General features: G+C 41.2%; 198 protein-coding genes, 20 tRNA genes, 9 rRNA genes, 2 pseudogenes and 2 other annotated features (2 of these 231 running past the window's edge). Of the genes and pseudogenes, 20 read left to right on the top strand and 209 right to left on the bottom strand.

Features of this window, described 5'->3' with window-relative positions:
- On the top strand, positions 1 to 1,236 hold the 3' portion of the coding sequence (locus BSM4216_RS01305) for a sensor histidine kinase (RefSeq protein WP_048622456.1). It extends 120 nt beyond the left edge of the window; 1,236 of the gene's 1,356 nt are visible here — the last part of the coding sequence; the start codon falls outside the window, past its left edge; its stop codon occupies positions 1,234 to 1,236.
- 595 nt (positions 1,237 to 1,831) lie between these two features.
- Here BSM4216_RS01305 and BSM4216_RS01300 read toward each other — a convergent pair.
- The 13 genes from BSM4216_RS01300 to BSM4216_RS01240 form a co-directional block, all read right to left on the bottom strand.
- Positions 1,832 to 3,280: a serine/threonine-protein kinase gene (locus tag BSM4216_RS01300; protein ID WP_048622455.1), complete on the bottom strand. Its 1,449-nt coding sequence runs from the start codon at positions 3,278 to 3,280 to the stop codon at positions 1,832 to 1,834.
- Positions 3,281 to 3,285: 5 nt separating this feature from the next.
- Positions 3,286 to 3,891, bottom strand: a complete 606-nt coding sequence (locus BSM4216_RS01295; RefSeq protein WP_048622454.1) for a hypothetical protein — start codon at positions 3,889 to 3,891, stop codon at positions 3,286 to 3,288.
- On the bottom strand, positions 3,884 to 5,572 hold the full coding sequence (locus tag BSM4216_RS01290) for a helicase HerA domain-containing protein (protein ID WP_048622453.1): 1,689 nt from the start codon (positions 5,570 to 5,572) through the stop codon (positions 3,884 to 3,886). The genes BSM4216_RS01295 and BSM4216_RS01290 overlap by 8 nt, the downstream gene beginning before the upstream one ends.
- A complete protein-coding gene (locus tag BSM4216_RS01285; protein WP_048622452.1) occupies positions 5,572 to 6,729 on the bottom strand; it encodes a hypothetical protein in 1,158 nt (385 codons plus the stop codon). Before BSM4216_RS01285 ends, BSM4216_RS01290 begins: the two co-directional genes overlap by 1 nt.
- Complete coding sequence (locus BSM4216_RS01280; RefSeq protein WP_048622451.1) at positions 6,716 to 7,525, bottom strand: hypothetical protein; 810 nt, start codon at positions 7,523 to 7,525, stop codon at positions 6,716 to 6,718. The genes BSM4216_RS01285 and BSM4216_RS01280 overlap by 14 nt, the downstream gene beginning before the upstream one ends.
- A 2-nt stretch (positions 7,526 to 7,527) precedes the next feature.
- Entirely contained in the window at positions 7,528 to 11,580 is a 4,053-nt protein-coding gene (locus BSM4216_RS01275) for a hypothetical protein (RefSeq protein WP_048622450.1), read from the bottom strand.
- 13 nt (positions 11,581 to 11,593) lie between these two features.
- Entirely contained in the window at positions 11,594 to 12,673 is a 1,080-nt protein-coding gene (locus BSM4216_RS01270; RefSeq protein WP_048622449.1) for a hypothetical protein, read from the bottom strand.
- Positions 12,670 to 13,755 carry a hypothetical protein gene (locus BSM4216_RS01265; RefSeq protein ID WP_048622448.1) on the bottom strand — a complete coding sequence of 362 codons (1,086 nt, stop codon included), beginning with the start codon at positions 13,753 to 13,755 and terminating at the stop codon, positions 12,670 to 12,672. Before BSM4216_RS01265 ends, BSM4216_RS01270 begins: the two co-directional genes overlap by 4 nt.
- Before the next feature lie 32 nt (positions 13,756 to 13,787).
- Positions 13,788 to 15,254 (bottom strand): restriction endonuclease subunit S, encoded by a 1,467-nt coding sequence (locus tag BSM4216_RS01260; protein ID WP_048622447.1) that lies wholly within the window; start codon positions 15,252 to 15,254, stop codon positions 13,788 to 13,790.
- Positions 15,255 to 15,400: 146 nt separating this feature from the next.
- The gene (locus tag BSM4216_RS01255) at positions 15,401 to 17,278 is read right to left on the bottom strand and encodes an HsdM family class I SAM-dependent methyltransferase (RefSeq protein WP_218016357.1); all 1,878 of its coding nucleotides are present in this window, start codon (positions 17,276 to 17,278) and stop codon (positions 15,401 to 15,403) included.
- A 13-nt stretch (positions 17,279 to 17,291) separates the two neighbouring features.
- Positions 17,292 to 17,651: a hypothetical protein gene (locus BSM4216_RS01250; RefSeq protein WP_048622446.1), complete on the bottom strand. Its 360-nt coding sequence runs from the start codon at positions 17,649 to 17,651 to the stop codon at positions 17,292 to 17,294.
- Positions 17,652 to 18,239 carry a hypothetical protein gene (locus tag BSM4216_RS01245; protein WP_048622445.1) on the bottom strand — a complete coding sequence of 196 codons (588 nt, stop codon included), beginning with the start codon at positions 18,237 to 18,239 and terminating at the stop codon, positions 17,652 to 17,654.
- A 14-nt stretch (positions 18,240 to 18,253) separates the two neighbouring features.
- Positions 18,254 to 19,519 (bottom strand): restriction endonuclease subunit S domain-containing protein, encoded by a 1,266-nt coding sequence (locus BSM4216_RS01240; protein ID WP_156179193.1) that lies wholly within the window; start codon positions 19,517 to 19,519, stop codon positions 18,254 to 18,256.
- Positions 19,520 to 19,776: 257 nt separating this feature from the next.
- Between BSM4216_RS01240 and BSM4216_RS01235 the strand changes: the two are divergent.
- Positions 19,777 to 20,653, top strand: a pseudogene (locus BSM4216_RS01235) (fructosamine kinase family protein).
- 41 nt (positions 20,654 to 20,694) lie between these two features.
- On the opposite strand, the gene BSM4216_RS01230 reads toward BSM4216_RS01235, so the two are convergent.
- The 6 genes from BSM4216_RS01230 to BSM4216_RS16970 all read right to left on the bottom strand — a co-directional run bounded on the left by BSM4216_RS01230 (position 20,695) and on the right by BSM4216_RS16970 (position 25,653).
- Positions 20,695 to 21,063, bottom strand: coding sequence for a DMT family transporter (locus BSM4216_RS01230; protein ID WP_003353044.1), 369 nt, complete (start codon positions 21,061 to 21,063; stop codon positions 20,695 to 20,697).
- A gap of 269 nt (positions 21,064 to 21,332) precedes the next feature.
- On the bottom strand, positions 21,333 to 22,265 hold the full coding sequence (gene tauD / locus BSM4216_RS01225; protein WP_048622443.1) for a taurine dioxygenase: 933 nt from the start codon (positions 22,263 to 22,265) through the stop codon (positions 21,333 to 21,335).
- 79 nt (positions 22,266 to 22,344) lie between these two features.
- Positions 22,345 to 23,184, bottom strand: coding sequence for an ABC transporter ATP-binding protein (locus BSM4216_RS01220; RefSeq protein ID WP_048622442.1), 840 nt, complete (start codon positions 23,182 to 23,184; stop codon positions 22,345 to 22,347).
- Between the two features lie 21 nt (positions 23,185 to 23,205).
- On the bottom strand, positions 23,206 to 24,285 hold the full coding sequence (locus BSM4216_RS01215) for a taurine ABC transporter substrate-binding protein (protein ID WP_048622441.1): 1,080 nt from the start codon (positions 24,283 to 24,285) through the stop codon (positions 23,206 to 23,208).
- A gap of 3 nt (positions 24,286 to 24,288) precedes the next feature.
- Positions 24,289 to 25,086, bottom strand: coding sequence for an ABC transporter permease (locus BSM4216_RS01210; protein WP_048622440.1), 798 nt, complete (start codon positions 25,084 to 25,086; stop codon positions 24,289 to 24,291).
- A 477-nt stretch (positions 25,087 to 25,563) separates the two neighbouring features.
- Positions 25,564 to 25,653 (bottom strand): putative holin-like toxin, encoded by a 90-nt coding sequence (locus BSM4216_RS16970; protein WP_244878026.1) that lies wholly within the window; start codon positions 25,651 to 25,653, stop codon positions 25,564 to 25,566.
- A 601-nt stretch (positions 25,654 to 26,254) separates the two neighbouring features.
- Between BSM4216_RS16970 and BSM4216_RS01200 the strand changes: the two genes are divergently transcribed.
- Both BSM4216_RS01200 and BSM4216_RS01195 read left to right on the top strand, forming a co-directional pair.
- Positions 26,255 to 27,412 (top strand): DUF2515 domain-containing protein, encoded by a 1,158-nt coding sequence (locus BSM4216_RS01200; protein WP_371836619.1) that lies wholly within the window; start codon positions 26,255 to 26,257, stop codon positions 27,410 to 27,412.
- The gene (locus tag BSM4216_RS01195) at positions 27,345 to 27,806 is read left to right on the top strand and encodes a CBO0543 family protein (RefSeq protein ID WP_082142216.1); all 462 of its coding nucleotides are present in this window, start codon (positions 27,345 to 27,347) and stop codon (positions 27,804 to 27,806) included. The genes BSM4216_RS01200 and BSM4216_RS01195 overlap by 68 nt, the downstream gene beginning before the upstream one ends.
- 169 nt (positions 27,807 to 27,975) lie before the next feature.
- Here the strand turns inward: BSM4216_RS01195 and BSM4216_RS01190 are convergent, their stop codons facing one another.
- The 7 genes from BSM4216_RS01190 to BSM4216_RS01150 all read right to left on the bottom strand — a co-directional run bounded on the left by BSM4216_RS01190 (position 27,976) and on the right by BSM4216_RS01150 (position 37,774).
- On the bottom strand, positions 27,976 to 28,749 hold the full coding sequence (locus tag BSM4216_RS01190) for a polysaccharide deacetylase family protein (RefSeq protein ID WP_048622438.1): 774 nt from the start codon (positions 28,747 to 28,749) through the stop codon (positions 27,976 to 27,978).
- Between the two features lie 667 nt (positions 28,750 to 29,416).
- A complete protein-coding gene (locus tag BSM4216_RS01185; RefSeq protein ID WP_048622437.1) occupies positions 29,417 to 30,472 on the bottom strand; it encodes an alpha/beta fold hydrolase in 1,056 nt (351 codons plus the stop codon).
- A 209-nt stretch (positions 30,473 to 30,681) separates the two neighbouring features.
- Positions 30,682 to 32,034, bottom strand: coding sequence for a dihydrolipoamide acetyltransferase family protein (locus tag BSM4216_RS01180; protein ID WP_048622436.1), 1,353 nt, complete (start codon positions 32,032 to 32,034; stop codon positions 30,682 to 30,684).
- 27 nt (positions 32,035 to 32,061) lie between these two features.
- Complete coding sequence (locus BSM4216_RS01175) at positions 32,062 to 33,081, bottom strand: alpha-ketoacid dehydrogenase subunit beta (RefSeq protein WP_048622435.1); 1,020 nt, start codon at positions 33,079 to 33,081, stop codon at positions 32,062 to 32,064.
- A gap of 26 nt (positions 33,082 to 33,107) precedes the next feature.
- On the bottom strand, positions 33,108 to 34,094 hold the full coding sequence (locus BSM4216_RS01170) for a thiamine pyrophosphate-dependent dehydrogenase E1 component subunit alpha (protein WP_048622434.1): 987 nt from the start codon (positions 34,092 to 34,094) through the stop codon (positions 33,108 to 33,110).
- Positions 34,095 to 34,342: 248 nt separating this feature from the next.
- The gene (locus tag BSM4216_RS01160; protein ID WP_048622432.1) at positions 34,343 to 36,271 is read right to left on the bottom strand and encodes a sigma-54-dependent Fis family transcriptional regulator; all 1,929 of its coding nucleotides are present in this window, start codon (positions 36,269 to 36,271) and stop codon (positions 34,343 to 34,345) included.
- 681 nt (positions 36,272 to 36,952) lie between these two features.
- Positions 36,953 to 37,774: a GGDEF domain-containing protein gene (locus BSM4216_RS01150; protein WP_048622430.1), complete on the bottom strand. Its 822-nt coding sequence runs from the start codon at positions 37,772 to 37,774 to the stop codon at positions 36,953 to 36,955.
- A gap of 721 nt (positions 37,775 to 38,495) precedes the next feature.
- Here BSM4216_RS01150 and BSM4216_RS01145 point away from each other — a divergent pair.
- Positions 38,496 to 38,834 (top strand): helix-turn-helix domain-containing protein, encoded by a 339-nt coding sequence (locus tag BSM4216_RS01145; RefSeq protein ID WP_003353068.1) that lies wholly within the window; start codon positions 38,496 to 38,498, stop codon positions 38,832 to 38,834.
- A 74-nt stretch (positions 38,835 to 38,908) separates the two neighbouring features.
- On the opposite strand, the gene BSM4216_RS01140 is transcribed toward BSM4216_RS01145, so the two are convergent.
- Positions 38,909 to 39,091, bottom strand: a complete 183-nt coding sequence (locus BSM4216_RS01140; RefSeq protein ID WP_048622429.1) for a hypothetical protein — start codon at positions 39,089 to 39,091, stop codon at positions 38,909 to 38,911.
- 446 nt (positions 39,092 to 39,537) lie between these two features.
- Here BSM4216_RS01140 and BSM4216_RS01135 point away from each other — a divergent pair, with 446 nt between their 5' ends.
- The 4 genes from BSM4216_RS01135 to BSM4216_RS01120 all read left to right on the top strand — a co-directional run bounded on the left by BSM4216_RS01135 (position 39,538) and on the right by BSM4216_RS01120 (position 44,633).
- On the top strand, positions 39,538 to 41,871 hold the full coding sequence (locus BSM4216_RS01135) for a xanthine dehydrogenase family protein molybdopterin-binding subunit (RefSeq protein WP_048622428.1): 2,334 nt from the start codon (positions 39,538 to 39,540) through the stop codon (positions 41,869 to 41,871).
- The gene (locus tag BSM4216_RS01130; RefSeq protein WP_048622427.1) at positions 41,858 to 42,703 is read left to right on the top strand and encodes an FAD binding domain-containing protein; all 846 of its coding nucleotides are present in this window, start codon (positions 41,858 to 41,860) and stop codon (positions 42,701 to 42,703) included. Before BSM4216_RS01135 ends, BSM4216_RS01130 begins: the two co-directional genes overlap by 14 nt.
- On the top strand, positions 42,693 to 43,181 hold the full coding sequence (locus BSM4216_RS01125; protein ID WP_244878025.1) for a (2Fe-2S)-binding protein: 489 nt from the start codon (positions 42,693 to 42,695) through the stop codon (positions 43,179 to 43,181). The genes BSM4216_RS01130 and BSM4216_RS01125 overlap by 11 nt, the downstream gene beginning before the upstream one ends.
- A gap of 246 nt (positions 43,182 to 43,427) precedes the next feature.
- Positions 43,428 to 44,633: a carbon-nitrogen hydrolase family protein gene (locus BSM4216_RS01120; protein ID WP_048622426.1), complete on the top strand. Its 1,206-nt coding sequence runs from the start codon at positions 43,428 to 43,430 to the stop codon at positions 44,631 to 44,633.
- Positions 44,634 to 45,016: 383 nt separating this feature from the next.
- Here BSM4216_RS01120 and BSM4216_RS01115 read toward each other — a convergent pair whose 3' ends face one another.
- The 7 genes from BSM4216_RS01115 to BSM4216_RS01085 form a co-directional block, all read right to left on the bottom strand.
- Positions 45,017 to 45,769 carry a MerR family transcriptional regulator gene (locus BSM4216_RS01115; RefSeq protein ID WP_048622425.1) on the bottom strand — a complete coding sequence of 251 codons (753 nt, stop codon included), beginning with the start codon at positions 45,767 to 45,769 and terminating at the stop codon, positions 45,017 to 45,019.
- Positions 45,770 to 46,005: 236 nt separating this feature from the next.
- Complete coding sequence (locus BSM4216_RS01110) at positions 46,006 to 47,025, bottom strand: C40 family peptidase (RefSeq protein WP_048622424.1); 1,020 nt, start codon at positions 47,023 to 47,025, stop codon at positions 46,006 to 46,008.
- Between the two features lie 18 nt (positions 47,026 to 47,043).
- Positions 47,044 to 48,102 carry a dipeptide epimerase gene (locus BSM4216_RS01105; protein WP_048622423.1) on the bottom strand — a complete coding sequence of 353 codons (1,059 nt, stop codon included), beginning with the start codon at positions 48,100 to 48,102 and terminating at the stop codon, positions 47,044 to 47,046.
- Between the two features lie 35 nt (positions 48,103 to 48,137).
- A complete protein-coding gene (locus BSM4216_RS01100) occupies positions 48,138 to 49,304 on the bottom strand; it encodes a DUF819 family protein (RefSeq protein ID WP_048622422.1) in 1,167 nt (388 codons plus the stop codon).
- A 66-nt stretch (positions 49,305 to 49,370) separates the two neighbouring features.
- Positions 49,371 to 49,697, bottom strand: a complete 327-nt coding sequence (locus BSM4216_RS01095; RefSeq protein ID WP_048622421.1) for a DUF3870 domain-containing protein — start codon at positions 49,695 to 49,697, stop codon at positions 49,371 to 49,373.
- Positions 49,698 to 50,119: 422 nt separating this feature from the next.
- Positions 50,120 to 51,802, bottom strand: a complete 1,683-nt coding sequence (locus tag BSM4216_RS01090; protein ID WP_048622420.1) for a hypothetical protein — start codon at positions 51,800 to 51,802, stop codon at positions 50,120 to 50,122.
- A 283-nt stretch (positions 51,803 to 52,085) separates the two neighbouring features.
- Complete coding sequence (locus BSM4216_RS01085; protein WP_048622419.1) at positions 52,086 to 52,835, bottom strand: SDR family NAD(P)-dependent oxidoreductase; 750 nt, start codon at positions 52,833 to 52,835, stop codon at positions 52,086 to 52,088.
- A gap of 488 nt (positions 52,836 to 53,323) precedes the next feature.
- Between BSM4216_RS01085 and BSM4216_RS01080 the strand changes: the two genes are divergently transcribed.
- Positions 53,324 to 53,695, top strand: coding sequence for a hypothetical protein (locus tag BSM4216_RS01080; RefSeq protein WP_156179191.1), 372 nt, complete (start codon positions 53,324 to 53,326; stop codon positions 53,693 to 53,695).
- On the opposite strand, the gene BSM4216_RS01075 is transcribed toward BSM4216_RS01080, so the two are convergent.
- Positions 53,653 to 55,014, bottom strand: coding sequence for an IS4 family transposase (locus tag BSM4216_RS01075; protein ID WP_003353499.1), 1,362 nt, complete (start codon positions 55,012 to 55,014; stop codon positions 53,653 to 53,655). The genes BSM4216_RS01080 and BSM4216_RS01075 overlap by 43 nt on opposite strands.
- A 64-nt stretch (positions 55,015 to 55,078) precedes the next feature.
- Between BSM4216_RS01075 and BSM4216_RS01070 the strand changes: the two genes are divergently transcribed.
- From BSM4216_RS01070 to BSM4216_RS01060, 3 genes are read left to right on the top strand one after another with little or no spacing between them, the layout of a single operon-like run.
- Positions 55,079 to 56,167, top strand: a complete 1,089-nt coding sequence (locus tag BSM4216_RS01070) for a hypothetical protein (RefSeq protein ID WP_156179189.1) — start codon at positions 55,079 to 55,081, stop codon at positions 56,165 to 56,167.
- On the top strand, positions 56,151 to 58,133 hold the full coding sequence (locus tag BSM4216_RS01065; protein ID WP_048622416.1) for a hypothetical protein: 1,983 nt from the start codon (positions 56,151 to 56,153) through the stop codon (positions 58,131 to 58,133). The genes BSM4216_RS01070 and BSM4216_RS01065 overlap by 17 nt, the downstream gene beginning before the upstream one ends.
- Positions 58,117 to 59,997, top strand: coding sequence for a hypothetical protein (locus BSM4216_RS01060; RefSeq protein ID WP_048622415.1), 1,881 nt, complete (start codon positions 58,117 to 58,119; stop codon positions 59,995 to 59,997). The genes BSM4216_RS01065 and BSM4216_RS01060 overlap by 17 nt, the downstream gene beginning before the upstream one ends.
- Positions 59,998 to 60,489: 492 nt before the next feature.
- Here BSM4216_RS01060 and BSM4216_RS01055 read toward each other — a convergent pair whose 3' ends face one another.
- Both BSM4216_RS01055 and BSM4216_RS01050 read right to left on the bottom strand, forming a co-directional pair.
- Entirely contained in the window at positions 60,490 to 61,872 is a 1,383-nt protein-coding gene (locus BSM4216_RS01055) for an MFS transporter (RefSeq protein WP_048622414.1), read from the bottom strand.
- Positions 61,873 to 62,120: 248 nt separating this feature from the next.
- Positions 62,121 to 62,468, bottom strand: coding sequence for a cupin domain-containing protein (locus tag BSM4216_RS01050; RefSeq protein ID WP_048622413.1), 348 nt, complete (start codon positions 62,466 to 62,468; stop codon positions 62,121 to 62,123).
- A 296-nt stretch (positions 62,469 to 62,764) separates the two neighbouring features.
- Here BSM4216_RS01050 and BSM4216_RS01045 point away from each other — a divergent pair.
- Positions 62,765 to 63,804, top strand: a pseudogene (locus tag BSM4216_RS01045) (zinc-dependent alcohol dehydrogenase family protein).
- Positions 63,805 to 64,055: 251 nt separating this feature from the next.
- Here the strand turns inward: BSM4216_RS01045 and BSM4216_RS01040 are convergent.
- The 15 genes from BSM4216_RS01040 to helD all read right to left on the bottom strand — a co-directional run bounded on the left by BSM4216_RS01040 (position 64,056) and on the right by helD (position 86,844).
- Positions 64,056 to 65,519 (bottom strand): Msr family ABC-F type ribosomal protection protein, encoded by a 1,464-nt coding sequence (locus BSM4216_RS01040; RefSeq protein ID WP_048622412.1) that lies wholly within the window; start codon positions 65,517 to 65,519, stop codon positions 64,056 to 64,058.
- Positions 65,519 to 66,439 carry a putative RNA methyltransferase gene (locus BSM4216_RS01035; RefSeq protein ID WP_048622411.1) on the bottom strand — a complete coding sequence of 307 codons (921 nt, stop codon included), beginning with the start codon at positions 66,437 to 66,439 and terminating at the stop codon, positions 65,519 to 65,521. Before BSM4216_RS01035 ends, BSM4216_RS01040 begins: the two co-directional genes overlap by 1 nt.
- A gap of 1,351 nt (positions 66,440 to 67,790) precedes the next feature.
- Positions 67,791 to 69,038 (bottom strand): acyl-CoA dehydrogenase family protein, encoded by a 1,248-nt coding sequence (locus BSM4216_RS01030; RefSeq protein WP_048622410.1) that lies wholly within the window; start codon positions 69,036 to 69,038, stop codon positions 67,791 to 67,793.
- Between the two features lie 95 nt (positions 69,039 to 69,133).
- A complete protein-coding gene (locus tag BSM4216_RS01025) occupies positions 69,134 to 70,510 on the bottom strand; it encodes an LLM class flavin-dependent oxidoreductase (protein WP_048622409.1) in 1,377 nt (458 codons plus the stop codon).
- A gap of 227 nt (positions 70,511 to 70,737) precedes the next feature.
- Positions 70,738 to 71,946 (bottom strand): acyl-CoA dehydrogenase family protein, encoded by a 1,209-nt coding sequence (locus BSM4216_RS01020; RefSeq protein WP_048622408.1) that lies wholly within the window; start codon positions 71,944 to 71,946, stop codon positions 70,738 to 70,740.
- Positions 71,947 to 72,019: 73 nt separating this feature from the next.
- Positions 72,020 to 73,249, bottom strand: a complete 1,230-nt coding sequence (locus BSM4216_RS01015) for an acyl-CoA dehydrogenase family protein (RefSeq protein ID WP_048622407.1) — start codon at positions 73,247 to 73,249, stop codon at positions 72,020 to 72,022.
- 61 nt (positions 73,250 to 73,310) lie between these two features.
- The gene (gene ssuD / locus BSM4216_RS01010) at positions 73,311 to 74,465 is read right to left on the bottom strand and encodes an FMNH2-dependent alkanesulfonate monooxygenase (protein ID WP_048622406.1); all 1,155 of its coding nucleotides are present in this window, start codon (positions 74,463 to 74,465) and stop codon (positions 73,311 to 73,313) included.
- 709 nt (positions 74,466 to 75,174) lie between these two features.
- Positions 75,175 to 75,939: an IS21-like element helper ATPase IstB gene (gene istB, locus BSM4216_RS01005; protein ID WP_048622405.1), complete on the bottom strand. Its 765-nt coding sequence runs from the start codon at positions 75,937 to 75,939 to the stop codon at positions 75,175 to 75,177.
- Complete coding sequence (gene istA, locus BSM4216_RS01000) at positions 75,936 to 77,198, bottom strand: IS21 family transposase (RefSeq protein WP_082142214.1); 1,263 nt, start codon at positions 77,196 to 77,198, stop codon at positions 75,936 to 75,938. Before istA ends, istB begins: the two co-directional genes overlap by 4 nt.
- A gap of 190 nt (positions 77,199 to 77,388) precedes the next feature.
- A complete protein-coding gene (locus tag BSM4216_RS00995; RefSeq protein WP_048622404.1) occupies positions 77,389 to 77,931 on the bottom strand; it encodes a GNAT family N-acetyltransferase in 543 nt (180 codons plus the stop codon).
- A gap of 326 nt (positions 77,932 to 78,257) precedes the next feature.
- Positions 78,258 to 79,460 (bottom strand): macrolide family glycosyltransferase, encoded by a 1,203-nt coding sequence (locus BSM4216_RS00990; RefSeq protein ID WP_048622403.1) that lies wholly within the window; start codon positions 79,458 to 79,460, stop codon positions 78,258 to 78,260.
- A gap of 317 nt (positions 79,461 to 79,777) precedes the next feature.
- On the bottom strand, positions 79,778 to 81,145 hold the full coding sequence (locus BSM4216_RS00985) for an ISLre2 family transposase (RefSeq protein ID WP_003355652.1): 1,368 nt from the start codon (positions 81,143 to 81,145) through the stop codon (positions 79,778 to 79,780).
- 498 nt (positions 81,146 to 81,643) lie between these two features.
- The gene (locus BSM4216_RS00980) at positions 81,644 to 82,033 is read right to left on the bottom strand and encodes a VOC family protein (protein WP_048622402.1); all 390 of its coding nucleotides are present in this window, start codon (positions 82,031 to 82,033) and stop codon (positions 81,644 to 81,646) included.
- A gap of 464 nt (positions 82,034 to 82,497) precedes the next feature.
- Positions 82,498 to 83,541 (bottom strand): IS30 family transposase, encoded by a 1,044-nt coding sequence (locus tag BSM4216_RS00975; RefSeq protein ID WP_048622401.1) that lies wholly within the window; start codon positions 83,539 to 83,541, stop codon positions 82,498 to 82,500.
- Positions 83,542 to 84,501: 960 nt separating this feature from the next.
- Positions 84,502 to 86,844 (bottom strand): RNA polymerase recycling motor HelD, encoded by a 2,343-nt coding sequence (gene helD / locus BSM4216_RS00970; RefSeq protein WP_048622400.1) that lies wholly within the window; start codon positions 86,842 to 86,844, stop codon positions 84,502 to 84,504.
- A gap of 468 nt (positions 86,845 to 87,312) precedes the next feature.
- Between helD and BSM4216_RS00965 the strand changes: the two genes are divergently transcribed.
- A complete protein-coding gene (locus BSM4216_RS00965; protein ID WP_048622399.1) occupies positions 87,313 to 88,044 on the top strand; it encodes an ISL3 family transposase in 732 nt (243 codons plus the stop codon).
- Positions 88,045 to 88,310: 266 nt separating this feature from the next.
- On the opposite strand, the gene BSM4216_RS15965 is transcribed toward BSM4216_RS00965, so the two are convergent.
- From BSM4216_RS15965 to sigW, 7 genes are all read right to left on the bottom strand, one after another.
- Positions 88,311 to 88,733 carry a hypothetical protein gene (locus BSM4216_RS15965; RefSeq protein WP_061778550.1) on the bottom strand — a complete coding sequence of 141 codons (423 nt, stop codon included), beginning with the start codon at positions 88,731 to 88,733 and terminating at the stop codon, positions 88,311 to 88,313.
- 1,789 nt (positions 88,734 to 90,522) lie between these two features.
- Positions 90,523 to 92,325 (bottom strand): glutamine--fructose-6-phosphate transaminase (isomerizing), encoded by a 1,803-nt coding sequence (gene glmS / locus BSM4216_RS00950; protein ID WP_048622397.1) that lies wholly within the window; start codon positions 92,323 to 92,325, stop codon positions 90,523 to 90,525.
- Between the two features lie 477 nt (positions 92,326 to 92,802).
- Entirely contained in the window at positions 92,803 to 94,149 is a 1,347-nt protein-coding gene (gene glmM / locus BSM4216_RS00945) for a phosphoglucosamine mutase (RefSeq protein ID WP_048622396.1), read from the bottom strand.
- 40 nt (positions 94,150 to 94,189) lie between these two features.
- Positions 94,190 to 95,509: a CdaR family protein gene (locus BSM4216_RS00940; RefSeq protein ID WP_048622395.1), complete on the bottom strand. Its 1,320-nt coding sequence runs from the start codon at positions 95,507 to 95,509 to the stop codon at positions 94,190 to 94,192.
- Complete coding sequence (gene cdaA / locus BSM4216_RS00935) at positions 95,502 to 96,344, bottom strand: diadenylate cyclase CdaA (RefSeq protein ID WP_048622394.1); 843 nt, start codon at positions 96,342 to 96,344, stop codon at positions 95,502 to 95,504. The genes BSM4216_RS00940 and cdaA overlap by 8 nt, the downstream gene beginning before the upstream one ends.
- Before the next feature lie 141 nt (positions 96,345 to 96,485).
- A complete protein-coding gene (locus BSM4216_RS00930) occupies positions 96,486 to 97,088 on the bottom strand; it encodes an anti-sigma factor family protein (protein ID WP_048622393.1) in 603 nt (200 codons plus the stop codon).
- A 19-nt stretch (positions 97,089 to 97,107) separates the two neighbouring features.
- Complete coding sequence (gene sigW / locus BSM4216_RS00925) at positions 97,108 to 97,671, bottom strand: RNA polymerase sigma factor SigW (protein WP_048622392.1); 564 nt, start codon at positions 97,669 to 97,671, stop codon at positions 97,108 to 97,110.
- Positions 97,672 to 97,836: 165 nt separating this feature from the next.
- Here sigW and BSM4216_RS15960 point away from each other — a divergent pair, with 165 nt between their 5' ends.
- Positions 97,837 to 97,998 (top strand): aspartyl-phosphate phosphatase Spo0E family protein, encoded by a 162-nt coding sequence (locus tag BSM4216_RS15960; RefSeq protein WP_082142212.1) that lies wholly within the window; start codon positions 97,837 to 97,839, stop codon positions 97,996 to 97,998.
- 356 nt (positions 97,999 to 98,354) lie between these two features.
- On the opposite strand, the gene BSM4216_RS00915 is transcribed toward BSM4216_RS15960, so the two are convergent.
- From BSM4216_RS00915 to BSM4216_RS00850, 14 genes are all read right to left on the bottom strand, one after another.
- Positions 98,355 to 98,427 (bottom strand) — tRNA-Ala (locus BSM4216_RS00915).
- 18 nt (positions 98,428 to 98,445) lie between these two features.
- Positions 98,446 to 98,517, bottom strand: a tRNA-Gly gene (locus tag BSM4216_RS00910).
- 13 nt (positions 98,518 to 98,530) lie between these two features.
- Positions 98,531 to 98,603 (bottom strand) — tRNA-Lys (locus tag BSM4216_RS00905).
- A 43-nt stretch (positions 98,604 to 98,646) separates the two neighbouring features.
- Positions 98,647 to 98,721: transfer RNA gene (locus tag BSM4216_RS00900), tRNA-Gln, on the bottom strand.
- Between the two features lie 56 nt (positions 98,722 to 98,777).
- A tRNA-Tyr gene (locus BSM4216_RS00895) sits at positions 98,778 to 98,862 on the bottom strand.
- A 5-nt stretch (positions 98,863 to 98,867) separates the two neighbouring features.
- Positions 98,868 to 98,943: transfer RNA gene (locus BSM4216_RS00890), tRNA-Thr, on the bottom strand.
- 11 nt (positions 98,944 to 98,954) lie between these two features.
- Positions 98,955 to 99,030, bottom strand: a tRNA-Val gene (locus tag BSM4216_RS00885).
- Between the two features lie 8 nt (positions 99,031 to 99,038).
- Positions 99,039 to 99,110: transfer RNA gene (locus BSM4216_RS00880), tRNA-Glu, on the bottom strand.
- A gap of 16 nt (positions 99,111 to 99,126) precedes the next feature.
- Positions 99,127 to 99,199: transfer RNA gene (locus tag BSM4216_RS00875), tRNA-Thr, on the bottom strand.
- A gap of 1 nt (position 99,200) precedes the next feature.
- Positions 99,201 to 99,275, bottom strand: a tRNA-Asn gene (locus BSM4216_RS00870).
- 8 nt (positions 99,276 to 99,283) lie between these two features.
- Positions 99,284 to 99,399 (bottom strand): 5S ribosomal RNA (rrf, locus tag BSM4216_RS00865).
- Between the two features lie 124 nt (positions 99,400 to 99,523).
- Positions 99,524 to 102,456: ribosomal RNA gene (locus tag BSM4216_RS00860) — 23S ribosomal RNA — on the bottom strand.
- Positions 102,457 to 102,716: 260 nt separating this feature from the next.
- Positions 102,717 to 104,271, bottom strand: a 16S ribosomal RNA gene (locus tag BSM4216_RS00855).
- The 16S, 23S and 5S rRNA genes sit together here with 10 tRNA genes alongside, the layout of an rRNA operon.
- 226 nt (positions 104,272 to 104,497) lie before the next feature.
- Positions 104,498 to 104,728 (bottom strand): hypothetical protein, encoded by a 231-nt coding sequence (locus tag BSM4216_RS00850; protein ID WP_003354735.1) that lies wholly within the window; start codon positions 104,726 to 104,728, stop codon positions 104,498 to 104,500.
- 119 nt (positions 104,729 to 104,847) lie between these two features.
- Between BSM4216_RS00850 and pdaB the strand changes: the two genes are divergently transcribed.
- The gene (gene pdaB / locus BSM4216_RS00845) at positions 104,848 to 105,597 is read left to right on the top strand and encodes a polysaccharide deacetylase family sporulation protein PdaB (protein WP_048622390.1); all 750 of its coding nucleotides are present in this window, start codon (positions 104,848 to 104,850) and stop codon (positions 105,595 to 105,597) included.
- 294 nt (positions 105,598 to 105,891) lie between these two features.
- Here pdaB and BSM4216_RS00840 read toward each other — a convergent pair whose 3' ends face one another.
- On the bottom strand, positions 105,892 to 106,569 hold the full coding sequence (locus BSM4216_RS00840) for a KinB-signaling pathway activation protein (RefSeq protein ID WP_048622389.1): 678 nt from the start codon (positions 106,567 to 106,569) through the stop codon (positions 105,892 to 105,894).
- Between the two features lie 146 nt (positions 106,570 to 106,715).
- Here BSM4216_RS00840 and gerD point away from each other — a divergent pair, with 146 nt between their 5' ends.
- Entirely contained in the window at positions 106,716 to 107,312 is a 597-nt protein-coding gene (gerD, locus tag BSM4216_RS00835) for a spore germination lipoprotein GerD (RefSeq protein WP_048622388.1), read from the top strand.
- A gap of 36 nt (positions 107,313 to 107,348) precedes the next feature.
- Here gerD and BSM4216_RS00830 read toward each other — a convergent pair whose 3' ends face one another.
- From BSM4216_RS00830 to spoIIE, 99 genes are all read right to left on the bottom strand, one after another.
- Entirely contained in the window at positions 107,349 to 108,410 is a 1,062-nt protein-coding gene (locus tag BSM4216_RS00830; RefSeq protein WP_048622387.1) for an Mrp/NBP35 family ATP-binding protein, read from the bottom strand.
- 209 nt (positions 108,411 to 108,619) lie between these two features.
- Entirely contained in the window at positions 108,620 to 109,315 is a 696-nt protein-coding gene (cwlD, locus tag BSM4216_RS00825) for an N-acetylmuramoyl-L-alanine amidase CwlD (RefSeq protein WP_048622386.1), read from the bottom strand.
- 90 nt (positions 109,316 to 109,405) lie between these two features.
- The gene (locus tag BSM4216_RS00820; protein WP_048622385.1) at positions 109,406 to 109,855 is read right to left on the bottom strand and encodes a DUF2521 family protein; all 450 of its coding nucleotides are present in this window, start codon (positions 109,853 to 109,855) and stop codon (positions 109,406 to 109,408) included.
- A gap of 808 nt (positions 109,856 to 110,663) precedes the next feature.
- Positions 110,664 to 111,056 carry a 30S ribosomal protein S9 gene (gene rpsI, locus BSM4216_RS00815; protein ID WP_003354745.1) on the bottom strand — a complete coding sequence of 131 codons (393 nt, stop codon included), beginning with the start codon at positions 111,054 to 111,056 and terminating at the stop codon, positions 110,664 to 110,666.
- A gap of 21 nt (positions 111,057 to 111,077) precedes the next feature.
- Complete coding sequence (gene rplM, locus BSM4216_RS00810; RefSeq protein WP_003354746.1) at positions 111,078 to 111,515, bottom strand: 50S ribosomal protein L13; 438 nt, start codon at positions 111,513 to 111,515, stop codon at positions 111,078 to 111,080.
- Positions 111,516 to 111,665: 150 nt separating this feature from the next.
- A complete protein-coding gene (gene truA / locus BSM4216_RS00805; RefSeq protein ID WP_048622384.1) occupies positions 111,666 to 112,409 on the bottom strand; it encodes a tRNA pseudouridine(38-40) synthase TruA in 744 nt (247 codons plus the stop codon).
- A gap of 14 nt (positions 112,410 to 112,423) precedes the next feature.
- The gene (locus BSM4216_RS00800; protein ID WP_048622383.1) at positions 112,424 to 113,221 is read right to left on the bottom strand and encodes an energy-coupling factor transporter transmembrane component T family protein; all 798 of its coding nucleotides are present in this window, start codon (positions 113,219 to 113,221) and stop codon (positions 112,424 to 112,426) included.
- The gene (locus BSM4216_RS00795; protein WP_048622382.1) at positions 113,218 to 114,087 is read right to left on the bottom strand and encodes an energy-coupling factor ABC transporter ATP-binding protein; all 870 of its coding nucleotides are present in this window, start codon (positions 114,085 to 114,087) and stop codon (positions 113,218 to 113,220) included. Before BSM4216_RS00795 ends, BSM4216_RS00800 begins: the two co-directional genes overlap by 4 nt.
- A complete protein-coding gene (locus tag BSM4216_RS00790; RefSeq protein ID WP_003354752.1) occupies positions 114,063 to 114,905 on the bottom strand; it encodes an energy-coupling factor ABC transporter ATP-binding protein in 843 nt (280 codons plus the stop codon). Before BSM4216_RS00790 ends, BSM4216_RS00795 begins: the two co-directional genes overlap by 25 nt.
- Before the next feature lie 539 nt (positions 114,906 to 115,444).
- Positions 115,445 to 115,840 (bottom strand): 50S ribosomal protein L17, encoded by a 396-nt coding sequence (gene rplQ, locus BSM4216_RS00785; RefSeq protein WP_003354753.1) that lies wholly within the window; start codon positions 115,838 to 115,840, stop codon positions 115,445 to 115,447.
- 45 nt (positions 115,841 to 115,885) lie between these two features.
- Positions 115,886 to 116,830, bottom strand: a complete 945-nt coding sequence (locus BSM4216_RS00780; RefSeq protein WP_003354754.1) for a DNA-directed RNA polymerase subunit alpha — start codon at positions 116,828 to 116,830, stop codon at positions 115,886 to 115,888.
- A 165-nt stretch (positions 116,831 to 116,995) separates the two neighbouring features.
- Positions 116,996 to 117,385, bottom strand: coding sequence for a 30S ribosomal protein S11 (rpsK, locus tag BSM4216_RS00775; protein ID WP_003354755.1), 390 nt, complete (start codon positions 117,383 to 117,385; stop codon positions 116,996 to 116,998).
- 24 nt (positions 117,386 to 117,409) lie between these two features.
- Positions 117,410 to 117,775, bottom strand: a complete 366-nt coding sequence (gene rpsM, locus BSM4216_RS00770) for a 30S ribosomal protein S13 (RefSeq protein ID WP_003354756.1) — start codon at positions 117,773 to 117,775, stop codon at positions 117,410 to 117,412.
- 21 nt (positions 117,776 to 117,796) lie between these two features.
- Positions 117,797 to 117,910: a 50S ribosomal protein L36 gene (rpmJ, locus tag BSM4216_RS00765; RefSeq protein WP_003156543.1), complete on the bottom strand. Its 114-nt coding sequence runs from the start codon at positions 117,908 to 117,910 to the stop codon at positions 117,797 to 117,799.
- A gap of 35 nt (positions 117,911 to 117,945) precedes the next feature.
- Positions 117,946 to 118,164, bottom strand: coding sequence for a translation initiation factor IF-1 (infA, locus tag BSM4216_RS00760; RefSeq protein ID WP_003354757.1), 219 nt, complete (start codon positions 118,162 to 118,164; stop codon positions 117,946 to 117,948).
- 482 nt (positions 118,165 to 118,646) lie between these two features.
- Positions 118,647 to 119,300, bottom strand: a complete 654-nt coding sequence (locus BSM4216_RS00755; RefSeq protein ID WP_003354758.1) for an adenylate kinase — start codon at positions 119,298 to 119,300, stop codon at positions 118,647 to 118,649.
- 49 nt (positions 119,301 to 119,349) lie between these two features.
- Entirely contained in the window at positions 119,350 to 120,642 is a 1,293-nt protein-coding gene (secY, locus tag BSM4216_RS00750) for a preprotein translocase subunit SecY (RefSeq protein WP_048622381.1), read from the bottom strand.
- Positions 120,642 to 121,082, bottom strand: coding sequence for a 50S ribosomal protein L15 (rplO, locus tag BSM4216_RS00745; protein ID WP_048622380.1), 441 nt, complete (start codon positions 121,080 to 121,082; stop codon positions 120,642 to 120,644). The genes secY and rplO overlap by 1 nt, the downstream gene beginning before the upstream one ends.
- Positions 121,083 to 121,115: 33 nt before the next feature.
- Positions 121,116 to 121,298, bottom strand: a complete 183-nt coding sequence (gene rpmD / locus BSM4216_RS00740; protein WP_003354761.1) for a 50S ribosomal protein L30 — start codon at positions 121,296 to 121,298, stop codon at positions 121,116 to 121,118.
- Between the two features lie 12 nt (positions 121,299 to 121,310).
- Entirely contained in the window at positions 121,311 to 121,811 is a 501-nt protein-coding gene (rpsE, locus tag BSM4216_RS00735) for a 30S ribosomal protein S5 (RefSeq protein ID WP_003354763.1), read from the bottom strand.
- 21 nt (positions 121,812 to 121,832) lie between these two features.
- A complete protein-coding gene (gene rplR, locus BSM4216_RS00730; protein ID WP_003354764.1) occupies positions 121,833 to 122,195 on the bottom strand; it encodes a 50S ribosomal protein L18 in 363 nt (120 codons plus the stop codon).
- A 32-nt stretch (positions 122,196 to 122,227) separates the two neighbouring features.
- Entirely contained in the window at positions 122,228 to 122,764 is a 537-nt protein-coding gene (gene rplF / locus BSM4216_RS00725; protein WP_048622379.1) for a 50S ribosomal protein L6, read from the bottom strand.
- A gap of 32 nt (positions 122,765 to 122,796) precedes the next feature.
- Entirely contained in the window at positions 122,797 to 123,195 is a 399-nt protein-coding gene (gene rpsH / locus BSM4216_RS00720) for a 30S ribosomal protein S8 (protein ID WP_003354766.1), read from the bottom strand.
- A gap of 30 nt (positions 123,196 to 123,225) precedes the next feature.
- On the bottom strand, positions 123,226 to 123,411 hold the full coding sequence (locus tag BSM4216_RS00715; RefSeq protein WP_003354767.1) for a type Z 30S ribosomal protein S14: 186 nt from the start codon (positions 123,409 to 123,411) through the stop codon (positions 123,226 to 123,228).
- Between the two features lie 32 nt (positions 123,412 to 123,443).
- Positions 123,444 to 123,983 carry a 50S ribosomal protein L5 gene (rplE, locus tag BSM4216_RS00710; RefSeq protein ID WP_003354768.1) on the bottom strand — a complete coding sequence of 180 codons (540 nt, stop codon included), beginning with the start codon at positions 123,981 to 123,983 and terminating at the stop codon, positions 123,444 to 123,446.
- Between the two features lie 26 nt (positions 123,984 to 124,009).
- Positions 124,010 to 124,321 (bottom strand): 50S ribosomal protein L24, encoded by a 312-nt coding sequence (gene rplX, locus BSM4216_RS00705; protein ID WP_003354769.1) that lies wholly within the window; start codon positions 124,319 to 124,321, stop codon positions 124,010 to 124,012.
- 42 nt (positions 124,322 to 124,363) lie between these two features.
- Positions 124,364 to 124,732 carry a 50S ribosomal protein L14 gene (gene rplN, locus BSM4216_RS00700; protein ID WP_003354770.1) on the bottom strand — a complete coding sequence of 123 codons (369 nt, stop codon included), beginning with the start codon at positions 124,730 to 124,732 and terminating at the stop codon, positions 124,364 to 124,366.
- Positions 124,733 to 124,777: 45 nt separating this feature from the next.
- Positions 124,778 to 125,041, bottom strand: coding sequence for a 30S ribosomal protein S17 (rpsQ, locus tag BSM4216_RS00695; RefSeq protein WP_003354771.1), 264 nt, complete (start codon positions 125,039 to 125,041; stop codon positions 124,778 to 124,780).
- Between the two features lie 19 nt (positions 125,042 to 125,060).
- Positions 125,061 to 125,264 (bottom strand): 50S ribosomal protein L29, encoded by a 204-nt coding sequence (gene rpmC, locus BSM4216_RS00690; RefSeq protein WP_003354772.1) that lies wholly within the window; start codon positions 125,262 to 125,264, stop codon positions 125,061 to 125,063.
- Positions 125,254 to 125,688 carry a 50S ribosomal protein L16 gene (gene rplP / locus BSM4216_RS00685; RefSeq protein ID WP_003354774.1) on the bottom strand — a complete coding sequence of 145 codons (435 nt, stop codon included), beginning with the start codon at positions 125,686 to 125,688 and terminating at the stop codon, positions 125,254 to 125,256. The genes rpmC and rplP overlap by 11 nt, the downstream gene beginning before the upstream one ends.
- Before the next feature lies 1 nt (position 125,689).
- Positions 125,690 to 126,346, bottom strand: coding sequence for a 30S ribosomal protein S3 (gene rpsC, locus BSM4216_RS00680; protein WP_003354776.1), 657 nt, complete (start codon positions 126,344 to 126,346; stop codon positions 125,690 to 125,692).
- Positions 126,347 to 126,349: 3 nt separating this feature from the next.
- Complete coding sequence (gene rplV, locus BSM4216_RS00675; protein WP_048622378.1) at positions 126,350 to 126,691, bottom strand: 50S ribosomal protein L22; 342 nt, start codon at positions 126,689 to 126,691, stop codon at positions 126,350 to 126,352.
- Between the two features lie 18 nt (positions 126,692 to 126,709).
- Positions 126,710 to 126,988 (bottom strand): 30S ribosomal protein S19, encoded by a 279-nt coding sequence (gene rpsS, locus BSM4216_RS00670; RefSeq protein WP_048622377.1) that lies wholly within the window; start codon positions 126,986 to 126,988, stop codon positions 126,710 to 126,712.
- A gap of 60 nt (positions 126,989 to 127,048) precedes the next feature.
- A complete protein-coding gene (gene rplB, locus BSM4216_RS00665) occupies positions 127,049 to 127,879 on the bottom strand; it encodes a 50S ribosomal protein L2 (protein WP_048622376.1) in 831 nt (276 codons plus the stop codon).
- 26 nt (positions 127,880 to 127,905) lie between these two features.
- On the bottom strand, positions 127,906 to 128,190 hold the full coding sequence (gene rplW / locus BSM4216_RS00660; protein ID WP_048622375.1) for a 50S ribosomal protein L23: 285 nt from the start codon (positions 128,188 to 128,190) through the stop codon (positions 127,906 to 127,908).
- Positions 128,190 to 128,813 carry a 50S ribosomal protein L4 gene (rplD, locus tag BSM4216_RS00655; protein ID WP_048622374.1) on the bottom strand — a complete coding sequence of 208 codons (624 nt, stop codon included), beginning with the start codon at positions 128,811 to 128,813 and terminating at the stop codon, positions 128,190 to 128,192. The genes rplW and rplD overlap by 1 nt, the downstream gene beginning before the upstream one ends.
- A 29-nt stretch (positions 128,814 to 128,842) precedes the next feature.
- Positions 128,843 to 129,475, bottom strand: a complete 633-nt coding sequence (gene rplC, locus BSM4216_RS00650; protein ID WP_003354782.1) for a 50S ribosomal protein L3 — start codon at positions 129,473 to 129,475, stop codon at positions 128,843 to 128,845.
- A gap of 34 nt (positions 129,476 to 129,509) precedes the next feature.
- The gene (rpsJ, locus tag BSM4216_RS00645) at positions 129,510 to 129,818 is read right to left on the bottom strand and encodes a 30S ribosomal protein S10 (protein ID WP_003354783.1); all 309 of its coding nucleotides are present in this window, start codon (positions 129,816 to 129,818) and stop codon (positions 129,510 to 129,512) included.
- 1,005 nt (positions 129,819 to 130,823) lie between these two features.
- Positions 130,824 to 132,011, bottom strand: a complete 1,188-nt coding sequence (gene tuf / locus BSM4216_RS00640) for an elongation factor Tu (RefSeq protein WP_048622373.1) — start codon at positions 132,009 to 132,011, stop codon at positions 130,824 to 130,826.
- A 128-nt stretch (positions 132,012 to 132,139) separates the two neighbouring features.
- Positions 132,140 to 134,218: an elongation factor G gene (fusA, locus tag BSM4216_RS00635; RefSeq protein WP_048622372.1), complete on the bottom strand. Its 2,079-nt coding sequence runs from the start codon at positions 134,216 to 134,218 to the stop codon at positions 132,140 to 132,142.
- 181 nt (positions 134,219 to 134,399) lie between these two features.
- The gene (gene rpsG, locus BSM4216_RS00630; RefSeq protein ID WP_003354790.1) at positions 134,400 to 134,870 is read right to left on the bottom strand and encodes a 30S ribosomal protein S7; all 471 of its coding nucleotides are present in this window, start codon (positions 134,868 to 134,870) and stop codon (positions 134,400 to 134,402) included.
- A 35-nt stretch (positions 134,871 to 134,905) separates the two neighbouring features.
- Positions 134,906 to 135,325: a 30S ribosomal protein S12 gene (gene rpsL, locus BSM4216_RS00625; RefSeq protein ID WP_003354791.1), complete on the bottom strand. Its 420-nt coding sequence runs from the start codon at positions 135,323 to 135,325 to the stop codon at positions 134,906 to 134,908.
- 94 nt (positions 135,326 to 135,419) lie between these two features.
- Positions 135,420 to 135,671: a 50S ribosomal protein L7ae-like protein gene (locus tag BSM4216_RS00620; RefSeq protein ID WP_003354792.1), complete on the bottom strand. Its 252-nt coding sequence runs from the start codon at positions 135,669 to 135,671 to the stop codon at positions 135,420 to 135,422.
- A gap of 133 nt (positions 135,672 to 135,804) precedes the next feature.
- Positions 135,805 to 139,413 (bottom strand): DNA-directed RNA polymerase subunit beta', encoded by a 3,609-nt coding sequence (rpoC, locus tag BSM4216_RS00615; protein ID WP_048622371.1) that lies wholly within the window; start codon positions 139,411 to 139,413, stop codon positions 135,805 to 135,807.
- A 123-nt stretch (positions 139,414 to 139,536) separates the two neighbouring features.
- Positions 139,537 to 143,094 carry a DNA-directed RNA polymerase subunit beta gene (rpoB, locus tag BSM4216_RS00610; RefSeq protein WP_048622370.1) on the bottom strand — a complete coding sequence of 1,186 codons (3,558 nt, stop codon included), beginning with the start codon at positions 143,092 to 143,094 and terminating at the stop codon, positions 139,537 to 139,539.
- A gap of 239 nt (positions 143,095 to 143,333) precedes the next feature.
- Positions 143,334 to 143,936, bottom strand: a complete 603-nt coding sequence (locus BSM4216_RS00605) for a class I SAM-dependent methyltransferase (protein WP_048622369.1) — start codon at positions 143,934 to 143,936, stop codon at positions 143,334 to 143,336.
- Between the two features lie 99 nt (positions 143,937 to 144,035).
- Positions 144,036 to 144,401 (bottom strand): 50S ribosomal protein L7/L12, encoded by a 366-nt coding sequence (rplL, locus tag BSM4216_RS00600; protein WP_048622368.1) that lies wholly within the window; start codon positions 144,399 to 144,401, stop codon positions 144,036 to 144,038.
- 61 nt (positions 144,402 to 144,462) lie between these two features.
- A complete protein-coding gene (gene rplJ / locus BSM4216_RS00595) occupies positions 144,463 to 144,963 on the bottom strand; it encodes a 50S ribosomal protein L10 (protein WP_048622367.1) in 501 nt (166 codons plus the stop codon).
- Between the two features lie 42 nt (positions 144,964 to 145,005).
- Positions 145,006 to 145,150: a sequence feature (ribosomal protein L10 leader region), on the bottom strand.
- Positions 145,151 to 145,189: 39 nt separating this feature from the next.
- Positions 145,190 to 145,894: a 50S ribosomal protein L1 gene (gene rplA, locus BSM4216_RS00590; RefSeq protein WP_048622366.1), complete on the bottom strand. Its 705-nt coding sequence runs from the start codon at positions 145,892 to 145,894 to the stop codon at positions 145,190 to 145,192.
- 112 nt (positions 145,895 to 146,006) lie between these two features.
- The gene (rplK, locus tag BSM4216_RS00585; RefSeq protein ID WP_003354800.1) at positions 146,007 to 146,432 is read right to left on the bottom strand and encodes a 50S ribosomal protein L11; all 426 of its coding nucleotides are present in this window, start codon (positions 146,430 to 146,432) and stop codon (positions 146,007 to 146,009) included.
- A gap of 156 nt (positions 146,433 to 146,588) precedes the next feature.
- Positions 146,589 to 147,119 carry a transcription termination/antitermination protein NusG gene (gene nusG, locus BSM4216_RS00580; protein WP_040341608.1) on the bottom strand — a complete coding sequence of 177 codons (531 nt, stop codon included), beginning with the start codon at positions 147,117 to 147,119 and terminating at the stop codon, positions 146,589 to 146,591.
- A 321-nt stretch (positions 147,120 to 147,440) separates the two neighbouring features.
- Positions 147,441 to 147,623 carry a preprotein translocase subunit SecE gene (secE, locus tag BSM4216_RS00575; RefSeq protein WP_048622365.1) on the bottom strand — a complete coding sequence of 61 codons (183 nt, stop codon included), beginning with the start codon at positions 147,621 to 147,623 and terminating at the stop codon, positions 147,441 to 147,443.
- A 33-nt stretch (positions 147,624 to 147,656) separates the two neighbouring features.
- Positions 147,657 to 147,800: a 50S ribosomal protein L33 gene (rpmG, locus tag BSM4216_RS00570; RefSeq protein WP_040341604.1), complete on the bottom strand. Its 144-nt coding sequence runs from the start codon at positions 147,798 to 147,800 to the stop codon at positions 147,657 to 147,659.
- A 77-nt stretch (positions 147,801 to 147,877) separates the two neighbouring features.
- Entirely contained in the window at positions 147,878 to 148,483 is a 606-nt protein-coding gene (gene sigH / locus BSM4216_RS00565) for an RNA polymerase sporulation sigma factor SigH (protein ID WP_147542803.1), read from the bottom strand.
- 114 nt (positions 148,484 to 148,597) lie between these two features.
- Positions 148,598 to 149,107: an NYN domain-containing protein gene (locus BSM4216_RS00560; RefSeq protein WP_048622364.1), complete on the bottom strand. Its 510-nt coding sequence runs from the start codon at positions 149,105 to 149,107 to the stop codon at positions 148,598 to 148,600.
- A gap of 1 nt (position 149,108) precedes the next feature.
- Positions 149,109 to 149,852, bottom strand: a complete 744-nt coding sequence (rlmB, locus tag BSM4216_RS00555) for a 23S rRNA (guanosine(2251)-2'-O)-methyltransferase RlmB (RefSeq protein ID WP_003354805.1) — start codon at positions 149,850 to 149,852, stop codon at positions 149,109 to 149,111.
- A gap of 17 nt (positions 149,853 to 149,869) precedes the next feature.
- Positions 149,870 to 150,274 (bottom strand): Mini-ribonuclease 3, encoded by a 405-nt coding sequence (locus BSM4216_RS00550; RefSeq protein WP_003354806.1) that lies wholly within the window; start codon positions 150,272 to 150,274, stop codon positions 149,870 to 149,872.
- 4 nt (positions 150,275 to 150,278) lie between these two features.
- On the bottom strand, positions 150,279 to 151,676 hold the full coding sequence (cysS, locus tag BSM4216_RS00545; RefSeq protein ID WP_048622363.1) for a cysteine--tRNA ligase: 1,398 nt from the start codon (positions 151,674 to 151,676) through the stop codon (positions 150,279 to 150,281).
- The gene (gene epsC / locus BSM4216_RS00540) at positions 151,657 to 152,322 is read right to left on the bottom strand and encodes a serine O-acetyltransferase EpsC (protein ID WP_048622362.1); all 666 of its coding nucleotides are present in this window, start codon (positions 152,320 to 152,322) and stop codon (positions 151,657 to 151,659) included. The genes cysS and epsC overlap by 20 nt, the downstream gene beginning before the upstream one ends.
- A 256-nt stretch (positions 152,323 to 152,578) precedes the next feature.
- Positions 152,579 to 152,812 (bottom strand) — a binding site (T-box leader).
- 37 nt (positions 152,813 to 152,849) lie between these two features.
- Positions 152,850 to 154,307: a glutamate--tRNA ligase gene (gene gltX, locus BSM4216_RS00535; RefSeq protein ID WP_048622361.1), complete on the bottom strand. Its 1,458-nt coding sequence runs from the start codon at positions 154,305 to 154,307 to the stop codon at positions 152,850 to 152,852.
- A 194-nt stretch (positions 154,308 to 154,501) separates the two neighbouring features.
- Positions 154,502 to 154,984, bottom strand: coding sequence for a 2-C-methyl-D-erythritol 2,4-cyclodiphosphate synthase (gene ispF, locus BSM4216_RS00530; RefSeq protein WP_048622360.1), 483 nt, complete (start codon positions 154,982 to 154,984; stop codon positions 154,502 to 154,504).
- Between the two features lie 18 nt (positions 154,985 to 155,002).
- Positions 155,003 to 155,692: a 2-C-methyl-D-erythritol 4-phosphate cytidylyltransferase gene (ispD, locus tag BSM4216_RS00525; protein WP_048622359.1), complete on the bottom strand. Its 690-nt coding sequence runs from the start codon at positions 155,690 to 155,692 to the stop codon at positions 155,003 to 155,005.
- Between the two features lie 22 nt (positions 155,693 to 155,714).
- Positions 155,715 to 156,800: a PIN/TRAM domain-containing protein gene (locus BSM4216_RS00520; RefSeq protein WP_048624343.1), complete on the bottom strand. Its 1,086-nt coding sequence runs from the start codon at positions 156,798 to 156,800 to the stop codon at positions 155,715 to 155,717.
- 200 nt (positions 156,801 to 157,000) lie between these two features.
- Complete coding sequence (disA, locus tag BSM4216_RS00515) at positions 157,001 to 158,068, bottom strand: DNA integrity scanning diadenylate cyclase DisA (RefSeq protein WP_003354814.1); 1,068 nt, start codon at positions 158,066 to 158,068, stop codon at positions 157,001 to 157,003.
- 3 nt (positions 158,069 to 158,071) lie between these two features.
- On the bottom strand, positions 158,072 to 159,445 hold the full coding sequence (gene radA / locus BSM4216_RS00510; RefSeq protein ID WP_048622358.1) for a DNA repair protein RadA: 1,374 nt from the start codon (positions 159,443 to 159,445) through the stop codon (positions 158,072 to 158,074).
- A gap of 354 nt (positions 159,446 to 159,799) precedes the next feature.
- Positions 159,800 to 162,244 carry an ATP-dependent protease ATP-binding subunit ClpC gene (gene clpC / locus BSM4216_RS00505; RefSeq protein WP_048622357.1) on the bottom strand — a complete coding sequence of 815 codons (2,445 nt, stop codon included), beginning with the start codon at positions 162,242 to 162,244 and terminating at the stop codon, positions 159,800 to 159,802.
- Positions 162,245 to 162,259: 15 nt separating this feature from the next.
- Positions 162,260 to 163,330 (bottom strand): protein-arginine kinase McsB, encoded by a 1,071-nt coding sequence (gene mcsB / locus BSM4216_RS00500; RefSeq protein WP_048622356.1) that lies wholly within the window; start codon positions 163,328 to 163,330, stop codon positions 162,260 to 162,262.
- Positions 163,320 to 163,874: a protein-arginine kinase activator protein McsA gene (mcsA, locus tag BSM4216_RS00495; protein ID WP_003354818.1), complete on the bottom strand. Its 555-nt coding sequence runs from the start codon at positions 163,872 to 163,874 to the stop codon at positions 163,320 to 163,322. The genes mcsB and mcsA overlap by 11 nt, the downstream gene beginning before the upstream one ends.
- Positions 163,875 to 163,890: 16 nt before the next feature.
- Positions 163,891 to 164,355 (bottom strand): CtsR family transcriptional regulator, encoded by a 465-nt coding sequence (locus tag BSM4216_RS00490; protein ID WP_371836624.1) that lies wholly within the window; start codon positions 164,353 to 164,355, stop codon positions 163,891 to 163,893.
- 406 nt (positions 164,356 to 164,761) lie between these two features.
- Positions 164,762 to 164,877, bottom strand: a 5S ribosomal RNA gene (rrf, locus tag BSM4216_RS00485).
- Between the two features lie 76 nt (positions 164,878 to 164,953).
- Positions 164,954 to 167,886 (bottom strand): 23S ribosomal RNA (locus tag BSM4216_RS00480).
- Between the two features lie 260 nt (positions 167,887 to 168,146).
- Positions 168,147 to 169,701 (bottom strand): 16S ribosomal RNA (locus BSM4216_RS00475).
- A 136-nt stretch (positions 169,702 to 169,837) separates the two neighbouring features.
- Positions 169,838 to 169,913: transfer RNA gene (locus tag BSM4216_RS00470), tRNA-Ala, on the bottom strand.
- 16 nt (positions 169,914 to 169,929) lie between these two features.
- Positions 169,930 to 170,003, bottom strand: a tRNA-Pro gene (locus BSM4216_RS00465).
- A 2-nt stretch (positions 170,004 to 170,005) separates the two neighbouring features.
- Positions 170,006 to 170,082: transfer RNA gene (locus BSM4216_RS00460), tRNA-Arg, on the bottom strand.
- A 7-nt stretch (positions 170,083 to 170,089) separates the two neighbouring features.
- Positions 170,090 to 170,175, bottom strand: a tRNA-Leu gene (locus tag BSM4216_RS00455).
- 7 nt (positions 170,176 to 170,182) lie between these two features.
- Positions 170,183 to 170,257 (bottom strand) — tRNA-Gly (locus tag BSM4216_RS00450).
- Between the two features lie 9 nt (positions 170,258 to 170,266).
- Positions 170,267 to 170,348: transfer RNA gene (locus BSM4216_RS00445), tRNA-Leu, on the bottom strand.
- 6 nt (positions 170,349 to 170,354) lie between these two features.
- Positions 170,355 to 170,427, bottom strand: a tRNA-Lys gene (locus BSM4216_RS00440).
- A 121-nt stretch (positions 170,428 to 170,548) separates the two neighbouring features.
- Positions 170,549 to 170,624: transfer RNA gene (locus BSM4216_RS00435), tRNA-Thr, on the bottom strand.
- Positions 170,625 to 170,634: 10 nt separating this feature from the next.
- A tRNA-Val gene (locus BSM4216_RS00430) sits at positions 170,635 to 170,710 on the bottom strand.
- Between the two features lie 6 nt (positions 170,711 to 170,716).
- Positions 170,717 to 170,832, bottom strand: a 5S ribosomal RNA gene (rrf, locus tag BSM4216_RS00425).
- Between the two features lie 76 nt (positions 170,833 to 170,908).
- Positions 170,909 to 173,841, bottom strand: a 23S ribosomal RNA gene (locus BSM4216_RS00420).
- A 260-nt stretch (positions 173,842 to 174,101) separates the two neighbouring features.
- Positions 174,102 to 175,656: ribosomal RNA gene (locus BSM4216_RS00415) — 16S ribosomal RNA — on the bottom strand.
- 280 nt (positions 175,657 to 175,936) lie between these two features.
- Positions 175,937 to 177,424, bottom strand: a complete 1,488-nt coding sequence (gene lysS, locus BSM4216_RS00410) for a lysine--tRNA ligase (RefSeq protein WP_003352280.1) — start codon at positions 177,422 to 177,424, stop codon at positions 175,937 to 175,939.
- Positions 177,425 to 177,604: 180 nt separating this feature from the next.
- Positions 177,605 to 178,600, bottom strand: a complete 996-nt coding sequence (dusB, locus tag BSM4216_RS00405; RefSeq protein WP_048622355.1) for a tRNA dihydrouridine synthase DusB — start codon at positions 178,598 to 178,600, stop codon at positions 177,605 to 177,607.
- 25 nt (positions 178,601 to 178,625) lie between these two features.
- Positions 178,626 to 178,832, bottom strand: coding sequence for a helix-turn-helix domain-containing protein (locus tag BSM4216_RS00400; protein ID WP_048622354.1), 207 nt, complete (start codon positions 178,830 to 178,832; stop codon positions 178,626 to 178,628).
- Entirely contained in the window at positions 178,784 to 179,311 is a 528-nt protein-coding gene (gene folK / locus BSM4216_RS00395; RefSeq protein ID WP_048622353.1) for a 2-amino-4-hydroxy-6-hydroxymethyldihydropteridine diphosphokinase, read from the bottom strand. The genes BSM4216_RS00400 and folK overlap by 49 nt, the downstream gene beginning before the upstream one ends.
- A complete protein-coding gene (folB, locus tag BSM4216_RS00390) occupies positions 179,304 to 179,675 on the bottom strand; it encodes a dihydroneopterin aldolase (RefSeq protein ID WP_040340789.1) in 372 nt (123 codons plus the stop codon). The genes folK and folB overlap by 8 nt, the downstream gene beginning before the upstream one ends.
- Positions 179,668 to 180,489, bottom strand: coding sequence for a dihydropteroate synthase (folP, locus tag BSM4216_RS00385; protein WP_156179280.1), 822 nt, complete (start codon positions 180,487 to 180,489; stop codon positions 179,668 to 179,670). Before folP ends, folB begins: the two co-directional genes overlap by 8 nt.
- Before the next feature lie 319 nt (positions 180,490 to 180,808).
- Entirely contained in the window at positions 180,809 to 181,738 is a 930-nt protein-coding gene (cysK, locus tag BSM4216_RS00380) for a cysteine synthase A (RefSeq protein ID WP_048622351.1), read from the bottom strand.
- Positions 181,739 to 181,986: 248 nt separating this feature from the next.
- The gene (gene hslO / locus BSM4216_RS00375; protein WP_048622350.1) at positions 181,987 to 182,865 is read right to left on the bottom strand and encodes an Hsp33 family molecular chaperone HslO; all 879 of its coding nucleotides are present in this window, start codon (positions 182,863 to 182,865) and stop codon (positions 181,987 to 181,989) included.
- A gap of 14 nt (positions 182,866 to 182,879) precedes the next feature.
- Positions 182,880 to 183,647, bottom strand: coding sequence for a type III pantothenate kinase (locus BSM4216_RS00370; RefSeq protein WP_048622349.1), 768 nt, complete (start codon positions 183,645 to 183,647; stop codon positions 182,880 to 182,882).
- 423 nt (positions 183,648 to 184,070) lie between these two features.
- Positions 184,071 to 186,074, bottom strand: coding sequence for an ATP-dependent zinc metalloprotease FtsH (ftsH, locus tag BSM4216_RS00365; protein ID WP_048622348.1), 2,004 nt, complete (start codon positions 186,072 to 186,074; stop codon positions 184,071 to 184,073).
- Positions 186,075 to 186,191: 117 nt separating this feature from the next.
- Positions 186,192 to 186,746: a hypoxanthine phosphoribosyltransferase gene (gene hpt, locus BSM4216_RS00360; protein WP_048622347.1), complete on the bottom strand. Its 555-nt coding sequence runs from the start codon at positions 186,744 to 186,746 to the stop codon at positions 186,192 to 186,194.
- Positions 186,740 to 188,155 (bottom strand): tRNA lysidine(34) synthetase TilS, encoded by a 1,416-nt coding sequence (gene tilS / locus BSM4216_RS00355; RefSeq protein WP_048622346.1) that lies wholly within the window; start codon positions 188,153 to 188,155, stop codon positions 186,740 to 186,742. Before tilS ends, hpt begins: the two co-directional genes overlap by 7 nt.
- 356 nt (positions 188,156 to 188,511) lie before the next feature.
- The gene (locus tag BSM4216_RS00350) at positions 188,512 to 189,504 is read right to left on the bottom strand and encodes a protein kinase domain-containing protein (protein ID WP_048622345.1); all 993 of its coding nucleotides are present in this window, start codon (positions 189,502 to 189,504) and stop codon (positions 188,512 to 188,514) included.
- Positions 189,473 to 190,207, bottom strand: a complete 735-nt coding sequence (locus BSM4216_RS00345; protein WP_048622344.1) for a vWA domain-containing protein — start codon at positions 190,205 to 190,207, stop codon at positions 189,473 to 189,475. The genes BSM4216_RS00350 and BSM4216_RS00345 overlap by 32 nt, the downstream gene beginning before the upstream one ends.
- 75 nt (positions 190,208 to 190,282) lie before the next feature.
- Positions 190,283 to 192,763: a stage II sporulation protein E gene (gene spoIIE / locus BSM4216_RS00340; RefSeq protein WP_048624342.1), complete on the bottom strand. Its 2,481-nt coding sequence runs from the start codon at positions 192,761 to 192,763 to the stop codon at positions 190,283 to 190,285.
- 413 nt (positions 192,764 to 193,176) lie between these two features.
- Between spoIIE and BSM4216_RS00335 the strand changes: the two genes are divergently transcribed.
- Positions 193,177 to 193,250: transfer RNA gene (locus BSM4216_RS00335), tRNA-Met, on the top strand.
- Between the two features lie 358 nt (positions 193,251 to 193,608).
- Here BSM4216_RS00335 and BSM4216_RS00330 read toward each other — a convergent pair.
- The 27 genes from BSM4216_RS00330 to metG all read right to left on the bottom strand — a co-directional run bounded on the left by BSM4216_RS00330 (position 193,609) and on the right by metG (position 222,186).
- Positions 193,609 to 194,037 carry a S1 domain-containing RNA-binding protein gene (locus tag BSM4216_RS00330; RefSeq protein WP_003352297.1) on the bottom strand — a complete coding sequence of 143 codons (429 nt, stop codon included), beginning with the start codon at positions 194,035 to 194,037 and terminating at the stop codon, positions 193,609 to 193,611.
- A gap of 75 nt (positions 194,038 to 194,112) precedes the next feature.
- Positions 194,113 to 194,508 (bottom strand): FtsB family cell division protein, encoded by a 396-nt coding sequence (locus tag BSM4216_RS00325; RefSeq protein ID WP_048622343.1) that lies wholly within the window; start codon positions 194,506 to 194,508, stop codon positions 194,113 to 194,115.
- A 22-nt stretch (positions 194,509 to 194,530) separates the two neighbouring features.
- Positions 194,531 to 195,160, bottom strand: a complete 630-nt coding sequence (gene yabQ, locus BSM4216_RS00320; RefSeq protein WP_048622342.1) for a spore cortex biosynthesis protein YabQ — start codon at positions 195,158 to 195,160, stop codon at positions 194,531 to 194,533.
- On the bottom strand, positions 195,157 to 195,456 hold the full coding sequence (yabP, locus tag BSM4216_RS00315) for a sporulation protein YabP (protein ID WP_048622341.1): 300 nt from the start codon (positions 195,454 to 195,456) through the stop codon (positions 195,157 to 195,159). The genes yabQ and yabP overlap by 4 nt, the downstream gene beginning before the upstream one ends.
- A gap of 468 nt (positions 195,457 to 195,924) precedes the next feature.
- Positions 195,925 to 196,185, bottom strand: a complete 261-nt coding sequence (locus tag BSM4216_RS00310; protein ID WP_040340798.1) for an RNA-binding S4 domain-containing protein — start codon at positions 196,183 to 196,185, stop codon at positions 195,925 to 195,927.
- A 75-nt stretch (positions 196,186 to 196,260) separates the two neighbouring features.
- Positions 196,261 to 197,727 carry a bifunctional methyltransferase/pyrophosphohydrolase YabN gene (gene yabN / locus BSM4216_RS00305; RefSeq protein WP_048622340.1) on the bottom strand — a complete coding sequence of 489 codons (1,467 nt, stop codon included), beginning with the start codon at positions 197,725 to 197,727 and terminating at the stop codon, positions 196,261 to 196,263.
- On the bottom strand, positions 197,727 to 199,322 hold the full coding sequence (locus BSM4216_RS00300) for a putative polysaccharide biosynthesis protein (RefSeq protein WP_061778482.1): 1,596 nt from the start codon (positions 199,320 to 199,322) through the stop codon (positions 197,727 to 197,729). Before BSM4216_RS00300 ends, yabN begins: the two co-directional genes overlap by 1 nt.
- Before the next feature lie 202 nt (positions 199,323 to 199,524).
- On the bottom strand, positions 199,525 to 200,061 hold the full coding sequence (spoVT, locus tag BSM4216_RS00295; protein WP_048622338.1) for a stage V sporulation protein T: 537 nt from the start codon (positions 200,059 to 200,061) through the stop codon (positions 199,525 to 199,527).
- Positions 200,062 to 200,356: 295 nt separating this feature from the next.
- Positions 200,357 to 203,884, bottom strand: a complete 3,528-nt coding sequence (mfd, locus tag BSM4216_RS00290) for a transcription-repair coupling factor (RefSeq protein ID WP_048622337.1) — start codon at positions 203,882 to 203,884, stop codon at positions 200,357 to 200,359.
- 70 nt (positions 203,885 to 203,954) lie between these two features.
- A complete protein-coding gene (gene fin, locus BSM4216_RS00285; RefSeq protein ID WP_003352307.1) occupies positions 203,955 to 204,185 on the bottom strand; it encodes an anti-sigma-F factor Fin in 231 nt (76 codons plus the stop codon).
- A gap of 66 nt (positions 204,186 to 204,251) precedes the next feature.
- Positions 204,252 to 204,812, bottom strand: a complete 561-nt coding sequence (pth, locus tag BSM4216_RS00280) for an aminoacyl-tRNA hydrolase (RefSeq protein ID WP_048624341.1) — start codon at positions 204,810 to 204,812, stop codon at positions 204,252 to 204,254.
- A gap of 300 nt (positions 204,813 to 205,112) precedes the next feature.
- Complete coding sequence (locus tag BSM4216_RS00275) at positions 205,113 to 205,757, bottom strand: 50S ribosomal protein L25/general stress protein Ctc (RefSeq protein ID WP_048622336.1); 645 nt, start codon at positions 205,755 to 205,757, stop codon at positions 205,113 to 205,115.
- Between the two features lie 200 nt (positions 205,758 to 205,957).
- Complete coding sequence (locus BSM4216_RS00270; protein ID WP_048622335.1) at positions 205,958 to 206,914, bottom strand: ribose-phosphate diphosphokinase; 957 nt, start codon at positions 206,912 to 206,914, stop codon at positions 205,958 to 205,960.
- Between the two features lie 15 nt (positions 206,915 to 206,929).
- On the bottom strand, positions 206,930 to 208,303 hold the full coding sequence (glmU, locus tag BSM4216_RS00265; RefSeq protein ID WP_048622334.1) for a bifunctional UDP-N-acetylglucosamine diphosphorylase/glucosamine-1-phosphate N-acetyltransferase GlmU: 1,374 nt from the start codon (positions 208,301 to 208,303) through the stop codon (positions 206,930 to 206,932).
- A 183-nt stretch (positions 208,304 to 208,486) separates the two neighbouring features.
- Complete coding sequence (gene spoVG, locus BSM4216_RS00260; protein ID WP_003352313.1) at positions 208,487 to 208,780, bottom strand: septation regulator SpoVG; 294 nt, start codon at positions 208,778 to 208,780, stop codon at positions 208,487 to 208,489.
- Positions 208,781 to 209,053: 273 nt separating this feature from the next.
- Entirely contained in the window at positions 209,054 to 209,431 is a 378-nt protein-coding gene (locus BSM4216_RS00255) for a RidA family protein (protein ID WP_003352314.1), read from the bottom strand.
- Between the two features lie 15 nt (positions 209,432 to 209,446).
- The gene (gene purR, locus BSM4216_RS00250) at positions 209,447 to 210,280 is read right to left on the bottom strand and encodes a pur operon repressor (protein ID WP_003352315.1); all 834 of its coding nucleotides are present in this window, start codon (positions 210,278 to 210,280) and stop codon (positions 209,447 to 209,449) included.
- Positions 210,281 to 210,341: 61 nt separating this feature from the next.
- The gene (gene ispE, locus BSM4216_RS00245) at positions 210,342 to 211,211 is read right to left on the bottom strand and encodes a 4-(cytidine 5'-diphospho)-2-C-methyl-D-erythritol kinase (protein WP_003352317.1); all 870 of its coding nucleotides are present in this window, start codon (positions 211,209 to 211,211) and stop codon (positions 210,342 to 210,344) included.
- 732 nt (positions 211,212 to 211,943) lie between these two features.
- A complete protein-coding gene (locus BSM4216_RS00240) occupies positions 211,944 to 213,305 on the bottom strand; it encodes an IS1182 family transposase (RefSeq protein WP_048622333.1) in 1,362 nt (453 codons plus the stop codon).
- Positions 213,306 to 213,430: 125 nt separating this feature from the next.
- Positions 213,431 to 213,616 carry a small, acid-soluble spore protein, alpha/beta type gene (locus BSM4216_RS00235; protein WP_003352318.1) on the bottom strand — a complete coding sequence of 62 codons (186 nt, stop codon included), beginning with the start codon at positions 213,614 to 213,616 and terminating at the stop codon, positions 213,431 to 213,433.
- A gap of 208 nt (positions 213,617 to 213,824) precedes the next feature.
- Positions 213,825 to 214,094, bottom strand: a complete 270-nt coding sequence (veg, locus tag BSM4216_RS00230; protein ID WP_048622332.1) for a biofilm formation stimulator Veg — start codon at positions 214,092 to 214,094, stop codon at positions 213,825 to 213,827.
- An 863-nt stretch (positions 214,095 to 214,957) separates the two neighbouring features.
- Positions 214,958 to 215,839, bottom strand: coding sequence for a sporulation peptidase YabG (gene yabG / locus BSM4216_RS00225; protein WP_003352320.1), 882 nt, complete (start codon positions 215,837 to 215,839; stop codon positions 214,958 to 214,960).
- Positions 215,840 to 215,977: 138 nt separating this feature from the next.
- Positions 215,978 to 216,853: a 16S rRNA (adenine(1518)-N(6)/adenine(1519)-N(6))-dimethyltransferase RsmA gene (rsmA, locus tag BSM4216_RS00220; RefSeq protein WP_003352322.1), complete on the bottom strand. Its 876-nt coding sequence runs from the start codon at positions 216,851 to 216,853 to the stop codon at positions 215,978 to 215,980.
- On the bottom strand, positions 216,850 to 217,407 hold the full coding sequence (gene rnmV / locus BSM4216_RS00215) for a ribonuclease M5 (RefSeq protein ID WP_048622331.1): 558 nt from the start codon (positions 217,405 to 217,407) through the stop codon (positions 216,850 to 216,852). Before rnmV ends, rsmA begins: the two co-directional genes overlap by 4 nt.
- Positions 217,408 to 217,609: 202 nt before the next feature.
- Positions 217,610 to 218,815 carry a G5 and 3D domain-containing protein gene (locus BSM4216_RS00210; protein WP_048622330.1) on the bottom strand — a complete coding sequence of 402 codons (1,206 nt, stop codon included), beginning with the start codon at positions 218,813 to 218,815 and terminating at the stop codon, positions 217,610 to 217,612.
- Between the two features lie 211 nt (positions 218,816 to 219,026).
- Positions 219,027 to 219,794, bottom strand: a complete 768-nt coding sequence (locus BSM4216_RS00205; RefSeq protein ID WP_048622329.1) for a TatD family hydrolase — start codon at positions 219,792 to 219,794, stop codon at positions 219,027 to 219,029.
- A 442-nt stretch (positions 219,795 to 220,236) separates the two neighbouring features.
- On the bottom strand, positions 220,237 to 222,186 hold the full coding sequence (metG, locus tag BSM4216_RS00200; RefSeq protein ID WP_048622328.1) for a methionine--tRNA ligase: 1,950 nt from the start codon (positions 222,184 to 222,186) through the stop codon (positions 220,237 to 220,239).
- 634 nt (positions 222,187 to 222,820) lie between these two features.
- Between metG and BSM4216_RS00195 the strand changes: the two genes are divergently transcribed.
- Entirely contained in the window at positions 222,821 to 223,114 is a 294-nt protein-coding gene (locus BSM4216_RS00195; RefSeq protein WP_003352328.1) for an AbrB/MazE/SpoVT family DNA-binding domain-containing protein, read from the top strand.
- Between the two features lie 87 nt (positions 223,115 to 223,201).
- Here BSM4216_RS00195 and rsmI read toward each other — a convergent pair whose 3' ends face one another.
- The 9 genes from rsmI to BSM4216_RS00150 form a co-directional block, all read right to left on the bottom strand.
- Positions 223,202 to 224,080 (bottom strand): 16S rRNA (cytidine(1402)-2'-O)-methyltransferase, encoded by an 879-nt coding sequence (gene rsmI / locus BSM4216_RS00190; RefSeq protein WP_048622327.1) that lies wholly within the window; start codon positions 224,078 to 224,080, stop codon positions 223,202 to 223,204.
- On the bottom strand, positions 224,070 to 224,345 hold the full coding sequence (locus BSM4216_RS00185; protein ID WP_048622326.1) for a GIY-YIG nuclease family protein: 276 nt from the start codon (positions 224,343 to 224,345) through the stop codon (positions 224,070 to 224,072). The genes rsmI and BSM4216_RS00185 overlap by 11 nt, the downstream gene beginning before the upstream one ends.
- Complete coding sequence (locus BSM4216_RS00180; RefSeq protein ID WP_048622325.1) at positions 224,329 to 225,069, bottom strand: tRNA1(Val) (adenine(37)-N6)-methyltransferase; 741 nt, start codon at positions 225,067 to 225,069, stop codon at positions 224,329 to 224,331. Before BSM4216_RS00180 ends, BSM4216_RS00185 begins: the two co-directional genes overlap by 17 nt.
- 349 nt (positions 225,070 to 225,418) lie before the next feature.
- Positions 225,419 to 225,778, bottom strand: coding sequence for a DNA replication initiation control protein YabA (gene yabA, locus BSM4216_RS00175; protein WP_003352334.1), 360 nt, complete (start codon positions 225,776 to 225,778; stop codon positions 225,419 to 225,421).
- A gap of 14 nt (positions 225,779 to 225,792) precedes the next feature.
- The gene (locus BSM4216_RS00170; RefSeq protein ID WP_003352335.1) at positions 225,793 to 226,620 is read right to left on the bottom strand and encodes a PSP1 domain-containing protein; all 828 of its coding nucleotides are present in this window, start codon (positions 226,618 to 226,620) and stop codon (positions 225,793 to 225,795) included.
- The gene (holB, locus tag BSM4216_RS00165; RefSeq protein WP_048622324.1) at positions 226,613 to 227,647 is read right to left on the bottom strand and encodes a DNA polymerase III subunit delta'; all 1,035 of its coding nucleotides are present in this window, start codon (positions 227,645 to 227,647) and stop codon (positions 226,613 to 226,615) included. The genes BSM4216_RS00170 and holB overlap by 8 nt, the downstream gene beginning before the upstream one ends.
- Positions 227,640 to 228,080 carry a YaaR family protein gene (locus tag BSM4216_RS00160; RefSeq protein ID WP_048622323.1) on the bottom strand — a complete coding sequence of 147 codons (441 nt, stop codon included), beginning with the start codon at positions 228,078 to 228,080 and terminating at the stop codon, positions 227,640 to 227,642. Before BSM4216_RS00160 ends, holB begins: the two co-directional genes overlap by 8 nt.
- A gap of 381 nt (positions 228,081 to 228,461) precedes the next feature.
- Positions 228,462 to 229,100 carry a dTMP kinase gene (tmk, locus tag BSM4216_RS00155; RefSeq protein WP_003352338.1) on the bottom strand — a complete coding sequence of 213 codons (639 nt, stop codon included), beginning with the start codon at positions 229,098 to 229,100 and terminating at the stop codon, positions 228,462 to 228,464.
- A gap of 346 nt (positions 229,101 to 229,446) precedes the next feature.
- Positions 229,447 to 230,686, bottom strand: partial view of an aminotransferase class I/II-fold pyridoxal phosphate-dependent enzyme gene (locus BSM4216_RS00150; protein ID WP_048622322.1) — the 3' portion only. It continues 179 nt past the right edge of the window; 1,240 of the gene's 1,419 nt are visible here — the last part of the coding sequence; its start codon lies off the right edge, out of view; its stop codon occupies positions 229,447 to 229,449.

Genomic DNA, 230,686 nt, shown 5'->3' with positions numbered 1-230,686 from the left:
GACAGAACCAAAGAAATGAAAGGATTATCCACCCTATTTTTGAATTACTATCAAAAACATGGGGATTCTTGGAACGGCATCCGGCAAGTGAATATCAATAAAACAGACTGGAACAGCCATGAAAAGGCAAGTTTTGTATTATTGTCCCTAAAACACAAACAACTGTATAAGGCCGGAAACGCTAGCTATGGATTTATAACGAATTTAGGCATTCGACAAAACGTACAATTAGATGGAAAAACGATTGCTTATTTATATTATTACGACCAAGAAGTCGGCAATATTGCGAAATTGCGCCTTGGTGTAAGCAGTTCAGTGACGTTTCTATTGATTGCGGGTGCCATTATATTCGTGCTGCTCTCCCTCCTGGTCGCCTATTGGTTGTCGAAGCGGCTAACCGCACCGCTTCGTTTACTGATTCCTGCTATCGATCGTTTAGGAAAAGGCGAATTCGGATATCAAATACCTGTCGTAACGAACGATGAGTACGGAAAAATTGCCGAAGCCTTCAACGGAATGTCTAAGCAATTGCTACGAGCCGAAGAAGTTCGAAAAAATCTGGTGGCGGATGTCGCCCATGAATTGCGGACACCGTTAACGATCATTCGAGGTAAACTGGATTTCATCCAGCAAAGTGGTTATTCCATCAAACCCGAAAGCTTGCTTCCTCTACAAGATGAACTAATTCGTTTAACTCGTCTCGTTGATGATCTTCACCAGTTAACGCTTGCTGAAGCGAAAAAGCTGCCGCTCGAACGTAAACCAACCAATATTCCTGCACTTCTACAGCGGGTCATTGATCGCGTCACTCCCGACTGTGAAAAGAAAGGAATTCACATTACACTGAATTGTTTTAGCGATGCAGCCACAGTTCTTGTGGATCCGAATCGAATGACACAAGTTTTTCTCAACTTGGTTGTCAATGCCGTCCGCTATACGCCCTCGGGTGGTTCTATCACCATTACAGTTGATGAGGAAACGACAGAGAACAAAGAGAGTCATGTTCTTTGCGTTGCCATTTCTGATACTGGTATTGGCATTGAACCTGAACAACTCCCTTTTCTTTTCAATCGGTTTTACCGTACAGATGAAGCGCGCACACGCAACAAGGGCGGTATGGGATTGGGGCTCGCTATCGCCAAAGAATTCGTATTAGCCCATGGCGGCACAATAAAAGCAGAAAGCCAACCAGGCAAAGGCACTACTTTCATCGTCAGATTGCCTTTTACAGATTGAAAAATCCGAACTCTAAGTTCGAGTTCGGATTTTGTTGGATGATCCTGATTCGTATCCACGACTTTTGATAAAGATACCAATACTTCTTGAATCTGTTCTTGTTGAACATAATGCTCACTGATATTCTTTATTTTCCACTGGTCAATTAAAGAAATGTGTTCATCACATCATCGATTATCTCTTTCACAAAAAGGAGACTCTCAGTTAAGTTAATCGCTTCTTTGGGAATTTCTTATTTTAAAGTAGTGGTCATTTCTCATACTGTTTTTGGCAATTAAAAAATGCATGAAATGGCAAATAATTATATTCATCTTCCTGTATAAAGTTTCATAAGCAAAGTCGCTTGACATGGAGCCTCTGCGGGTATAATTCATCGCAAAGGGGCGGTCCGTATGGCTTTGCTAGGCAGATTAGCCTATCAGACCCGCCACTCCATGTAAAGCGGTGAATATGCACTAGTTTATGCAAACTCTTAATTGCCAAACACTACATTTCTTAATTGCCATCAACACTCATACTTCTTAAGTGAACAATCTTACCACTGATCGAAATTTACTCACCTCTTATTATAATTCATTTCAACTATATCATTTTTTTACAAATAATATTCATAAAGGGCTAACTTCTGTTTTACGTACTCATCATCTGGCCTTAGTTTTAAGGCATATTTAAAATAGCCTCTTGCCCGTTCGTAGTCTCTTTTTTGATCGTACGCTTGACCAAGTTTTTTCACGACAGTCCAAATGCCCGGGGTTTCTTGATTGATCTGTTCTAATATTTGAATGCTTTTTTCTTCCCGTCCACACACTCCATAACATAACGCTAATTTATAACGATAATCTAAATTTCCTGGTTCATTTTGATACAATTCTTCATATAGACGCAACGCTTCCTCGTACTTTTTCATTGCTAAGAAAATTCTTGCTTTAAGATTTTTTACAGCTGAATCAAAACTTTCTTGGCGTGTTTCCTCAATTGTTACCCCTTCAATATTTTCAATTTTCCGCAATGCTTCAAATAGTCGTCCTTTTTTATAGTATACATATGCCAATTGCAATAAGATTTCTGGCATCGTATTTCCATTCGTAATTTCCGTCTTTAAAATTTTTTCCGCCAATGTAAATTTTTTTAGTTTACAATTCAATATTGCTAATTCCAATGGATCTCGTCTGCTTGCTAATGATGCACGAGGAATAAACTTTTTAACTTGCTGTTGTTTGAAATGTTCTTCTACCGCTTCGTTAAATTTTGTGCGAAATTCAGTAACCGACTGAAATCGTATTTCCGGATTTCTCTCTAACGCCTTCATGATTAACTTTTCCATCGAAGGAGTAATACTTTCGTTCAATTCTCTTGGTTTTGGAAAAGGGACATTGTGAATCACGTTAAAATATGTGTCATGTGGGGTCTTTCCTGTTAATAATTGATATAACAAAACCCCCAAGGAATAAATATCAGAATTTAAATATCGTTTTTGCGAATGGAGAACTTCAGGGGCAATATAAGCAAATGTTCCCGCACCATCGACTGTTTTTACGAAAATATCGTCAATCAATCGACTCGTTCCAAAGTCCGTTAATTTTACAGTCGTTTCATTTATTAAAATATTGTCAGGTTTGATATCTCCATGCGCTATGCGTAGGGAGTGCATAAATTCAACACCATTTAGTACTTGATCAAAAATATCAAACATTTTTTGAAATGTGCGTAGATGACTGATTCTCTCTTCATTTAACTCTTGTGAGAGCGGTTTTCCATTAAACAATTCCATCTCAATGATAAAGTAACCGTCTACTCTTCCCATCCAATAAATATTGATAATATTTTCATGGGAAACGCCAATAAGACGTTCTCCTTCTGTTAATGCTGCATCACCACGCTCTTGGCTTTTCGGGATTTTTAATGCAACGATTTCTTCATCTTCACATCGAAGGGCTTTCCATACATATCCATATGACCCTTCCCCTATCATTTCTTGCAAAATATATTTATCCCCGATATTCATATCCTTTTTTGGTTGAATAGAATAACGCTTACGGACCATGATTGTTACCTCACTTGAATCCATTCATTTATGGTGAGATTTTTCTTCGTTCCGCTTGCTACTGCTTGAAAAACTAGATAGTCGGTTACAAACGAATTAATCCCTGGAATAAAGCGACCGTTTGGCAACGTGAACCCTTTATCAAAAATATTAATGTATTTATCAATACTTTTCGGAATAGCCCCACTGTAAGACCAGTAGATAAAAAGAATCAATGGTAAATCGCTACCAAGTTGATGATATGCTAATAATAAATTTTCTATCTTCTCTCTTAATTTATCATTTTTGCCCTTTGAATTTTCAAATCGTTCAAACTCTGAAACAAGAATGGGCTTTATGTCTTGTTGACGATACCATACAGAATCTGGTCGAACTTCTCGTGTGATGCTATGACCATATTGTTGGTTAATTGGATAAACAGGGCATTCAGATAATGCTGTTACTCCTTCAATATGTTTTCCTATTTCCGTTATATAATTCAGTCCTGCTGAATGAACAGTTTCGGAATAATCTCGAATCCCATGAATGGAAAGCATCGGAAAAAGTGAATTGCGAATTTTTCCAGTCTTAAATTCTTCAATTATCTTTGCCTTTAATCGTTCTTTATCCACCGAATACGCCCCATTCTTTGACAACTTCCGGCGATTGACCACCATGAACTAACGCTTTTGTTCCAACTTTCACTAATAGTGGAGCTGGAATCGAACGTCCCGTTATTAACGCTTCTCCTGTAGATAAAGATGGAAGTTCATCAATATCGGCTTTCGTCAACATATCGGAGGTTTTCGTAATAAAACGTTGATCATCTGGATTTTTTAGACGCATAGTAATAATCGTGTTGCATTGCGATGTGACATCTGCATCCAATTTAGAAGGACGTTGTGAAACGATAGCAAAACCTACCCCGAATTTACGACCTTCCGCAGCAATTTTTTTAATAATTTTTTTTGAAATCGTTGGTGCACCTGCTGGAGCGTAGTTATGACCTTCTTCATATACAAGGAAACAAGGACGGATCGGACGTTGTTTATCTGCCGCTGCGCGCATAATTTCACTGGATACAAGCGCCGTGACAATTTGCTTTGCATCGTCTGACAATCCTTGCAAATCAATAATAATTAATCGCCCATATTTTTCGTTCATTTCACCAATTAATTTATAAATATCCGTCGGTTCACCTATCGCTTTTGTGTAAAAGCTTCGCGCTTCGTTAATGACGCGATTTAATTTCATCGAAGCTACCGCAGCACTTCTACCACTTAAAGCTCTTGCTTCTGCCTCGGTTATTTCATCCCAACTCCGCAATTCTTCTAAATCGCCTGAAAGCAACTCACGTAAATCTTTAATATCGCGAGGCGGATGTGGATATTTATATTTCCAATAACGAATCGCTACATCGAGTACTCGTTGTTGTGGTTCTGTTAAGCCTGGTAAAATCTCTTCGAAATCGTCCATTTCAAAACGATCAAATTGCAACGCAAGATGTTTATTCTTTCCAGCGTATTTGTAATCAAACTCTTCCATTTGCGGCGTATACACATGAATACCGCCTCCTGCCGCTTGTAAAGTACGAAAACGTTCTTGAATAAATAAAATGCTTTCCCGATCTTTTTCGTCTTCAATATAATCTAGATTCGTGTTAAAATGGATATCCCCTTTTTCAAATGCCTTTCCATACTCACCGTGTGTATCAAACACAACAACCGTTCCATTCATTTGCGCCACTAGTCGTTCGATGATACGGCCGACCGTATAAGATTTTCCTGAGCCCGTCATCGCTAAAACGGCTAAATGTTCTGTCACTAATTTATTGACATCCAAGTAAACAGGAACAATATTTTCCCCACGTTCATAACCGATTAAGTTGCCAATCGCAATGCTTTTATTTTCATCAAATTGATAAAACTTAGAAAGAAATTCATAATCAACACCATATACTTTACTTCCCGGATCTAAAGGTCGACGCGGAATGCGAATTTGTCCTGTGGCTGGCTCCTTGTAACCGACAAGGTCAATGGAAGCAAATAAGGTCTCTCCAGTCATTTGTGTCCCGGGTAATAATTCGATCGAATTCAACCCATCTCCAAGATCGCTGTTATATAAAATATTGCTGCGAGAAATAGAGGTAATTCTCCCAAGAACATATGTCGGTTGTTCATCTGGACGTTCTTGATGTAAGATTTTCACAAACTCTCCACGGCGTGCGGAAAAGCTATCTTGAAGCACCATTTTTAAATCATTCGGATTTCCGGTATTCCCTATCAGTTTACCGATATATTTTTCTTGACTCATTATTCATCCTCCCCGAAAAAGTCTACTTCCTCGGTCCAAACATTTTCTACTTCTTCCTTTTTAATCATTTCGCGTGCCTGTGTTTTAAAATAATGAAGAATGGCACCATTTCGAATCGGCTTTAAAGTATACTCAGCATACCAAAGCGGCAGTGGAAGTGCTTTTGGCTGATCCACTGTAAAAAGTGAAACAATATAGGAGGCTAATTCATCAATGGCCTTTGAATCCCAATCTTTGTTGCTCCCTATCATTTCCGCAAGTAAAGGCATTGTTCTCATCCCAGCTCGTAAATGAAAGTTGATCAGCCCAAGCTCTCTTACTTTTACCGGTTCTAGGCGATTGTCCGAAGTTAAAATATCATATTGATAAGCTGCCGTTCTCGTTCGACGCGTTAAAATACCGTGGAGTAATTTTTTTACACCTACTTTTTTAATCTTATAAAAAGACTCCTCAATATCTTGTAATTTAGAAAAATGAACCGTATCAATGATATATTTTTCTCGTTCTACAGCTGCTAGCCCATAAAAGATTGAACCAAACCGTTTCGTACTAATAGAGACTAATTGAATTCCATGAGGATTAAACGGGTACATTTTATCTTGATACATAGACCAAAATTGTTCTATTCGTTTTTTACATTGCTCATAATCTTTCAATAACTGTTCATGTGATTCTAACGGTGCATCGGAACGTTCTAACAATAATGGTGTATCAACGATTACCATTTGCGGCGGAGTGGATTCTTGCACCATTTCTTCTAGCAAATCATACATTTGCGTAATATGAATAAATTTTATTTTTTTAGTAACATCGATATCATCCGCTTCATCAATGTCAACGAGGCTATCTTGAAATGTTTCGTACACAGAGCCTTCCTCTATGTATAAATCTTGACGAACGGCACCAGCACTATATAAAATACCGCCAAATGCCGGTATTGTTTTACTTGCTGTTGCAACCCCCGATACCCGAATCGTTAGTGGCGATTTTTTTTCAACGGGACGAATGACACCACTGTTGCGAAGTTTCGGAGCAATATGATCAATAAAACGCATTTTCGCGCTTAATTTCGTAACCGTACTTGGCAACCCTAACTGGATTTTCGCTACTAAACTATTGGCAATCGCGGTATCCCGTTTCGTTTTACCATTCTCCATCGTCGTTCCTCCGCTTTATGATTTCTCTTACAAATGCACGATAACCATTTTCCATAATATACTGTTGCCCTTTCTCAGTGATGGTTCCGTCTGAATGAATATAATGTAAATTTTCGAGCTCAGCAAAAGCACTTTTCACATCATTTTCGCGTACTTCTAAATAGAAAAACTTTTGAATTAATGGAACGATCTGTTTTCGTTCTATGACGTCGGCTGCTGAGAGAAGAAGTAAATAGTGATGAACGGGCTTAAACATCACTTGTTTTTCTTCGCTCATTTCATCTTTTGTATCTCTTTCATTGATGTGCATTAACGATTGAAATAGACGTTGACATATTTCACGTTGCTCAAGCAACCGGTAATCAAGAAGCGGCAATGTCGTGATTGTAATGCAGCCGCTGCTTGTGTCGTAATAAAAGTCAACGGCAACCGTTTGTTTTGTCGGTAATTGGATTTCTGGAGTTAAGTTAGTCACGATTTCTTCACGAACCGGAACTCCTTCATACATGCATTCATTCATTTCTTTAATGGAAAACGAGTGATTCAGCTGCAATAAAGATGAAATATCCAAATTAAGATATGGTGGGAAAACCATTAGTTGGTTTCCCCACTCTTTTGTCCATTGAATAAGGCACGAACGATCGCTTTCTGACATTTTTAAAAGAATGATAGCTGGAATCACACAAATACCTGACCGTAACTCTCCGACATCTTCCTCTTCCACATCAAACCATTCGCGCAACATTTTATACTCTGTCCGTCTTGCGAATGGTTTTAAAATTTGCAAACTCGACATTATTAGAGAACCTCCACTTTTGTCCGAATCAATCCGATTTGCTCAAGCTCTTCTTTTTCTTTTTGGTAATTAGTCCAGTCTAACTCTCCTTTGCGGTCAACCACTTCTTTATAAAACTCAAATTGCACAAATTTGGCATGTTCCTCAAAAAACTGATGGGCATATGTTTCTAATTGTTTCATTTCCATCTGTACTTTATCTATTGTTTCTTTATAAGTCGCTTCTTGAATCGGTGCACTTAAGTCTGCTTGATATAGCGGTTGATGCTGCAGACGGAACAGGCGGTTCACCGCATCAATTAATAACTCATCGAAATATTGATTTCGCTTTTTCTTTGTTGTATTTTCCACTTTTGTTACTTGGGCAATTAAATCCGTCATATCGTTTTTTCGTTCTTGCAACAACTTTTCCGTTTCATCAATAAGTGTCATCGCATTTTCTTTCTTTGCGATACAAATATCGTCAACCTCTTCTTCGAAACCAGATTCTAAAAATACGGTTAACTTGTCAAATAGTGTGGAAAGCTCAACAATCCCTACCTCACGTTTCACATCGGCATCACTATTTTCATAATAAGCAATCCATTTCTCGACTTTCGGTTTTGATTCTACAAAAAGGTCTACCATTTGTACAAATTTATCTTTTAAATCATAATAACGGCCGATAATACCGCTTCTCTCTTTCCGATCTACCTTTGTATGCTCCACTTTCTTTAAGCCGATTTGTGAGATAATGATATTTAACCGATCAATTGCTTCTTTATAATTTCCTAGAGACAGATGATGTGCCAACGTTTCTTCATTTGATATCATTGTTCGCAGTTGCGAAGATTTTACATGATTCATCGCATTTTCAATTTCGTTTTTATATAATTCAAGTACATACGTAAACGGTGAAATTGGTATATAATAACCTTTATACTCGTTTGTGTTTTTCATTTCCTCTACTTTTTCTTGAATTTTTGCAAGAATGTCCTTTTGAATCGTTGACACATAATCATGAAATTGTTGTACAATTTTTATCTTTTTCCAAATCGGCATATCTTTTCCATCTAATGTGAGATTCTCAAAGTTTCGCTCGTTTGGTTGAAGTGTATTCCATTTTTCTTCATCAAAAATGAAGTTGCACTCATCATGGAATTGCTGTAAATAACTTAATTGCTCTTTCCAAATAATAAGGTGGTTGTTTGTATGAACTTGCAATAGCTTTAAATCGATATTATGCAAAGCTTCGTTAATTTTTCTTAAGCTTCCGTGTCTTTTATATCCCTTCAGCAAATCGAGTCGAGGTCCTTTAAACGTTTCCTTGAACTGATCAACGAGTTGATCGTATTCTTTTTCATACCACTGTTCAATTTTATCTCTTTTCGCTTCCAACGTATATGAAGTAACATTTTCCACATGAGTATTGTTGATGGTTCTCACGACTTTTAGCGCTTGCATAAACGTTATCCATTGCTCAACGATTTTTGGCGGTTTAATGGCATCCACAGAGCTAAAGAAAAACGCATCTTCAATTTCTTTATATGTTACACGACGATGGCCAATAAACGACATTAAAGAGGCAAACGTACTTGGAATTTGCACTTCATATTGATCATTTTCGTGATTTTGAATAAATAAGCCCGTACCTCGATAACCGTCCTTATCTAATTTAGCTGGAACTTTCGTCGCTTTTAAAGCATGTTGAAAGTGAGTAAAATCTTCGCTGTCTATAAATTTTACGCCTTGCTTTGCCCCTAGTTCGGCAATTGTTGCATCGTGAATAATCATTTTCGCATATCCTTCCGCTAATACCGGAAGATAGTCTTCTTCTGATTTTGTAAAAACAATTGGGCGCAATATATATCCTTCTTTATCGATTCGTTCAAACCAAGTTCGTGCGATTCTTGTAATTTCATCTGTAATCGTACGAATTTTTGCGCGGAATGGCTGCGCTAATTGATGGGCTGACTTGCGGATATCCATCATCTCACGCTCAACCGATAACGCTTCTAATACCTTCTTCTGCAAATTCGTCACTTGGAAAAAGAGCAAGCAACGTCCGAGCCGCTCATACTTTCGTTTTATATCATCGATTTCTGTTTCCGCATCAGCGGTCGGTGCCAAAATGATAATCGGGTGATTTCCGCTATCTAGTAATTTGCTGTCAACAAGATCGTGCAAGGAAGCTAGTTTGCTAGCCCAAATAATGTCGACAATTTTTTTCGGATGAACCCCTAAATATAGATGATTCGTTACTTTTATACGGAGCCCACATTTATTTCCTTTTACTTGAATTGTTTGCACGTCTGGATAGTCTTGCTCAATGGCTCTTGCAAAACCAAGAAGAAGACGTTGAATTTCTCCATCTTTATCATATTGTTTCGCCAACTCGGTTAAATGTTGTTGAAGCTGTTGATCTTTTTCTTCGTTTAATAAATAGTTCGCAATCCCGGTTTTGACGGCATAGCGGCGATTTAACCGCTCAAGGAACGCAAAGTTTGGACCAATATATGTTTCGAATTGCTCTGTTTTCATTCGTTGCTCAAGATACGTATATAAAAGCTCCGCCGCTTCAACGACTTCGTCTTTCGGATAAAGCATGCGTACTTGGGCTAAAAACGTTTCCCGTTCTTTTCCGACAATAAAAGAACCTTTAGGTGCATTAATTGAGAATGTTTCAAGACTGCGCAAGAGGACATCTAAACTAAATGATTCACCTGTCGTTTCATTTACGAATAAATGATCGGATTCAGCTTTATATTTGTTTTGCACAAGATAAAAACCTAAATCATTTTTCGCAAGCGGCAAAGCGGCAAACTCTCTAAATAACGGGATGCCTTCAATATGTTTTGCAGATAATAAAATCTGCTGTTCTTCGGCACTGTAGCTATCTTTCGGATATGGTAGCTGCCGCAATAACGCTTTTTTCACAAACGGAATATGCACCGGCTTTGTATCAATGTAATCTAGCTGTGAATGATCGATTAAACTTTCTTTAAAACGCGGCACTGAATAAGCTAAGTCTTGTAAAATTTCACCTGTTTCCTTGTCTGAGTGCTGCTCAAGATATTGATCACAATGAGCCATAATTACATTTAGCCAACCGAAGTTTCCGGCGGCAATCGTGTAAGCTGCTTCAACAAGCCCAGCAGGATATTCACGCAATTTCCCACTTTGTTGTAACGATGCGATATAATCGCTAATATCTGCATAGGAGTTTTGATTGATTTCTAATTTATCTAAACGACGAGCAAGCGCCTCGAGCGCTTTAATTTGATCGCCAATTGCCGGAGAACAAAGTAGCAAGAAAGAAACATTTGGATGGCGAGTGCGGCTATCTTCATGTTTAATCGCTGATGTGATCACTTTAATCGCATCACCGTCTAGTTTCTTTTTCCGCTCTTCACTTTGTTCTTGAATCCCATCCATAAATAATTCGTATTCCGATTCCACTTCATCGACAATAACCATTAAATGCTCAATACCAAACTGTTTTAGGTAAGCTAAACCATTTTGGACAAGCTGGTCAAGCTGATCAAGCTGCTGCAGTAAATCATCGGTTTCATGTTGTCCTAACTCAATTGCCTCTGCCAATTTTGCCCGTGAAAAACCAAGCGGAAGAAAATGATCTTGAATATGTTTCACAATCGAACCTTGAATCGTGCGGGCAGGTTGTTGTTCCGCTAATTTTGCTAACGCTACATACGCTCCATAACCGACCCAGTTTTCCCCATAAAGAAGATCCTCATGCATTTGCTCATAGCGGATATAAATAGGTAAAATGCCGTCAGCGAAATCCGGCTTTAATAACCGGACTTTTTGCAGTTGACCTGATTGGTCACGAATCGTCCATCCTTTATCAATTCCAAGCGCTTCGCTCACTAATTCATAAGCAATACGCGATTTACCAATTCCCCATTTAGCAATCAATGTAAAAACTCGCGCCATTGGTGCTGACTTTAAATCTTGTAAATACTCTTTAAACGCATCATAAAATTCACGCTGACCGACCATTGGCTGTTGAACCGGAAATGTGGAAACCCCATCTTTTAACCAGACAGATTTACTCATCTTTTCAACCCCTTTATCGTTGAAATTCAAGTTTTAATAATTGGTATTCTCGTTTACCTAAATAACCCCTTCCATGTCTCGGCTGGCCTGATTCATAATCAGCAATATAAAACAAACCTTCACGAATACCTTTTGTCATATAATAATCGACAAAGCGCGCAAGCCCTTGTTCCCATGTTGGATAAAAACGCTCCATCAGCATACGAAGTAACGGTTCAATCGCAACAAAACCGCGATCATCCTGCTCTTCGTTCACTTTTTTCTTTAACCATTCGATTTCTGATATACTCTGAACGTTCGTAAATGAAAATAAAAAATGTGAATCGATATGCTCCAACATCTTTTCTTTATTTAAAATGATGATTCCGACATCAGTTTCGATAAACCAATCTAAATAAGCAAATAATTGCATCGGCGCGCGCATAAACGAAGAAATATTTGTTTTTGCCGGCTCTTTACCGCTTGAGCCAACAAACATCCAATCTTCATCTAATTCAATTTCTTCTTGAGCAAGAATGTCACGCCAATCTTTCCCTAATGCTTCATTTTTAAAAGCATGAAGAAGAAAGTTCATATCATTAAGATCTGGATTGCTTGAAAACGGATGATACAGAGCATCGGCAAATCGCAATGTCCACTTGCTTAGCTGTTCGAGCGAGTGAGCGTTTGTTTCAAATAAACCATCATTCAACAATAAATGCATGATGACTCGTGTTCTTGGCGAATATCGCAATAGTTGTTTTGCAAGCAACAATTCCCATCCGTGTTGTTGTTCGTACGCAGCTACAAGTTCATTTGCTTCCTTTGTACGAATCAAACATCCATCATCTGTTCGTGCTAGGAAATGGACACCTTTAATTTCAAAATTCCGCGAATGTTTTGCGTATTCATAACCATGTAGCCCAAATAATTCTTTGGAACGGTCTAGCTTTTTATCTTTTTCTTCCACATCTTTTCCTAAGTATAATTTTGCTATTTCCTTAATTGAGCGCGCTTCGGTTTTTTCGGGAATGCGCGATAACAACTCACACCATCTCTCAAAATTTCCCGGCTCAATCCAAAATCGCTCAATCGATAGTTTGATTTGCTTCATCCTCTGTCCCTCAATTCATCAATCCACTGTTCGATCCGCTGGCGGAGCTGTTTGCTTCCTGCCATCAGCGAAATAAACAAACTTGTATTGTATAACTCATCTTCAATATGGCTCGGAATGCGATATTCTTCATCGACAATCGTTAAAAAACCGCGATCATGCAAAAGATGGAATATTGTTTCTAAACGAGCGATTTCGTTTGGGAATAGTTGATAGTTGCTCACTTTACAAAACTCTAAAACGAAATCATTGATCGTTCCGTAACGATATTCTTGGTTTTTTGACGACATTAAAATAACGTCAACTTCGTCGTTCACCGCATGAAACCGAATTGTCGTCATCCCTTGCGCCTCCGTCTGCTCGCGAACAACGCAGCAAAGGAAAATAAATAAGTTCCAAGGGTGCGTGAAAATATGTTTGAATAACGGATTCTTTAATGAGATATTTGGCTCATGCGGGGCTAATACAGCAAGCGGTTCATCTTTTAACGGTAGTAACTGCAAGTTAGCAGCTATTTTTCGCCCTTTTGCCCATTGTTCATCAATTTTTGTACCGAGCGGTTCGTCTTGTTCAACCTCTTCTTGTTGATACTGCTGAATATGGGCTAGATAGTAAATAATGCGCTGATAATACGGTGCCCCGTTAAAAATCAAATGATTGTGCTCACGAAAAAGAGGTTCGACTTCCTTTACATGCTGCTCTAAAGCTTTCGTTTCGTACCGCTCACCATGTTTCAACTCATCTAATATTTTTATGATTTCCCCTGGAAACTTTGGCATTTTATGAACGAAATCAACAATTCCATCAATATCCTCAGCCTCACGCATTTTTAATACCGTTAACAACGACGTTTTTAATAAATATTGTTGATAATCCTCATCAAAACAAAACAATGTATGAAGAAAATCAGTTTGATTCGGAAAACGCTTCACAAACGCAATCCAATTGTTCGTAATCACTGCCTTCTTCCTACTTACATATAAGAGACCTTTCGCAACAAACGGCTCAAGCTCCGCCACATAAACGGTCTCACCATAGTGATATAACTTCTCTAAGTGACTATGTAACTTTTTCAAATCCACCCTATTCACCTCCTAGAAAAGAAGGAGTGTCCTTACACTCCTTCAGAGATTTTCGATTCATCAAACTTGCCTTCGATTAAGTATTCGACGTCTTGTTTGGCTTCCTGAATAAGTTTTTTACTTTTCAGTATGTTAATTTCATATTTCTGTACCTTCTGTCCGATTTCTAATTCAATATCTTTTTTTAGTAAAGGTATCTCAAGTTGTTTGATATATTCTTGGTTTATATGAGGTTGTGCAATTCCAGAAAGAAAGTAGGAAATCTGAGCCTTGATTAATTCTGAATTAAGTACCAATTTTAAGTAATAAGGATTTATATCTTTTTTTAATCTTATACGTGCTAATGTTGAACCAGCGCATATTGGAATGTTATACATATTATCCGACACTACTGCTGCAAATCCTAACGAACCATCTTTTGAAAAAACAATATCTCCTACTTTTAACTGAATTTGTGGCTGTTCGTCGACTTTTTCCTTAGAAACTTGAACTGTATCTTCAGAAATATTTATATACCCATCTTTTATATCTTGCACCCTTAACAAATAAACACCATTATCTTTAACATAATCTTTTGTTGTTAAATTTTTCCACCCTATCATCGCACTTATTTCCGCAATATCTTGTAATTGGGTAAATAAATATCCTTTTTCGTACTTTAGGGAATTGATTGATAAGTATTGTTCATTGTATGAATTTGAAGTTAATCTTTCATTTATATTTTCCGCAGAGACTAATACTGCAAATGGGCTTTTATTTAGTATTTTAAAACCTTTAAATTTGGAATTATTATTTTTTAAATCTATATAAACGTTGAACAATTTTTCAGCCTCTTCTTTCAACCTCTTCGCTTCTTCCCGTAACTCTTCCGCTTTTCTGACTTTGTTACCTATATAACTTTGAATCTCAGGAGCAGGACAAACAACTTTAAAAGAATGAATAATGTCCAAGTCATTGTAATAAATTCCAGTATTAGAAATAGCCCTTCTTTTTTGTTTCAAAAAATAATCTGTACTCATATATATAGTCATAAAATATGGGTCAACTTCGTTATTGAATTTACATCTAAAAATACTACCATTGAAAATCGCCGGTTTATCTAAGCCACTGACTATTGATACGGACCACTCTTTATCTAAAGTTACACCTTTTATTAGTAATAAGACATCTTCATCTTCTACCTTAGCCTTTTCAGTTAAGTAACTAGCCGGTACCTTTACTAATGAATCAATTTCTATAAAATTATCTCTTAAATCTGTCCCTCTAATAAGATATATTCCGTTTCCACTATTCTTATTTTCTAAATAATCTTCGCTGTCTGGTAATATTCCATAATTTCCTTTTAGTAATAGTTCTTTTAAACTTTTGGTTGTCACTTTAGAAAGTTTGTTTTCATTATATATGAAATTAGCACTGTAATATGTCGCATCTAGTCTAGAGGTAGCCAGCTCTGAAGACCAAACAATACTAGGTACTTCTGAAATTATTTTGTGTTTCAATTCTTAAAACCCCTTTTTTATTATTCTAAAGACTTACTACTATTAAACTAACAAGTTTATTTAAATCCAAGCTATGACATAAGTACCCCATTTTATAGAGATCTCATAAAAATATTTACTTAGGGAACTGCATCCAAGGGGATGATTCACATCCCTTTTTTATACGCCTCAACAATCTTCAACAAATCGTTCCGATCGTTTCCAAGCTGTACTTCTACTTTATTTTTCACATCAAACCCAATTTCTTCAGCAACAGCCATAAACACAGGTCCTTGTTTTTCATTTTCGTGTTCTTTCTTTTTAATATAGAGGAATGACGTTTTCGCACCTGTACCAGATAATTGGAATGTCACTGTCGGTAATGAGACAACCGCTTTCACAATCGCGCGACCGCCTTCAAACTCGCCTGTCAATTCATTTTTCTTGCCCATTAAATATTCACGCACATGTTTATAACTTGAGTTGCTTAAAATTCCATCTGGAAGGACCATAATCAAATAACCACCTGGTTTTAATAACTCCAAATTTCGGTCAATAAATAATACCGCTTGGTCTGTCGAATTGACTTGCTTCCAAACACCTTTGTTATTTGGCTTTGCTCCAAGACATAAACCCTTTTTCATCGGTTTTCCATCTGTATCAATTCCGGATGTGTAACGTTCTAAAATTGCTTTGCCTTCTTCTGTTTTTTTGGATACAGAACCGGATCCAAACGGCGGGTTTGTGATAATTACATCAAATGATTCAGGTTGCAATGAATCGGTCATTAAAGAGTCGCTTACCCAGAAAATCGGTGCTTTTGGCAATCCGTGCATCGCCATATTCAAACGTGCTTTTAAAATCATGCTCCGTGTTTTATCGGCACCAACAAAGCTATGCTCTTTCATTTTTTCTAAATGTTCTTTTATTTTTTCTTTTTGAATCCCAGCAAATTCTCTCGTAAAGTATCTTTTTATTGCTTCATAGGCTTTAATTAAAAATCCTCCAGAGCCGCAAGTTGGGTCAAGTACACGAAAGGTTGGATTCCCGTTTTCATCCGTTTCTAGTAATTTAGCCGCTTCTTTTGGATTTGTTGTTAAATCGTGCATCACCATATCAACCATTGCTTCAGTTACTTGACGCGGTGTTAAATACGTCGCTTGACCGACTTTACTATCGTATTTACCGCGGATTAAAACGTCGAATAGACGCCCTAAAATGTCGGCTGTAACATCTTTTAATGTCGCCTTTTTAACGACTCCGTTATCATCTTCGAACTCACCGAGCTCTTGGAATGTTTCAAACGCGGCAACATAGTTTGCTGGATTTTCCAACTTAATATACTCATCTTCGTTAAAAATATAGCACTTTTCACCTTTGTCGTTGATCGCTACATAATCGTCATGATTTTTTATTTCTTTAAATGCCGCTTTGATTTGTTTTACCGCTTCTTTTCCATGCTGCTTTATGTACTCATGCTTTGAAATGTCATATAATTTTAAACCGGCATTTTCTCCTTCTTTTAATACATAGTCAGGGTGATAAAGACGGAAGATTTCCATAAACAACAATTTACTTATTTCATCGATCGCCTCGTTCGTAGAGCTAATATTATCGGCACCAGCAGGCCCGTAAAGACGTTCGTGTAAATCATCAAAACGTTTTTGTAGGCTAGAATAAATATCCAACGACCATAGTTCTTGCTTTGTTAATTTTTTCTTTTCTTTTTTTGTTATATCGACAACAGATGGAATTTCTGCAATAGGCGTAGATTCAATACAGTCGGCGTAATAGTTTACCTCTCCGTTCGTGGCCCAAATAAAGTCAGGAGCCGATTCATGATATTGCGCTTCAATGAGCGCCGATTGTTGCACAGCGTATGATAAATCAGCATCTTTTTCAAAAATTTTTACATAAACGACTTTCTCATCTCCTGTTGCTGTGAAAATCGTTGTTCCGTCTTCTTCATTTACAGTAGGTTCAGAGAACTGGCCATATCCTTTCATTGTTAATTGGTCTTGTACTTGTTGAATTGTCGTTTCCATATACTGTTTCCTCCTATTTTCGTTTGACACGAAGTAAATTTTCCCGCGGTGATTCGTATTTGCCGCTTCTAATGGCAACATCAATAATTTCACGTTGCGGCACAATCATATCAGCAGGGAGCTGAGCGAAAACATCGGGATCAATTTTTGTTAGCGGGCGGCCTTGCAACGCCCGCTCAATTGCCGCCAAAATGATTTGCTTACGTTCATCTTGTCTTACTGTCCAAAGCCCTGCTTCATTTTGAATGATACTTGGATCTAAGCGCACAAATAACTCCATTTGTTCCCGATTCCAATATAACTCATTTTCATGCGCAATCGTCACAAGCTGGTCAATCGTTTTTGGGGTTTTTAAATATTCATATAAAATCATTTAACCCCTCCTTCTTTCATTCACTATTTTTCTAGCAATTTTAAGAACTTGTTCAATAGGCGCAGTAATTCCATTATTATAACTTTCTTCATAAGTGAGTCCTTTTGATAAATCCCAAAATGCAATCGTTTCAATATTTGTTGGAAGCATAGAAGTTAATTCAAATGAGGTTACCAACGTTTTGAAAACCGGAATCCAATGAGAAACATCATTTAATTTACCATATTCAAGTAGAATGATTTTTTCCGCATTACGGTCGTAAAAGTACCCAAAGTCAATATCTAGTTGAACACGATCAGTAAGCAACTCCTTCGGGATGTGAATTTCATTTCTATGATAATCTAGATCAAAAATAGGATGATCATAATGGTCATTCATTAATTGATCCAATTTTTTTAAAAATGAAATTGTAAGTTGTCTAGGATACAATTCATGTTCATACTCCGTAATATACGATTCATCTCTCAAGTCAAAAGCATCAAAAATTTGCTTTTCTGCATCTCGAATTGCTAGCGCATAATGCTTTTTCCCTTTTAAAGGATAATTGAAATAGTATTTATAAAATCCGTATAAAGACGGTAACCTCATATTTATCCCTCCGATTAAGGAATGAATTGTTTCACCACATTTTCAATCAAATCGATCTTTTCAGGTGATTCAACCGGGAGGTAAATTCTTTTAAGATCATCTATACTTATCATCATTTGCAATTGTCCTCTTCGCTTAGCCCTTAACTGGAATCGTACTAAAGGATGGGACAAACACCACAACAAATATGCAGTCGAATATTTAAAGTTACGTAAAATCACAAAGGTACTAGACGCTAGTGCCCCTTCATATTCTTTAGTTACAAAAGCCAAAGGCTGATTCTCTTCTCCGATATACGGTCCGACGATTCCAAACAGGATGTCGTTTTCTTTCAGCACATACCGGGCGCGACTTCTTACTTTTTCGAATGAAATGGTTTCTGTCGAAATAATACTATGCGAATTTGTATCAATATTTTTAAAACCAATGTAACGAATTTCTTTATTCATAAAATCCGCAGGGCTAACTGTATGTCTTACTATTTCACAGACATCTTTTAACCTTTCCCATCTTTCGTTTTTGATTTTATATTTCAACTGTTCAAACATTTCGGATTGTTGATAACGATAATAGTCAACATCCCATCGTTCAGTCGAAATTTGTTTTTTGACCCAAAACTCTGTAGGCAGTGATATTTTCGCCTCATTTAATTCGACTTCATATAGATTGTAAAGTTGCTGTTTTAAAACTGCTTTTTGATTGACACCACCTTCATCCATATCTGTTACAACATTTAGATCCTCTAACTGTTTAATTGAAATTTTCGGTAATACAGATGGAACCGCTGTTTTCTTTAATGAAAGCAGTCCGATATGTGAAGAAAAAAACTTCAACAATATGGATCTAGCTCGTTGACCAGCAGGACGAATTTTGATTATATCAGGACTAATAGCCGCTCCATCATATGTCTCGTCAACAAGAGTCATTTTAGGAAGCGAAACAATTTTCGAAATCAAAATATCCCCTTTTCTAACAATCGCTTTCCCTTCAATTCCATCTAAATCAAATAAATATTTCATCCCTTTTCGCTCCAACTTATTATCAACAATATTTGACAAGCGGATATACGGGATATTCGTTTTATGATCAGTAAACTCTTTCACTTTTCTTGTTCCATCTGTAATTTCTGCACATAGCATCCGCAAAGGAATGGTTTGCTTATTTTCTAATTTCTTTTTTAATTCCAATTCAATTTGATAATAATATGGATCTAAACGTTCTGTTTGCAAATCTTTTTTACATATAAACTTTTGTATACACCCACACCTCCAATTGTTCATTCCATTCTCTTTTTTATAGTTATAATTTACTATTGAATGCATAAAATGTCAATCATTTTTATTTTCATTGTTCATTTTATTCTCTTTTTTATACCCGAAACTGTAAACAAACCCATTAAATCTTTAATTATCTGCTGATTAACCATTCTGTTCGTATAATAGAAAGCAATCAAATTCCTTTCTGGACAGTTTCCATTCCACCAACTTTCATTTAAACAAGATTACACACTTTTCGCCAAAAGGGAGGAAATAAAAGTATGAACCTTTCGTCGATATTACGAGAAGCGCTTGATCAAATTGGCGACAAAACAGCGATCGTCCAATGCAAAAGCGTATCCGGCGGCGATATCAACGCTGCCTATTATGTAAGAAGTGAACATCGTTCCTATTTTGCCAAAATCAATGAGCGTATTCCTCCTCGCTTTTTTCAAAGTGAAGCAGCCGGTCTTGAATTGCTGAGGCAAACGAATGTCGTTCGTGTTCCAAAAGTATATCATTGCGTGGAAGCCGAAGACGGATCTTATGGTTTGCTGTTGCTTGAATGGCTTGAAGGTGAAGAAACGGATCAAACTCCGGTTTTGCTAGGTCAGGCAGTAGCTCGCCTTCATCAATGTTACGGTCAGTATTTCGGATTAGCCGAAGATAGCTTCATTGGCCGTCTTCCGCAAAAAAAACGGACAATATGAAAACTGGATCGATTATTTTCGGGAACGGCGGCTTCTTCCGCAAGTTCAATTGGCAGAACAAAAAGGAAGAATGCCAACATATAGACGAAAGAAAATGGAAGCATTGTTAGAGTCGCTTGATCAATGGCTACCACAAACATGCCAGCCTTCTTTATTGCACGGCGACCTTTGGGGCGGAAACTGGATGGCAGGCGAACATGGAATTCCTTATCTCATTGACCCTTCAGTATTTTATGGGCATTCAGAAATGGATATTGCCTTCACGGAATTGTTTGGCGGATTTCCAAATGCTTTTTATCGCTCGTACAACGAAATTCAGCCACTTTCTCCTGAATATAAGGATCGAAAAGAGCTGTATCAACTGTTTTACTTGCTCGTTCACCTGAATCTGTTTGGAGAAACATACGGAGCTTCCGTCGATCGAATCTTGCAAAGGTATGTTGGATAATTTTAAAGGCGAACAGTGACCATTCCTGTTCGCCATTTTCATTATTTTATATGTAGATTCGATGAAGGGACTGAAGAGACTTCTTTTCCATGCGCTTCTCCACTGACATTTAAGATAATCACACCGGCAATAATCATTAAGATGGCCACCATTTTTAAGAAAGAAAAGTGTTCTTTGAAGTATAAAATGCCTATGATGGCGATAATCGCAGTACCAAGTCCGGACCATATGGAATAAGCGATGCTTACATCTATCTTTTTCAGTGCCAATGTAACTAACGTAAGGCTGGCTCCATAAAATACAAACATGAGTACAGAAGGAATGAGCTTCGTAAATCCTGCTGACATTTTCATTGAAGTTGTGCCTAAAACCTCCGAAAGAATTCCTAATAAAAGCAAAATCCAACTCATAAACGTTTCACCTCCCTTTTTCAGAAGTACATATCATGAAAGGATATTATGAAATTTTCATCATATTGATGCCTTTACAAAGAAGGGTACCATAATACATGTGCAATCGTGATAAATCTTGTTCTTGGCGCTTCGGTATGAGATTGAAAATCGGACCTGGTCAAACTTTTTTCGCATTTGTTGAAATAATCCGTGCATGATGGAAATTGTGATCAGAACACAACGAATGGAACCTAAAAAGGTTCCATTCGTTGTTCCAATGATATTGCTTAATATGGACGATCCCCAACGATTGCAACGCGTTCAGCCTTTCGCGGATTTGGATAATAATCCGATACCGCATAATGTTGGGTTGCACGATTATCCCAGAAAGCGATGGAGTCCTTTTCCCAACGAAAACGCACCTGATACTCAGGAATGTGAGCTTGACGGAACAAGTACTGAAGCAGCTCTTCACTCTCATCAGGGTCCAGACCTACGATTCGAGTCGTAAACGATGGATTCACAAACAAAGTCTTCCGTCCAGTTTCCGGATGGGTTCGAACGACCGGATGTTCAACAGGCGGAAATTTTTCTTGTTGAACCGCTAACTCTTCCGGTGTCAATAAATCGCTGAAAGCAGGAGTAAAATCGTGAATGGCAGTAAGGTGATCAATACGCTCCTTCACTTCGTCAGGTAAATTATCATATGCAGCAGCCATATCTGCCCATAACGTGTCGCCCCCGACAGGAGGAACTTCTATTAATCTTAATATCGCTGCTTTCGCAGGATTGGGGCGAAAAGTGACATCCGTATGCCAAATATTTTCTTTTCCAGTTTCTTTTTTCCCTTTGGAAAAGCGAACAATTTCCTCAGATTGATCTTCTTCAACAGGATAAAATGGATGAACTTCTAATTCACCCCATAACCGGGCAAATGCCCGCTGCTGTTCACTCGTGATTTTTTGGTTGCGGAAGAAAAGAACCTTCCATTCCAATAATGCCCGGTTCAACTCTGCTTGCAACTCCGGTGAAATCGGCTCTCTCAAATCAATTCCGATGATCTCAGCACCTATGATGGGAGTTAACGGCTTGACTTCAAATAACGAGTACGGCCGCTCCTCTACACCTTCAGGCAGACGGCGTAAAATTCGTGGACCTACATAATTATCGCGATTTTCAAATTTGAGTGGTCTTAAAAAATTCGTGTGAATTTCAGACATTTACATTCTCCTTTCATAATGAAATAAAAATAGATAGAGAGTGTTGAAAAGCGCTGTTGGCTTGCGCCTTTCAAACAAGCTAAAATATTTCATTCAAAGCGTTTTTTGCTTTGAAATGACCTCTTATGGCGGAAATTAAATAATGCCGCAGATCGCTAAATTCCTTTAAATGTTTGATTTCTTCGACTGATTGATTATATTTTGATAATGGATTCGGCAAATCGACTACGATTCTTCCCGGTTGAGAGTTCATCACTAAAATCCTTTTTCCTAACAAAATAGCTTCTTCGACATCATGAGTAATAAAAATGATGCATTTCTTTGTTTTTTTCCAAATGTCAAGAAGATGAATTTGCATGTTTTCTCGAGTTAAGGCATCTAATGCGCTAAACGGTTCATCCATTAAAATGGCTTGTGGATCCGCAGCTAATGTTCTGGCGATGGAGGCTCTTTGTTTCATTCCTCCTGACAGCTGATAAGGCAACATCTTGGCAGAAGCCTCCAACCCTACGAGATGCAAATAATAGGAAACAAGTTTTTTTCTTTCTGATTTTGGCACGGATTTCATTTTTAAACCAAATTCAACATTTTTTTCGATGGTCATCCACGGAAAAAGGTTATGGTGCTGAAAGACGACTCCCACATCGGAACTCGGACGAGTATGGGGTTTATCGTTGATCATGACTTCACCGGCAGTTGGTTTCTGGTAACCTGCTAATATATTTAATAAAGAAGATTTTCCACATCCTGACGGACCTAATAAACAAACAAAATCATTGGCATCCAATCGAAGATTTATATGGTCCAATACAGGAAGATCGTTTTTCCCGTTGGCATATTGCAAGCTAATGTTTCTCAATTCAATTAGCGGACGGTGTTGAGCTCTCTCTGAATCTTCTTTGATCGAAGCAATTGCCATGATATCCCTTCTCCATTCCTGTTATTTGTATAAATTGCTTAGTAGACCTTTTTGATAAGTAGCTAGGCTGGGGGAAGATGGTATATTTTTCTGTTTCACCATAAAATCTCCCGTGTCTTTTAAGATTTTGGCTAATTTGCCCGGCTCCTTGGCATCACCGAAATATTCCTTTTGCTGCGAAGCATCTAACCATATAATTTGTCTCATGGTTTTTAAGCTTTCCTCAGGCGATAACCCCAATTCTTTCGAAAGCACTTTCGACGACTCTACTGGTTTGATCCGATAATAATGGACCGCCTGATTTAAAACAGAGATATATCCTTTTACAATTTCAGGATATTTTTCCGCAAAATCTTTACTTACAATGCCAAATTCTCCCGTGACAATTCCTTTTTTCGCCAAATCTTTTGATGAAATGATGACTTTTCCTCCATCATCAATCAACTTCGTTTGTACTGGCTGCCAAATATATGCTCCATCGATATCCCCGCGTTTCCAAGCTGCATAAATGTCAGGAGGCTGCATATCAAGTAGAGTGATATTATTTTTCTTAAGGTCAATCTTCTCTTCTTTCAAAGCTCCCAGTAAACTATAATGGGATGTTGAACTGAATGTCGTGGCAATTTTCTTATTTTTCAAATCTTTTAAAGAGGAAATTCCGGAATCTTTTTTAACGACCAGCGCCTCGCTTTCGCCGATAATATCGTGCAGATAATAAATTTTATAAGGCAATCCACTGGCAATGCCAATGGATCCGGGCGGAGTTCCAACGAGTCCAAAATCAATGCTCCCACTTGCCATGGCATTATTGATATCTCTGCCCGAATCAAATTTAATCCATCTAATGTGAATGTTCGGGTATTTTTTCTCCAGCAACCCTAATGCCTTGGCTAAAAGTTCTCCATTTGGAGAAACTTGGTACCCCAATCGGATCTCTTTTGGCACACTGCTATTAGAAGCGGAAGCCGATGATCCCTCCTTTTGAGAAGAAGCACTTTGACTAGAACAGCCGCTTAAAAGACTAAATATACTAAATAGTAAGATAATTAAGATGCTGTATACGTTTCTCTTAAACGCCACGGAATTTTCCTCCTTTATCATACTTCATGAGTCTTGTTTTCCAACCCAAGAGAATCGAAAATGCCAATACAATCGAATGAGGCTATCTATAAAAATGGCGATGAATCCCATTATAAAAATTCCTACAAAAACGATATCGCTTCTTAAGTATTTACTTGCGTCCAATACCATCCATCCAATCCCCGAGGTAGCCGCTACCATTTCGGCAGCCACTAATGTACCGTAAGTCACACCGATAGCTGTGCGAAGACCCGTAATGATGTCCGGCAAACTAGACGGAAGAATGATATAGAAAAAGACTTTCAGTTTGGAAGCGCCTAAAGATAATGCACCGTTGATCCGATCTTGCGGAATACGTCTTACGCCCGATACTGTCGCAATAAATAAAGGTGCAAACGCACTTAAAAACAATAAGGCGATTTTCGATCGATCATCGATACCGAGCCATAAAACAAGCAAGGCATAATAGGCTAAAGGAGGAAGCGGTCTATAAAATTCAATAATAGGATCAAATACGGCGAGTATGTATCTTGACATGCCACATAGCATTCCTAATGGAACGGCAGTGAAAAACGCTAAAATTAAAGCGAATAATAATCGGTACATACTATCTAGAATGTGCGTACTTAATGGAGTCCCTTTATATCCATCTCTTATTAATTCCACAAATGACGTCCAAACGGATTGAGGAGTCGGAAGAAGCAACGGATCGATCCATTTTAAGTTTGTACTCACGGTCCAAAGGATGAACAGCAGGATCACGCAGATCAATGAAATCCCTCTAGTAAGTACATGATTTTTAAATACAAATTTTGGCACCATCTCACATCCCTCTCACCATGAATTGTCGTAGAGTTGGTTTTAAATTGTACAACTAGCAAATTATCAAATTCTCATATGATTACTTGGGAATATGGTAACAAGTGGTTTTTTATTTGTCAATCTTTTTTGAATATTGTTTTTTCAATTATCACGATCAACAGCACCACAAAGCGATATATAACGAAAAAAATTCCTTCTACTCGGTTTTCCATTTATCGCGATTTAATTAAAATCCTTCAAAAGTTGAAAATTCCTTTATTTTTACAGCGAAAATTTCTACACAAACGGATTCATCCTTACCTGCGTCATTTCTTGTCATCTTTCCTGTTTTATGATTATAATAAAATGGAATAGCATAAAATAAAAAAGGACATTGGCGGTCACCAATGCCCTAGCATACACAGCTTACTGCAAGAAGTGCAGTGGCCCTCGTATTTGCGGATATGACCCACCCTTACTTAGGCTCGGCAGGGTGGGTTACTTTTTGTCTTTCGACACAGAAATGACGGCAACGATTAAGGCCGCAAACGAAATCATTAACGTCAACGCATCGGAAACCGTCATCATCAGTGATACCCCCCTTTCTTCAAGGGAGTAATCACTGCCCACCCTGCATGCAGCTGTGCAAGTTTATTATATCATACATAATTTCCAATTTTTTATTTTTAATCCAAATGATGTAAACTTTCCCCGTGGCTGGATTCCGGAAAAACAATAAAAACGCTCTAACCTAAATCACTAAGAACTGCATTTCAAATACCCTTTCACGGGAAAGCTAAACATCCTTATCCATTTATTGACAACGATGACTTAAAAAAATGATCTTCGTTCTTGTTTTGGTCCTGCCCTCCCATTTTACGATGAACGTTTTTCGCCTTATCTACGCTTCCTACCCTTTTGCCCACTCAGTTACGTTTCTTAATTCCTGTTTGCCTTATTTCTTTATTTCCGAATTTTGCCGGCTGTGCTTTAATGAAGTCTTCATCATTTATTTTCAAAGCACGTAATAAGATGATCATATACACATCTCGTTTCCATTGGTATGACCTCTTTAGATTGTCTATTTTCCATGTATTCAAGACTCAGTGGACTTCGTTTGGAACACTAAACGTCACACTTGCCATCCCTTTCATTTAACAAAATGTTTTGTTGAGGGAGGGGAGACATTTTGGGGCTGATAAAGAAAAAGAAAAAACGGAATACACCCCCATTTCTTCTTGAAATCAATGAGGAGTTAAAGAAAAAGGGCAAAGGTTTCAAAATGGCCGCGGTAAATGAATCTGATTTAACGATAGAGGAAAGAAAACTCATCCAACAAATACTCATCCAAACCGAAATCAAAAATCAAAACAATATCACCAGAACGAAAAGCTACTTGGATGTTTATTTGCGTCATCCGGAAATTCATTGGGCGTTTTTGGGACATATGGTTTCCAGAAATGGCGGCTGGAATATGACTGACTTAAAAGGAGATCTCTTGTCCCATTTATTAACGGAACAGGAACAACAATTTTTCTTTTCCTTTTTGGAACGTGGAAATTGGCTTATTTTTCAAGATATATACCCGCAGTTTTTACTTTATGAAGAAAGTATAAAAAGAAATAAACCGCTTTTTTCCCTTCTCCCTTTTTTTCATGTCTCTACTTTTATGGAAACGATCTGGAACCACTTTTGGAAATATCGTGACCCTTATATTCTCGCCATTGCTCTTGTCATAAATGAACAAAGCTATTTAGAAAAGCGAGTCATTCAAAATGCCCTTTTTCAAAAAAACGTCTTTCATACAATAGAGTTTAAGCTTCAAGATTTTCTTCGATTAAACCATATTTTGTTTCCTTACTATAAAGAAAATGAGAAGCGAAGTATCGGTCTTATGGGGCAAACATTGCAACGTTTCGATTATCTTCATGAACGGATTTTATTAGGAAAACGGTTATATTCCTTGCTTTTTTATAATAAAGAGGGGGTAGACACGTTCATTCGTTGGGCCGTTTCTTGCCCTCACACTGGATCTCGCAAAGATTACTGGCCCCACCTATTTCATGACGTTCGTGAATCGATTCCGGGCCGGCCCTATCGACGCCGTATGAAAAACGGCCAAATACAAAAAGGGGTCCCTCGAATCTATAGTCCAAGATTAGAGTACGCATGGAAAAACGTTTCACATGAGAAAGCAGACATTGGAGATTGGTTCTATGACTGGACGATTACGGATTATTTCAACAAGCTAGATGAAGAAATAAACGGGGAGATTGCCGATGAATATTGTGAGACGATCGAAAAAATGGAACTTGCGGTTATCGCGAAAAAAGCCATTTTCCGTTAAAAGCAAAACCATTGCTGCCTATATTTTGACCGCTTTGTTCGCCTCATGGATAGGAACTTATTTGGATCTTTATTTTGTCGGAAACGAGTGGTACAGCTTTCCGTTAAGACCCTATTCAGCCATTTTCACCATCAACATTGTATTTACTCTTATCGGCTTGCCCATTTTCACCTTTTGTTTTCTATATTTTATGGAAAAGTTAAACATTTGGAAAAAAAGGGCTTTTATTATCATGGCAAGTCTAGCAATGTCATTTGTTGAAAAACAATCAGAAGCATTCGGGTGGTTTGTTCATCATAATCAATGGAAACATTCCTATTCTTTTTTTGGATATGGTCTTTTTATGATCATCGTATGGAAGTTCTTTCGATGGGTGAATTCAGTCATGAGTTAAATAATAAAATGTCTTTTCAAAAATAATGGTTTTGTGGCTCTCTTCCGCATGTAATCTTTATAACAGTACACTATTAGAAAAGGTTTGCAGTCGAGAGCCGTGGACATGAATTTTGCTTTAATAAAATTTGAGTGCGGATTAGCGACGTTTCCGTCCTCCGACTCATTCTTTACCCTGGCGTCCAGTCGAGATATCTGTATTTCGGATGCATTTGTAGTAATTCTGATACGGTCACAAATTTATATCCTCTTTTTTGAAGTTCCGGTAAAATTTTTTTTAGTGCTTCAATTGTTTGACGACGGTCTCCGCCGTTATCATGAAATAAGACAATATCCCCATTTCGGGCGTTAGATAAAACCTTTTTTACAATATTATGAACGCCCGGTTTTTTCCAATCATACGTATCTTGATGCCATGACCACATCACAACCGTATAACCTTCTTGGTTCGAAACATTAATAATGGTTTCATTGTAATAACCTCCTGGCGGGCGAAACAATTTAGGAGAATATCCAGTCAGTTGCGTAATCGTTTGTTTTGTTTTTCTTAATTCATTTCTAATTTCTTCCTCGTTCAGCCCCCTAAAAACGGAATGATGGTATGTATGGTTCGCTAATTCATGTCCATCCAAAATTTCTCGTTTCACTACATCAGGATGAGCTTTTACACAGGTCCCCACCACAAAAAAAGTTGCTTTGGCGTGATATTGTTTTAAAATATCCAGAATTTGCGGAGTATATTTTGAACTAGGTCCATCATCGAATGTCAATGCAATGACTTTCTGTTTGGTCGGTATTTCCCAAATGGCTTTTCCGTGTTCTTCGTAAAACTTTCGGCCTCTATTCAAATCGTTCGCTTTTACGAAAACTGTACAAATAAACGACAGAGCAACCGAACAACCTATGATCAAGATACACCATAGGACGAACTTTTTGTTGATCATCAAGCAACAACACCTTTTGTGTAAATTGGTTGTTTAGGTTAGGATGTTTCAAAATCATGTCTGCAAGAATGATTCTTCCATTGTTGTTTTTCACATCCATTCAAATGGAAAAAATTCAAGCGCCGTTTACATACGATGCCAACAAAGAATGGAACTCTTTCCCAATTCACATCTGTCAAAAGCGGAGCAATATCTATGGACTTAGACCCTTCAACAAGAAACGTTGAACAGAAGGGAGTTAAAACAAACGAAATAACACCGGACAGCAAGACTCATGTTTATACGAACAGACGGTTCATGGAAAACAAATGGAATGATAACAGGTTTTACACTTTCAGATAATGGAAACGTTCTTTCGTTCGCTATTCACATCACGCATCTTTTACTCATTTTTCGTCTCCCTTATTTTGTCCAGATGATTAATTTTTATCGAAAACAGATTATGCCAAAGCAACTGGACAAACATTGTTGACTACATTGACAGAAGTGCATTTCATTAACGAGTCATTTCTATTCCATTCCTTTATTCAGACAGTTTTTTTCGTGAGAAAGGTGGTTTTCCCTGGTCTTTACATCAAAAAAGAACCAGAGCTGTTTTTTGCTCTGATTCTTCGACTTTCATCCATCTTATATAATCATCTTGTTAAAATCCGCTCTGCATCCGTTCTCAAACGGGTGTAGACAAAAGGTCCTTCAGCTGGGCATCGATGTAATTTTTGTCCTCTTCAAAAAATCCCATCATGGTGAAGTGTCCCCACAAGCTTGGAATGACTCGCAGTTCGCTGTTAGGAATCATCTCTTGTTCGGCTTTGCAGTCTCGGACAGGGAAGAACATGTCTTCTTCAAACGGCATAACATATACTTTCGCTTGAATCCGTTCTAAAGCCGCTTTTAAGTCTCCGCCGGTGTTGCGGCTCACGTCTCCCCGCTGCCATTTCCAAGCCATACACAACAAATTGTTTGGATCCATCGGCAAAAACCAATTGTCCCAGTATCCTACCAAAAAGTCGTCCAAAGAGGAGAAGCCGAGACGACGCCACTGTTCCTGCTTGTAAAACTCGGTACATAGCCCCATCACTGCCCAAATTCGGGAGTGGCGGCGCAAACCACGGTGGACTTGTTGATGATCTTCATACCATCCGTCTTGAAATGCAGGGTCAGAAGTGATTGCCTCGATTAAAGTTTCGGTAAAAAGAAAATCATGAGGTGTATTTTTAGCCGTCCCGCCAATCGGAGCCGCTAGCTTCACCATTTCCGGATACCGCACCGCCCATTCATAGGTCTGCTGAGCCCCCATGGACCAACCGACCACCAACTGCAAAGTCTTGATTCCGAATTTTTCGGTGACCAGTTTATGTTGAGCCCGGACATCATCGCTGATCCTCACCTTTGGAAAAGCCCCTCGGCCAAATGGAAACGGAGTATTGTGAGGTGAACTGGATAAACCATTGCCAAGCTGATTCGGTAGAATAATGAAGTATTTGCTTGGATCTAACGCCATCCCCTCTCCAATATAAATTTCCATCGCCTTGTGGGTTCCGGAATACATGTGGGGAAACAGGATCGCATTATCCTTCGCTTCATTCAGCTTGCCGAACGTTTTGTAGGCCAATTTACAGTCTCGAATAGTGCCTCCTTCTTCCAACTGAAAGTCTCCCAGTTCAAAGATTTCATAATCACCGTGAACTTCATGAGTATAATAAGCGTTTTCAATCGTTTTCAAAAGTGACGCCCCCTTTGTTTATTCAATATAAAAAAGAAATGTTGCTGAAAAACCGTGAAAAATTTTAGTTGTTTCATAGATGAAAAGATATATGTCTCCCTTTCAATGAACATGAAGAACAACAGTCCCTAAACCTTTGTGAAGATGTCATTCTGCTGTTTTATTTTCATTGATGAAACTTCAGTTTTCCGGAACTACAAATGAAGTATTTACTGAACAAATAACAAATCCGGTTCGCTTAAATATTTTTTCAGTTCATTTAAAGCTTTTTGAGCTAAAACGCCGTCGATCAGGCGATGGTCGTAGCTGAGGGACAAAGCCATCATCGAAGCAATGTCAATCGAATCATGAACTACGATCGGTTTTTTCTCCATTCTGCCAATGCCTAAAATACATGATTCCGGATGATTGATAATTGGAGTAAACCAAGAACCGTCTACCGATCCGATATTGGATATTGTGCAAGTGGCTCCTGTCATTTCATCGGCTTTGATCGATCCATCTCTTGCTTTTTTCGCAAGTTCTTGGATCTCTTTGGCGATTTGAAACAACGACTTTTTGTCTGCATGTCGAATGACCGGAACGACAAGACCATGATCGGTGTCCGCTGCAAAACCGATATGGTATTCATGCTTCAAAATGATTTCATCGCGTTCATCGTCCAACGAAGCATTAAGCATCGGGTATTTTTTAAGAACGGCCGTTAATGCTTTAACTGTGTAAGCTAAATACGTCAATTTGATGCCTTCTTCTTCTGCAAACGGTTTTACCCTTTGGCGGTGGGAAACAAGCTTTGTGACATTGGCCTCGTCGAAATGAGTAACATGCGGAATGACGGACTTCGAATGAACCATGGCTTTTGCTATCACTTTTCGTATGCCGGAAAGCGGTATTCTTCGCTGGCCTTGCGGGATGACTTCTTCATTCGTTGTTTCCTTGCCGGCCGCCGCTTCCTGTTCCGCCTCTGCCTGTTGTAATTTTCGATTGGCCAAGACCGCTTCAATATCACTTTTTACGATTCTTCCGTTTGGCCCGCTCGGAGTCACTTCCTCAAGGTTCACATTGTGTTCTCTGGCAAATTTGCGTACAGACGGAGCCGCGATAAAGAATCGGTTGGACGGCTTTTCATCGGTGCTTTTTTGTACTGCGTTCCTAATATCTTCTTCCGTGACTTTACCGTTAGGACCGGTGGGCGTGACAAGACGCCAATCCACCCCAAGTTCTTTCGCCAACTTTTTGACGCGCGGGGTCGCTTTTTTCTCTACATGAACGTCTTGTAGAGACTTTTGCTGTTCCTCTGTTGAATCAGACTGAACCGTTTCCTCGACGGTTTCAATGATGGCCAATACATCCCCGATGGCAGCTGTATCGCCTCTTTTTTTCCTGATTTCTTTTATGATCCCCGACTCCGGAGCTTGAATTTCCGAAACGGCTTTTTCGGTTTGAACTTCCACGATCGTATCGTCTTTTTTGACTTCATCCCCTTCTGAAACATGCCAAAAGGTGATCAAACTTTCATCATGAGTATCGGATAGTCGAGGCAATTGAACTGAGATTGACATGGCTACCTCCTGTATGAAAAATCCATTTTATTCATTTACTAGCTTGATGGCTTCGTGAAAAATTTTATCGGCATTCGGCAAAACAAATTGTTCAAGTGGACGGCTGTATGGAATCGGCACATCCGGAACGGCCAATCTTTTGACAGGTGCATCCAAATCATATAAACCGTCTTCTGCCGCAATGGCTGCAATTTCTGAAGTCATGCCATATGATAAATAATCTTCATCAACGACCAATAAGCGATGTGTCTTTTTAAGCGACTGAAGAATCGTTTCGCGATCTAAAGGTACGAGCGAACGCAAATCGATGACTTCTGCCTGAATTCCTTGCTGCTCCAACTTTTTCGCTGCTTCTAAAGCGTGATGAACCGTCATTTGAATGCCCACAATTGTGATGTCGGTTCCTTCTCTTACCACTTTGGCTTTGCCGATCGGAACTGTATACGCTTCTTCCGGGACATGTCCGACGGATGCGTCCAATTGATCCATCCAGCCCAGTCCTTGCAATGTTTTATGAAACATAAAGACGACCGGATTATCGTCCCGGATGGCGGAAATCATCAAGCCTTTCAAGTCATACGGAGTCGAAGGCGCCACCACTTTCATTCCCGGCAGATGGGCAAAAGTGGCGTATAAGGTTTGGGAATGCTGAGCAGCATCGTTGTATCCTCCGCCGACACCGGTCATCAGCACCATCGGAAGCTTGATTCGACCGCCTGACATATACGGAATTTTGGCCATATGGTTATAAATTTGGTCCATACAAACACCAAAGAAATCGACGAACATTAATTCAACGATCGGCCGCATTCCATCTGCAGCAGCTCCAACGGCCGCTCCGATAAAAGCGGTTTCAGAAATCGGTGTATCCATGATTCTTTCAGGACCAAACTTTTGAAATAATCCTTCCGTTGCTCCAAATATCCCTCCGTATGCGCCCACGTCCTCTCCCATCACAAACACGTTCGGATCTCTTTCCAACTCTAACCGAATCGCTTCTGCCACTGCTTTATTTCCTGATAACAAACGCTGTTTTGTTTTTTGCATTTTGGACCGCTCCTTTCTTTCCATCATTAGACAAATAAGTCTTTTAAAGCATCTTCCGGTTCAGGATATTTACTTTCACGCGCGAACTGATAAGCAGCATCGACTTCTTGCTTCGCTCTTTGTTCCAATTCCGCCAGCTGCATGTCTTCTATTCCGTGTTCTGTCAATAAGATGGAGCGCATTCGGACAATCGGATCTTTTTCCCTCAGTAAAGTCACTTCGTTTTTATCTCTGTAAACTTCAGGATCTCCTTGGAAATGTCCTAAATAACGGTACGTTTCAATTTCAATGATGGCTGGTTCTCCATTTTTTCTTGCTTTTTCTACCACCTCTTTTGACACTTTATACATTTCGATCGGATCATTCTCTTCCACATAATATCCCTGAATTCCATAAGCGGCGGCTCTTATAGCGTTGGAGGAGACGGATGTGGATGATGACTTTGGAACAGAAATTCCGTATTGATTGTTTTCAATGACAACAATAAGAGGCAAATTCCACAATGCCGCCATATTTAATGACTCATGAAAAGCCCCTTGGTTGGCAGCTCCTTCCCCAATAAAAGCCACCGCTACGGAATCCGTTCCTTTTTTCTTCGCTGCAAGGGCCGCCCCCAATGCATGTGGAATGCCGGCGCCTACAATTCCTCCGCAAGAAAATTTCACATTCGGATCAAATAAATGCATGTGTCCGCCTTTGCCTTTTCCGAGCCCAGTCGCTTTTCCAAAAATTTCAGCTGTCATTCTGTTCAAATCAACCCCTTTTGCGATGGCATGATGATGCGGACGATGTGGAGACGAAACAGTGTCTTCTTTTGTTAAATGAATACATATACCAACTGCGGCCGGTTCCTGCCCTGTTGCCAGATGCATTTCACCCGGTACAGGCCCTGCACCGATATTAAAGACAGGATTTTTTCCTTCGGCATAAGCTTCTGCCATTTTGTCCTCGTAATAACGAATCTTGTACATCGTTTCATACATCCAAATAAGATGTTCCCTGGAAATCGTCAACTTGCTCTCCTCCTTTGCGGAAATAAAACGCTTTCATTGGTTGATAGTGCAATAAATGTGCCAAAAAATAAGAAAAAAACCGCATATTGTCGAAAAATACGAATTATTTTATTATTTTCCCCGGAATAAATGGAAACGCTTTTTCCTTGATATTCGTTTTCACTCTTATTTTTCAAACAAAGTGTTCCAAAATGGAACACTTTGTTGCAACATATTGAAACAATGTGATACAAAATGAAACAATTGCTTTAATAAGTAATGTGAAATTTTCTCATTTGTCTGTAAAACGTGCTTCTGGAAATGCCTAAATGCTTGGCTGCTTTTGTGACATTTCCATGAAATAGGCATAACGCCTGAAGAATAGCCTGTTTTTTTATATCCTCTTTATGCATGAACGACTTTTCTTCTTTTTGCCCGGAAAACAGATGGAATACTTCCTCCGGCAAATCTTTTGCCGATAAAACCGGCTTTGTCTGTCGATTTAACGTTCTTTCTATAATATTTTGCAATTCTCGTATGTTCCCCGGCCAATCGTATTGAAGTAGTGCTTGCAAAAAATCCGGTCTGATGTCCGGAAACGGCTTGTTTAATTTTTTGCTCAGTTTATCAATAAAATGGCGGATCAGAAGCGGGATGTCCTCTTTTCTTTCTCGTAAAGGGGGCAAGGTAATGGGCATGACATGGAGCCGAAAAAATAAATCTTCTCTAAAGCTCCCCTTTTGGACTTCCTCGCGAAGATTTTTGTTCGTAGCGGCGATAATTCGGACATCTACCGGTATGACTTTATGGCCGCCGATCCGCATCACTTCTTTTTCTTGGATAACCCGTAAAAGAAGAACCTGCATTTCCAAAGACATTTCTCCTATTTCATCTAAAAACAGAGTGCCGCCGTCGGCCAGTTCAAACTTCCCCGCACTTCCTCCTTTTTTGGCCCCGGTAAAAGCACCGTCGACATAGCTAAATAATTCACTGCCCAGAAGATCACGGGGAATTCCACCACAGTTGATGGCAATGAACGGTTTGTTTCTTCGATCACTTTCATGATGAATGGCTTGTGCGAACATTTCTTTCCCCGTTCCGCTTTCTCCCAATATTAAAACGTTTGAATCCGTCCTTGCCGCTAATTTCGCTTCTTGAATTTTTTGAATAAAAAGGGGATGCTGCCCAATAATATCATCGAATGTAATTTTGGCTTGATTTCCGGATAAATGATTCACAAATTGACGCACTTTATGAATTTCTTTCATCATGATCATCGAACCGATCCATTGTTTGTCTTTATAAATGGGGATTTTATCAACCATAACATGATAGTTTTTTCTTGATGGCCGGACTGCAACATGCAGTTCTTCATTTTGAAGATAGATGGGACCATTGGAAACGATCGTTTGATTTGTAAAAATTTCTTGGATCTTTTTTCCTTCCAAACCGGATGGGTCAAGATTCAGCAGTTTCTTCAGTTGTTCGTTCGCTTTAATAATGTTTCCTTCCGTGTCGGTGATGAGAATGCTTTCTTTCATATTGTTGGTGGTCGCTTCAAGAAATCTTTGCATCATAATATTTTTTTCCGCATTTTCATTCAATGCCATTTGATACTCTATCGCTTTAACCGCTGAAACGACCATTCCCAATGTGTGAGGATGCACTTTTTCATAAGGACCGGATACATTTAAAACGCCGATAATATTGCCTTTTGAATCATGGATCGGCGCAGCGGAACAAGTCCAAGATTGACAAATTTCGGAATAATGTTCCTCTGCAAAAATTTGAATGGGCTGATCCATGACAATGGATGTGCCAATCGCATTGGTGCCGACGGATTGTTCGCTCCAATCGGCTCCTTCCACAAAACCGATTTGTTCAGCCATTAACAACGTGTCCGGGTCACCGATCGATTTTAACAGCTGACCTTTTTCGTTGCAAAGGATGACTAAAAAGCCGGAACCCTTTACGATGGAATAAAGCCCTTCCATTAACGGCATGGCCCAATCAATAAGAGATTGATATCGTTCGATTTCGATTTTTTTGATAGGACCGAACGCTTGAAAAGGGTTGACTTTCCATTTTTTTGATCGAATCCATGACTCTTTCACTATGGGAGAAAGTTCATCATCTAATTCATTTTCAAAAATAAAGCGTTTCCATAATTCTTTGACCCCTTCCCGCCGTATCTTCACCCGAAAACACCTCCGAAACTTTTAAAGAATGGGGACTGTCCATGAACCATCTGACGATTTCTTTTGCTTCTTTAATCAAAATTCCTGTCAGCGTTTCGAACGTGCCGTGTAAATCATTTGTTTTTTATATTGTACCATTGAAAACAGATTTCGTTAGAATTTTTCGAAAAAACGACAAAAAGAAGCATCATCTTCAGAAAAGATCAGTAAAAAACTCCCAATACCTATGTTTAGAAAAAAGCTGACTCGGTTGGAGCCAGCCTTTTCGACCATATTCGAGATCTTTTTTGCAGTTGACCGCACAAATGAACGAGTACTTTCTCTTTTTATTTTCTTCCATATACTGTTATAATTTATTTGCCATATTTTTAAAAAGGCAACATGTCTTTGTAGATTACATAATAATCGAATATTTCAAAAATACAGGATGCTTATTCTCCGGAAATGTTTTTCGACCAAATGAAAAGAAAAAGCCATTTCCTAATACTTTCTCATTCAGAAAACACGATTCTCACGTTTTGACCATATTTCTAACGTATTCTCAAAGAAATTTCGAGAAGTAAGACTATCCACTTTGGTCTACCTTCTGACCCGTCTTTTTACAGAAAAAAAAAGATGGGAGATCATTTGACTACCCTTCCAAAGATCCCAATCTCAACATTTTTTCAAAATCATTCTTTTTTAAATGACAACCACTTTGTTGCGTCCCGTTTCTTTTGCTTGATACAAAGCCTGATCCGCTTTCTCCGTAAACTCTTTCAAGTCTTTCTCTTTGCTGTATTTTGAGACCCCCACACTGATCGTTACATATATCCGTTTGTCTTTATATACAAAGTCCGTCTCTTCCACTGTCTTTCGAATGCGCTCGGCGAGTTTAATGCCTTGTTCTAATGAACAATCCTGCAAAAAAATCAGAAACTCTTCTCCACCCGTTCGAACAAATATGTCAGATTCACGAATGATTTCCTTAACGACTCTACATACTTTTTTTAAGACCATATCTCCTGCATTGTGGCCAAATGTGTCGTTAATGGCTTTGAAATAGTCGATATCAAACAAGATCAACGTCATCGACTGTTCTTTGTTTGGAAACAAACTGCTCTTTTCCAAATTCAAATCTAAATATCTGCGATTATAAATTTTAGTGAGCGGGTCTGTTAATGCAAGATTTCCCAATTCCGCGATCATCTTTGCAGTTCTGATTTGAAAAAAAGAAGCCGTCATGAATATAATCCATTCCACTGCTCCTGTGATCATAAGATGAACCGCATCCCGAAATGAAGGTTGTACCCGATGAAATACAAATTCGGTTATCACCATCAAAATGAAGCTTGAAAATCCAACCGTTATGGCTGCTTTCCACGTTGGGCATAAGATGACGGTCGTAACAGCAGGGATCAAGATAAGCATCCATAACGATTCCAAAGACGAATAGTAATTCACCACCAAAACGATTGACAAAGACAACAAAATAAATGCATACATGAACTTTCGTTTTATCATTGTTATTCCTTTAATCCAATTATTTTAAGCCCTTACCCTTTCTTTTATTAAGATTTTTGACTGTTTGGCATCGTCTTACAATAGTGACTGTCCGTAATGAACTTTCAATGATTTTGCAAAATGGTTCATTGCATTAGCAATACCCTTATTATTCCAGAAATTATTTTTTATACTTTGATCATTTTAAACCTATTGCTTCGATAAGAAAAGAAAAATTCTCTTGAGTTTTAGCGAAAATTAAAAAGAAAGGAGCAAAAGAAGAAAAAATTCATCCATCATTTTATCCGTGACTTAATGAAGTCACGATCACAGAACAACTATAACCGTCTTTTCATTGGCGCCGTCATTTTCCCGCCCATCAAATTCAACTTCATATCCTTACACTTGCCCATTCATTAGACATCATTCCAACATTCTTCTCTTACAGCATCTCTATGCTGTCCTTAAAAGAATTCTGATTGTTTTGGGACCAAAATAAATTGCACCTATACCATCATTTGAAATTCCATTTTGGATCAAGATATTTAAGAACAAAATCATGGGCGGATATGCCTAAATTCTAGTCATTTCGACGTCATTCGACATGGTTGCTACATAAAATAGGCATCTCGTCCCTTCCCAGAAAATACTATTTATAGTATATCATAATTTATTTTGAATATCTATGGTATCTTGGGAAGCTTAATGATTAAAGCTACAGTTACCTAAGAGGTGGTAAAATATGAGTGAATTGCCAAGGATTATTGGAGAGCGGATTCGAACTTTTCGAAAAGAAAAGGGATTGAGCCAGGAAGAATTAGCTGATATAGCCAATCTACACGCTACATATATAGGACAATTGGAAAGAGGTGAAAAGAATGCCACTCTGGAAAGCATCGAAAAGGTTGCTAAGGCTCTGGAGATTTCTTTAGAAGACCTCTTTCGTTCAATCCACCCAAATCCTAACTCTCAAGAATACACACTGTCCCAAATCATCACTCGCTTACAAACACAGAGCATTGAAAATCAAAAAATCTTTCTCCATTTGCTGGAAGTATTGCTTGAATGGAAAAATCGATGAAAAGTCATTCAATTCATAAGTATTCTTGATGATGGCGGAAGTTTCCATTCCGCCCTTTTTTATTTCAAAAATGACTATTTACATTCATATAACGTTCCTATTCGTTTATTCCCGATATGAAAATGTGGACAATCTCCCAACACACCGCCTGCAATTATTTTTAACAGAAGAACGATTCCAACAGGAACGATGATCAGATCATATGTATACCAAAAATTGGAATAAAAACCAGTTGTCAAATTGCTAATACAGCACACGAAGTTCTCTCCTTATCCGCCTCGCACTCTTTTTCCATCTTTCTATCATTTTGCTTCCCTCCACCCTCTCCCCCCGCCGAAAACTTGTTTAAAAAAATTCTGCATTCATTCTGTTGCTCTTATTTAAACATCCTGTTCCTTTCTCCCAGGCCAATTTATTCAATATTCCCTTTATACAACAAAACAGTGTAAATAATCCATTTCAGTCATTTAATGAAGCATTTGGAATAAAGAATAATCGTCTAAAATATATGTTTAAGTATATAGAAGATCCCTTACAGGGATATTTTTTTAAATTGAAATGGGATGAGTTAAACCTTTTATTCCATTCCCCTTCCCCATTTTCCTGCAATAAAAAAAAGATTGATCGGACGATTATCAAAACAGGTTCATATATTCAGAAATTCAATGACCGTTAACATTTAGAAGAAAGGTGGAAAAGTAAATTGAATATCATCGGTAAAAGCATTTACCGAAAAGAAGCCCTGGATAAAGTTTCAGGAAAAGCAAAATATACAGCGGATGAACAATCAACGGACATGTTGCATGTCAAAATGGTGATCAGTCCTTATGGCCACGCAAAAATAGAAAAAATTGATACGTCAGAAGCTCAAAAAGTGCCAGGTGTTCGAGCCATTCTAACCGGATCTCCCGAACTTCCGCTTATTGGTGAAGAGATACAAGACCGTCCTCCCATTGCTGTTGGAAAAGTCCGTTACTACGGAGAACCGGTAGCCCTCGTCGTTGCCGATCATCCGGTTTTGGCCAAGCGAGCAGCGGATTTAATAAAAGTAGCCTATAAACCTCTTCCAGTAGTTAATTCCCCATCCGAGGCACTGAAAAGCGATGCGCCCCTTGTACACGAAAAACTCGATACCTATCAGCGTACCCAAGGTGTTTATCCGGAACCAAATACGAATATCGCCAACCGAACCAAAATACGCAAAGGTAACATGGAAAAAGGGTGGTTGGAAAGCGATTTGATCGTTGAAGAAAATTTTTCATTTTCTCCATCCGATCATGCGGCGATGGAAACGAGATGTGCCATCGCCGAAATTCACCGTGACGGCTATGTGCATATCACTTCTTCCTCGCAAGCTCCCTTTATGATTAAAAAATGGATCAGCCGATATTTCAATATAGACCTCGGCAAAATTGTTGTAAATACTCCATTAGTAGGAGGGGCCTATGGCGGAAAAGCCTCCGTCCAATGGGAGATCCTGGCATTTCTAGCTTCTAAAGCCACAGGAGGCAGGCGGGTAAAACTCATTTATTCACGAGAAGAAGATATATTAACGGCCCCATGCCATATAGGGCTCGATGCCCGCGTAAAACTCGGCTGCACCCGAGACGGATTACTGAAAGCCGCGGAGATTGTTTATTTATTTGATGGCGGTGCTTATTCTGATAAATCGACGGATATCAGCAGGGCCGGTGCCGTTGACTGTACAGGTCCTTATCATATCGAAAATGTATGGTGCGACTCTTTGTGCATGTATACCAATCATCCTTACGCCACAGCCTTCAGAGGATTTAGCCATTCCGAGGTATTATTTGCTTTTGAACGAACCATGGACATTCTGGCGGAGAAGCTCGGGATGGACCCGCTTGAGCTGCGTCTAAAAAACGCTATACTTCCCGGACATACAACACCCACTCAAGTCCTTCTTAATAACAGTAATCTAGGAAATTTGCCAAAATGCATTCATCGCCTAAAAGAATTAATAAATTGGGACGAAAAACCAATAATGGAAATCGATGAACGAAAAGTTCGCGTGAAAGGTGTCAGCTGTATTTGGAAAACGTCTACCATCGACCTCGATGCCAGTTCGGGCGTTATTTTAACGTTCAATCGAGATGGTAGCATAAACCTCATTTCTGGTGTGGTAGAGATTGGAACAGGCACGAAGACGATCTTGGCTCAAATTCTTGCTGAACGCATGAAAATGAGCATAGATCAAATTCATGTTCAAATGAAAGTTAATACACAAACGACTCCCGAACATTGGAAAACGGTTGCCAGCCGGGGGACATTTATGGCAGGACGGGCAGTTTTGGCAGCAGCTGACGATGCCATCCGACAGCTAAAAGAGATCGCTTCCTGTATTTTGAGATGTTCTGCTGAAGATCTTGAGGTTGGGTTTGGAAGAATATTTTTAAGAGATGATCCAAAAGTGGGCATTGATATAAAAGACGTGGCGTACGGCTATCAATATCCGAACGGAAATGCAATCGGAGGACAAGTGATCGGAAGAGGAAATTACATTTTAAGACATATGACTCATCTGGATCCTGATACGGGTGCAGGTCAGCCAGGTCCTGAATGGACGGTAGGGGCACAAGGAGTAGAAATTGAATTTGATAAAAAAGATTTTACCTATCGAGTGATCAAAGCGATTTCCGTGATTGATATCGGAAAAGTATTAAATGAAAAAGCAGCCAAAGGCCAAGTGATGGGCGCCATGAGCATGGGACTATCTTTTGCCGGCAGAGAAACATTTATTTTTGACCGCTATGGAAGAATTCAAAATTCTCAGCTTCGAACATATAGACCGATTCATTACGGCGAAAATCCAGAATATATAGTAGATTTTGTTGAAACTCCTCAGCTTGATGCTCCATATGGTGCACGCGGCATTGGGGAACATGGAATATTAGGTATGCCGGCAGCGCTAGCCAACAGTTTATCCGTTGCCGCTGGAGTCCAGCTCAATCAATTGCCGCTTGTCCCTGAATTCATTTGGAGAAGAAAGAAAGGGGTACAAAATGATTTCGTTTGACTTTGAATACTATAAGCCCTCCACGCTTAACGAAGCAGTTCAATTATTTTATACATTACAAATTCAAAAAAAGAGGCCGATCTACTTTTCAGGGGGAACGGAGATTATTACGCTCGGTAGATTGAATCTCGTCACTCCCGGAGCAGTGATCGACATTCATGACATTCCTGAATGCAAGGTGCTGCAGTTGGACGAATACCATCTTGTGATGGGAGCTGCACTCACTTTAACCGAAATAGAAAAAGCGAATGTGTTTCCATTGTTGAGCAAAACAGCCAGTGAAGTGGCTGATCATACAGCACGAAACAAGATTACTTTAGGAGGAAATATTTGCGGGAAAATTTTTTATCGTGAAGCGGTTTTGCCTTTTCTGCTAACGAATAGCCAAGTAGTGATTGCAGGTCCATCCGGAATAAAGCGTGTTCCTATACAAGATGTTTTTTACAAACAACTTCGCTTGCAAACAGGAGAGTTCCTTGTGCAAATCGTCACCAACCGGAATGATCTTTCAGTACCATCTGTCAGTATAAAAAAACGAAGGCAATGGGATACCGGCTATCCACTTGTGACCATTGCAGCGATGAAAACGAAAGAAGGTATACGGACAGCTTTTAGCGGATTATGTCCCTTTCCTTTTCGATCTAAACAAATAGAGGATGATTTAAATCAAACACAACTACCTCTCGAAACAAGAATCGAGCATGCCATTCATCATCTGCCAACCCCCATTCTTAATGATACAGAGGGGTCATCGGAATATCGGATATTCGTTTTCAAAAATACACTTCAAGAAATATTCACCGCGCTGGAGGGGGAGGAGCATGCACAATGATCATATGTTTCAAATAAGCGCTACTTTAGATGTGAATGGAGAAAAAAGAATGGCCACTTTTAGACCCGCGGATACACTGCTATATGTTCTCCGAAGTCAATTAGGATTAACGGGTGCAAAACCTGGATGTCTAAACGGAGATTGCGGGGCTTGTACGATTAATGTAGATGATATGCCAATGAAATCTTGTCTTATGCTGGCCATTGAGGCTGTTGGCAAAAAAATGACAACGATTGAAGGATTAGACGGCACGCCTATACAAAAAGCATTTGTTGAAAAGTTTGCTTTTCAATGCGGATACTGTACTCCAGGATTTATTATGAATTGTCATGCGCTATTGAAGCAGCACCCGGATGCAACCGATGAAATGATAAAAGAATGGCTTGAATCCAATATATGCAGATGTACAGGCTATCAAGAAATCGCAGAAGCCGTAAAGTCTGTATTGACTCGTTATCGAAGTAAAAATAATCCGTAAGATATTTGGCAGTGTAATGTTAAAAGTACGCACGGATAGAAAGATCGGTTAACACTGCTCCTTCGACACTTGCCATACACAGAAAGCCTAAGAGGCCAAAATAGAACGATGAAAAGCTAAATAAAAAGGGAGATACCCATCCTTTCTTTTTTTAATTCTAGTATCCTTTGTTAATAAATTGTAAATGTTCGAGTAACGAATTGTAAATTCAGAATTTTCGGAATAGAATTGGGTTGATCCTAATATTTGAAGAAGGAGACAATTACGGGAAAAATTAGAAACGAAAAGTTGAACAAATCCGTTTTCGGAGGCCATGAAACAGTGCGTGTAGCGGCAGTACAAGCCCCTCAAATTGTATTCAACAAAGAAAAATCGATTGAAGTAGCCTGTAAAAGGATCAAAGAAGCAGGGGCGAACGGAGCGAAATTAGTAGCGTTCTCAGAAACCTATATTCCCGTCTTTCCCGCCTATTACAAAGCTGGTTACGCCAGCCAAATAGATGAATGGGCTGAGTGGAATATTGCCCTTCAAAACAACTCTGTTGCCATACCAAGTGAAGACACGGAAATCATCGGAAAAGCTTGTCGGGAAGCAGGGGTCTATTGTGTAATGGGAGTTAACGAAATCGATGATACGGATGGAGCACGCACATTATATAATTGTCAAATCCTTTTTGGTCCTGATGGCTCCATATTAGGACGTCACCGTAAATTAATGCCTACTTACACTGAAAGGACTTACTGGGGACGGGGCGACGGCAGTGATCTCAATGTGTATCAAACCGATATTGCACGAATCGGATCGCTTATTTGCTGGGAACACCATACGATTTTAGTAAGAGCGGCCCAAATGTTGATGGGCGAAGAATTCCATATCGCCAATTGGCCTGGAACTTGGACGTTCGGACAAAAGACCAATAACGGTGAAAGAAAAGGTCGAATATTCCATTCTACAACAGAACCTGGAGATCCTTGTGATTTGCAGTTTGCCATTCGAGAATACGCTTTTGAATCGGGAAGCTTTGTGATCAGTGTAGCCGGTTTGTTGAGAGAACAAGATTTTGAACCTGAACATAAACATTTCATTGATAGTCCAGAGATGGATTTTAGTTGGGCTGTAGGCGGAGCTGCCATTGTCAATCCATTTGGCGAATATATCGCCGGACCCGTTTATCACGATGATACGATTGTTTACGCCGATTGCCATGCCAATGAGATTAAGGCTGCAAAAGTAGTCTTTGACGGATTAGGTCATTATTCAAGACCTGATTCAGTTCAAATTTTATTGCATGACCATGAGCAAAAGAATCTTCTCCGCAGTTCAAAAGGACTTTCCTATCAAGATTTGAAAAATATTTCAGAAAGCACGGAAGTACCGCTTGAAAAACTAGAAAAAGTTCTTGAAAAGATTGAATCCAGACTAAGCAAACCAAAAACAGAAATAACGATTTAACCAATCGTTCCGGGAAAAAGAAGACAGCCATACCGGTCAGTTAATGATTCAGGTGCTGATGATTTGAAAAAATTCAGATTCGATAAATAGAAGCTTATTGCAAAGCCATTCTTTTTAAGAATATTTTCTGCGGTAATGGAATGGGCCTTCCAAAATGATTATCATACACCCACTTTTCTCATTCTTTACCCAGAAATATTCTTGCCTTTTGCTTATCATCTGGTTTTGTGAAATTAAAGGATAAACCCATTGAATTCCCAAATGAACGATATCCTTTTTCTCAATTTTTTTGGTTTATAACAAATCGGCTTTGAAGACATGATAAGTAATGCACACCATTATGAAATCTAATATTAGTAGACGGGTTCAAACAGAATCACCCATTATTTTTTGTTCTTATCTGCAAAAATGCGCATGGCATCACGCATAAATTCCGCAAGGCCTTCACCATACTGATCAATATTTTTCGTGAATCGTTCATCCTCGACATACAGCTGACCTAATCCTTTAAATACATCAAGTGTATAATATTGATTGAAGTGGTTGTTCAAAAAATCATGCCATTCTTTAATGGCCGCTTGTGCTTCTTCGGATTCTGGCGACTGATGACGGAGAGCCGCAAGTTTTTGATAAATCGATTCCATTTCTTGCGACAACGCTTTTTGTTCTTCTTTAGTCATGTTCCGCACTTTCGCATTCGCTCTATCCACCGCTTCATCGCCCCAACGTTTCCGCGCTTCCTCTTCGTATGGATGATGACGAAAGTCAAATCCTTCAAATTTTTCTTTGTTGGACATTTGTATTTCTCCTTTCATATGTTTAATCGTTTTCTCAATCGTGGCGATCATTTGATCAAGCCGCTCTCGTTTCTCCATCAACATTTGTCGTTGCAGCTCCAACGCTTCTTGCCGATCAAAAGAAGGATTATAAATGATGTCCTTAATTTTTTTTAATGGAAATCCTAGTTCTTTAAAAAATAAAATTTGCTGCAGTGTTTCAAGATTTTCATCCGAGTACAAGCGATATCCTGATTCGGTTGTCTCCTCTGGAACTAATAATCCGATTTCATCATAATAATGCAGCGTACGAACACTAATCCCCACTAAATCCGCTACTTCTTTCACTTTCATTCCCATCGACTTGCCTCCTTGCTACTCAATATAAAGTATCACGCAACGGGAGAGTCAACCAAAACTTCAATACTCCACCATGATTTGTTTTTCCGTTTATGAATCTTTTTCCAATGTAAACCAATTAATAAAATAAATTGAATGGCTATTATGCCATCATTTACAAAAAGATAAAATCATAAAAAAAGAATGGAAGCTTTTTTACTCCATTCAACACTTCCATTCTAAATTTTGAACGGTTTTTATGGCTCCGGAATATATCTTTTTGCTCCAGACAATTCGTCATAATAACCTGGTGTATGGACAGGAATTATTTCTACGTTCTTTTTAGAATTGGGAGAATGAATCATCATACCATTTCCGGCATACATCGCCACATGATGAACTTTCCCTTTCCCCTCATCGTATGCGAAGAATAGCAAATCACCCGGTTGTAATTCGTTTAATGGCACTGATTGACCATATTGTGCTTGTACGCTTGAATCTCTAGGTATTGTAATGCCATGAGATTGATAAATGGTAAAAGTAAATCCTGAACAATCAAATCCAAACCCACTCATGCCTGCCCATAAATAATGGAGGCCAAGAAATTTCTTCCCTGTATTCACTAACTCTTCACCCGTAGGCTTTGGTATGGCTTTTTCAGATTGATAAAACTGACTATCCGACTTAGAAATCCATGCATATTTTCCATTAGGCTGCAGAACTTTAAAGGCTTTCTTTGTTTCCGAGACATAAGGCAATCTTGTATTAAAACTAATTTCCATTCCTTTCTTTTTCAAGGAAGCATTTTGATAGAGAAAGGTCGTTGGCGATTCTACCATCACAAACGGTTTTTGTTCACTTCTTGCAAATTTCTTGTTATAAGTCAATTGATGAACAGGCATCCATCCCGGATATCCAAGTTCATTTCGAGGGGTTGGTTGTCCCTCGACAGCCACTTTCACCCAGTCTCCGTTTCTTTCAAGAATCGTCACTTTATTTCCGTACAAAGCTTGGGTCTCCAGCATACCATCATCTGATAATTGCAGCTGCTCCTCTAAAGTCATAGAAGATGTCCATTTTCGCATGTCAACAGGATTAGTGGCAGAAGGTAAATCAACTGGCCGTAAAATATTGGGCGCCGTCCATAAGGTGGCGACTGACACATCAATATAGGCAGAATTTCCAACAACCGGGTCTTTTTCTTTCGCCTGTACAGTTTGACTAAATCCAACCGCTAATACAAATAAAATGACCAAATAAATCACGGCTCTTTTCATTTCTCCTCCCCCTTTTCACTAGGAAACGGTTCCAATGCCAGGTTTATTTGGTAATGTAATATTTTCCCCCTCGTATATTAAATATTGAGGTTCCGTGGATAACCAAAGCGGAGCATCCAAATCAAAATATTGAATATTTGGATGAGCAGCCGCTAAATGAGCTGCTGCTCCTACTGATTGAGGCGACTCTATCATACTTCCAATCATACAGGCTACTCCTGCTGCTTCGGCCATACTGGCTATTTTGATCGCCTCACTGATCCCACCGCATTTCATTAATTTTATGTTCAATAAATCTGCATAATGGCCGGATACAATTTTTAGAGCATCTCTTGCAGAAAAAACACTTTCATCCGCCATAATCGGAATATCTACCCGCTCCGTTACAAACTTTAGTCCTTCTAAATCCTGCGCCTTTACGGGTTGTTCGATAAATTCGATAGGAAAGTCTTCTTGTTGTAATTCGCGAATAAGCTTTACTGCCTGTTTTGGCGTCCATCCTTGATTGGCGTCTAATCTTAACTTAATATCATCTGAAACAGTCTTTATAATGGCTTTGATTCTTGCCATATCCAGCTTTGGATCTTCTCCGACTTTCAATTTTAAAATACGGAATCCTTCTTTCACCTTCTCCAACGCGGTTGCTGCCATGGCCTCTGGTTCATCAACACCGATGGTCATACACGTCTGAATAGGCTTTTGATCACCAAGGAACGAAAACAATGGTATATTCCATAATTTGCAATAAGCATCAAATAAAGCTATATCGGCTGCCGCTTTTGCGCTTGTATTTCCCACGCAACATGCTTGTATTCGTTTTAGCGCCTCCTGAAAATGGAAAATATCCAATCCAATGAGCGCCTCACGAATAGGGCCATTTAAAGCAGCTTCAATGCTTTCAGTAGAATCACCCGTAATCACATATGTCGGAGATGCTTCCCCTCTCCCCTTTATTCCGTTATGGAGCGTAATTTCCACCTGAATACAATCTATCTCAACAGCTGTTCTTAAAGCGGTTTTAAAAGGGGTGTGCAATCTGGTCTTTTCGCGACTAATCTTCAAACTATCAATCCGCACAAAATCTCTTCCTTTCTATATGCCTGATGGTTCCATTAGATCATGGCCAAAACTTTCGCTACCAACATTCCAAAATACGTTCCTATAAAAGCACCCAATAAAGCCATAATCACCCCTATAGGAATTAACGCTCGATTGTATGCCGCGGCTAGCATCGGGGCAGAAGCCATCCCCCCAATATTGGCTAAGCTAGCGACTCCTAAAGTAAATAAGTCATATTTAAATAATTTACCTAATAAAAGCATGATTATAAGATGGATCAACATAATGAAAAATCCTGAAATGATATAAATTGGAGCTTGTGTTAAGTTTGAAAAATCGGAACGTGATGCGATCAATGCCACAACTATATAAAGCATCACATTCGATACATCCAAAATTCCAGGTATTTTGGCAACAGGAGTGACAGCTAAAATGAGGCCAACAACAGAAGCAATCATAATGGTCCAGCTCGTAGCGTTGATCACCGCTCCCACTTCCGGCAAGAGATTGCCTAAATAAGTGGATAAAGCCGAAACAAGCAAGCCAATTCCTAATAAGTACAATAAATGATGAAATTGCGTTCCTTGCGCGTCTTTTTCGTCAGTAGCAGCGACTTCATTAAAACCTTTTTGAATAAAACTCACATCAGCCTTTGTCCATCTGTTAAAAGAATCAGCAAATGGAACAAGCCAAAACATAAACATCACCCACACCGCATAATTAATCGTATCCATCATTAATGCATATCCAAAAATATTTTCAGGAACATTGAGAATTCCTTGAAGGGCCACCATATTGGCTGAACCACCCGTCCAACTACCCGACAAAGCACCAAATGCTTTCCAAGTATCCGCCACATAAAATGGCTTAAAGAGTGCGTAAACGATGACGAAACCTAAAAAAATACTGATAACGGCAACGACGAAACCTCCTAACATTCTAGGGCCTAATTTTGCTATACTTCGAATATCACATTTTAACAGCATGAGCATAAGCATCGCGGGCAATAATGCCCCTTTGACTTGATTGTAGACTCCATCAATCGACTCATTATTAGCAAAGACGCCAAACGTTTGCATGAGTGCTGCTCCAATATAAATCAGTACAATTCCCGGAATAAATTTCAAAATACGATTCCCTTTGAATCTTCTTTCAATACCAACCATAAGAGCCGCAAATGCAACCAACACACTTAAATACATAAAGCCGTCTTTGATCACCCATTTCGCCTCCTTAACAAAATAAAAACCAGCCCAACTTTTCGTCAGGCTGGATTTTGTCTAGGTTTATGTAGACAAAGCAGCTACAATTTGCTTATATTTTTTCTGCGCATCTTGAAAAGCAACGATAAGCGCCTTTTGTGAGGAACCAAAATAACGTTGACTAATTTCTTGTATTAATACAGGATCTTCTATATTTTTTCCGACAAAAATAGATTTAAGGAACTGCACAGTTAATCGAATGGTAGCGGAACATTCTACATCCACAATTTTTCCACTCGTACGATCTACCACTAATCCTATAAAATATTGATTAAAATGTTTCGTAATGGGGTTATTTAGAGGTGCCTTAGCATCCCCGATAATGTAAATGGTATCAGAATCATAATGCATTGGAACCTTCTCCTTAAAGCGCAATACAGGCAATACAAATGACTCACAAGCGGTCACTTGGAGATTTTTGTATCGAGTATCCGCTTTTCTAGGATTAGTAGATTTATATTGAAATATATCATGAAACAATTTATTTATCAATAGAAAGATTTTATATTTTCCGAAATTTCCAATAATAAATCGAGCAAAAAACTTCTTTCTACTTATTCCACTTTCTAAGTGATTTCCCTGTTAAAAACCCACTTCCATATGCCGACGAATCTCTAAAGCGAAAGTAGTTTAAGCATCACCACTAACATAAATAAAAACTTGCCGCTCCCTCGATTTCAGACTTGATCTGTTTGAACCCCACAAACATCTAATCTATCAAAAGGAAGCGGCAAGTTGTATCTCTATCTCTCAAAGAACAAAAACACTTTTCCTTATTTTTCGAGACCTTTAATCGTCATCTCTTTTACTGGCAAAAATAGTTCTCCCGTATTTAAATATTTCACATTTACTCGATCTCCCGGCTGCAAGTAAATAGCGAGCGGAACAAGTTCTGAGCTGACAACAAAATTCTCTTTATTGTTCAATAAGAATGATACGTTCGTATAATCACCCACTCTTTCTTTAAATACACGTACAACCGTGCCAGCAACGGTTTTAGCATCTGCTTTTGAACTGCCGTTTACGGTGCTGTCGCTGCGTTGAAGAGCCGTTTTGTACATTTTTAGTGCTTCATTTGGTGTGTCTGCGTATACAGATACTTCAGGGTTGGCAGCAGAGACGATGAAATATTTTTGCAAAAAGCCGTTCGAATCTAGCACAGGTGTTAACCAACTTGCTTCACCGTAAAAATTATAAAGAATCGGCATCGAACCTTTCCATTTTTTCTCAATAAATTTTTTCTCGATAATTTGCAAATCTCCTTGTGAATCCATATACGATTCCTGTAAGTTCCCTGTATAATACGTCGCTTTTCCCGTTCTGCCATTGGTCAATGAATAGCCGAGCATGGAGTCAACATCTTTTTTAGGACTTGTGAAATCGGTAAAGTAGTACATATTTCCATGATCATCAAAAACAGGACTTACATTGGCTTCGGTTCCTTCATCAGTTGGTAATTTGACATCTCTTTTTCCGAAAATACTGTTCCAAAAACCATGAACGTATTTACCAAAATAACGATTTTGCAAACTGACAGCCTCAGGAGATACTGCGCCATCTATAAAAGCCGGCACTTTCTTCAAAGAATAGGATTTTGTAGCACCCGTTGCCGGATCGACGACAACGACTCCTGTTGTTTGAAAACCATTCCGTGCCGAGATAAAATGCCCGTACGTACGAATGTAATAAGGTTTTCCCTCATCGTCAATTTCTAACTGCGGGTCGCCATAAAAAATTTTCGTCGGGTATTTTAAGCGCATATGCCGTTCTACATTTTTTTGAAAGAAAGAAGATGGTGTATACGCCATTTCTCTTTTCACAAATTTCGGATTATCGTCTGCATTGGTCGCGCTCATCATAAAGTAGCCGGGGGTCACTTTCCCTTTCCACCATTTAAAAAAACCAGAAAACTCTACCGGTGCGATATATACATATTCGCCCTTTACTTTTTGAATTTGCAAATTTCCCAGCTCATAATAGCTCGCATTCGGAACTTGCCCAAACGCTTTTTTCATTTTATTCCGCGCAAATTTAGGCGGAACACTGGCTGGCTTCTCTTTTTCATCAAACGGTTCTATATCTACTTTTTGATCCATTTTGGCAACTTTATATTTTTCATTCGCATTCCATAATGGCGCTGAAAGCATATAGACAGCCACGATTAAACTTCCTAAAAAGAGAACCCCTTTGATGAGCCGTTCTTTCCCATCCGCCAAGAAAAACCCGAATAAAGTCGTTATCATGAACAACGGCCATAAAGCCGTCCAGTTGCGGTCGATGTTCGTCACATAATACACGATAACGGCCACGATAAAAACAACCGCGACGATGCTTATAAAGAACTTCCCTTTCCCCGTTATGTATGGCTTTCCTTTTTCATTTCCCCCCGTTAACGGTACAACAAGCACCGCTGTACCAAAAGCAATGATAATGGATAATAGTATGATCGATCCCATTTCCACTCTCCTTTCCCTTATCATATTTCTACGCATATACTGGAAAATGGTTTCATTTTACCCGATTGAAGTTATAAAAGTGAATATTTTACAGTTTGGTTGAACAAAAGAAACTGTGAGGGCGGATAAAATGCGGGTTTGTGCTTATCTCGTAAAGGCTAATCATTCTGCAAAATAATTGATCTAAAAATGAAGAGGGTGCCCCATCTTTCCACTTTCGGGGCGCCCTCCTCTCCATATTCTATTGCCGTGTCCATCACAACTATATTCCAAAACTCAAACTTTATTCTTCATAGATCATTTTGATCGTCATGCCACCGTCTATAACAATGTTTTGTCCAGTAATAAAGTCATTCTCAGGATCGGTTAAATAAAAACAGCCTTTCGCAATGTCAATAGGTCGGCCCACTCGCCCCGCAGGATGTTGAGAGTGATCGATTTCGTTCAAATTCTCGTAATTTTTCGTTTCAATCCAACCCGGACTTATGGAATTGACACGAATATGATAAGGGCTAAATGAAACAGCCAACGCATGAGATAATGCAACGATTCCACCTTTCGTCGCCGCATAAGCTTCTGAGTGAGGCTCCGACATAAAGGCGCGAGTCGAAGCCATATTCACAATCGCACCGCCATTTTCATTCTTTTTCATATATTTTGCCGCTTCACGTGAACAGAGAAAGACACTCCTCAAATTCGTATGGATGATATCTTCCCACTCTTCCACTGTCAGCTCTAGCGGATCTTTCCATCGAGAAACTCCGGCATTATTAATTAAAATATTCACCTTGCCGTACATTTCATTGGTTTTCTGAAATAAGTGGATAATATCATTCGGTTCACGCACATCGATTTGAATAGAAACCGCTTCTCCGCCTTGCGTTTTGATTTGTCTGGCAACTTCATTTCCTGTCTCTACATTCAGCTCAGCGATGACCACTTTTGCCCCTTTTTTCGCATATTGTTCTGCGACGGATTTGCCAATTCCGCTCCCCGCTCCCGTTACAACCACCACTTGATCTTGAAAGTTCATGGAATCTCACTCCTTTTCTCTATTTCAAATAATGCTCTGATTCGACGTTGCAAAATACGTTACGAATGCCAGTTTTTTTCGTCCCTAACTCTTGGACATTCAGTTTCGTTTTTTCAAAAAAATGGATACACCTAAAAGCGTGAACATTTCAAATAAAAAAAGCTTATGGCCACAATCATTATACAAAGAATTTAAACTAATGAATTTTTCTTATTATAGCGCAAAGAGCCCTTTTACTACATTCCATAAAACGGTTTTCTTGCTTTTAAATTTCTCGTTGGAAGGAAATGTCATTTTTAGCTAAAATGGGTTATACCATGACAAGGTTTTCGACAAACTTTGGATGGTGAACGCTTAAAAATGCTATAATCATATGTAAAAAATGGAGGTATTAGATGAATTTATGAGAAACTTGATAATTATTGTCAAAAAAGCAGATATTGAAGGTATTGAAATCTTTATACAAAGGATATGAAGGGGCGAATACAATGAAACAACTTCCAAAGGAAATGTATGAGAGCTCTTTTGTTGAACAAGTGATCGAGTTAATGTCAAAAAAAATTTTATTAGAAACGACAAAAATGGTAAAATTAAAGGTTCCCGGTTTTTCTAGCAGCAAAGTCAAAACAATCCCTGAAGTAGTACTAAGAAACCATTTAAAAAAAAAGTTGCAAAAAGTAAATAATGCCAAAATATTATTCACAAGTGTGATCGAAGCCACAGAAAATGAATATAGCGGGCTTCCGCAAGAAGAATTTCTATATAAATTGGAAAATGACAAGGAAATCGAGCCCCCTATCAAACTAATATTACTTACTCAACTTTCGCACACAGAAATATGGAGACAGTCCTTGATATAACGAGGTAAAGAAGTAATCCAATTGGACAGTTGACACTGAAAAATGTCCATACTCAAATAAACCTTAGCTTCAGCCAAAGTTTGGAAAAGAGAAATCAATTGTAGTAAAGCCGTTTTAAAGTCCATCTCCTTTACTTCGTCACATAGAAACAAGAATAAGTTGCCCATGGTCTTCGGATCCTCTTCTTTCCGAAGTTGCCAAGCAATCAAGATATACCGAGTGAAGACAATGGTAGTATGGCTAATCATCATGTCATAGGAACGACCTTGAAACTCTTTGGCTAAATGTAAAAACGATTTACTGAATTTAAAAAAGGTTTCAATGTCCCAACGCATCCCATAGATTCGAACGATTTCTTCATTAGACAGCGTGGTATCTGTACTCAAAATGGCTAGCCATTCACTTTGGTTGTTTCGATTCCGCACAAACACGATTTTCACTGGTAAACCCGTATGAAGGGTTGCGTGAATCGAGCCGAGTGTTTCTTTTTTGCCAATGTCTCGTTTCGCTTTTCGATACAGTTGTTCCAAGGTTAAACGTTCTCCGTTGAAAAGATACCGTTGTTTCAGCTGTTTGACCATACCAATGACAAAAAGGCCTTTGGAGTGAATCTTCTCCACCAACGGGGCATGAGTAAACCATGTATCCATGAGCACATAATCAGCGAAAATTCCTTTATCCAATGCATGTTCTACTAATTTCAACACCATGTTTGGTTTTGCTTCCAATGCCTCGAGCCGTCGTTTGTAGCCTGTGGTTCGTTTATCAATGGACGAATGGATTTCGTTCAAGCGATTCTTTTGGTTCGCTGAACTCAAAAGAGCGAAATCGATAGGTACAAATGTAAAGCCATCGGACCATCCGAGCGTTAATAGTTGAAAACCATTGACAAACTGACGAGTGGAATGATCGAATACTTTAGCTAGAAGCTCAACCGATTTACTACGGTTACGAGAATAAATCGAATCGTCTACAATAAACACGGTAACACGGCGCTTCGAAATCGTTTGTTTCACACGACGAATCACTTCGGAGCTCAGAGATAGTAAAAAGGTTCTCCAGTTATACGTAGACGAGTTCAAAAAACGATAAATGGTATCTTTTCCTGGTAAATCGGCAGCCTTTTTGCTTTGTAAGGCGTGGTACCAGTTTCTGTATTGAAAAACAAGAAGAAATAATAGTTGAAAAATCGATAAACAAGAATAACCACAAGCCTTGATAATTCCTGCTTTTCTTAAATGATTACCAATTTGTAATTCAGAAAATCCGTCTTTTATTTCTTTTGGTAATTGCGCAAAATACTCTTTTTTCGTTATCATAATGGTGACACCTTTCTTTCTTTGGTTTTTGGTTTGGTCACCAATAGTTTACCAAAAGAAAGAGGTGTCTTTTTGTTTTTTAGACGAATTTTTTCAGTGTCAAGTGAATATGAGATACCCAAAGAAACCTATCAAATCAAGGATTATTCATAAATTTTTCACTGCGAAAGTTGAGTTACTTACTTATTATTTCCCTGCTCTGTATAAAAATGAAAAGGATACAATCATAAAAAGTCTATCAGAAAAGAGTAATTTAGCTGAAGCTTTGTTAGGGGAAAAAGATATCAATAAAGAATTAAAAGCTCTTGCTGCTCTTTCAACGAATGAGTTGGAGAAAAAAATTCCCAATATTTTTCCGAATATAGATCACGTTTTTTTAGATGGCAGCGATACAAAATCAACGGTTTATCTATTTTTTAACATTTTAAAAGAAATCGAAAAAGAAACATTTCACGATATAAATTTTGATCAGTTAAATCAAGAAAGCTATTTACATATATGCATTTTAATCATTCAAAAAATGGTTGAAAAATGGGGGGAGGAATTAAAACGTAATGAGCTTTTAATGAAAATGACAGAAAACAAAATTCAGCAAGTAAAAGATGAGAATGAAAGGTTAAACAAACAATTAACAATGATGACAAAAGAAATGAAGGATGTAAAAACAAAACGTGAACAACTTGCAAAAGAAGTGAAAAGCAAAGAACTGGTGCTGCAAAAAATGATCAAAGAAAAAGAAATTTCTGAGTACCAATATAAAAAAGAAATTGAACAGTTACATAAACAAATGGAGAAAAAACATTCCAATCAAGAAGAATCAAACAATAGAGTGATGTCTTTTCAATTAATCAGAGAAGATATCAAAGTGTTTTTGTCGAAAAAAGATGAAATAATAGAAGCGCTAATTGGAAAAAAACGCATTTGCTACTTTTCTTCAATCGACCATTTTTCAGAACAGTTAAAAATGATCGAAAAAGAACTTGTATTTATCGTAACAGACGGTATTTCAACGAAGGATATATTTAAAATTGAAAAGCTATTAAAAGGACATCACAAAATTCAATATCGATTAGTAAGCCAAGGAACACAAAACATTATTCGTTCAATCATTTCATATTTAGAAGGAGAATTGCGTTATGAGATTGTTAACTAGAATGAATCCAGAAGTTGAACGAAAATTAAAGGATGCATATTTTGTTGGACGATTGGTTTCAGAGAGCGAAATAGCAGGAACATTGCTGGATGAAGCATTGAAATATAAAGATGAATATAATGAAGATATCCAATTTTATATTAAATGTTTATCACCTATCCCTGAAGAAGTTTCAAAACATTTTTCGTTTCAAAACAAAATTTTAACAGGGAATACTCGCAGCAGGCAAAATAGAAAATTATTTAACGAGTTGATCGACTACGATCATCTTATGTTTTATGAAAGGCTTGAGAAAGTCAGAGAGTTATTGGAAGGAAAGCTCCTTGTATTTAAGCTGGATCCTAAGCCGGAGTTTGTTTATGTAGATATTGTGAAAGTGGAAAATATCGAGCCACAAAGCAAGTATGCGTTAATCCCTGGTCCGCAATTAAAGGTGGAAGAAACGAAAAAAGATTTAGAAATGAAATTGGTGAAAAAAGGATATCCGATTACGCTCAATTCTTATCCTAATATCTTCGATTCTCCTAAGTTTATTTATTATGAAGGTACTTTATATCAAGTATCATTCAATAAATCGAACAATCCGACAACGTATTCACAAAAAGATGGAGTGGATGTCCGTTTTATTGAAATAGAAGATGAATTTGCAGAAATCGTTCACGCTAGAATTGACAATGATTTATATTTTATCGAAAACAAGGAATTGTCGAATTTACAAGATAAAGTCTATAAAGAAGGGATAAGCTTAATTGAGCAATTTTCATATTCCGAACCGGAAGAAGGAATTGAACAGGAAATTGAAGATCATTTTACAGACCAAAATGTAAAGCGTACGTTTAATAAAGAAGAATATGAATTTTTGCAGCGGTTTATTGAAAAAGCTCAAAACCAATATCGATTGTTTTACGATGAAAAAGATATGATCTCCTTCCATGTCAGTGTAAAAACAAACATGCTAACGATTATTGGCGGAATGTCCGGGACAGGAAAAACGCAGCTAGCCAAAATTTATGGAGAAACGTTAGGTCTTGAGCTTGGAAAAAGAATGTTGATCATTCCTGTTTCTCCGTCATATAAAGAACCAAATGACGTACTAGGTTTTTTAAATCCTTCAACAGGTGTTTATCATGAAAGTGAAACTGGGCTAGTCAGTTTATTATTAGAAGCAGAAAAACATCCGGATCGCATTCATATGGTGATATTTGATGAAATGAACTTATCACAAGTCGAACACTGGTTTAGTCCTTTTATATCCCTATTAGAATTAAATGAGGAAGAAAGGTATTTAACACTCTTTAGTGATCAAGATCGTTGTATTAATGGCCATTACAAATCCAAAATCAAAATTCATAACAACATTATTTTTGTTGGAACGGTTAATTTTGATGAAACGACCACAGATTTTTCAGACCGTCTATTAGATCGAGCAAACGTCATTTATCCGAGAAAAAGAAGCTTTATCGGAATAAAAAATGACTATAAAAAATATCAAAAAGTAAAAGAAGTTGAACCTTTAAACGTGATTCATAAAGCGTTTTTGAAAAATTCCAGCATAGATGACGATTTGTTAAATCTATTATCAACGGATGAATTAACTTTGCTTGATCAAATTCATGAATTGCTTCAAACCTATGACAAACAGAAAGGAGTTTCGTTTAGAACGGTCAACGGAATAGCAAGGTTTATTGCCAATGTCCCCGTTAACGAAGAGGGAGAAGCCATGATATCAAGAGAGGAAGCTTTCGATTTTCAAATTGTCCAACGAATTTTATCGAAAATCAAGGGAATTGAAACGTTTGTAGGTCCGCTTGTAGGAACATATGTAGATGAAAATCAGTATGAAGAAGGAGCATTAGTTAAAATCTTAATATCAGAAACCGGACAAAAAGTATCGAAATTCACCAATTCAATTAAGTTTATTAAACAGAAAGCTAAAGAGTTGATGCTATATGGATACGTTCAATAATTGTATGGTAATAGATAAAAAACTTCGCTTACCGTTTCATCTGCACTTAGAAATAGGAAATCGCAAGCAGCCGATCGGCCATTTAATTTCAGACATCAAAAATGTTATGAACTATGTATATGAAATTGAGGAATATAAAAAGTTAGCAGTGGTGTTAAATAGTGAAGAAAATGATATCGAAATAGAAGTCATTTGGAACAAAATATTCGGAGAAGACGAAAAAGATTTTTATGATGTTTTCATTTTAAATAATCTAAACAACCAAAAAGTGTTATATCAAGAAAACGCAAATATCGTTTATCCATGGCGGTGTGGAACTTACATTTTTGAAATTCGCTATCATTCACAAAGCTATTATGGTGCTTTTTCGATCACACCAAAAAATGTCACGAAAATCCAGTTAAAAAAAATTCACAATTTATTAAATGAAAAAATCCAAGGGATTACTGAAGATATAATGAATTTTAATCATGGATTAGGAGAGCAATCGATCTTTGACAAGAGTCATTTTGTTTCTTTTTATAAATGGTATGAGAAAGCGGAGAAAAAATTATTTGCCTCCCTTGACAGCATTCAAAAGGAAAGCGAATCAACCATCATCTATGATTACGTGGTCGAGAATATCCCTAAACATCTCGATTCAACCAGCATTAAATGGCAAAATAGTTCCAAAGGCTTTCTTTTCAAACAGTCTAAATATTTAAACCGTAAATATATCACATCTGTGGATACGGACAATAATCGAATGGTAAAAACGAAAATACATGAATTACTAAAACGGTTAACAGAAGGGAAAAACGAATTGAATCCTTATTTATCCAAACAAAAACAAAAAATAGAGAACACATTACAAGATTTAAACCAAATAAAAACAGAAATAAATAGCATTTCGAATCGAAACACGATCACCTATTCACATAAGAAAAAAATCGAAAACACCTATCATCGGCTGGAAAGAAAGTTGCAACAATATCGGATCGAGGAAAAACAGTTATTAAACTTGATGGAAAGGGTGAAAAAATCGAGTAATCGATTACAAGCCGTTTTAGAGCATTCGTTTTGGAAATCGATTTGCCACCACCAAGTAAAAAGAAAAACAAAAATTCATAAAAAAAGTTACTTGTTATTTGATCATATCATGCAACAATTAAAACAACAGTCAAATCCAGCTCACACAGAGGAATGGATCATCCCAGCCTATAAACCTACGTATTTGTTGTATGAGTATTTTGTTTACTTTGTTGTCATTGAAAGTCTGCAATATTTAAATTTTCATTTTCCCGCTGATTATGATTTAAAGGAGCAATTAAAGCTGTCATTATATAAAGACGGATTAGATGACGGAACAAAGATTACTCTCGAAAACGAGGAACGCCGTTGTTTGATTGAAGTCATTTATAACGAGGAACTGGAATATAATTCACGATTAGCCATTGAGAAAAACAAGCATTTTTTCAGTACAAAATTCCGAAAAAAGCCTGATATTAAAGTTGATTTATATAAAATGCAAGATCATCAAAAGATCTTCCAATCTTCATTTGTTCTTGAAGTCAAATACCGTCCATTATACAATATCTTCCAAGAATATGGTTCCACCTCCACGATGGAGCAAATGGATGATTATAGAGGAATTAAATATACCGATGACAAAGGAGAAATAAAATTCAATATCGTCAAAGAAGTAGTTTGTGTGTATCCCGGCGACGATTATAAAGAAGTATTATTCAATACGGATTACGGCTATTTTTTGCAACTCTTCCCTAACGATCAAGAAGAATCAGACCTCCTCATCGGTGTGAATGAATTGCAAAAATTATTAACCGAATGGATTGATTGCTTTTGTCCGATTCCGGTCTCTAAATAAGAACTAGTTTGATTGCAGTTTGTTTATGGAAAATGAAGCGATTTTCTTCTCTTTGCATGATGATCGAAGCAAAAGACGACAAAGCTTTCGGCTGATTCCAATACCATCGATTGACGTTTGATACTATTTTTTTTCAATATGAAACAAAAGGGAAAGCCCTCTCCCATTTATAAGAATGTGGAGAGGGCGCGCTTCTTTTATGACCATTCAAAGGTAGATCTATGTCATTATCTCAAAACATAGATGATAAATAATCGCTTTTCGGTAAAAATTATTTTTTTCGCAGCAATCTTGCAGTAACCATTTATTTTTGTACATGGAAAATACGAAGCAGTTTTGATCCTTCGTATACATGTTTTCGGCAAACAAACACCATAATGATTCCCCCGCACTATTAAAACTACTTTTGAATTAGTCAGTTGCTTCCACATTTTCAATGACAAAAAAGGTAATTGGTGTACTGGCAACAAAAATTGACTTTTCAGAACACTGTTAGAGCTTCAGAGCCGTGATTTCATTCTTTTTTTCTTTTAACAGCTTTTTATCCCATAGAAGAGTCAAAAGCGCAATCAAATAGAAAACGAGACAAATAACAGTCATTTTTGTAAATCCACTTACAGAGATTTCCCCCGTATTATGAACTGCTTCGACTAAAGTGGAAAATAGCCCTGCTGCAAAAGCTCCTGTTCCAAACTGAATCATTTGGAAAACTCCCATATAGCTGCCTGTTTCCTTTTCGGGTACGGAAAGCAGCGCAATCGCATTTAAAGCAGGCATCGAAACCGTCCCACCCATTCCCAATAATAAATAGATGATCCCGAACATGAAAATAGCAGGAAGACGAATTATTCCGCTTACACTTAATAGAAAGACCCCCATGATCGAAATCATCATTCCGATTAATAAAGTTCGGTGCGGGGCTTTATCCGCTAATTTTCCAGCCAATCCAGCAAAAAATACGCCAATGATGGAATCCATTAATAGAATAAACCCTACTATTTGCGGCTCCATATGATGGACATCTCTCATGAAACTTGGAACATACAGTAATACAGCATTACTCACCATATACAATAAAAAAACTCGAAACAATGAATGGATAAACATCCAATTTTTCCATGCGCTCGTTGGGAATATGGCTTTCCCTTGCTGTTTACGTTTTTCAGAAAAAATGAGCAATCCTAAACTACAAAATACGATAACAAACGCTATCATTTTGGTCATAAGACGGGTATGTAGAAATAAAACTTGCACCGATAGAATAAACCCTAACAAACTCATCGTGCTTAAATAAGGCAATGTTGCCTTTTCATCAGAACCTTGAACTTCTGAAACAACCCATCTTACGAAAAGAAAAGATAGAAAGGAAATGAGCGATAATAAATAAAATATGGTTTCCCAATGAAAATAACGTACAATGAATCCGCCCAAAGCGGGTCCTACAAGAGTAGCAGCCGAAAGTGTCCCCGAAAACCAGCCAAAAGCCCAGCCCGTTTTATCTTGAGGAAACAATTTACGGATCAGAACCACTTGAGCTGGAACGATCATAGAATCTGCGACAGCCTGAAAGGACTGAAATGCCAAGAATAAGTACCAATGATGAAGGAATCCGCTTAAAAAACTGGATAGACAAAATAACAGCAGCCCCATGCTCATCAACAATTTGGGAGAAACTCGATCAGCCAAATGGCCAAATAAAGGAAGACCCGTCGCGAAAACAGCGAAAAACAAAATATTCCGAATTTGCAAGGAAGAATAGGAGATATGAAAGCTAGCCACGATATCTGGAAAAGCTATGGACAGCATCGTACTGCTCATGACAGAAGCGAACACGCCAAAAGATATGCATAAAATCATTACATATTGTTTTTTCATCTATTTCGTTCCCTTTCAAACATGGAAGAATGATCATTCATATGTTCACAGTTTATTCAATCGGGTGTAAATGCACGAAAATAATTCTCCCCTCGATTTTATTTTTCCTCTTTATTCTTAGCACCTTTTCTCCTTATTCATTTAAGCCCGCAATCCTTCGCAATAGAACCAAAAAATAAACACGGATAAAAAAGCATTTTCCCTCTTTTCACCCGTGCTTTCATTAGCTGCTTACTTTTCTGGAAACATTAGATTTCATCTACTAATATTCTGTCGCCATGACTATGAGGTTGAGATACAACCAAAAACTCAACTTCTTCATTTGATTCATTCATCATTTGATGCGGAGTCAAAGGAGGCACCTCAATCCCTTCTTGTGAATGTAAAATAATCTTTTGACCATCTATCTCAATAGTTGCTGTACCTTTTAATACAAAGAAAAATTGGCGTGCATATTGATGATAATGTCTGACCTCCGAAGTATTGGGCAACATACGTTCTTGAATCACGCTTAAATTTGGACTTTTCACTAAATGCCATCCATCACAATGGTCACCCCATATGTAATGTTCAGCGTTTTGTTTGGTTATTTTCATATTGATCTCTCCAATAACTTTTCTTCTATTATACTAGAATAAATATTTTTGATTGAATCTAGCATTTTTCGCTATGTACCCATACTCTCAATAATTTCCATTCCAACTCTCCCTCACGCCTCCTATAGAGCAGAATAATTTAATGATCTCAAGGGGAAAATACTAACAGGACGATAATCCACTTTAGTAACGCCTAACCACTTTAGTAACGCCTAACCTGGTTAAACCCTGACGGTACGACCTTTCATTTGGTAACCGAGGGGAACTTCGCGAACGAAACCATAGGAGGTATAATGATGAAAGCACTTGTATTCCATGGACCGAAAAAAATCGAATGGGAAGAGAAAGACAAGCCGACGATTCAGAATCCGACTGATGCCATTGTAAAAATCACCAAAACGACGATTTGCGGCACGGATTTGCATATCTTAGGCGGAGATGTACCGGCGGTAACGGACGGCCGAACACTGGGACACGAAGGAATTGGAATAGTAGAAGAAGTCGGCACGGGTGTCAACAATTTCAAACCCGGAGACAAAGTGCTGATTTCTTGTGTCACTTCCTGTGGAAGATGCGATTATTGCAAAAAAGCGATGTATGCCCACTGTGAAAACGGTGGGTGGATTTTGGGCACTTAATCGACGGAACCCAGGCAGAATACGTTCGGATCCCTTATGCCGATACAAGCATGTATCATATTCCTCCGGGAACCGATGAAGAAGCACTTGTCATGTTGAGCGACATTTTACCGACGAGTCTGGAAATCGGGGTGATCAACGGTGAAGTTCAGCCGGGTGATGTCATTGCGATTGTCGGCGCAGGACCGATTGGAATGTCGGCACTCTTAACGGCACAACTTTATTCACCGGCGGAGATCATCATGATCGACCTTGACGATAATCGCCTAGAGATGTCTAAAAAGTTCGGTGCCACTAAGACAGTGAACAGCTCTACGAAAAATGCGGTTGAACAGGTGATGGAATTAACGGATGGAAAAGGTGTTGACGTGGCGATTGAAGCCGTTGGGTTTCCGGTAACCTTCGACATCTGTCAGCAAATCCTAAAGCCGGGCGGACGTCTAGCCAATGTCGGTGTACACGGCAAGCCTGTCGAATTGCACCTAGAACAATTGTGGATTCGAAATGTGAAGATCTCAACCGGACTGGTCAGTACAAGTACAACACCGATGTTGTTAAAGACAGTGGAATCAGGGAAGATCTCGCCGCAGCAGTTAGTCACCCATCGCTTTCCTCTGGATCAAATCATCCAAGCATATGATGTATTTGGCAATGCAGCCAAAGAAAAAGCGATGAAAGTGATTTTATACAACGATTAACCTTTTGATTAAGAAATGGCTCGAACCCTCTTAATATGGGCCAATTCATTTTGAGATTGCTTACCTGCTGCTTTTCTGAACGGAGAAAAGAATACAGCTTCTACACAAAGTCGTTTGCCAAAAGACAAACGACTTTTTTCAATAACGCAAGAAAAGATAAATGATATATAAAATTTGTCCTTTATGCACGAAAAAAACTCTGGCCGGCATCCACAATGAAACTATTATTTTACCCGCAAATGAGGTCTAACTTAGTTTCTTAATTTTAGTTGTTGGTTTTCAATGACATATATATGATCTGCTACACGTTGAATAAACATGTGATCGTGTGATACAAGTAGGACAGTACCTTCATATCCTTTTAAAAAGCGTTCTAACGCTTCAATACAGAAAACATCCAAAAAATTGGTCGGCTCGTCTAAAACCAGCACATTGTATCTTCCCAAAAACAATTGACACAATACTAAACGGATCGCTTCTCCACCACTTAAATGGCGGACATTTTTTCTCAAATCATTTCCAGTAAAATTCATTGCGTGTAGGACAGCACGGATCTTGCTTTCATCATAGTCGCTCCGTTCTTTCATAAATGCAAGTACAGTTTCATCTTTCTCAAATTCATAACCCATTTGTTCATACGATCCGATGACAGCTTTAGGAGATACGATAATCCCTTCTCCTTGTTGGATGATATGGCGAAGGAGTGTTGTTTTCCCTGAACCATTTTTTCCTGTAATCACGATGGTGCTGCCTAATGGGAATTGGAAACTAGCTTCTTTGAGCAGGATTTTATTTCCTGCCTTTAGCGTTAATCGGTCTGCCATAATCGGAAACTTATTGTGTAGCTTGAGAGCCGTTGGCTGAGGAAAATAAAGTGCTTGTTCCTTTTTTGGCGCCTCCACTGCTTCGAGTTGCTCCACTCGCTGCTCAATCGCTTTTGCTGCACGTTGGATCGCCTTTTGGCTTGTATCTTTTGATTTCGTCATAAACATTTTATTTGCCTTTGCTTTCGTTTCCTTTTTTGACATACGATTATTGGCCTTGGTCACTTTTTCGGCCTTGGTCATCTTTTCTTCCGCCGCTTTTAAAAGACGTGTTTTTTCTTTCACGTATTTTTCGTAATCCTTAAGCTGTCTATTACGAGCGAGTTCTTTTTGTGCTGAGTAGTCGGAATAATTCCCTGTATATTCCGTTACACGCCCGTCTTCGACTTCCCAAATTTTTGTAACGAGTTCATCTAACACATGACGATCATGGCTAACAAGAACAAGCGCACCGTAATAATAGCGCAGCTCATCGATGAAAAACTGTACACCGGCCTCATCTAAGTGTGTTGTCGGCTCATCAATCAATAACCCTTCATGGTAGGTGGAGAAAATTCCCGCTAACTTCAAACGTGTTTGTTCACCGCCGCTTAAATTTTCAACTTCTGTCTGAGGTATAGAGAGCTTTCCTAGAAGATCAAAATCTATTTCTTTTTCAATCGGTCTTGACAGTTGATCGAAATAAGCAAAATCCGCAAAGCGATTTACTTGGCCTTTATCTGGTGTAATTTGACCGTCCAAAAGTTTCAATAACGTACTCTTTCCAGCCCCATTTTTTCCAACAATCCCGATACGATCAAATTGGTGTACTGCTAATCGCGGGATATCTAATACTAATTTGCCTAAAAAGGAGACTTCGATATTTTTTAATTCAATATATACTTTTTCCATTATTCACTGCCCCCCATTCGATTGTGCGATGATAACTTTCTTTTCAAGCCTTTATTCATACCAACTAAAATATCTAGATCAACTGTGATCCGAGCGGAGTCCCGATGAATAAACGCATCAATACGTGCTTTATCCGCAGACCAAGCAAGAGGGGTCATTTGAACCAAATTTTTTAGTTCCGTTTCATTAAGGTTCTTTGAATAACATAAATGGAAAACATCCAGTAGTCGGAGATGTTTTTTAAAAAGGGATACTGTTTGATCATTTTTATAGACCCTTTTTTCCTTGTGATCATAGAATGCTTCTCGTAGCTCCTTTAGATAATTAGGTCGAGGAACAACCTTAATGACTAGCCCATCTTCCACTAAAATCCTCTTGAATTCCTTGTAGTTGGAAGGAGATAAGATATTCAAAATCACATGAAACGATTGATCTTCCAATGGTGATTTAGCCAAGTCTCCTACTAGCCAAATTTGGTTTTCGTACCTCTTAGCAGCCATGGCAATGCCTTCCTTTGAAATATCAAGACCCACACCAGTCATTGCCGGAACCTTACATTCGTCCAAAATCCTTTGTAAATGAGAACCTTCTCCGCAGCCTAAATCTACAATCATAAAAGGTTTAACAGAAACATCCATATATTCCGTTATCACTTTCGAAATCATTTCATGCATGGGAGTATATAAATGACTTTCGATAATGATCTTGTGTCTGGCTTTAAACAATTCTCTCTTGTAATGACTCTTCGAGGGATGAGTCATCAAATTTACATATCCTTGTTTTGAGAAATCAAAAGTATGGTTTTTAGAGCATATTAAGCTTTTAAAATCAACAACCTTCATCGAACTTTTACAGAGTGGGCATCTGAATGCCTCTACAAATTCACTGACAAGTTCCGCACTTTTTATTTTTTTGGTCATGTGATCTCTTCCTTTCGAAATCGAGTAGGAGGGAGCGATTAACTCCCGTCCTCTCACACCACCGTACGTACGGTTCCGTATACGGCGGTTCAATTAAGATAATTGACGCAAGTCTTTATAACTTCCGTGAATAGCTGTTCTCTTTATGCCAGTGGTCACTCCACCCTCCAAGAGGTCTCCCACGGGATTCACCGCTTCCTCCCTCAAGTGAGGTACTACGTTTTCTGTGTTCATCATGACTCACTGAATACCAAGGGCTATTCTCTCTTAATTGTTCGGTCCTTCTTAGTTGTTCTAGACCAACTAATACTATGACCTCTGCTGACTTCTGACGGTTCAGCTACTTATCACTAAGTAGGTTATGAAGAGTACTTCACATATCCGCCAGACCTCCCCGGGTAAGTACATGCACTTTCACACCATCTATCCGCCTCATTTACTCGATATGACCTTCGACAGAAAGAGCTTTGTTTTGTTATGCAAACTCACTCAATCATACCTAGCCTTATATGAGGTTCGTGTTCCTCGGACCGGTGTTTTGCCTCCAGCTTCCTTCAGATTCCGCGTCACCACGGACACCCTTGCTCTTGGCTAACCTCTACTTCTGTCTTCGGGGTTCGGGACTTACACCCTATAGTTCATGTACATGCCGGGCGCACATAAAAAAATCACAGGCGATCTGCCTGTGATTCAGAGTAAAGGGAAGAAGACCCATCCTTATTAGATTAGGGGCTATTAGAAGCCGTCACCAAATAAAGTGAAACTTCCATCAGTGGGGGGCAACGCACAGGATGTGCAAGTGCAGATGAAGACATGGGGACACGGTGCTTTTAATAAGCCTTCATCTGCCACTGATGGTTAGTTGAACTAATCGGGCTTTTACGAGCAGTTATTCCCCACTTGACTTCATTGTTTCCGCTTAAGTCTTGAAGCGGGGACTTACTGCCCGTTGAAGCGGGATAAACCTTCCTTTTGCTAAACAAAAGAAGGAGAATGATACATAAATAAAAAAGACAGAACGATCCGTCTGCCTTCTTCACATTACATATTTTCTATATGAAACGAAGATTATTAAAAAAGGACAGACTGCTCCCGTTTACTCTGCATACACAAACAGAGCCTTTGAACGTATTTAATTACTGGTTCAAAGCCGGGAATCGCAATCTGATAAAATACATTTTTTAATAATCCTCCTCTAAATTTAAAAGTACAGAAATTATTATAGAAATCCTTTTAGAAAAAGTCAAAGAAAACCAACTTATTCCTAATGAATTTTTATAAATCAGCATTAAGCTTGCCCACTTTATCTCATTCTTCAAATCCATTCATATTTGTTTTGATTAAAATCGTCTTAAAAATAAATTTCTCTAATCGGAAGATCTGTACCGTTTACTATGTAGCTGCCAATGGCCCGAGCTTTGTAAACTGTTGGATTATGCGAAGCAATCGTGCGTATGTTTCTCCAATGTCGATCCAATTTCGCCGATTGTCTTGTTGCTGAAGCCCCGCCAACTTCGAAAAGCAGGGTAGCGGCTTTTAAAGCAAGATCGTCTACTACCACCTTAGCTTGTGCGGCTCGAAGCGAAGCCTCATGGCTCAACGAATAATCGATCACACCGTCAACGGCTGATCTCACAGCAACATCAAGTGCTTCTGCAGCAGTTAGCACAATCGCTTCTGCAGCAAATGCGATGCTGGAAAGTTGGCCAATCACCTGTTGAAGCTGCGGATCATCTGTCGGTTTATCTGCTGCCGCAAAAGAAAATGTACGTTTACGACGATGTACTAAAGAAGAAGCATCCGTCGCTACATTTCGCAATATTCCGGCAATGACTGCATGCAAAAAGAGCTGTAGATAGGAATTAAACGGAGTCTTTGTACCGTCAATAAACGTTACTTCATCTTTAAATACATACACATTGTTCAAACGGGTCGTGCCGCTTCCCGTTAATTTTTGCCCGATGCCGTCCCAATCGTCTTCAATAATGACTCCTTCCCGGTTTGCAGGAATGATGACCGATACTGTTTTCCCATCGTGGGTGGACGCCGTCACAAAAACCCAGTCAGAATACATCGTACCTGTACTAAAATATTTCGTCCCATTTAATCGATATCCGTCACCGTCAGGGGATAAAGTGGTCTCAAAAGCATATTTTCCAACATTTTTGGACGAAAGTTCGGTAAATGCATTACCGATAATATCGCCGTTGGCCACCCTCTTCAGCCATTTATCACGTTCTTTTTTATCCGGATTTCGAAGATATTCTTCCACTTGGGAATAATGTGAACGAAGGCTGTGTGCTACATCCGGATCTGCTTCGGCTAAGCGGATGATCACTTGGAAAAGATCCCGAATGCTGGCGCCGCCTCCTCCCTCTTCAATCGGCAAACGCAACGCGCCAAGCTTGGACTGCTTGATTAACTTGATCGCATAATCAGGTCGGGCTTCACTATTCGTATTCCTTCGTTCCTCCGCATCCCGGGCAATTTCCTCAATCAATTGGTCCAGTTCACGGGAATTTGGTTTAACCGGCTCAGAAAATGCCGCAGAGGAAAAGGGATCTTGATCTTTTTTTGAAATTAATTGTTTGGAGCTCATCTTACAAAATTCCCCCTTTTGTTTAAAATAAATTATTCGCATCTTCTTAGTCATATTAATGATAAAAACGGCGCCTTTATATTCGATCATTCTTATTATTGTGTTGTACTTTTCGCAGCAAATGCACCTCTATATTTGGCTGCAGGGTGACGTTCATTCAGAAGATCTGATCCAAACAATTTTTTTCGGAAGGTGCTTGGCTCGGAATGGCCTCCACGGGCTAAACCACGTCTTCGTAATACAGGCATCACCAAATCAATAAATTCTTCATAGGAACCGGGAATGACAGCATTGATCATATTGACCCCATCGATTCCTGCTTCCCTCCAAATCTCCAGTTGATCTGCAATGGTTTCAGGGGTTCCAACAATGCGAGACGATCTCGTTCTCAGTTTGGCAAGGTCTCGTACTGTAGGGGTGCGCCCGGGAGTACTTTGCTTTAGCCACTCGTATGTGCTTCTTACTCCCTCTGTTTCAATGTGTTTAAGAGGTGTATCTAAACTGATATTTCCAAGATCAATGCCCATTCCGCCTGCCATATGGGCGATCATCATATCTAAATCAATTTTTTGATCCAGCTCAGCTTCTTTACGTCTCGCTTCTTCTTCCGTCTCACCAATCACAAAAGACAACCCTTGAAAAACGAGAATATCATTCTCATCCCTGCCATTTTGTTTAGCCAATCGCCGGATTTCATTGATCAATTGTCGGGCATTTTCGGGATCAGGTGCTACAATAAAGACAGCCTCTGCATTTCGGGCCGCAAACTCCCTTCCTGTAGAAGATGCTCCGGCTTGAAATAGCACCGGGGTGCGCTGAGGGGATGGTGAAACAAGGTGCGGGCCCTCCACTTTATAACGCTCTCCGATATGATTAATTTTGTGAACCTTTGCCGGATCTGCATGAATGCCGCTCTTGACATCTTGCAACAATGCCCCGTCGTCCCATGAACCTTCCCAAAGTTTATACAATACATCTACATATTCATCCGCCCAGCGATATCGCTCATCGTGAGGAACTAGACCATCATAGCCAAAATTTCGAAAAGCATTTGCCGAATAGCTTGTAACGATGTTCCATGCAATACGACCTTTGGAGATATGATCCAATGTTGAAACGCGCCTTGCAAAATTAAACGGATGTTCCTGAAGCGGAGCCGCCGTAAAAGCTAATCCTAAATACTTCGTGTTTACGGCCAGTGCAGACATAAGAACCATGGGATCATTGCTTGGTATTTGCAGGCCCGTTTTAACATGATACTCCCAGCCGCCGCGATGATTGCCATATAATCCAATCACATCCGCAAAAAAGATGGCATCAAAGCCACCTTCATCCAATTTTTTGGCTAGGGATACCCAAAGCTCAACATCATTAAAGTTCTTCTGATGCCCATTTTCATCACGCCAAAGACCGTGAATGATGTGAGAAGCTGTATTCATAACAAAAGCTGAAAATGACAGTGGTTTGGACATATTTCTTCATCCCCGTTTAAATGTTTTCTTTTTAATATATTTTTAAAAATGAACGAATTAAAAAACAAAAATTCTAAATTTTAAACATTTATTGTTCTTGAAATAACGACCCGTCAACTGATCTTCATTTCGTTAATCGGTTGATTAAGTCTCCCAACGTTTAAAATGCTGAGTTTTATGGATGCAGACCAGCTTTTGGACTGCCCTTTTCTCAAATTCAAATTAGATTACTTACCTTCATTCCAAAGATTCAACGGCAACCCTACTAAAATTTTGCCAATTTGGTCTCGTCCAATATTATTCGATGGAGCCATTGGGATCCCTGCACGCGCATCCCGATAAAGCCGTTCAAATATTCCTTCAGAATATCCATAACCGCCGGCTACATCCATTGCGACCCGCGCGGCAAAATCCGCCGTTTCAGAAGTGTGAATTTTAAACTCTACCACTTCTGATCCAAGTAAACTCAACGGTTTACCCTCCGCCAAAAATTCATCAAAATGTCTTGCTAAATCTATCTGCCATGCTTTTAATGCCGTAATTTGTATTTTCACTTCTGCCAGTTTTTGACGGATCACTTGGTGGTCAGCTAAACTATTATCAAAACCTTTATTTACTGTTTTCGTAACATGATCAACAGCTGCTTTTAGCGCACCTTGTGCTACTCCAAGCCAAACAGAAGCAATGCCGAGCAAATAAATAGGGTTTCCTCCTTCTTCCATTATCTCTTTTCCTAATCCTTCACGTCCCACCAGATCGCGATGATTTACTTTTACATTACTGAAAGTAATGGGTCCGCTATGATTTCCTCTAACGCCTAGTGCCTTCCACGGCTTTGCCGTAATCCCCTCATTATGTCCGTCAACAATAAAATAACTAAAATCACTTGGGTCTTCCGAATCCGGAGTTCTCGTTTGTAAAATATAAAAATCAGCGTATCCTCCACTAGTCGTAAAGGATTTTTCAGCATTAATGATATAATCCTTTCCATCCCGTTTAGCCTGGCTCAAGTTAAACCATACATGCCCTCTTGTCGCTTTTTCACTTGTAGAAAAAGTCCCAATGGCGCCTTCCCGTACAGGCAATAGCCATCGTTCCTTTTGATCGTCATTTCCATATAGAACAATAACCTGCGTTGCCCCCACATGCATGGCATACACTAACCCTGTAGAAGCATCGACCTTTCCGATTTCTTCTGAAACAATGGAAAAGCCTAAATAACCCAAATCTAATCCGCCCCATTTTTCAGGAACGGTTACAGAATTCCACCCTTCTTTAGCCAGCGCCAATAAATTTTCTCTTGGGAATTTTCCTTCTCTATCAATCGCTTCCGCATTTGGTTCAATGACATTTTGAATGATGGGTTGGACTCGCTCTCTGATTTCTTCCACATAAGTTCTTGAATAAATATTTTGATCCGTTTTTAAAATCCCCATTCTAAATACCTCCTAATATCAGTCAAGATCAATCACTTATTAACAATAGATTTAGCTAGTAAGGCAGAAGGACTTAAAAGTAAACTTCTCTGATTGGAAGTTTAGTATTGTTTACAACGTAGTTCCCTATGGCACGAGCCTTGTAAACGGTTGGGTTATGGGAAGCAATTGTACGAATATTGCGCCAATGGCGGTCGAGATTTTCCGATTGCCTTGTTGCAGATGCCCCTCCAACTTCAAAAAGCAATGTAGAAGCCCTCAATGCCAATTCATCTACAATCACTTTGGCTTGAGCCGCCCTCAATGAAGCTTCATGACTAAGATCAAAATCAAGGTTTCCATCAACAACTGAATCCACCGTGGCGTCCAATGCATCTGCGGCCGTCAACACAATCGCCTCAGCAGCAAACGCACTACTCGAAAGCTGGCCAATCACCTGCTGCAAAAGCGGATCATCCGTCGGCTTATCAGCAGCTGCAAAACTGAATGTTCGCTTACGACGATGAACCAACGCGGCTGCATCTGTCACTATGTTGCGTAATATGCCCGCAATCACCGCATGTAAAATAAGTTGCAAAAATGAATTAAATGGGGTTTTATTTTCATCAATGAATGTTACTTCATCTTTATATACGAAAACATTCTCAAGACGGGTTGTTCCACTCCCGGTCAATCTTTGTCCAATTCCGTCCCAATCATCCTCAATAATGACGCCTTCCCGATCTGTCGGAATAAGTGCGGACACCGTTGAGCCATCAGGAGTAGAAGCCATAACTAATACCCAATCAGCATATAGAGTTCCCGTACTAAAATATTTCGTGCCATTTAAACGGTATCCGTCGCCATCAGGGGTTAAAGTCGTTTCATAGACCGAATTTCCTACATTATTAGATGAAAGTTCAGTATAAGCATTACCAATAAGATCTCCTTCCGCTACCCTTTTCAGCCATTTATCACGCTCTTTGCCAGCAGGGCTTTGAAGAAATTCCTCCACTTGGTAATAATGAAAACGAAGACTGTGAGCAACATCCGGATCTGCTTCTGCTAAGCGAATGACAACATAGAAAAGATCACGAATACTGGCCCCGCTGCCGCCTAATTCAACAGGTAAACGTAGGGCACCAAGTCTTGATTTCTTGATTAACTCCATTGCATAAAATGGCCGCGCTTCACTACCAGACTTTCTGCGCACTTCAGCATCTTTTGCAATGGCAGAGATCAGTTGTTCAAGTTCATTTGAATGAAGTCTTACCGGTTCTGTGAATGTCAATGTATCAGAAGTTAAATGTTTTTGATTAGACATTTATCCATCTCTCCTTTTTCATTAATAGATCCATCTATATTTAGCCGCATTTAAATCTCGTTTAACCTATACTTTTGAGTGTACGTTCGTGTTGTTCGGCAGCGGTCGATTTTATATCTCCGCCGAATGGGCTAAGGAACGTCCGCTGATTGGAAGCATCCTTTTGATTAACCGGAAGTTTCGGAAATAATAATTCCGCTGTTCTATAGGCTTCTTCTAAATGTGGGTAGCCTGATAAAATAAAGGTTTCGATGCCTAAATCAGCGTACTCTTTTATACGGGCGGCAACCGTATCGGGATCTCCTACAAGCGCCGTGCCCGCACCGGTACGCACTAATCCAATACCTGCCCAAAGATTTGGACTCACTTCTAATCTGGTACGGTCACCTTCATGCAAACTCGTCATCAAACGCTGGCCTTCTGAATCCATCCGCTTAAATACTTTCAGCGCCTGTGCAATGGTTTCTTCATCCACATGTTCGATGAGATGATTGGCAGCTTCCCATGCTTCCTCTACCGTTGGACGGACAATGACATGCAGCCGGATGCCAAATTTTAACGTTCTTCCTTGGGTAGCAGCGAGCTCCCTCATTTTATTAATTTTTTTCTCAACTTGGGCCGGTGGCTCTCCCCACGTTAAATAAACATCAATGTGTTCTGCCGCCACCTTCATCGCAGCAGGAGAAGATCCTCCAAAATATAGTGGCGAATATGGTTTTTGAACCGTTGGGTACGGCAATTGCCCCCCTTCAATTCGTAAATAGTTTCCTTCTAACTTCACTTCTTCTTCCGTAAACAACTGCCGCCATATCGTTAAAAACTCGTCGGTTAACTCATAGCGTTCATCATGGTCTAAAAGCACACCTTCTCCTGCAAGTTCGACCGGGTCGCCCCCCGCCACCACATTAATTAACAGCCGACCATCGGAAAATCGATCCAATGTCGCCGACATTCGCGCAGCAAAGCTTGGCGACATTAATCCCGGGCGTACGGCTACGAGAAATTTTAGATTTTTGGTTACGGGTGCTAGCGTTGAAGCGACAATAAATCCTTCTTCACATGTTTTTCCTGTAGGAATTAAGACGCCGCTATAGCCCAAGTCATCGACGGCTTGTGCAATTTGTCTGCAATAGTTATAAGTTGCAGGGCGTGAACCCTCTTGTTGATTTAGTTGACGAAAGTCTCCATTTGTCGGAATAAACCAAAAGATTTCCATTTATAATTCCTCCTTGAATATGTCTGTCTATGGGAAGCTTAAATTAAAAAAGGAGACTCCCTTAAAAATGAAAGGAAGTCTCCAGTGGTCCGGTCGACTAAAACACAGATTGCTATTGTCTTTTATCATTGATCCATATGAGAATTGCAGATGATGGCCTAAGTGATTATTTTGCTTCTTCCGCTGATAAAGGTAAAGAAGCACCACCTTTGATTCAGACATCTTTTCAAAATCGATGTTCGCCATAAATGAGAGATTCGAATATCTTAATTGATTTCATTTTAAACCTTTCCTAAAGAGGAAACGGGATTCAAAACATCTTTTTTATTTAAATACGTTTCCTTTAAAGGTGGTTTTCTTGCCGGTTAACAGTGATTTTCACAATCATCGCTGTTCTCTTTTCACATCCAGTGATCTGGTCTGTGTTTATTCATTTAATTTCCCAAATTATTTTCCTATTAATCCTATTAATTTAATATGAATTGTTTCCATAAAATTAACATATTTTTGTTTACACTGTCAACGTATTTTTTCATAAAATGTTATGCTGCCTTAGTGAAACTCTAAATGAAAGTATGATCAAAAACATTTCGCAAGCCTCCATTTTATGATGAAATAATTAGAAGCCTTTTGAAAGATTTTTTCTTATTGTCAACACCGATTAAAAATTCCCCAATTTCAACGAAATGAAATTCCCCATTTTGAACGATTAATTCGATAACTGGGCAGGATAAAGACCTGCTTTTTTCTTTTCTCGTAGGCGGTAAGAATCTCCTTTAATGTTAAAGGTAATGGCATGATGTAAAAGACGATCTAAAATGGCTGTAGCTAATACATCATCGCCGAATACTTTTCCCCATTCGAGATAGGATTTATTCGATGTAAGAATCATCGCTCCTTGTTCATATCGTTTCGATATGACTTGAAAAAACACATTCGCCGTTAGTTCATCAAAAGGAAAATATCCTACCTCATCTATAATGAGTACGTCTGGGCGACCCCAACGATTGACTAAACGTTGGAGAGTCCCTTTTTTGTTTGCCTTTCGGCATTCTGCCACTAAATCGTCTGCGGTTAAAAATAAAGCGGTGTATCCTTGAGTAATGGCTTCGATCGCAAAGGAAATGGCTAAATGTGTTTTCCCAACACCCGGTGGGCCTAGTAAAATTCGATTTTCCCCGTTGGCAATAAACCGACAGGTAAGCGTTTCTTTTACTCTCTTTTCACTGATACTTGGTTGAAAGGAAAAATCAAAATCATGAATCGTTTTGATATAAGGTAGTTTTGCTCGTTTCATTCGCTTTTCTAGTTGCTGAGACTCTTGATATTCAATCTCTTGTAAAACAATAGTGTTTAGGAATTCAGAATATGATACATTATCTCTAGAAGCGTCTTCTAATAAATGATCCAGTTGGTGGGCTGTGTGGTGCCAACCAAGCTTTTGTAATCGTTCAATTAACATATCCTTCATCATACAGTTTCACCTTCTTCCAATGCTGCGTAAGCAGCGAGAGGACGTTGTTCTACTTTTGGAGATGGGGCAGAAGATGAAAGGTCGTTGGTCGCCAAACCTTGAACGCCTTTTATTTTCTGTCCTTTTTCGTTTGAATGAATCCCTTCATAATGTTCCATTCGGATCTGTGTGGATGCCTGCCCAATCCATATCGGATGTCTCGCGATACATTCCTGTTCATCATAAATCTCAATATGATGGTTAAGCGTTTCTTTTATTTTGACCGTTTGTCCTGCATAGCGATAGGGAACAGAATATTTTTTTCCTCTGTATGAAACAAAACAATCTCGACTGACCTCTCGTGTTTCCCAACGATTCGTAGGAAATAACGGTTTGACTCCCCATGATTGAAGGAACTTCTGTTCCTTCTCAAAACGTTGAATCGGTGGTTCCTTCGTTGTTTGATTCGGTTTTCGATTGGCCACTTGATCTAACCAAGTTCGAATGTCTTCGTTTAAGGCTTGAAGAGTAGATTCATGCTTTCGTTGAAAAAAATTCTCTTTTAAATACTTGACTACTCTTTCTACTTTTCCCTTTGTTTGGGGACGTTTCGGTCGACATGCTTTTGGAATAATACCGTAGTAGGCTAGAAAATCCTCAAATTTTCGGTTAAATCGTATTTCCACTGGAGTATGTTTGAGAACAACGGTTTTCATATTGTCATAGAGAATTTGTTCAGGAATACCGTTAAAGTAAGCAAATGCGTTCATATGGCACTTCATTAAGGTTTCCATATTCATATTGGTGGTAAACTCCACATATTTCATCCGAGAATAACCAAGTACCATAACGAATGCATAAATATCTTGGTATTGACTGTCCACCATATACTTTCCAACATAGGCCCAGTCCATTTGGGCTTGTTTACCTGGCGGTGTTTCATACCGTAAGGTAGCTTGTTTTTTTGGTTGTTCTCGATAAGGTCGAACAAAATCTCTTAATATCGTGATCTTGCCGGTGTAACCCATCGCTTGAATTTCCTCTAAGAGAACGACACAATTTGTGGTCCCTTCTTGTATTCGTTGAAGAAGATAGTTTTTATAAGGATCGAGTTTACTTTCTTTCTTTTTCTTACTGGCTTTGCGCTCTGGAAGCTTGTCCTCCTTGAGATACTTATGAATGGTTTTCCGATCAAACCCTGTTTCTTTGGCAATCGCTGTTTGTGTCCAGCCTTTCTGATACAACTCTCGAATCATAAAAAACTCCCCAATCTTCAGCATCGTTTCTCCACTCCATCTAAGACGTTGTTTCGAAACGATTATCTGTTATTTTTGGGGAATTTTAAACCGCTGTTATTGGGGATTTTATCACCGTTGATTACACTTATGACGCGCTTTTTAATGGAATAAAATAGGAATTCTGTTTGCTGATCGAGTTAAAGGCATTTTAAATATTATCATCCTCTAGCTGCTATTCATTAAACCTTCCCATTAAAATGGTATTATAGTAGTTGCCATCTGATAAAACTCTGTCTTTTTTTAAAATCCCCTCTACTTCAAATCCATATTTTTTATAGAGTTTTATAGCTTTTTCATTGGTTTCGAGTACACTTAAGTTTATTTTTTTAATGCCATTTGAGTCAGCCCAATGAATCGATTCTTTTAGAAGATTTTTTCCTATTCCATATCCCCAATATTCTTTTAATACACAAACGCCAAATTCGGCTTTATGAGAAAATCTTTTTAATTTGTTTCTTTCACATCTGGAAAAACCTACTATCCTCTTATCAACTTCCGCAACTAAAAATAAGTTGCTACTTTCTGCATCATCTTTTATTAATTGATTAAAACCTAATTCGTCTATGTACGCCTCGCCCTTTTCTCTATCTAGATTTTCCGTTTCACCATCTATCTGCAATCTTATTTCAGACAATATTTTGGCATCCTTTTCTATTGCAGGCCTTATAATATAACGTAAATCATTCATCAAAAATTCTTTTGGATTAACTTTCATTGCAGTTCCCACCTTTACTGCATCACCCTGCAAAATATGGATCGAGTGACTATAAAACGCGCTTTTCTTTCGAACAAATCCGAAAATTAAAAACAACCTCTCGCGGATATATTACCTGAGAGGTTCAACCTTATTATAAAAAATAAGGCATGCTTTGAAAATGGAGCGAGTAACTTCTTTATGAAAAAGTTTATTCATTTTAATAAGTTCTTATGAACTAAAGCATCTGTTAATTTTATTATAAATTTCACAATCCAGCTTTTAAAAGAAGTTGCTGTACCACTAAGAAAAAGTCAACAATAATGGCAGCCGTGAAATTTCTTTATTTAGATACCATACTGACTTTTAAATTCGAAAATCTCATCAACAGCTTGGTGATACCCACCCGATTTTTGAAAGGATTCCCTAATATTTGCAACAGCTTGATGAAAAGATGGGTGGTTTAACACATGATCTGCAGCTTCACGTAGTTGATTTGCAGTCAAGCTTTGCATTTGTAATTTAATACCGGCTCCGATATTGGCAACTTGCCCGGCAATGATCGGCTGATCCGCGCTTTGTGGAATTACAATGAGCGGAACCCCATAATAGAGACCTTCATTGGTACTGTTCATTCCACCATGTGTAATAAATAATTTACTGTATTTCAGCACCTCAGTTTGCGGAACATAATTTTTTACAATGAAGTTTTTAGGAATCTCCCCCAAATCAGATATTTGATTTTGTTTCCCAATAGACATGACAACAGTATGATCAGTGTTCCCAAATGCCTTAAAACAAAGCTTATAGAAATCCATTGCTTGGTTAAAGACCGTACCCAGTGATATGTAAATCGGGCTTTTCCCCTTTATTGCAGTAAGATCGAAGTTTTCTTCCATTGATCGTGAAGAGATGGATGGACCTACAAATTTGTAAGTTTGGTCGAATGTTTCTCCAAAAGGTTGAAACTCCCTAGTTGTATAAACGATGGTAAGTGGGGCAGGATTACAAAAAACTTCGTAAGGAGAATGGATCTCCACATCATATTTTTCCTTCACCATATCCGTCAGGCGTTGAAATTCACCGTATAAAGGATTAACTATTTCTGCAGGAATTTCTTTAGAAAGCTGTTCCAACATTTTATCGAATGATGCTTTGGTCTGCGCAAAAGAAGTACAAGAATTGATTGCGGGAAGCTTAAGGATTTGGGCAAGTAAACGTCCACAACCAAACATGGAATCGTGGATGATGTAATCAAAATGCTCCCCTTTGATCTGTTCAAGAACGCTAGGTATGACGATATCTGCCGTATGTAAAAGACCGTTGATTCTTTCAAGTAAATAATTTCTTCCACCTGAAAGAAAGGCTTTTATAAATTTTTGACCGTCAAATGTTCGTACAGTAGCTCCCGTCTTCTCAATACGCTCTCTAAACGCTTCAATCGTAAAGTACACGACCTCTTCCCCGCGCGAAATAAGCTCTTGCACAACTCCAATAGTCGGATTGATATGTCCTTCTGATCCACCATTAATAAATAAAACACGTGCCATCTCTACCACTCCTTAGGTAAATTGTGTAAGAACAAGGGACACTGCTCTCTATACCATTGCTCAACTCAAATAATGGAATTAAATTTATCATAGTACAATACTTGAAAATCTCAAACTTTTAATCACCCTTGTAAATCTATTGATATCGCATCAAATGTCATTTAAAATAGGAGTCAGTCAAGACTTTGTGGGAATTTTTTTGGTTCGCTGAAAATAGATGTAAGTCATAGGTTAGCGAACCATTTTTTTGAATTTCATCCGTAAGCGCTTTCGGACTCTCATCCCTTGCCATGACAGACGAATATGTATACCTTTTTTTACCATCCCTTGAATTCAGACAGGGCATGATAGATCGGAGTCCCGGACGATTGCTGTAAATATGGCACGTTATTCCGCGTTACCTCTGGAAGAAGACGGCGGATGCGTTGTTTCGCCTTGTTCACGATCGTCTGTTTGGTAGATGCCGTTTCCTCCGCCGGATGCGACGATTCTTCTCCTAAACGATGTCCGAAAAGACGAATCCCATCCATCCGGGCAATCATTGCCTTGAAAAACGCCCTGAGTCCCTTGTCTGTCCAACTGCGGCGGTATTTCACCCGATACGCCAGCTGGCTCATCACGCTTTCAGCCCTCCCCATCGGATACATGCCCGTTGTGTCCACTCCTTGCTCCTTCAGCCATTCCCGGTAATCACGGATGCATCCCGGCATCGATTCGATCCGGTGGATCAAGGCAGCCAGCTGTTGTTCTTTCGCTTCGTCCCCCAGCGTGCCGAGGGCGCTGTTCAGTTCCACAAGCAGCTTCTCTTCATCCTGCTTCGCCAGCTTTTGCCGAATCGCCTGCCACCGTGGATGGCCCGAGAGGCATTGGCGCAACTCACGCGCCACGTGGAATCGATCCAATTGGAAGCAGACCCGTCCTTTGAAATACTCCCGGCACGCGGTAATCCATGGAGCGCCGTCCCCGTTGATGACAAGAAGATCCCGACACGGATCATAGGCATATTCGTTCATCAAAAATTCCTCGAAGCCTTCCCACACCTCCCCCTTGCCTTCATGGACGTAATGGCGCTGATTCACGAATTCGATCCGTGAGCCGTTGCGCTTCCATCCTTCGTGAACGGTCAGGATTTTGTCTTCCTTGGCCCGTTTTCCCTTCCCTTGGAGAGAGACAAACAGTCCATCGGCCTCCACAAACAGCACCCGTCCATATCGCTGGTCAACCGGGCAGTGCAGCGGAACTTCAGCCTCGAGCACCAACTGGCGGATCGTCTCATGGCTCATCACCGGATACCCGACCATCTGGGCAAGCGTATGAGCCGCTTTGCGATAGGAAGAGCACTCCACAGCCAATCCCATCGCCGTTTCTTCTAGACAAGGGCTGATTGACTGCGATCCATCAAACGCTAAAAAGGAATCAAGCAAAAACGTGTAACGGTTTTGTTCTCGGTCTAAATAGTAGTTTCGCTCAAAGGTAACTTCGCCAAACAAGGTTTGAATCGTGGTGCGTCGTTTGTCTTTCAAGTGGTACCGGCGCTTGTCCCGGGTTTCCGCCAATTGTCGGTCGATGTCCTCCAACAGAGCCGTAAACAGCTCGGTGAAGGCGTTTTGCAAGGCTCGAAACAAATCAAGTTCGATCTCTTTCCATGTCAACGAATTTGTGGTAAGATGTTGTTGAATATTCATGGGACTCTCTCCTCCTGTTTGATGGTGTGAACAATGATCATCTTACCAGGGAGAGAGTCCTTTTTTCATGTTTCCTGCTTGGGATCCTACCGCACTTTGCTTGGTGGCCCCGATGAGGGGGATTGCGAACCTACGTTCCCAACCCCCTCATCGGGGAATTCTAAGAATTTCTCCCACAAACATTTTACTCACACTTAAAATAGTGCCATTTTCAATAAACCGCGAGGATGTAAGAGGTTTTGTGTAACTGAAACTTACCATTAATAAGATGACCATTGATGCAAAGCGAAAAGGCCACATTGATTCAGGAATTAGCGAAAAATTGTAAAACAGTTGAAGATGGTATTCCATTTACACCATATTATTGATACTCCCAATGTGAATGACACTGGCCCCTTTTCAAGCAAAAAATACCAAAGGCCGGCTGAAATTGGATTCAGCAAAACCTTTGGATCAGGAACGTTAATGTTTATCCTAGTCATGTGGATTTTGTTTCTTTTATTTGATTTTCTTTTTTTCCATGATGGCAAAGTAATTTCCTTCATTATCCACAAAATTAAAAACTCTGCCGCCGGGCATGCTTACAATTTCTCCAACTGTGATGCCTTTACCCGAAAAATCTTTATATAATTGATCGAGATTTTCTGAGTAAAACAGGAGCGAAGGTGAATGAAGATTTACTTCCGGATGCATCTTAGCAATTAATTCCTTATTGTGGAGAACAATACTCGTTTCAGCTTCCTTTGTTGGAGCAATTTCGATCGATCTCAGTCCTTGGCCATTATTTTCTTCAGAAACTACGCAAAACCCAATTTTTTCTGTCCAAAATTTCAATGCCTCATCTTGATTATTGACATACAGCATAATCTGACCGACTTGATGAATCATTTGCTTCTCTCCGTTCCTGCCAGTTCAATTCATATTCATATGTTTTTCTATTGTGTATTCCAATATACTTTCCATTTCAATCATATAACTGCTTAATATTGTACCAAATGCAAGTGCCGCACAAAAAAATTTTCCTTCTAACCTTCTCCCTAATTTTAACAATACATGTGGAAAACTGAGTCTAGTCTTTCACCCTTTTTGATTAAAAATGGATTTTTCTCTTACAGATTTGAATTTATTTTTTCTTAAATTGCAATATTAAATGCAACAAGTATTGAAAGACCAGATAACCCATGATTAAGTAGAATCGGGACACTCTGCGCAACTTGACGTGGAGTGGCGGGCATGGTAGCCTGGTTGGCCCAGCCAGTACCGTATACCTGGCTTCATGGCTGGTAGCCATGCCCGCAGAGGCTCTTTGTCAAGTTGCTAAAAACCAACCCTTTGGGTTAGCTGGCTTAAGGTTAAGAAGCTAAGCCAGCTAACTCTATTTGGAAACACTCCTCAGGTGTACGATAATTGAGGATCTTCCTTGGAAGATGGTTACACCAATTTTCAACATAGGTAATGGTTTCGTCTGCCACAGAGGAAATGGGTCTCCCCTTTGGTATGAAGCGCCTAATAAGGCCATTATGACGCTCGTTGGTTCCTCGTTCACAGGATGTGTAAGGGTGTGTAAAATAAACCTCTGTTAGATCTTTTTCAACACTAAGGCCGAGGTCAGCAAATTCAGAACCGTTATCAGCCGTAATGGTTTTAAACACTTTAGAGAACCGATTACCATAAGACACTTTCAACTGAGATATGACTTCTGAAACGGATAGACTATCCTTGGCTGTCACTCTCAAAATTATTTCTTTACGGGTTTTGCGCTCAGTAAGAGTCAATAAGGCCTGATCTTTAGTCTTCTTGCCTATAACCGTATCAATTTCCCAGTGACCAAACTCTTGGCGTTCATTGACTTCAATTGGTCGCTCATCGATACTGCGTCCTAAGATCTTCTTATTCTTCCGGTTACGTTTTTTCTTGGTGTTCAGGGTAATTTTCATAGGTAGGTCAATGTTTTTAACGCCTATAAGTCCTAGATCAATATAGTTATAAAGGGTCTTGGTGCAAACCATTTTGTCTTTGAATTTCCCATCACGTTTGGCTCTCCCACATACCGCATCAGGAGACCATTTCTTATCAAGGATCTGAGTTTCGGCATACTTAATAAACTCGATGGCATCGTCTAGTTTTAGCTTGCGGCCACAGGCTTTCCTGTTTCTCTCATAGAGAAGTTGACCTGTGTCTGGAAAATAGACATGAACAATTTTCCCGTTGCTTTTTCTTTGTGGCACTGTACCTCTTCTTAACTCACGGGAGATGGTGCTTTTGTGACAACCAACATAATCTGCAATCTCCTGTTGAGTCTTACCAGCAGCGTGTAAGGCCGCAATTTTCCCACGGTCATAAGCCGTTAAGTGTTTGAAATGCCGAGCTCCTATGGTAGAATTAGTAATTGCCATAGATAAATCCTCCGTATCGATATTGTTTTAGTCGACTTAATCATACGTGGTTTATCTATGGTTTTTCATTTTTTATGCTTGTTGCATTTGATTATACAACTAGCCGAATTTATTTTTTATAAAAATGGTGGATTAAGATAATCCAAAATAAATAATAAAAAACACCCCCTCTTGGCATAAGAAGATCTCAAGTGGTGCTTTGAAATAAAGTTTAATCAAAAATATCTCACAAACCTGTATTTATAATAAATCGAGTAGGAGGGAGCGATTAACTCCCGTCCTCTCACACCACCGTACGTACGGTTCCGTATACGGCGGTTCAATTAAGATAATTGACGCAAGTCTTTATAACTTCCGTGAATAGCTGTTCTCTTTATGCCAGTGGTCACTCCACCCTCCAAGAGGTCTCCCACGGGATTCACCGCTTCCTCCCTCAAGTGAGGTACTACGTTTTCTGTGTTCATCATGACTCACTGAATACCAAGGGCTATTCTCTCTTAATTGTTCGGTCCTTCTTAGTTGTTCTAGACCAACTAATACTATGACCTCTGCTGACTTCTGACGGTTCAGCTACTTATCACTAAGTAGGTTATGAAGAGTACTTCACATATCCGCCAGACCTCCCCGGGTAAGTACATGCACTTTCACACCATCTATCCGCCTCATTTACTCGATATGACCTTCGACAGAAAGAGCTTTGTTTTGTTATGCAAACTCACTCAATCATACCTAGCCTTATATGAGGTTCGTGTTCCTCGGACCGGTGTTTTGCCTCCAGCTTCCTTCAGATTCCGCGTCACCACGGACACCCTTGCTCTTGGCTAACCTCTACTTCTGTCTTCGGGGTTCGGGACTTACACCCTATAGTTCATGTACATGCCGGGCGCACATAAAAGTGGACTGGCCCCACATGGGAGGTCCAGTCCAGGTTTGAAATGACCAGCCCTGACCAGTCTCGCGTTAACCCTGGATCAGAAGTAAACTTTCCGGCGCAACATTGCTCAAAAAGGGGCTCGGTTCGCCTACACTATAAAGCTCCAAATGATGCATAGCCCGTGTACAGGCGGTGTAGAACAATCTGCGCAGGCTCTCATCACCGTATACTTGCGCCGATGCGTCATAAATGATGACGGCGTCGAATTCAATGCCCTTGGCCAAATACGCCGGTATGACGACAACGCCTTGTTCATATTCGGCATAGCCGCTCTTCACGAGCTTCACTTCTTCAACGCTCTTCAGTGCTTCGTATGCGGCGGTGCTTTCCGCAGCAGATTTGCATATGATCGCGATCGTATTATACCCCCGATTCCGCAATTCTGCGACTTTGGAAGCAATACAGCGGTGCAGTTCTGCATGATCAGAAACTCTCGTCAGCACAGGCTTATCACCGTCGCGCTCAAAAGCGACAATCCGTTCGCCGCCGGGCACGAGTCCGCGCGTAAATTCGACGATCTGTCTTGTGGATCTGTAGCTGCGATTCAAGGTGATCACATCCGTTTCATCCGTTCCGTATAAGTCGGTCAGTGTTTGAAAATCGCCCGTTTCGCTGGCATGGGCGAAGATCGCCTGGTTAAAGTCGCCGAGCACGGTCATCCTTGCCGAGGGAAACAAACATTTCAAATACTCGAATTGAAACGAAGAATAATCTTGTGCTTCGTCTACAAGCACGTGTTTGATCGAGATGTTCGTCTGAAAGCCTTGAATCAGATCTTTCAAGAATAAAAACGGAGTTGCATCTTCATAAAACAGTTTGCCTTCGTCTAGCATTTTCACCGTCAATCGGCAAATATCCTCCCACTCCCCAGGGGTTTCCCCCTCCAACCACAGTTTGATCTGCGTCGGATCGGTGAAAAGCTGCTTGTATATCCCTTTAAAGTCGATGAAACGAAGCGCCCGGATCCGTTTGCGCAACGGCTTCAATTTTTTGCGGACGATCAATTCGCCAATCGCTTCGGTCTCAATCTCATAATTGTCTAACGATTCTCCTTTAAAGCGACGTTTTTTCCGTAAATGAGTGTAAGCTTTATGGTAATCCTCGTTGCTAAGCAGCTCGATTTCTTCTTGTACCCATGGCTTGGTCCGTTCAATTTTCTCCGCTTCATCGATTTGCTTGTTTAGCCATTCCGTCAGCTTTTCAAGTCTGTTGTGAAAGCGGAACGAGGTGTCGCTGCTGTAAAACCTTTCCGCAATTTGTTTGGCGGTGACGATCGGTTTTCCTCTAAATAGAATATCTTTGAATAGCATGCCGGAGGACGCCAGCGACTTCCAGTATCCTTTAATCGCCTCGAAAAAACGAGTTGATGCCTTGAATCGGATGTTCGCCATCCTGGTCCGGTATGAAGGGTCATTTGCTGCAGTCAACACATATTCCAGTTGCTCGTATGGACCCTCGACTTGAAATGCTTTGCTCAGCCGATGGTCCAAGTATTCCTGAAATGTGACCTGTTGCATATTCTCTTCGCCGAGTTCGGGCAACACATTGGACACGTAGCTATTAAACATCGAATTCGGTGAAAATAAAATGATTTGATCGGCCTTCAGCCTGTCCCGGTACTTGTAGAGCAAGTAAGCGATCCGCTGAAGGGCGGCAGATGTCTTGCCGCTGCCAGCGGGGCCTTGCACAATGAGCATCCTCCCGCGATCATGCCGGATAATCCGGTTTTGTTCCATTTGAATAGTAGCCACGATATTGTGCATATGTTTGTCCGTGACTCTGCCAAGCACCTGCTGTAAAATCTCGTCTCCAATGGTGAGACTGGTATCGAACATCGATTGGATAACGCCGTTGCGGATGATATATTGCCATTTTTTCTCCAGCGTGCCGCGAATTACGCCTCCAGGTGTAGCATATTCGGCCGGACCGGGTGCGTAATCGTAGTAGACACTCGAGACCGGCGCCCGCCAGTCGTAGATAAGGATGTTCTCTCCGCTTGTATCCGTGAGCGTGGAAATACCGATATAGATTCGTTCGGCGACGGAATCCCCTTCTTCAGTGAAATCGATCCGTCCGAAATAAGGCACCTCCTGCATGCGGCGCAGCGTGGCCAACCTCTTGAAGGATTGTCTGTGGGTGCTTTGGCTGACGGACAGATTCTGAGCCTGTTGTCTCAAGGCGATGATCGTCTCAAGATAATCGTCGAAAGTATCTGTATTCACCTTGACGTCATCCCAAAAATGTTTGCACGTATCAATCACTTCTTTCCTGCGCCTAAGGGTTTCATCTTCCAGCATGCCGATTTGCTCCGCAATGATCTCCATTATGCTGTCCAATCGTTCTTGCTCCCGCCGAAGTTCTGTATTCAATATCAATCACTCCTTTAAAAAATGAAAAATGGGGATTGACTAAAGAAAAAATATGATATATAATTATAATGGGATATTATAATTATAAAAATAAATAAAATGTGTTTCTAACTTAATTTATCATAATTTCTCAATTTTATCAATGTATTTAACACTACCGCCTCTATGATGTAACAGAACTGACTAAAAAAAGATATCCATATGTACAATTCAGTGAAAGTAAAGTTGGACGAATCATATTTATTGAGAAATCCGTCAGAGAACATATCAAGCATAATCCCGTTATCACCCCATAACAGAGCCTAATAAAAGGGAAGCTAACGCAATAAGTTGGATAGCTTCCCTTTTTATTTTTGGTTCTATACTAAATTTTGGGGTTAAGGATTTTACAGGCAAAATAAAAGCACTTACGAAGATCTCCCTTTAAAATGATAGTTGTCCGACTACATCGAAAGGGAGATTTCGTAAATGCATTCTCATTTTATCACAAAACTGCTTGGGTTAGAAGATGTTGAAATCACTCATGTAGAGGATCAAATCACTCACTTTGAAATCCATATTCAAACGCCTGTAAAAGTTCAAAAATGCCCCTGCTGTCAGAAGGAAACTTCCTCTGTCCATGATGATCGGATTCAAAAGATTCGGGATGTAAAGGTCTTTGAAAAATATTGCTTTCTCATCTTGAGAAAGCGCCGATACAAATGTAAGTCCTGTGGAAAACGGTTCTACGAACCCTATTCTTTTCTAGAGCGTTACCAGCGCCACACGAAACGACTCCTCCAAGCACTTTTGGTTAAAGTGAGGGAGTATAACTTTAAGCAGGTTGCCAAGGAAACAAGACTTGGGCATTCCACCGTCATTCGGCTCTTTGACAAGTACTATTCCTATGACAATAAGGTCCTCCCGAAAGTTCTGGCCATTGATGAATTGAAAGGGACTTCTGAAACGGGCAAGTACCAATGTATCATTGGCGATCCTGTAAACCGAAGGGTTTACGATATCATTCCTAACAGGAATCTATCCACCCTAAAGGAATACTTCCGTACACTTCCAAGGGAGAAAATACAGATGGTGGTCATGGATATGTGGCAGCCCTACAAGACGCTCGCTTTGAAAAGTTTTGATAAACCGATTCTGGTGGTCGATCGATTCCATTATGTTCGGCATAATGTATGGGCATTGGAACGGGTGATGAAATGAAACAGCTGAACTGGGAATATAATTAAAATCGTTCGTTTTTTCTATTTAATTAGCTGAAATAATAAGGGCTGCTTTTAGCTTTGTATATAACATTATAATTAGCAGAAAAGACCGACTCATTAAAAAGACGGTCTTTTTATTCAAAATATTAATCTTCCACTAACGCACCCGTTATTTTAAGTGTAATTCTTCACAATCCGTGTAGTAAATCAAACAAGCAAAAGGCGATACCCTTATTCAAACATCGCCCTCAAAAATTATAGTTTTTAAAAACATGTAAACGAAATAATTCTCCTTGTATCAATACCAAATATCATCCAGGACCAACCATTCCATCTGAAACCAGCAACAGATCTTGGACCTACGAAAACGGGATAAAACCAAAACCCTTCACCATTGTTGAGCCATATAAAAGTATTACGAAACAGGCACAACCTAATTGCTCCTGGATCAACAGCAAATGGTGAAGCACTTGCCTGTTGAGGAATAAATGGTGGAGGAGGAGCAGTTGGAGCTTGTGGAATTTGTGATCCGGGTAGACCTGGCAAACCTGATGGTCCCGGAAACCCAGGTCCTGGTAAACCCGGTAAACCTGATGATCCCGGAAACGAGGGCACTGGTAAACTTGGAAATTGACGCTCCAATTGCTGATCATAATTTATATAGGAGTATACTGTCTGATTATACATTTTAAAGTTCACCACCTTATCTTAAATAACTCTCAAAAGTAATAGTATGTTGTACTGTTCTTTTATGAAGCTTATTCGCAGTCTAAAATACTGCCCATTGGCTTCCGAAAAATATACAATAAGAGGCACCGCCACATGCCCATCTAGCTAACAACAAAGTATAACTTGAAGTTGTCCTCCTAACTAATAACTCAATATTGGTGGTATTCTTAAACTACAGACAAAATTTTTATTCAGAGTGCTGTGATGAATGAGAGGAAAAAAGCCCGGCTTTCCTATAAAAAACTTATTGAAGATAAGCCCCCGGTAGTGGATCATAAAAAAAGGTTGACACATCAACCATTTTTTCTATGAAAGCACCCAATGACGGAAAAAAGAAAATTAGTATAAAGATAATCCTACATAAATCTAAACAATATGGAATTTCAGACAAGTCGATAATATTGTCCAGTGCTTTGATTAAGCAAATCGGATGTTAAAAAGACTCCAACAGGTGGTAGAGCTCCGTTTTTAATTGGAGGTCCAGTCAGTTCTCTATTCGTGGTGGCAATCCAAGAGCCGCTCTCTCCTGCCTGAGGAGAAGGAGCTTTCATAACAAAACGTCCACTTAAGATTAAATGACGAATTCTAATTGCCGCACTATCAAATATTTGTAATTGACCAGAAAACGTTGCATAAGGTGTTTCAAAACTTAGTTGTTTGGTATTTTCATCCCAGGTTCCATGGATAGGGACAGGCGTACCTCGAAAATTGACGATACCGATTACGGTTCTCCCTGAGACCGAGTGAATGTTCAGTCCCCCCTAACAACCGGTCTTCCCGCAATTTCAGTGCTTAATCCCCAGCTTGATTGTGACGGTAAACTCAGTGAAATGTTTTGAGCACTTTGCACATTAATCCCTCCTTTTGTAGTGTATAGGAAATTATATGCAGTTGACGATTATTTGGGTTTGACATCAATTTGGTGATTCATTAGTACTTACCGACAACAAATTAAATAAACCTAAATCGATAGTCCGGAATGTTTATGTTTTTAGAATTTATGCAGGCACAAATTTTTACAAGCAGAGAACACACCATTCGGAACTATGTCCTGAATGTGTATAAATGCAATTTAAATGTAAATTTCCTTTGAATACTTTATACAAAATGTTGAATAAGATTGGATTGAAATTTATGATGGTAAACCGAAAAATGGATTTGTAAAAGAAAGAAAAACTGGAAAATGAATTGGTGATGAAGGTGGAAGTGGTGGTCAAATTTCAGAAAGTAAAATTAATAGATGATGGAAAAAAAGGGGAGGCATGAAAATGAAATTTACCGACCCCAAACATATATATCCCCCTAATAACTTCTCGTATTAACGCTATCCTTTCTAACAAATTATCTACTTACTCATCTTGACAGCGAATTAAAAAACTTTTCTATATTCGATTTAGATCTTTCTCCTAAAAAATATAGCCTCTTTCGTTAAAACGTTAGAGGCATGACATTACTAAAATCGTTACCCGCTTTTTCCTCATTGGTATAAAGAATTTGCACTGAATTTAACTATGTTCCTCATTAGGAAAAAGGTCAAGGAATTCAGGTCTTTCTTTTCCTCCTTCTCCTCTTTCCAATTAATCCTCTTTATGCCTTGCTATACTTGTTTTCAGGTGCTTATTCGGGCTTTTCCTTGCTCTTTTTTGGACATAAAAAACCGAAGGTAGAATACCTTCGGTTTCGAAACGTTATTTTATTTCAGGTTCCAATTTTTCTAGACACTAGGTCACAACGAACAAAACTTATTTTATTCCACCGTTACGCTTTTTGCCAGGTTGCGCGGTTTATCGACATCGCAGTCGCGATGCAGAGCTGCGTAGTAAGCAATAAGCTGTAACGGAACAACAGAGATAAGAGGTGTTAACAAGTCGTGAATTTGCGGAATGACGAAACGGTCTGATTCCATTTCCAGTCCTTTCATGGAAATCACGCAAGGGTTAGCGCCGCGAGCAACGACTTCCTTGACATTTCCGCGTATACTTAAGTTCACGTTTTCTTGTGTAGCCAGTGCGATAACAGGCGTTCCTTCCTCAATTAAGGCAATCGTACCGTGCTTCAGTTCACCGCCGGCAAAACCTTCTGCTTGGATATAAGAAATTTCTTTTAACTTTAAGGCACCTTCCAAGCAGACAAAATAGTCGATAGAACGGCCGATAAAGAAACAATTGCGTGTAGTTGCCAAATATTCCCGAGCGATTCGTTCCATTTCATCTTTGGCATCGCAAAGAATTTCCATTGCGTTGGCTGCGATTCCCAGCTCTTTCACTAGATCAAAATCAACTGCAATATTGCGTGCTTTCGCTGTTACGTTCGCCAAGATAGCAAGTACAGCAATTTGTGCTGTGTACGCTTTTGTCGATGCTACGGCGATTTCCGGACCGGCATGGAGAAGCAATGTATAATCAGCTTCCCGTGACAATGTCGAACCCGGTACGTTGGTAATCGTCAACGCCGGATAGCCCAATTTTTTCGTTTCAACTAAAACGGCACGGCTGTCTGCTGTTTCACCGCTTTGGGAAATGAAAATAAACATCGGTTTTTCAGATAAAAGCGGCATATTGTAGCTAAATTCGCTGGCAACATGAACTTCCACAGGAATTTTTGCCATTTTTTCAATCAATTGTTTTCCAACAAGACCAGCATGGTAGCTCGTACCGGCCGCTATAATATAGAGACGGTCCGATTGATTCAAGGCTTCTACGATTTTAGGATCAATTTCTAATTCCCCGTTTTCGTTTTGGTAAGCTTGAATCAATTTGCGGATAACTAGCGGCTGTTCGTCAATTTCTTTCAACATATAATGAGGGTAAGTACCTTTTTCAATGTCGCTTGCATCAAGTTCAGCTGTAAATGGAGCGCGTTCGATTACTTCTCCATCAAGATTTTTGATCACTGCACGATCTTTTGTTACAATGACCATTTCTTGGTCCATCAATTCTTTAAATTGATTCGTTACTTGAAGCATTGCCATCGCATCAGAAGCGACTACATTAAAGGATTCGCCGATGCCGACAAGAAGCGGGCTTTTATTTTTCGCTACAAAAATCGTATCCGCATTTTGTTCATCCAACACTGCAATTGCATAGGAACCTTTAATTTGTTTCAATGTTTTTCTAATGGCTTCTTCGACTTCCATTCCTTCGTTGACGAACAGTTCAATTAATTGAACAACGACTTCCGTATCCGTATCGCTTTGCAAAGGAACATCTTGCAAATATTGTTGTTTCAATTCTTCATAATTTTCGATTACACCGTTATGAACGATCGTAAAACGGCCTGAAGCACTTTGATGTGGATGGGCGTTCCTTTTGCTTGGCACTCCGTGTGTAGCCCAGCGAGTATGCCCAATTCCGATATTCGCTTTCACACTATTATCCACACTGTTGCGCAGATCGGCAATACGGCCTTTTTCTTTGAACACATGAACGCCTTCGCCATTATTCACAGCAATTCCAGCAGAATCATAGCCTCTATATTCAAGTTTTTCTAGACCTTTTAACAAAATTTCTTTCGCATCTTGATTACCAATATAACCAACAATTCCGCACATGGTGTTCTTCCTCCCTTTAGACAAGGGGGCAAGAAATCGCGGGGGCGTTTCTGCCCCCTTATCTCCGTTTTCAATTTTATCAACATTCGTCAGTACATCCGACTGCTATCTTGAAATCGCATTTCCCTTCCTTTGTCCACCAGGTCGCCCTGATGTTTTAAGAAGAGAATTCACGGCTGTGCGTTCAACCGGGAGGCATCCGCCGAAAACTCGATAAACCTCCTCCTCGTCAACTAAGCCTGTTTTCTCCGCTCTGGGCTTAGTTCGGGCGCTATTATTATCAAATCAACGTGCTAAACCTTGATCCCCCTTTCCTTTTTGGAAACTTATTCAAAACACGTTAATCATACACTATTTTTTTGGATTTCGTCAACTAAAAACATCAAAGATTACGAAGAAATACACATTCTTTATAAAAAATATGCATAAGGAATCAAAATGTTTCCTTATGCATATCATATATCTATATATTATAAATTAATCTAACCCCATTTCTTCTTTTACCACATTGACGATCTTTTCAACATAGCGATTACATTCTTCTTCTGTAGGAGCTTCCGCCATCACTCTGACAAGAGGTTCCGTTCCCGACGGCCGGACAAGGATACGGCCATTTCCTTTCATTTCTTCTTCCGCTTCTTGAATCGCTTTTTTCACCTTTTCATTTTCCAACGCTTTATGTTTATCGGTAACACGGACGTTTACAAGTTTTTGAGGAAATTTTTTCATTTCTGCAGCTAACTCGGATAACGGTTTTTTGGTTAATTTCATAATGTTCACCAGCTGCAGCCCGGTCAAAAGGCCATCCCCCGTTGTATTATAATCAAGGAAAATGATATGTCCCGACTGTTCGCCCCCTAGGTTGTAGTTGTTTTTCTTCATTTCTTCCACAACGTAGCGGTCGCCGACAGCCGTCTGTACACTCTTGATTCCTAACTCTTCCAGTCCTTTATGGAACCCAAGGTTGCTCATAACGGTTGACACAACGGTCGACTGCTTTAAACGGCCTTCTTGTTGTAAATACTTTGCACAGATGTACATGATTTGATCGCCATCGACGATTTGGCCGTTCTCATCCACTGCAATAAGACGATCGCCGTCACCGTCAAAGGCCAAACCTACATCCGCGCCTTTTTCTTTTACGAATTGAGCCAGCGCTTCCGGATGAGTAGACCCTACTCCGTCATTGATATTTAATCCGTTTGGAGACGCACCCATTGTCGACAGATCAGCTTCAAGATCCGCAAACAAATGAGTGGCCAGCGAAGAGGTTGCGCCGTGAGCACAATCCAACGCAATATGTATTCCTTCAAAATCTTCATCCACAGTCTGTTTTAAATACTGAATATATTTTTGCACGCCTTCAAAATAATCCGTTACTTGTCCAAGTTCTTTTCCAATCGGGCGAGGAAGATTGTCTTCATTCGTATCTAAAAGCTTTTCAATTTCCAATTCCTCGTCATCGGAAAGTTTAAAACCGTCCGGACCAAAAAATTTGATGCCATTATCAGCCACTGGATTATGAGAAGCAGAAATCATAACGCCCGCTTGAGCTCCCATTACTTTTGTCAAGAAAGCAACACCCGGAGTGGAGATAACACCTAAACGCATCACTTCCGCTCCAATCGATAACAGACCTGCTACGAGCGCTCCTTCCAGCATGTGGCCGGAAATACGGGTGTCTCGCCCAATTAATACTTTAGGTCGTTTCGCGTTTTTCGTGAGCACATAGCCGCCAAAACGCCCTAATTTGAAAGCTAACTCAGGCGTCAACTCCGAATTAGCCACCCCTCTAACTCCATCCGTACCGAAGTATTTTCCCATTATCTTCATCGCTCCTTTATAAACTATCCATCCAGGTATACTAACGTTTTTTTACCGATAATTGAACGTTTACTTGATCATCCGATAGTTTCCAATCTGTATTGTTGTGTCCGTCTCCTTCAATCTTTAGCTGATGTTCCCCCACTGTCAAACCGGAAAGGTCTATGAACAGGGAAAAATCGTCTTTGCTCAATTTGTCGACGACGCTCTCTTCCCCGGTTACCTCCGCATTTACAGTTGAGGGAGACATCGAATCAAGAACGTAATCATCGCTTAACCCTCGAGTTTCGATCGGGATATCAGCAATCGTTTTCGTTATGACGGAATTCGGTGAATTCGTGTCGTTTGTTTGAGTTTGATTGTCATCAGGCGTAATCTCAGCAGTTCCGTTCTCGTCCTCTTTTGGCTTGGTTCTTTTATCCACTGAAACGACAATTTTTACTTTTTGAGGCGAAACATAATTCAAGCCTTCTTTCAAATGAATTGGAACCTCTTTTACCGTATCCCTTTTTATTTTACTTAAATCTATATTGATTTCCACATTATTTAATTTATCCAACGCCGATTCTTTGCCGTAGACGGTTACTTCTTTTGGATCTATGTCAATATCCTTAATGCTCACGCCTTCCGGAGGATTCCCTATTTCTTTTACAGACACAGGCACTTTTTTATTTGGATTTTTGACTTTTACTGTTACTTCCACCGTCTCGGGATCGACAGCTACATCCAATTTATTCAACTCGCTGTCCAGTACACGCACCCTTGCTTTTCCTGTAAATTCACCATCGATCAGCTCATCGCTGTCAAGGGTTGCTTTCACATACGCAATTTGATTAATTACGTCTTTAGCCCCGGTGATTTCCACTGTTTTAGGACTGACAGACAAACTATCCACTTGGTAGCCGTTCCCCAGCATGCCATCGCTGATTTCCGCTCCCACTTTAAATTCTTTTGTCACTTTTTCTTGAATGGAAACCTCTGCATAAGCAGGTTCAATTTTCACTTTTAATTGATTCGATATATTGTCATATTTTATAGGAACATCATGAGTCCCTACCCCTAGATTGGATAGATCCACATACACTTTAAAATCTTTCAGCGCTTTTGTGGACTGTACAATGCTTTTTGGACCCTCGATCGTTACACTTACTGTTTGTGGGACTCCGGATACCACAAGATTATCCGAATCGTAATATACATCCACCGGCACATCTTCTATCGTCGCAACATTATCGTTAGGAACATTTTCCGTTTTTTTCTTCAAATCCACTTCTTCCACGTTAACTGACATATATAATAATATTGCCAAAAACAGCGCTAAAATTCTCAATACCCAAGGGCTTTCAATCCATCTATCCATTTTTTCGTTTTCCCCTCCAGCTCCACAGAGTCGAGGATCCATGTTTCGATTTTCCCAGGAGCAGTTCTTTTTCCAAAAGTTGTTGGAAGTCTTCTGCAGATAGATCTCGATGCAGCTCTCCATTTTTCGTGACTGAAACGGAGCCTGTCTCCTCTGATACCACGATGGTTAAACTATCGGTCACTTCGCTGATACCGAGGGCAGCCCTGTGTCTAGTTCCTAACTCTTTAGAGATAAAGGGACTTTCAGACAACGGCAGGTAACAAGCAGCAGCTGCAATTTGATTTTTTTGGATAATGACCGCCCCGTCATGTAGTGGTGTATTAGGGATAAAAATGTTAATCAATAATTCGGAGGATACTTTAGAATTTAAAGGGATCCCCGTTTCAATATAATCGGTCATCCCCGTTTCCCTTTCTATGGAAATGAGCGCGCCAATTCTACGCTTAGCCATATAGTTCACCGCTTTGGCCATGGATTCAATGAGATGCATTTGCTCTTCATCTTCTTGTGCTAAACTGCGGCGCGAAAAGAATCTTCCCCGCCCCAGCTGTTCCAGCGCTCGCCTGAGTTCCGGTTGAAAAATGATGATGACGGCTAAAAAACCCCATGTCAAAGCCTGTTCCATCATCCAACTTAAAGTATGAAAGCCAAGGACGCCGCTGAAACCTCGAACAATGATAATGACGAAAATTCCTTTCAGCAGCTGAACAGCTTTTGTTCCACGTATAAGGGTCAGTATTTTGTAAATGACAAACCAAACAAGCAAAATATCTATAATATTGGATAAATAATCCAGTATTGAAAAATTATCAAAATTCCTTAAAAACGGCATATTACATCCTCCAATAATGTAATGAAAAATAGCCGTATAGGGGCCTCTTTCCAATGAATTTATTATATCATACTTCAGACATCGAACTTAAATCAAACAATGGGACAAGATTGGAATTATTTTAAGAGCTTAAGATGCCTTTCACTGCGCTACCAATTCTTTCATATGAAACCAAAGCCATTCAAACATCTGATGAATCTCTTCTATATTCCCGGTCACTTTTCCGGCAGACGCCATGTATTTTTCACCATTAATGACCGTAACATCCCCATCCACTTCTCCCTCAATTCGGATGTCTCCGTTCCGAACAACAAGATCTCCCTTCACTGTTTTCCCTTTTGGAACAATGACCGTATTTCCTTTCACAACAAGATTGGGCTGCTTCGTAAATGAAAACTGTTGATCTTGCTCCCACAAAGCGACAAACGACCCCATCATAAAGACAAAAAATATAGCGCAAGCAGTCAAAAATGGATGGAGATGGAACCATCTCTGCAGTTTTATCGTTCTTTTTTCTTTTGGCAACAGTGATAAAACATTTTCGGTAAAATGCTCAGGAGCTTTCACGCTATTGGAAAGACCCCTCACAAACATAATAGACTGTTTCAATTCTTGAAAATGCTGATGGCAATCTTGGCATTGCTCCAAATGTTCCCTTAGTTTGACAACTTGTTCTTTTGGCAGTTCACCATCTAAATACTCATGCATATAGCGCGTTATTTCTTTTTGGCAGTCTGCGTTCATCTTGTAGCTCATCCCCTCGCTATAATTTGCGCAAATGTTTTCGAAGAGCTTCTCGGCCCCTATGTAATCTTGTTTTTACCGTCCCAACCGGCATATCCAATATTCCTGCGATTTCTTCGACAGATAATTCTTCCATGTATTTTAATATTATGACCGCTCTGTATTTTTCAGGAAGCTTTAAAATCGCTTGCTGAATCGACTCTTGTAATTCCATATGTTCTACTTCTTGCTCCGGCAGGTGGCTGGATGAAGCAATTTGCGAATACAGCGTTAAATTTTCAGATCCTTCTATATCTGCATCTAAATGGTAGTCCGGTTTTTTCTTTCTTATTCGATCAATGCAAAGATTGGTCGTAATTCGATACAGCCAGGTTGAAAATTTTCGATTTTCATCATACCGTCGAATGTTGAGATAAGCACGTAAAAACGCTTCTTGTGCTACATCTTCTGACTCATGCCGATTTCCCAGCATCCGATAACAAAGCTGATACACTTTATCTTTATAAATTTCCACAATCTCTCCAAATGCGTTCTGATCGCCCTTAAGCACTTGCCTTATTTTTTTTCTAATAAAAACATCCATTCACTTGTACCCCCGCTCCAGCGGCAATATATAAATACGAATCAACGAAAAAGAAAGTTTCAAAAATCTTCTCTTCCATCATAACAAATATTGACCTAATCAAGTTTGCACATTTTTGAAAACGGATATGATAATAATAAAAATCAGCAAAAGCGGTGATAGACAATGTCAACAACAGAACATGACTTGCTTCTTCAAATTGAAAACTGCCGAGTTGAAATGATTTCCCAGGCAATGAAAACTTCTTTTGCAAATGATGAAGTGCTTGCATTAAGTGTAAAGCTGGATCAGCTTTTGAATCTGTATGAATCTAAAAGTCCAAAATAAACGCAGCAACCTCGTATGCAGGAGGCTGCTGTCTATGAAATGGACATAAATGCAACCGCTGCTATGGCCGCTTTATATTTGGAAGAGATTTTTTGAATTTCAAGTACAGCAGAATCTTTCCCACTCTTCGAACAATTTTGTTTGTAAACAACATCCGCAATGCGAAAGTTCGTCCAAACGAAAGTCTATTAGATTAAAATCAAGAATATCATTATTTTGTCTTAAAATTAGAAACATTTTCTTCCTACTTAAATTAAGAATCAAATGATAATGTATCTAGAGCTGATCCAAATAGAAAAAGCCTCAAACCTAACGGTTTAAGGCAAAAAACGTAAGCTTCCTATCTGAACTGAAAATGGAGCCTAGCGGGATCGAACCGCTGACCTCCTGCGTGCGATGCAGGCACTCTCCCAGCTGAGCTAAGGCCCCATATCTTCCGGCAAATAGAGCGGAAGACGGGACTCGAACCCGCGACCCCCACCTTGGGAAGGTGGTGTTCTACCACTAAACTACTTCCGCAAATACAAAACAATGAGCCATGGAGGATTCGAACCTCCGACCCTCTGATTAAAAGTCAGATGCTCTACCTACTGAGCTAATGGCTCATCAAAAAACAATAAAAAAATCCTTCAAAAGGATCAACAATAATGGCTGGGCTAGCTGGATTCGAACCAGCGCATGACGGAGTCAAAGTCCGTTGCCTTACCGCTTGGCTATAGCCCAATGATGAATGAACATTATTAGGATATCCAACGATACAAAAACTATTCAAAATTAAATGGTGGAGGGGGACGGATTCGAACCGCCGAACCCTGAGGGAGCGGATTTACAGTCCGCCGCGTTTAGCCACTTCGCTACCCCTCCGCTGCTGGTGCCGGCTGTAGGACTTGAACCCACAACCTACTGATTACAAGTCAGTTGCTCTACCAATTGAGCTAAGCCGGCTTGTTTAAGTATGGTGGAGGTTGACGGGATCGAACCGCCGACCCCTTGCTTGTAAGGCAAGTGCTCTCCCAGCTGAGCTAAACCTCCATTGAGGATGACCCGTACGGGATTCGAACCCGTGTTACCGCCGTGAAAGGGCGGTGTCTTAACCACTTGACCAACGGGCCAAAAAAATCACAGGAAAGCTTCCAACCGGGCTCGAACCGGTGACCTCTTCCTTACCATGGAAGTGCTCTACCTGCTGAGCTATGGAAGCATGGCTCCGCAGGTAGGATTCGAACCTACGACCGATCGGTTAACAGCCGATTGCTCTACCACTGAGCTACTGCGGAACGATATCGCCTGGCGACGTCCTACTCTCGCAAGGGGAATCCCCTCACTACCATCGGCGCTGAAGAGCTTAACTTCCGTGTTCGGGATGGGAACGGGTGTGACCTCTTCGCCATTGTCACCAGACGTTCAAGACAGGTAATATTATAACATAAATTATGCAGATTGCAATAACAAATGGATATTTAGGAAAAAATTATTCCTTCAAAACTAGATAGAAGAAGCAGTTTCACCGATTTCGCGCTTTCTTTTGGTTAAGTCCTCGATCGATTAGTATCCGTCAGCTCCACGTGTCACCACGCTTCCACCTCGGACCTATCTACCTGATCATCTTTCAGGGATCTTACTTTCCGAAGAAATGGGAAATCTCATCTTGAGGGGGGCTTCATGCTTAGATGCTTTCAGCACTTATCCCTTCCGCACATAGCTACCCAGCGATGCCTCTGGCGAGACAACTGGTACACCAGCGGTGCGTCCATCCCGGTCCTCTCGTACTAAGGACAGCTCCTCTCAAATTTCCTGCGCCCGCGACGGATAGGGACCGAACTGTCTCACGACGTTCTGAACCCAGCTCGCGTACCGCTTTAATGGGCGAACAGCCCAACCCTTGGGACCGACTACAGCCCCAGGATGCGATGAGCCGACATCGAGGTGCCAAACCTCCCCGTCGATGTGGACTCTTGGGGGAGATAAGCCTGTTATCCCCGGGGTAGCTTTTATCCGTTGAGCGATGGCCCTTCCATACGGAACCACCGGATCACTAAGCCCGACTTTCGTCCCTGCTCGACTTGTAGGTCTCGCAGTCAAGCTCCCTTCTGCCTTTGCACTCTGCGAATGATTTCCAACCATTCTGAGGGAACCTTTGGGCGCCTCCGTTACCTTTTAGGAGGCGACCGCCCCAGTCAAACTGCCCACCTGACACTGTCTCCCACCCCGATCAGGGGTGCGGGTTAGAATTTCAGTACAGCCAGGGTAGTATCCCACCGGCGCCTCCACCGAAGCTGGCGCTCCGGTTTCCAAGGCTCCTACCTATCCTGTACAAGCTGTACCAAAATTCAATATCAGGCTGCAGTAAAGCTCCACGGGGTCTTTCCGTCCTGTCGCGGGTAACCTGCATCTTCACAGGTACTATAATTTCACCGAGTCTCTCGTTGAGACAGTGCCCAGATCGTTACGCCTTTCGTGCGGGTCAGAACTTACCTGACAAGGAATTTCGCTACCTTAGGACCGTTATAGTTACGGCCGCCGTTTACTGGGGCTTCGGTTCGCACCTTCAAGCAAAGCTTTAAGCGCTCCCCTTAACCTTCCAGCACCGGGCAGGCGTCAGCCCCTATACTTCGCCTTACGGCTTCGCAGAGACCTGTGTTTTTGCTAAACAGTCGCCTGGGCCTATTCACTGCGGCTTCTCGGGGCTATGCACCCCAAAAAGCACCCCTTCTCCCGAAGTTACGGGGTCATTTTGCCGAGTTCCTTAACGAGAGTTCTCTCGCACACCTTAGGATTCTCTCCTCGCCTACCTGTGTCGGTTTGCGGTACGGGCACCTTTTTCCTCGCTAGAGGCTTTTCTTGGCAGTGTGGAATCAGGAACTTCGGTACTATATTTCCCTCGCCGTCACAGCTTGAGGTTAGTGGCAACGGGATTTGCCTCGCTGCCCCTCTTACTGCTTGGACGCACATCCAGCAGTGCGCTTACCCTATCCTCCTGCGTCCCCCCATCGCTCAAACGGAAAAGAGGTGGTACAGGAATATCAACCTGTTGTCCATCGCCTACGCCTGTCGGCCTCGGCTTAGGTCCCGACTAACCCTGAGAGGACGAGCCTTCCTCAGGAAACCTTAGGCATTCGGTGGAAGGGATTCTCACCCTTCTTTCGCTACTCATACCGGCATTCTCACTTCTAAGCGCTCCACCAGTCCTTCCGGTCTGGCTTCTCTGCCCTTAGAACGCTCTCCTACCGCGGACACCCGAAGGTGTCCACCCGCAGCTTCGGTGATACGTTTAGCCCCGGTACATTTTCGGCGCAGAATCACTCGACCAGTGAGCTATTACGCACTCTTTAAATGGTGGCTGCTTCTAAGCCAACATCCTGGTTGTCTAAGCAATTCCACATCCTTTTCCACTTAACGTATACTTTGGGACCTTAGCTGGCGGTCTGGGCTGTTTCCCTTTTGACCACGGATCTTATCACTCGCAGTCTGACTCCCAAGGATAAGTCGCTGGCATTCGGAGTTTGTCTGAATTCGGTAACCCGATGAGGGCCCCTAGTCCAAACAGTGCTCTACCTCCAAGACTCTTTCCTTGAGGCTAGCCCTAAAGCTATTTCGGAGAGAACCAGCTATCTCCAAGTTCGATTGGAATTTCACCCCTACCCACACCTCATCCCCGCACTTTTCAACGTGCGTGGGTTCGGGCCTCCAGTAAGTGTTACCTCACCTTCACCCTGGACATGGGTAGATCACCTGGTTTCGGGTCTGCGACCCCATACTCATGCGCCCTGTTCAGACTCGCTTTCGCTGCGGCTCCGTCTTTCCGACTTAACCTCGCATGAGATCGCAACTCGCCGGTTCATTCTACAAAAGGCACGCCATCACCCGTAAACGGGCTCTGACTACTTGTAGGCACACGGTTTCAGGTTCTCTTTCACTCCCCTCCCGGGGTGCTTTTCACCTTTCCCTCACGGTACTGGTTCACTATCGGTCACTAGGGAGTATTTAGCCTTGGGAGATGGTCCTCCCAGCTTCCGACGGGATTCCTCGTGTCCCGCCGTACTCAGGATCCACCAGGGAGGGAACGAAGTTTCGACTACAGGGTTGTTACCTTCTCTGACGGGCCTTTCCAGACCTCTTCGTCTACCTCGTTCCTTTGTGACTCCACCATTGGTGTCCTACAACCCCAGAAGGCAAGCCTTCTGGTTTGGGCTGTTCCCGTTTCGCTCGCCGCTACTCAGGGAATCGCTGTTGCTTTCTCTTCCTCCGGGTACTTAGATGTTTCAGTTCCCCGGGTTGCCTTCCTTACCCTATGGATTCAGGCAAGGATGCTGCCCCATTACGGGCAGCGGGTTTCCCCATTCGGAAATCTCCGGATCAACGCTTACGTACAGCTCCCCGGAGCTTTTCGGAGTTAGTCCCGTCCTTCATCGGCTCCTAGTGCCAAGGCATCCACCGTGCGCCCTTTCTAACTTAACCATGTTGGTTTTATCCTAGATGGCGATACTCGGTTTATGCTGCTTCTTTTTTCTATCTAGTTTTCAAGGAACAACTTGGAAGGATGAAATCCTTCAAAACTGAACAAAACGAAAGCGTACAATTGATATCTGTCCAGCTCCGGCTCCTAGGTGCTCGAGGTCACAATCCATCTTGCTGCGGTGGTTGAAATACTACCTCCTCGCAAGCTGTCTTGTGCTTGTCGCACCTGAACAGTCGCCTCTGCTTTTCTTCTTCCTTAGAAAGGAGGTGATCCAGCCGCACCTTCCGATACGGCTACCTTGTTACGACTTCACCCCAATCATCTGCCCCACCTTCGGCGGCTGGCTCCCGTAAGGGTTACCTCACCGACTTCGGGTGTTGCAAACTCTCGTGGTGTGACGGGCGGTGTGTACAAGGCCCGGGAACGTATTCACCGCGGCATGCTGATCCGCGATTACTAGCGATTCCGGCTTCATGCAGGCGAGTTGCAGCCTGCAATCCGAACTGAGAATGGTTTTTTGGGATTAGCTCCACCTCGCGGTTTCGCGACCCTTTGTACCATCCATTGTAGCACGTGTGTAGCCCAGGTCATAAGGGGCATGATGATTTGACGTCATCCCCACCTTCCTCCGGTTTGTCACCGGCAGTCACCTTAGAGTGCCCAACTGAATGCTGGCAACTAAGGTCAAGGGTTGCGCTCGTTGCGGGACTTAACCCAACATCTCACGACACGAGCTGACGACAACCATGCACCACCTGTCACTCCGTCCCCCGAAGGGGAACCCTCTATCTCTAGAGGTAGCGAAGGATGTCAAGACCTGGTAAGGTTCTTCGCGTTGCTTCGAATTAAACCACATGCTCCACCGCTTGTGCGGGCCCCCGTCAATTCCTTTGAGTTTCAGCCTTGCGGCCGTACTCCCCAGGCGGAGTGCTTAATGCGTTAGCTGCAGCACTAAAGGGTGGAAGCCCTCTAACACTTAGCACTCATCGTTTACGGCGTGGACTACCAGGGTATCTAATCCTGTTCGCTCCCCACGCTTTCGCGCCTCAGCGTCAGTTACAGACCAGAGAGCCGCCTTCGCCACTGGTGTTCCTCCACATCTCTACGCATTTCACCGCTACACGTGGAATTCCGCTCTCCTCTTCTGCACTCAAGTCTCCCAGTTTCCAATGACCCTCCACGGTTGAGCCGTGGGCTTTCACATCAGACTTAAGAGACCGCCTGCGCGCGCTTTACGCCCAATAATTCCGGACAACGCTTGCCACCTACGTATTACCGCGGCTGCTGGCACGTAGTTAGCCGTGGCTTTCTGGTCAGGTACCGTCAAGGTACCGCCCTGTTCGAACGGTACTTGTTCTTCCCTGACAACAGAGCTTTACGATCCGAAGACCTTCTTCGCTCACGCGGCGTTGCTCCGTCAGACTTTCGTCCATTGCGGAAGATTCCCTACTGCTGCCTCCCGTAGGAGTCTGGGCCGTGTCTCAGTCCCAGTGTGGCCGATCACCCTCTCAGGTCGGCTACGCATCGTCGCCTTGGTGAGCCGTTACCTCACCAACTAGCTAATGCGCCGCGGGCCCATCTGCAAGCGGCAGCTTGCGCCGCCTTTCAACCTTCCTTCATGCGAAGGAAGATATTATCCGGTATTAGCCCCGGTTTCCCGGAGTTATCCCCGTCTTGCAGGCAGGTTGCCCACGTGTTACTCACCCGTCCGCCGCTAACTTTCAAAAAGCAAGCTTCTTGAAAGTCCGCTCGACTTGCATGTATTAGGCACGCCGCCAGCGTTCGTCCTGAGCCAGGATCAAACTCTCCAAAAAGAAATTTGACTTGGCTTGTTTCGATTGAAACATTGGCTTACGCTTCGTTTTGTTCAGTTTTCAAGGATCCATGTCTGCCGCCTGTTTTTAACGAGCGACTTTTCTATTATAACATCCCACTAAGGGAATGTCAATAACTTTTTCTTGTTTAATGCTGTCCATCAAGGACAAGTAATAATATATCAGCATAATGATGGAGTGTCAACATCTTTTTTTAAAAAAAAATTTATTCTCTGCTTTTGGTTCTTTTTCCTACTCTTAAATATTTCATACATTCATGATGACTCGCAACTCTCTTAAATAAATTGAATAAAATGTTATACCTCTCCTTCATCGCCCTTTTCACAACATGATCAATTCTGTGATCATTAAGATCAAACAGAATTTCGTCCATTTCCCTTTTCAACAAATAATAGATCTCTTCTTTTTCCTTTTCATTTATTAGTATTCCGATCATGTAGGTCACTCCTTTTGATAAGTGTCTCATGCGCTGCGAAAAAACCCGGGAACTGGTTCTAACGTTTGCAAGGCCGTCATACAAATAGAAGCAAAGACTTGTCTAGTGGAGGGCCGAAAATGAATTTTTGGTATGTGATAAAGGATAAAAGAGTGAAACAAACATTATTGATTGTTATTATTTCATTTTTTACTGCATTATTATTGTTTACTCAAAATATACTCCATATTCCTGTTTTGGCGGGAAAAGAAGGTCCTCAAGCGATCTACAGAGGCGAAAAAGGAATTGCTTTAACGTTTGATATCGGCTGGGGAGATGAAAGAGCAGAGCCGATTATCAATACCTTAATTAAAAACAAAGTGAAGGCGGCCACTTTTTTTCTTTCAGGTTCTTGGGCAGAAAGACATCCCGATTTAGTCAAAAAAATAGCCGATCATGGATACGAAATTGGAATGTTAGGTTACAGTTACAAAGATTATACCGCCTTGGAAGATGAAGAATTGAAAAAGGAATTTTTAAAAACGAAAGAAACATTTAAAAAACTTCAGTTGAAAAATGTTCATTTATTCCGTACACCGACCGGCCACTTCGACAAGAGAGTGATTAAAACAGCCGATCAATTCGGATTCACGATTGTTCATTGGAGCGTTAACTCTGAAGATTGGAAAAATCCCGGAGTAGATCATATTGTCAAAAATGTTTCAAAGGCGAAAAACGGTGATATCATTTTGCTTCATGCTTCCGATTCCGCTAAACAAACCAAAAAAGCTTTGCCTTTAATCCTCAAGACACTTCAGCATAAAGGAAAATTTGTGACCATTTCGGAAATGATTGCAAACGGCAATGTCGATACTACATTAATCCCTTAATTCTTCATTAGCACCTTCAACAAACTGTCTGAAATCGGAAGATAATAGAAATAAAACAGGAGAATAAACAGAACCGCTGAAAAGAAAAGAGAAAGAGGAAAAAATATGAACAGCATTCATTAGACTTTAAAAATTAGCGGGAGCATTGGAAAAAGCTCCGAATATACATATGGCATTTGCGGGTAAACGACAGGTTTGGCTTCCTTCATCCAAAAGGAAGCCATTCCTTTTTATCGGTGCTACGAACAAACGTCAGTAAACATCCGCTCGTTCTTTTTATTTTAAGAAAATTCACTATTTTCCTTTTGCGGCAGGGTGATTTTTTTCATTTGGCGGATAGACGATAGCCTTCTTTTTTCGGGAGATCTCTTCTTGGGATCTCTCAATGTATTTAGGCAGCATAAGAAGCTGGTAAGCATTGCAGAACAGGAGAGCAAACAGCATTAAATACAGCCAGCTTTTTTCATTCACCGTTAAAACCGGCAGCCATTCCAGAACGGTGGCCACTACCATAAAAAAGAGAGCAGAAGCAAACATTTTTTTATTGGATTGTTTTGTTTTGATCCAAGCGACCACAATCGCAAAGGACAATAAAAAAGCCGCCAATCCAAAATAAGGGATAAGTGATTCTCCTTTATCCGCAAAAGCTTGAAAGCGAAAATACACCAAATCAAACAATACAAACGCCACTAAAATCATTTGAACAGCATTCCAAAGAGAATTGGAACGAAACATGCGCAGTCCGAATTGATGAATGGTCAAATAGGCAAAATACCCCATTTGGCTGATAACACTAAACGTGAATCCTACACCGACAAGCCATATAAATACCGAGAAAATGTTAAGAACATCCCCTTTTTGAAACAAAGGAGCAAACTCATCCCAACGAATTATAAACCCCATAATTCCGGCCGTTATTCCCCCAATAAACAGCGTATGTATAAAAAAACGAACCCAATTTCGAATCGTCACGCCGAGTTCCCCCATTTTTCCAGTATTGTATTGATTTTACCAACAGAGGAGCAAAAAATCCAGTTGATAAATCCTTCCCAAAGAATAAATTTTGGCCCTTAGATTATCCTAACGATAAGAAAGTTCTTAGAAAGGAGCTTTTTTTCATGAGAATTGTACGGCCTCTTCTTCTCGTATTTTTTTTATTAACGGCCTGTTCTGGCGATGAACAAATTAGCAGCCGCATGAATTATGATGAGACGAAAAGAATGGTCATTGACATATTGAAAACCGATGACGGCAAAAAAGCCATAAAAGAGGTATTGAAAGATAAAGATTTGAATAAAAATTTAATAATGGAGCAACCGGAAATCACAAAAACGATCGAACAAACACTAACATCGGAAAAAGGCAAAAAATTTTGGGAAAAGTCTTTTCAAGACCCTAACTTTTCAAATTCTTTTGCGAATGGCGTAAAAACAGAAAACGAAAAGTTATTAAAAAGTTTAATGAAAGACCCTGAGTACCAAACGATGATGCTGGATATTTTAAAAGATCCGTCCTATGAACAAGAAGTCATGAAGCTTTTAAAAAGCAAAGATTTCAGACAGCACCTTCAAAAAATCATGCTCGAGACGTTTGAGAGCCCTTTATATAAAAAGAAAGTAGCGGATTTGCTGGTGAAAGAAGCTAATGATCAGCTCAGCGGCAAAAACGATCAGCAAAACCAAACAACGAGCGGCGGCCAAAAGTTTAGTCCATAGAAAAAAGCCGGCCCCGAAGTTGCCGGCTTTTCTCGCTTAATTTTGGCTGACCAGTTTTTGATCCACTTTCTTTGCAATATCCATGTAAATTTTTCCGATCGGATGATCTTCTGAATAGACTGACGGAGCAAAATCTGCTTCATTCCAGTCAGGCTGTTGAAGCGGAATTTGGCCAAAAAGATCGGTCTGCAATTCCTCGGCCAGCTTTTCGCCGCCGCCTTTGCCGAAAATATATTCTCTTTCGCCCGTTTTTTTACTTTCAAAGTAAGACATGTTCTCAATGACACCAAGTATTTCATGCTCGGTCCTTAAAGCCATTGCTCCTGCTCTGGCCGCTACAAAGGCTGCTGTCGGATGAGGAGTCGATACGATAATTTCTTTACTGTGTGGAATCATCGTATGAACATCCAATGCCACATCTCCTGTTCCCGGAGGTAAATCCAAAATCAAATAATCCAGTTCTCCCCACTCCACTTCTTTAAAGAAGTTGTTGAGCATTTTCCCTAGCATCGGCCCCCGCCAAATGACAGGCGCATTATCCTCTACAAAGAATCCCATTGAAATGACTTTGACCCCAAATCGCTCCACAGGTATAATCTTATTGCCTTTGACGAGCGGGCGATGAGTGATCCCCATCATATCCGGAACACTAAATCCATAAATATCGGCATCAACAAGTCCGACCTTTTTGCCGAGGCGGGCCAGCGCAACGGCTAAATTAACCGATACCGTGGACTTACCTACTCCCCCTTTACCGCTCGCGATGGCAATGAACTCCGTTTTACTAGAAGGAGAAAGCAAATCATGTCCGGAATCCCCTGCTTGCCCTTTGAATTTTTCCAGCACCTCTTTCGGGAGTTCCGCAAAGCGAATCCCAACCGTTTCTGCCCCGGCATTTTTCAGTAGATTGACAATTTCCATTTGAAGCTGTAATTGCTCAGAGGTTCCCGTTTTGGAAATAGCCACCTTCACACTTACATGTTTCTTTTCTTCTTTTATTTTGACTTCCATAATTCCATTGGTCTCTTCCAACGTTTTATGTAAAAATGGATCTTGCACCTTTTTTAGCAACTCCCGCACTTCTTGTTCGCTAATCACGCTCTACACCTTCCTTTTCATTCCTTTTCAATAGTATAGCATATATTCAGACAATCCATAAAACTTCGCTACTATGTCTATCTTCCCGTATGGCCGTTTACCTTAATGTACTTTCCACCATCCGCAATTATCGCCGCCTTCGCTTTATGATTCTCTAAGTGGAAAGCAGAAAGGTCAAAATAAAAAGCCATTGGATTCTCCTCCTCCGGCTATTCGGTAAAGTATCTTAAAACTCCTTTATAAATGGACGCTGCCACTTTTTCCTGATAGTCATCCGTTTTTAATTGTTCTCTTTCATCATGATTGGATAAAAAGCCGATTTCCACTAAAGCTCCTGGCTTTTTCGCATATCTTAAAATATATACATGGTCAATGGCTTTCGCTAAACGATTGGTGTTTTCCAAGTTTAAAACTAGTTCGTCTTGGATTAATTTTGCGACTTTTTGATTTTCTTTATAATGCGGGGAAAAAAACGTCTGGGCTCCTCTCCATTGCGGGGAAGGGATAGAATTTAAATGAATGCTTATAAAAAGGTCGGCATCCGATTTATTAATGAGATCCAGTCTTTTTTTCAAATCTTCTGTTTTGCGTCGGCTTAGTCCGCTCGTGTCTTGGTTTGCTAAGTCCTTATCCTTTTCTCGTGTCAGCACGACGAGCGCTCCCTGCTGTTGTAAATAATCTCTCACCTTTTTGGCTACATTTAAAGCAATGTCTTTTTCCTGCGTACCGTCTTTTGTAGCGCCGCCGTCGGGACCGCCATGCCCAGGATCCAAATAAATGATTTTTCCCGATAACGGCAAATTCCAAGGCTTCCATGAGTGGTTTTCTAAAAATTTAAACTGGATTAGTAAAAAAATGAGCACACAGCCTAATATATAAACTCCCCACTTTAATCTCCGGTGCATAGAGCGCCCCCTCCTTGTTCTCTCTACTTTTTAACATATGGGACAAGGGGGGATTTTAGACCAACTCGAAGGCCATTTTCTATGACCGAGTTAATGAAGCCGAAGTTTTAACCGTTTCTTTCCCTGGGAGTATCCTTCATTCCACCAGTAATCAACAAACTGGCTGCAATTGTAGAAAGTGGATTCATCGACGTTATCAGCCACGCCGATTTTCCACCAATACAGCCAAAAATGATATAACGTATCCGTCAAATACTCGATTTCATGCTGACATCTATTTTTCACCACATTGGTGTCTTCACCATAAAATCCAAATTTGCTGTACCTTCCTCCTAATAAGTAGGATTCGATCCCCACATCGAAACAAGCATCCTCAAATCCCGGATCATCCATCAAAACATTTCCAAAAAGATGGATCGTGCCAAAGTACATTCGAATGCTGTTTTGCAAATTTTGGATAGAAAGTTCCTTTAACAGACTTCGTTCAAGTTGAATTTCCTTTTTTCGCAATCGTTCTGTAAAGGAAGTAATAACAGTCATCGATAGAATCCTCCTTTGTCCTATTTTTCGACAAAAAAAAGAAACTATACGATGCTTGTTATCTTGGCGTAGAAGGGAGGATCATTACTGCCATCTAGAGTGAATACAATTTCTTCTAAATCGAGTAGGAGGGAGCGATTAACTCCCGTCCTCTCACACCACCGTACGTACGGTTCCGTATACGGCGGTTCAATTAAGATAATTGACGCAAGTCTTTATAACTTCCGTGAATAGCTGTTCTCTTTATGCCAGTGGTCACTCCACCCTCCAAGAGGTCTCCCACGGGATTCACCGCTTCCTCCCTCAAGTGAGGTACTACGTTTTCTGTGTTCATCATGACTCACTGAATACCAAGGGCTATTCTCTCTTAATTGTTCGGTCCTTCTTAGTTGTTCTAGACCAACTAATACTATGACCTCTGCTGACTTCTGACGGTTCAGCTACTTATCACTAAGTAGGTTATGAAGAGTACTTCACATATCCGCCAGACCTCCCCGGGTAAGTACATGCACTTTCACACCATCTATCCGCCTCATTTACTCGATATGACCTTCGACAGAAAGAGCTTTGTTTTGTTATGCAAACTCACTCAATCATACCTAGCCTTATATGAGGTTCGTGTTCCTCGGACCGGTGTTTTGCCTCCAGCTTCCTTCAGATTCCGCGTCACCACGGACACCCTTGCTCTTGGCTAACCTCTACTTCTGTCTTCGGGGTTCGGGACTTACACCCTATAGTTCATGTACATGCCGGGCGCACATAAAAAAGACCCCCAACCATAAAGATTGAGAGCCTTTGATACGTACAATTAACGTTTTGAGAATTGTGGTGCACGACGAGCGCCTTTGAGACCATACTTCTTACGTTCTTTCATGCGTGCATCGCGAGTCAAGAGTCCTGCACGTTTTAGTGGTTGACGATATTCCGGATCAGCTTGAAGCAGCGCACGAGCGATTCCGTGGCGAATAGCGCCTGCTTGACCAGTATAACCGCCGCCTTTTACGTTTACTAATACATCATAATTTCCAAGCGTTTCTGTAATCACTAAAGGTTGTTTAATCACTTCACGTAAAGCTGCAAATGGAATATAATTTTCAACATCGCGGCCGTTAATGACGATACGTCCATCGCCAGGAACTAAACGAACGCGAGCAACTGAGCTTTTACGACGACCTGTTCCGTAATATTGAACTTGTGCCAAATTAATACCCTCCTCTTTCAATTATCCGCGAAGTTCATAATTTTCCGGTTTTTGCGCTTGATGTGGATGTTCCGGACCAGCATAGACATGCAATTTTTTAAACATTTGACGTCCAAGGGAGCCTTTTGGAAGCATTCCTTTAACGGCTAATTCAAGCATTTTCTCAGGATAGTTCGTCCGCATTTCTAAAGCTGTACGAGCTTTTAATCCGCCTGGATGTTGAGAGTGGCGATAATAAATTTTGTCCGTTAATTTTTTGCCAGTTAATTCAATTTTTTCCGCATTAATAATAATTACGTGGTCACCAGTATCAACATTCGGTGTGTAAGTTGGTTTATGCTTACCGCGCAAAATAGATGCTACTTCACTTGCAAGACGTCCCAAAGTTTGGCCTTCGGCGTCTACAACGTACCATTTACGTTCGATTTCATTTGCTTTCGCCATATACGTCGTACGCATGTTTTTTACCCTCCCATATAATCAAAGTCGTTTCATATGATTTATTTAAAAACACGAATAAGTTTCCGGGGCTTATCGTGGGGCTAAATAACATACCGTATCTATGATAAAGGTTTCTAAAAGCAATGTCAAGAAAATGTTACGCCTGGATTAGTTGTCATAGAATACGTTCCATAAATACAATCCCTCTGGCGGAACGGTTTTCCCGGCTTTCGATCTGTCCTTCGCTTCTAAGATTTCAGGGATTTCTCCTGGAGATCGTTTTCCTGTCCCACATTCCAAAAGAGTGCCGACGATAATCCTGACCATATTGTACAAAAAACCGTTTCCGACCAGCTGAAAAACAATCTCCTCCCCTTCTTGGACAATCGCTATTTTGCGGATGGTTCGTACTTTATCCTTGACCTCCGTCTTAGCTGAACAGAAGCTCGTAAAATCGTGCGTTCCCGTTAAATAACGAGCTGCCTCTTCCATCGCCTCTATATTTAATGAATGAGGGAAATGATAGGCATAAAACCTCTTTAAAGGATCGCGGTGGGGAGTGGTATACAGTCGATAGCGGTATTCTTTGCCCGTTGCAGAAAAGCGCGCATGAAAGGCATCGTCGACCGCTTCTACTTGAATGGCTGCAATATCTTCAGGAAAAATGCTATTTAACACTTGCACCCACTTTGTTTCCGGAATCGGAAGGGACGTATCAAAATGGATCACTTGACCGCGAGCGTGAACGCCAGCATCGGTCCGACCCGATGCTGTCACTTTTACTGCTTCTCCTTTATGTAGGACCTTTAATGCTGATTCTATTTCCGATTGGACCGTTCTTTTAGCCGGTTGAATTTGATAACCAGCAAAGCCTGAACCATCATACGAAATCACACATTTCATTCTAACCATATAGGACACTCCATCTAGCTTCTTAATAGCCATAGCACCACAGCAAAAATAACGATGATCACAAGAACAAAAGTATCGCGAAGTTTCCAAGTCAACAGACGATATTTGGTACGTCCTTCTCCGCCTTTATAGCCTCGCGCCTCCATGGCCACGGCAAGATCTTCCGCACGTTTAAAAGAACTGACAAACAGCGGAATTAATAGCGGTACAACCGCTCTGATCCTTTCTTTAAGCGGCCCTCCGGAAAAATCAGTTCCTCTAGCCGTCTGCGCCTTCATAATTTTTTCTGTCTCATCCATAAGAGTAGGGATGAACCGCAGTGCTATCGAGATCATCAACGCCAGTTCGTGGACAGGAAGCTTGATTTTTTTAAACGGTCCAAGAAGGCTTTCCAGCCCGTCCGTAATCGAAATCGGTGTCGTCGTCAGCGTCAATAAAGATGTGACCAACACCAGAATGAAAAAGCGCAACGAGATAAAAACTCCCTGCTGGATTCCCACTTGATAAAATTTGATAAATCCCAGCTGAAAAACGAGAGGCCCTTCTCTTGTAAAAAAGAGTTGAAGTAAAAACGTAAACAAGATCAACCATAAAATCGGCTTCAACCCCGCCAGCAAAAAACGAAACGGAATGCGGGACAAAAAGATAAGGAAAACCGTAAATGCGGTTAAAATGCCATAGGTCGCCATATTATTGGCCAAAAACACAATACACACAAAAGCAATCACAAAGACAAGTTTTGAGCGCGGATCCAGCCTATGTACAATGGAATCTCCCGGTACATAGCGTCCAAAAATCATCTTTTCCATCATGGCTGACCACCCCGCTTGTACAACCGCTCCAACTCATCAGCTAATTCTTGAACGGATAAACACGTTTTTCCTAAACGGATTCCTGATTTTTTTTCAAACATGTATTGAAACTTCACAACATCAGGCACGTTTAATCCTAAGCCAAACAATTCCTCGGGGGAAGAAAAGATCTCTTCTGGCTTTCCTTTTCTGGCCAGTTTTCCTTGATGCATAATGACGATTTCATCAGCATATAAGGCAGCATCTTCCATACTGTGGGTGACTAAAATGGTTGTCATTTTTTTCTCTTGGTGAAGCTTGTAAAAGAGATCCATGATTTCCCGCCTTCCCCGCGGATCCAAACCAGCGGTCGGTTCATCAAGAACGAGCACTTCCGGTTCCATCGCCAGTACGCCAGCAATCGCCACTCTTCTCATTTGGCCGCCTGACAGGTCAAATGGAGATTTCTGCAGTACATCCTCCGGCAGCCCTACTTTCTTAGCTGCCAGACGTGCTCGCCGTTTCGCCTCTTCTTCCGGCACCCCAAAATTGATCGGTCCGTAACAAATATCTTTTTCAACGGTTTCCTCAAACAATTGGTGTTCCGGAAATTGAAAGACAATCCCTACTTTTTGCCTTATCGGTTTTAAATTCTTATTTTTTCTGCCTGCCTCAATCACGTTCTCCCCTATTTTTACTTGCCCGCTTGTCGGTTGCAAAAGAGCATTTAAATGCTGCAAAAGAGTTGATTTCCCGGAACCGGTATGGCCGATGACAGCAAGAAATGTCCCTTCCGGTATATCAAATGAAACATCCTTGAGCGCAAAACGTTCAAATGGAGTTCCGGCCGAATATCGATATTCTACATGTTGAAGTTTAATGTCCATAAATCATTCACCAACTCATCTTCTGTCAAATGATTTTGGGGAATATGAAGTCCCCGTGAACGTAGCTCTTTGCTCATTCTGACCGAAAAGGGGATATCAAGACCGAGCGCTATCAGCTCTTCGTCCATTTGAAAAATTTCCTCAGGAGTTCCCTCTTTATAAACCTTTCCTTTATTTAAAATGATCACACGATCCGCTTTTGCCGCTTCTTCCAAGTCATGTGTAATCGACACAACGGTGAGATTGCGATCCTCCTTCAATTCTCTTACCGTAGCCAAAACTTCTTCTCTGCCACGGGGATCCAGCATAGATGTAGCCTCGTCTAGGAGAATAATATCCGGTCTTAACGCCAGAACGCCGGCAATCGCCACACGCTGTTTTTGCCCTCCAGAAAGATGATGCGGTTCTTGTCTGGCAAAAGCGCTCATTCCTACTTTCTCCAAGGATTCTTGCACTCTTATGACCATTTCATCATGATCTACACCATTATTTTCTAAACCGAACGCGACATCATCTTCCACCGTTGTACCTACAAATTGATTGTCAGGATTTTGAAACACCATCCCCACTTTTTTGCGAATGTCCCAAACGGTATCTTCCCCTAACAAAATGTCGCCCACCACAATTTTCCCTTTTTCAGGAAAATGAAGACCGTTTAGTAATTTGGCCAAAGTAGATTTCCCGGATCCGTTATGGCCGACGATCGCCAGCCATTCCCCTTTCGCGATCGATAGACTTACGTCTTCAAGAGCATATCTCGGTTGTTCAGGATAACGAAAAAATACGTGCTCAATCTGAACAACTATTTCTCTTTTCAATTCGAATCCCCCCCTAAACGAACCCGTCCCTGCTTTCTTTTCCTTTATACCACAGTTTGACAAAACGATGAAGCAAAAGTCGGACACATATCGACATCATTAAAACGTGCCATAAAAAGCTGGCGCGCCCCAAGTAGATATTTGGTTCATTTAACACGATTCTAAAGAGACGAAAAGCGTCCTCAGAATGCCGAACAACCGGCGAAAAACAGAACCTTGCAAAATAAACCAAACATCCACTGCCAAGTACTTCTTTAACAGGCTAAGCACTATCTCTTCTCTGAAGATCAGCCCGCCATCAAACCGTTGTTTTGCAGCCCGCAGAGCAGCATGATCTTATTATAATTTTCGCAAAATACAAAAAAAGCCCGCGCCTCTTTTCACGAATGTCGAATAAAAGAGGCGCACGAGCTAGACGAGTCTTATCATTGCTCATCATAACGCTCAAGCTTTGTTGCAATCGCGTACATTAAAAATATAGAAAAAGGGCAGTGGTCAGTTGCTGTCAACTGTCCCGCCCCAATGGTCTACCTTCGTCATTAAACTAATTCAATAACGACCATAGGTGCACCGTCGCCACGACGAGGTCCGATTTTCATAATGCGAGTGTAACCGCCTTGGCGTTCTTGATAACGAGGTGCGACGTCGTTAAACAATTTTTGCAAAGCGTAAACCGGTTTTTCCTTTTTCTTTCCATCTGCACCTTCTACTTCAATAGTATCTGCTACTTCATGACGCAAGAAGGCAGCTGCTTGACGGCGAGCATGCAAATCTCCGCGTTTGCCAAGTGTAATCATTTTTTCTACGACAGAGCGCAATTCCTTTGCACGCGCTTCTGTTGTTTCAATGCGTTCGTTAATGATTAAATCTGTTGTCAAATCGCGAAGCAATGCTTTCCGCTGATCGCTTGTACGTCCTAGCTTTCTATAAGACATGAAGATTCCCTCCTTTGTTGAGCTATCTATAACAAAATCGTATGATTAATCGTCTTTACGCAAACTTAGCCCAAGTTCATTTAACTTGGCTTTTACTTCTTCTAATGATTTTCGTCCAAGGTTTCGGACTTTCATCATATCTTCTTCCGTTTTATTTGCCAATTCTTGTACTGTATTGATGCCCGCACGTTTTAGACAGTTGTAGGAACGAACGGATAGATCCAATTCCTCGATCGTCATTTCCAGAACTTTTTCTTTTTGATCTTCTTCTTTTTCGACCATAATTTCAGCATTTTGAGCCTCATCGGTCAAATTAACGAAGATATTTAAATGCTCTGTTAAAATTTTGGCGCCAAGGGAAACGGCTTCCTTCGGTCCAATACTGCCGTCAGTCCAGACATCAAGCGAAAGTTTATCGTAGTTGGCGACTTGACCAACTCTCGTCTTTTCTACTTGATAGTTCACTCTTGAAACTGGAGTATAAATAGAATCTATCGGGATCACGCCGATTGGATGATCTTCGCGTTTGTTTTGATCAGCTGGAGTGTAGCCGCGCCCACGCCGCGCTGTTAACCGCATGCGCAAACTGCCGTTTTCCGCCAATGTAGCAATGTGTAAATCAGGGTTTAAAATTTCCACATCGCTGTCATGGGTAATATCTGCAGCGGTCACAACACCTTCACCCTGCACATCAATTTCAAGCGTCTTTTCTTCATCAGAATATATTTTTAAAGCTAATTTTTTTATGTTCAAAATGATGGATGTTACATCTTCAACGACGCCTTCAACTGTTGAAAACTCGTGCAAAACTCCGTCTATTTGAATAGATGTGACAGCGGCACCTGGGAGTGAGGATAATAGGATACGACGTAAGGAGTTACCCAAAGTTGTACCATATCCACGCTCAAGTGGTTCTACGACGAACTTCCCATAAGTGGCATCATCGCTGATCTCAACCGTTTCAATTTTTGGTTTTTCAATCTCGATCATTCAATTATACCCTCCTTTAAAACGTCGAAACCCCGGCTAGAACAATCACCGAAATTCCCCATGTTTTCGTTCCCGATTGTGCACAATGAAAAGATTTTTTCTGTTTAAACAAAAATATCATTAGTATCCCATTATTGACAGAGATACAAATAATATACAGAAAAATTAAACACGGCGACGTTTTGGCGGACGGCATCCATTATGAGGTACAGGAGTCACATCTTTAATTGCTGTAACTTCCAGTCCGGCAGCTTGAAGTGCACGAATCGCAGCTTCACGTCCAGCACCGGGTCCTTTTACTGTTACCTCAAGAGATTTCATTCCATGTTCCATGGAAGCTTTTGCAGCTGTTTCTGCTGCCATTTGTGCTGCGAATGGAGTGGATTTACGGGAACCTTTGAAACCAAGAGCCCCTGCACTTGACCAAGCGACAGCATTCCCATGGACGTCAGTAATAGTGACAATCGTATTGTTAAATGTAGAGCGAATGTGCGCAATTCCAGTTTCAATATTCTTTTTGACACGACGTTTACGAGTAGTTGTTTTACGAGCCATTGTTGGTGTTACCTCCTTTACCTATTATTTTTTCTTGTTCGCTACAGTTTTGCGCGGACCTTTACGTGTGCGGGCATTGTTTTTCGTATTTTGTCCACGAACAGGTAAACCGCGGCGATGACGAAGTCCACGATAGCTGCCGATTTCCATTAAACGTTTAATGTTCAGCGATACTTCGCGGCGAAGATCTCCTTCAACTTTTAATTTATCGACAAGATCACGGATTTTGTTCACTTCTTCATCTGTTAAATCACGAACGCGAGTATCTTCAGAAACACCAGCTTCTGCCAAGATTTTTTGAGCAGTAGATTTACCGATACCATAAATATAAGTTAAAGAAATCACAACACGTTTATCACGCGGGATATCTACACCAGCAATACGTGCCATATAAGAGCACCTCCTTCAAAATTAACCTTGTTTTTGTTTATGTTTTGGATTTTCACAGATTACCATAACTTTTCCCTTTCTGCGAATGACTTTGCATTTTTCGCAGATCGGTTTAACAGACGGTCTTACTTTCATTTTCCAAACCTCCTTAATTATTTCGGAGTGCAAAACTATTTATAACGGTACGTAATTCTACCGCGTGTCAGGTCGTACGGAGATAACTCAACCGTTACTTTATCCCCGGGCAAAATCCGGATGAAGTGCATACGGATTTTCCCAGAAACGTGCGCAAGCACCGTGTGACCATTTTCTAATTCCACTTTAAACATCGCATTTGGCAAAGTCTCAGTAACGGTACCTTCTACTTCAATAACATCGTCTTTCGCCATCGTATCGTCTCCCTTCTTCCTTCTTGTAGGACCCGCTTCACGATTCATCGTCTAGGCATTGCTCGAAGCTGCAAAAAACATGCTGACAGCCACAACCATCTATATGAAGTAAAACCACTTAAAAAAGGGTATGTTTAAGCCGTTTGATCAGGTGGTCAAACAAAACAGCAACCGCCTAAAACAGATTCACTCATTAAAATGAAACTACAAGGCGATCAAACACTTATTTTATCACCCAATTCATCACAAATCAACTCTTATCGCAACGGTCAATAAAAGCGATCTTTCCTGTAAAACACAACAGGAAGCGGCACCATCCTAGTGGAACCGATCTTGAAAATGTTCATTTTCATTGTTGACCACTCCACTATCAGCTACACATGATGAATTCATCTTGATGACCAATTTGAAAGACGTTTCATAGCCGATAAACGGGTCGCTTTTCAACAAGAAACTTGTGATCAAGCCTAAACAAAAATATATTAATCAGCAAGCTTGCCTAGCAGTTGATCAATATCTTCAAATACCTTATTTATTTCCTGCGTGCCGTCAATATTTTTCAAATAGCCTTTTTCACCATAAAAATCAAGCAAAGGTTTTGCTTGTTTTAAATTGACATCCAAGCGGTTTTGAACCGTTTCCGCATTGTCGTCAGCCCGTTGATACAGTTCTCCTCCGCATCGGTCACATTTGCCAGCCACTTTAGGAGGATTAAAGACTAAATGATAGGTGGATCCGCAGCTTTTGCAAATTCTGCGTCCTGTCAACCGTTCCAACAGTAAATCTTTATCGACATCAATGTTGATCACATAATCGATCTTTTTTCCAAGATCGCTCATAATGGACTCTAACGCTTCAGCCTGAGCAACGGTTCTTGGAAATCCATCTAATAGAAATCCTTTTTTGCAGTCGTCTTTGCTTAGACGTTCGCGAACGATGCCAATAGTCACTTCATCGGGAACTAGCTCGCCTTTATCCATATAAGACTTGGCTTTTAAACCCAGCTCCGTACCCTCCTTCATAGCTGCACGGAACATATCTCCAGTAGAAATATGAGGGATTTCGTATTTCTCGACAATTTTTTCGGCTTGCGTACCTTTTCCGGCACCCGGCAGCCCCATTAATACAAGATTCACTCTTCTACCCCCTCAGGTTAAATAAGTTCATATATATCATCGAAACAAGCTATTTGATAAACCCTTTGTAGTGACGTTTTACAAGCTGCGTTTCTAATTGTTTCATCGTTTCCAAGGCAACCCCGACAATGATCAACAAACTGGTGCCTCCAATGCGTGATGAAGGGGGAAGTCCTACAATATCAACAAAGAAAACAGGAAGTACAGCTACCACTGCAAGGAATATGGACCCTGCAAAGGTAAGACGATACAAAACGCGTGTTAAATAATCTTGCGTATTTTTGCCGGGCCGAATACCCGGAATATACCCGCCTTGCTTTTTTAGATTATCTGCTAATTGTTCTGGATTCACTTGCACAAAAGCGTAAAAATAAGAAAACGCAATGATCAATGCGACATAAATCAACATGCCGACAGGTTTTGTATAATCAAAAATATTATGGATCGTACTTGTGACTTTCTCGTTTCCAAAGAAAGTTGCAATCGTTTGAGGAGCAATGAGAAACGAGATCGCAAAGATAACCGGGATTACTCCGGCTGCATTAACCTTTAACGGCAAATGCGTAGATTGTCCTCCAACAGGGCTTCTTCCAACAAGACGTTTAGCGTATTGAATAGGAATTTTTCGCAAAGCCTGCTGAACAAAAATAACACCGACCACAATCGCTAAGACGGCGACAGCAATCAGAAGTAGGACAATAATTTTTAAGAACAATTGATCTCCAGCATTTTGAAGTTGCTGCGCATAAATTTGGTTAATACCGTTTGGAATACCTGCTACGATTCCCGCAAAAATAATGATTGAGATTCCGTTGCCGACCCCTTTAGCGGTAATTTGCTCTCCCAGCCACATTAAGAAGGCGGTGCCGGCCGTCAATACAAGAGCAATCAGGAGATAGGTGCCAATGCCATTACCTACAATTAACAGCCCTCCATATAAACGATTGAATCCATACGACATTCCCAGAGCTTCAATGAAGCCTAGTACAATCGTAAAATAACGAGTAAACTGATTCAGTTTTCTTCTTCCTACTTCACCTTGCTTCGACCATTCCGTGAATTTCGGAACTACATCCATCTGAAGCAATTGAACAATAATGGAGGCAGTAATGTAGGGCATGATCCCCATTGCAAAAATGGAGAAGTTTTTCAATGCACCGCCCCCGAAAGTATTTAAAAAGCCAACAAGTCCGACCTGCTCTTGCATTTTAAATACATCGGCATTAACGTTCGGCACTGGGATAAAGGTTCCGATACGGAACACAATCAACATAAGAAGGGTGAATATAATTTTTTTTCTTATATCACCCACGCGCATAAAATTGGAGACTGTACGAAACATTAAATCACCTCGGCTTTACCGCCGGCAGCTTCAATAGCTTCTTTAGCAGCAGAAGAGAACTTATGAGCTTTTACCGTTAATTTTTTCTCAATAGCACCCTTCGCTAAAATTTTGATACCTGCTTTTTCTTTGCTGACAACCCCTGTTTTGATCAGAAGTTCTGGAGTTACTTCTGTACCGTCTTCAAAGCGATTTAATGCTTCCAGGTTCACAATAGCATATTCTTTTCGATTGATATTCGTAAAGCCGCGTTTTGGAAGTCTTCTGTATAAAGGTGTTTGCCCACCTTCAAAACCTAAACGCACACCACCGCCGGAACGAGCGTTTTGTCCTTTTTGACCTCTTCCGGACGTTTTTCCGTTCCCTGAACCAATACCACGGCCTACACGATTGCGTTTTTTGCGAGCCCCTTCAGCAGGTTTTAACTCATGAAGTTTCATTTTTCGAGCACCTCCTTATTCAATGATCGATCCTTATTGTTCTTTCACAGTTACAAGATGAGACACTTTGTTGATCATACCACGAATGGCTGGATTATCATCATGTTCAACGGTTTGATGCAGTTTACGAAGCCCTAATGCTTTAACTGTTTCACGTTGATCTTTTGGACGACCGATCAAGCTGCGAGTGAGGGTAATTGCTAACTTGTTTGCCATTTTACTCCCTCCTTATCCTAACAGTTCTTCTACTGATTTACCGCGCAATTTCGCTACATCCTCAGCACGTTTTAATTGTTTCAATCCGTCTACTGTTGCACGAACCATATTGATCGGCGTGTTGGAACCTAGGGATTTGGAAAGGATATCTCCTACACCTGCTAGTTCCAATACGGCACGAACAGGACCGCCGGCAATAACACCCGTACCTTCAGATGCAGGTTTTAAAAGAATTTCCCCTGCACCAAAGTGTCCGATTACTTCGTGAGGAATCGTCGTTCCTACTCTTGGTACTTCAAAAAGATTTTTCTTTGCATCCTCAACCGCTTTACGAATAGCATCCGGAACTTCTTGCGCTTTTCCAGTTCCGAATCCAACATGGCCGTTTTTGTCACCTACAACCACAAGAGCAGAAAAACGGAAACGGCGACCACCTTTTACAACCTTCGCAACACGGTTTACGGTAACAACGCGTTCTTCTAATTCAAGCTTGTTTGGATCAATGCGACGCATTCAAGTTTCCCTCCTTTTATCTTAAAATTGCAAGCCATTTTCGCGTGCAGCATCAGCCAATGCTTTTACACGACCATGATATAAATATCCACCACGGTCAAATACAACAGAAGTAATTCCTTTCTCAACAGCTTTTTTAGCGATAAGTTCTCCCACTTTCGCTGCAGCTTCGACATTACCAGTGGATTCTAAATCGAAATCCTTTTCTAATGTTGAAGCGCTGGCAAGAGTTACTCCTTTCGTATCATCGATCAGCTGAGCATAAATGTGTTTATTGGAACGATAAACATTTAAACGCGGACGAGCAGAAGTACCGGAAATTTTCGTACGTACACGTGCATGTCTTTTTTTGCGCACTTTGTTTTTATCTGGTTTTGTAATCACCAAAGCTCACTCCTTTCTTTACCTAAGCGGCATTACTTCCCTGTTTTACCTTCTTTGCGGCGTACATATTCTCCTTCATAGCGAATACCTTTTCCTTTGTAAGGTTCAGGTGGACGAACATCGCGGATATTGGCAGCAAGGGCGCCTACACGCTCTTTGCTTACCCCTTTAACGACGATTTTCGTATTAGAAGGAACTTCGATTTCGATGCCTTCTTCAGGTTCTATTTCTACTGGATGTGAGTAACCTACGTTTAAAACAAGTTTTTTACCTTGTTTTTGCGCACGGTATCCAACCCCGATCAATTCAAGGGATTTTTCAAATCCTTTTGAAACACCTTCGACCATATTGGCCAAAAGTGCGCGAGTCGTTCCGTGGAGAGCACGGTGTTCTTTTGAATCAGAAGGCCGTGTTACAATAATTTCTTTTTCTCTTACTTCAATGTTAAAATCTGGGTTAAAGGTCCGGGTAAGACTTCCCTTCGGCCCTTTTACTGTTACGGTATTTTTTTCAACGGTAACAGTAACGCCTGATGGAATTTCAATAGGTTTTTTTCCGATACGAGACATTTAAGCTGCACCTCCATTCATAAAGAGAATTATTACCAAATGTAAGCTAAAACTTCTCCGCCCACTTTTTTAGCACGTGCTTCTTTGTCTGTTAACACACCTTGAGAAGTGGAAACAATTGCGATTCCTAAGCCGTTTAAAACTTTAGGCACTTCGTCCGCTTTTGCGTAAACACGCAAACCTGGTTTACTGATTCTTTTCAAACCAGTAATTACGCGTTCGTTGTTCGGTCCGAATTTCAGAAAAATACGGATAATGCCTTGTTTATTGTCTTCAATGTATTCAACGTCACGAATAAAACCTTCACGTTTTAAGATTTCAGCGATTTCTTTTTTGATTTTTGAAGCCGGAAGTTCTAATTTTTCGTGACGAACCATATTCGCATTACGGATACGAGTCAACATATCTGCAATTGGATCTGTCATTACCATAGGTTTTTACCTCCTTCCCTAATTCGGGTATTACCAGCTAGCTTTTTTCACGCCAGGAATTTGACCTTTATATGCGAGTTCACGGAAACAAATACGGCAAAGTTTAAATTTGCGATAAACGGAATGTGGACGTCCGCAGCGTTCGCAGCGTGTATATTCACGCACTTTAAACTTTTGAGGCCGTTTTTGTTTCACGATCATTGATTTTTTAGCCACGATGTCGCCTCCTTTTTGTATGTTAAGAGCGATTATTTTTGAAATGGCATTCCAAATTCAGTCAACAGTTCACGTGCTTCTTCGTCTGTATTGGCAGTCGTAACAATAACAATATCCATTCCGCGCACTTTGCTTACTTTATCGTAATCAATTTCAGGGAAAATCAATTGTTCTTTAATTCCTAATGTGTAATTGCCACGGCCGTCAAACGCTTTTTTAGAAACACCACGGAAGTCTCTTACACGAGGTAGAGAAACGGAAATTAGTTTATCAAGAAATTCATACATGCGTTCGCCGCGAAGGGTAACTTTCGCACCAATCGGCATTCCTTCGCGAAGACGGAATCCAGCAATTGATTTTTTTGCACGGGTAACAAGAGGTTTTTGTCCAGTAATAAGTGACAATTCTTCTACAGCATTGTCTAATGCTTTAGCATTTTGTACAGCGTCACCTACACCCATGTTGACAACTACTTTTTCGATTTTAGGTACTTGCATAACAGATTTGTAGTTGAATTTTTTCATTAATGCAGGAGTAATTTCTTTAAGATATTTTTCTTTTAGGCGGTTCATTTAGAATACCTCCCTTCATCTAAAAACTATTTATCTAATGGTTGACCAGATTTTTTAGCAATTCTAATTTTCTTACCGTCCACAATTTGATAGCCTACTCGGGTAGGCTCATTCGTTTTCGGATCTAAAGGCATAACATTTGATACATGTATAGGTGCCTCTTGGCTGATGATACCGCCTTGAGGATTCAATTGAGAAGGCTTCGCATGTTTTTTAACAATGTTTACTCCTTCCACAATCACGCGGTTTTTCTTAGGAAATGCCGCTAGGATAACCCCAGTTTTTCCTTTATCTTTACCGGAGATCACCATTACTTTATCGCCTTTTTTTACATGCATTTTGTAGCACCTCCTTGAAAGGCCTGAAAAATATTTGGATTATTAAATTACTTCTGGAGCAAGAGATACGATTTTCATAAAGTTATTGTCGCGCAATTCGCGTGCCACAGGTCCAAAAATACGAGTTCCGCGAGGGCTCTTGTCATCACGAATAATGACACAAGCATTTTCATCAAAACGGATGTAGGAACCGTCAGAACGGCGAACACCGCGTTTTGTACGCACAATTACCGCTTTTACAACGTCGCCTTTTTTGACAACGCCTCCTGGTGTTGCTTGTTTAACCGTACACACAATCACATCACCAATATTAGCGGTTTTGCGTCCGGAACCACCTAAAACTTTGATCGTAAGAACTTCGCGAGCTCCAGAGTTGTCAGCAACTTTTAATCTGGATTCTTGTTGGATCATTTGTGTAACCTCCCTTCGGAATGAGCATCAATCCGAACAAATTAATTAAATGATAACAGCTTTTTCAACAATTTCCACTAAGCGGAAACGTTTCGTAGCAGAGAGCGGGCGAGTCTCCATAATACGAACAATATCGCCTACTTTTGCTTCATTTAATTCATCATGAGCTTTATATTTTTTCGAGTATTTAACCCGTTTCCCGTAAAGTGAATGTTTTTTGTATGTTTCCACCAAAACGGTAATAGTTTTATCCATTTTGTCAGAAACAACGCGTCCAGTATAAACTTTTCGGTTATTACGTTCGCTCATTAGGCAAACCTCCTTTCAATTATCGATTGTTAACACCGATCTCTCTTTCGCGAATAACAGTTTTCATACGAGCGATCGCTTTACGTACTTCACGAATACGAGCAGTATTTTCAAGCTGACCAGTCGCTAATTGAAAGCGAAGGTTAAAGAGCTCTTCTTTTAAAGACTTGATTTTTTGTTCAATTTCGGCAGTGGTAAGTTCACGGATTTCATTAGCCTTCATTTGATTCACCACCAATTTCTTCACGTTTTACAATCTTGCACTTAATCGGCAGTTTGTGAGATGCAAGACGAAGCGCTTCGCGTGCAACTTCTTCTGATACACCGGCAATTTCAAACATGATTTTGCCTGGTTTTACAACAGCTACCCATCCTTCAGGAGCCCCTTTACCGGAACCCATCCGTACTTCCAACGGTTTAGCCGTATACGGTTTATGAGGGAAGATCTTAATCCAAACTTTACCGCCACGTTTAGTATAACGAGTCATCGCAATACGGGCAGCTTCGATTTGACGGTTTGTGATCCAAGCCGATTCAAGAGCTTGAAGGCCGAATTCTCCGAATGAAACTTCTGTACCGCCTTTTGCTCGTCCGCGCATTTTTCCGCGATGTTCACGGCGATATTTAACACGTTTTGGCATTAACATATTAATTTCCTCCTTCCTCAGATTTCTTCTTAGCAGGAAGGACTTCTCCACGATAAATCCATACTTTCACGCCGAGTTTTCCATAAGTTGTATCAGCTTCTGCATGAGCATAATCAATGTCAGCGCGAAGAGTATGAAGAGGAACAGTTCCTTCACTGTAATGTTCAGAACGAGCAATATCAGCCCCGCCTAAACGTCCTGAAACCATTGTTCTGATTCCTTTAGCGCCTGCACGCATAGCACGACTGATTGCTTGTTTTTGTGCACGACGGAAAGATACACGGTTTTCAAGTTGACGAGCGATGTTTTCTGCAACTAATTTAGCGTCTAAATCAGCTTTCTTAATTTCGACAATATTGATGTGAACTCGTTTTCCGGTTAAATCGTTTAAAGCTTTGCGGAGAGCTTCAACTTCAGTACCGCCTTTACCAATAACCATTCCAGGTTTTGCAGTATGAATCGTGATGTTGATACGGTTTGCCGCACGTTCGATTTCCACACGGGAAACGGATGCATCTTCTAGGCGTTTTGCAATATATTCACGAATTTTTAAGTCTTCGTGTAAAAGGTCTGCGTAATCTTTTTCTGCGTACCATTTCGAATCCCAATCACGGATTACACCAATACGCAAACCGTTAGGATGTACTTTTTGACCCACGAATTATCCCTCCTTTTTTTCTGATACCACGATCGTAATGTGGCTTGTGCGTTTATTAATTTGGCTAGCTCTTCCCATAGCGCGAGGACGAAATCTTTTTAAAGTCGGACCTTCATCCACATAGGCTTCAGAAACCACAAGATTGTTTACGTCCATGTCATAGTTATGTTCTGCATTCGCAACAGCAGATTTTAATACTTTTTCAACGATAGGAGATGCTGCTTTTGGAGTAAGACGTAAAATCGCAACAGCTTCACCTACTTGCTTTCCTCGGATCAAATCAACCACTAAGCGAGCTTTACGAGGAGCAATTCGAACTGTTTTTGCAACAGCTTTAGCTTGCATTAGGATAACCTCCTCTCATTAACGTCTTGTTTTCTTGTCGTCACCGGCATGGCCTCTGAAAGTACGAGTTGGTGCAAATTCTCCCAACTTATGGCCTACCATATCTTCAGTAATGTATACAGGCACATGTTTACGGCCATCGTAAACAGCAATTGTATGTCCGATAAAAGATGGAAAAATCGTTGAACGACGAGACCAAGTTTTAATTACTTGCTTCTTATCACTTTCATTCAATTTTTCAATCTTTTTCATTAAATGGTCATCAACAAATGGTCCTTTTTTCAAGCTGCGACCCATATTGGTACCTCCCTTCTTGATTGTTCTACGGCTCTTAAATCGAACCGTAGTGCAATCTTATTATTTTTTGCGGCTGCGTACGATAAATTTATCGCCTTTATGGTTTTTCTTGCGAGTTTTATATCCAAGAGTCGGTTTACCCCATGGCGTAACAGGAGTTTTACGTCCAATTGGAGCACGTCCTTCCCCACCACCGTGTGGATGGTCGTTCGGGTTCATAACAGATCCGCGAACAGTTGGGCGTTTACCAAGCCAACGAGAACGTCCGGCTTTTCCGATATTAATTAATTCATGTTGTTCGTTACCAACTTGGCCGATCGTAGCACGGCAAGCAGCTAAAATCATTCTTACTTCACCGGAAGTCAAACGAACAAGTACATATTTTCCTTCTTTCCCAAGTACTTGTGCAGATGTTCCGGCAGAACGAACTAATTGTCCACCTTTTCCAGGTTTTAATTCGATGTTGTGAATAATTGTACCGACTGGAATGTTGGCAAGCGGCAATGCATTTCCGACTTTAATATCCGCTTCAGGTCCAGACATTACTTCCATGCCGACCTTTAAATTTTTAGGAGCTAAGATATAACGTTTTTCTCCATCTACATAGTTGATTAAAGCAATATTGGCGGAGCGGTTTGGATCATATTCGATCGTAGCAACGCGTCCTGGTATGCCATCTTTATCGCGTTTAAAATCGATAATGCGGTATTGGCGTTTATGACCGCCGCCTTGATGACGAACAGTGATTTTCCCTTGGTTGTTGCGGCCGCCTTTCTTATTTAAAGGCGCTAGCAACGATTTCTCTGGAGTATCCGTTGTGATTTCGGCAAAATCAGATACCGTCATGCCGCGACGACCGTTGCTAGTTGGTTTGTACTTTTTGATCGCCATTCTTTATTCCCTCCTCTTCTTTTGAATTAGGCTTCAAATAATTCAATTTCTTTGCTTTCAGGAGTTAACGTAACAATCGCTTTGCGACGTTTGTTTGTATATCCAGCGAAACGTCCCATGCGTTTGAATTTTCCTTTATAGTTCATAATGTTGACTTTTGCTACCTTCACGTCGAAAATTTCTTCGACAGCTTGTTTCACTTGAGTTTTGTTCGCTTTTACATCAACTTCAAAAGTGTATTTTTTTTGAGATGTTTGATCCATTGAACGTTCAGTAATGACGGGGCGCTTAATAATATCGCGGGCATCCATTATGCAAGCACCTCCTCTACTTTTTCAACGGCAGATTTTGTCATGATTAATTTATCATGATCTAGTACGTTTATTACATTGATGCCGTTCGTATCAACAACTGTCACTCCAGGAATGTTGCGAGCTGAAAGCAAAACGTTTTCGTCGGAACCATCCGTTACAACAAGCGCTTTTGTATCTACTGAAAGGTTTTTAAGGACCTTTACAAATTCTTTTGTTTTTGGAGCATCAAATTTCAACGCATCCACTACTACAATGTTATTTTCATTCACTTTAGAAGAAAGCGCTGATTTGATGGCCAAACGGCGCATTTTCTTTGGAAGCTTATAGCTGTAGCTGCGTGGTGTTGGTCCAAATACGGTACCACCTCCGCGCCATTGTGGTGCACGAATCGAACCTTGACGAGCGCGACCGGTTCCTTTTTGACGCCATGGTTTGCGTCCTCCACCGCTAACTTCGGAGCGATTTTTCACTTTATGTGTGCCTTGGCGCAATGAAGCTCTTTGCATTACGACCGCTTCATGCAATACATGTTCATTTGGTGTAATACCAAAGATGGAATCATTTAATTCGATATCTCCTACTTTAGTTCCGCTTTGATTGTATAAAGCTACTTTTGGCATTCCTGTTTCCTCCTTTCTTTCGTCAGATTTTATAATGATTTAACCGCAGTTTGGATTTTTACTAACGATTTTTTCGGTCCAGGAACATTGCCTTTAATAAGGATCACATTACGTTCAGGATCCACTTTTACGATTTCAAGATTTTGAATCGTTACTTGTTCTCCGCCCATGCGTCCAGGAAGTTCTTTTGATTTAAATACTCTGTTCGGAGCAATTGGACCCATCGAACCAGGGCGACGATGATAACGAGAACCGTGAGCCATTGGACCGCGAGATTGTCCGTGGCGTTTAATAGCCCCTTGGAATCCTTTTCCTTTAGTTACTCCTGTAACATCTACTACATCGCCTTCAGCGAAAATATCAACTTTGACTTCTTGACCAACTTCATATTGGCTGAGATCAACCCCGCGAATTTCGCGAATGAAGCGCTTAGGAGCAGTGTTTGCTTTTGCAGCATGGCCTTTTTGCGGTTTGTTAGCTAATTTTTCGCGTAGATCTTCAAATCCTAATTGAATAGCTTCGTAACCGTCCGTTTCAACTGTTTTCTTTTGCAACACAACATTCGGAGTTGCTTCGATAACAGTTACCGGAATTAAATCACCATTTTCTGCAAACACTTGCGTCATGCCAATTTTTCTTCCTAAGATTCCTTTTTTGGTCATCAGTCACACCTCCTAATAATGATCTGCTTTATCTTTACAATTTAATTTCAATGTCAACACCAGATGGAAGATCTAATCTCATAAGTGAATCAACAGTTTGTGGTGTTGGATTCACAATATCAATCAGACGCTTATGAGTACGCATTTCAAATTGTTCACGAGAATCTTTATATTTGTGCACCGCACGAAGAATTGTATAAACCGATTTTTCCGTTGGCAACGGAATCGGACCAGATACTGCAGCGCCAGAGCGTTTCGCAGTTTCCACAATCTTTTCAGCAGATTGATCTAAAATTCTGTGATCATAAGCTTTTAAACGAATGCGAATCTTTTGTTTTGCCATTATTTTCCCTCCTTCTCCGCCTATTTTCAAATAGACATTCTCCATGGAAATTTCCTCACACACTCGCCATGGCAAAGCGGCCGGGTGTGTCAGCAACCTTCCACTTCATCGCAGTCAAAAACCAACATTGTCTATTATACATAAAATACAGTACAATAGCAACACATTTTTGCACATACAAAGAGGCAAGCCGTAACCATTATACTTGGATAACATGATGAATTCAAGACGGCGGTAAAAAACGCCAATCCTTTGAGGATTCACGCTGGAAACCATTCAGCCCGCAAGATTCAAACTAATCGAGTAGGAGGGAGCGATTAACTCCCGTCCTCTCACACCACCGTACGTACGGTTCCGTATACGGCGGTTCAATTAAGATAATTGACGCAAGTCTTTATAACTTCCGTGAATAGCTGTTCTCTTTATGCCAGTGGTCACTCCACCCTCCAAGAGGTCTCCCACGGGATTCACCGCTTCCTCCCTCAAGTGAGGTACTACGTTTTCTGTGTTCATCATGACTCACTGAATACCAAGGGCTATTCTCTCTTAATTGTTCGGTCCTTCTTAGTTGTTCTAGACCAACTAATACTATGACCTCTGCTGACTTCTGACGGTTCAGCTACTTATCACTAAGTAGGTTATGAAGAGTACTTCACATATCCGCCAGACCTCCCCGGGTAAGTACATGCACTTTCACACCATCTATCCGCCTCATTTACTCGATATGACCTTCGACAGAAAGAGCTTTGTTTTGTTATGCAAACTCACTCAATCATACCTAGCCTTATATGAGGTTCGTGTTCCTCGGACCGGTGTTTTGCCTCCAGCTTCCTTCAGATTCCGCGTCACCACGGACACCCTTGCTCTTGGCTAACCTCTACTTCTGTCTTCGGGGTTCGGGACTTACACCCTATAGTTCATGTACATGCCGGGCGCACATAAAAAAGCAACAGGACGACTAATATCGCCTGTTGCTCTCATATTATAATAGTACCCGATGATTAATTATTCAATGACACTAGATACAGAACCAGCGCCTACTGTACGTCCGCCTTCACGGATAGAGAATTTTGTTCCTTCTTCAATAGCGATTGGCGCAATCAATTCTACTGTCATTTCAACGTTATCACCAGGCATAACCATTTCTACGCCTTCTGGAAGAGTGATAATTCCCGTTACGTCAGTAGTACGGAAATAGAATTGAGGGCGATAGTTTGAGAAGAATGGAGTATGACGTCCACCTTCTTCTTTAGACAAAACATATACTTGCGCTTTAAATTTTGTATGAGGAGTAATGGTTCCTGGTTTTGCTAATACTTGACCGCGTTGAACTTCTTCACGGGAAATACCACGAAGAAGGGCACCGATGTTGTCACCAGCTTCTGCATAGTCAAGAATTTTACGGAACATTTCAACCCCAGTAACAGTCGTTTTCTTAAGTTCATCAGATAAACCGATAATTTCTACTTCGTCTCCGATTTTCAATTGACCGCGTTCTACACGACCAGTTGCAACAGTACCGCGTCCAGTGATAGAGAACACGTCTTCTACTGGCATCATGAACGGTTTGTCAACTTCACGTTCTGGAGTTGGGATGTATTCGTCTACTGCATCCATTAATTCAATAATTTTGCTTTCCCATTCAGGATCTCCTTCTAAAGCTTTAAGAGCAGATCCTTTGATGACAGGAATGTCGTCACCAGGGAATTCATATTCAGAAAGAAGATCGCGAACTTCCATTTCAACTAATTCAAGTAATTCTTCGTCGTCAACCATGTCGCATTTATTTAAGAATACAACGATGTAAGGAACACCTACTTGACGAGAAAGAAGAATGTGTTCGCGAGTTTGAGGCATAGGACCATCAGCTGCAGATACAACAAGGATAGCTCCATCCATTTGTGCTGCACCAGTGATCATGTTTTTAACATAGTCAGCATGTCCTGGACAGTCAACGTGCGCATAGTGGCGTTTGTCTGTTTCATATTCAACGTGTGCAGTAGAAATAGTAATACCGCGTTCACGTTCTTCAGGAGCACCGTCGATTTGATCATATGCGCGAGCTTCTGCTTTACCTTGTTTAGCAAGAACAGTGGTAATAGCAGCAGTCAAAGTTGTTTTACCATGGTCAACGTGACCGATTGTACCAATATTAACGTGTGGTTTTGAGCGATCGTATTTTGCTTTACCCATTAGGGAATCCTCCTTTTACAAAATAAGGTTAAGTATATATATGGGGCTTTGAAGATAGAAGTATCCCTATCTTCAAAGATACCATAACTTACAATGTTATTTATACTTTATTGCTCACTATAAATCAATTATTCGCCTTTATTTTTTTTAATAATTTCTTCAGCGATGCTCTTCGGAACTTCTTCGTAATGATCGAAGTGCATAGTGTATGTTCCGCGGCCTTGAGTGTTGGAACGCAAGGATGTTGCGTAACCAAACATTTCAGCGAGCGGTACAAACGCTTTTACAACTTGAGCATTTCCGCGAGCTTCCATGCCTTCCACTCTTCCGCGTCTGGAAGTGACATCGCCCATGATATCTCCTAAATATTCTTCAGGAATAACAATTTCTACTTTCATGATTGGTTCAAGAAGAACCGGATCACATTTCGAAGCAGCGTTCTTCAACGCCATAGACGCCGCAATTTTGAACGCCATTTCACTGGAGTCGACATCATGGTAAGAACCATCAAAGAGTTTTGCTTTGATGTCAATCAAAGGATAACCAGCTAAAACACCGTTTTGCATAGCGTCTTCCAAACCGGCTTGTACAGCTGGGATATATTCACGAGGAACAACTCCTCCGACAATCGCATTTTCGAACTCGAAACCTTTTCCTTCTTCATTTGGCGAAAATTCGATCCAAACATGTCCGTATTGACCACGACCACCGGATTGACGAACGAATTTTCCTTCCACTTGAGCAGATTTACGGAACGTTTCGCGATAAGCAACTTGAGGAGCACCTACATTCGCTTCTACTTTGAATTCCCGTTTCATACGGTCGACGATAATATCAAGATGAAGTTCTCCCATACCTGCGATAATGGTTTGACCTGTTTCCGTATCAGTATGGGCATGGAATGTTGGGTCCTCTTCTTGAAGCTTGCTTAATGCGATGGACATTTTATCTTGGTCGGCTTTTGATTTCGGCTCAATAGCAACCTTAATAACCGGATCCGGGAATTCCATGGATTCCAAAATAATTGGGTTCTTTTCATCACATAGAGTATCTCCAGTTCCAGTATCTTTTAAACCAACAGCCGCTGCAATATCTCCCGCATAAACGGTTGAGATTTCTTGGCGGTGGTTAGCGTGCATTTGAAGAACACGTCCAACGCGTTCACGTTTATTTTTCGTCGAGTTCAATACATAAGAACCAGAGTTCAACGTTCCAGAATAAACACGGAAGAACGTTAATTTACCAACATAAGGGTCAGTCATTACTTTAAACGCCAAAGCAGAGAATGGTTCGTCATCGCTTGCATGGCGTTCTTCTTCTTCGTCTGTATTCGGGATCGTTCCTTTAATAGATGGAATATCCACTGGAGACGGAAGATAATCGATCACACCGTCCAGCATTAGCTGAACACCTTTGTTTTTAAAAGCAGAACCACAGAACACAGGGAAGAATTCAACATTGACTGTTGCTTTTCGAATAGCTGCTTTTAATTCTTCGTTTGTAATTTCTTCACCTTCAAGGTATTTCATCATTAAGTCTTCATCCAGTTCCGCAACAGCTTCGATTAGTTTGTTACGATATTCTTCTGCTTGTTCTTTGCAGTCATCTGGAATTTCACGTTCTTCGATACTAGAACCTAAATCGTCAGCATAATAGTATGCTTTCATTTCAATCAGGTCAATAATCGCTTCAAATTGATCTTCCGCACCAATTGGAAGTTGGACAGGATGCGCATTTGCTTGAAGACGCTCATGAAGCGTTTTAACAGAATATAAAAAGTCTGCTCCGATTTTGTCCATTTTATTGACAAACACAATACGGGGAACTCCGTATGTAGTAGCTTGGCGCCAAACAGTCTCTGTTTGCGGTTCAACCCCGGATTGGGCATCAAGAACAGCTACGGCACCGTCAAGTACGCGCAAGGAACGTTCAACTTCTACAGTAAAATCCACGTGCCCAGGAGTATCGATGATATTAATACGATGACCTTTCCATTGAGCAGTCGTAGCGGCAGAAGTGATCGTAATACCGCGTTCTTGTTCTTGCTCCATCCAGTCCATTTGGGATGCACCTTCATGGGTTTCCCCAATTTTATGAATGCGTCCCGTATAGAAAAGAATACGCTCAGTTGTTGTTGTTTTACCGGCGTCAATGTGAGCCATGATACCGATATTGCGAGTCTTTTCTAAGGAGAACTCTCTTGGCATGTTGTCTTTCTCCTTCCTTCACAAAATAATAAAATAAATCCCGCTAGCAATCTCCCGATCATCTCGTAAGTTTCAAGGAGATTCAGAACAAAAATTCAGGTCCAACACCCTTATCCATCATAAGGGGATAAATAAATCCCCTCTGACGAAATTTCAAGAAACAGCAAGTGTCGGTCCATTCTTACCAACGATAATGTGCAAAAGCTTTGTTAGCTTCAGCCATTTTGTGAGTATCTTCGCGTTTTTTCACTGCTGCACCTGTGTTGTTGGCAGCATCCATAATTTCGTTGGCTAAACGTTCTTCCATTGTTTTTTCACCACGAAGACGAGCATAGTTCACTAACCAACGAAGTCCTAAAGTGGTGCGACGTTCTGGACGAACTTCAACCGGAACTTGATAGTTGGCTCCACCAACACGACGTGCTCTTACTTCTAATACAGGCATGATATTTTTAAGTGCTTGATCAAACACTTCCATAGGATCTTTGCCTGTACGTTCACGAATGATATCAAATGCAGAATAAAGAATTTTTTGCGCTTTTCCTCTTTTTCCGTCGATCATAATTTTATTGATCAAACGAGTGACTAGCTTTGAATTGTAAATGGGATCTGGCAAAACGTCTCTTTTTGCCACTGGTCCTTTACGAGGCATATGATTTCCTCCTTTCGATACTGATTATTTGTGCATTATTTTTTCTCTTTTGGTTTTTTCGTACCGTATTTTGAGCGGCCTTGTTTGCGGTTTTCAACACCCGCAGTATCTAATGCTCCACGAATAATATGATAACGAACCCCTGGTAAGTCTTTTACACGTCCTCCACGAATGAGCACAACGCTGTGTTCTTGGAGGTTATGTCCGATACCAGGAATATAAGCAGTAACCTCAATACCGTTTGACAGACGAACACGAGCGTATTTACGCAATGCAGAGTTCGGTTTTTTCGGAGTCATTGTACCAACACGTGTACATACTCCGCGCTTTTGAGGCGAAAATACATCTGTTTGTACTTTCTTAAAGCTGTTTAATCCTTTATTAAGCGCCGGAGATTTAGATTTAGTTATTTTAGATTTACGAGGTTTGCGTACTAATTGGTTAATTGTAGGCATGAAATTTTCCTCCCTTCGTTTTTGTTTAAGCCCACACATCCAGGTGGTTCATTTTTTGGCAAAAACAAAGTTTTTGTAGTCATCTACAAAAACGCTATTCATTGACAATAGCAACAGCCGCTGCACCAACATCGATCCCACAAGCTTTTCCGAGCTTTTTCATCGAACTGACATAAGTAATAGGTACATTCGATTGTTTCGCTTCTTGAATCACTGCTTCGACGACTCTGCTATCAGCGTCGGAAGCAACGACTACTTCTAGGGCACGATTATTCTTGATGGCTTTTGCTGTTTGTTTTGTTCCTATAATCACTTTTTTTGCCTGTGCTACTTTTTCATAAGACATATTGAAACATCCTCCAAAGTAACAAGGTATAGATAGGAGCACCTTGAATATAGTAACACTTTCAATTTTTAATGTCAACGTCAGAATGAAAATTTTCATCCGGCACCGGTGAAGACCGGCGCCGGATAGGTGATTAATTTTGTGCTACAGGCTGTTCCTCTTTTTCTTTAGCTTTTTTTGTAACAACCGGTTCTGATTTGCGATAACGCTGCATTCCCGTACCTGCTGGAACAAGCTTACCAATGATGACATTTTCTTTCAATCCAAGCAATTCGTCCCGTTTGCCCTTGATGGCAGCATCTGTCAACACGCGAGTTGTTTCTTGGAACGAAGCTGCGGATAAGAAAGATTCTGTTTCCAAAGATGCTTTTGTGATTCCTAACAGCACCGGACGACCGGTTGCAGGGGTCTTACCTTCCAATAATACTTTTCGGTTTGCTTCTTTAAATTGATGTATATCCAGTAATGAACCTGGAAGTACATCGGTATCACCGGCATCAATGACACGTACTTTCCGAAGCATTTGTCTTACCATAACTTCAATGTGTTTATCGCCGATTTCAACCCCTTGCATACGATAAACTTTTTGAACTTCTTTCAACAGATATTCTTGAACCGCGGACACATCGCGAACTTTGAGCAATTCTTTCGGATCGATGGATCCTTCCGTGATTTCCTGTCCACGTTCTACTTTATCATTCACACTTACTTTTAATCTTGCGGTGTAAGGAGCTGTATAAGTTCGAGTTTCAACTTCGCCTTGAACCACTATTTCGTATTGACGATCTCGACCTTCGTTAATCGCTGTAACGACACCGTCAATTTCAGAAATAACCGCTTGCCCTTTCGGATTACGGGCTTCAAACAACTCTTGGACACGTGGCAAACCTTGCGTGATGTCGTCTCCTGCTACACCACCTGTATGGAATGTACGCATTGTTAATTGCGTACCAGGTTCCCCGATGGATTGAGCAGCGATAATACCGACAGCTTCGCCGACTTCCACTTCCTGTCCAGTCGCCAAGTTGCTTCCGTAACATTTTTTACATACGCCATGGCGTGTGTTGCAAGTGAAGGCAGAACGGATCCAAACTTGTTCAATTCCAGCATCCATAATCTCTTTTGCTGTATCTTCTGTAATCAATTCGTTTTCGCGAACAAGAATTTCTCCTGTTTCCGGATGTTTCACCGTTTTTCTGGAGTAGCGGCCAACAAGACGTTCTTCTAAAGGTTCGATTACTTCTGTACCATCTTTGATCGAAGAAATTAACAAACCGCGATCCGTTCCGCAATCTTCTTCCCGGACAATGACATCTTGCGCAACGTCGACCAAACGTCGTGTTAAATAACCAGAGTCGGCAGTTTTCAACGCCGTATCAGCAAGACCTTTACGAGCACCGTGAGTGGAAATGAAGTATTCGAGTACGGTTAAACCTTCACGGAAGCTGGATTTAATCGGCAATTCAATAATCCGGCCAGCCGGGTTTGCCATTAAACCGCGCATACCAGCTAACTGCGTAAAGTTCGAAGCATTACCACGGGCACCGGAATCACTCATCATGAAGATTGGGTTTGTTCTATCTAAGTGTTCCATCAATCTGCCTTGGATTTGATCTTTGGCAGCACTCCATATGGAAATAACCCGATCATATCGTTCATCTTCTGTAATAAGACCTCGTTTGAATTGTTTCATGACCGTATCGACCTTAGCTTGAGCTTCTTGCAAAATTTGCGGTTTTTCAGCCAATACGACGATGTCGGCAATACCGATCGTAATTCCTGCTTTTGTAGAATATTTGAAACCGAGGTCTTTCATCCGGTCAAGCATCTTCGAAGTTTCCGTGATTTTGAAACGTTTAAACACTTCCGCAATGATGCTTCCCAAGATTTTTTTCTTAAACGGTTGGATAAGCGGTTGTTTTTTAATATGTTCTTTCACATCCACCGTTGGATCCACAAAATATTTTTCCGGCGTTTTACCTTCCAAATTTTCTTTTGTTGGCTCATTAATGTATGGGAATGTGTTTGGCAAAATTTCGTTGAAAATAAGTTTTCCTACAGTCGTAATCAATAATTGTTTATTTTGTTTTTCTGTAAAGGTTTGGTTATGAAGCGAACCGGCATGAACCGCAATACGAGAGTGCAAATGAACATAGCCATTTTGATAAGCGATCAAAGCTTCGTTCGCATCTTTGAAGACCATTCCTTCTCCGACTGCATTTTCTCGTTCAAGCGTTAAATAATAGTTACCAAGCACCATATCTTGAGATGGCGTTACGACTGGTTTACCATCTTTAGGGTTCAAGATGTTTTGAGCAGCCAACATCAACATCCGGGCTTCTGCTTGTGCTTCTGCAGACAAAGGAACGTGAACAGCCATTTGGTCTCCATCGAAGTCCGCATTATAAGCTGTACAAACAAGCGGATGAAGACGAATGGCGCGACCTTCTACCAATGTTGGTTCAAACGCTTGAATTCCTAAACGGTGAAGCGTTGGGGCACGGTTCAGCAATACAGGATGTTCTTTAATGACTTCTTCTAGTACATCCCATACTTCTGGTTGAACTCGTTCAATTTTTCTTTTAGCGCTTTTAATGTTGTGCGCTAATCCTTTTTCAACAAGCTCTTTCATTACAAAAGGCTTAAAGAGTTCAAGCGCCATTTCTTTCGGCAGTCCGCATTGATACATTTTTAAGTTCGGACCTACAACAATAACAGAACGACCAGAATAGTCAACACGTTTTCCTAGCAAGTTTTGACGGAAACGACCTTGTTTCCCTTTCAGCATATGAGAAAGAGATTTGAGCGGGCGATTTCCAGGTCCAGTTACAGGTCGACCGCGACGTCCGTTATCGATAAGAGCATCGACTGCTTCTTGCAGCATTCTTTTTTCATTTTGAACAATAATATTAGGAGCACCTAAATCTAAAAGACGTTTTAACCGATTGTTTCTGTTGATAACCCGCCGGTACAGATCATTTAAGTCGGAAGTAGCAAAACGTCCTCCGTCAAGTTGAACCATTGGGCGCAGTTCAGGAGGAATAACCGGAAGAACATCTAAAACCATCCATTCCGGTTTATTGCCGGAATTACGGAAAGCTTCCAATACTTCCAATCGTTTAATAGCACGTGTTCTTCTTTGCCCTTGAGCTGTTTTTAATTCTTCTTTTAATGTTTCTACTTCTTTATCCAAGTCGATGTCTTGTAAAAGCTTTTTAATAGCTTCTGCACCCATTGATGCTTGGAATTTATTTCCGTATTTTTCTCTATACGTACGGTATTCTTTTTCAGAGAGGAGTTGTTTTTTCTCTAATGTTGTTTCCCCAGGATCCGTCACAACGTAAGAAGCAAAATAAATAACTTCTTCTAGGGCTCTAGGCGACATGTCCAAGACAAGTCCCATGCGGCTTGGAATTCCTTTGAAATACCAAATGTGGGACACTGGCGCAGCCAATTCAATATGGCCCATTCTTTCCCGACGAACTTTCGATTTAGTGACTTCCACACCGCAACGATCACATACAACACCTTTATATCTCACTCTTTTATATTTTCCGCAATGGCATTCCCAGTCTTTTGTTGGACCGAAAATACGTTCACAGAATAAGCCGTCTTTTTCTGGTTTGAGAGTTCGATAGTTAATCGTTTCGGGTTTTTTTACTTCACCGTAAGACCAAGACCGGATTTTATCCGGAGACGCTAGACCGATTTTCATATACTCGAAATTATTTACATCTAGCAAGGGGCCTACCTCCCTTTTTATATAGAGCTTTGCAAGTTTTAAATCGTTCCTCCCTATTTTGTCATCCGGGAGGAACGACCTATCTGCCAAAAATCTTTTCTGAGTCTATAGAACGACCGAGCATCATTCTTTAGTGCCGACTTTTTCCGATTCTTCATTGCCTTCCGTCACAATGTTTAAAGAGTCAACTTGCTGAATATCGTCTTCATCTTCCAGCTCTTTCATTTCAATTTCTTTTTCATCACCTGAAAGAATTTTGACATCTAAACCTAAACTTTGAAGTTCTTTGATCAATACTTTGAAAGATTCAGGAACTCCCGGTTCAGGAACATTTTCTCCTTTAACAATAGCTTCGTATGTTTTTACACGGCCGACTACATCGTCGGATTTCACCGTGAGGATTTCTTGTAGCGTATAAGCTGCACCATATGCTTCCAGCGCCCACACTTCCATTTCTCCAAAGCGTTGCCCACCAAACTGTGCTTTCCCACCAAGTGGTTGTTGGGTGACGAGTGAGTATGGTCCTGTTGAACGAGCGTGCAGTTTATCATCGACCATGTGAGCCAGTTTGATCATATACATGATACCAACTGATACACGGTTATCGAACGGTTCCCCAGTCCGGCCATCGTAAAGAATGGTTTTGCCATCTCTAGGCATTCCTGCTTCTTCGATCGTTTCCCATACGTCATCTTCACGGGCACCATCAAATACAGGAGTTGCAACATAAATTCCCAATTTTTTGGCAGCCATTCCAAGATGAAGTTCTAACACTTGCCCGATGTTCATCCGTGATGGCACCCCTAATGGGTTAAGCATGATATCGAGAGGGGTTCCGTCCGGTAAAAACGGCATATCTTCCTCAGGCAAAATGCGTGAGATAACCCCTTTGTTACCATGGCGTCCAGCCATTTTGTCTCCTTCATGGATTTTCCGTTTTTGAACGATATAAACACGAACCAACTGATTGACGCCAGGTGGTAGTTCGTCTCCATCTTCACGGTTAAAGACTTTTACATCCAAGACAATTCCGCCGCCGCCATGAGGCACTCTTAAAGAAGTATCTCGGACTTCGCGGGCTTTTTCACCAAAAATGGCGTGCAGCAAACGTTCTTCAGCCGTTAATTCTGTAACGCCTTTAGGAGTTACTTTTCCTACTAGAAGGTCACCGTCTTTTACTTCAGCGCCAATGCGGATAATTCCACGTTCATCTAGATTTTTCAGCGCATCTTCCCCAACGTTCGGAATATCGCGGGTGATTTCTTCCGGTCCAAGTTTTGTATCGCGTGACTCGGATTCATATTCCTCGATGTGGATCGATGTATAAACATCATCTTTTACGAGGCGTTCACTCATGATAATAGCGTCTTCATAGTTATAACCTTCCCAAGTCATAAATCCGACCAAAACATTACGACCTAACGCTAATTCACCTTTATCCATGGACGGACCGTCAGCTAAAATTTCACCTTTTTTCACTCGATCTCCGACTTGGACAATAGGACGTTGGTTGTAGCACATACCTTGGTTAGAACGAACAAATTTCAGAAGACGGTATTTATCCAAGTCGCCTTTTACTTCTTGGCCATCCACTTCTGATACACGACGAACCCAAATTTCTCTTGCCTCTACGTGTTCAACAATACCGTCATGCTTACAGATAACAGCAGCCCCTGAGTCTCTTGCTGAAACATGTTCCATTCCTGTTCCAACAATTGGTGCTTCAGGCTGAATGAGCGGTACTGCTTGACGCTGCATGTTGGCTCCCATTAAAGCACGGTTGGAGTCGTCGTTTTCAAGGAACGGGATACATGCCGTTGCCGCAGACACAACTTGTTTTGGCGAAACATCCATGTAATCAACACGTTCTTTCTTGACGACCGTGTTTTCGCCTCTGATACGCGCAACGACTTCATCATCAACAAACGCTCCATTTTCATCTAAACGGGCATTTGCCTGTGCAACGACATAATTATCTTCTTCATCAGCCGTTAAATAATCAATTTGGTCAGTCACTCTTCCGGTTTCCGGATCTACGCGGCGATACGGAGTTTCAATAAAACCGAAACGATTGACTTTTGCGTAAGTAGAAAGAGAGTTAATCAACCCGATATTCGGACCTTCAGGGGTTTCAATTGGACACATACGACCATAGTGGGAATAGTGAACATCCCGTACTTCAAAGCCCGCACGTTCCCTCGTCAATCCACCTGGTCCCAATGCTGATAAACGACGTTTATGTGTTAATTCTGCAAGAGGGTTGGTTTGATCCATAAATTGAGACAGCTGAGAACTTCCGAAAAATTCTTTGATCGACGCGATGACTGGTCGAATGTTAATTAATTGCTGAGGCGTAATCGTATTGGTATCTTGAATGGACATTCTTTCACGAACAACACGTTCCATTCTCGATAAACCAATGCGGAATTGATTTTGCAGCAATTCACCTACCGAACGCAAGCGACGGTTTCCTAAATGGTCAATATCATCAGTATGTCCCACACCATACAGCAAATTAAAGAAATAACTAATAGATGCAATGATATCAGCTGGAGTGATGTGTTTTACATTCTCATCCGGCACCGCATTGCTGATAATGTTGATTACTTTGTCTTCATCACTGTTGGGGGCATAAACTTTTATGGATTGGACCACGATATCGTCTTCCAAGACACCGCCCGTTTGGCGATAGGTTTTAAAACCAATACCATTTTCGATGTTAGGCAAAATTTTGTCTAAAGTCCGGCGATCTAAAACGGTTCCTTCTTCGGCAATAATTTCTCCCGTCTCAGGATCAACAAGTGTTTCTGCCAGACGTTGACCGAAAATGCGGTTTTTAATATGAAGTTTTTTGTTAATTTTATAGCGTCCTACATTGGCCAAATCATACCGTTTCGGATCGAAAAAGCGGGAAATTAATAAGTTTCTAGCGTTTTCAACCGTCGGCGGTTCGCCCGGACGCAGGCGTTCATATATTTCAATAAGAGCTTTTTCCGTATTGTCTGTATTATCTTTTTCTAATGTATTTCGAAGATATTCGTTGTCACCAAGCAACTCGATGATTTCTTGATCAGAGCCAAAACCAAGAGCCCGTAGAAGAACCGTAACAGGCAGTTTTCTTGTCCGATCAATACGTACATATACGATATCTTTGGCATCTGTTTCGTATTCAAGCCAAGCTCCGCGGTTCGGTATAACAGTTGCTGTAAATCCCTGTTTTCCGTTTTTGTCCATTTTACCGTTGAAGTAAACGCTTGGCGAGCGGACCAATTGGGAAACAATGACCCGTTCAGCACCGTTAATGATAAACGTTCCCGTTTCCGTCATAAGCGGGAAGTCACCCATGAATACTTCTTGATCTTTCACTTCGCCTGTTTCTTTATTGACTAAACGCACCTTTACTCGAAGAGGAGCAGAGTAAGTTGCATCTCGCTGTTTCGCTTCTTCCACCGAATACTTTGGTTCACCGAGACTATAGTCGATAAATTCCAAAGATAAGTTTCCAGTGAAATCCTCGATCGGCGAAATATCCCGGAACATTTCTCTTAGTCCCTCATCAAGAAACCATTGATAAGAGGATGTTTGAATTTCAATAAGATTCGGCAATTCCAAAATTTCTCTAATACGCGCGTAACTTCTACGTTGGCGGTGTCGTCCGTATTGAACTAGTTGACCTGTCAACTGATTCACCCCTCAAATCAAGCGTTTTAGTTGCATCTATCCTTTTATGTCGGGGATAGCCCCTAACAACTAAGGCAAAAAGAAAAAGGTTTTTTCTTAGAAAACCTCAAATTCACAAGAACTAGTTATTATATTATCTTTTCCATAATACCCAAAATTTAACCATCAGCTTATTTTTTCAATTAAGACTTGGATAATATATTGGCATTTTATAATATTAACACAACCATTATTTGTCGTCAATGTTTTTCTGCTTTTAAAACGTAGTAACCTTTCTTTTTCTCTTCAACGGAAACGGATTGAAACAGTTCCTCCAGTTTTCTCATTGCTGATGGGGCGCCCTGTTTTTTTTGGATCACCGCCCAAAACTCTCCTCCGGGTTGAAGTTTATCATAGCTTTGCGAAAAAATTCTATGGACAATCGCCTTGCCCGCTCTTATCGGGGGATTGGTCAGTATAGCAGCAAAGCCATACTCTTTTACGTTATCCAAACCATCGCTTTCATAAATCTGTACATTTTCAATGCCATTCATATCTGCGTTTTCCTTTGCAAGCGACAAAGCGCGCAAATTGATATCGACCATATGCACCGTTCTTTCGGGACAATAAGCAGCAACCGCCAACCCAATAGGACCGTAGCCGCATCCGACGTCGAGTACCGGACCTTCTAAACGAGGCGCTCGAAAACTTTCAATCAGTAAACGCGAGCCAAAATCGACTTCCTTTTTAGAAAAAACTCCGGCATCGCTTTTAAAATGAAAGGAATGATTTTTTAATTGATAATCCCAGTAAATCGGGTTGCTTTTGATTTCGGGGGAACGCGAAAAATAATGATCTGCCAAATTGTATCCCCTCCAAAGGAGTGATTGCGAAGAATTGGTTTAAGAAGAAAAAGTGCAAAAAAGCCCGCTGATTCAGCGAGCTTTTTCATAAAATTGTAATTACTTAACTTCAACGCCAGCTCCAACTTCTTCAAGTTTCGCTTTGATTTCTTCAGCTTCTTCTTTAGAAGCGCCTTCTTTAATTGGTTTTGGAGTATTGTCAACAAGTTCTTTTGCTTCTTTAAGTCCAAGACCTGTGATTTCACGAACCACTTTAATAACTTTGATTTTTTGTGAACCTGCATCAGTCAGAATTACATCGAATTCTGTTTTTTCAGCAGCGTCAGCGCCACCAGCAGCAGCACCAGCGATAGCCACAGGAGCAGCAGCCGTTACGCCAAATTCTTCTTCAATAGCTTTTACTAAGTCGTTTAATTCAAGAACGCTCATTTCTTTGATAGCGTCGATGATTTGTTCTTTCGTCATCTTTATTTTCCTCCTTAAATTATTTTATCACAATGCAGTCATATAATCATAGCAATAAAGATTATGCGCCTTGTTCTTCTTTTTGTTCAGCCACAGCTTTAGCAGCAAGAGCAAAGTTGCGGATTGGTGCTTGAAGCACGCTAAGCAGCATTGAAAGCAGACCTTCGCGAGACGGAAGTTCAGCCAACGCTTTGATTTCTTCTAAGGAAACAACTTTTCCTTCGATGACCCCAGCTTTAATTTCAAGCGCTTCGTTTTCTTTAGCGAAGTTGTTTAAAATTTTGGCCGGAGCTACAACATCGTCGTTGCTGAAAGCGATGGCGTTCGGACCTGTCAACACGTCGTTGATTTCCGTTAATTCAGCCGCTTCAGCAGCACGGCGCGTTAAAGTATTTTTATATACTTTAAATTCCACACCCGCTTCGCGAAGCTGTTTACGAAGTTCTGTAATTTCCGCAACGTTTAATCCACGGTAATCTACCACAATGGTCGAAACGCTGTTTTTAAATTTTTCCGTAATTTCTTCCACAATTTGTTTCTTTTTTTCAATTGCAGTGCTCATCTTTACACCTCCTATATATGGCAGATGAACATTTATACCGCGCGAGCCAATAAAAAACCTCCATGCGTAGACACGGAGGCAAAGAAGACAATGTCAAAAAGGACATGTATCTATACGATCTTACCTCGGCAGGAAATTAAGCTTTGAAGAAAGCACCTGCTGTCTACGGTACAAATGTTATTCGTTTTTCAAACGTGTTTCATTATATTATAATTTATACAAATTGTCAATTTGATTTTACAGCAACGGAAGCTGGATCTACTTTAATTCCAGGTCCCATTGTAGAAGTAACGGAAACATTTTTCATGTACGTTCCTTTAGCAGCAGCTGGTTTTGCTTTTAATAAAGTTTCAAAGATCGTTTCAAAATTTTCAACCAGTTTTTCATTATCAAATGAAACCTTGCCTATAGGAACATGAATGTTTCCAGCTTTATCTACACGGTATTCTACTTTACCGGCTTTAATTTCTTGAACTGCTTTCGTTACATCAAAAGTAACAGTGCCGGTTTTAGGGTTTGGCATTAAACCTTTAGGACCTAAAATACGACCTAGTTTACCAACTTCACCCATCATGTCCGGGGTTGCCACAATCACGTCAAAGTCAAACCAGCCTTCGCTGATTTTGTTGATATATTCTGTATCGCCAACGTAGTCTGCGCCTGCCGCTTCCGCTTCTTTTGCTTTTTCACCTTTCGCAAACACAAGAACTTTCGCTGTTTTACCAGTTCCATTCGGAAGAACAACAGCTCCGCGAATTTGTTGGTCCGCTTTCTTCGGATCAACGCCAAGACGGAAAGCAGCTTCAACCGTAGCGTCGAATTTGGTATAGTTCGTTTTCTTTACTAAATCAATTGCTTCTTCAATAGAATAAGCTTTCGAACGATCAACAAGCTTAAGAGCCTCTAAATATTTCTTTCCTTTTTTAGCCATTTCAATATCCTCCTTATGTGGTATTAACGGAAATCCTCCCACTAATAAAGGCTGCGAGTGAAAGTAATCCAATACATTCAACTTCGCAACCTTGTCAACAATCACTTAAGCGTTAGTCTTCAATCACAATGCCCATGCTGCGTGCAGTACCTTCAACCATTCGCATAGCAGCTTCCACGCTGGCTGCATTAAGGTCCGGCATTTTCAATTCAGCGATTTCGCGTACTTTGTCGCGTTTAATTGTTGCTACTTTGTTGCGGTTTGGCTCACCAGAACCAGATTCGATACCGGCTGCTTTTTTAAGCAATACGGCAGCAGGCGGTGTTTTGGTGATGAATGTAAATGAACGGTCCTCAAAAACCGTAATTTCAACCGGAATGATTAAACCTGCTTGGTCTGCTGTACGAGCATTAAATTCCTTACAGAATCCCATGATATTGACACCAGCTTGACCAAGCGCAGGACCTACTGGCGGAGCAGGATTTGCTTTACCTGCAGGGATTTGCAATTTAACTACTTTGATTACTTTTTTAGCCACGAGACACACCTCCTTAAGTCCGTGATGTGGTACTTGGAGAATCCAATCTCCTCCCACTCATGCAGTCATCTATCAAAATCAGCCTCCCAATCGAGAGACACACTGACTTATGAAATAGTACCATTTTTTTAGCGAAAATTCAAGTTGGTTACAAAATTATTTCTCGACTTGATCAAAATCAAGTTCAATTGGCGTCTCCCGACCAAACATATTTACCAGAACTTTCAACTTTCCTTTGTCATAGTCAATTTCTTCAATGGTTCCGGCAAAATTCGCAAACGGACCTTCTTTCACCGTTACCACTTCACCAATTTCAAAGTGAACGTCAAGCCGTTTTTCCTCAATGCCCATTTGTTTTAAAATGGCCTCTACTTCTTCCGGCAAAAGAGGAGTCGGCTTGGATCCAGAACCAGAAGATCCGACAAAACCGGTGACACCAGGAGTATTTCGTACTACATACCAAGAATCGTCAGTCATGACCAGCTCCACCAGTACATAACCGGGGAAAACTTTTCTTTTTACTACTTTCTTTTTCCCGTTTTTTACATCCGTTTCCTCTTCCTCCGGCACAATCACACGGAAAATTTTGTCTTGCATTCCCATTGATTCAACTCTTTTTTCTAAATTTGCTTTTACTTTATTTTCGTAGCCTGAATACGTGTGTACTACATACCAATTTTTCTCCATTTCCAAGGGACTTAGCGTCCTTCCCTCCTCCAAGTTATACAGCTCTCTGTGGACAGCCACGGATCATTTTTCATTGCAGGAAAATCATTTTCTACCGATCTGCCACATTAGCTTATTAGTGCGTTCGATTGAAAACCGCAAAGAAATATCTGTATCTTCATTGTTTTAGACTTTCGATGAAAACACATGTGGTCAGTTCGCTCTTTTTATCCAAATGAAAAAACCCGAATATCCCGGGCTTTTTCTGCATCTTGACTATTTTGTTTTCATTATACCATGTATGAAGAAGGTATATTCAAGGGAAATAAAAAGATTTTACCATCATTTTAATATCCAGCGAACGATCGAAGAAATTCCCAAGTCCACGACCGCGAAAAAAACGGCCAAAAACGCGACGGTCGCGATAACTGTTATGGTGTAGTTCGTTAATTCTTTCCGATTAGGCCAGCTGACCTTTCTCATCTCAGACGTGACGTTACGGAAAAATTGGGCAATACGTGACATGTCGAAACCTCCATATAATGCTTGCTCTTACGATTATTTCGTCTCCTTATGAATCGTATGTTGATTGCAATATTTGCAAAACTTTTTCACTTCTAAACGCTGAGCCGAGTTGCTCCCGTTAACAGAATAATTTCTTGAACCGCATTTTGAGCAAGCTAAAACGACTTTTTTTCTCATTTTTGGTCACCTAATAAGATTATAACGTTGAAATGTTAAAAAAATATCACTATAATTGTAAAATGTCAAACAAACGTTTAAATAGATAATTGTTTTATTTCAAGATAGCGCTCAAGTTTTCTTTTTACCCTTTGTAAAGCATTATCAATCGATTTGACGTGGCGGTTCAGCTCTTCGGAAATCTCTTGATAAGACTGACCGTCCAAATACAGTGCCAATACCTTTCTTTCAAGATCGCTCAATAGCTCATTCATTTTTTCCTCGATGCTGTCAAATTCTTCTCTGTTGATTAACAGCTCTTCCGGATCAAGCATTTTTGTCCCCGAAATGACGTCCATAAGCGTCCGGTCTGATTCTTCGTCATAAATCGGTTTATCAAGTGATACATAAGAATTTAAAGGTATATGTTTTTGCCTCGTAGCTGTTTTAATAGCGGTTATAATTTGTCTTGTAATGCAAAGCTCCGCAAAAGCTTTAAAGGTTGTAAGCTTGTCCTCTTTATAATCACGGATGGCTTTGTAAAGGCCAATCATTCCCTCCTGAACAATATCTTCCTTATCGGCGCCAATCAGGAAATAAGAACGAGCTTTGGCCCTTACAAAGTTTTTGTACTTGTGAATCAGAAAATCCAATGCTTCACTATTCCCTTGATGAACCAATTCGATAATTTCTTCGTCATCCATCTTTTCCAATACCCCGCCGTTTAAGCTCCGATTATTCAAGCTCACACCATCCCCTCGACCGCAAAAACATAGATAGAAATATTATACAGTAGAAATTTTTTGAACGTCAACGAATCATTTTTGACCACGGCGCCATTTTTCAAAAATTTCCGCCACTTCGTCACTAAGAAAGATTTTTGAAACAGATTTCGCTTCTTGCGTTTTCTTCACTTTCTTTTTTATTTTTTTCTCGATTTCTTTCATCTCGATCAGCAATTCCCGTGCTGAAATACGAAGCGCCCCTTGCCCGAAAACGGCCCATTGTTCCGTATAATCGGATGTTGCTACATATACTTGATTGCGAATATTCGTCAATTCAATCGCCTTTTTTTCAATCCATTCATCGGCAGATTCATTTTCTCTCGTAAAGACGACTTCGACTTGATAATTTTGATATCTTTTTTCAATCCCCTTTACATAGTGGGCATCAAACACGACGATCACTTTAAATCCGCTGTATCCTTGATATTCTGCCATTTTTTCAATTAAACGGTCCCTTGCTGCCGCTAAATCTTTTTTCTTCAATTCCTGAAGTTCCGGCCAGGCTCCGATAATATTGTAGCCGTCGACTAATAGGATGTTCATCTTAATCCCCTAAAGGATAACGATTTCTAAAAATCTCATACATGAGCAATCCGGCTGCAACCGATGCGTTTAATGAGGTTACATGGCCTCTCATCGGAAGTCGATAGAGAAAATCGCATTTTTCTTTTAACAGCCTGCTCATTCCTCGCCCTTCACTGCCAATAATTAAACCAAGCGGAAGCTTTCCGTCAAGACTTCGATAATCCTCATTGCCTTGAGCATCTGTCCCCGCAATCCAAAGGCCTCTCTCTTTAAGCTCGTCCACTGTCCGGGCCAAGTTCGTAACGCGGGCAACAGGGATATATTCTATGGCACCGGTGGAAGCTTTCGCTACCGCCGTCGTCAGTCCTACCGCTCTTCGTTTCGGAATGATAATTCCATGGACACCGACAGCATCGGCCGTTCTCATGATAGAGCCTAAATTATGCGGATCTTCGATTTCATCTAAAATTAAAAGAAAAGGCGTTTCCTTTCTTTCAGCGGCCACTTGAAACAATTTATCTATATCTGCATACTTGTATGCTGCCACTTGTGCGACAACACCTTGATGGTTTTCGTTCACTAGTTGATCAATCTTTTGTTTCGGGACAAATTGAACGAGAATGTTCGCCTTTTTTGCTTCTTTAATGATCGGCGTCATAGATCCTTTTTGAGCACCATCCGCAATCCATATTTTATTGATCTCCCGCTTGGATCGAAGGGCTTCCAACACAGTGTTCCTGCCGGCAATTAATTCCTTATCCAATGGGGCTCCTCCTCCTTTTAATCTGTTGGTATTTGCAAAGATTGATCGATGATGTCATTCAATCGGGATGACTGCCCCGTTAAAAACAAATAGCCGATCAGTGCTTCAAAAGCAGTGCTGTAGCGATAGGTTTGCACATCGGTATTTTTCGGAACCGTGCCGGATTTTGCATTTCTTCCCCTTTTTACTATAGACAACTCCGTTTCGGAAAGAACGTGATCATCGATCAATTTTTTCAAAATCATAGCCTGCGCTTTGGCTGAAACATAATGAGTGGCAGCTTTGTGCAGACGATTCGGTTTTACATATCCGTTTACTAAAAGATGTCGGCGAACATATACTTCATAGATCGCGTCGCCCATATAAGCCAGCGCCAGTCCATTTAATTGTTCAGCGTCCTCCATTTGTTCAAATTCCATCATTCTTTTATCCTCTTTTCCATCTCGTCCCTTGCGGCGTATCTTCCAAAATAATATTCATATTCTTTAATTGATCCCTAATTTCATCCGCCAGCTGAAAATTGCGCTCCTTGCGTGCTTGGTTCCGCTTTTCAATCAGCTGCTCGATCTCTTCATCCAGCCACTCATTCACTTCCAGCTTCAATCCCAAGACGGAAAAAAGATCTTCAAATTCTTTCATAAAAGCGGAAATGACTTTTTCAGACGTAATCTTCTCCATCAAATAATAATTAGCTTGACGAGACAATTCAAACAAAACGGAAATGCCGTTTGCCGTATTGAAATCATCATCCATTTCCTTTATAAACTCTTCATGAAGCTGTTGAATCTTTTCCAGCCATTCTCTGTCATTTTCTGTCAAATTTGTACTTGCTTCTTTCCGGTGTTTTAAATTTTGGTAAGAAGTTTTCAACCGTTCCAGCGATGTTTTAGCGTTTTCCAGCAATTCTTCGCTGTAATTGATCGGATGGCGGTAATGGACAGACAGCATAAAAAACCTCAATGCGTCGGGATCATGCTTTTGAATAATATCATGGACCAAAACGAAATTTCCTAGCGACTTGGACATCTTCTCATTATTAATATTAATATAACCGTTATGCATCCAATAACGAGCAAATGTCTTGCCGGAAAGAGCTTCTGATTGAGCAATTTCGTTTTCGTGGTGAGGGAACGTTAAATCTTGCCCGCCCGCATGAATATCAATAGTATCTCCTAAATAATGGCGAGCCATCGCCGAGCATTCAATATGCCAGCCGGGGCGTCCTTTTCCCCACGGGCTGTTCCAAGCAATTTCGCCTTCCTTTGCTGCTTTCCATAACGCAAAATCTAGAGCGTCCTCTTTTTTCTCGCCAACCTCGATTCGAGCTCCCACTTTTAATTCATCTATAGATTGATGGGAAAGCTTCCCATAGTCTTTAAATTTTCTCGTCCGAAAATACACATCTCCGTCAACTTCATAGGCGTAACCTTTGCTTTCCAACGTGCGAATAAACTCGATAATAATCCCCATATTTTCCGTAACCCTTGGATGAATGTCCGCTCGTTTGCAGCCGAGAGCTTCTATATCCTCAAAATAAGCGTTGATAAACCGATTGGCAAGTGTCGGGACATCCTCTCCCAGTTCTCTTGCGGCTCGTATCAGTTTATCGTCCACGTCCGTGAAATTGGAAACGTATTGAACATCATATCCGCGAAATTCCAAATATCTTCGCACTGTATCAAAGACGATGGCGGGGCGGGCGTTTCCAATATGAATATAATTGTATACAGTCGGGCCGCATACATACATTTTCACTTTCCCTTTTTCCAGGGGAACGAAAGGCTCCTTGCGCCTAGTAAGCGTATTATAAAGTTGAATTGACATTTTCTTTTTCCCCTTTCCGCAAGTTTTCGATTTCCTCTCGAAGTCTTTTTATTTCCTGTTCCATTTCACGTAAACGATCTGCAATCGGATCCGGCAAGTCGCGGTGATTTAAATCCTTTTTGATTTTTTTCCCATTTTGTACGACAATTCTTCCGGGAATGCCAACAACCGTAGAATTCGGGGGAACATCCTTTAAAACAACCGAACCAGCCCCTATTTTTGAATTCTCTCCAATTGTAATAGAACCAAGCACTTTTGCACCCGTTGCAATCAGCGCATTATCTTTGACGGTTGGATGGCGTTTTCCTTTTTCCTTGCCTGTGCCACCAAGTGTAACCCCTTGATAAAGGGTTACATTATCCCCGATTTCGCAAGTTTCTCCAATCACAACTCCCATTCCATGATCGATAAATAATTTGCGGCCAATTTTTGCTCCCGGATGAATTTCAATACCAGTAAAAAACCGACTCACTTGTGAAATAACCCGGGCTAGAAAGTAAAACTTTCTTTTGAACAAAGCATGGGCAATTCTATGAGCCCAAATGGCGTGCAGTCCTGAATAAGTCAAAATGACTTCAAGATAGCTTCTTGCAGCTGGATCTTGTTCGAAAACCACTTCAATATCTTCTTTTAATGTTTTAAACATTCAGCTCTCCTCCTTTACATTCATGATTTTGTACAGCTAATTACTGCTCTTGCTTCCTTATCAAGATTGGCAATAAAAGCAGATCCTGTATTCGGCTATGACTTTTATTTTCGTTTATTAGGTGCTTTTTCTTCATCCCGATTTTTTATTTTCATGCAAAAAAGGAGACTAATTTGGCTAAGCATTCAGCTTTTTAAATAGCCAGCTGCAAACAAGAAACCCCCTCCCCTTTATGCAAAAAAGCGTCCCTGTAAAAGACAGAGACGCTTTCAGCGCGGTTCCACTCTGTTTGAGAACAGCGGCCAAACGGCCAGTTCCCCAAACTCATTCCTTTAACGGGGGCTACCGCCGCATCTTACTTTTCCCCTAAAATTTCAGATGCGGGCTCAGAGGTGCATTTCGAAAACCGAGAGGTTTAAACCACTTTCAGCCGGTGATGGTTCTCTCTGTTAAACATCGGTTTCCTACTTCTCCTCTTCAACGCTTTCTCTTTATGCTTTTCAATATATTGACTTTCGAACAAAATGTTAACGAAGAAGGTTTTCAATTCTTTCTGCCACTTTGTCTTTTCCGAGAAGTTCAAGAGTGTTCGGAAGTTCAGGGCCGTGCATTTGCCCCGTAACAGCTACCCGAATCGGCATATACAGCTTTTTCCCTTTATGGCCTGTCTCTTTTTGAACGGCTTTAATGGCCTTTTTAATCTCAGCTGCTTCAAACACATCCAGTTCTCGAACTTTATTCAAGAAGGTCCCAAGGACTTCCGGCACCTGTTCTTCGGAGAGAACAGCTTTTGCTTCTTCATTATACTCAATTTTTTCTTTAAAGAACAACTCGGATAGCTCTACAATTTCCGCTCCATAACTCATTTGTTCCTGATAAAGAGCGATTAATTTTCTCACCCATTGTTTTTCCTCAGGGGACAATGTTTTCGAAACACGCCCCGCTTTTATCAGATGCGGAAGCGCCAGCTCCACTACCTTGTCCAAATCCAACTGTTTCATATATTGGTTATTCATCCACATAAGCTTTTGCTTGTCAAAAACAGCTGGTGATTTGGAAAGACGATTGGGATCAAAAATTTGAATGAATTCTTCCCTTGAGAAAATTTCTTCTTCCCCTTTTGGGGACCATCCCAATAATGCAATAAAATTAAACAGTGCTTCCGGCAGATAGCCAAGTTCTTCATATTGTTCGATAAACTGGATAATAGATTCATCCCGTTTGCTCAATTTTTTGTGATTTTTATTTACAATTAACGTCATATGTCCAAATTTAGGCGGTTCCCAGCCAAAAGCTTCGTATATCATTAATTGTTTAGGTGTATTTGAAATATGGTCATCACCGCGAAGGACATGAGTCATACCCATTAAATGGTCATCGATCGTCACAGCAAAATTATATGTCGGCATGCCGTCTTTTTTTACGATGACAAAATCGCCGATATCGTCTGATTCAAAAGACACATGATTTTTGACAATATCATCGAATTCGTATACTTTCCCTTCCGGCACGCGAAAACGAATGCTGGGTTGACGCCCTTCCGCTTCCAGAGCTTTCTGCTGTTCTTTTGTTAAATGGCGGCATTTGCCCGAATAGCGGGGCGTTTCTCCCCGTGCAAGCTGCGCTTTCCGCTCCGCTTCCAACTCTTCTTCCGTACAATAACATTTATAAGCAAGGCCTCTGTCTAAAAGGTCTTCATAATATTTTTTGTAAATTTCCGTACGTTCCGACTGACGGTATGGTTCATATGGGCCGCCAACATCTACACCTTCATCCCAATCCATTCCGAGCCATTTTAGGTATTTAAGTTGGCTTTGTTCACCGCCTTCTATATTCCGCTTTTGGTCGGTATCTTCAATCCGGATAATAAATTTTCCGCCTTGGCTTCTGGCGAATAAATAATTAAACAATGCCGTGCGTGCATTTCCAATATGCAAATGTCCTGTCGGGCTTGGCGCATATCGCACACGTATTTCACTAGCCATTATTTGAATGCCTCCTCTTGATTTCAATGCGCGAATCGATTCGATGCATGCTTTCCGTTTCCATTTTTCCAACTCTTTGCTGAAAATGAAAACAGAAACTGCTATCTCTCCCGATCACCATTTTTCAGGAAAAACCCGCATCCATACGTTTTCTTCCTGTAGTATTTTAACATCTTTGTCTTTTTGAATAAAGGTTATTCTCTTTCTTTCTCAATAAGGACTACGGCCAAAGAAGCGATCCCTTCTTCTCTTCCGGGGAAGCCCAGCTTTTCGGTCGTCGTGGCTTTGACATTGACCTGGCGAATGTCTGCTTCTAAAAGTTCCGCGATTTTTTGCCGCATTTGTTCAATATAAGGCGCCATTTTAGGCTTTTGGGCGATGATGGTGCCATCGACATTGCCCAATCGAAAGCCTTTTTCCTTCACTAATTTCCACACATGAGAAAGCAAAAAGGAAGAATTGGCATCTTTAAAAGCAGGGTCGGTATCAGGAAAATGGGATCCGATATCTCCTTCCCCAATAGCGCCCAAACAAGCATCAGCGATGGCATGCAGCAATACATCCGCATCTGAATGGCCCAGCAATCCTTTCTCATAGGGAATCGCAACTCCGCCTATAATCAAAGGCCTGTTTTCCACCAATTGATGAACATCAAATCCTTGTCCCACTCGAAACATTTCTGTAAAACTCCTTTTTCATTGTTCATTCATACGTTTGTTTAAAATAGCCTCAGCAAACAGTAAATCTTCTGGCGTCGTCAATTTAATATTATCATAATCCCCCTCTACAATTTGAACAGGAATCCCAAGCCTTTCAACTAAAGAGGAATCGTCCGTCCCTAAAAAAGAGTCACGCTCCGCAGCATTGTGCGCTTTTAACAATACGGGCACACGAAAAGCTTGTGGCGTTTGTACTGACCACAAGCTTGAGCGATCAATCGTTTCCGTTACCAAACCACCCGTCCCTTTTTTGATCGTATCTTTCACGGGAACAGCTGCAATTGCGGCAGGAAATTCCGTTAACTGATCAACGAGTTTATGAATCACCTTTATCGTGATAAAAGGACGGGCTCCATCATGGACAAGTACCACGTTGCAATTTTTTAACATTTTCAATCCTTTTTGAACACTGTGCTGACGCTCTCGCCCGCCCGTAGTGATAGACTGAACTTTCGTAATTCTGTATTGTTTCACCAAAGTTAAAAAGATATCTTTTTCTTGTTGTTTGGCTACTAAGATAATCCCTTCACACCAAGGATCACTTTCAAAAACCTTTAAAGTATGAATAATCACTGGCAAGCCGCGCAATTCCATCAATAATTTGTTCTTTTTAGCTTTCATCCGCTTCCCTTGCCCAGCTGCCGGGATTACTACCTGATAATTCATACTCATCCAACTCCATTATCGCTTATAATGCTTTTTCTAACAATTTTGGCTTAGCAAATATCATTCGTCCTGCAGAAGTTTGTAATACGCTTGTGACGAGAACGTCAATTTGTTTTCCGATAAAATCTTTTCCTTCTTCCACAACAATCATTGTTCCATCATCTAAATAGGCGACACCTTGATTATGTTCTTTTCCATCTTTAATGACTTGAACATTTATTTCCTCTCCCGGAAGGACAATCGGTTTCACAGCATTCGCTAAATCATTGATATTTAAAACCGGAACTTTTTGGAATTCGCAAACTTTGTTCAAATTATAATCATTTGTCACAACGACTCCGTTCATTACTTTTGCTAGTTTTACAAGCTTGCTGTCCACCTCTTGGATGTCTTCAAAATCTCCTTCGTAAATTTGAACTTCAATGGGAAGTTCTTTTTGAATTCGATTTAAAATATCAAGGCCTCTCCGCCCCCGATTTCTTTTTAACGCATCGGACGAGTCCGCGATATGCTGAAGCTCTTCGAGAACAAATTGAGGGATCACGATCACACCTTCCAAAAATCCAGTCTGGCAAATATCCGCAATTCTGCCATCAATGATGACACTCGTATCCAAAATTTTAAATGTTTTCCGTTCAGGCGATTCAGGCTCGCTTTCCTTTCTTCTGCTTACTCTATTCGACGTAAATAATGCTTTGATTTCATCTCTTTTCTTAAAACCCACTTGAAAACCTAAATACCCTAAAAGCAAAGTCAAAAAAATCGGGGCAACTGTATTAATGATGGGAATTTCAATTTTGTTGAGCGGGATCCCTAATAAATAAGCGACAATCAACCCCACAATCAGCCCAACACATCCTGATATCATATCCACAACCGGCATTTTAACCAACCGGTCTTCGATCCATTTTACAAAATTCACAACATAATCCACAGCCCAGAAAGTCAATAAATAAAATATAATGGCTCCTAAAACAGTAGTTGTGTATGGATTGTACAATAATCTTGCCTCAGGCAATTTCAATAAATGAAATAATTCCGGCAAAACAAACAGACCTAATGTTCCACCCAAAATGATAAAAATGGCTTGCACAATACGTCTTAGCATGTACAACATTCACCTCCTCTTTACCATTATAAACACTTTTCTTTTATTATAACCTTTGCAAAGAGAATAATTTTTTATTATAACATAGATGAAAAATTTTCTTTACATTTGAAAAATTCGCCGGCTAAATTAAGGAAAATCTTAGTAACTTGAGAGTAACATCCTACAATGCAACTGTCAATTTAAATGAATGCCTCTCTCTATAATTGACGATCAGCTAACATTTGATCCTTTATTAACTTTAATCCTTCTTTTATTTTTCGCGCCCGCACTTCTCCAATCCCTTCTACGTCATCCAGTTTATCGACATCCGCTTTCACAATTTCCGGCAGCCATTTAAACTTTGAAATTAAATTTTCGATGATGACGATAGGAAGGCGCGGAATTTTTCTTAAAGCGCGATAGCCTCTGGGACATATTCCTTCTTCGATCGGAACGTGGCCCGAAAAACCAAGAAGCTTTAATAAAACCGAATCATCCAGCAGTTCATTCGTCACCAACTCTTGAAATTTGGAGAGCACTTCAAACGGTTTAACTTGACGGTCTTTTGAATAGTCGCGAATAATCAGCATGGCTTCGTCTTCCATGTCAGACAGCAATTCATTCATCTGCAGTTGTATCAGACGCCCCTCCACACCAAGCTCGTTTAAATAAGCCAACAATTCTTTTTTAATCCGCAGAACCATTTCAATTTTATGGAGAACTTGCAAAACATCGCTATATGTAACCAATTCCTCAAATTCCAGCATGGTCAAATTGGCAATGGCTTGATCGAGGACCATTTTATATTTTTCCAAAGTTTGTATGGCTTGATTCGCTTTAGTCAAAATGACTCCAATGTCTTTTAGCGCGTAACGGAACTTTCCCTGATATAAAGTAATGACATTTCTTCTTTGTGAAATCGCAATGACTAATGAATTCGTTTGCCTGGCGACTCTCTCAGCCGTCCGATGGCGCATCCCCGTTTCCGATGAAGGAATGGACGAATCAGGAGCAAGATGGGCATTCGCTAAAATGACTTTCGTACCCGTTTCATTCAAAATAATCGCTCCATCCATTTTGGCCAATTCATATAAATTGCTCGGTGTGAAATCACAATCTATATAAAAGCCGCCATCCACCAATTCTTTCACTTTCTCATTGTAGCCCATGACAATTAGGCCGCCCGTTTTGGCTCTTAAAACATTGTCTATCCCTTCACGAATAGGTGTTCCAGGAGCCACTAATTTTAGAATATCTGAGATGGTTTTCTCCTTTTTATCCTCCATTCTCTATCCTCCCAACGCATACTCCAATGCTTCTTCTACTGTTGAAACTCCAATCACCTCTATTTTCCCTGGAGTATTCCAACCACCAAGATTATGGGCCGGAATAATGACACGGGAAAATCCCAGCTTTTCTGCTTCTCGCACTCGCTGTTCAATTCTCGTTACCCTTCTGACTTCACCGGTTAATCCTACTTCTCCAATTATACAATCTGTTGATCGTGTCGGCTTGTCGCGGAAACTGGACACAATGCTGACAGCAACCGCTAAATCAATGGCAGGTTCATCAAGCTTGACTCCCCCAGCCACTTTTAAATAAGCATCTTGATTTTGAAGAAGAAGGCCGACCCTTTTTTCCAATACCGCCATTAAAAGAGACACTCTATTATGATCGATCCCTGTGGCCATTCGACGCGGATAATTAAAACTGGTCGGTGCTATCAATGCCTGTATCTCAACCAACACGGGGCGTGTCCCTTCCATAGAAGCAACTACCGTTGACCCCGATGCACTTTGCGCACGCTCCTCCAAAAAGATTTCCGACGGATTTTCCACCTCTATGAGTCCGGTTTCTTTCATTTCAAAAATTCCCATCTCATTTGTAGAACCAAAGCGATTTTTAACCGCTCTTAAAATGCGGTAAGAATGATGCCGCTCCCCTTCGAAATAAAGAACTGTATCAACCATATGCTCCAAAATTCTAGGACCGGCAATCGAGCCTTCTTTCGTTACGTGCCCTACAATAAAGATAGCCATTCCTTGGACCTTCGCCATTCTCATGAATTCGGCCGTACTTTCCCGCACTTGGGAAACGCTGCCCGGGGCGGAAGTAACTTCAGGGTGGTAGACAGTTTGAATCGAATCAATGATGACAAATTCCGGATTTAATTGATCGATCGCAAGGTTTATTAATTCCAAATTGGTTTCTGAATAGATATAGAGATTGCTAGAATCCACATTCAAGCGATCCGCACGCAGTTTGATTTGTTTCGCCGATTCTTCTCCGGATATATATAAAACTTTATGGCCCCCGCTCGCTAGCTGGCTGGAAATTTGCAGCAACAATGTCGACTTTCCGATACCCGGATCTCCTCCGATTAAAACAAGAGAGCCGGCGACGATTCCTCCGCCTAAAACACGGTTGAATTCTTTCATATTGGTTGTCGTTCTAGGCTCTTCCGTTGATTGTACTGTAATGAGCGGTGATGGCTTCGAAATCCGCGAAGATTCGGAATGAATAAATGTTTTCTTTTGTCGCCCCGTCATATCCACTTCTTCCACCATTTGGTTCCATTCCCCGCATCCGGGACATCTCCCCATCCATTTCGGCGATTCATATCCGCATGATTGACAAATAAATTTTGTTTTTTTCTTTACCATATGGATCCTCTTCCTTTATATTATGAACACATTTGAACATTCATGTGAAACAATTCATATTCTCTGGAATTTGCCTTACAGATGTGTGAGATTATTATAACAATCCAAGATAAAAAAGAGGTACACGGATGCTTATCATACGCGTACCTCTTGTTGATTTCCCCCTGGACAGACATCATCCTCAAATTTCCTTGGGAAAAGGTCCTTTATTCAAAAGCCTGATAACTCCCTGACCTGCTAACTGATAACTTTAACGAAGCCAAATAACTTTCGATATCTCCGGGCATCAAAGGGAGGTTATAACGGCTTTAGATCCGAATTCTTCCAGAATCGGGATAGGGTACTTTTTAGATGTCATTCCATTACTCCAATTGACGGTTGTTTTGTTTTTACTACGAATTCGTTATTTTCCACGTCAATCACGACATTTTGTCCTGGATGGATATTGCCTTTTAAAAGTTCTTCCGACAGCCGATCTTCAATATGTTTCTGGATCGCCCGACGCAACGGACGAGCTCCATATTCAGGATCGTATCCTTCTTCGGCAATTTTCTCTTTTGCTTTATCGGTCAGTTCAAGCTCAATATGCTGCTCTTTCAAACGTTTGGTTAATTGATCAGACATTAACGAAACAATCTGTTTCAATTGATCTTTTTCCAACGAATGGAACACAATAATTTCGTCAATTCGATTTAAAAATTCAGGACGAAATGCTCTTTTGAGTTCTTCCAGCACTTTCCCTTTCATATCTTTAAATTCCTGCTCGCCGTCCTGAATATTAAATCCAACATACTTGTTTTTCTTCAACGCTTCAGCGCCCACATTGGACGTCATTATCAGAACTGTATTCCGGAAGTCAACCGTTCTACCTTTTGAATCAGTTAAACGGCCATCTTCTAATACTTGAAGAAGAATGTTGAAAACATCCGGATGCGCTTTTTCAATTTCGTCTAGCAATATAACAGAATACGGCTTGCGTCTAACCTTTTCTGTCAATTGTCCGCCTTCCTCAAATCCGACATAACCAGGAGGAGAGCCAACTAAACGGGAAGTCGAATGTTTCTCCATGTATTCTGACATATCGATTCGGATCATAGCATCTTCATCGCCAAACATAGCTTCCGCCAATGCTCTAGCCAGCTCTGTTTTCCCAACTCCGGTCGGTCCGAGGAAAATAAAGGAGCCGATTGGACGTTTTGGATCTTTTAATCCTGCCCGTGCACGACGAACAGCTTTAGCCACCGCTTTTACAGCTTCTTCCTGGCCAATGACCCGCGAATGTAGAATTTCTTCAAGATTTAACAATCTTTCTGTTTCAGTTTGTGCCAATTTGGAAACAGGAATTCCTGTCCAGCTGGAAACAACTGTCGCAATATCTTCAACCGTCACTTCGCTGTTTTCTTTTCCTTGTTTTTCTTTCCAAGATTTTTTCGTTTCTTCCAACTGCTCGCGCAATTTTTGCTCAGCGTCTCTTAAAGAAGCTGCTTTTTCAAATTCTTGGCTTTGTACAGCTGCATCTTTTTCTTTTCTAATTTCTTCAAGTTTTTGCTCCAGTTCTTTTAAATTCGGAGGAGTGGTAAAGGAGCGTAATCTTACTTTCGAGCCTGCTTCATCAATAAGGTCAATCGCTTTATCCGGCAAGAAACGATCCGAAATATAACGATCCGATAATTTAACCGCCGCTTCAATCGCCTCATCTGTAATGGATACACGGTGATGTGCTTCGTAGCGATCTCTTAGCCCTTTTAAAATTTGAATCGATTCTTCAATGGTCGGTTCATCTACTTGAATAGGCTGAAAGCGTCTTTCCAAAGCAGCATCTTTTTCGATATATTTGCGATATTCATCTAATGTTGTTGCTCCAATGCATTGCAACTCGCCTCTTGCCAATGCCGGCTTCAATATATTGGATGCGTCAATGGCGCCTTCTGCTCCTCCCGCACCGATCAAAGTATGAAGCTCGTCGATAAACAAAATAATATTTCCAGCTTGCCGGATTTCATCCATGACTTTTTTCAAACGGTCTTCAAATTCTCCTCGATATTTCGTTCCAGCTACAACGGTCCCCATATCCAATGTCATAACTCGTTTATCACGAAGAGTTTCCGGCACTTCATTATTGACAATTTGTTGGGCTAATCCTTCCGCAATGGCTGTTTTCCCAACACCCGGTTCACCAATCAATACTGGATTGTTTTTCGTTCTGCGGCTTAACACTTCAATCACACGTTGAATTTCTTTACTACGTCCGATCACAGGATCAAGTTTTCCGTCGCGAGCAATAGCTGTCAAATCTCTAGCCAAGCTATCCAATGTCGGCGTATTGGCATGGGCGGACGATCCTGATGCATGCCCATTCGTTTCATTGCTTCCTAAAAGCTGCAGCACTTGTTGACGAGCTTTATTTAAACTAATTCCTAAATTGTTCAATACGCGGGCTGCAACACCTTCGCCTTCTCGGATCAACCCGAGTAAAATATGCTCGGTACCAACATAAGAATGTCCCAGTTTTCTGGCTTCATCCATTGAAAGCTCAATTACTTTTTTAGCCCTTGGCGTATAATGAATGGTTTGGGCGACTCCTTGGCCTTTCCCAATTAAATTCTCCACTTCATTCTGAATTTTTTCAGGGCTCAAACCTAAACCGTAAAGAGCCTTCGCCGCAATTCCTTCGCCTTCCCTTACCAACCCTAATAAAATATGCTCGGTTCCGATATTATTGTGTCCAAGACGGATTGCCTCTTCTTGAGCTAATGCCAGAACTTTCTGAGCCCTTTCGGTAAATCTCCCAAACATCATCTCTTTTCTCCTCCTTTAATATCCATGTTCCTGTCTTAATTTTTCCCGAATCAATGTCGCTCTGCGTACATCTCGTTCCTCGGGGCGAAGCGAAGCTCCTGCATACTGTTGCAAAAATCCCGGCTGAGTTAAAATCAATAATTCATTTAAAACATTCTTAGAAATAGTATTAATATAACCTAAATCTATACCTAATCTAACATCGGAAAGACATTGAGCTGCTTCTTTTGATTCAATAATACGCGAATTGGCCAACACTCCATAGGAACGGAAAATCCTGTCTTCCAATTGTATATGATTTGTTTTGACCAATGCTTCTCTAGCGGATCTTTCTTGATCAATAATTTGGGAAACAACGCTTATTAAATCGTTAACGATTTCCTCTTCTGATTTCCCTAATGTCAGCTGATTAGAGATTTGGAATAAATTCCCCACTGATTGGCTTCCTTCACCATAAATTCCTCGGACGACCAGCCCTAATTGATTAATTGCCGGAATGATCTGATTCATTTGTTGAGTCATGACAAGTGCCGGAAGATGAACCATGACGGATGCGCGAAGGCCGGTGCCAACATTTGTGGGACAACTCGTGAGATAGCCGATTTTTTCGTCAAAAGCATATGGAACTTTTTCTTCGATCAAATCATCAATTTGGTTGGCTTTAACTAAAGTTTCCTTTAATTGTAATCCAGAAGCCAGGCATTGTATACGAATATGATCTTCTTCGTTCACCATAATGCTGATATCTTCATTTTCTGACAAAAAAACAGCTCCGTAATTGGTACCTTCTGCGAGAAGAGGACTAATGAGATGCTTTTCTACAAGCACTCTTTTTTGAAGCGGCTGCAGTTCATTCATTAACAGCAATTCCAGAGGATTTTCATTCATCCCGGGAAACCTTTTTAAAGCTTCTCCCACTTCATGCACGACTTTCATCGCCTCATCGCCAGAAAAAACGGTAGGAAATTGATGATTTTCTAAATTCCGAGCCAGCCTGATTCGGGAACTCAATACGATGTCAGAGTGAGGGCCTTCGTTTTTCATCCAAGAACTTACAGCATGATTAATAAATTTCTCAAGAGACATGATTTTCTCCTCCCTCTTGATTGATTTGACTTTCAAGAGAGCGAATTTCATCACGGACTTGCGCCGCTTTTTCAAACTCCTCTTTAGCTACTAACGACTGAAGTTGCTGCTTCAAATGGGCAATTTTCTTTTTTAAGTGCAGGGCTCCTCCTTTTCGTTTAGGGATTTTGCCATGATGAGCATTATTTCCTCCATGTAGTCGTTTTAATATAGAATCTATATGGTCCGCAAACGTTTTGTAACAATGCGAACAGCCAAATTTCCCTGTATTCACAAATTGTTGAAACGTCATATGACAATAGTCGCATTGCAATTCATCCGGCTGAACAAAAGGATTCTGATCTACCTTTTGAAAAACAGGCTCAACGTTAAACAATCCCGCTAGAAGGTTGTTAATGGAAAACCCTTGGCTTCCTCCAAAAAAAGAAAATTCCCCTTTTTCTTTTGCACAATGCTCACACAAATGAAATTCTGTTTTTTCTCCGTTAATGATCTTTGTGAAATGAAGAGTGGCTGGGCGCAGATGACATTCCTGGCATATCACAATATTCACCTCTCCATTACTTGAATTTTAAAGTTAAAAGCATCGCCTTAAGCATTCTCGCTCTTAACTCGTCCCGCTCCGGCAAATCAATATATAAAACAGAGCGATCCATAACACTGATCATAATTTTGGCTTCCCTTTTGGAAATAACCTCTTCTTCCACTAATCTATATACAATCTGTTCGGCGTTCGCTTGAGAAATTCGATTCCCGACTAAGGAAATCAACTGGTCTATTAAGTGGGATTGATCATGAGTCTGAACTTTCATGATGCGTATATATCCACCGCCGCCTCTTTTGCTTTCCACTAAATAGCCTCTTTCAATCGTAAATCTTGTGTTTATCACATAATTAATTTGAGAAGGGACACATTGAAATTTATCGGCAATTTCACTTCTTTTTATTTCTACAATTTCACTTTCGCTCATTTCTAAAACTTTTTTTAAGTAATTTTCAATAATGTCCGATATGTTTCTCACCAAGCCTCCTCCTCTTCTGACTTTGACTATATTTGACATTAATTATAACGGAAATAACTCTTGTTTGGCAATTTTTAAGTATGTATGATCCGCTTTTTCATAACAAAAAAATGAATGCTGCAAATCGACTTGCCGCAAAAGCCAAGAATCCCTTCACGACATTTCTCTTTTCAATTATTTTATTCTTACGATCAATAATGTTAACAATTCTCGGCCATTTTATTCTTTTTTGGCGCAAAAAGAAAAGAACAAATTAAAAAATACTAGATTTTGCTCGATAATCGAGTAGGAAAAAAGGGGATTAGCCCCTCCTGTCCGATAGACGGCGTTTCAATGAAATTTAACGCAAATAAATTGCTCCCATTCTTGGTGCACAAAAAAACCCATTACGATTGTAATGGGATTTTCTGCCTGGCAGCGTCCTACTCTCGCAAGGGGAATCCCCTCACTACCATCGGCGCTGAAGAGCTTAACTTCCGTGTTCGGGATGGGAACGGGTGTGACCTCTTCGCCATCGCCACCAGACGGTATGAAGTTGTCGGAACGATTGTTCCTTCAAAACTAGATAGAAGAAGCAGTTTCACCGATTTCGCGCTTTCTTTTGGTTAAGTCCTCGATCGATTAGTATCCGTCAGCTCCACGTGTCACCACGCTTCCACCTCGGACCTATCTACCTGATCATCTTTCAGGGATCTTACTTTCCGAAGAAATGGGAAATCTCATCTTGAGGGGGGCTTCATGCTTAGATGCTTTCAGCACTTATCCCTTCCGCACATAGCTACCCAGCGATGCCTCTGGCGAGACAACTGGTACACCAGCGGTGCGTCCATCCCGGTCCTCTCGTACTAAGGACAGCTCCTCTCAAATTTCCTGCGCCCGCGACGGATAGGGACCGAACTGTCTCACGACGTTCTGAACCCAGCTCGCGTACCGCTTTAATGGGCGAACAGCCCAACCCTTGGGACCGACTACAGCCCCAGGATGCGATGAGCCGACATCGAGGTGCCAAACCTCCCCGTCGATGTGGACTCTTGGGGGAGATAAGCCTGTTATCCCCGGGGTAGCTTTTATCCGTTGAGCGATGGCCCTTCCATACGGAACCACCGGATCACTAAGCCCGACTTTCGTCCCTGCTCGACTTGTAGGTCTCGCAGTCAAGCTCCCTTCTGCCTTTGCACTCTGCGAATGATTTCCAACCATTCTGAGGGAACCTTTGGGCGCCTCCGTTACCTTTTAGGAGGCGACCGCCCCAGTCAAACTGCCCACCTGACACTGTCTCCCACCCCGATCAGGGGTGCGGGTTAGAATTTCAGTACAGCCAGGGTAGTATCCCACCGGCGCCTCCACCGAAGCTGGCGCTCCGGTTTCCAAGGCTCCTACCTATCCTGTACAAGCTGTACCAAAATTCAATATCAGGCTGCAGTAAAGCTCCACGGGGTCTTTCCGTCCTGTCGCGGGTAACCTGCATCTTCACAGGTACTATAATTTCACCGAGTCTCTCGTTGAGACAGTGCCCAGATCGTTACGCCTTTCGTGCGGGTCAGAACTTACCTGACAAGGAATTTCGCTACCTTAGGACCGTTATAGTTACGGCCGCCGTTTACTGGGGCTTCGGTTCGCACCTTCAAGCAAAGCTTTAAGCGCTCCCCTTAACCTTCCAGCACCGGGCAGGCGTCAGCCCCTATACTTCGCCTTACGGCTTCGCAGAGACCTGTGTTTTTGCTAAACAGTCGCCTGGGCCTATTCACTGCGGCTTCTCGGGGCTATGCACCCCAAAAAGCACCCCTTCTCCCGAAGTTACGGGGTCATTTTGCCGAGTTCCTTAACGAGAGTTCTCTCGCACACCTTAGGATTCTCTCCTCGCCTACCTGTGTCGGTTTGCGGTACGGGCACCTTTTTCCTCGCTAGAGGCTTTTCTTGGCAGTGTGGAATCAGGAACTTCGGTACTATATTTCCCTCGCCGTCACAGCTTGAGGTTAGTGGCAACGGGATTTGCCTCGCTGCCCCTCTTACTGCTTGGACGCACATCCAGCAGTGCGCTTACCCTATCCTCCTGCGTCCCCCCATCGCTCAAACGGAAAAGAGGTGGTACAGGAATATCAACCTGTTGTCCATCGCCTACGCCTGTCGGCCTCGGCTTAGGTCCCGACTAACCCTGAGAGGACGAGCCTTCCTCAGGAAACCTTAGGCATTCGGTGGAAGGGATTCTCACCCTTCTTTCGCTACTCATACCGGCATTCTCACTTCTAAGCGCTCCACCAGTCCTTCCGGTCTGGCTTCTCTGCCCTTAGAACGCTCTCCTACCGCGGACACCCGAAGGTGTCCACCCGCAGCTTCGGTGATACGTTTAGCCCCGGTACATTTTCGGCGCAGAATCACTCGACCAGTGAGCTATTACGCACTCTTTAAATGGTGGCTGCTTCTAAGCCAACATCCTGGTTGTCTAAGCAATTCCACATCCTTTTCCACTTAACGTATACTTTGGGACCTTAGCTGGCGGTCTGGGCTGTTTCCCTTTTGACCACGGATCTTATCACTCGCAGTCTGACTCCCAAGGATAAGTCGCTGGCATTCGGAGTTTGTCTGAATTCGGTAACCCGATGAGGGCCCCTAGTCCAAACAGTGCTCTACCTCCAAGACTCTTTCCTTGAGGCTAGCCCTAAAGCTATTTCGGAGAGAACCAGCTATCTCCAAGTTCGATTGGAATTTCACCCCTACCCACACCTCATCCCCGCACTTTTCAACGTGCGTGGGTTCGGGCCTCCAGTAAGTGTTACCTCACCTTCACCCTGGACATGGGTAGATCACCTGGTTTCGGGTCTGCGACCCCATACTCATGCGCCCTGTTCAGACTCGCTTTCGCTGCGGCTCCGTCTTTCCGACTTAACCTCGCATGAGATCGCAACTCGCCGGTTCATTCTACAAAAGGCACGCCATCACCCGTAAACGGGCTCTGACTACTTGTAGGCACACGGTTTCAGGTTCTCTTTCACTCCCCTCCCGGGGTGCTTTTCACCTTTCCCTCACGGTACTGGTTCACTATCGGTCACTAGGGAGTATTTAGCCTTGGGAGATGGTCCTCCCAGCTTCCGACGGGATTCCTCGTGTCCCGCCGTACTCAGGATCCACCAGGGAGGGAACGAAGTTTCGACTACAGGGTTGTTACCTTCTCTGACGGGCCTTTCCAGACCTCTTCGTCTACCTCGTTCCTTTGTGACTCCACCATTGGTGTCCTACAACCCCAGAAGGCAAGCCTTCTGGTTTGGGCTGTTCCCGTTTCGCTCGCCGCTACTCAGGGAATCGCTGTTGCTTTCTCTTCCTCCGGGTACTTAGATGTTTCAGTTCCCCGGGTTGCCTTCCTTACCCTATGGATTCAGGCAAGGATGCTGCCCCATTACGGGCAGCGGGTTTCCCCATTCGGAAATCTCCGGATCAACGCTTACGTACAGCTCCCCGGAGCTTTTCGGAGTTAGTCCCGTCCTTCATCGGCTCCTAGTGCCAAGGCATCCACCGTGCGCCCTTTCTAACTTAACCATGTTGGTTTTATCCTAGATGGCGATACTCGGTTTATGCTGCTTCTTTTTTCTATCTAGTTTTCAAGGAACAACTTGGAAGGATGAAATCCTTCAAAACTGAACAAAACGAAAGCGTACAATTGATATCTGTCCAGCTCCGGCTCCTAGGTGCTCGAGGTCACAATCCATCTTGCTGCGGTGGTTGAAATACTACCTCCTCGCAAGCTGTCTTGTGCTTGTCGCACCTGAACAGTCGCCTCTGCTTTTCTTCTTCCTTAGAAAGGAGGTGATCCAGCCGCACCTTCCGATACGGCTACCTTGTTACGACTTCACCCCAATCATCTGCCCCACCTTCGGCGGCTGGCTCCCGTAAGGGTTACCTCACCGACTTCGGGTGTTGCAAACTCTCGTGGTGTGACGGGCGGTGTGTACAAGGCCCGGGAACGTATTCACCGCGGCATGCTGATCCGCGATTACTAGCGATTCCGGCTTCATGCAGGCGAGTTGCAGCCTGCAATCCGAACTGAGAATGGTTTTTTGGGATTAGCTCCACCTCGCGGTTTCGCGACCCTTTGTACCATCCATTGTAGCACGTGTGTAGCCCAGGTCATAAGGGGCATGATGATTTGACGTCATCCCCACCTTCCTCCGGTTTGTCACCGGCAGTCACCTTAGAGTGCCCAACTGAATGCTGGCAACTAAGGTCAAGGGTTGCGCTCGTTGCGGGACTTAACCCAACATCTCACGACACGAGCTGACGACAACCATGCACCACCTGTCACTCCGTCCCCCGAAGGGGAACCCTCTATCTCTAGAGGTAGCGAAGGATGTCAAGACCTGGTAAGGTTCTTCGCGTTGCTTCGAATTAAACCACATGCTCCACCGCTTGTGCGGGCCCCCGTCAATTCCTTTGAGTTTCAGCCTTGCGGCCGTACTCCCCAGGCGGAGTGCTTAATGCGTTAGCTGCAGCACTAAAGGGTGGAAGCCCTCTAACACTTAGCACTCATCGTTTACGGCGTGGACTACCAGGGTATCTAATCCTGTTCGCTCCCCACGCTTTCGCGCCTCAGCGTCAGTTACAGACCAGAGAGCCGCCTTCGCCACTGGTGTTCCTCCACATCTCTACGCATTTCACCGCTACACGTGGAATTCCGCTCTCCTCTTCTGCACTCAAGTCTCCCAGTTTCCAATGACCCTCCACGGTTGAGCCGTGGGCTTTCACATCAGACTTAAGAGACCGCCTGCGCGCGCTTTACGCCCAATAATTCCGGACAACGCTTGCCACCTACGTATTACCGCGGCTGCTGGCACGTAGTTAGCCGTGGCTTTCTGGTCAGGTACCGTCAAGGTACCGCCCTGTTCGAACGGTACTTGTTCTTCCCTGACAACAGAGCTTTACGATCCGAAGACCTTCTTCGCTCACGCGGCGTTGCTCCGTCAGACTTTCGTCCATTGCGGAAGATTCCCTACTGCTGCCTCCCGTAGGAGTCTGGGCCGTGTCTCAGTCCCAGTGTGGCCGATCACCCTCTCAGGTCGGCTACGCATCGTCGCCTTGGTGAGCCGTTACCTCACCAACTAGCTAATGCGCCGCGGGCCCATCTGCAAGCGGCAGCTTGCGCCGCCTTTCAACCTTCCTTCATGCGAAGGAAGATATTATCCGGTATTAGCCCCGGTTTCCCGGAGTTATCCCCGTCTTGCAGGCAGGTTGCCCACGTGTTACTCACCCGTCCGCCGCTAACTTTCAAAAAGCAAGCTTCTTGAAAGTCCGCTCGACTTGCATGTATTAGGCACGCCGCCAGCGTTCGTCCTGAGCCAGGATCAAACTCTCCAAAAAGAAATTTGACTTGGCTTGTTTCTATCGAAACATTGGTTTACGCTTCGTTTTGTTCAGTTTTCAAGGATCCATTTTCGATCAACTTTTTAAGTATAGCTTAAAAACATAAAAATGTAAATAACTTTTTAAAATTATTTGGTGGAGCCTAGCGGGATCGAACCGCTGACCTCCTGCGTGCAAAGCAGGCGCTCTCCCAGCTGAGCTAAGGCCCCATTACTTTTATTTCAATCGGGAAGACAGGATTCGAACCTGCGACCCCATGGTCCCAAACCATGTGCTCTACCAAGCTGAGCTACTTCCCGTATGGCGCGCCCAAGAGGAGTCGAACCCCTAACCTTCTGATCCGTAGTCAGACGCTCTATCCAATTGAGCTATGGGCGCAAATGAATGCCGAGGGCCGGACTCGAACCGGCACGGTGGTCACCCACCGCAGGATTTTAAGTCCTGTGCGTCTGCCAATTCCGCCACCCCGGCATGATAATGGAGCGGAAGACGGGACTCGAACCCGCGACCCCCACCTTGGCAAGGTGGTGTTCTACCACTGAACTACTTCCGCATTTACATGTGCGGGTGAAGGGACTCGAACCCCCACGCCTTGCGGCGCCAGACCCTGATTCTGGTGCGTCTGCCAATTCCGCCACACCCGCATAAAGTGAGCCATGGAGGATTCGAACCTCCGACCCTCTGATTAAAAGTCAGATGCTCTACCGACTGAGCTAATGGCTCATAACAAATTTGAATGGTCAATTGCTGTATTTAGGAATCTGGATCATCTGATTGGGTGGTAAACCCGACACGTTTCTCAAATATTATTATTTTCCGATTGATCTAGCGATCCAAATCAAAATGGTGCCGGCTGTAGGACTTGAACCCACAACCTACTGATTACAAGTCAGTTGCTCTACCAATTGAGCTAAGCCGGCTCGTTATGTATGGTGGAGGTTGACGGGATCGAACCGCCGACCCCTTGCTTGTAAGGCAAGTGCTCTCCCAGCTGAGCTAAACCTCCATCATCGCCTGGCAGCGTCCTACTCTCGCAAGGGGAATCCCCTCACTACCATCGGCGCTGAAGAGCTTAACTTCCGTGTTCGGGATGGGAACGGGTGTGACCTCTTCGCCATCGCCACCAGACGGTATGTAGTTGTCGGAACGATTGTTCCTTCAAAACTAGATAGAAGAAGCAGTTTCACCGATTTCGCGCTTTCTTTTGGTTAAGTCCTCGATCGATTAGTATCCGTCAGCTCCACGTGTCACCACGCTTCCACCTCGGACCTATCTACCTGATCATCTTTCAGGGATCTTACTTTCCGAAGAAATGGGAAATCTCATCTTGAGGGGGGCTTCATGCTTAGATGCTTTCAGCACTTATCCCTTCCGCACATAGCTACCCAGCGATGCCTCTGGCGAGACAACTGGTACACCAGCGGTGCGTCCATCCCGGTCCTCTCGTACTAAGGACAGCTCCTCTCAAATTTCCTGCGCCCGCGACGGATAGGGACCGAACTGTCTCACGACGTTCTGAACCCAGCTCGCGTACCGCTTTAATGGGCGAACAGCCCAACCCTTGGGACCGACTACAGCCCCAGGATGCGATGAGCCGACATCGAGGTGCCAAACCTCCCCGTCGATGTGGACTCTTGGGGGAGATAAGCCTGTTATCCCCGGGGTAGCTTTTATCCGTTGAGCGATGGCCCTTCCATACGGAACCACCGGATCACTAAGCCCGACTTTCGTCCCTGCTCGACTTGTAGGTCTCGCAGTCAAGCTCCCTTCTGCCTTTGCACTCTGCGAATGATTTCCAACCATTCTGAGGGAACCTTTGGGCGCCTCCGTTACCTTTTAGGAGGCGACCGCCCCAGTCAAACTGCCCACCTGACACTGTCTCCCACCCCGATCAGGGGTGCGGGTTAGAATTTCAGTACAGCCAGGGTAGTATCCCACCGGCGCCTCCACCGAAGCTGGCGCTCCGGTTTCCAAGGCTCCTACCTATCCTGTACAAGCTGTACCAAAATTCAATATCAGGCTGCAGTAAAGCTCCACGGGGTCTTTCCGTCCTGTCGCGGGTAACCTGCATCTTCACAGGTACTATAATTTCACCGAGTCTCTCGTTGAGACAGTGCCCAGATCGTTACGCCTTTCGTGCGGGTCAGAACTTACCTGACAAGGAATTTCGCTACCTTAGGACCGTTATAGTTACGGCCGCCGTTTACTGGGGCTTCGGTTCGCACCTTCAAGCAAAGCTTTAAGCGCTCCCCTTAACCTTCCAGCACCGGGCAGGCGTCAGCCCCTATACTTCGCCTTACGGCTTCGCAGAGACCTGTGTTTTTGCTAAACAGTCGCCTGGGCCTATTCACTGCGGCTTCTCGGGGCTATGCACCCCAAAAAGCACCCCTTCTCCCGAAGTTACGGGGTCATTTTGCCGAGTTCCTTAACGAGAGTTCTCTCGCACACCTTAGGATTCTCTCCTCGCCTACCTGTGTCGGTTTGCGGTACGGGCACCTTTTTCCTCGCTAGAGGCTTTTCTTGGCAGTGTGGAATCAGGAACTTCGGTACTATATTTCCCTCGCCGTCACAGCTTGAGGTTAGTGGCAACGGGATTTGCCTCGCTGCCCCTCTTACTGCTTGGACGCACATCCAGCAGTGCGCTTACCCTATCCTCCTGCGTCCCCCCATCGCTCAAACGGAAAAGAGGTGGTACAGGAATATCAACCTGTTGTCCATCGCCTACGCCTGTCGGCCTCGGCTTAGGTCCCGACTAACCCTGAGAGGACGAGCCTTCCTCAGGAAACCTTAGGCATTCGGTGGAAGGGATTCTCACCCTTCTTTCGCTACTCATACCGGCATTCTCACTTCTAAGCGCTCCACCAGTCCTTCCGGTCTGGCTTCTCTGCCCTTAGAACGCTCTCCTACCGCGGACACCCGAAGGTGTCCACCCGCAGCTTCGGTGATACGTTTAGCCCCGGTACATTTTCGGCGCAGAATCACTCGACCAGTGAGCTATTACGCACTCTTTAAATGGTGGCTGCTTCTAAGCCAACATCCTGGTTGTCTAAGCAATTCCACATCCTTTTCCACTTAACGTATACTTTGGGACCTTAGCTGGCGGTCTGGGCTGTTTCCCTTTTGACCACGGATCTTATCACTCGCAGTCTGACTCCCAAGGATAAGTCGCTGGCATTCGGAGTTTGTCTGAATTCGGTAACCCGATGAGGGCCCCTAGTCCAAACAGTGCTCTACCTCCAAGACTCTTTCCTTGAGGCTAGCCCTAAAGCTATTTCGGAGAGAACCAGCTATCTCCAAGTTCGATTGGAATTTCACCCCTACCCACACCTCATCCCCGCACTTTTCAACGTGCGTGGGTTCGGGCCTCCAGTAAGTGTTACCTCACCTTCACCCTGGACATGGGTAGATCACCTGGTTTCGGGTCTGCGACCCCATACTCATGCGCCCTGTTCAGACTCGCTTTCGCTGCGGCTCCGTCTTTCCGACTTAACCTCGCATGAGATCGCAACTCGCCGGTTCATTCTACAAAAGGCACGCCATCACCCGTAAACGGGCTCTGACTACTTGTAGGCACACGGTTTCAGGTTCTCTTTCACTCCCCTCCCGGGGTGCTTTTCACCTTTCCCTCACGGTACTGGTTCACTATCGGTCACTAGGGAGTATTTAGCCTTGGGAGATGGTCCTCCCAGCTTCCGACGGGATTCCTCGTGTCCCGCCGTACTCAGGATCCACCAGGGAGGGAACGAAGTTTCGACTACAGGGTTGTTACCTTCTCTGACGGGCCTTTCCAGACCTCTTCGTCTACCTCGTTCCTTTGTGACTCCACCATTGGTGTCCTACAACCCCAGAAGGCAAGCCTTCTGGTTTGGGCTGTTCCCGTTTCGCTCGCCGCTACTCAGGGAATCGCTGTTGCTTTCTCTTCCTCCGGGTACTTAGATGTTTCAGTTCCCCGGGTTGCCTTCCTTACCCTATGGATTCAGGCAAGGATGCTGCCCCATTACGGGCAGCGGGTTTCCCCATTCGGAAATCTCCGGATCAACGCTTACGTACAGCTCCCCGGAGCTTTTCGGAGTTAGTCCCGTCCTTCATCGGCTCCTAGTGCCAAGGCATCCACCGTGCGCCCTTTCTAACTTAACCATGTTGGTTTTATCCTAGATGGCGATACTCGGTTTATGCTGCTTCTTTTTTCTATCTAGTTTTCAAGGAACAACTTGGAAGGATGAAATCCTTCAAAACTGAACAAAACGAAAGCGTACAATTGATATCTGTCCAGCTCCGGCTCCTAGGTGCTCGAGGTCACAATCCATCTTGCTGCGGTGGTTGAAATACTACCTCCTCGCAAGCTGTCTTGTGCTTGTCGCACCTGAACAGTCGCCTCTGCTTTTCTTCTTCCTTAGAAAGGAGGTGATCCAGCCGCACCTTCCGATACGGCTACCTTGTTACGACTTCACCCCAATCATCTGCCCCACCTTCGGCGGCTGGCTCCCGTAAGGGTTACCTCACCGACTTCGGGTGTTGCAAACTCTCGTGGTGTGACGGGCGGTGTGTACAAGGCCCGGGAACGTATTCACCGCGGCATGCTGATCCGCGATTACTAGCGATTCCGGCTTCATGCAGGCGAGTTGCAGCCTGCAATCCGAACTGAGAATGGTTTTTTGGGATTAGCTCCACCTCGCGGTTTCGCGACCCTTTGTACCATCCATTGTAGCACGTGTGTAGCCCAGGTCATAAGGGGCATGATGATTTGACGTCATCCCCACCTTCCTCCGGTTTGTCACCGGCAGTCACCTTAGAGTGCCCAACTGAATGCTGGCAACTAAGGTCAAGGGTTGCGCTCGTTGCGGGACTTAACCCAACATCTCACGACACGAGCTGACGACAACCATGCACCACCTGTCACTCCGTCCCCCGAAGGGGAACCCTCTATCTCTAGAGGTAGCGAAGGATGTCAAGACCTGGTAAGGTTCTTCGCGTTGCTTCGAATTAAACCACATGCTCCACCGCTTGTGCGGGCCCCCGTCAATTCCTTTGAGTTTCAGCCTTGCGGCCGTACTCCCCAGGCGGAGTGCTTAATGCGTTAGCTGCAGCACTAAAGGGTGGAAGCCCTCTAACACTTAGCACTCATCGTTTACGGCGTGGACTACCAGGGTATCTAATCCTGTTCGCTCCCCACGCTTTCGCGCCTCAGCGTCAGTTACAGACCAGAGAGCCGCCTTCGCCACTGGTGTTCCTCCACATCTCTACGCATTTCACCGCTACACGTGGAATTCCGCTCTCCTCTTCTGCACTCAAGTCTCCCAGTTTCCAATGACCCTCCACGGTTGAGCCGTGGGCTTTCACATCAGACTTAAGAGACCGCCTGCGCGCGCTTTACGCCCAATAATTCCGGACAACGCTTGCCACCTACGTATTACCGCGGCTGCTGGCACGTAGTTAGCCGTGGCTTTCTGGTCAGGTACCGTCAAGGTACCGCCCTGTTCGAACGGTACTTGTTCTTCCCTGACAACAGAGCTTTACGATCCGAAGACCTTCTTCGCTCACGCGGCGTTGCTCCGTCAGACTTTCGTCCATTGCGGAAGATTCCCTACTGCTGCCTCCCGTAGGAGTCTGGGCCGTGTCTCAGTCCCAGTGTGGCCGATCACCCTCTCAGGTCGGCTACGCATCGTCGCCTTGGTGAGCCGTTACCTCACCAACTAGCTAATGCGCCGCGGGCCCATCTGCAAGCGGCAGCTTGCGCCGCCTTTCAACCTTCCTTCATGCGAAGGAAGATATTATCCGGTATTAGCCCCGGTTTCCCGGAGTTATCCCCGTCTTGCAGGCAGGTTGCCCACGTGTTACTCACCCGTCCGCCGCTAACTTTCAAAAAGCAAGCTTCTTGAAAGTCCGCTCGACTTGCATGTATTAGGCACGCCGCCAGCGTTCGTCCTGAGCCAGGATCAAACTCTCCAAAAAGAAATTTGACTTGGCTTGTTTCTATCGAAACATTGGTTTACGCTTCGTTTTGTTCAGTTTTCAAGGATCCATTCTGCTCGCAAATCAGCGACTTTTATATATTATCACTCTTCTCACACAACGTCAATACTTTTTTTTGAAAAATCTTTGATCGTGCGTGATTTAACAGCGACAACGAAAATAAATATATCACCTGTTCAGAAAATGCGCAAGTATTTTTTTAATAAAAAACGGCTGCTGAAACTAATGCACGCAGCAGTTTCAGCAGCCACAGTCTCTCTTAATCTCTTTGACGCATTAATGGGAAAAGCAGCACATCCCGAATGGACGGTGAGTTGGTTAACAACATAACCAAGCGGTCTACACCGATTCCCAAACCGCCTGTAGGCGGCATTCCGTATTCCAGAGCTTCCACAAAATCTTCATCCATCATATGAGCTTCATCATTGCCTTGTTCGCGTTCTTTTAACTGAGCTTCAAAACGCTGACGCTGATCAATCGGGTCATTTAATTCCGTAAATGCATTGGCATGTTCGCGACCAACAATAAACAATTCAAAGCGATCCGTAAATCTTGGATCTTTTTCGTTTTTCTTAGCCAAAGGAGAAATTTCCACAGGATGGCCATAAACAAAAGTAGGTTGAATGAGTTTGTCTTCCACTCGTTGTTCAAAAAATTCATTAACAATATGACCGAATTTCATATTATCTGTTATCTCAATATTATGTTCTTTCGCCAACGCACGAGCCTCTTCATCGCTCATTTGTTTCCAGAAGTCAACGCCTGTATATTCTTTAATAGCATCGACCATGTGCAGACGTCTCCACTCAGGGGTCAAATCAACCGTATGTTCCCCATACTGAATAACTTGAGTTCCCAGCACTTCTTGCGCTATATGAGAGATTAAATTTTCTGTAAGCTTCATGATATCCGTATAATCAGCATAAGCTTCATATAACTCTATCATGGTGAACTCGGGGTTGTGACGAGTTGAAATTCCTTCGTTTCTAAAAACTCGTCCGATTTCATATACCTTTTCTAACCCTCCGACAATTAGGCGCTTTAGGTGAAGCTCAATGGCAATGCGCATATATAAAGGCATGTCCAAAGCGTTATGATGAGTAATAAACGGACGAGCAGCTGCTCCTCCGGCAATCGCATGCATCATAGGCGTTTCTACTTCAAGGTAGCCGTGGGCATCCAAATACCGACGCATTGATTGAATGATTAAGCTTCTCGTAATAAACGTTTGTTTGCTTTCAGGATTGACGATTAAATCTAAGTAGCGCTGGCGGTAGCGTTGTTCGACATCTTTTAATCCGTGGAATTTATCAGGGAGCGGGCGAAGAGATTTGGTTAACAGTTCAAAGTGGTCCACTTTGATCGATAATTCACCGACTTTTGTTTTAAAAACAGTACCTGTAACGCCAACGATGTCTCCTAAATCTGCTGTTTTAAACAAATCGTATTCGCTGTCTCCAACATTATCTTTGCGTACATAAATTTGAATTTGGCCGGTCAAATCCTGTATATGAGCAAAACCTGCTTTCCCTTTGCCGCGTTTTGTCATAATTCTTCCAGCCACCGCTACTTTTACGTTTTTATTCTCTAATTCTTCATTTTCCAGAGCTTCATATTCAGATCTTATTTCTTGAGATAGATGCGTGCGCTCGAAGCGTTTGCCGAACGGATCGATTCCTTTACTGCGAAGAGATTCTAATTTTTCTCTTCTTACCGCAAATTGATCATGTGTATCTTCATGACTCATTTTTTTCACTCCTACATTGATATTTATTTATTGATGGGCCGCACGTTTATACATTTACGATTGTGCATGTTCTTCATATATAGACATCCCTATTATTTTATAATTTATTTGTCCCAAATAGCAATGTTTATGGAAAACTTCCCTACAAAAAAACTGCCAGAAAGTTGGCAGTTTTCCTATTCATCCTGCTTGAACAGATTGTTTTTCTTCTAGTTCTTCCACAAAAGAAGTCAGCAGATTGACGAGTTCGTCTCGAGTCGTGCAGGCATTAATCGCATTTCTGACTTTGGCGTTTCCGCGAATTCCTTTTAAATACCATGACGCGTGTTTTCTCATTTCTCTAACAGCAATTTCTTCATTTTTCAAAGCAATCAAACGATCCAAGTGAAGGATGCAGACATCGATCTTCTCTCTCGGGGTAGGTTCACCAATTAACTCTCCAGATTCGAGATATTTAACGGTCCGATAAATCATCCAAGGATTTCCTAGTGCGGCTCTCCCTATCATGACGCCATCGCAGCCGACTTCTTCAAGCATTCTTTTTGCATCCTGCGGCGTACTGACATCGCCGTTACCGATGACAGGAATGCTTACAGCTTGTTTTACTTCACGGATAATGTCCCAGTTTGATGTGCCTTCGTACATTTGAGCTCTTGTTCTTCCATGAACGGCAACCGCTTGTCCGCCTGCGCGTTCTACTGCTTGCGCATTTTCCACTGCATAGATATGTTCCTCATCCCAGCCTATTCTCATTTTAACGGTCACCGGTTTTTCCACTGCGTCAACAACAGCAGCTACCATTTCATAAATTTTATTGGGGTCAAGCAACCATTTTGCCCCAGCATCGCATTTTGTAATTTTAGGCACTGGGCATCCCATATTGATATCAATAATATCGGCGTTCGTATTTTTATCAACGAACTTGGCCGCTTCTACGAGAGATTCTTTTTCTCCGCCGAAAATCTGCAAACTGAGCGGTTTTTCGCGTTCATCGATATAAAGCATGTTCATTGTTTTTTCGTTTTTAAAAATAATTCCCTTGTCACTCACCATTTCCGCATAAACAAGCCCTGCGCCAAACTCTTTTACTGTCAATCGAAAAGCCGAGTTGCAAACGCCAGCCATCGGCGCAAGAACCACCGGGTTTTTCATTTCAATATTTCCTATTTTAAGCATATGCTCTATCCCCTTTTACGTTTATTTAGTCGGAAGGGTTAAGCTCTTCCATTGAAATTTGCAGGCATTCAGCCACTTGCCTTAAAAATTCTTCTGTCGGCAAGCGGTTTCCTCTTTCGATCTCTCCTAAAACCGAAACCGAAATTCCTAATTCATTCGCCAATCCCTCTTGAGTATATCCCTTTAACTTCCGAAAAGCGCGTATACGTCTTCCCCATTTATCTGTTTCCATAACCGTACCCCTTCTTTGTTTGGAATTTGTTCTAATATGTCAATTAAAGGTTTATCTATTGTCGGGATCTTTAAAAAAGGATCGATTTCTAAAATCGGAATAAGTACAAACAACCTTTCGTGCATTCGTGGGTGCGGTATGATCAAACGATCTGTTTTCCTATTTTCATTATTATACAGCAAAATATCAAGATCGATCGTTCTTGGCCCCCATTTTGTTTCTCTTACCCTCCCTAGCGACTTTTCAATTTCCAAGCAAGTTTCCAGCAATTCTTCGGCATAAAGCGATGTTTTTATTTTGACTGCCATATTTAAAAACTTCCCTTGATCAGTATATCCGACCGGATCCGTTTCATAAACGGAAGAAATAGCCAGAACGTTTATCTTCGGATGACAAGCCAATGCCTGAATGGCAAGTTTCAAATAATTCATCCGATCGCCGAGATTTGAACCAAGCGATAAATATGCAATATTATTCATGATTTTCCCTGCCTCTAGTAATCTCTACCGCTACATAATTGTAATGGCCCGGGATGGGAGGATTGGGTTTCACCACCTTAATGGTGCATTCATTTACAATCGGAAACTTTTCTAATATTTGTCTAGCGATTGTCTCCGCAGCCGTTTCCACCAATCGAAAAGTCTGTTTCTCCATGATTTCTTTACAAACCATGTAAACTTCCGCATAATTGACTGATTGAGTTAAATCGTCTGTTTCTCCTGCTTTTTTTAAAGATAACCGTAATTCTGCGTCCACTTCGAACCGTTGTCCTAGCCGGTTTTCTTCGGGATAGACCCCGTGATAGGCGTAAAATCCCATCCCTTTTAAGATCACTTTATCCAATCCTCTCACCTTTTCCCATTAGTGCATCCATCATTTTCACCATTCGGCTGATCGGTTTCACATCGTGTACACGTACGATATGACATCCTTTTTGCATGCCAAATAAACAAGTTGCGCCTGTCCCTTCCATCCTTTCTTCTACCGGAAGGTCCAGCACATGCCCAATTACTCTTTTTCTAGAAGTAGCTAAAAGTACAGGATAGCCAAGAGCTACAATTTTATCGAGATTTTGCATCAACAGCATATCTTGATCTCTATCTTTTGCAAAACCAATACCCGGATCCAAAATGATTTTATCGTCGGAGACGCCCGCTTTTTTCGCTATCTCAATACTTTCATATAAATCAAACAAAACATCTCTTACAAAATTTTCATAATCCATATTAGGGCGGTTATGCATCAAAATGATCGGCACTTTTTTTTCCGCTGCCACATCCGCAATTTCCGGGTCTTGTTTGGCTCCCCAAACATCATTAATTATATGGGCACCTGCTTCAATCGCTTCCGCTGCCGTCCTCGCCTTAAAGGTGTCAATGGAAATAGGCGCATCTACTCGCTTGGATACTTCTTGAATGACCGGAATCACCCTTCGCAATTCTTCCTCTACTGAAACAGGATTATGACCGGGACGTGTAGATTCTCCTCCTACATCGATAATCCCTGCTCCATCTTGTACCATCTCGATAGCATGAGATACTGCATCCTCCACCGAATAAAACTTGCCGCCATCCGAAAAAGAATCAGGGGTTACATTTAAAATCCCCATAATATACGTTTTTTTATCAAAATCGAACCGAAAGCGCCCCGCGAGCATTTTCATATGAATCATCCCCTTAGCACGTTAGAACTTCTCTTTTGGACTTATTGTAGCATAATTTTTGAAAAAACGATGGCAATTCAGATGCAAGCCGCGCGGGTGTTTTTATAAACCAAAAACAGCCCGTAATCAACGAAAAACTATTCATTGCTACTATTCATGTAAAGTTGTGGAAATCGATTCCGGAAGGTTTTTTGAGGGAAAATGATAGACTAATGCCCCGCGTTGTTATTCCAACGAGCTTAAGGGAGGTTGATGGATGCAAGGAAATACAGGGATAAAAAAAGCAAGCCATTTCGGCTTGCTTTTTCAAAGCTTAGTCTTCAAATTGATAAAGCGGTGTGCTTAAGTAGCGTTCCCCATTGTCTGGAACAATCGCCAAAACTTTTTTGCCTTTTCCTAACTTTTTGGCGACTTGAAGAGCCGCATAAATGGCAGCGCCAGCGGAAATGCCTCCGAGCACTCCTTCATTCAGTGAAGCTTTTCTTGCAGAATCGAATGCTTGTTCAGTAGTTACCGTAATCACTTCGTCATAAACATCGGTATCTAAAACTTTAGGAACGAAGCCTGCCCCAATTCCTTGAATTTTATGTGGGCCAGGTTGTCCTCCGGATAAAACCGGGGAATCTGCTGGTTCTACTGCATAAATTTTAATATTCGGATATTTTTCTTTCAGCACTTGGCCCGTTCCCGTAATGGTTCCGCCTGTACCGATACCGGCCACAAATGCGTCCAGTTGTTCATCACCGAACTGTTCTACAATTTCTTTACCGGTCGTTCGACGATGAATTTCCGGGTTAGCAAGGTTTTCGAATTGTTGAAGCAACAGATAGCCGTTTTCTTTAGCGAGCTCTTCTGCTTTTTTGATGGCGCCTTTCATTCCTTCGGGACCTGGAGTAAGAACAAGTTGAGCTCCATATGCTTTCAGAAGGTTGCGACGTTCTAAACTCATCGTTTCCGGCATAACAAAAATCGCAGGATAGCCTTTCGCCGCAGCTACCATAGCAAGTCCGATCCCGGTGTTTCCGCTTGTAGGCTCAATGATCGTTCCGCCAGGTTGAAGTTTTCCTGATTTTTCAGCCGCTTCGATCATGGCCAATGCAATACGATCTTTTACGCTGCTGCCCGGATTGAAATACTCTAATTTTAAATAAACATCAGCTGAATCGGCATCGACAATTCTGTTCAGCTTTACAATCGGCGTATTCCCGATCAATTCTGTAATGGAATTCGCAATTTTTGCCACTTCGATCACCTCAAAACCGAGTAATTTTATTGGTATTATCGTAGATAATTTACCAATAAATTATGAAAAAGTCAATTGATAATGTCTGAAATTTATAATAAAACAAAAAAATCTTTGAATTTAAACGGAAAATATATTATTTTAAAAAAATATGATCTAATAGAGAATTCTATCTTAAGTATCCAAAAAAGGAACAACAGCCCTATTATCAAAACGGGCGGGAAAATTTCCCGCCCAATAGATGGTCTTTATTTTGCTTCTTGCAGCATGGCTTCCAATTCGTCTTTAGTAAATACATATTTCTCATTGCAAAAATGACATTGCGCTTCCGCTTGGCCATCTTCATCGATCATGTCTTGAATTTCCTCTTTTCCCAGCCCAATAATGGCAGTCGCAAAACGTTCCTTAGAACAATTGCACTTAAATTGAACAGGTATTTTATCCAGTATTTTTACTTGGTCTTTCCCAAGAATTTCAAATAAAATTTCTTCCGGAGTTAATCCATTCTGAATGAGCTTTGAAATGGGCGGAATCGTTTTGAGTCGTTCTTCTATCCTGTCAATCGTATCATCATCGGTGCCAGGCATCAATTGAATAATAAATCCTCCGGCAGCCAGAATCGAATTGTCAGGATTCACCAAGACTCCCACACCGACAGAAGAAGGGATTTGTTCAGAGGAAGCAAAATAATAAGTAAAATCTTCACCAAGTTCACCGGATACAATCGGAACTTGTCCGGAAAAATTTTCTCTTAATCCAAGATCTTTCACGACTGTAAGTGTTCCTGAGGTCCCAACAGAACGGCGGACATCAAGTTTTCCATGTTCATTTAAATCGAAATGGGTTTGAGGATTGGTGACATAGCCGCGGACATTTCCGTTCGCGTCGCTGTCTACTAAAATAATCCCGATAGGGCCTCCGCCATCCACTTTAATGGTCACTTTGGCGTTTCCTTTCATCATGGAACCCATCATGACCCCGGCTGTCATAGTACGCCCTAATGCTGCAGATGCTGTAGGCCATGTGTAATGTCTTCTTTGTGCTTCTCCGACTGTGTTGGTTGTATTGGCAGCATAAGCACGGACCTTGCCATCAAAAGCAAGGGCTTTTATTAAATAATCACTCATATGTTTCTCCTTTCCTATTCAATGTTTCGCTTATAAATGAGTCTCAAGCCTTTCAACGTCAAAAACGGATCAACGTGATCGATGGTTTCCGACTCGTTGGCAATAAGCGAGGCCAATCCCCCGGTGGCAATCACTTTCGGCTCAATTTTGCTATATGCTTTCATTCGACTGACGATGCCGTCAACCTGTCCTACAAACCCATAAAAAATCCCGGACTGCATGGCTGCAACCGTACTTTTTCCAATGATATGGTCGGGTGCCGCAATTTCTATCCGGGGCAGTTTTGATGCCCTAGTATATAAAGCTTCCGTGGAAATACCAATGCCCGGGGCAATAGCTCCTCCCATATACTGTTCCTTCTCATTGATATAACAATAAGTAGTTGCCGTACCAAAATCGACGATAATTAACGGACTTCCGTATTCGTGTATCCCGGCAACCGCATTCACAATTCGATCCGCTCCTACTTCACGCGGATTGTCGTATTTAATATCCAGCCCCGTTTTAATTCCTGGACCTACAATCAGCGGGTTCACATGAAAATACTTTTGACACATTCTCTCTAAGGAAAACATAATAGGAGGGACTACCGATGAAATGATAATACCATGAATATCTTCAAAGCGAATCCCCACATGCTCAAAAAGAGATTTCACCAACATGCCGTATTCATCTTCCGTTTTACTCCGGTTCGTTTCGATTCGCCAATGGAATTTTAATTCGTCCTTTTCATATACCCCTAATACTGTATTAGTATTTCCAACATCCAATACAAAAATCAACCCACTCACCACACATATTAATCTTAAAAATTCCTGTCAACATCATATCACAGAATATCCGATTTTCGTAAAGATTGGCTCTTGCAGAAAAGTTTCCGAACATACCCGTTGATACTAGCCGTAATCTAAACGAAAAATCCAACTTGTTGAAATCCATGTTCATCTACTGCAGAGACGTATCCATAATCGTTCATCGCAAACATCCAACTCAAAAAAGTCGTTAAAAATCCATTCTGCTCTTTTCCCATCTGTATTCATGAAACAAGTTTGCCGCGAAAGTTTATCTGCTTCATTTCAAAAATAGCCTCCCGGCATCAAAGCTGTTCCATCTTTGATATCCGGGAGGCTTTATATCATTGTCGTCTTACTTTATGCCCAAAAATGCTTCCAAGCAAGCTTGCTTTTCTCTTGAAGGAGTCGATCTTAAACTGTTTTGTCCCCATCGTTCCCTGAATTCGGGGGATTTTTATCAGAATTGGAAGCCGATTCACTCTGATCTGTTGAATCATATTGATTCGATTCTTCCGTCGGCGACTCTTCTTTTTTCTGAATATTTACCTTTACATTATCATTGTTTGTTGCCTTTTTGTCAGTTGAAGCGGAACGGTCCGGTAAAGTGCCGTGTTCCACTAAATGTTTAATTTGAGCCGCATCCAGCGTTTCTACTTCCAACAGTGTTGTAGCAATCAATTTCACTTTATCTTGGTTTTCAGTCAGAATCTTTTTAGCGCGCTCATAACACTCTTTAATAATACGCTGAATTTCAAGATCAATTTCGTAAGCGATTGCATCCGAATAATTTTGCTCACTGTTTAAATCCCGTCCAAGGAACACTTGGCCTTGGGATTGTCCGAACTGAAGCGGACCCAATTTATCGCTCATTCCAAATTCGGTTACCATTCTGCGAGCGATACTTGTAGCGCGTTGGAAATCATTATGAGCACCAGTCGACACTTCTCCGAAGGTAAGCTCTTCCGATACACGACCTCCGAGCAATCCTGTGATCTTATCCAGCAATTCTGGTTTTGTCATAAAATAACGATCTTCTTTCGGAAGCATAACCGCATATCCACCAGCTTGACCGCGCGGGACAATCGTTACTTTATGAACCATTTCCGCATCATCCAGTACAAGTCCAATCACTGTATGCCCAGCCTCGTGGAAAGCCACAATTCTTCGTTCTTTTTCTGAAATCACTTTGCTGCGTTTGGCCGGTCCGGCAATGACGCGGTCTGTTGCCTCATCAATATCGGACATATCTATTTTTTTCTTGTTTGCACGGGCCGCAACAAGTGCCGCTTCGTTCAACAAGTTTTCCAAATCTGCTCCAGAAAAACCGGGAGTTCTTTGCGCAATCGCCTTTAAATCTACAGAATCATCTAAAGGTTTATTGCGGGCGTGAACTCGAAGAACCGCTTCTCTTCCATTCACATCAGGACGATCTACTGTGATTTGACGGTCGAAACGTCCCGGACGCAACAATGCTGGGTCGAGAATATCCGGACGGTTTGTTGCTGCAATGATGATAATCCCCTCATTTGCGCTAAATCCATCCATTTCAACAAGCAATTGGTTTAACGTTTGTTCTCTTTCGTCATGTCCGCCACCAAGACCTGCACCGCGTTGACGGCCAACGGCATCAATTTCATCTATAAAAATAATACAGGGGGCATTCTTTTTGGCTGTCTCAAATAAATCCCGGACACGAGAAGCACCAACCCCAACAAACATTTCTACAAAATCGGAACCGCTAATGGAGAAAAACGGGACTCCCGCTTCGCCTGCTACAGCTCGAGCAAGCAGAGTTTTCCCTGTTCCAGGAGGTCCGACTAAAAGCACACCTTTCGGAATACGAGCTCCTAATTCGGAAAATTTACGCGGATCTTTCAGGAATTCAACAATTTCAACCAGCTCCTGCTTTTCCTCATCAGCTCCAGCTACATCCCGAAAGCGTACTTTTTTCTTCTCGTCATTATACAACCGGGCTTTGCTTTTTCCGAAGTTCATGACACGACTTCCGCCGCCCTGCGCTTGGTTTAATAAGAAGAAAAATAGTATAAAGATAATCAAAAATGGAATAATTGTAGTAAAAAAGGAGACCCAACCGCTAGTTTCCTTAGCAGGCAGCACTTCCACTCTGGCGTTCTTCGCAGCATTGTCGATGCGGTTAAGAAGAGTGTCGCTGTTCATGACATACGTTTGAAAATAATTGCCATCATCGCCTTTTAATTGACCGCGAACTTCGTAAACGCCTCGCTCAGGCTGCATGGAAAAAGACTTTACATCATTATTTTCCAAGTGAGATATAAACTCGTTATACGTTATATTTTTAGTTGGCTGGTTGTTGTTATTAAAATAACCAACAACGCCAATAATCACTAAAAAGACTAGCAAGTAAAATATGGTATAGCGAAAAATGCGATTCATCCCTTACCTCCTCCCACCATCAAGAAAACTATATACAATAGTATCACATTGAATCTTAGTGTTACAAACAATAATCATCCCTTGAATTCGTTTTTTCATTCGCACAACCCACTTTACCTATTTGCTTTCATTATTCCTATAAACTTCAGGTTTTAAAACCCCGATGAAAGGTAAATTCCGGTATTTTTCAGCATAATCCAAACCGTAACCAACCACAAATTCATCCGGAACGATGAAGCCAACATAATCCGCTTCAATATTCGCCTTGCGTCCTGTCGGTTTATCCAGAAGGGTTACGATCTTGATCGAATTTGCTTTACGGTAACGGAAAAGCTCGACTAAATAGCTTAAAGTCAATCCGCTGTCGATGATATCTTCAACGATTAGTATGTCCCGCCCCTCGACAGAAGTATCAAGGTCCTTCACAATTTTCACTTCTCCGGATGAAACGGTGGAATTGCCATAGCTGGAAACATCCATAAAATCCATTTCCAAATAGGCGTCCACCCGTTTCAACAAATCCGCCATAAATGGCATGGCTCCTTTCAAAACGCCGATCACAAGCGGAAACTTGTCCTTGTATTCTTCTGTCAAATAGCCAGCCAATTCTTTAATTTTTTCTTGGATCTCTTCTTCTGTGATTAAAATTTTTTCAATATCCTGATTCAGCACTTTGTTTGCCCCCCAGATGATGTTTGCTTAATATAAATTAAAATATCATCATTCTCATTTTCGTTTTGTTTTTCAAAGATCGATTTTCTAAGACCCGGGATCCATAAAACTTTCCCTTTGGAATCGGCCACAATTGGCCAATGATCACGATAAGAACGTGGTACTTTCAAATCAATAAAAACCTTTTTCACCTTTTTGAATCCGTTCATCCCTTTTAATGCGATGCGGTCGCCCGGTTTTCGCGTACGGATAATCAACGGCATTGCGACTGCTTCTCGATTCAGGCAAAATTGGTCATCTTTTGATGGGAATTTGTCCGCGTTCTTCCTTTTTGTCAGGATCAATTGGTCACCGTTCGGAAGGACAACTTTTCCTTCCGTTTTTAATTCATATGAATATTCTTTTGTTTCATCCTTTATGAAACCGAAAAAACATTCCTGATACTGCCGAATCACTTTCAATCCTTCCGGAAGATCAAGGCTTCCAGAGGGGTGGTGATGTTGCATCAATTGCAAAATTTGACGAATATGTACATTTGTAAATGGGGTTTTTTTCTTATAAAGATAGTTTAATATTAGATGAATCCCTCTTCTTTGTAAAGACAAAGGCATTTTTTGAAACTCTTCAATATCCAAGGAAATTCCGTCGTTTTTGTGCGTCCATATGTTTTCCATTCTTTCATAGGTCAATTTTAGCAAAAAACGTTCATCGTCCAGCATTTCCTCACTAAATGTTTGAAAATGTTCATGAACTTTCGGATTTTCTGTTTTCAAAAAAGGAAGCACTTCGAGACGAAAACGATTGCGTGTATATGCGCCTTTCGAGTTGCTGGGGTCGATTCGAGGATTCAGTCTGTAAAAATCACAGTAGGCTAAAATCTCCTCTTTCGTTATGCCTAACAACGGACGGATGATCCATCCATTGTGGAAAGGCCTCAAATAAGGAATCCCTGCCCTTCCTTTTCCGGATGTTCCTCTTGTCAACCGCATTAAGATCGTTTCTACCTGGTCATCCCCATGATGCGCAAGCGCCAATTTATTAGCCGCAAACCGGGTCATTGCCTGTTGAAAAACTTGATAACGCACCATTCTAGCGGTTTCTTGAAGCCCTGTTCCATTGTCTCGAATGATCTCACTAACGTTGATCCGCTTGGATAAGCACGGAATATGAAATTCTTTACAAAATTCTTCAACAAACAGAAGTTCTTCATACGACTCCTGCCCGCGAAACATGTGGTCAAGGTGAACGGCAAACAGATCGATCCCATAAAAATCTCGTTTTCTCGCCAAATAGTGCAACAAAGATAAAGAATCCGGCCCACCTGATACCCCGACGACTATTTTATCGCCCTTATTAATCAATTGATGTTTCTTAATAAACTGTCTGACCTTTTCTTCATACTCAAGCATCGCAATTCGTCCTTTATCTTGAAAGCAGGTGAAAGGTTTCACCATGTGGGATATTCGGAATAGACCATTTTTCTGTTATACAATAAAGCGCTCGCTAAATAAGCATGAACGTGGTGAATGTAAAAACAGCAATGCAGTTCCTATTAGACACTTTTGTCGACTTAAAAACAAATAAGGCTTAGGCCTTTTTTCCGTAAAATAGCATTCCTCCGAAATCTCCTCACTAGATAAAGCCATAAAGCACCTGTTCAAGTTTATCTTTTATTTACTTATAATAGTATCATTTAACTTTATTGATCACAAAAATGTTTATATTTTGAATAAACATTTTCAAAGTCCAATGTATGATACATGATTTAGATCAACTGGAAAAACAAGTAGACTAAATAAAGGAAGGACAAACTCACGATGATCAAAAAAGTTTCAAGCAGCTTCCTGTTCTTTTTCTTTTTATGGATGGATTTTCTGGACGGAAGCGGTTTTGCCGCGGCCTTCGCTGCCGAATTGGACAGGTGTCCATTTTTTTCAGACTTTTTCTGATTAGCTGGTGAAGATAGTGCTGACAGCAGTTCTTTTCTCATTTCTTTAGCTGAAGAATAATGCCCGTTGACAGCTCTCAGCAATACGGGTTTCATCAACTGTAATTCCGGCCTTTTCGTCATCATCTGCACAATTTCCGCTTGACCGTTTACCCGCTTCTCAAATTTTTTTAAATAAGCAAGATTTAAAGCAATCATAGCCACTGAAAAAAGGTCATACGACGGTTCAGCTCTTCTATTCCCCATTCCCCAATAGCCTCTGTCGAAAAATTCCGTAAACTCTTTGATAGCCCTTCCTTGGATGGTTGCCCCACCCACATCTATACAACGAATGCGATAAGGAGGACCGGCAACAATTAAATTTTCAGGCTTTAAATCACCAAATACCCATCCTTGTTCATGCAGCGATTCTAAATCTCTTAACAATTGACTGAGCAAAACCCCTATCCAAGAATGCCCTTTTTGCTTAATAAAATCAAGAAGATTAGGCCCTTGAATATACTCCATTACATAAAAAGGGATGGCAGACCCTTTTATGATCCAATCATCAACATCTAATAAAGAAGGCCCCAGGGAAGACCCTTGGACCCTTCGAAAAGCCTTTAGAACATTTACCTCCGATGTGATGGACATGCTGTTTTTGCTCATTTTTAAAGCCGCATACCCATTTTCATTTTGAACTAGATAAACCGTTCCGTTTGCACCATATCCAAGTTCTTTTAACAAAACATACATTTTTTGATTCCATTTTCCCTTAATGACTGTGCCTTTTGGAAAATTAAACGGATTCTTCAAAGAATTCATCATCACTTGACAGCAAACTCCTTGCCGAACGTTTTTTCATAAATTGTCCTAATGCTTCCCGAATAGCAGGTCCAGTTGGAGTCATTCCACTCGGGGTCAGTTTTGAAAAGATGCTGGTGAGCGATTCCATCTTAGGAGTCCAATCCAGAATTCTTTCAACTTCTCTTTGTTTCCCGGGAAATATATAGACAGAAAACAAGTTATTTCCCATTCTTGCATTCATGCTTAAAGAAAGATCCAAAAGAGCTTCCTTCACGATCGGCAATTTCTCTTTCATGCTTGCGCTAGTATCTACCAATATCAATACTTCTAAATTAGCCTTTTCACCAAGGTCTTCTACCACTTCCATTACCTCTCCGCGTTTTTCGGGGGGAAGTTCTTCCATGGAAATATCCCTGTTCAAAATTTGTTTTAATTCTTGATTTACCAATCCTTGCAAAGTTTGCGTCATCGCTTGACGCGTCACCATTTGAACGGTTTGCGATAACTGAGCTGCATATACAATTTGGCTGACCCCGCCGCCCGATTTGGCAATTCCCTCAATTTCTTTCATTCCCCTATCATCCATCGCATCGTTCGTTAGCACTCCAATGACATTGACGGTTATCCCTTGCTCGTTTGAAAGAGCCGCCATGGCAATAGGATCTTCTCCATAATTGGAACAGCCGTCTGTAATCAGCAAAATTTGCCGCAGCGTACCTGTTTTCATAAGGTCCCCTCCAATCTTGCACTATCGTTACCATTTTTTCCAACCGGAGGGGCGATTATACATTTCAAGAAAAAGTCATGAAGCATTCTTCTTCTTTTTCAATTTTGTTACCGGAATGGCGGCCCATTTTGGCATATTATGCTCAATCCTTGTAACGACGACTGTCATATCGTCTTCTATGCCGCCTCCCCCTGCACGAATGACTTTTTCCATAATTAAATCCGCTACTTCTTGAGGATCATTTGTTTCAATTTCTCCAATTTTTCTTTTCATCCACAAATCATGATTTTCAACATGCTTCGCTCCTTCAAAAACGCCGTCGCTCATCATAATGAGCAAATCTCCTGCTTTCAGCTGTTCCGAAACGATATCTACATCCACCTCCCGTAAGATGCCCATAGGCAAATTGCCTGCTTCGATTTTTATAATTTTGTTTCCCCTTTTAATAAAACTCGGAGATGACCCAATTTTCAGAAATTTTGCTGTTGCGTTTTGCAAATCAATAATCGACAAATCCAACGTCGAAAAAATTTCATCCGTCGTTCTTAAAGACAAAACGGAATTAATAGACTTGATCGCCACCTTTTCATCAATGCCGGATTGGAGAATTTTTTGCAATAGATTTAACGTTTCATTGCTTTCGTGATGGGCCCTTACGCCATTTCCCATACCGTCGCTGATGGCAACGGCATATTTTCCAACCCCTAAGTCGATCGTTGAATAGCAGTCTCCTGAAACCAAGCCTCCCCCCTTGGCCGCAAAGGCGACTCCTGTTTCTACAACAAATGCTTTTGCCGAACGAAAAGTCGCATAACAATAGCCTCCCGGGAATCCAGTATATTCTTCATTTTGCACCAAAATCGTTTCTCCTAAAATATCCGAAAGCATGGGCGCTACCAATTTTTCACATTCACCGTGACCGCCCGCATAAGGAAAGACCATATCTATATCTACATTTCCTTTTTGGAGGCTGTAAATATCAATCTTTTCCACCTCCAGTCCAAAGGATTGCAGAGCTTCATGTATTTGCTCTTCTTGGTTATGGTGATTTTCACGCTCTTTCTGGATCTCTTTCGCAAAATCGTCCATCACCTTAGAAACGCCCAAGAGTTGATCGGCAACAAGCTTTCGGCTTTCCTGAACTTGCTGTTTTAACTTTTGATTCGCCTGAAGATGAGTGAGCTCCTGCTGAATCACTTCTTGAACCCGTTTAGCCCGGACGCAATGCTTTTCCATTTCTCTTGCTACGGAGCCGGACAGCGTTCCTTCCTCCAAATCCATCGTAGCCTCCCTCATTAATTCGTACGTTTTATGAAAATTTTTGGTCCAGCACTGTTCTTTTTTAAAGCATGTCTGACAAGTCTTTTCCGTTACATTGCCCAGAAAATAATCCAACTCGCGCTCTTCAGATGTTTCTTCATGAAGCCGTCCGGACTGGGCAAAGCTTTTGGATAGAGCCTGAAAGACAGAAGAAAATTGCTCCACTCGATTCGCCGTTACATCACGGATCTTTTTCAAATACTGCTGCTGGTGATGGGAATGTTCCGGAGTGCCGGGAATATGCTTCGCAACTCGTTCTGTTAAATTTCTGGGCGTTAAAAAGAGCAGCATAATAGCAGCCAGAGTTTCATAAAGAGTGGGTATTAAAGAAACATTTTCTTCCCCGTACATCCCTATCAACAACGTAGCCACCAGCATTCCGGCTGCAGCACCGAATTTTTTCCCTTCTTTCAAAAGACCGCCTAGCAATCCGCCAAAAGCCAATAAACTCATTTGATAGAAGCTCGAAACGTTAGCTAAGCTAAAAATTAACCCGGTCACGACTCCTACGGTCGATCCTACAGTGGCACCGGCAACATATGCAAACAGCAGCACCAAATAACGTGAAAAGATATGTTCAACGGATAATCCATATAATCTCCAACCGATGGTTCCTGTCAAAATGGATGCTAATAAAATGATAAGACTGACAATTTCTTCTGTTTTTAATGAAGTTTTTCGTTTATGAATGGATAATAAGGGGATGCTTTGCATAAAAATTAAAGTAAGGATAAAGGTCAAGCCCGCCTCAATCAGTGCCATAAGACCATCATAGAGGCTTAACGTTTGCTGCTGATTGACGTAGGTAAAAGCCAGTTTAACTGTTATAGTAGTAAAAAACACAAAGAACGGCAAAGCATTTAACTCTTCTTTACGAAATTGTCTAGACAGCCGAAAAGCGATTAAAAACAAAGAGATGACGGCAAAGGTGTAGACTAAGTTTCCTATCGATAATGTTAAAGCACCCGATAATAGTCCAATAAAAACGATCGGTGCCCGGTCTCTTCGAATCATGAAAACAGACGCAAAAAATGGCAAAGCAAACGGCGTTAAATGGGATAAAATGAGAGCCCTTCCTAACAGAAAACCTATTAAAAACAACATCATCCCTTTTTGTTGAAGAGCCAATTCCAGTTTAAACAGAAATCTTTTAAACCTCCTTGTCACTTCCAATTTCGTTTCTTCCAGATTGACGTTTCCTACCGGCTCCATTACGTTTTGCTCTACTCTTTCCATCAAATCCATCAAATAATCCTCCCCAACTCGTATTATTGAAGACATTATAAAGGGGACAAGCATAAAACTTTGTCAAAATGACCAGTTCCCGTTCAAGAAAAGTTCGACTATTTTCAGCCTAATCTTCAAAAAGGAAACAAATTGATCACGCAGAGAGGTGCTGCAGAGCAAAACCTGTGAATAAACTTCAAAGGAATTGTAAAAACATCACCCTTTTTCCCTTACGATAGGATTAATTTATCTGATCCGTAAAATGATTGTCGGAAAAAAAGATGATCTTCGCGCCAGCTGAAAGGGATCCATCTCGATGTCTCATTTTTTTGACAAGGAAAAACAAAAAGCCGCCATTCTACCTCTTGACATTTTTTGATGTTGCCATTAATATATTCATTGTGTTTCAAATCACATACTTTGGCGGCGTAGCTCAGCTGGCTAGAGCGTACGGTTCATACCCGTGAGGTCGGGGGTTCGATTCCCTCCGCCGCTATCGATCGATTAAGTAAAAAAAAGCCAAAGAGGGATTAATCTCTTTGGCTTTTTGTATATAAAAAGCGATGCTTTCATATTAAAGCGTTAAATAAATCCTATTTTCCTCTTCAAAATAGGGGTCCAGTCCTTTTTCAAACTCTTTTCCATTCTCATTTAGAACGGGTGTTTGAAAAAAGGATCTGACTTTGAAAACCGTATGTCACCGAAACGACACAAAGTTCATTCTTCCAAAGATCCAACAACAGCACGCAAAACGCCTCATCATAAAATGAGGCTGATTACCCCGTTATGGAAAAATAGGTTTATTTATAAGAACAATAAAAATCTTACGGCCCCTGCTTGAAATAGACAGCAAGTTAGCCTCTTCTTGCCCCCCTGCCTCCACGACGGGATTCGGTATGACGTTTTAAAGAAGACAGACGATCTTCACTTTCTTTTAAAAAGCGGGCCATCTTCTGTTCGAAACTTTCTTTGGAACGATGATCATTTCCTTTGTTGTGCCGTTGCGGACGCTGGTTTCCATGATGATTATGGCTTGAATGTTGGGGCTGATCTTTTGCTTTGCGGATCGATAACCCTATTTTTCCGTCATTCTCAACGTTGAGCACTTTTACTTCTACTTGATCACCGACATTTAAATGATCGTGGATATCCTTTACATAATTATCGGCAACCTCGCTAATGTGCACCAACCCCGTGGAGCCATCAGGCAATTCAACAAACGCTCCAAAATTCGTGATGCCTGTTACTTTTCCTTGTAACTTGCTGCCTACTTCAATTGACATAAAAAAATTGTTCCTCCTTAAAAAATATCAAGCTTATCTTATATTATATATCGGAAAAAAGGAGTGTCAATAAGACTACTCCACATCCTTTTCTTTCTTTTTCTCCTTGGGGAGATAAAAAATGATCTCACCTTTATCCGACAAAAAATATTTTTCACGGGCTAGCTTGGCAACATAGTCGTCATCCTTTAATTTTGCCAATTCTTCTTTCAGTAAAACCTGTTTTTTTTCAAGCTTGGCCAACGAATGTTCCAATTGTGCTTTTTGCCGCTGTTTTTCTTCCAAACGGGAAGTTTGAGATATAAGTGTCGAAACTAAAAGGATGGTGATGATTAAGAATAAGGAGGAAAAAGCAATCAATCTTCTGTATAGTTTCTTTTTTCGTTGCTGCATCAAATATTGTTTCTTTTCTTCGTTTTCCACATATGTGTTTCTAATGGAAGTGATTCCCTTTACGTTTCGAACCGCCATTCCAAACCTCCCTTTCCAGTATTTACTTCTTTTTGCGTACTCCGTCCAACAGTTTAGTAATAGTATTCTTTATTTTTCCAAAAGTTCCTTTTAAACGTGCCAAGAACTTATCGACGAATATTTTAAACGATTCCGGCAATAACTTCCAAAATCCTTTAAGAATCCAATGAAACGGTAATGCAACGGCTTTTAAAAGCCAAAACAATACTTTCCATATGGCAAGCGTTAACATCAATATTGATTTTCCCATTATTATTATAGCAGTTTGAGTAAACAAAAAAATATACTTTACTGGAATATAAATGAAATTGTAAAGAGTTTTTAACATAAATTTGTAAACAGTAGCTACAAATGTTATGACACTTTCCAATATGACTAAAAATCCTCTTTTCAAAAGCGCCTGATAAGCAGCAAAACCGCATAATAAAGCAAGAAAAATATAAAATCGAATTTCCCCATAATTCACAAGAAATAAAATGTAAAAAATAAGAAGTCCTTCCACGGCCCAAAAAAGCACATCGTGAAAAAAGACGATCCACCTATTCCGCTTGCTTCTTTTTAAAAATCGGTTGTACGTATCAAACGATGCACCAAAAAAGCTTCCCATTGCAATCATGGCAAGCATAGTATAAAACTGAGTTGTCAAGCTCATCGAAACAACTTGCTAAAGAACCCTTTAGCTTTCTCCCCATGCTGATCATCCAAATAAATAAGGTCATATACCCTCCCTTTGATCGATACAATTCCTTGATCGACATCCAAATTTTTCATCTGAAGATTTTCACCTCGAATAGACAAAAAACCCATGACTGTTTCAAGCAAAAACTCCTCATTATCAAAACTTTCTACTTGCTTTACGCCTGTGATATCAAGCAGTTTTCTGCCCCTCATAGTGACATCGTGTTCTTGATATGATCCATTATTTTTAGACTCTTGAAATTGCGCCATAGTTTCTCCCCCGCTTCCTTTCATCGCTTTTTAAAAGGCTTTGTCCGTCATCGTCTTGGTCATTTGTATTTGTTTTTTAGTCTGAACCAACTGAGAAACCAAAGGGATCTACTTATAAACGGAAGCCTTGAAAAAGTACATGCTTTGTAACAATACATATGCACGCAAGAGAAGAAATAGAACAAGCCTGTTTTTTATGGAAGGAATGGTTTTCGGGGAGCGTTGACAATCGAGAATTTCACTTGATTTCCGCGGACGGTCCGCAAGACTCCCGTACCTTGCTGGGAGAGCTGGATTGGTACAATCGAATCGGGCTGATTGCCATCACCTACAATCTTCTGAAACAAGTGGAGGAAAAGAACCGCCTGCTTCAGAAAGAAAGCCACCCAAAAGAAAAACCCGTCGAGATAAATAGATATATCTCGGCGGGTCTTCTTGTTAAAAAGGGGCTTTGGAGAAAGCCTCAGTTCATTCTTCTATTTTTTCTTCGGACAATACGGAATAGAGACTCGCTGCGTCTTCTTTCCGGGTAGATTCCTGAAGACTTTCAACACGAACCTTTATGATTTTTTGTCCAAGACGGATGGTCAATTCGTCTCCTGCCTTTACATTCGTGCTCGCTTTTGCTTGCTGTCCGTTCACGAATACCCTGCCTTGATCCGCAACTTCTTTTGCTAACGTTCTTCTTTTAATAATGCGCGAAACCTTTAAAAATTTATCCAACCGCATCGTTTCCATTGCTTCTCCCCCTTTTTAAAGAGTGTTTTCACATTTAGATGGTTTGTTATAAAAGATTTGCTATTTTCAAAGTCCTTTTTCTTTTGCCTCATTCCAAAAACGGTCAAGTTCCGTTAAGGAGAAATCTTGGAAAGATTGACCGCTTTCCTTCACTTTCTGTTCCACATAAGAAAACCGCCTAATAAATTTATCATTTGCTTGAGCAAGGGCTTCTTCCGGATGAATGGAGAAAAAGCGCGCTGTATTGATTAATGCAAATAACACATCCCCCAATTCATCCACTTGTTTCTTTTTGTCGCCGCTTTTGACTTCATCTAAAAATTCCCGCCATTCTTCTTCCACTTTTTGAGCTGCTTCGTCCGCTTTCTCCCAATCAAAGCCTGTTTTTGCTGCTTTCTTTTGAATTTCGTACGCTCTAATAACGGCCGGAAGTCCTTTTTCGATTTCCTCTAAAATACCGCCGCCTTTAGCGCTTCTGCCCTTTTCCCTCTGTTTAATGGCTTCCCAGTTTTTCACAACCTCTTCCGCCGTTTTAGCGGTTTCATCTCCGAATACGTGTGGATGCCGATGCACCATCTTTCGGGATATGGATTCCAGCACATCTTCTATCGAAAACAAACCTTCGTCCTCGCCGATTTGAGAATGAAGCATCACTTGAAGAAGAACATCTCCCAACTCTTCAATCATATTATCAATGTCATCGTGATCAATGGCGGATAAAAGTTCATAACATTCTTCTATTAAGTATTTTTTTAACGACTGATGAGTCTGTTTTTTATCCCAAGGACAACCATTTGGTCCCCGCAATATGCGAATGATTTCCCTCAATGAGGAAAATTCGCGGTAAACAAAGTCATCCTTCACCGGCGGTACATAAATGGAGGTTAGATTGTTGACGGAAGAAATTTCATGATCCAATTGGTAAAGGGGCACTTTCACTATTTTTTCCTCGCTCGATCCTGCCGCGTGAACGATATAAATCGGATAGTCGTCCGGGTATTTTTCCATTAGTGTCAGCTTCACATCGGATGCTACGAAAGAATCGTACACCTGCCCAATGATGATATGCCCGCGGACATGTATATCATCTCTATGCAGATCAGTCCCGTCCAAAAATTGAAATCCTTCTACAGGATCGATTTTCAGAGCGGCAAACAACGAATCCAAAAAGCTTTGCCCGCCGCCGATCACCACATCCACATCCGCATCTTTTCCCCTTTCAAGCAAAAGCTGGACTGTTTTTTCAGCCACAAGGGGATGCCCTGGAACAGCATATAGAATATCTTCCTCTTTTGCTTTGTTCAACAAACGCTCGACTATTTCTTCGTACACTTGTTCAAATTGGTCGTGTTGTTCGTAAACAGAATCAAAACTGATAAACGAAACACCTTCTTCCTCCAGCTGTCGGACGACAGGATGCTCCTTTGTCCGCAAAAAGACGAAAGACTCTTTTTTCAACCGTTTATAGACTCCTAATGGGAGCTGGTCTATATCACCTGCTCCCAATCCAACAATCGTTATTTTATAAGCCATTATACATTTCTCCCATTCAGTTTTTCACTTATTTGAACCAATTTCCTGCCAAACGGAAACAAAACCAATTCTTCTTTGGAGAATATCTTCATTTTTAAGATAAGCACTAGAAAAACAGTGCCGCCTAGAAAAACACCACCGACTGCTTCCAGCGCCGCTTGCAGACGGGTGCCGGAAAAATCCAAGCATCGGAAAAGAAACGACCATACTTGTAAAAGAACAGTCATAGCTGCCGCCGCTAGAAGACTTTGACCAACGGATGACCATGGCAGCACTTGAATGCGCATTAATGTTTTGATTTTCAAAAACAAAATCAAGGATGTCAACAGCAATGAAAGAACCGTGGAAAAAGCTGCTCCCACTGCTCCACACATATGGACAAGATATAAGTTCCCGACAAATTTAACGACAAGACCGATGAAGAGGACGATAGCAGGAAAATACGGCGATCCTACCCCTTGCAAAATTCCCGAAAAGGTAAGCGCCATTGAGCTAAGCAAAATGCCAGCGCTAAAGAACGCCAAAATATTGGACCCAGATCCATTCTCAAATAGCATAATATTGGTTGGAACGAGAATATTTAACAACCCTACCATGGCAGCAAGGCCTATGACAAAGCTGATTTTTACGGCAATGCGAACGCTCTTGTGAACAGACTCATAATCGCTTTCTTGATAGCTGGCGCTAATAAGCGGCACAAGCGTCAATGAAAAGGATGTGGCGACCACCGTTCCCAATTGCAAAAGCGGCTGCCCTCGGTCATAGACGCCTTTCGCAACTTTTGCAGCCGATTTCGATATCCCTGAATCAACTAGCGACGAATATAAACTTAAAGCATCCATAAATTGAAAGAGAACAAGCATCATGCTAGATAAGCAAATCGCAACGCCTTCCAGCACTAAAGTTTGGATCAACCGTCTTTCCATTTCGCCAAAAGAAAAGCGGTGAACATAAAAAATGGACTCTCTCCTATGCTTTAAGAAAAAAATCAACACGATAGAGGAAGCCAATCCGCCCATAATCGATCCAAAAAGAACAGCCCCGCCGACAGTATACAAATTACTGCCTAAATGGATAAACCAATAGGAAAAGCCTAATATCGCCCCAACTCTCATCAATTGCTCAGTCACTTGGGAAACGGCAGTCGGCACCATATCGCCTTTTCCTTGGAAAAGTCCTCTTGCAACGGATAAAAACGGCATCAGTAAAAAGGATAGTGAAATGATTTGAATGAGCCTTGCCAATTTCGGATCACCCATTACCGCTGCGATCGTTTTTGCTTGAAAATAAAGTGCTAAAAACAATAGCACTCCCAGCAGCGACAAAAATACAAAAGAAGCAGTTAATATTCTGCTTTTGTCCTTTTCTTCTCCTTGCGCTATCAATTTTGAAACAGCCACAGGAAAACCATAAGTAGAAAAGGCAACCGCAATTCCATAAATCGGATATACTTGTTGATATATGTAAAAGCCTACATCCCCGACAATGTTTTGAAAAGGAATTCTATAAACTGCACTGAGCACTTTGACAGCAAGTGCTGCAACGGTCAGCGTTAGCGCTCCTTTCATAAATATCTGTGATGATTGATTCGACAAAAGAACGCCGCCTTTCTTCCATATAATAAGCATCTATAGTCGAATGTATTATATCAAAATGAGAGGTTTGCAGAATACCAATAATTCTCTTTTCTTTTTATCTAAAGCAAAAGCGGCGTTCCTGATTCACGATGTGTAAAATTCGTATGTTTTCTCCTGCTTATGAAAAAAGAACAGCTTTTTCAAGCTGCTCTTCCCGTTCTTATTGTTCCATTTGCCGTGCAAGAAATCCTGAAGCAGTTTCCGCGGCTTTTTTCTCCACTTCGCCTATCGTTCGATCAGTGGAAAAGACAATAACGGCTCCAATTGGATCGCCATTAGCGATAATTGGGGCAATGGTGTATGATTGAACCGTTTCTTCGTGGCCATCAACAAAAGAGACCTCACCTTGGTTTGTTTGGATCACCGACTGTCGTTCTTCCATAGCGTTTTCAATCAAATCACTAATGTTTTTATTTAAATATTCTTTTTTCGACACCCCGGACACAGAAATTACTGCGTCCCTGTCACAAATGAGGATCGAACATCCTAGGCTGTCATATAATGCTTCTCCGTATTCTTTAGCAAAATCACCCAATTCACTTATCGGGGAATATTTTTTTAATATGACTTCACCATCCCGGTCCACAAAAATTTCAAGCGGGTCTCCTTCGCGGATTCTAAGAGTTCTGCGAATTTCTTTCGGAATGACTACACGTCCTAAATCATCAATACGACGAACAATACCTGTTGCTTTCATCTTTGCTGCCTCGCTTTCATCAGATGATTTTTTGGCAATCCATTATTTGCTTGCCAGTTTTACATTCATTCATTTTGTTGATGTTAGTATCTAACAACTTAGAAGTTCTATTCACTTTCAGTGAGAATTTTCTATTGATAAAAAATATTTCAAGCGAGGCATTATTTTCAGTTTATACTCTTTTCAACAGTTATCCATAAAAATTTTTCATCATTTTGCATAAGAGGAACGGATCAAAAAACAGCATTCACTTCACGGCAAACAGGTCAATGGCTCCTTTCGGGTGCCGACTTATTCAAGAGGCTTTCTTTTTTGCTTCTTTTAAATTTTGAATAATGTTGTAAGCAATAGAAAACCATTTTTCTACAGGAACATTTTTAATATTCATCGTAATTTTTAATTTATACCCGTCCATTCCATATCCCATCATCCGACCGTATGTTTGGCATAATTCTACTACTTTTGATCCGTCTAAAAGCGGTGTCCCTTTTTCACTGACTAGAATCGTCACTTCATTTTTTGTCTGCTTAATGGACTCTAAATGAACGTCTTTCGCAAAGATTTTCATTTCCGCCACTCGGAATAAATATTCTACTTCTTTCGGATATTCACCAAAACGATCGACCATTTCCTCTTGCAATTCAGCCACTTCTTCCAACGTTTCAAGAGCACGGAACCGTTTGTACATTTCAATTTTTTGCTGTCCGTCTGGAATATAAGCATCCGGAATATAAGCATCGATATCCAGTTCCACTTCAAAAACAGGCGGTTTTTCTTCCACAGTGATTCCTTTTCTTTCTTCAATCGCTTCTTTCAACATTTGCGAATATAGATCGAATCCCACTGAATCAATGAATCCATGTTGCTGAGGGCCTAATAAATTTCCTGCTCCCCGAATCGACAAATCGCGCATTGCGATTTTAAATCCCGATCCCAATTCCGTAAACTCTTTGATCGATTGCAGACGCTTTTCTGCCGTTTCTGAAAGAACTTTATCTTTTCGATACATAAAATAAGCATAAGCGATTCGGTTGGATCGGCCCACTCGGCCTCTTAATTGGTATAGCTGCGATAACCCCATCCGGTCGGCATCATATACAATTAGTGTATTGACATTTGGGATATCGACTCCCGTCTCAATAATGGTTGTTGTCACCAACACATCGTATTCGCCTTCCAGAAAGCTTAAAATGACATCTTCCAGCTCAGACTCGGTCATTTGTCCGTGGGCATACGTAACGCGCGCATCCGGCACAAGTAAAGATATTTCCTCCGCTTTCCGCTCAATATCTTCTACTCGGTTATAAAGGAAGAAAACTTGTCCGTCCCGCGCCAATTCTCTTTCAATCGCTTCTCTGACAACCGTTCCGTTATACTCCATCACGTACGTTTGAACCGGGAACCGGTTTTCAGGAGGAGTCTCGATGATCGATAAATCTCTTACGCCTAACATCGACATATGCAGTGTTCTAGGAATAGGGGTAGCCGTTAGCGTTAATACATCTACATTCGTTTTTAATTGCTTGATCCGCTCTTTATGCGTCACTCCGAAACGTTGTTCTTCATCGACAATCAGCAAGCCTAGATCATGGTATTGAACATCCTTGGACAATAGCCGATGCGTGCCGACTACAATATCAATCGTTCCATTTTTAATTCCTTTGATGGTTTCTTGAATTTGTTTTCGTGTTCGAAAACGGCTTAACATTCCAATATTGATCGGATATCCTCGAAAGCGCTCTTTCATCGTTTCATAATGCTGCTGCGCTAATATCGTGGTGGGAACAAGCATAGCCACCTGTTTTCCGTCCATAATTGCTTTGAAAGCCGCTCTTAGAGCTACCTCCGTTTTTCCATATCCAACGTCTCCGCACAACAATCGATCCATCGGCCGTTCTCTTTCCATATCCCGTTTAATTTCTTGAATAGAGCGCAATTGATCCTCCGTCTCCTGATAAGGGAAAGCCGCTTCAAACTCCCGCTGCAAGTCGCCATCAGGAGAAAAAGCATATCCTTTTGATGCTTCTCTTTCTGCATAAAGCTTGATCAAATCGTCGGCTATATCTTGAACAGACGATTGTACTTTCTTTTTAACCCGCTTCCACTCGCTGCCTCCTAGCTTGTAAATCTTCGGTTCTTTTCCTTCGGAAGCAATATACTTTTGAACTAAGTCAATTTGATCAACCGGTACATATAATTGATCCGTTCCCTGATACTTAATATGGAGATAATCTTTATGGACTCCGTTGATCTCCAATGTTTTAATCCCCAAATATTTTCCGATCCCATGATTCACATGGACCACATAATCCCCGACGTTTAATTCCGAATAGCTTTTTATCCTCTCGGCATTCGAAAGTTTTTGCCTTCTCTTGGACTGTTTTACCTTTTTATTAAATAATTCTTCTTCTGTAATCACGGCAAGCCGCAAAGAAGGAAGTTCAAACCCCGTTTGCAAATTCCCATATAGAATTTGATGATTGCCGATAAACAGATTCTCTTCTTCCTCCAGCAATGAAGCTTCAATCTCATACTCTTCTAAATCACTTTGGAATTTTTTCATTCGTTCTTTGCTGGAACACAAAAAGACAACTGTATATTTTCCATGTTTCCATCGTTCCGTTTCCGCCTTTAAGACATTCATTTGGCCATGAAAGTTTTGCATTGGTTTGCAAGACAAATTCACAATATTTTGCGGATTGGTATGAGGAATATGCCTTAAAAACAAAGAAAAATAAAGCCGTGGCGTCTTTATCGATGACAAGATGTCCGCTAGCGAATGGGACACTTGCAAGTCATGTACCATTTGACCTTCTTCAATGAGTGACGTATACCATTCTGCTTCCTCTTTTTCCAGCGAGTCATTCATTTCATTAATTCGGCTTAACTCATCAAAAAACACGATTCCTCTGTCCGAAAGATAATCTACTAAACTTGCAGGATGTTCATAAGCAATCGCTATATATTTGGCCATTTGATCTGGAAGGCTGCCTGTTTTTAATCTCTCAACATCATTTCCAATATTTTGAGTGAGAAGTTCTTTTGTTTTTTCATTCTTCACCTTTTTCAAGCTGTTTGCCAGCGCTGTTTGAAGCCTATCGCCCACTATCACCAATTGATCACGATCGAGCGGCATTTCGGAAAACGGGCCAATGCTGACTTCCTTTAAATTTTCTATGGAACGTTGGTCTTCAATGGAAAACGTGCGAATCGAATCAATTTCCGTGTCAAAAAATTCGATCCTAATGGGATCAGGGGTTGTCAACGGGTAGATATCTAATATGCCTCCCCTTAAACTAAACTCGCCTGGGGTGTTCACCATATCGGCTCGTTCATAACCCATTACGACCAATTCTTGCAAAAAGCTGTCTAAATCTACTTCATCCCCGACAGAAAGCATCTTTTGAAATCTCTTCCAAACATCTTTTGGAGGAAAGATCTTTCGCAAACCGGCTACCGGTACGATATACACACCTTTAGTGCTTGTCGTTAAATGATTCAACATTTCAATCCTTTGGGCTTTTAACTCTGGACTCGCAATAGAGATTTCCGCCGCAATCAGTTCATTGGCCGCATATAAATACACTTCGTTTTCAGGGATGCTTTGAATAAGATCGTCATACAGTTTTTGCGCTTGCAGCAAATTATGGGTCACGACCAATGTCGGACGGTTCGTCTTGTGATATACGGAAGAGATGAGCAAAGAGCGCGCAGAGCCTGATAATCCGGCAATAAGCTGCTCTGAAAGCCCTATTTCTACACCTTGAGTGATGGATTGAATTTCATCATTAGTAAGAAGTAAATTTTCTAAATTTTTTAACATTATTCTCCCCTCCTGGCGTCCAAACAAAAAAACAGAAAAATGCTTTGGACCGCATCCAAAGCTTGTTCAATCAATGTATAAGATAATCATTTTGGTGAAAATCCGGATATCGTTCAAGCGATTCCTGGCAATCTTCACAAATAGACTTTATAGAAATATCGCCATTACTTTCATATTGAACCATCTCTTTTCGTTCATGGTCCGCAAGTTTATGAAGACCTAGCTTTTCACTGCTAATAATATGTTTTTCCAAACTGCCCAGTTTAATGCCGCAATGCCGGCAATAATAATGAATAGCCATTACGTCCTCCTCCGTGTGCACATCTTATTCTTAGTATGTACACATCGAAACGAGGATATTCATTCTTCAGGAGTTAAACTGGTTCATGACTTCGGGAAATGGCTTCTCTAACCATTCAAGGCAAGCATCCGCACTCTTTTTAACGGCTTCATTCATGATCAACTGCTGCTCTTTGTCAAACTTTCCTAATACATAATCAATAACCGTATTATTTCCGTCAGGGCGTCCAATGCCAATCCGAATCCTTTTAAATTGTTCTGTACCTGTATGTTGTATGACTGATTTTATGCCATTATGCCCACCTGCGCTCCCTTTTTGGCGCAAGCGAATTTTTCCGGGCGGAAGATCTAAATCATCATACACAACCAATAAATTCTCGATATCTATCTTATAGTAACGCATGACTTCAGCAATGCTTTCCCCTGACAAATTCATATAAGTAAGAGGTTTGAGCAGCAACAATTGATGCCCGCCTGACCGTACAATCGTATAAATTCCTTTGTGCTTCGCAGTTGTCAATGGAGATTGCAATCGATGCGCAAGCTCGTCTATCACATCAAATCCAATATTATGTCTTGTTCCTCTATACTTTTCACCGGGATTTCCAAGCCCCGCTATTAATTTTATCATCCAAAAACACCTCAAGTTTCTTCTTTACATTCTATCATATTATGCGGTATGTACAAAAAAAGCGAGGCAACCGCCCTGCTTGAAAAAAATAACATTTTTCGTAAAAATCTCTTTTTCTTATCTTAAACTGAAGATTCTCTATTCAGTCAAAATAGATGTTTGAAATGGGAAGTGGATAAAAGCATAGAACCCCTTATGATTTCATCGTAAAAAATTTTTGCCAACACAGTTATATTTCAGTAATAAACACAACTATGAAAGAAAGACACAGCCTTTCATGCTGTGCCCTTACACCTATTAACCTTCGCTTTCTTTGCTTGCCGGTGTTTCCCTTCCTTCTTCATTTTCCGGTATGCCAGGCTCTTGTTGTTCGCCGGTGCTGATTTCTTCTTCTTGACGCGGAGCCAAGATAGAGACAATCGTCTCTTCATCGCCGTGCTGAATCTCAAATGGATAATGTTCTTTTATATCTCCTACGGTAATCGTATCACCGACTTGCAATTGGGAAACGTCCACTTGAATGGCATCCGGTATATCGGTCACTTTGCCTTTTACAGTCAATTCAAATAACGGCTGCTGCAAAACACCGCCATCTTTTACACCTGGAGCTTCCCCTTTTAATTCCACCACAACTTCAGCGGAGATTTCCGTGGAAGGATCGACAGCAAAAAAGTCAGCATGAATCATTTCGCCTGTGAGCGTATCTTCTTGATAGTCGTGTAAAACAGCGCTCTGCTCACGATCATCAATATTTAAGGTGATTATTCCATTCCTTCCCACTTCTTTAATCGTTTTTAGCAAATCTGTTCTGCTTACGTAAACCGCTTGATTTTCTAATCCCTTTCCATATATAACGGCCGGTATGTTTCCTTCACGCCGAAGTTTATTTAATGTCGATTTTCTCAAGTCATTCCGTCTTTTCACTTCTAGTACTGCACTCATATTAGACATCCTCCCGTTCTAGTTTTTTAATGTAAAAACCCTTTTATATGAATTGCCTAAACAGGCAATCTTTAAACATGGTCATTACATGAAAAACATGTATGGAAAGCCGCCCATTATTGCTTCGAACACACCCTTCATTCTTTTGCTCCTTATTTTTGGAATCCATACCATCCGCAAGATCTATTTTCGATGATGGATTAATCAAACAGCATGCTGACAGATTGATCTTCATGAACACGAATAATGGCCTCACCCATTAATGGTGCAACGGAAAGTTCCACGATTTTATCGATTTTCTTTTCCTCGGGAAGAGCAATAGAGTTGGTTACAACAAGTTCCCGGATATTGGAATTTTGAATCCGATCAATCGCCGGCCCGGATAATACCGGATGTGTACAGCATGCATACACTTCTTTAGCCCCGTTTTCTACAAGGGCGTTTGCTCCTAATGTAATTGTACCAGCTGTATCAATGATGTCATCTATTAAAATAGCAATTTTCCCTTCAATATTTCCCACGATATTCATGACTTCAGCAACATTTGGTTTTGGACGACGTTTGTCAATAATGGCAATCGGTGCTTTCATGCGTTCCGCCATTTTTCGAGCGCGTGTAACACCGCCATGGTCAGGGGAAACAATCACAATATCGTCGTCGAACTGTTTCTTTTTGAAATAATCGGCTAAAATTTTAACTCCCATTAAATGATCGATAGGAATGTCAAAGAATCCTTGAATTTGCGGGGCATGCAAATCCAATGTGATGACACGGGTCGCACCGGCTTTTTCCAATAAATTTGCCACTAATTTTGCTGTAATCGGTTCACGAGCGCGCGCTTTTCGATCTTGTCGTGCATAACCGTAATAAGGAATCACAAGATTCACCGTTCTGGCAGAAGCCCGTTTTAAGGCATCGATCATAATTAACAGTTCCATCAGATTATCATTCACCGGAGAACTGGTTGACTGAATGACATAGACATCGCATCCACGAATACTTTCCTCAATATTAATTTGGATTTCTCCGTCGCTGAAACGTTTAACAGAACACTTTCCAAGCTCCACTCCGACAAAATTGGCAATTTCTTCTGCCAATGCCCTGTTGGAATTGAGGGCAAAGATTTTCAAATTTGGATCTAAATACTGGTTATACATGATGGACCTCCGAAATTATTTGTTATGGTTTAATTTTTGAACATAGCCATCCTTATTGATTTGGCGGGCGCGCGCTATCGCTAAAGCATCCCCAGGGACATCTTCCGTAATCGTGGAGCCTGCAGCTATATAGGCGCCTTTGCCGATTGTCACAGGAGCAACTAGATTTGAGTTACAGCCGACAAAAACCCCGTCTTCTATTTTCGTCTTATGTTTATTCTTACCATCATAATTTACGGTAATGGAGCCGCAGCCGATGTTCACTCCTTTGCCCACTTCTGCATCTCCTATATAACTTAAATGTGAAGCTTTGCTTCCGCGGCCAAATACCGTCTTTTTAATTTCAACAAAATTCCCGATCCTTACTTCATCTTCAATTTGGGAATCTGGGCGGATATGCGCGAACGGGCCAATCTTCACATCACTGCCAATGGCACTATCGTATGCAACCGATTGGCGAATCGATGTTCGATCCCCTACGGTGCAATCTTTTATCTCACTATTAGGCCCAATTTCACAATCTTCTCCAATTACAGTGTGACCTGTGATCATCGTGCCTGGGTAAATGATCGTATCTTGTCCGATCACTACGTCCGTTCCGATATAGGTGTGGTCGGGATCAACAATAGTGACACCATTTTTCATATGATGAAGGTTGATTCTTCTTCTCATAATTTTCTCTGCTTGGCTTAAAGCAGCTCGATCATTGACTCCGAGCGTTTCTTCAAAATCATCGATTTGATAAGCGGCAACGGTTTTTCCTTCCGATTTCATAATTTCAATGACATCCGGCAAATAATATTCTCCTTGAGCGTTATCGTTGCTTACTTTCTTTAATGCTTCAAAAAGAGCTTTATTGTCAAAACAGTAAGTGCCAGTATTAATTTCTTGTACTTTTCTCTCTTCTTCCGTTGCGTCTTTATGTTCAACAATCCGCTCAACAAAGCCTTCCTGATTGCGGATTATCCTGCCGTATCCATCCGGCTGATCCATATGAACCGTTAAGATCGTAGCGCTTGATTGATGCTGTTGATGGTGTTCGATAAGCGCTTTCATTGTATCAGCCTGAATAAGCGGCGTATCACCGCAAATCACTAATGTGATTCCTTCTTTATCACCTAAAAGCCCTTCCGCTTGCATAACGGCATGAGCTGTACCTAATTGTTCTTCCTGTACTGCAAACTCCGTTTTTCCATCCAACTGCGCTTTTACTGCTTCCGCGCCGTGGCCTACAATAGTAACAATCTTATCTGTATTCAAAGTCGAAACTTGATCGATTACATGCTCTACCATTGGTTTGCCGCATACAGGATGCAATACTTTATAAAGCTTAGACTTCATTCTTGTGCCTTGGCCGGCAGCCAAAACAATGGCATATATATTTGTCATACAGGGTCCCCCAATAACCTTTTTATCCATATTGAATGATATCCTAAATACACAATCTTTTCAAGGTTGCTTGGGAAACTCATGCTTTCAGCGTGGGAAAGAAAAGGATGGTAAATGATGGGGGGTAGAAGCGCAAAAAAAGAGCCTTACTTATGAAGTAGGCTCATGCTGTTTCATATGTGATTAGGAAGCTCCGGCTTCTTCTAATTCTATTTCTTCTAATTCTCCCAACCGATGATATTCGCTCAATACTGCGTCTTGAATTTTACCGCGAGTATTGGAGTTAATTGGATGAGCAATATCACGGAACTCACCATCCGGTGTCCGTTTGCTCGGCATGGCGACAAATAAGCCATTATTGCCATCAATTACTCGAATATCATGAATAACAAATTCGTTGTCCAGAGTGATGGAAGCGATTGCTCTCATACGACCGTCTGTGTTGACACGGCGGAGTCTAACATCTGTTACTTCCACTCTGTTCACCACCCTTCCTTTGTGAAAATCTAATAAATATATTCAACAGTATTTCTAATTTTCCTTCTTTTAATAGGAAAATTTTTTAAAAATTTTTAGTAGTCACTCCTTTTTTCTTAACGTCTCCAAAATAATTTTGTAAAACAGCCGGTAAAAAAAATGAGGATGATGGATGAACCCATCTCTATTTCCAACCATCAAAGAAGCTGAATCATTATGTGTAAGGAGTCCAATGAAAAAAAACTGCCGACGATGTTGACAGTTTTTTATCCATCATGATTTCACGAGTGCAACCACTTCTATTTCAATTTTTGCGTCTTTTGGCAGCCGAGCCACTTCCACACAAGATCGAGCCGGTTTATGGTCCCCGAAAAACTCCGCATAAATGTCGTTTACAACGGAAAAATCATTCATATCCTTTAAAAATACCGTTGCTTTTACAACGGTTTCCAGCGACGCTCCCGCCTCTTGCAATACAGCTTGCAGATTGCGGAACACTTGCCTTGTCTGTTCTTCAATGCTTCCTTCCACCAATACTCCCTCAGGCGTCAACGGAATCTGACCTGAGCTGAAAAAGAGGTTATTGACAATGATTCCTTGGGAATAAGGGCCGATAGCAGCAGGGGCATTCTTCGTAGCAACTTGTTTCATCCTTCTTTTCTCTCCTTAAATAAAATGAATATTTTTAGTAAAATAATTCCCTTCATCTACCTTTATTTCCTTCTTTTTTACATCAACATCCCGCAATTTTACAAGTGAAATATAATCTTCCACCAATCGTTCCTCTGCATGCTCGGACTCAACCAAAACGGCGATGCCTGCCACTTCGGCATTAAATTCAGCCAGCATGCTTTTCATTCCGTTGATCGTTCCGCCGGCCTTCATAAAGTCATCCACGATCAACACTCTTGATCCCTCTTTTAAACTTCGTTTTGACAACACCATGGTTTGTATCCGTTTTGTCGAACCGGAAACATAGTTGATGCTTACAGTGGGTCCCTCTGTTACTTTACTGTCGCTTCTGACAATGACCACTGGCACATTTAAATGGGCAGCTGTAGCGTAAGCGATTGGGATACCCTTGGTGGCCACCGTCATAATCACATCTATTTCGATTTCAGAAAACGCGGATCCTAATAGTTTCCCAATTTTGTGTATGATTTGCGGGTTTCCAATGAGATCTGTCATAAATAAATATCCACCGGGAAGAAGCCTCTCAGGTTTTTCTAATTGCTGACATAATTCTTTAATAAATGCCCTTGCATCCTCTTCTTTTACTTTTGAAAAAAACTTGACCCCACCTGCAGCGCCGGGAATGGTCTGTAAAGTGCCCATCCCTCTTTGCTCCAGCGTTTCTTTCAAAATTCCCAAATCCTCACTAATGGAGGATTTGGCGGAACCGTACCTTTCCGAAAAAAAAGTTAAAGATACTAGCTCGCGGGGATGTTCTAATAAATAATAAGTCATATCAATGAGCCGTTCACTTCTCCGAAATTTCATATAATCACCGCGCCTCCTTAAAACCGAATATTTTCTTTTAAATATACATTAATATACGGTTTTACACAATGGTCGGCGGTCCGCCCAGCATTCTAACCGCAAAAACTTGGCCGCAGAATCCTCTCAACCCATTGTAAATCCGATTCATTCGTGAATCATGCTGTACAAGAGCGAAAACAGTAGGCCCGCTTCCGCTCATTAATACTGCATCCGCTCCCGATCGAATCATTTGTTCTTTGATTTGCGCCACTTCCTTATGCATTTTTAAAGTGACACTTTCCAATACATTTCCTACATTTTGGCACATTTTTTCATAATTTTGCTCGACAATCGCTTCAATCATTGCTTTCGTATTCGGATGTCGAACCTCTTCCAATTTCAAATTTCGATAAACTTCCGCGGTAGAGACCCCTATTTGGGGTTTGGCCAAAACCACCCAGCAATTCGGCGGTGTTGGAAGCGGGGTAATTTTTTCCCCTCTACCGGTTGCAAGCGCCGTTCCTCCAAAAACACAAAATGAAACATCAGATCCAATTTGAGAACCTAGGTCGGCCAGTTCCTCTAGAGAGAGACCTAATTGCCACATTTGATTAAGACCTTTAAGCACAGCCGCGGCATCGCTGCTTCCTCCTGCAAGTCCGGCCGCTACCGGAATCGCTTTATCAATGGAAATGGAGACGCCTTTTTTGATGTGATACGTTTCTTTTAACAACTTAGCCGCTTGAAACGCCAAGTTGCGATGATCGTCGGGAACAAAACGGTTATGAGAGTCAATTCTAATTTCATCTTGTCGTAATTCTTTTAACTCTATTCGATCTGCCAGATCAATGGTCGTCATTACCATTTCCACTTCATGATAGCCGTCAGGTCTCTTATGAAGGACATCTAAAGATAAATTGATTTTCGCCGGTGCTTTTACATGCAATTTCATTTATTCACCTACTCTATTGAACCGAAGAATGATGGTTTGATATTGGAAACCGCCCTGAGCAGTTTGAAATCGGAAGGTATTTAGAGACAGAAAAGAACACCCATGTGCCTTTCCTTCATCCCAATCGAACGTTCGATGTATTTGTCAATCAATCATTTACTAAAGAAAAAATAAAACGTTGTTATGCAAATGTATGTATTCTTTCACATTATAGCCATTCAAGTATGTTATTTTACCATTTTCAAAAAACAATGAAAAGACCGGGTTCATGAACTCTATCTCTTAGCTGATATCATTGTGAAGCTTTTCAATAAACAGTAGACAAAGCGAACGGATAAAATCCTCGTAAACATGCATCATGAATGACTTAAAAACACGGACAGTTCCTATTCAATGCAAAAGAGTCGTTTTACTTTACACAAAACAAAGGTTTAGATGAAAAAATCGATATCATTTCATGAACTTTTACTTTCCCTGTATCTGAAAATCCGTCTATCATGGTTGTCGCTTCATCGAAATTTTTCTGTGATCTTTGCGTGTTCTTTATTTTGAAGTGATAAAGAGGACACAGTCGAGGAATAAAGAGGATCTCTTCTCTGCATAAAAAAGGCCGGGAATTTGATTTCCCGGCCTCAGAGTGTAGACAAAAGGCATCCGAATGTGCGCTTTCGGATGCCTTTTGTCACTTTTATGCTTTCAAATGTTTGGAATAGACCCCTCCAGGGGTCTATTTTATGTTATTGCTGGACTTTTCCATGTCCAGCAAGCCATCTTTTTCAAATTCATTGCAGCAAAAGTTAGCATCGCCTGCATGGACAATTTTTTTAGACCTCTTAAGGTTGTCCAACGCATACCATGCTTTTCCTTTGCATCAGCAAAAACACGTTCAATGGTTTCTTTCCGTCTTGCATAAATGCTCTTATTCTCTTGTGTATGCCGAAGATGATCAGCTTCCTCTAAATAAAATTCCCATACATGTCGCTGAATCAGTTTTTTATGCTCCTTACTTTGGGTGCACTTCGAAAGGAATGGACAATCTTTACACTGGACTGGATCAGAAAAATATTGACGATAGCCTTCCTTCGTCGTAGTTGCATATTTTAACACTTGTCCTTGCGGACAAAGATAACAATCGTAGTATTCATCGTAAACATACTCATGTTTTTTGAAATAACCATCCTTTGTACGAGGGCGAGTATAAGGTAAAGCAGGGGTCATATCATTTTCAAATATGTATTGGGCAACGGCGGGAGTTTTATATCCAGCGTCAGCAGCAACTACAACCGGTTTTCCATGTTTTTCTATGACTTTTTCAAGAAGTGGCTCCAATACGGAACTGTCATGAATATTCCCTGGCGTTACAATAGCCCCCAAAACAAAGCCATTTCGATCCGCAGCAGCATGGAATGAGTAAGCAAACTGTTTTGTTCGCTCGTCTTTTACGTAGTAACCACTTTCCGGATCAGTGGTACTTTCTTTTATTTCTTTATATTCTTCTTTCCCAAATTTATCTGGAGGAAATGGCTTTTTTCCATGTGCTTCTCGATCAGCATTTATCTCATCTTGTAGACGTGCTTGATAGGCTTTCGTTTCTTTTCGAACCACTTTCTTCTCAAATTTATGCTTATTCGCACTCGCTTTGACATGAGTAGAATCAATAAAGACATGCTCACTGCTTATCAGCTTCTTATCTGCAGCTTCTTTCAAAATGCGATAGAATATCTGTTCAAATAAGTCTGTATCCTTAAAGCGTCGCTCGTAGTTTTTCCCAAACGTTGAAAAGTGAGGTACCTTATCATAAAAACCAAATCCAAGAAACCAACGGTAAGCCAGATTCGTTTCGATTTCCTCTATAGTTTTTCGCATGGAACGAATACCGAAGGTATATTGGATGAAAGCCATTTTAATCAATACAACTGGATCAATACTTGGTCGACCTCTTTCCGATGAATACATGTCTTGAACAAGCGAATAGATAAATGAAAAATCAATAGCAGCGTCGATTTTACGAACCAAATGATCTGCAGGTACAAGTTGGTCTAAAGCTATCATTTCTATTTGATCACGATTCATCTGTGTATTTTTTGTTAGCACTTCATCCACCTCAATTCATTACGGTATCTTAATTATACAAAAAAAGACTGTCGGCAAATCCGGTTTTTTCGGATTTGTCGACAGTCTGAGGCCGGGAATTTGATTTCCCGGCCTTTGTGCGGCTTTTATTCAGATTGTTGCTTATTAATGAGCTGATGTTCGGCCATTTCGATAGCTCGTTTAACCATGTTTCCTGCGTCTCTTGCCGTTATGCCGCCCCAACCATCTCGTTGGACGACATCATAAAACCCAAGTTCTTTGGCAAGTTCTTCTTTGAAACGATCGGACATAACTCCTCGTCTTTTGCCCATATAAGCATCCCCCTTTTATCTTGCTTTAACGAACCCCTACTCTATACAGAGAAAAGAGCTCGAAAAAAGCAAGATCGGTTCACTCATCGGTCATAAAGAATCGATGAAAGTTGTAGCTATGCCGCATATTTATTTTGTTTCGAAGTACTTTATTTATAACAGGGGGCTGCCGCCAATATTGGAAAACAAAAAGCAGCAAACATGATGTCTACTGCTGCCCTAATGCCATATTCCCTGTTGAATCTTCGTAAAATTTTAACTCCACTGTTTCTGTCAACACATCCGCATAGCTGTACGACACTCTTTCAAAAGAGTTTTCGTCTTGATCCAATTCAACGACGAACACAGCTGGATACGTTTCAGCTAATATACCGGATCGCTCGATGGTCTTTCTTCGACCACCATTTGCTCTTAGCAAAAGTCTTTTTCCAAGATTGGAATCAAGTGCTTTTTTAATGTCGGCTAATGTTTTCGGCATTTGCTTCCACCTCACTGTCCTTTATTATAGCACAGCTTGTACATGTGGTCAAATAAATTAATAATTCTATCAACGAAAACCCTTACTGTCAACATTTTTATTTTTTCAAAATATTTCTTTTTTCTACAGTTCTAATATGCCACTTCACTGATGTTTTATGTAAACACCGCTTTAATTTTTTCATCCAATCGAGTAGGAGGGAGCGATTAACTCCCGTCCTCTCACACCACCGTACGTACGGTTCCGTATACGGCGGTTCAATTAAGATAATTGACGCAAGTCTTTATAACTTCCGTGAATAGCTGTTCTCTTTATGCCAGTGGTCACTCCACCCTCCAAGAGGTCTCCCACGGGATTCACCGCTTCCTCCCTCAAGTGAGGTACTACGTTTTCTGTGTTCATCATGACTCACTGAATACCAAGGGCTATTCTCTCTTAATTGTTCGGTCCTTCTTAGTTGTTCTAGACCAACTAATACTATGACCTCTGCTGACTTCTGACGGTTCAGCTACTTATCACTAAGTAGGTTATGAAGAGTACTTCACATATCCGCCAGACCTCCCCGGGTAAGTACATGCACTTTCACACCATCTATCCGCCTCATTTACTCGATATGACCTTCGACAGAAAGAGCTTTGTTTTGTTATGCAAACTCACTCAATCATACCTAGCCTTATATGAGGTTCGTGTTCCTCGGACCGGTGTTTTGCCTCCAGCTTCCTTCAGATTCCGCGTCACCACGGACACCCTTGCTCTTGGCTAACCTCTACTTCTGTCTTCGGGGTTCGGGACTTACACCCTATAGTTCATGTACATGCCGGGCGCACATATAAAAAGCTGTAATGAAACTCCTTCATTACAGCTTAATCATCTAAATTCCAATGGTACGGCATTCCGGTCCTTAAAACTCCCCTCGTTTCTACACCGCCTAACCCTTTATTTCCAGTTAATGTATTCTTAAGGACATCTAACACATTAACCGATTGATGAAAAGGGGTATAACTGATTTTAGCTACAATATAGACAGGATCCAAGGCATGAATGTTGACTCGAAACGGCGAACTGGCAAAATTGGCGCCGGCCCTAATTAATGATTCGAAATGGGATTGGCAAGCACCCGCAAAAATAATTAACTGATCAAGACTCGGTATTTTTTTTCGAGCTTCCTTTACGGTTTGAACAAAATATTTGGAATTTCGATAAGCATTTAAATCCGATTTTTTCCCTTTTGACTTTGAATAGGAATCATGTCCCGTTATGACAAGAATCTCCGGCCGATGCCGTTCCAAAAGCTCCAACACTTTTACCGGCATATCTTTCTCACTGCAATGTATGCCTTTGACGGGAACTCCAAATTGTCCATAGACAGCCAGACATTTTTTTAAAAAAGCCGGATCTCCGTCTAAATGCAACACTTTTCCAGGTATCTGAAATATATTGGATCCTTCCTCGTTGTAGCCCCCTGTAACTTCATATTCTTGCCTTTCCTTCAGCAAATGGAGGTCTCGTTGAAAAAGCTCAAATGATTGTTTTTCCAGCGTTCTGATCTGGCGAGCCGCTTCCAGCTGTTCTTTTTGTTCGATGACGATCAAATCCTCAATCGGGGCGTCTGCCATTAATCGAAAATCCTCACCGTATAAAATCGCCATCTCTTTTCCGTTTATATTTGTGAAATCGATAACCCGAAACAACAAATCGCATTTGTAAGACTGCCGGCCGACCATATCATTGATTTTGATCCCCATAACCGTCATCTCCACAGGCAAAAATAAATATTTCCTTGCCAGCATATGCAATCGCGGAAGGAAGCGTGTATGAGGGGGACCGCCACAAAATTTGCCTCTTTTACAAGAGTTGGAAATCCAAATGATGAGTTCTCCTTGTTAAGAAAATAACGGATATAGCAAATTGCTTAAACGAGCAAATTCTTGTATGGATAAAGATTCACCCCGGCGGGAAGGATCAATCTCCGCTTCAGCAAGAATGTTGAGAATTTGTTCTTTTTTTTCTTTGCCATTGGGCATTTGCGAAGTTAAGTTATTGATTAACGTTTTTCTTCTTTGCGCAAAAGCCGCTTTGACGAGAGAAAAGAAGAAAGATTCATTATCCACTTCCACGAGGGGCTTTGTTCGTCTTTTTAAATGAATGACAGCAGAGTCGACATTAGGCTGAGGGATAAAAACGGTTTTAGGTACGACAAACGCTGTCTTTGCTTCCGTATAATATTGTACGGCGATGGATAAAGAGCCGTACTCTTTCGTACCTGGTTGTGCCGAAAGCCGATCAGCGACTTCCTTTTGCATCATAACCACCAGCCCTCTAATCGGCAAACATTCTTCCAATAATTTCATAATAATTGGAGTAGTGACATAATAAGGGAGGTTAGCCACCACCATAATATCGGAATATCCGGAAAGCTCTTCTTTAATGACCTCTTTTACATTCGCTTTCAAAACGTCTTGGTGAATAATTTCTACGTTCTTATAGGGGGAAAGCGTGTCCTTCAAAATAGGCAATAGCCGCTTGTCAATTTCAAATGCCACCACTTTTCCCGCTTTTCGCGCCAAATGCTCGGTTAAAGCGCCAATTCCCGGGCCGATTTCAATGGCAGCTGTTTCCTTCGTCAGACCGGCGGCTTCAGTGATCCGATTTAACACATTAGGATCGACGAGAAAGTTTTGCCCTAAACTCTTTTTGAACGCAAAGCCATATTTTTTTAAAATTTCTCTCGTTCTGGACGGTGTCGCAATATCTTTCATCGTTTTTCCTCCTGCAGCACTTCCTCCATGGCTTTCAAAAACTGTTCTCTTGTAATTTGAAACATCTTTAGCCTGTTATAAAGCTGTTTTCCGTTTGTGTAGCCTATTTTTAACTTAATCCCTAATTTTTCTCTTCTTTCTCTGGCATTTCCTCCACCGATTAATCCGGCAGTGATCAAATCTTCTTTCCTTATTTGCTCTTCTGCTTCTTTTTCCATCCATTGCGCTTCTTTTAGCGCTTCCCTGATACTTTCAGGACTGGCATGTTCGACTCCGATTCCTTTTCCATTCTTCGGCTTCGCTTCGTCCTTTGGCAAAAAAGCATGCTTGCAATTGGGAACCGCTTGAGAAATAATGTGCCTGATCCGCTCGCCGGGATAATCCGGGTCTGTAAAAACAATGACCCCTCTTTTTTCTTGTGCCAGTTTAATCTTTTCGATCGTCTCTTTCGAAACAGCAGATCCGTTTGTCTCAATTGTATCGGCATCAACGGCACGCCGGATCGCCGTTGTATCATCTTTCCCCTCTACAACGATCACTTCTTTTATTTTCATGCATTTCCTCCATAAAAATGATTCTTATCCACCCAATCCAAAATGAGGCGGGCAAACCAATTTTTCAAAGCTGCGGAAATGAAAAATATTCTTAAAAAATCATCTCCGTCAGCCGCTTAAGTATTTTTATCATCCGATGAATACTTGTCTATTATATTTTATATAAATAGAAAAAGCGAGGTTCCCCTCGCTTCATCAAGAATCAATCGATAATCTGAATCTTGACTTGTTTCCGGCCCCATTGTGCTGCTGCGGATTGGGAAGGCATAAGAATGTCAATCCGGTTGCCTTTGATGGCTCCACCCGTATCCGCCGCAACGGCATAGCCGTATCCTTCCACATATACCCTAGATCCAAGGGGAATAAGCCCCGGATCGACAGCAATGATTCTCATATTAGGGCTGGAATGTATATTTATGCCTGTCGCTGTAATTCCTGAACAGCCCCTGCAATTGGAGGTATAGGCAGTGGCCGTTACCAAAAGCTCTCTTCCTCTAGTGCCAGCGGTCGACGCCGTTTCAGCTGCAAATTGACCATCTCTCTTTTTCGTGCCTTCCGCAATAATTTTATTTCGACCTTCCACTATCGTCCTTTGCTCTAAAAGTTTTTTAGAGATGAGCCGACCATTTTCATAGACAGACTCATATGTGTTTATCACTGTACCGTTTCGCCCTTCCTGAAGAACCTTTCTCTCTCCTTCCATAAGACTTGGGTCTTTTTGGATGGTGATAGCAAATGCTTTAGACTTTTCCACTACATCGGTGGTTTTTTTAACTCGAACGATTTTCACGGAGCTGTTTGAATGCAAGTAGTCGTCGAATCCAGGCTTTACCTTGTCCCATTTGCCAAAAGTGATCCCCTGTTGTTTTAAAAAATCACCGACAGTAGTCGAAGCAGTCCATACTGTTTTTTTCCTGTTTCCGTCCACTAACGTCACCGGAAACGCCTTATTGATTTTGACATTCATATGATTTTGAAGGGCTTGATTGAACGAAGGAGCCACTTTGTCGAATTGAGAAATGGACAAATGTTCTTCCTTCAGAAAGTCCTTCACCGTATCGGCAGTTGTCCAAACCGTCTTTTTCTTGCCTTCGATCGTAAGATGGATCTGCTTGGATGGCTTCCATTCAATATTCATTCCGTCTTTTATTTTGGTCTGTTTTGAAGGAACTAAATAATCTTTTGGTTTGACAGGCAGCTTGAGTTCTTTCACCACCTCTGCCACGGTGTCGGCCCTTGTTTCAATCGTTTTCTCCCGGTTGTTGATTTTGACCTCAACCGTTTTCTCTGTGCTTTCATAATAAGAATAAGCACTTGTAGATGATAGAAGAACAACTCCAGCTGCCAATAAAAAACTTTTTCTCGACTTAAACCTTGAACGATCCTGTTTAAATTCGTTTACTGTCATTCAAAATAGGCCCCCTTTGTCATCCTTTCCTCAAACAGAGAATCTATCGCTCTGTCCTCTCTCTTTTTCCAACTATTATGCATAGCTGGATAAAAAAATGATAGAAAGACTTATCGACAGGCTTAGTGTATGAATGAAAGGAGGCTTGTAGAACTTTCAAGAAAATCGAAAGTTGACAACAAATTGTAAAGCAATGCGACAAAATTTGCCGTCAGACAATGCCGAATAATTTTTGGGCATTTCCCGTCGTTTTCCGGGCTACCTCTTCATAAGGAATGCCCTTTAATTCGGCAATTTGCTCGGCAACGAGTTTTACGAGTGCAGGTTCATTTCGTTTGCCGCGGTAAGGATGCGGAGCTAAATACGGACAATCTGTTTCGATTAATAGTTTTTCTAAAGGAATTTCAGCAGCAACTTCCTTTGGCTTTTTCGCATTTTTAAATGTTACCGTACCGCCCAAAGAAATATAAAAATTCATATTGATACATTCTCGTGCTGTTTCAACGCTGCCGCTGAAGCAGTGCATAATTCCTCCTACTTCATGCGCTCCTTCTTCTTTCAAAATTTCTATAGTGTCTTGTGTCGCTTCTCGAGTATGGATAATAATCGGCAATTTTACTTTTTTGGCTAGTCGAATTTGTTTGCGAAACACTTCTTTTTGAACCTCTTTTGGGGACTTATCCCAATGATAATCCAACCCTATTTCTCCTATTGCTACTACTTTTGGATGAGAGGTCAATTTTTCAATCCACTCCAAATCAGCCTCTGTCATATCGATAGCATCCACCGGGTGCCACCCTATACTGGCGTATAGAAAATCGTATTGATCTACTAGTTTCATCGCTTTTTCAATCGTAGGCCGGTCAAAACCTACCACCACCATCTTTTCGACACCGGCTTCTTTTGCTCTGTCTATCACCTCGTCCAAATCATCGGAAAATTGTTCATCGTTCAAATGAACATGAGTATCAAACAACATCTTTTGCTCTCTCCTTTACTCTACGTTGTTTCCTTTCAAAAAAGACATGTCAAATAGATTACAATTTTCCCTTTATGCCAAAAATCCAGAACACGCCCATCATCATAGGTAGTTTTCCTCAAAATACAGAGGAAGATGTGTCTTCTGGTCCTTTGTCCATCCTTTCCTTTTCTTCCATCCATATGACAAAATGATGACAATAGCGGTTCATTTGTCATCATAATATCATGTATATTTTTCGATTCCTATTTTTTAAAGCATATACCTTTCAATCAAATTCCTTGATCAGCGGTTTAGCGGAAAAAGAAGAATAGCCAAAACGGAAGACTATACATACTGGACAGTTTTACTAATGAATGGATTTAACGTCTAAGAAAAAAGAAACATAGAAGTTTCCGTCGAATCTTGTTTCACGTGAAACATTCTATGTTTCTTAGTCTTATTATTTAACCTTTGCACCGTTTGGAAGATTTTCATCGACGCTCGCCAATGATAATACGCCGTCTTTTTCTCCGGCTAAAATCATTCCTTCTGATAATTCTCCTCTTAATTTAACTGGTTTTAAATTGACTACGCAAATCACTTTTTTACCGATCAACTCTTCCGGCTTATAATATGGAGCGATTCCTGAGATCACTTGGCGCTTATGGTCTCCTAAATCAAGGCGCAGTTTTAACAGCTTATCCGCTTTTTTAACCGGTTCAGCCTCAATGACTTGAGCGACTCTTAAATCAATTTTCATAAAATCATCAATTGAAATTTCTGCAGAAGAGTCATTTGTTTTTTCTTTTTTCACTTCAGCGGGTTGCGAACCGCCTTGCATTTTCGATTTAATAAATTTCACTTCTTCGTCAATATCCAGCCGCGGAAAAATCGGCTCTCCTTTTTCCACTACTTTTGTGCCATCTGGAATGACGCCGAATGTTTCTAAGCTTTCCCAAGATGTAAACTGTTCCGTAGAAAGGTTCAGCTGCTCAAAGATTTTTTTCGGAGCCGTTGTTAAAAATGGCTTAAGCAGAACAGCTACACGACGTAAAGATTCTGCCAAGTGAACCATGACACTGGCCAGCTCTTCGCGTTTATCTTCCTCTTTTGCCAAAATCCAAGGCTGAGTTTCATCAATAAACTTATTCGTTCGACTAATCAGCTGCCATACGACCGTCAATGCAACGGAAAATTCCATGTTTTCCATCGCTTCTTCGTATTTTTCTACCGTTTCCTTATTGGCTTCCAGCAACTGACGTTCATACTCGCTTTCGGATCCTTTATAAGCCGGAATCCGCCCATCAAAATATTTATTGATCATAGCAACTGTCCGATTGAGCAGGTTTCCGAGGTCATTTGCCAAATCATAGTTGATCCGTTCTATAAACCCTTCTGGTGTAAAGACGCCGTCTGATCCAAAAGGAACTTCGCGCAGCAAATAGTAGCGCAGCGCATCAAGTCCGTAACGGTCGATCAATGTTACCGGATCGACAACATTCCCTTTTGATTTAGACATTTTTCCATCTTTCATCAGCAGCCAGCCATGGGCAAATACTTTCTTCGGCAGCGGCAAATCCAGCGCCATTAGTATGATCGGCCAGTAAATAGTATGGAAGCGGACAATTTCTTTTCCGACTAGATGGACATCAGCAGGCCAATATTTTTTGAATTTTGATTCATTTTCGCTTCCGTATCCAATGGCGGTAATATAATTGGTCAAAGCATCAATCCAAACATAAATGACATGCTTTGGATCTCCCGGCACTTTAATCCCCCAATCAAAGGTAGTGCGGGAAACTGCTAGATCTTCCAATCCCGGCTTAATAAAGTTATTAATCATTTCATTTTTTCGGGATTCAGGCTGGATAAAATCAGGATTTTCTTCATAAAACTGCAACAAACGGTCGACATATTTGCTCATTTTGAAGAAATAGGATTCTTCTTTCACTTTTTCAACCGGCCGGCCGCAATCAGGGCATTTACCGTCTACAAGCTGTCTTTCAGTAAAGAAAGATTCACACGGTGTACAATACCAGCCTTCATATTGATCAAGATAAATATCGCCTTGATCTAATAATTTTTTAAATATCTTTTCAACCATTTTTTTATGGCGGTCTTGTGTCGTGCGAATAAAGTCATCATATGAAATGTCGAGTTTTCTCCATAATTCTTGGATGCCGGCAACGATTTCATCGACATATTGTTGAGGGGTAACCCCTTTTTCTTCCGCTTTTCTTTGAATTTTTTGCCCGTGTTCATCCGTCCCCGTTAAAAACATCACGTCATAGCCGCGCATCCTTTTGTAACGTGCCATCGCATCACCGGCTACCGTTGTATAAGCATGCCCAATATGTAAATTTCCGCTTGGGTAATAAATTGGCGTTGTCAAATAAAAAGTTTTTTTCATTCATATAACCCCCTTTAACAACATAAAATGTGCACCTTGCCATGAGAGAAGAGGTTGCCTCCTACCGATTGCATTCGAGATCGATAAGGCATCCTGCATAAAAAGCGGGGTCGTCCATCTCTCCCATCAAAATGCTTCATAATCAATCGTCACGATTTTTGCTTGCCGTACGCTGATCTCACAGAAGCTGAAAAAAACCGAAGCGGAAATTCCTAACACGGTAATAGCATCCGATCAGTCCATTCCATTTGCATGAAAAGACCATTTATGCTACATCATTTCCTCTTATAACATCAAAATATACATAATCTGATAAGCTTCTGCAAATAATCGAATCCTCTTTTTATTTTCTCGCATTCTTTCCTTAATGTAAATACAAAGGGACAAAAGTTTTCCATGATTTCGTCCCGAGATTTTAAAAATTCTTACTTAAAAACAGCATTTATCAAATCCCCTTTATTTACAAATGATAGTAGTTACTAGAAGTCTGACATTTATTAGAAAAATTTCATTTTTCTTGTTGACTACTTTTGGCAGCATTGGTATTATTAAAACATAAACAAAATTTGTCGAAATTTGACGAATCAGAGAGAAATATAGAGAACAAAAAATGAAATGAGAGGAGAATTGACAAATGAAATCAACTGGCATTGTTCGTAAAGTTGATGAACTAGGCCGCGTGGTTATTCCTATAGAGCTTCGTCGTACATTAGGCATTGCTGAAAAAGACGCTTTGGAAATTTATGTAGATGATGATAAGATTATTCTTAAAAAATATAAACCGAGCATGACCTGCCAAATCACTGGAGAAGTTTCTGATGACAACGTAAAATTGGCAGGCGGAAAATTAATTTTAAGCCGTGAAGGCGCCGAATTGTTGTTAAAAGAAATCGAAGAAGCTTTTCACCTGTCCGCAGCGAATAAATAATTTTTATTAGAAAATGCAAAGAGGCCGTATCGACACTGGATTATGCCGATACAGCCTCTTTTATTTTGCCTGATTCGCTTCCTATTTTTATGTATTATGATACATTTGGTATACTTCCCGCTTTGGCATATTTCTGTCTTTTGCCGTTTGTTTCACCGCTTCTTTTGCATCCATTTTCTTTGCGTCAATGTAAAAATTGACATGATCCACAATCGACAGCGACTCCCACCATTTTTCCCCTGTTTCAGCCTCTTGTTCTTTTGCCCCTTCTAAAATTAGACAAAATTCTCCCATGACTTTTTCGTTTTCTACCCAATTCAACGCTGCTTTTATGTCTCCGCGCAAAAATTCTTCAAATTTTTTGGTCAACTCTCTGCATAATGTAATGGGACGGTTGCCAAGAATATCAAGCATGTATTCCAACGTTTCTTTAAGACGATGTGGAGATTCATACAAAATAATCGTATCCGTGATATTTTTTAACCTGTTCAGCTCTTCTTTTTTTTCTTTTTTTTGCCGGCTCAGAAACCCAAAAAAATAAAACGGCTGTGTTGGAAGCCCTGAAGCAATTAATGCAGTAAGAGCAGCATTGGCGCCGGGCAGCGGCACAACAGGAATCTTTTCAGCAACGGCTGCTCTTACCAGTTCATACCCCGGATCGGATATCGTTGGCATACCGGCATCGCTCACTAATGCAACTTGCTCTCCTTGTTTTAACCGTTCTATGATTTGGCGTCCGCTCGCTTCTTTATTATGTTCGTGGTAGCTCATGAGAGGAGTGTGGATGTCATAATAATGACAAAGTTTTCTTGTATTCCTTGTATCTTCAGCAGCAATGACGCTGCTTTCTTTTAAAATGCGAAGCGCCCGAAACGTAATGTCTTCCAAATTGCCGATTGGCGTCGGCACTAAATAAAGAATTCCCCGATTCTCTTGTTCGACATAACTGCGTTGTTTACTGATCATCTCGATCACCTGCCAGCCCCAAAAACTTTTCCTTTTGTTTTCTCGTCAACTTCTTAAAACGATATTCCGCCCTCAACGCTTCTCCTTTTGTCTCAAAAGCTTCCGTATAAATAAGCTTAACCGGACCTTTGCTTCTCGTATATTTTGCCCCTTTTCCGTCGTTGTGCTGGCGAACTCTTCTTTGAACGTCCGTCGTATACCCGCCGTAAAACGAACCATCGCCGCATTTTAAAACGTAAAAATAATGTTCACTTGCTTTCTCCATATAAAATCTTCCTAACTTCTTCCGTATATTCATTATTTTCGTGATAAACCGTCAAAGGCGGCAAAATTTTCATTCCCGGTTTTCCGTCCTTAATCGCCTCAAGCAAAATGGTATTCGCATCTTTTCCCGGTTTAGGATAGACAAATTGCAATCGTTTCGGCTCCAATCGATACTTGCGCATAGCTGTCACCAAATCGAGCAGCCTTTCAGGCCGATGGACAAAAGCTGCTTTTCCGCCTTGTTTCAAAAGCTCGCTGCTCGCCTTCACACAGTCATCAAGCGTGCACATAATTTCATGGCGGGCAATGGCGAAATGTTCATTGAGGTTCGTTTCCCCAGTAGGAGGAGTTGAAAAATAAGGAGGATTGCAAGTGACAACATCATGTTTTTCATATCCAAGCACTCGAGGAGTATCTTTTAAATCGCCGTGCACCATTTGAATTTGATGTTCCAGGTGGTTGTATTCAATGCTTCGCACCGCCATGTCGTATAACTTTTCTTGAATTTCGACACCGACGATCGTTCCTTTCGTCCGCTTGCTTAACAACAGAGGAACAACTCCATTCCCCGAACATAAATCAACCAAACTTCCTTTTTGAATGGGAACGTATACGAAGCGGGCAAGCAACACAGCATCAAGGGAAAAGGCAAACACATTTGGACTCTGGATGATCCTCATATCCTCAGCAAGCAAAAAGTCCAAGCGTTCGTCCTCTTTTAACATCAATGAAAAACCTCCGCTTCCAAGTAGTATCTCAAATAAACTCATATTCCAAACCAGAAGGCCACACGATCATCTCCACAAAAAAAGAAAACAGCACCAATCGAATGCCGTTCTAATGCCTTATTTTATCGGGGGATGAAATCCAAATGGAAAGATCACTGACCGTTAAATTTTTGAGAGCATCGCTTATTTCAATTGTTAAAACTTATTAAATCAATGCTGCCATGCAAAGCTTAAATCGACATTCATCTTTGGAAAAATTCCTCAGAGGAAATTCGCTTCTTTATATATTGGCAGTCTGTCCCCATTATACTGGTTATAAAAGACAACGTACAACGAAAGCTTTGATTTATTTTTTATTCAAAAAGGATAAACAAAATAAACAATCTTCATTTTGACGAGGGCTTCCAAAGTGGACGTTGCAAATATGAAAACCTTCGTGATAAAGTCGGGCAAGGTTATCGTATCCTTCCCCGATATCCATTGTTTTGGGAGAAAAACGGCTGTTTTTTTCAGACGATGCGGTTTGTTCACCAGAGTTCTCCATTTGCTCCAGTCTCCGGCGCAAATGTTCATTTTCCAGTTTAAGGGAATTGTTTTCCTCCAATAACTCTGCCAGTTTTTGTTTCAATTCCCCCAGTTGTTGATACAAATTTCCGATTTGAATTTCCATATGGCTGACTGAATCAAAGAACTCTTTTTTATCCACTGGTTCCACCTCAATTACTCTGTGGCTTGCGATGAAAAGGCACCTTCATTAAAAATTTCTTCCAAAGTAAACTCCAACACCCGATCGTGTTCAGCCAGCTCTACTTGAAGCACCCGTTCCAAAATGTTTAGTCCCACTACTTTGCCGACTCCACGTGGCGTCTTAATGACTTCCCCCAAGTCAGGGAGTTCTTCTTTCGCCGTTTCGTACTCATCATTTTCATATTTTAGGCAGCACATCAACCGTCCGCACAAGCCGGAAATTTTTGTTGGATTTAAAGAAAGATTTTGATCTTTTGCCATTTTAATGGACACCGGTTCAAAATCTCCTAAAAATGTGGAACAGCAAAGCATTCTTCCACACGGCCCGATCCCGCCCAACATTTTGGCCTCATCCCGAACTCCAATTTGCCGAAGCTCGATTCTCGTCCGGAACACTGCCGCTAAGTCTTTTACTAGTTCACGAAAGTCCACTCTGCCGTCAGCCGTAAAATAAAAAATCACTTTATTGCGGTCAAACGTATATTCTACATCGACCAGCTTCATTTCCAGCTGATGATCCATAATTTTTTCATTGCAAATATGGTACGCTTCCTGGGCAGCTTTTTTATTTTCTTCCACAATATGATGATCTTTTTCATCCGCCGGCCGAATGACTTTTTTCAACGGCAGAACAACGTCATTTTCATCCACCGTTTTGCGGCCTACTACCACATGGCCATATTCGATCCCTCTAACCGTCTCTACAATAACCGGGTCTCCTTTTTCAATCGAAAAATCGCCCGGATCAAAATAATATATTTTGCCCGCTTTTTTAAATCGGACACCTACTACATCATACAAAGGTGAACCCTCCCTGTAATTTTAGCACAAGCTGCTCCATTAATAGCTGAGAATTCATATTGGCTTGCAGCTTGCGCTTCGCCTCAAAAATGGCTTCCATACATTCCGTAAGACGCTTGATCGATAGTTGAAGGGACCTGCTTTCAAAATGTGCACGTTGATCAGGATAGGCTAAATGGTCACTTTTGCCTATTTGGATGGATAATAAATCTCTATATATAAGGAGCAATAAATCCAAGGCTCTTTCTATCTGCTGTTTATCTTTAAAATGTTGATGAAACTCTTCTTGAAGTTTGATCATGGCTTCTAGAGGTTGTTTATTAAGCGCTTCATATAATTTTAACACTATTTTACGCGCTTGCGCAAACCACTCATCTGCGCTCAACTCCAGCGCATCTTGAAGGTTATTCGTAAGACGAGCGGCTAAAGCAGCCATATTGGCACCTACCTGCTCTTCCCTCAGACGAGTTTCAAGATAATCAACCGGCAATGGTTTAAACGTAATCGTTTGACAACGGGATATAATGGTTGGAAGTACTCGATGATACTGTTCAGTCAACAAAATGGCAGTTGTTCCCGGATGAGGTTCTTCCAAAAATTTCAATAAACTGTTCGCGGCACTTGTCGTCATTCGATCTGCATGTTCGATTATATAAATCTTGCGTTTTGATTCTACCGCCGTTTTGGCAAATTCCCTTTGCAGTGCTTCAATTTGTTGTTTCTTAATCGATAAACTGTCCGTTTCTGTTTCAATCAAATGAAGATCAGGATGGTTGCCATTTTCAATTCTGCGGCAATTGCTGCATTGTCCGCAAGGCGTATAATCAGGAAGAGGCTGTTCACATAATAGGCTTTTGGCCAAAAATAGGGCAGCTTGTTTTTTGCCGGTCCCTTTTTCTCCTTCAAAAAGGTAAGCGTGGGCTATGCGTCCTTTTTTCAAACTATTGTGCAGCATATTGGCTGCCTGTGGCTGTATGTTTTTCCACTCATCCCAATTTTTCAACAACACTAATCCCTTCCTACGCATATAAATTGATAAGCAAGCCTTTAATTTCCCCTATTTTGCCCAAAATATCAATCGTCAACTTTTCTTTATTCACTAGATCCTCGGCCAATTCCACTAATTTTTCATCTATCGTCTTGACTACTTTCAGCTGCCTGCCTTCGCCGTATAAGTTCCAGGAATGGGAGCTGCTCAACTCCATTCCATAATCGACTGTTTCCTTTATAAATTTTTTAATTAACGTTTTATATTTTACTAAATCTTGAAGATTTCTGGATTTAGCCAACCGTTCTCCAGCTTCATCAATATTGGCCATTAGCTGTTTGAGCTGCTCATCTTTTAATTTTTGATCATATTGTTGTACCAGATTTAAAAACTGGCCATGAACAGCTGGTGTTCTCTTTATGTCTCCTCGAAAATTTTCCGCTCCGATCCGAAGATCTTGATTTATTTTCATCCTGTACAACCTCCGTTCAAATTGATGAAACTCATCTGCCGAAAAGGATATAACAAGAAAGCATCATTCATGAATGGCTTTTCCGATTTTCATCAGCTAAAGCAAGTTTCATCAAGAGGCCTCTTTAAAAAGCATTTTCTTTTATTATACCAAGATTGATCATGCTTGTAGAATAAACGAACAGAGAGAAAAGATACAAACGCGGAGAATGGGGGTGCGCTTGCTGGAAAAAGCAGAAAATCTTTGAAAACCAAACCGTATTGGAACGACTGAAAGGGACCAACATACGGTGTTAGGCCGCCTTTCCGTTCCATTGAACTTTTGAGTATAAAGAATCAGCAAGAAACGCTGGTAATTTTGAGAAATGTGGGGAGGAGATTCTCAACGATTGAGGAGAAACTTCAGAACCGTTTTCCAGCTGTCTTGAAACACTGATTCAATTGGCTGTTCAGCATTAATTTTGACCATTCTTTCCGGAAACTGATCAAGCAACTGCCAATATCCTTTTCTCACTCTCTGATGGAAATCGAGCGTTTCAAGATCAAGCCGATTCACTTCTCTCCCTTTGTTCTGTTGAATTCGACGCAAACCAATTTCAGGAGAAATGTCGAAGTATAGCGTTAAATGGGGCATGGCATCATCTACGGCAAATTCATTGATTTTATATACTTCCTCTACGCCAAGCCCTCTGGCATACCCTTGATAGGCAAGAGAACTGTCAATAAATCGATCGCATACTACAATGGTTCCTGCTTCCAGCGCTGGAATCACCTTCTCTACCAAGTGCTGACGTCTGGCCGCTGCATAAAGAAGCGCTTCTGTACGGCCATCCATTGCAGTATTTTGGCTATTTAAAAGAATTTGTCGAATTTGTTCAGAAATGGAAATGCCTCCTGGCTCTCTTGTGTACATAGCCTGGTAGCCTTCTCGTTTTAAATTTTCTACGATCCTTTGGGCGATCGTCGTTTTTCCGGCGCCTTCAGGACCTTCCACCGTAATAAAAATACCATTATTTATCATCTTTCGAACCTCCGGATTCTTATACCTCCAAACACGTACTTAAGTATACCTGATCGAACCGGAAAACAGGAAGGTATCGTACCGCGTTTATTTTTCCAGTTGATCCAACCAAAACGATCTCAATAGTGAGATGAATCACGCTTTTCAAAGGGCTTCATGATGTTAATTTATAAAAAACAAAAGCTTCTCTACAGGAACTCTAATTTGTAGACGAAGCTTTTTCAACATAAATATCGTCCTTTCTATTCTACTGGTTTTCATATGTTAGGAAAATAGCAAAAGATAAGGAAAACCGAAAAGAAATTTAGCTTTCACTAAGAAAAGGATTTGCCGCCATGTTTTCTCACTAATATACAGCGATGAATCCCTCATTCAGCTGATGATCTCCTTGTATATGAGCACCTCTTGCTACTAATTCTTCAATAAAATCGATTTTTTCCTTCGTCACTCTTTCTCCCATCATTAAGAGCGGTATCCCCGGTGGATAAGGAATGATCATGGCGGCGGATATGCTTCCTTCCGCTTCGGAAAGCTTTACCCACCTCTTATCTTTTTCCTTCCAATTTTCGAAAGAAACGGGAACAGATGATACTTTAGAATGGGAAAGTGCCGGCAACTCCACAGGTCGTACATTTCGTTCTGTTATTGTCACTCTGGCGATTGCTTCTTTTGCTTGCTGATAAAAAATACGATTTCCTTCCTTTAGTAATGGCAGCGTAAAAAGAATTTGATAAGGATCGGCCAGTTCAGGAAAAACTCCTGCCGTTTCAATATCCTTTTTCAGCTGAAAACCATCGCTGTTTGGACTCCGCACTATTAGCTTCAATGGATCATACGGGAACTCAGACACCGCTACTTGCAAGTCCTTTTCTTTTTGAAGCCATTCCACAAAACGCTCTCTTTCCTCCAACGTAAAAGCCACATCTTCTTCCTTTATCAATGCTAAATATTGTCTGGCAGCATCTAAGGAAGCCATAATCGGATAAGAGGGACTGCTCGATTGAAAAAGCGATAAGTAGAATTCCACTTTTTCTAACGAAGGTCTCTCCGTGCCGACATGAAAAAAAGAACCCATTGTCATCGCCGGAAGCATTTTATGCGCCGATTGAACGACCATATCTGCTCCCATGCTCAAAGCCGATGGAGGAAATGGATCCCCGAGAACGAGATGAGGCCCGTGAGCTTCATCGACCAATACGATACAATCCTTTTGATGGGCATAATCGATCAGTTCCTTGATCGGGTAAGATACGCCGTAATAGCTGGGATAGATTAGAATCAGTCCTTTGGCATTTGGAAACCGCTCCAATGCAAGCTTCAATGTATCCAAAGAAACACCTGCAGGGCTTTTTGTTTTTTCATCATATTCCGGCTCCAGGAAAACAGGGCGAATGTTGGCCAGCATCAATCCGTGGATGATGGATTTATGGCAGTTTCTTTGCACCAATACAATATCCTCTTTCTGAAAAGAACTGGCAATCATGGCAAGGTTGCCGGCGGTGCTTCCGTTTACTAAAAAATAGCTTTTCTTAGAACCGTATAGTTTGGTTAAAAGAGTCTGAGCCTCCAGGATCGCTCCTTCGGGA

This window comes from Bacillus smithii (assembly GCF_001050115.1).
Classification (GTDB): Bacteria; Bacillota; Bacilli; order Bacillales; family DSM-4216; genus Bacillus_O; species Bacillus_O smithii.
This window is presented reverse-complemented; position numbering and strand designations above follow the sequence as displayed.

What these genes read in the sequence shown, in the direction of transcription:
- BSM4216_RS00965 (WP_048622399.1), top strand. Translation starts at nt 87,313, where the DNA reads ATGCATTCTCATTTTATCACAAAACTGCTTGGGTTAGAAGATGTTGAA.
- dusB (WP_048622355.1), bottom strand. Translation starts at nt 178,600, where the DNA reads ATGCTTAAAATAGGAAATATTGAAATGAAAAACCCGGTGGTTCTTGCG.
- lysS (WP_003352280.1), bottom strand. Translation starts at nt 177,424, where the DNA reads ATGAGTCATGAAGATACACATGATCAATTTGCGGTAAGAAGAGAAAAA.
- BSM4216_RS00990 (WP_048622403.1), bottom strand. Translation starts at nt 79,460, where the DNA reads ATGGCACGTGTTTTATTTATTAATGGTGGATCAGAAGGACATATCAAT.
- BSM4216_RS00205 (WP_048622329.1), bottom strand. Translation starts at nt 219,794, where the DNA reads ATGTTGTTTGATACTCATGTTCATTTGAACGATGAACAATTTTCCGAT.
- ssuD (WP_048622406.1), bottom strand. Translation starts at nt 74,465, where the DNA reads ATGGAAATCTTTTGGTTTATTCCGACAAATGGAGACTTTCGTCAACTA.
- rpsS (WP_048622377.1), bottom strand. Translation starts at nt 126,988, where the DNA reads ATGGGTCGCAGCTTGAAAAAAGGACCATTTGTTGATGACCATTTAATG.
- rplE (WP_003354768.1), bottom strand. Translation starts at nt 123,983, where the DNA reads ATGAACCGCCTAAAAGAAAAATATCTTAAAGAAATTACTCCTGCATTA.
- BSM4216_RS00235 (WP_003352318.1), bottom strand. Translation starts at nt 213,616, where the DNA reads ATGGGCAAAAGACGAGGAGTTATGTCCGATCGTTTCAAAGAAGAACTT.
- BSM4216_RS01230 (WP_003353044.1), bottom strand. Translation starts at nt 21,063, where the DNA reads ATGAGTTGGATTTTGCTTTTATTAGGAATTCTTTCGGAGGTTTTAGGC.
- BSM4216_RS01075 (WP_003353499.1), bottom strand. Translation starts at nt 55,014, where the DNA reads ATGATAACGAAAAAAGAGTATTTTGCGCAATTACCAAAAGAAATAAAA.
- disA (WP_003354814.1), bottom strand. Translation starts at nt 158,068, where the DNA reads ATGGAGGATAAAAAGGAGAAAACCATCTCAGATATTCTAAAATTAGTG.
- BSM4216_RS01110 (WP_048622424.1), bottom strand. Translation starts at nt 47,025, where the DNA reads ATGAAAAGAGCCGTGATTTATTTGGTCATTTTATTTGTATTAGCGGTT.
- rplA (WP_048622366.1), bottom strand. Translation starts at nt 145,894, where the DNA reads ATGGCTAAAAAAGGAAAGAAATATTTAGAGGCTCTTAAGCTTGTTGAT.
- glmU (WP_048622334.1), bottom strand. Translation starts at nt 208,303, where the DNA reads ATGACAAATATATATGCCATTGTTTTGGCTGCCGGCCAAGGCACAAGA.
- BSM4216_RS00930 (WP_048622393.1), bottom strand. Translation starts at nt 97,088, where the DNA reads ATGAACGCAGACTGCCAAAAAGAAATAACGCGCTATATGCATGAGTAT.
- istA (WP_082142214.1), bottom strand. Translation starts at nt 77,198, where the DNA reads ATGCTGAAGATTGGGGAGTTTTTTATGATTCGAGAGTTGTATCAGAAA.
- BSM4216_RS01280 (WP_048622451.1), bottom strand. Translation starts at nt 7,525, where the DNA reads ATGTCGAGTTTGCAAATTTTAAAACCATTCGCAAGACGGACAGAGTAT.
- rplB (WP_048622376.1), bottom strand. Translation starts at nt 127,879, where the DNA reads ATGGCGATCAAAAAGTACAAACCAACTAGCAACGGTCGTCGCGGCATG.
- BSM4216_RS01270 (WP_048622449.1), bottom strand. Translation starts at nt 12,673, where the DNA reads ATGAAGCAAATCAAACTATCGATTGAGCGATTTTGGATTGAGCCGGGA.
- BSM4216_RS01215 (WP_048622441.1), bottom strand. Translation starts at nt 24,285, where the DNA reads ATGATAAAGGAGGAAAATTCCGTGGCGTTTAAGAGAAACGTATACAGC.
- cdaA (WP_048622394.1), bottom strand. Translation starts at nt 96,344, where the DNA reads ATGCCGTTTTTAAGGAATTTTGATAATTTTTCAATACTGGATTATTTA.
- BSM4216_RS01195 (WP_082142216.1), top strand. Translation starts at nt 27,345, where the DNA reads ATGAATATTGTGAGACGATCGAAAAAATGGAACTTGCGGTTATCGCGA.
- BSM4216_RS01190 (WP_048622438.1), bottom strand. Translation starts at nt 28,749, where the DNA reads ATGATCAACAAAAAGTTCGTCCTATGGTGTATCTTGATCATAGGTTGT.
- BSM4216_RS00820 (WP_048622385.1), bottom strand. Translation starts at nt 109,855, where the DNA reads ATGACTGTTATTACTTCCTTTACAGAACGATTGCGAAAAAAGGAAATT.
- cysS (WP_048622363.1), bottom strand. Translation starts at nt 151,676, where the DNA reads ATGTCAATTCAACTTTATAATACGCTTACTAGGCGCAAGGAGCCTTTC.
- BSM4216_RS00550 (WP_003354806.1), bottom strand. Translation starts at nt 150,274, where the DNA reads ATGATGGAATTTGAACAAATGGAGGACGCTGAACAATTAAATGGACTG.
- BSM4216_RS01080 (WP_156179191.1), top strand. Translation starts at nt 53,324, where the DNA reads ATGAAACAACTTCCAAAGGAAATGTATGAGAGCTCTTTTGTTGAACAA.
- BSM4216_RS00800 (WP_048622383.1), bottom strand. Translation starts at nt 113,221, where the DNA reads ATGATGGAAAAGATGATTTTTGGACGCTATGTACCGGGAGATTCCATT.
- BSM4216_RS00345 (WP_048622344.1), bottom strand. Translation starts at nt 190,207, where the DNA reads ATGAAAACAGGTACGCTGCGGCAAATTTTGCTGATTACAGACGGCTGT.
- rplO (WP_048622380.1), bottom strand. Translation starts at nt 121,082, where the DNA reads ATGAAACTTCATGAGTTAAAACCTGCTGAAGGGGCTCGCAAAAAACGC.
- secY (WP_048622381.1), bottom strand. Translation starts at nt 120,642, where the DNA reads ATGTTTCGTACAGTCTCCAATTTTATGCGCGTGGGTGATATAAGAAAA.
- BSM4216_RS01210 (WP_048622440.1), bottom strand. Translation starts at nt 25,086, where the DNA reads ATGGTGCCAAAATTTGTATTTAAAAATCATGTACTTACTAGAGGGATT.
- BSM4216_RS01125 (WP_244878025.1), top strand. Translation starts at nt 42,693, where the DNA reads ATGCACAATGATCATATGTTTCAAATAAGCGCTACTTTAGATGTGAAT.
- rplF (WP_048622379.1), bottom strand. Translation starts at nt 122,764, where the DNA reads ATGTCTCGTATCGGAAAAAAACCTATTGAAATTCCATCAGGCGTTACT.
- rpmJ (WP_003156543.1), bottom strand. Translation starts at nt 117,910, where the DNA reads ATGAAAGTAAGACCGTCTGTTAAACCGATCTGCGAAAAATGCAAAGTC.
- tmk (WP_003352338.1), bottom strand. Translation starts at nt 229,100, where the DNA reads ATGATAAATAATGGTATTTTTATTACGGTGGAAGGTCCTGAAGGCGCC.
- BSM4216_RS01250 (WP_048622446.1), bottom strand. Translation starts at nt 17,651, where the DNA reads ATGATTTTATATGAATATTTAAAAACCCCAAAAACGATTGACCAGCTT.
- BSM4216_RS01040 (WP_048622412.1), bottom strand. Translation starts at nt 65,519, where the DNA reads ATGGAAAAAGTATATATTGAATTAAAAAATATCGAAGTCTCCTTTTTA.
- BSM4216_RS00160 (WP_048622323.1), bottom strand. Translation starts at nt 228,080, where the DNA reads ATGAAAATAAATCAAGATCTTCGGATCGGAGCGGAAAATTTTCGAGGA.
- BSM4216_RS00560 (WP_048622364.1), bottom strand. Translation starts at nt 149,107, where the DNA reads ATGAACATCCTATTAGTCGACGGCTACAATATTATCGGAGCCTGGCCG.
- yabP (WP_048622341.1), bottom strand. Translation starts at nt 195,456, where the DNA reads ATGGCGCAATTTCAAGAGTCTAAAAATAATGGATCATATCAAGAACAC.
- BSM4216_RS00400 (WP_048622354.1), bottom strand. Translation starts at nt 178,832, where the DNA reads ATGGAAACAGATAAATGGGGAAGACGTATACGCGCTTTTCGGAAGTTA.
- metG (WP_048622328.1), bottom strand. Translation starts at nt 222,186, where the DNA reads ATGAAAAAAACTTTTTATTTGACAACGCCAATTTATTACCCAAGCGGA.
- BSM4216_RS01090 (WP_048622420.1), bottom strand. Translation starts at nt 51,802, where the DNA reads ATGGGATCGATCATACTATTATCCATTATCATTGCTTTTGGTACAGCG.
- rpmD (WP_003354761.1), bottom strand. Translation starts at nt 121,298, where the DNA reads ATGGCAAACAAGTTAGCAATTACCCTCACTCGCAGCTTGATCGGTCGT.
- BSM4216_RS01095 (WP_048622421.1), bottom strand. Translation starts at nt 49,697, where the DNA reads ATGCATTATGATTCTGATACCATTTACATTATCGGGGATGCTAAGGCA.
- tauD (WP_048622443.1), bottom strand. Translation starts at nt 22,265, where the DNA reads ATGTCTGAAATTCACACGAATTTTTTAAGACCACTCAAATTTGAAAAT.
- ispE (WP_003352317.1), bottom strand. Translation starts at nt 211,211, where the DNA reads ATGAAATTGCATGTAAAAGCACCGGCGAAAATCAATTTATCTTTAGAT.
- spoVT (WP_048622338.1), bottom strand. Translation starts at nt 200,061, where the DNA reads ATGAAAGCAACAGGTATTGTTCGTCGTATTGATGATTTAGGACGTGTA.
- BSM4216_RS01020 (WP_048622408.1), bottom strand. Translation starts at nt 71,946, where the DNA reads ATGGGGATTTTAAAAACGGATCAAAATATTTATTCAAGAACTTATGTG.
- ftsH (WP_048622348.1), bottom strand. Translation starts at nt 186,074, where the DNA reads ATGAATCGCATTTTTCGCTATACCATATTTTACTTGCTAGTCTTTTTA.
- BSM4216_RS15965 (WP_061778550.1), bottom strand. Translation starts at nt 88,733, where the DNA reads ATGTATAATCAGACAGTATACTCCTATATAAATTATGATCAGCAATTG.
- BSM4216_RS00330 (WP_003352297.1), bottom strand. Translation starts at nt 194,037, where the DNA reads ATGTCAATTGAAGTAGGCAGCAAGTTACAAGGAAAAGTAACAGGCATC.
- ispF (WP_048622360.1), bottom strand. Translation starts at nt 154,984, where the DNA reads ATGTTTCGAGTGGGACAAGGATTTGATGTTCATCAATTGGTGGAAAAC.
- folP (WP_156179280.1), bottom strand. Translation starts at nt 180,489, where the DNA reads ATGCTCGCGGGGCGCTTTCGGTTCGATTTTGATAAAAAAACGTATATT.
- gerD (WP_048622388.1), top strand. Translation starts at nt 106,716, where the DNA reads ATGAGAATTGTACGGCCTCTTCTTCTCGTATTTTTTTTATTAACGGCC.
- BSM4216_RS01025 (WP_048622409.1), bottom strand. Translation starts at nt 70,510, where the DNA reads ATGTCCAAACCACTGTCATTTTCAGCTTTTGTTATGAATACAGCTTCT.
- ispD (WP_048622359.1), bottom strand. Translation starts at nt 155,692, where the DNA reads ATGAATTATCAGGTAGTAATCCCGGCAGCTGGGCAAGGGAAGCGGATG.
- BSM4216_RS16970 (WP_244878026.1), bottom strand. Translation starts at nt 25,653, where the DNA reads ATGATGACGGTTTCCGATGCGTTGACGTTAATGATTTCGTTTGCGGCC.
- rpsH (WP_003354766.1), bottom strand. Translation starts at nt 123,195, where the DNA reads ATGGTAATGACAGATCCAATTGCAGATATGTTGACTCGTATCCGTAAT.
- pdaB (WP_048622390.1), top strand. Translation starts at nt 104,848, where the DNA reads ATGAATTTTTGGTATGTGATAAAGGATAAAAGAGTGAAACAAACATTA.
- infA (WP_003354757.1), bottom strand. Translation starts at nt 118,164, where the DNA reads ATGGCGAAAGACGATGTTATTGAAGTAGAAGGTACCGTTACTGAGACT.
- BSM4216_RS15960 (WP_082142212.1), top strand. Translation starts at nt 97,837, where the DNA reads ATGTCAACAACAGAACATGACTTGCTTCTTCAAATTGAAAACTGCCGA.
- gltX (WP_048622361.1), bottom strand. Translation starts at nt 154,307, where the DNA reads ATGGCTAGTGAAATACGTGTGCGATATGCGCCAAGCCCGACAGGACAT.
- BSM4216_RS01150 (WP_048622430.1), bottom strand. Translation starts at nt 37,774, where the DNA reads ATGATAAAACGAAAGTTCATGTATGCATTTATTTTGTTGTCTTTGTCA.
- BSM4216_RS01115 (WP_048622425.1), bottom strand. Translation starts at nt 45,769, where the DNA reads ATGGGAATGAAAGTGAAAGAAGTAGCGGATTTAGTGGGGATTAGTGTT.
- BSM4216_RS01060 (WP_048622415.1), top strand. Translation starts at nt 58,117, where the DNA reads ATGGATACGTTCAATAATTGTATGGTAATAGATAAAAAACTTCGCTTA.
- purR (WP_003352315.1), bottom strand. Translation starts at nt 210,280, where the DNA reads ATGAAATTTCGGAGAAGTGAACGGCTCATTGATATGACTTATTATTTA.
- cwlD (WP_048622386.1), bottom strand. Translation starts at nt 109,315, where the DNA reads ATGCACCGGAGATTAAAGTGGGGAGTTTATATATTAGGCTGTGTGCTC.
- rpsM (WP_003354756.1), bottom strand. Translation starts at nt 117,775, where the DNA reads ATGGCACGTATTGCTGGTGTAGATATCCCGCGTGATAAACGTGTTGTG.
- BSM4216_RS01285 (WP_048622452.1), bottom strand. Translation starts at nt 6,729, where the DNA reads ATGGAGAATGGTAAAACGAAACGGGATACCGCGATTGCCAATAGTTTA.
- rplV (WP_048622378.1), bottom strand. Translation starts at nt 126,691, where the DNA reads ATGCAAGCTAAAGCTGTTGCAAAAACAGTTCGAATTGCTCCTCGTAAA.
- istB (WP_048622405.1), bottom strand. Translation starts at nt 75,939, where the DNA reads ATGATGAAGGATATGTTAATTGAACGATTACAAAAGCTTGGTTGGCAC.
- mfd (WP_048622337.1), bottom strand. Translation starts at nt 203,884, where the DNA reads ATGTTAAAAAATTTAGAAAATTTACTTCTTACTAATGATGAAATTCAA.
- rplJ (WP_048622367.1), bottom strand. Translation starts at nt 144,963, where the DNA reads ATGAGCACTGCAATTGAAAAAAAGAAACAAATTGTGGAAGAAATTACG.
- BSM4216_RS01290 (WP_048622453.1), bottom strand. Translation starts at nt 5,572, where the DNA reads ATGAGTCAAGAAAAATATATCGGTAAACTGATAGGGAATACCGGAAAT.
- rpsQ (WP_003354771.1), bottom strand. Translation starts at nt 125,041, where the DNA reads ATGAGCGAACGTAATAACCGAAAAGTTTATACTGGACGCGTTGTTTCT.
- BSM4216_RS00620 (WP_003354792.1), bottom strand. Translation starts at nt 135,671, where the DNA reads ATGTCTTATGAAAAAGTAGCACAGGCAAAAAAAGTGATTATAGGAACA.
- BSM4216_RS01220 (WP_048622442.1), bottom strand. Translation starts at nt 23,184, where the DNA reads ATGGCAATTGCTTCGATCAAAGAAGATTCAGAGAGAGCTCAACACCGT.
- glmS (WP_048622397.1), bottom strand. Translation starts at nt 92,325, where the DNA reads ATGTGCGGAATTGTTGGTTATATTGGTAATCAAGATGCGAAAGAAATT.
- rplP (WP_003354774.1), bottom strand. Translation starts at nt 125,688, where the DNA reads ATGTTAATGCCAAAACGTGTTAAATATCGCCGTGAACATCGCGGAAAA.
- holB (WP_048622324.1), bottom strand. Translation starts at nt 227,647, where the DNA reads ATGCGTAGGAAGGGATTAGTGTTGTTGAAAAATTGGGATGAGTGGAAA.
- veg (WP_048622332.1), bottom strand. Translation starts at nt 214,094, where the DNA reads ATGCCGAAAACATTAGCCGACATTAAAAAAGCACTTGATTCCAATCTT.
- BSM4216_RS01055 (WP_048622414.1), bottom strand. Translation starts at nt 61,872, where the DNA reads ATGAAAAAACAATATGTAATGATTTTATGCATATCTTTTGGCGTGTTC.
- BSM4216_RS01015 (WP_048622407.1), bottom strand. Translation starts at nt 73,249, where the DNA reads ATGTCTAATCAAAAACATTTAACTTCTGATACATTGACATTCACAGAA.
- fusA (WP_048622372.1), bottom strand. Translation starts at nt 134,218, where the DNA reads ATGCCAAGAGAGTTCTCCTTAGAAAAGACTCGCAATATCGGTATCATG.
- BSM4216_RS01030 (WP_048622410.1), bottom strand. Translation starts at nt 69,038, where the DNA reads ATGAGCTCCAAACAATTAATTTCAAAAAAAGATCAAGATCCCTTTTCC.
- BSM4216_RS00940 (WP_048622395.1), bottom strand. Translation starts at nt 95,509, where the DNA reads ATGGATAGATGGATTGAAAGCCCTTGGGTATTGAGAATTTTAGCGCTG.
- yabG (WP_003352320.1), bottom strand. Translation starts at nt 215,839, where the DNA reads ATGGGGATCAAAATCAATGATATGGTCGGCCGGCAGTCTTACAAATGC.
- sigW (WP_048622392.1), bottom strand. Translation starts at nt 97,671, where the DNA reads ATGGATGTTTTTATTAGAAAAAAAATAAGGCAAGTGCTTAAGGGCGAT.
- sigH (WP_147542803.1), bottom strand. Translation starts at nt 148,483, where the DNA reads ATGGATGACGAAGAAATTATCGAATTGGTTCATCAAGGGAATAGTGAA.
- nusG (WP_040341608.1), bottom strand. Translation starts at nt 147,119, where the DNA reads ATGGAGAAAAATTGGTATGTAGTACACACGTATTCAGGCTACGAAAAT.
- rsmI (WP_048622327.1), bottom strand. Translation starts at nt 224,080, where the DNA reads ATGATCAGTAAACAACGCAGTTATGTCGAACAAGAGAATCGGGGAATT.
- tilS (WP_048622346.1), bottom strand. Translation starts at nt 188,155, where the DNA reads ATGCTTGAGTATGAAGAAAAGGTCAGACAGTTTATTAAGAAACATCAA.
- glmM (WP_048622396.1), bottom strand. Translation starts at nt 94,149, where the DNA reads ATGGGAAAATACTTCGGTACGGATGGAGTTAGAGGGGTGGCTAATTCG.
- BSM4216_RS00520 (WP_048624343.1), bottom strand. Translation starts at nt 156,800, where the DNA reads ATGCTAAGACGTATTGTGCAAGCCATTTTTATCATTTTGGGTGGAACA.
- rplW (WP_048622375.1), bottom strand. Translation starts at nt 128,190, where the DNA reads ATGGATGCCCGCGATATTATTAAGCGCCCCGTCATTACTGAACGTTCA.
- BSM4216_RS01255 (WP_218016357.1), bottom strand. Translation starts at nt 17,278, where the DNA reads ATGGAAACGACAATTCAACAAGTACAAGACCAATTAACAATGAAAGGA.
- BSM4216_RS01050 (WP_048622413.1), bottom strand. Translation starts at nt 62,468, where the DNA reads ATGAAAATAACCAAACAAAACGCTGAACATTACATATGGGGTGACCAT.
- BSM4216_RS00275 (WP_048622336.1), bottom strand. Translation starts at nt 205,757, where the DNA reads ATGAGTGCAGTACTAGAAGTGAAAAGACGGAATGACTTGAGAAAATCG.
- BSM4216_RS00195 (WP_003352328.1), top strand. Translation starts at nt 222,821, where the DNA reads ATGAAATCAACTGGCATTGTTCGTAAAGTTGATGAACTAGGCCGCGTG.
- BSM4216_RS00975 (WP_048622401.1), bottom strand. Translation starts at nt 83,541, where the DNA reads ATGGCAATTACTAATTCTACCATAGGAGCTCGGCATTTCAAACACTTA.
- rpsG (WP_003354790.1), bottom strand. Translation starts at nt 134,870, where the DNA reads ATGCCTCGTAAAGGACCAGTGGCAAAAAGAGACGTTTTGCCAGATCCC.
- rpsK (WP_003354755.1), bottom strand. Translation starts at nt 117,385, where the DNA reads ATGGCTCGTAAAACAACTACTCGTAAACGTCGTGTCAAAAAGAATATT.
- BSM4216_RS00795 (WP_048622382.1), bottom strand. Translation starts at nt 114,087, where the DNA reads ATGGACATTAAACTTCAACATGTAGAATATCGATATTCGGCCGGAACT.
- yabN (WP_048622340.1), bottom strand. Translation starts at nt 197,727, where the DNA reads ATGGCTTATAAAATAACGATTGTTGGATTGGGAGCAGGTGATATAGAC.
- BSM4216_RS01085 (WP_048622419.1), bottom strand. Translation starts at nt 52,835, where the DNA reads ATGAACTTTCAAGATCAAGTGGTGGTTGTAACGGGAGCGGGGAGCGGA.
- BSM4216_RS01300 (WP_048622455.1), bottom strand. Translation starts at nt 3,280, where the DNA reads ATGGTCCGTAAGCGTTATTCTATTCAACCAAAAAAGGATATGAATATC.
- mcsB (WP_048622356.1), bottom strand. Translation starts at nt 163,330, where the DNA reads ATGTCTCTTGAGAAATTTATTAATCATGCTGTAAGTTCTTGGATGAAA.
- fin (WP_003352307.1), bottom strand. Translation starts at nt 204,185, where the DNA reads ATGGCTATTCATTATTATTGCCGGCATTGCGGCATTAAACTGGGCAGT.
- spoIIE (WP_048624342.1), bottom strand. Translation starts at nt 192,763, where the DNA reads ATGGAAAGAGTAGAGCAAAACGTAATGGAGCCGGTAGGAAACGTCAAT.
- BSM4216_RS00210 (WP_048622330.1), bottom strand. Translation starts at nt 218,815, where the DNA reads ATGACAGTAAACGAATTTAAACAGGATCGTTCAAGGTTTAAGTCGAGA.
- BSM4216_RS00985 (WP_003355652.1), bottom strand. Translation starts at nt 81,145, where the DNA reads ATGAATATTCAACAACATCTTACCACAAATTCGTTGACATGGAAAGAG.
- rpsL (WP_003354791.1), bottom strand. Translation starts at nt 135,325, where the DNA reads ATGCCTACAATTAACCAATTAGTACGCAAACCTCGTAAATCTAAAATA.
- rplD (WP_048622374.1), bottom strand. Translation starts at nt 128,813, where the DNA reads ATGCCAAAAGTAGCTTTATACAATCAAAGCGGAACTAAAGTAGGAGAT.
- BSM4216_RS01240 (WP_156179193.1), bottom strand. Translation starts at nt 19,519, where the DNA reads ATGAACAATTGGAGGTGTGGGTGTATACAAAAGTTTATATGTAAAAAA.
- BSM4216_RS00270 (WP_048622335.1), bottom strand. Translation starts at nt 206,914, where the DNA reads ATGTATAACCAGTATTTAGATCCAAATTTGAAAATCTTTGCCCTCAAT.
- BSM4216_RS01275 (WP_048622450.1), bottom strand. Translation starts at nt 11,580, where the DNA reads ATGAGTAAATCTGTCTGGTTAAAAGATGGGGTTTCCACATTTCCGGTT.
- rplM (WP_003354746.1), bottom strand. Translation starts at nt 111,515, where the DNA reads ATGCGTACGACGTATATGGCGAAAGCAAATGAAATCGAACGTAAATGG.
- BSM4216_RS01245 (WP_048622445.1), bottom strand. Translation starts at nt 18,239, where the DNA reads ATGAGGTTACCGTCTTTATACGGATTTTATAAATACTATTTCAATTAT.
- rplL (WP_048622368.1), bottom strand. Translation starts at nt 144,401, where the DNA reads ATGACGAAAGAACAAATCATCGACGCTATCAAAGAAATGAGCGTTCTT.
- BSM4216_RS01175 (WP_048622435.1), bottom strand. Translation starts at nt 33,081, where the DNA reads ATGCAAAAAACAAAACAGCGTTTGTTATCAGGAAATAAAGCAGTGGCA.
- rsmA (WP_003352322.1), bottom strand. Translation starts at nt 216,853, where the DNA reads ATGAAAGATATTGCGACACCGTCCAGAACGAGAGAAATTTTAAAAAAA.
- rpmC (WP_003354772.1), bottom strand. Translation starts at nt 125,264, where the DNA reads ATGAAGGCTAATGAAATCCGTGAACTTACCACTGCCGAAATTGAACAA.
- rpsJ (WP_003354783.1), bottom strand. Translation starts at nt 129,818, where the DNA reads ATGGCAAAACAAAAGATTCGCATTCGTTTAAAAGCTTATGATCACAGA.
- yabQ (WP_048622342.1), bottom strand. Translation starts at nt 195,160, where the DNA reads ATGAGCTTGACAACTCAGTTTTATACTATGCTTGCCATGATTGCAATG.
- truA (WP_048622384.1), bottom strand. Translation starts at nt 112,409, where the DNA reads ATGGTTAGAATGAAATGTGTGATTTCGTATGATGGTTCAGGCTTTGCT.
- BSM4216_RS00325 (WP_048622343.1), bottom strand. Translation starts at nt 194,508, where the DNA reads ATGGCGGTTCGAAACGTAAAGGGAATCACTTCCATTAGAAACACATAT.
- rplQ (WP_003354753.1), bottom strand. Translation starts at nt 115,840, where the DNA reads ATGTCTTATAGAAAGCTAGGACGTACAAGCGATCAGCGGAAAGCATTG.
- radA (WP_048622358.1), bottom strand. Translation starts at nt 159,445, where the DNA reads ATGGTAAAGAAAAAAACAAAATTTATTTGTCAATCATGCGGATATGAA.
- BSM4216_RS00780 (WP_003354754.1), bottom strand. Translation starts at nt 116,830, where the DNA reads ATGATCGAGATTGAAAAACCAAAAATTGAAACGGTTGAGATCAGCGAT.
- rnmV (WP_048622331.1), bottom strand. Translation starts at nt 217,407, where the DNA reads ATGAAAATAAAAGAAGTGATCGTTGTAGAGGGGAAAGATGATACAACG.
- BSM4216_RS01145 (WP_003353068.1), top strand. Translation starts at nt 38,496, where the DNA reads ATGAGTGAATTGCCAAGGATTATTGGAGAGCGGATTCGAACTTTTCGA.
- rplX (WP_003354769.1), bottom strand. Translation starts at nt 124,321, where the DNA reads ATGCATGTAAAAAAAGGCGATAAAGTAATGGTGATCTCCGGTAAAGAT.
- BSM4216_RS00850 (WP_003354735.1), bottom strand. Translation starts at nt 104,728, where the DNA reads ATGATCGGAATACTAATAAATGAAAAGGAAAAAGAAGAGATCTATTAT.
- BSM4216_RS01065 (WP_048622416.1), top strand. Translation starts at nt 56,151, where the DNA reads ATGAGATTGTTAACTAGAATGAATCCAGAAGTTGAACGAAAATTAAAG.
- rpmG (WP_040341604.1), bottom strand. Translation starts at nt 147,800, where the DNA reads ATGAGAAAAAAAGTCGTTTTAGCTTGCTCAAAATGCGGTTCAAGAAAT.
- rplC (WP_003354782.1), bottom strand. Translation starts at nt 129,475, where the DNA reads ATGACCAAAAAAGGAATCTTAGGAAGAAAAATTGGCATGACGCAAGTG.
- hslO (WP_048622350.1), bottom strand. Translation starts at nt 182,865, where the DNA reads ATGAGTGATTATTTAATAAAAGCCCTTGCTTTTGATGGCAAGGTCCGT.
- BSM4216_RS00995 (WP_048622404.1), bottom strand. Translation starts at nt 77,931, where the DNA reads ATGAAAGTTAATCCAAAAGAATTTTTGATGAATGATTTACGTTATATT.
- clpC (WP_048622357.1), bottom strand. Translation starts at nt 162,244, where the DNA reads ATGATGTTTGGGAGATTTACCGAAAGGGCTCAGAAAGTTCTGGCATTA.
- BSM4216_RS00185 (WP_048622326.1), bottom strand. Translation starts at nt 224,345, where the DNA reads ATGGAGAAAGCAAGTGAACATTATTTTTACGTTTTAAAATGCGGCGAT.
- BSM4216_RS00980 (WP_048622402.1), bottom strand. Translation starts at nt 82,033, where the DNA reads ATGATTCATCAAGTCGGTCAGATTATGCTGTATGTCAATAATCAAGAT.
- BSM4216_RS01035 (WP_048622411.1), bottom strand. Translation starts at nt 66,439, where the DNA reads ATGACCAAAAAAATAAAAAGTGCGGAACTTGTCAGTGAATTTGTAGAG.
- rplN (WP_003354770.1), bottom strand. Translation starts at nt 124,732, where the DNA reads ATGATCCAACAAGAATCCAGATTAAAAGTTGCTGACAACTCTGGAGCT.
- BSM4216_RS00180 (WP_048622325.1), bottom strand. Translation starts at nt 225,069, where the DNA reads ATGTTAAAAGAGGACGAACGCTTGGACTTTTTGCTTGCTGAGGATATG.
- BSM4216_RS00255 (WP_003352314.1), bottom strand. Translation starts at nt 209,431, where the DNA reads ATGAAACAAGTTGCTACGAAGAATGCCCCTGCTGCTATCGGCCCTTAT.
- rpsE (WP_003354763.1), bottom strand. Translation starts at nt 121,811, where the DNA reads ATGCGTCGCATTGATCCAAACAAGCTTGAATTAGAAGAACGCGTTGTT.
- BSM4216_RS01180 (WP_048622436.1), bottom strand. Translation starts at nt 32,034, where the DNA reads ATGTCAATCTCAGTTCAATTGCCTCGACTATCCGATACTCATGATGAA.
- secE (WP_048622365.1), bottom strand. Translation starts at nt 147,623, where the DNA reads ATGTCACGTATTGCCCAATTTTTCCGTAACGTCACGTCTGAGATGAGA.
- BSM4216_RS00310 (WP_040340798.1), bottom strand. Translation starts at nt 196,185, where the DNA reads ATGCGGTTGGATAAATTTTTAAAGGTTTCGCGCATTATTAAAAGAAGA.
- tuf (WP_048622373.1), bottom strand. Translation starts at nt 132,011, where the DNA reads ATGGGTAAAGCAAAATACGATCGCTCAAAACCACACGTTAATATTGGT.
- epsC (WP_048622362.1), bottom strand. Translation starts at nt 152,322, where the DNA reads ATGTTTAAAACATTAAAAGAAGATATTGAAGTGGTTTTCGAACAAGAT.
- BSM4216_RS01130 (WP_048622427.1), top strand. Translation starts at nt 41,858, where the DNA reads ATGATTTCGTTTGACTTTGAATACTATAAGCCCTCCACGCTTAACGAA.
- folK (WP_048622353.1), bottom strand. Translation starts at nt 179,311, where the DNA reads ATGAATAATATTGCATATTTATCGCTTGGTTCAAATCTCGGCGATCGG.